The following is a 204,425-nucleotide window of genomic DNA, read 5'->3' as shown; positions in this document are numbered from 1 at the left end:
TAAAGATGGTGTAAAGCACAAAAGAACACCTGCTCAGCAATCAGGGATTGCTGAGAAGAAGTGGACTTTGAGAGAACTCTTGAAATTCAAGTGTTCAAAAACGCCAACCAATTAATACAGGACTACCAGAAAATGTACTGGGTAGAAATGGAAATGGAACAGATGGGGACATGGGAGGGCCGTCTGGAAATGATGGATGAGAACCTTGAAGCACTTGAGATATTATCCCACGATTCTGACAAACACGGCTCAATTGTAGAGAAATGGCTAAGGAAAGCAGCCATTGCAATTCCGGAAGACACTCCGAAAGGCCTCCCAAAACACATATTTGATTTTGAAGGACTGACATCGCAGGAGATCTTCAGCAAGATAGTAAAATATGAGATCCTTGCCATGAATGCTTACAAGGATATGAAAAACGCTGATTCGGATGTCATCATAACATTGTTTGAGGATGAGAATGACAGAACAGAATTCCTTGAAGATCTCGGGCAACTGATAAAGGATGAGGAAAAGCACACAAGCATCTGTAACAAACAGATCGGCGGATATATGAAAATTAAGTATTGAACCGTATTTAACGGTTCAACGTATGTTTTGATTATCTACGCCTGAAGATAAAGGCCAGACCTATAATTGCAAGCATTGGGAGTGCAATTGTTGGGAATTCAGGGATTTCCTCGGGTCCCGGACATGGCTCATTATTGTCAGAGTTATTCCCGTTATCTCCTTCTTCATTCCCTTCTTCAATATTTCCGCCTTCATCTACTTTTTCTTCTTCCTTTTCTTCTTGTTCTTCTTCCTCTGGCTGTTCAGGAGCAGACATTGAACTGCCAGCTAGTTTGGCGCTGCCGCCCATTCCCACGAGAGGCAACTCTTCTTCAGGCTCATCTTCCTTTGTAACATTCTGCTCATCCAATGGCCCGGAATCCTGTTCTTCCTGAGCAGGACCATCATCAACATTTCCGCCATCCACTGCACCGATATCCGGGGCAGGCGTATCGTCATTCATCAGGCCGCTCACTAAAAGAACGGATGCGAATAACAGAACTGGTATTATAATTAAACGTCTATCCATTTCGTACCACCTGTGATTAAATAGAAATTCAAATTCTAAACTTTCTTACTAAATTGAGTTACACACATGCATTATATATACTTTTTTCTAATATTTTAGATGATAATAATGATTATGATGATGATTCATCAGCTCATAAGAACCTGCCATATCATTATAGAACCAGATCAACGAGCACTTATAAATAACAGGATAAATACAGTAAATAGGGTGGGACATATCTTAAAACAAAGACCGAACAGATAATCTTTGAACTTTACAGTGCGATCCTTAATGACATTTTTACAGTTAACCGTAGATTTCACTGGGACGTGATAAATTGCAGGAAAAGAGAACAGAGCCGGAAGAGAGAAAGGCTAACAGGCTTATACAGGAAAAAAGCCCATATCTTCTCCAACATGCATACAACCCGGTGGATTGGTACCCCTGGGGAGAAGAAGCCTTCATGAAAGCAGAGACTGAAGATAAACCGATTTTCCTTTCAATTGGATACTCAACCTGTCATTGGTGCCATGTCATGGAAAAGGAATCCTTTGAGAATGAGGAAGTTGCACTCCTTATGAATGAGGTCTTCGTTCCCGTCAAAGTAGACCGGGAAGAGAGGCCTGATATCGACAGCACATATATGTCAGTATGTCAGGCGCTCACAGGGCGCGGAGGGTGGCCTCTTACCATCATTATGACACCCGAAAAGAAACCATTTCTTGCCACAACATATATTCCAAGGGATAGCAGGCTTGGCACTACCGGCATGCTTGAACTTGTACCCATGGTAAAGAAGATGTGGGCGCAGAAACGGGACGAACTTGTGTCCAACGCGGAGGAGATAGTTTCAGCTATATCAGAGGCATCCGGAAAATCAGGAGAAGATGCCCTGGACAGAAATGTACTTGACAAATGCTTCAGACAACTCCGTGATAATTTTGATCAGGTAAATGGTGGGTTCGGTAATGCACCTAAGTTTCCGACGCCCCACCACCTGACATTCCTGCTTCGCTACTGGAAAAGGACGGGCGATAAGGATGCGCTTGCAATGGTTGAGAAGACACTTCATGCAATGCGGCGGGGTGGAATATATGATCATATAGGATTCGGTTTTCACCGGTATTCCACTGACGCTCGCTGGATAGTACCTCATTTTGAAAAAATGCTATATGATCAGGCACTTATCGCCATCGCTTGCACAGAAGCATTTCAGGCAACCCATGATAAGAGGTATAGAGAAGTTACCCGGGAGATATTCAGCTATGTGACCCGGGATATGCTTGCGCCGGAAGGTGGATTTTACTCTGCAGAGGATGCTGACAGTGAAGGTGAGGAAGGAAAGTTCTACGTATGGACAGGGGCTGAACTTGAGAGCGTATTAGGGGATGACGAAGCTGAGTTGATAAAACAATTGTTCAGCACCAGTCCGGAGGGTAATTTCAGGGATGAAGCTACCGGGACCAGCACAGGGACAAATATACTTTACCAGAAGAAAGATCTGAGAGAGATGGCTGCAGAGAGTGACAGGGATCCTGATCAGTTGAGCACTGAATATGAAAGGATCAGAGAAAAATTGTTCAACTATCGTGAAAAGCGTATTCATCCGGCAAAAGATGATAAGATACTGACAGACTGGAATGGCCTGATGATAGTAGCTCTTTGCAAAGCATCCGCAGCATTTGGAGATAAGGAGTATGCCGAACTTGCCTGCAGGGCAGCTGATTTTATCCTTTCTGAAATGAAAAGCCCCGATGGCAGTCTCTATCACAGGTACAGAGGAGGAGAGGCTGCTGTAGAAGCGTTCCTGGAAGACTATGCTTTTTTCATATGGGGACTTACCGAACTCTACGAGACTACATTCGAAACGCAGTATCTGAAGCATGCACTGGAACTTAACAGACATCTGACAGAGCATTTCCGGGATGAGTATAATGGAGGATTCTTCCACACAGCTGACTATTCTGAATTCCTGCTGTTCCGGAACAAGGAAGTATATGACGGGGCCAGCCCTTCCGGTAACTCGGTATGTGCCCTCAACCTGTTGCAGCTGGGACGCGTGACAGCCGATGCTGATCTTGAGAACATGGCCTACGAAATATTCAATACCTTTGCAAAACAGGTCATGAGGGTACCTCTGGGATACACACAGCTTCTCTGCGCACTGGACTTTGCCGTCGGCCCTTCCAGAGAGATTGTAATAGTGGGAGAAACGGGAAACAAAGGAACAGAGGATCTAGCTTCCTGCATCAATCAGGATTTCCTTCCCAATAAGATAATAGTGTTCAAGCCCCCGGAAAGAGGTTCCGGGATCGAGGAGATTGCAGGATATGTCAGTGATATGACAATGAAAGACGCAAAAGCAACTGCCTATATCTGTGAGAACTATAACTGCAACCTGCCTGCCAATAACAGGGAAGACATATATAAACAGTTAAAAACTTATAATTGAAAGGAAATTGTGAACTTTTATCCGGGACTGGTAGAAAAATGCGAACAGAAAGCTATTATAATGCTGATATAGAAACAATGGAAAGAGGAGAACTTGACGATCTTGTGGAAGAGAGGATCAGGTACACTGTTGATTATGCAGCCAAAAACTCCCTTTTTTACAAAAAATGGTTCCGTGATAATAACATAAAACCATCTGATATAAGATCCCATGAGGACCTGCTGAGCCTGCCCATAATATCCGGGAAAACCATAAGGGAGAACCAGCCACCTGTGACAGAGGACTTCGGCCTCAGGTCGGTTGACTGGGAGGATGTGTTCACGATACATGAGACCAGCGGGACCAGCGGAACTCCCAAATCATTCTTCCTGACATGGGATGACTGGGAGCGCTATGCAGAAAAATATGCACGGAGTTTTGTTTCTCAGGGATTCGGTCCGGGAGACAGGACGGTCATATGTGCATCCTATGGCATGAACGTCGGTGCCAATACAATGACACTGGCAGCCAGGAACATTGGAATGACCATTGTACCGTTCGGGAAATGTACGTTCCCTCCCAGAATCATGAACTCCTATAAGCCCACATCCATAGTCGGAAGTGTCTTCAAACTGATACATCTTGCCAAAAGGATGAAGCAACAGGGCATGGAACCCTCCGAATCAAGCATCAAGAGGCTTGTTGTCGGAGGGGAGAGTTTCCCGGAGGAAGCCCGCAGCTATGTTTCGGAACTATGGGGTTGCGATGTGCTCAACACATACGGAAGCACTGAAGGCACCATGTGCGGAGAATGCTCCTATATAGATGGATTACACGTTCCCGAAGACCTCACACACCTGGATGTCTACGACCCTCATATGAAGGATTTCGTAAAGGATGGGGAATGCGGGCGGATCGTGCTGACAACACTTTTGCCGGTCGGTGCCAGATGCGGGACATTGTTACTCAATTATGACACAGAAGATACCACAGTAGTGATAACAAGAAAAAAATGTGCATGTGGAAGAACTCACATGAAGATCCTGAACCCCCAGAGGGAAGCTGAAACTTTCTGGGTAGCAGAGACTCCTTTCAACCGAGTTGATATTGAAAAAGGAGTATTCCAGCGAGAGAATATGGAATATCTAACCGGGGAATATGAAGCTTTTCTGTATGGAGGAGACGAGGACGATACTACATTAAGGGTCAGCATGGAGTGTGAAGATGTGGACAGATGTGACAGGGATATCATTGAAGAGAATTTCATGGGATCTTTCTTCCGGTTCAAGAAAGGGCTGGAAGATGCTTATATCCAGGGAAACCTCGATCTCCTTTTCAACTATGTGGGTCCCGGGGAACTTGAGCTTTATAAAATAAAAGGCCGTCCTAAAAGGATCGTTGACCGGAGATAGTTTCATATAAGTGTGATCTGCTGCCAGATATGAAGGTATATCAACACACCACCAGTAAATGTCAGTATCCAGACAACAAGGGTGATTCTCATCCATTTGTAAGGATTACCCAGGAATTTCAAATTTCCATTTAAAGCCATGTTGATGTAGACTGCAAGCAGGAAGACTGTCAGTCCTCCCAGGTGATGTATCCATATAAGTGCTCCCAAAACAGTTCCCCCGATATTCAACCTGAGTAAAGATGACATTGGAGCAGTCATGAAGATCATGACAGATATCAACTGCAACACAACAGCAAGGTTCACAATTTTGCAGTGCCTGTCAATTTGCCTCCCTGATACTGAACGTACTGCAAATATCATCATCAGAAGTAACAGGAATTGAATAACAATACTTACAAAACCCATGCTGTCTGCCAATGCCATCGGTCACACCTCTGGAAGATACACTCCTGCAGTACGTTAGTGAAAAATATGTCTGATTAGATCAAGGGAGCAGAAATATAAATGGTTTTGGATGGACCTGCTCAGAAATTCCCTTTATACACCTTCAGACCATGATCGGACACCGTTAATATCCATGGTTCCATACTGTGAGCAGTAGCACGCATTTTTCTTATACGCATATATCTGTTAGCCACACTGCCTTTGAAATGCAATCCGAGTTCGATTATACCATCTGCAAGGTAACCTTCAGCACCGGTTGCAGAGTCATTCATACCAGAATATTTATCCTCTTCAAGTATTATGAAAGTAGTAAGGCCCTCACGCCTGAATGTTTCCACCATCCTGTACATTCTTTTACGCAATTCCTTTGCCTCAATGTCGATCAGCGAGTAAAGGGCACCAAGGGAATCGATTACAAGGCAGGTGCATTTATTTTCCGTGTTCCTCCTGAAATCCAGAATATTCTGTTCAAGGAGTTTTAGCAGGTCTTCTGGAAAATCACTATAGGTGATCCTGTAATCACTGAAATCGGAAATATGCAGTTTTCTGGATAGTTTTATTCCCATACTTTGCATATTCCTGAGATGGTTCTCTTTGCCCTGTTCAAGCGTTACATATAACCCATACTCATCCGCTTCTTCCAGGTAGTTAGATAATACCTGAAAAGTAAAACCGGATTTTAAGGTGCCTGCAGCTCCGGTCACAAGTACGACACTGCCCTTGGGAATATCGGTCTCGAAAACCTCGTTCAATCCATGTATAGTGTCTACAAATCTCATTGTTCCTGCCTGTATATTAAAAATACCTATATTCCTGTTTTCAGTTAAGGCTTTGTTTGCCATCGCCTGACACAAACCCTTTTTTCAGCAATCTCATCCATCTTTTTAACATATGGAATTGTTTTTTATCAAGTGTTCCGGGATCGACCATAAGTATCAGCCTGGAATCAGATGCCATAATCGTATCATTGACCTGTTCGATCAGTTTGATAACGGAAATAAAATCATTGTCCAGAAGCAGGTATTCCAGGCCATCCATCAAAATCGCCCCGTCATTCACCTTGTTGATGAAATCAGATATAGTGGGATGTATCCTGAAGAGTTCTGCCGGGTCCATAGTTTGCTGGCTTCGATTCTTGTTCTTGCTCAGCCACAAGAAAGGAGTCCTGGAAAGACCATACTTCACACGGATATTTTCAGGGTTATTCCGTGTGATACAGAGGCCCGGTTTTCCCTGTTTGACCAGATATGAAAAGACAGAATAAGCGTCCCCCTTCTCAGAACAGTCCACAAGATACATGAAACCTGGTTCCAGCTCAGATCCGTTTTCCATAACATCTTCGTGAACATCCTCTGTCAAAGGTGTAATGAAAAGTCCACGCAACTCTGATCGGTCCTGCATTGTTATGACCAGGTTATTTTCATCGCCGTTACCCGCTACAACAGATGTTGATACGTTCATGGGGATCTTTTCACCTGTCCCTTTTATAAAAACAAATTCAATATCCTTTACATCCCTGAAATCAAGATGGTCTTTTCCATCCATAATGGAACTGACAGGCCTGCCAACCAGATTGTTAAGCTCCCTGCCAAGGAGATTAGTTGCGTTATTATTGACCGTCAAAATGTTTCTGTTGCTGTCCAGAGAAAGCATTGCGATAGGAGAAGCCTTCAGCAGGTTATCAAGATATTCATTCGCTCTTCTTATCTTTTCCTCGGCCTTCTTTCTTTCCGTGACATCAGTACCCGATATCAATACGCTGTTCACATGGCCGTTACTGACCATAGGAACAATGTTATTCCAGCTGATTATCCTTTCCTCTCCATTTCGGTTTAGCACAGGACTTTCGAAATAACTCTCATGATCGCTTTCTCCTGATAAGGACTTGCCGAACAGGTCCCTGAATGCCTGGCGTGCAGAAGCAGGTATATAATTGTCGAACCAGTCGGTACCTGTTATTTCCTCTTCTGTATAACCAAGGAGTTCATACCCCTTCTTACTCATGAGTCTGACATTGCCGGCCTCATCCAGTACAAGGAGCACAACAGCTGCAAGGTCCAGGTAAAGGTTTGCCTGATCACGCTGGTTTATCAGGTCATCATGTAATTGTTTTATCCTGAGGAGTGAACTGACCCTTGTGTTGAGCTCGATCCTGTCAAGAGGTTTAGTCAAAAAGTCATCGGCACCTGCCCTGATCCCAATGATCCTGTCTTCTGTCCCGGACAGGGCTGTCACCATAACAATAGGTATGAACCGGGTATCTTCTGAACTTTTGAGCATTTCGCAGACTTTATAGCCTGTTATATCAGGCATCATGATATCGAGAAGGATTATATCGGGATTATGTTCTTCAACCTTTGCAAGAGCCTCCATTCCTCCGAAAGCGGTAATGATATCATATTCGTTCAGCAGATAGGCCTCAAGCAGTTTGACGTTCACCGGTTCGTCATCGACAATGAGCACTTTTCCCTTTTTTCCGTCTTCCATGGTCTGATCACTCATTCGGCAAGAATACTTCGTCCATTGTATAATAGTCCATTATTCTCTTTCAATGTAAGATATATAATTAAAGCATATAAATATTATAGTAGATGCTATATATGGAAAACGGGAGTGAACTGCAGATCTTCGATAATGGCATATATCCGCAACATGACTATATACAAGAGGCTGAGCCGGTATGACTGACAGGAGGAGAAATCAGGAAAAGGAACTGATGGAGGCTGCAGAAGATATCCGTTACCTGCTTGGAAAAGGATATCCAAAGAACAGTACAGTCAGATTCGTGTGCAATCACCATCTGCTGGAAGAACAGCAGAGATCCATACTTTCAAGGAATGTCCTTGCACCGTCCATTGCATCTTCCCGCCGGAATAAGAGACTTGCATGTAATGATCTTAAAGGCCGGCACATTGTCATCGACGGGTATAACGTGTTGATAACCCTGGAGAGTTACCTGAAGGATGAGTGCATGTGGAAAGGGGATGATGGCTTCATCAGGGATAACAGGGGAGTGTTCAATAAGCATGTCAATGATGAGACAACATACAAAGCCGTGGATATGATGCTGACAATGCTGATGACCCATGAGGCAGGTTCGATAACTGTACTGCTGGACCGGCAGATGAGCAAGAGCGGAGAACTTGCCACTTTTATAAGACAAAGGATCGATGAGGGCCTGCTCCATGGAAATGTGTTCACATCAGGCACAGTCGACTATGAACTTAAAAAAGCAACCTTTGATTTAATTGTAGCTACAGCGGATAGTGTGATAATCGATGTGGTGGAACATGTGGTCGACATACCTGCTTGTGTGCTAGCCGCAGAGGAGAGCAATAAACTATATCTTCATTCATTGATACCTGATAATGATCACAATACTGAAGGAAAAAGAGAAGAATGGTAAAAATGGGAATCGCCGTAACAGATCCTGATGACTGGACTGCCGGGGCATTTATTAAAGCTGCAAGGAACAAAGGTATACAAGCACAGGCAGTCGACCTTAGACAGGCTGAGGCTGACATTTGTAACAATTCTGCATACAATGCAGGGAGTCTGAATCTGGGGGAACTTGATGTACTCATTGTCCGTGATATGGGTATTGGAAAAAATGACGCAGTAACTTTCCGTTATGACATGCTCCGCCAGCTTGAGATGGAAGGTGTAGCTATTGTTAACTCACCTGCAGCTATCCAGGATGCTGCAAATAAATATCACTGCTCGTACCTGTTCTCAAGGGCAGGGCTACCAATTCCCCAAACAAAGGTTGTACAGGATGCCGGAACTGCCATGGACACCCTCGGACATTTCAGGGATGCTGTGATGAAACCGGTTTTTGGTTACAAGGGTATCGGAATATCCCGGATAAAGGACGGTGAGATCGTCAGACCCGACGGGACTTCCGGGGGAAAGGATGTTGAATGGCTGGTAAGGTCGGTACTTGAAGAGAAGGGGATAGTACTCGTACAGGAATTCATTGAGAACTCAGGCCAGGACATACGGGCATTTGTGGTTGACGGGGAAGTAGTGGGTTCTATCTACCGGGAAGCCGCTGAAGGCTGGTGGTTGAACAATCTCAGTCAGGGAGGAAGCCCCGCAAGGTGTACGCTCAGTAATGAACAGGAAAGTATCTGCATTAGAGCATCCGAAGCGATAGGCACTGTTTTTGCAGGTGTCGATGTTATCGATGGTCCAGAAGGTCCAAGAGTGCTGGAGATCAACGCAACGCCATCCGGAGCCGGCATTTATACTGCATGGAAAGTCGATGTGACAGGACATATTATAGATGCTGTTCTAAAACTCCTCTAAGTGCCAAATGTAAAATACCTGAAAAACGATGGTATACCAGATGAGTGAATATAAACAGTGCATAATAATCAGGGACGACCTGAAGTTGTCAAAGGGAAAGCTTGCCGTCCAGGTTGCTCATGCTGCGGTATCTGCCGCCGAATGGGCTGACAGGTCCACCCTGGAGAAATGGAAGGAGGGCGGTCAGAAGAAAGTGGTTCTGCGTGTTGCAAACACCCAGGGACTATTTGAGCTTAAAGAGATAGCAAGAAGGCAGAACATAGCTACTGCACTTATCCAGGATGCAGGACTCACCGAAATAAAACCCGGCACCATAACCGTCCTTGGTATAGGGCCTGCAAAAGAAGAGGAACTTGACAGGATAACAGGCAATCTTAAACTGCTTTAAGGATAATGTAAAATAATGAACAGGTCCTATCAGGGATTAATATGAAATATCCGCAAAAACAGTATATTACACCCATAGTTCTTCTCCTGATAATGAGTTCGCTTTTAACAACTGGATGCGTTTCAGGACCCATTCAGGATGTCAGGGAACTGTTGTCACCTTCCACTGCCACTTTGCTGCAGGCCGAGACTGTTTATGAGCTGGATCCTTTAAGGCTGACTGTCCCTGTTACACCCGGCCAGGCACCTTACACACTTGAGAACAGACCCTCTGCCAGTGCTACCTATGCACCGGGTTTTGAAGTTGCAAGCAGTTATTTTTACTATTCAGGCTTTTACGAAGGTACCGAAGGAGTAACGAGTATCCACGTGAAGAACCTTGGCGACAATACGATCTTTGTCTATGATTTCGGACTTTTGCGGACCATCAATGATGAGTGGCACGGACAGGACACCAGTATTACCATACTGCCGGGTGAAGAAAAGATGATCGGCCACATATCTTTCAATATCCCTGAGAACACAGAAGAGATCACACTGAAAGCAGGGTTATCAATGATGGTCAGGACATCTTCCGGGAAGTGGTACGATTACCAGAGACAGTATTTTGATGAGTTCACGGTGGAAATTGAACAGCAGCCTATGGCTCAGGAAACTCCTTACATTTATAATCCCGTCAACATATTCGAGAAAGTGGAAGGGAAGATCACCCCATACGATATTGAAGTCCGAAAAATGGCAGCTGTGTCTGCAAAGAAATATCCGGGACAATACAATATCTACCAGCTATGCTCCCTGTTCGATGACACGAGGGACAACATACAGTACATCAGTGATCCAAGAGGCAGGGATATGTGGTCCACACCCCGCGATACACTGAGGGTTGGTGCCGGCGACTGCGATGACTATGCTATCCTGCTGGCATCACTTGTCGAATCCATCGGAGGGACCGCCAGGATATATATGACGGACACGCATGCCTTTGCCGCTGTATACGCAGGAGAAGTGGACAACATAGAGAATGTCATAGAAGCCATACAATACTATTATGGACCTTTACCCGTATACTACACAAGCGATGAATATGGTTGCTGGCTCATGATGGACCCGACTTCAAGCGTATATATCGGAGGGCTTCCGGGAGGTACCGCACCTGTTGAAGGCGGATGGACTTTTTTGAACACTTCGCAGGTAACAGTTATAGACATCGCACCCCAGGATGAGGAATAAGAGAATGGATATACCAGCCGTGGAAAAGCAGATCGGTATCGATCTTTACTGCACATCGGTTCCTGGCCTGGGAGGCCAGCTCCGGCAGGAAATTGACGATTTTATAGTTAAAGAGATAAGTAATCGTGAGGAAGGAGATTCAGGTAAACATCTGATAATCGAACTAACCAAGATCAACTGGGATATGCACCACCTTATAAGGGATATTTCCCGGAAACTGGGCATTAGCCAGAAGCGTATAAGTTTTGCCGGAACGAAGGATAAGAGAGCAAAGACCACACAGAAGATCAGTATCTATGACATTGGCGAAAAGGATATTGAGAATTTCTATATGAAAGATGTGGAACTCAGGGTGCTCGGAAGATCTAAAAGGTCCGTTGAGCTTGGAGATCTTTTCGGGAATGAGTTCGTGATCACTATCAGGAACATAGAGCATGGCCCGGAAGAACTAATCTCGCTTCTCACAACTATCGCAGAGGAGATCAGGGCCTATGGAGGAGTTCCCAACTTCTTCGGGATACAGCGTTTTGGTGCCATCAGGCCCGTAACCCATCTTGTGGGTGAGCAGATCCTCAAAGGTGATTTTGAAAAAGCAGCACTCATTTATATTGCAAAGTCATTTCCGGACGAGCCCGGGGATGTAAGGGAAGTGCGTGAGAAGGTGTGGGAAAGCAGGGACTTCGCAGAGGGACTAAAACTGTATCCTCTGCGCCTGAGGTATGAAAGGGCTATGATGCATTACCTTGTGGAGAATCCCGGAGACTTTAAAGGCTCCTTCGGCGTGCTTGCCAGAAACATAAGCAAGATGTTCGTACATGCGTACCAGTCATACAATTTCAACAGGATAATTTGCAATCGTATAGGGAACGGATTACCTCTTGACGCTGCAGTATCCGGGGACATCGTCTGTTTTAAGAACAAGGAAGGCCTGCCTGATGTTAAAAGAACTCAGCAGGTCACCGACGAGAATGTCGGCGGCATGAATAACCTGATCAGAAGGAAAAGAGCTTTCGTGACCGCCCCGCTGATCGGCTATGGGACAGAACTGGCATCCGGAGAACCAGGAAGAATAGAAAGTGATATTTTTGCTGAAATGAATATTCCGCCGGAAAGCTTCAAAGTACCTGATATGCCCGATATGGCTTCAAAGGGACTTCGCAGGGAGATATTGCTTCATTGTGAACCTTCCTTCCAGGTGGACCGGGACGAACTCAATCCCGGGAAAAGCAAAATTATCCTCGATTTCCCCCTTCCGAAAGGATGCTATGCAACAACGGTTCTCAGGGAATACATGAAAGTGGAACCAATGAAAATGAGTTAGGGACAATTTGTCTCATTTTGTAGTATTCCCTCAGGATATCATTGCCTGTATGAATGCCTTGAACGGTGGTGAAGGGCGACCTGGCCTTGACTTGAACTCAGGGTGGAACTGGGATGCGAAGAAGAACTTTTTACCGGGTATCTCTGCAATTTCCATCCTGTTCCGGTTCTTTCCTGAGAATACCATCCCTTTTGCCTCGATCCTGTCAACAAAATTCGGATTGACCTCATATCTGTGCCTGTGACGTTCGATTATCCTGGAACATCCGTATATTGTCTCGGCAAGTGTACATGATTTCAGGTCCGCCTCATAATCCCCCAGGCGCATGGTCGCACCCATGTCCACTATGTTTTCCTGTTCCGGGAGCAAATCTATAACCGGGTATGGCGTGTTCTCGTCGAATTCCGAACTATTTGCATTCTCCAGGCCTGCGACATTCCGCGCAAACTCGATCACACAGAGTTGCATTCCCAGACAGAGCCCCAGATAGGGGATATCATTCTCACGGGCATACCTGATGGCCATGATCTTTCCCTCAATTCCCCTTTCACCGAAACCACCCGGCACTAGTATCCCGTCGTACTTTGAAAGCGCTTCCACGGAAGATGGGTCGCTCTCAAATGATTCGGAATCGATCCAGCTGGTACAAAATTTCACACCACACTCGATGGCCGCATGTTTGATAGATGCACTGATACTGAGATAGGAATCCTCAAGGTGAGTATACTTTCCGACGATCCCGATATTGACGGTACCTTCGAGATTGTTCATCCTCTCCACCATTTCTGACCAGGAGTTGTCAATGGTATCGGAACTGAGGTCCATCAGTTTCATTACGTAACTGGTCAACCCCTCTTTCTCCATCATGAGAGGGACTTCGTAGATGTCATTTGCATCGTGAGCACTTATAACCGCTTCCTCAGGAACATCGCAGAACAGGGCTATCTTGGAGATAGTGTGTTCAATCAACGGTTCCTTGCATCTTGTAACGATCACATTGGGGGTCAGGCCAAGTTCCCTCAGGTCCTTTACAGAATGCTGAGTAGGCTTTGTCTTCTGGTCTCCCTGAGAATCAAGTGGCACAAGGGTCACATGTACAAAGACAATATCTTTCTTCGGCTCTTCCCTGTGCATCTGCCTGACAGCTTCCAGGAAAGGCATGCTTTCAATGTCACCGACTGTTCCGCCGACCTCTATAAGACAGATATCAGCACCGCTCTTTGCAGCAACCTTCCTTATGCGACCCTTGATCTCGTTTGTGATATGAGGTATTATCTGGACTGTCTTGCCAAGGTATTCACCCCTGCGTTCCTTTGCTATCACGGACTGGTATACTTTCCCGGTTGTCAGATTGTGCTCTCTTGTCAGTTCGGTATCCAGAAAACGCTCATAATTACCAAGGTCAAGGTCGACCTCACCTCCGTCCTTGAGTACGAATACCTCTCCATGCTGGAAAGGACTCATGGTGCCTGCATCAATATTAATATAAGGATCGATCTTGATGGCTGTGACCTTATATCCTTTGTTCTTCAGATTACGTCCGATGGAAGCGGTTGTTATTCCCTTACCCAGTCCGCTCATTACTCCGCCTGTTACAATAATATATTTCATATGATGCCTTACCTTGAATTATTACTTGAATATAGGAAGTTTGACCAATAGGAAAGCCATGAAAGAAGTTAAGAGTATAGAATAGAATACCGCCTGGTAAAATCCGAAAAAGAATCCAAAGTCAATGGAAATGAATATCATGGCCAGGATTGTGGCGCATACGATCATCAAAAAGACAGACATCAGATAAAGGGACTTTGAAGATGCCATCTCAAATGTCGATTCCAGCATCTGCAATGATATCTTCGGCAGATGTGTGCCCCATTCATTCCTGCGTGAGGTGCCGGAGGAAGAAATCATTTTAGGGCTTTTGTTAGGAATTGACAAGGACTCATCCACATCTACCACGAAATTGGTTTCGTCGGGACCCGGAATACCTATATTGAGATTAAAACCTGCCTTTTTTGAACCATAGCCCACTGTCACAAAGACCTGACCTCTAGTATAGAGTCTTCCGGCATAGGATATCCTGACTATCAGCGGAACATATTCTTCGTGCCTAACATAAGGGTTGTCTTCAAGTACAGTAATGTTCTCAAGCAAAGAGTCGCTGACAGATAAACTCACATGCGTAGGAGCACCATAATTTATCATCACAAGCTCAAAGCTGCGTTCCTCGCCGGGAGATAAAGGTATTTCAACAGTATCATTCTCGAACTCTATCGAGTTAACTCCAAGCCTGCTGATATGTACCTGTTGCAATTAGATTTCCTCACTGGTTCATTCCCTGAGGTCAGGAGGAAGCATATTGGGAATGCCTTCCTCAATAGGATAGTATTCATTACAAACGGAACAATAGAGAGTCCCGGAAATGACCTCTTTTTCATCTTCCTTCTCAATGTTGAGGACAAGATCACCTTTACAGACAGGGCATGCAAGAATTTCCATCAGGTCCTTTTTCATCTTGATCACCATCTATCAATAGATTAACAAAATATAAGTTTTTGCTATTATAATTGATATTACAATCAATTAAGATACTACTTAATATTGTGCAGGCAAACACGTTCTTCGGAAGTCCTGCATATAAAGTTCTGTTCACGAAGATAAGGTTAATTTAGGTGCTGACCCGTAAAGATATGCTATGTTCCCGGTCTTGGTCAACGCACTTGAGTTTGCAGTCCCCGTACTGATCGTGATATTCATCGGGCTTTTTGGTACAGGTATCCTTATCGAGCTGGGACTGATGCAGAAATTGTCCAGGTTTGCAAGTCCTGTATTCAAATATACGAACCTGCCTGACACGTGTGCATCAGCATTCATCGTGGCCATGGGGTCGACTGTGGCTGCTAATAGCATGGTGGTCAATTTCAGGGATGGAGGGTGTATCGATGACAGGGAAACTATGTTATGTGCTTTGCTCAACAGCACACCTGCATATGTGAGGGAGATACTTACCTACCAGATACCTATAGTCCTCCCGGCACTTGGTGCTGTTGTAGGTGGTTTCTATGTGATGGTCTTCATACTGACCGCCATCGTGAAGATAAGTCTTGTAGTGATCCTCAGCAAGCTTTTCCTTAAGAAGAACCATTGTGTGTTCGAGGAAACTATTACCGAAAAGAGGGTTACGCTGAAAGAGGCAGTGAAAGGTTCCCTGAACCGGAACAGGAAACTGTTCTACAGGATCGTTATGATATACCTGGCAATGACGACCCTGGTATTCTATCTGGGGGACATAGGTGCATTCGAGGCCCTGAACGTATTACCTATTGCCGAGATGTTCGGTGTTCCCGTGGAAAGTATAGTACCCCTGACAAGTTATGTGGCAAGTCCTATTCTCGGGATATCCTTGCTGGGACCTATGATAAGCAGCAACGCCATTTCATACCACCAGGCAATGATCGTGCTAATGCTCGGAAGTATGTTCATGCTCCCGCTGTTCAGTTTCAGGTCACTGTTACCGCGATATATCTCGATTTTCGGACCACGCATTGGCATGCGTATAGTTGTATTCTCTACCGGAGTAAGTATGTTTGTCAGATTCTGCGTGCTGGTGATACTTCTTTTCATCCTGAAGTAAAAATATGTTATCCGATAAGCCCTTTTTTTTTGAAGTTTAGCTTTTAGGCACTAGTATTTTCTATTACATGTTACTGTATTTATTGACACCTTACATAAAATTAATTCTACTGTGAGTTTTAGCATAAATAAAAATCTGAACGAACGAGAGGATCGGGAAAAACATCTCCATTCAGGCAGAATACGAATCTGTAAGCAGTCTGGCATTAGAACACCGCGAACAATAAATTAATATAATATATTAACATCTATATAATTACGTGGATATAGAAACCACATAACGATCATATAATGTGCATTTGTTACATATATAGATAGATTAAGGGAGATACAAATAAAATGGCAAAAGTAATGATTGTGGACGACGCTGCTTTTATGCGTATGGTCATCAAGGACATCCTGAAAAAGAACGGACATGAGGTCGTAGCAGAATGTGTTGACGGATTGGATGCTGTTCAGAAATACCCGGATGTTAAACCTGAACTGGTATTCATGGATATAGTCATGCCAAATATGGAAGGTATCGACGCTCTTCAGAAAATAATGGAAATGGATCCTGCTGCAAAGGTAGTCATGTGTTCATCCATCGGACAGCAGTCCGTTGTTACAGATGCTCTCAAATGCGGAGCCCAGGATTTCATCGTGAAACCCTTTGATGCTGCGAAGGTGCTGGAAGTGCTTGGGAAAGTAATGTAAATGGCCATCAATGTTCTTGTTGTTGATGACTCGGCGCTCATGCGCAAAGTTATCTCAGATATTCTCTCAGAGGATGAGGAATTAAAAGTAATAGCAACAGCAAGAAACGGCCTTGATGCTGTAGAGAAAGTAGAAAGACTCCGGCCTGATGTGGTCACCCTTGATGTTGAAATGCCAACTCTTGACGGATTACACGCATTAGGATACATAATGAGTGAGTGCCCTACCCCTGTGGTAATGCTTACAGCCGTCGACGCAAGGTCTGCGGAAAGAACCTTAAACGCATTCGAATACGGAGCAGTTGATTTTATTCAGAAGCCTTCCGGAAATATCAGCCTGAACATCTCAGACATAGCCGACAGTATCCGCCTTAAAGTAAAAATGGCAGCAAAGGTGGATCTTAAAAAATTAGTGTTCATGGAAAAGCAGGTTAATCGATCAAAAGAGAATATCGGGATGAAAACGGAGAAAAAGCCTTTGAATAACCTGGGAAGCATGAAAAGGAAAAATCTGTCCCGGCAGAAGATACTTGCAATAGCTTCTTCCACAGGCGGACCACGTGCACTTGAACAGGTTGTACCTAAGCTCCCGGAAGATCTGAACATGCCTGTTGTCATAGTCCAGCATATGCCAGCTGGTTTTACGGCTTCACTTGCACAGAGGCTGGATGCACAATCCCGGCTAAAGGTTTGTGAAGCTAAGGATGGAGAAGTGATCAGCAACGGGGTTGTTTACCTGGCACCCGGTAACTACCATATGGAGTTAGTCCAGAAGAATATCAACGGAAGGAACTCGGAAGTAGTTTCCCTTAATCAGAGACCCCGTGAACAGGGAGTCAGGCCCTGCGCGAACATCCTTTTCAAATCACTTGTACCAATATACGGACAGAACATCCTGGCTGTAATCCTTACCGGGATGGGATCAGACGGAGCAGATGGTGCAGAGGAGATTAAAAAGGTTGGCGGGAGAGTAATAACCGAAGATGAGGGGTCATGTGTTGTTTATGGAATGCCAAAAGTCGCAGTTCAGCGTGGGCTCTCGGATAGTGTTGTATCTCTGGAAAAAATATCGGACGAAATAGTAATGACGCTGAAATAGTTGGGTGATCGGTAAATGTTAGTTTTTAGAACAGTGATCGGATTTATAGGTGCGTGATTTGACATGGATATGTCAGAATATAAAGATATATTTAAGGCAGAGTCTGAAGAACATTTGCAACAGTTGAATGATTCCCTTCTCGGGCTTGAACAGAATCCTAAGGAAATGGAATTCATCAACACGATGTTCCGCTCTGCACATACATTGAAGGGTATGTCAGCAACGATGGGATTCAGCACGATCGCAGAGTTGACCCATGAGATGGAGAACCTCATGGACATGGTCCGCAAATGCCAGGTCACTGTTAATGATTCGCTTATTGATATCCTCTTCGAATGTCTTGACACCCTTGAAGCTCTTGTAGAAAATGTCGATAACGAGAAAAATGTCAATATCTCCCACCTGCAGGCCACACTTACACAGGCTATGGAAGGCACGCTCTGTGCCGTAGAGAATATTACTGAAACGGCAAGTGAATTCTTAGCTGACAATGATCATGGAACTTTTTTTGAAGGGAATGTACCTGTTACTGAAATAAATGTACCTCAAATAGAGTTTTCAGCAGATGAAAATGCCTCCATTGAAAACGCGAAGCAAGACGCTTGCAATATTTCCTCACTTAAGGTAACACTGGACGAATCCTGTGTGCTGAGATCAGCAAGATCAACGCTTGTTCTTATCAATATCTCGAAGATCGGAAAGATCATCAAATGTATACCCTGTGAATCAGACCTTGAAGACGAGAAGTTCGACAGGCAATTCACAGTTATCTATTCCACAAAAGAAAGTGACGAAAAAATTGCAGATACTATAGGGAAGATAGCAGAAGTAAAAGATATAGCGATTACACCCCTGTACACATGTGATACTGAGAAGAGCGAAAACGCTTCGGATGAAAAAGGAACCTGCACTCCATCCGGACAGAACGGTCCTGCCGTCAGGAGATCTGATACAGTAAAGAGCATCCAGAGCGTCAGAGTGAACATTGAACGCCTGGACAGTCTCATGAACCTTGTGGGCGAGCTTATAATCAACAAGATCCGGCTCAACCAGCTTGCCTCCGACCTTAATGCAAAAGACCTGGATGAATCACTGGCCAATCTGGACCGGCTGACCAATGAGATACAGACAGAGGTAATGGAAGCCAGGATGGTACCCATTGACCAGGTGTTCAGCAGATTCCCGCGAATGGTCAGGGACCTTGCAAAATCGGAAAAAAAGCAGATCAACCTCATAATAGAAGGTAAAGAGATAGAACTTGACAGAACAGTCCTTGACGAGATCGGAGATCCACTTGTACATCTTTTACGTAACGCCGTGGACCATGGGATCGAAACCACGGAAGAACGCATCAAATTAGGGAAACCCGGTGCCGGATTTGTCGGGCTTTCCGCTTCAAGACAGAGGAACAGTATTCTCATCGAAGTAGAGGACGACGGAAAAGGCATGGAGCCGGCACATCTCAGGGATGTTGCAGTGAATAAGGGTATAATAAGCCGGGAGGAGGCGGACAAGCTGTCCGACCCCGAGGCCCTTAACCTGATATTTTATCCCGGATTTAGCGGAGCGCAGATGATCACCGATGTCTCGGGAAGAGGAGTCGGCATGGATGCTGTCAAAACCAAGATCGAAGCCCTGGGAGGAAGCGTTAAGGTCAGCTCAGTACCTGGCCAGGGAAGTTCCATCAAACTGCAACTTCCACTTACAGTAGCAATCATCCAGTCACTGATGGTCACAGTTGCGGATGAGACATATGCAATCCCACTTGCAAATGTGGTCAGAGATGTCGGAATAAAAACAAAGGACATCAAGACTATAGAAGGAAAAGAGGTAATAATGCTGCGTGGAGAAGTGCTTCCCCTGTTAAGACTTCATGATGTCCTTGGCTCTGTGCAGGAGAATGGGGAAAAAGAGAATCTCATAGTTGTCGTCGTGGAGAAGATGGGAACAAATATCGGATTTGTGGTTGACCAGCTTCTGGGTCAACAGGAAGTCATTATCAAGACACTCGACAACAAACTTTTGAAAAACACAAGAGGATTTGCCGGTGCTACTATCCTGGGAGATGGAAGTGTGGCGTTAATCCTTGATATTGCAACTTTGATATAATTATAATGAGGGTAAAATATGGCTGAAATGGACGAAATGACAAAAGGAGCATTCCAGGAAGCAGGAAATATAGGGATGGGCCATCTGGCAACCTCTCTCTCGAAAATGGTGAACCGGGAGGTAAAGATCGACATACCCAATGTGGAAATGCTCTCACTTGACGAAATAATTTCCAGGGCATCCCAGGGAAAACAAAAAAGCGTTGTAGGAATCCATCTGCACCTTTCAGGCGATGCCACCGGAGGAACGCTTATCTTATTACCAAAATTCTCCGCACTTTCCTTTTCCGACCTTCTACTGAAGAAACCCATCGGGACGACCACGAAGATCGAGGAAATGCAGGTCCGCAAGCTACGTGAAATGGGAGTCCGTCTTTGCAGTTCCTATATGCGTGTTGTTAATGAGTTCCTTGGAATAAACCTGAAAGTTGGCGACCCGACACTGGATGTGAATATGGAGGGAGTTGCTGATTTCATAAACAAGGAGATTGGAGATCTCGCTGATGAATTCATTGTTGTCAAAGGAGAATGCTTCATTCCTTCCACAAATTCCAGGAACGAATTCAATATGCTCTTCGAGCCCGAAGCAAGCGATGTGATCATGGCAGCAGTCATGAAAAAGATGATGGGATGATATGGTGAGTACAACCCACTTTGCCCTGGACATTGGAACCAGGACTGTTGTGGGGCTCATTGTAGAAGGAGAAGAGCCTCTTGAAATAAAAGCCGCATGCATACTTGAGCATAACCAGCGTAGTATGCATGACGGGCAGATCCATGACGTAGACAGGGTCGCAGAGGTAGTCAGAAAAGTAAAGATCGAACTTGAAGAACAGATAGGTCATGAACTCACCAGAGCCTCTGTCGCTGTTGCCGGCCGGGCTCTGAGAACTTCCAAAGTGAAGCTATCCATCGACCTCCCATATAGAGAGATAACCAAAAAGGACATCTCAGAACTTGAATTTGAAGCAGTTGCCAGGGCAGGCAGCGAACTAGACTGTGAAGAAAGGTTCAACTGCGTGGGATATTCGGTTGTAGGCTACGGACTCGAGGGACAGAGCATCTCCAGTCTGGAAGGACATACGGGCAGTTCCATAGCAGTGGAACTCCTTGCGACATTTCTTCCGGAAACTGTGGTGAACAGCATGTTCGCAGTACTTGACAGATGTGGCCTGGAAGCTGAGAGTGTCACTCTGGAACCGATCGCCGCACTAAATATCGCAATACCGGAGGATACACGCAAACTCAACCTTGCGCTGGTTGATATCGGTGCAGGAACATCCGACATTGCGGTCACCAATGACGGGACGGTTATAGGCTACGGCATGGTTCCTGAAGCAGGAGATGAAATAACTGATTTTATTTGTGAGCATTATATCCTGGACTTCAAAAAAGGGGAGGAGTTAAAACAGAAGCTCCTGAAGGAAGAAAAGATTGCGATACAGGACATCTTCGGTGTGGCCACAGAGTTGCTGTCCACAGATATTATCTCTGTTATCACCGAAGAGATCGACAAACTGGCCTCACACATAGCCGAAGAGATAATTTCGATCAATGGTAATACACCCAGGGCAGTCGTGCTTGTGGGCGGCGGGTCACAGACAGTCACACTAAAGGAAAGAATCTCAGAACACTTGGGTATGCCCGTACAGCGGATAGGTTCACGACTTCCTGAAATGATAGAGAACCTGAAAGACAACACCGGCAAGATCACCGGTGCAGACATGATAACACCGCTCGGAATAGCCCTTACGGCTATCCGGAATAAAGGTATCGATTTTATAGAAGTTTCTGTGAACGATGCAAATATCCATCTGATGAATCTCAACGGTCTTTCAGTAATGGATGCACTCGTTGCCACCCGTGTAAAAAGAATGTATCCGCGCCCGGGCCTTGCTCTTACATTAACGGTCAATTCCAGCTTCATGAGTATAGAAGGGGATACCGGTAAACATGCGGAAATTATGCTCGATGGCAGGAAAGCAAATCTCGGAGATGTAATTTCCAGTGGTTCCCGGATCGAGTTCAACCCCCCGGTTGACGGAAAGGATGCCAGTATAACAGTACGTGAACTGGCCATCCGGCAAGGAATACCAATGGAAGTGGATTTCACTGTCAATGACAGGCAGGTTAAGCAAACCCCTCTCATTCTGGTCAATGGCAGAAGAGTCGCTCCGGACAGCGAAATACCTGACAGGGCTGAAGTCAGGATCACACCTGCGACACTGACAGAAGTACTGCGTACATGGGCAGACAGTGATCCCGAAGAGAAGTTACATGTCACTTTGAACAAGCGCACCAGACTACTTGATAAAGTTGACTACGTTATCGAACTGAACGGAGATCCTGTCAAGCCCGGAGATTTTTCCAGTACGGTCATCAAAGACAAAGATATTTTACTGATACATAAAAACGACATATACTGGACTTATGCAGATATCATTGACCTGCCGCGGGCTGGAAAGGATATCAATGTGATACTGAACAATGAAAAGGTTACATTTGAAGGAACTGATGGCTTTATAAAAGTCAATGGAAAGAAGGTCCTGCCTTCTGACAGGGCTATGGATGGGGACAATATAACTCTGGAGGAGGGGACCGAAACAAATCCCATACTATCGGACCTTTTCGAGTTTATGGATGTCAGGCGAGAGGAGCTGGTAGGGAAAAACATCCGCCTTTTTGTAAATGATAATAATGCCCGCTTTACTACACCTCTAAAAGACGGGGACAAAGTAACTATAGAATTCCTGGAGGTTTGAATGATGCTTAAAACTGCAGCAAAGCAAACATCTAAAGAGGATGCAGATTTTGCATTGCTCAAGAAGATGATCAAAACTAAACTCGGTTTCAATTGTGAATACTACAAGGACTCCCACTTCAGGAGAAGGATCGATGTCAGAATAAGAGCTACCGGTTCAAAGAATTTTGGAGAATATGTTCAGATCCTGAAGGAAGACTCTGCTGAATGTGCTGCCCTTCTGGAAACCCTCACAGTGAATGTCACTAATTTCTTCCGAAACTCAGAGGTCTATGATATTGTCGAGAAGGAAGTACTTCCGGCCGTTATCAGCTCCAAGGGTGCCGGCTTGAACAGGTCCATCAAGATATGGAGCGCGGGCTGCTCGATAGGTGTTGAAGCCTATTCCATTGCTATGCTATTCCACCATATCCTCGGGAACAATATCAAGAGGGTCAACATCTCCATAACAGGTACTGATATCGATAAGGCAAGCCTCCAACAGGCCCAGCAGGGAATCTATAGTGAGATTGAGATGAAAGATGTAAGACCCGCTTTTATTGAGAAGTATTTCTGGAAGGAAGGAAACCAGTATCGTGTAAACGATGAACTGAAAAAGATGATCCGGTTCAAATCACACGATATGATATCCGGGCCAAAAATGACCGGATTTGACATTATTTTTTGCAGAAATGTCACTATATATTTTGAAAAGGAGTTACAGGAGAAGCTCTACATGAACTTCTACGAAGGGCTCAATGAGAACGGATTCTTTGTCATGGGTAAGACGGAAACCTTAATAGGACCATCTAAGGACCTTTTCAAATCTTACAATGCAAAGGAGAGAATATACGCCAAATGATATGGAATATGAGTTTGTGCCACCTGAAAAAACTGCTAATGCAAAATGAGGGATTAAATGAGGATGGAAGAACTGGATGAACTACAAGCCAGTGCATTAAGAGAAATTGTCAATATTGGCGTGGGTAATGCTGTTACTTCACTTTCAAAAATGATCGGCAAGCAGATCAAGATCGAGGTCCCCGAACTTAAGATTGAAAAAATAGAGAAGGTGCCAGAGATCGCAGGAGGCGCCGATACGGTGGTTTCCGGAGTGATAATGCATGTTGACGGAGACATAAACGGCTATATCATGATGCTGCTTTCACAGGAAACAGCCGAAGCTATCTGCAGTACTATCAGTGGTGAAGAACACACCGACATATTCACGGAAATGAACCAGTCACTGATCGAAGAAGTGGGACATATCCTTGCAGGCTCTTACGTAAGCTCTCTTTCCGAGTTCCTCGGACTTAACCTGAAGATATCACCACCTATGCAGACCTTTGATATGCTGGGTGCGATCATGGACCATATACTTATCGAAATGAGCAGGGATGTGGAAAGTACGCTTCTTTTTGACACGTTCTTCACACTAGAGGGCAACAGGATGGAAGGGATTCTGCTAACCCTGTTCGATCCTGTCTCAATGGATAAAATACTAAACAAAGTTGCAGAAATGGTCTGAGCGGAGGTTTCAAAATGAACATAATACTGGATAAATTTTATTACGATGCACTGGACGAGGTTGGTAATATAGGTATGGGGAACGCTACTACAGCTCTTTCCCAGCTTGTTGGCAAATCTGTCAGTGTTAGCGGATCTGCTTTCACATTACTTGGTTTGAACAAGATCTCCTCAGATTCAGAGTACAACCGGGTCGGAGCTATTGTAAAAGTAGTAGGGGATCTCAATGGTGGTTTCCTGCTTATGCTTAATCAAAAGCACTCCGAATCCCTTTCAGAGATGTTGCTGGAACAACACGAGTCTGATGGTTATATGCGAAGGTCAGTTCTGGTAGAAGTGGCGAATATCCTTGCAGGGGCATATTATAATTCCCTTTCCAAATTCCTGGACCTTTCAGTTATCCCTTCGATACCGATAATATCAGAAGGCAGCCCTGATGATCTGTTGAAGAAATGCAGTAAACATTTCAATGGTAAGATCGAGCATGTGATCGGGCTGACCACACTTTTTGAGATAGAGTCTGAAGACCAGTATCAGAGTATGAGTGGAGATATGTACATGTTGATAGACTCGATATCCATGAAGACCATCCTTAACAGAATAGATGCGATGCGTACCTGAATAATATGATAATCGTCGGAATGGCAGACAGCGCAGTAGCAAAAAAACCTGTGAAGATCACTACCCTGGGACTGGGTTCGTGTGTAGGCGTTGCCATGTACGACAAAAGAAGCTGCATCGGAGGCATGGTGCATATAATGCTTCCCAGCGTTGAGAACGCAAGATCCAAGGATAATCTTGCTAAATTTGCCGATACCGGGATACACTATCTTCTGGATTGCATGCTGGCCGAAGGTGCCACTAAAAGCGCGATAAAGGCAAAGATCGCAGGTGGGGCAAGGATGTTCTCCTTCAGTTCGAGTGCACAGCTGAACATAGGTGAGCGCAATGTCATTGCAACAAAAGAGATTCTAAAACAACTGAGAATACCTGTCCTCGCAGAAGATACCGGTGAGAACTATGGCCGTACGATTGTACTTGATACGGAAAACGGCGAACTTACAGTGAAAAGTGCGCTTAAAGGCGAGAAAATATATTAGTATGTATATTTATATATTAATAATAATGGTTTAAAAAGGCTAAGGTGGCAGCAAGATGTTAACTTCGGACACTACACTGATCTACATATATATAATCTTCATTTCGGTTTCACTTTCAACCGGAATGGCAGCCATATACTTCTGGGTAAGAGTCCATCTTGAGACCCAGAACGGGTCCATCGCCTGGCTGCTTCTGGCACTTACTGCCGTATTTCTTATCACTACATCCATCTTCTCTTCTGTGGCTGTCAGTAATTCTGACCCACTGATAACAGAGACCATTCTTATATTCATGGGATTCTGGGGCGCTGTTTATACCACGATCTTTGCTGCTGCAGGTTTTATTATGTTCAATGCATTCAGGACCATCCCCCGCGCAAAACTGGGTGACTTCCTCCTTGAAGGAATGGTCTTCCAGAAAGGCCATATCCTGAAGACCGCCTGCGGAAAGAACTGTTCTGTGTGTGAAAAATACTCCATTGAAGAGTGCCAGGGATGCATCCCCGGGAACAAGGATGGTGAGGCAGGCTGTCCGATCTATGAATGCGTTGTTGAAAAGGGGATGACTTCCTGTATGGACTGTGACAGCAATAGTGACTGTAGCACATACAGTTGTGAGATCGTTCAGTGTCCATTAAATAACGACACGGACACCCTTCCTGAATTCGAGCAGACGGCCGGCATTTTCAAGCGGTCGACACTACTGGAATACAATCCCCATGCAAGATATGAGGATGCCGTAATTGAAGTTTGCCTGAGGCTTTACGGGGAGATGGTGAACACTGTCCTGGTCTCTACCCAGCCACGCACATCCCTTTACAGGGAGAAACTCGGAGACCTCATAGACGTAGGGGCCATGAAGTTCATTGAGATATCCAGTACTGCAAAGACTGTCAGTGAAGAGAATGGAATCATAAAACTACCTGTCACAGAACTTGAAAAGTTCTTTGACCTTACTGCGAAGTTGCCAAAAGACTGTGCAGTTATATTTGAACCGGTCACCCAGCTTATCGTGACAGAAGGTGAAACAAAGGCATATGAATTCGTATCAGGGATGGCGGAAAGATTCGACTCCAGTGAATTGATGCTAATAGGTTTAATAAATGCAACAGCCCATGAAGAGAGAACCGTTTCGAGATTTGAGGGGCTTTTCCTCAATCTTGCCGAACTGGACAGGAGCAGGATACGTATCGTAAAAGGTGGAAAAGAAGAGTATGTCCGCTTCTTTGTTGGAGAGAAATTCTACATGGAAGAAGCTGAAAACCACTAAACAAAAAAGCAAGCAAGGTACTAGAATGAAAGAACTTGATAGTTTGGAAACAGATGCCCTGAAAGAGATCGGAAGCATCGGTATGGGAAACGCTACGACAGCCCTCTCTGAACTGGTAGGGAGATCTGTCCGGCTGAACCTCTCGGATGCCAGGATGTTCAATCCGCAAAGTATTGCCAGCTCGATCCCGGATTCCATCACGATGACAGGTATCATTGTAAATATAGGAGGGGAGCTTAAAGGTGCGGCTGTGCTTTTGCTGGAGTTCAACAATTCGGTCCTCCTGAGCGATCTGATGCTTGAGAGCAATAATATTACAGGGGATCCTACAATAAACGAGTCCGCACTTTCAGAACTTGGTAACATCTTTACCGGATCTTACATGAACGCGATGTCTTCTTTCCTGGGCCTTGGAATTTACCAGTCACCACCACTTGTCACCATCGGACCCATAAAAAAGATATTTGAAACCGCTTTCTCCCGGATAGGTACAAAACCTGCAGGAGTGATGAACATTGAAACGATGTTCATGGTACATAATGCAGGGGATGGCACAGGACTCAACACTGTGTACGGGGACATGTTCCTGCTTCTGGAGCCGACTTCTACAGAAAAGCTCCGCGATTCAATAAGAAAACTATTAGCCTGAAAATAATTACTCATCTATACTTGCATGGTCGAATCAACATGAAAAATATATGGATACAGCATCTTGAGAAGCAAAGATCCCGGGACAGTACGCGGGGCTCTTCATTCGTAGAGATGTTGCACTCCCTGGCCAGACTGGATGACGGATGTGAAGTCAAATCTGTAAAACCGAAACATTCTGGTAACAAGAACAGGCAATACAGCCTGAAGAAGATTCGGGAAGAGCTTGCTTTTGATAGTCTGGCTGAAAGTGATACTGAAAATACGGAAGAGCGTATCCCCGCTGGTTGCAAAGCCGAAGAGATGATCACAGAAATTTGTAGGTGGACTGCGAAAAGCCAGATGGGATATGAAACCGGAATTGATTCCTATGAGGATGATTATGTCCGCTTATTAAGGCTGCAGAACGGACAACTTGTTTTAAGATACAATGTTGCGGGCGAGGACACCTTTGAGATTGAAGTCGGCTCTACGGAGGAGGCTGACAACCTGATATCAGAGGACAATATGACAACATCGGAATTATATCCTGCAAATCCGGAACTGCAGTGGAATAAAAAATAAGATTATTTTAATATAAACAATTGAATTCAATGGTAAAGAATAAAAACTATCAGCGCAATTAATATATAAATAAAGTATTTGAGGCGCAAAAGTACGAGATGAATAAAGGAGACCCATAACAATGATGGACATCGCGATATATTCACTTGTTGACGATATGGTCAGCAAAGCAGGAACGGAGGGTGTTGTAGAATACTGGCTCCGTGTAGGTGAAAGCTATGCGGAAAGGATGGGAAAAGAAGCTTACGTCGGCTGGCCTGCCTTTAACGTGGCAATGAAAGAAGGAAGAACGTCACTCACGGTAGAAGGTGCTGTTAACGTATTGACAGATCTTGCAATTATAGATAAGGACGGAGATGTGATCGGGTATGTGTATGCACTTAAGACCTGCCCTATGGCCCCGACCATGAGAAGATACATCTCCAGGATAGGGCCGATCCCGGATTCGGACACTGATGTTGCAGATAGTTACAATAACCGCATCAGAGACTCTGCTGTTTCCAATTACTGTATTACACACCAGAAATTCAGGGAAGTTGCAGCTAACAATATAACCGTTGCAAAGCAGGCACTCGAATGTCTCCAGCTTGCAAACAAGGGGATGACAGGGGACGTGAAGATGGTGCAGGAAAACCTTGCAAGGATAAACGTGGACGAGCGTCATATCAAAAGCATATTGCGCAGTGCATCATGTGTCTTTGCTTTGATCGTTAAGGGCAAGAGTGCCGGCGAGGAAATACTCGAATAATGGTGATAATATGGCTGAGAACATTGAATCAAATCCTTTTGTTGACGTTTCTGTATACCTGTTCTTTGAAGACATTTCTGATAAACAGGGAGTAGAAGGTTTTACTAATTATATGGTCGGGCAGGCCCAGTCCCTCGCCAAGTCCGTGCCGGAAGAGGAATATGAGACATGGGACGATTTTGCAAGTGCAGTGGTCAGTGGAGAATCCGTATTCTCATCCTTTGAGAGTATCGAGCAGATCAGTAAGTGCGGATTCGTGACTAACATATGTCCTTTCTCAAAGGCTATTCGGGAATATATAAAACGGATAGGTAATTTCAATCCGGTGCACATAGAAGCCACAGATCACTTTAACCACACGATACAGCCTTCGGCTGCCCACAGTGCATGCATGATGCATCAAACCTACAGGAGAGAGGTTGCAAAAAGAATAACTGTCGGAGGAAAACCTCTCCAGTACGCACAGATAGGTGCTAAGGCTTATACGGGTGAGATAGCACTGCCACCGGAATCCTGGAAGAAGGTCCTTCTGGAGAAGGCCGGCATTTCCGAAACACAGGGATTCATGGAAATGCGAGAGAACAGCTGTCTGTATCTCCTGTATGTTGAAAACTAAAAGACTGATCCGTATATCAGAAGCCTGCCCCGGGTAAGAGTTATAATACCCGGGCTTATTTCTCTTATACGGATCCTCTTGTAATATTTCTATAGCGCTCGTGCCAATTCTCATTTTCACTGAAGGACTTAGGTGCCCCTTTCTTCAGAATAATTCGGGATCGTGTGGAAAATTATTTATGTTGATGGCATAAAAATGCCAGTATAGAAACCTTTCTATTTTAGATAGGCTCAGTTAGTTTTATAAGAACATATGCACATTTATTCATAATGAGTCCTCTACTCATTTTCCTTATAGCACTTGTTTTCATACTGGTGCTTACTGCACGGCTGAGGGTTCATCCATTTATCAGTTTGATAGCAGGGTCAGTTCTGGTGGGGGTCCTTGCGGGTGAGATCGGAGCCACTCTTGATACAATAACCGCAGGTATGAGCAGTATATTTGCACAATATGCGATCATAGTTACTTCCGGGAGTATCATAGGTGTCATACTACACAAGACCGGTGCTACTGCGCTTATTGCTGAAGATATCACGAAACTGTTCAAAAGACCTATACTGGCTATCGCTTTGCTTGGATTTGTTTTTGCAGTTCCGATGATGTGTCTGATACTGGCGTTTATAATTTTTCTCCCGGTTGCTAAAGACCTCAGCGACAAGCATGGATTTCCAAAGGGCCTTACCGAAGTTGCCCTTGCGCTGGCAACAATGGCATCTTTCGGCCTGCTGTACCCTTCACCCGGGATCTATGCCTTTGTCAATGAAATGGGACCTGAGGAAATTAGTCTAACAAGGGTTCTATTCATAGGAGCCACCATTGCAACGGTAGTATTTTTTATAGGGTACCTGTATGCCAGCAGGTATTATAATTTCAGCCTGAAAGCTGATTGTTGCGAGAACATGGTTAAACAAGAGAGTGAGACAAAGATACTTACATACAGGACTGCAAGCTACATACCGATTCTTGTCCCGATCTTGCTAATTGTTACTCGCCTTCTTACAAATATTCCAGTAATTGAACTAATCGGCCATGAAAGTATAGCTCTTTTTTCAGGCGCCATACTTGCAATGACACTCCCGGCAAGGAATTTTGCATCTGCTGACATAAGGGCGTGGGTCGAGAAAGGAATACGCAGAAGTGGACTGGTATTACTTGATATTTGTGGCGGAGGTGCACTGGGAGCCACCCTTGCAGTGGCAGGTGTCGGTGAAGCACTTGGTAACATGCTGCTTGAGTCAAGCATACCTGTCCTGTTAGTCCCGTTCCTCGTTGCTGCGGCTGTTCAGACAGTACAGGGTTCAAGAATGGTGACATTGTTCATAGCATCCGCACTGGTCATACCAATTATGCCGGAACTGGGCCTGCCTGCGGAGATCGTACTTTTCTCAATGGCCTCGGGGACATTCCTAATATCCCATTTCAATGACCCTTATTTCTGGATACTGGCTGATTTTGCAGAGATGGAAACTCTCGAAGTGCTGAAGACATATACCATCGGCGGTGCGGTCATGGGAGTTTGTAGTCTGCTGATAACAGGGGTCATTTACATGGTATTTTACTGACCGGATGGAGATCTTGGTGGCTATTTAGAGGATGTTAACAGTAAAACCCGATCATATATCTTTCAAATGTTGTATTAATGCATTAAAAAGATCTTCCATTTCTGCCATCATAACAGCAGCTTCTTTAGTTTCTCCTGCTTTTGTCTTTTTCTCCATCTCAGAAGCGACACTGCTAAGGGCCATACCACCTATGTTAGCAGAGGAACCTTTTATCCCATGTGCATAGTGACAGATGTTATCAGCGTTATCATTGCTTATACTTTCCTTTAGAGCTTCTAGCTGCTTTGGAGTATTTTCAAGATAGATGGAGATTATATGGCGCGCAAGATCTATATCGTTCATCGTTCTTTCCATAAACGAATCTCTGTCAAATACAGGCAGATCTTCCTGGTTATCCGACTCGTAAAAGATGCTATTGTGATGGGTTTTTTCATGTGCTGCCATAGACCATTTATCCAGCAATTCCATAAGTGCCTGTAATGAAACAGGTTTTGAGATGTAATCATTCATGCCAGCTTTTATAAAACGCTCTTTATCTCCCTTCATGGCATGTGCTGTCATTGCTATTATCGGGACCTGCCTGTCGAGAACTGACGAATCCGGATTCCGGATTAGACTTGTAGCTTCAACCCCGTCCATCTCTGGCATCTGCACATCCATTAATACCAGATCGTATAGAACCATTTCAAGTGCTTGTACTGCTTCTCTGCCATTAGCTACGGTGTCTGCACGATAGCCAAGTTTTCTTAACATACCCTGAGCAACTTTCTGGTTGACTATATTGTCTTCAGCCAGTAGTATCCTGAGATTAGTTTTCTTGTGTGACCTTTCAGAATGAATGTGTCCGGGTTTAGATAATTGTGTTTTATCCGTATCATTCTCCATTGTAAATATCGTTGAGAGCTTGTTCAACAGTTCTTTCTGGGCTACAGGTTTGGTAAGGTATGCTGCAAAATGCTTCCTTTCAGAATTTTCGGCTGTAGCCCATTGCCCAAGGGATGTCAGCATTATCAGTTTGATCCCTTTAAGCTTTTGATCAGATTTAATGATCTTTGCAAGTGTAAGACCATCCATCCCGGGCATATGCATATCCAGAATGGCAACCTGGAACTGTTCTTTATTTTCGTGCGCTCTGTAAAGAGCCTGCAATGCCAGGGGACCATCTGCAACTTCTTTTACACTGGCACCCCATGAAGATATCTGTTTCATCAGTATCTCACGATTTGTGCTGTTATCGTCTACTACAAGTATACGCACATCTTTAATACTGTTCAGAACTGGTTCACTATCCATTCTGCCTGAATATTTAACAAAAGGAACCTTGAACCAGAATTCAGAACCTTTGCCCTCTTCACTTTGCACGCCTATTTCTCCCCCCATCATCCCTACAAGCTGTTTGGAGATAGCAAGTCCAAGGCCTGTGCCACCATATTGTCTTGTTGTAGAAGCATCTACCTGATAGAATGTGTTAAAGAGGTTTTCTATCTTATCCGCAGGGATACCTACGCCCGTATCCCTGACTACAAAACGCAACAATGCTTCTGTATCCGTCTCCACCTCAAGGCTGACGCTTACTACCACTTCCCCCTGATGAGTGAACTTAACGGCATTGCCTGCCAGGTTGGTAAGTATCTGTTGTAAACGGCCGGGATCACCTCTTATATGGACAGGCACATCAGGTTCTGCTGCACATATGAACTCAAGTTCTTTATCATGGGCTTTTACTGCCAGCATTGTAGCGAAGTCATCCAGCACATTGCTCAGGTCAAAATCCAGAACTTCCAGTTCAAGCTTACCTGCCTCTATCTTTGAGAAATCCAATATATCATTTATCAGGCTAAGTAACAATTCTCCGCTTGTTTGTACTGTTTCTGCATAACGTTGTTGTTCCTCATCAAGCTCCGTTTCCATAAGTAGTCCTGCCATACCTATCACACCGTTCATGGGCGTACGTATCTCATGGGACATATTGGCAAGGAACTCGCTCTTGGCCCTGGTAGCTTCTTCTGCTCTGGACAACGCCATATCAAGCTCTACATTCTTTCTTTTCACCTCACTTGCATATTCCAGCAGCTTATTCTCAGCAAGTTTACGATTGGTAATGTTAATGTGAGAGATAACAACTTTGCGGGGGAAAGAATCGATACTTTCAAAGGGACGGACTTTGCCAACAAACCATCTTTTTTCTTCTGGGGAATCACACGGATATTCAAGATCGAATTGCTCGCTAACTCCCATCATTACGTCCTCAATACCTTTTGCAAACTGCAAAGCAATATTTCTATCCTTACCTCTGGAGTTTTTTGCTGTGTGGATATAATTTGTACCTTCGCTTACTTTATCAAGGTCCGCCGAATTAGCAATGGCAAAATTAGTCCAGGATTTATTTGTTTTAATGATGTTTCCGGTCTCATCCAGTACACAAATATTCGCATCCAGGGAATTGAGTGTCGACTGGTTGAGCAGATTCAGCTCTCTGATGGTTTGTTCGGTATACCAGTCAGAAGTTATATCACGACCAATGCCCACCAGCCCGATGGTCTCTCCTGCTGAATTTTTTAAAGGTGCTTTAGTAGTATCAAGTAAGACCTTTCTGCCGTCCGGATACTCAACCCATTCTTCATTATGTCTGGCGCAGCCTTCCTTCAACATGATGGCATCGTTCTTTCTAAAGAAGTCAGCAAGCTCCTTATCAACCAGATCATAATCCGTATTGCCAATTATCTGCTTTCTGTCCTTGCCTATAAAATTAGAGAATTCCGGATTGCATCCCAGATATATTCCATCCAGATCTTTGAAGAAGATCATATCCGGAATAGAGTCAAGAAGGCCTGTTAACAGAGATTTTTCCTTCTCAAGCTTCTTCTCTGTTGTCTTGCGATCGGTTATGTCCCTGACAATTGCAATAACTTTTTCTTCGCCAAAAGAAGCTATTTTGCATTCAAAATGCCCTATTTCATTTTTAACAAACATTTGATATTCGATTGTCCGTATTAAATCTTCCTTTATAACATCGTCAATACTTGCTTTTATTTTAACAGCCTGCTCTTGTGGTAAAACTTCGAAGATATTTCGATTTAAAAACATCTCTTTGGGCATGGCCAGGCTTTCATCGTCCGCCGCTTTATAATCAAGGAACACACCGTCTTTATTCAGCACAAATAGCAAATCAGGAATGGCTGCTATCAAGGATCTGTTATATAAATTACTGATAGACAATTCTTCTTCAGCCCTTTTGCGATCAGTGATGTCACGAATTGCTGAAACACGAATCTGGCGATCAGTATGTGTTAAATTGAATGCTTCAATTTCAAGTGGTATTACCAATCCATTTTTTCTGACACCTCGGACTTCATATGGCTTTGTAACGTTCCCTTTCATTTTATCTCTGACAATATCGAGATCATCCGGATGGAAAATAAATGGCAGAAGATTCTTGCCTAACAATTCATCCCGAGTATAACCGGTTATGCGGGTCATTGCTTCATTGATCTCAATAGCTACGCCATTTTTGTGTATGACAATGCCTTCAAAAGATACATCTGAAAGTAAACGGTATTTTTCTTCACTTTCACGCAATGCTTTTTCTGCACGATTGCGCATTAAAGCTCCACCTATATGGGCTGCGATCCCTTCTAATTGTTCAATAGCAGCAAGAGAAAAAAAACCTTTTCTGCGGTCGTTGAGTTGAATCAATCCAACTATCTGACTGTTCATTCGAATGGGAACAAGCGCCACAGAAGTATATCCCTGATGGATGCATTGGTTACGTGGGTGCAGCCGCAGGTCCTGTTCAGAAGGAATTCCAAGGACGGAGAAAGAATCATTGGTCCAGCAGCTTCCTCCTTGTGTGAAGAGTGGATCGGAGGGATCGGTCTTGCCGGAAATAACTAAACCGCAAGTGCATTCCAGTTTGATATTGCCATTACAATCTCTGCAAAGGCCTCCGTCTCTTTCGTGAGCCTTCAGAGAGTTTTCCATCTGCAGGAAGTCATTGGAAAATCCTTCATGTGCAATATAGGGAAAGTCATCCCCATCTTTAAGGCGAATGCCCACAGCATCAGCTTCAGTTCGCTTTTTTAATGTTGTAAGAACACGCTGAATTGAATCCTTCAATGATCCGGGCTCATTTAGTATCTGCAGAATCTCACTACCCATGTCACGGTATATCTCTGTAATCTTCCGGTCAGTGATGTCCCTGGCTATGCCTTCCAACGCTACCAGATCATCCTTCTTATCATAAACGAAGACATTCTTTTGTTCTGCCCAGATAATTTGTCCATCCTTTCTGATCCAGCGTAGCGTGATAGTCTTTCCATCTTTATCTCCTCCTTTTGAGAGGAATTCCAGCAAGTCGCGGTCATCAGGATGCACAAGCTTAAAACCTAATTCCGGGTCTTCATAGTGTTCCTCCGGAGTATAGCCCGTAATCTTAGTGGCAGCGGGACTAACGTACGTGAATCCTCTTTCAGGTGCGAATTGGTACCGATATATCAGATCATCAGCATTCTCAGCCAGTCTCCTGAAACGTTCCTCACTTTCGCTTAGACTCTCCTCTGCATTCTTGCGTTTAGTAATATCACGGAACACAGTAGCAAAGATATCTTTATTTACCCGATACGCACTGATATCATAGTATCTCTGCAATGGTTCAGAGAATTCTTCAAAATTAACAGGAATGCCAGTATTTACGACTTCCCCATACATTTCAATAAATGATGTTTTTTCAATACCAGGAAGAACTTTGGTAATACGCCTTCCCAGAACATTTGCTCTTTTCAGTCCGGTATGTTTCTCGAATGCCTCATTTGCCTCAAGGAACACATAGTCCACAGGTTTGCCCTGTTCATCCCATATCATCTCATGGATAGATACACCGCCAACAAAATTCTCAAACAGGCCACGATACTTTTCCTCACTCTCTTTTAACGCCCCTTCTGCACCTGTCTGCCCTATTATATTCCATACAGAGTCCATTAACAAAGTCATCTGAAGCTTATCGTTTTCTGTATAATTCGATTTCTTATTGGCTACTCCTACCAGAGCAACGATCTTTTGATTCCGGAAAATGGGGACTGTCATGAAGCTTTCAAGTTCAACATGTCCTCGGGGACAACCTTTTTTCAGTGGATCAGGAGCATGGAAATCATTTATAATTATTGTCCTGCGCTGCCTGACAGCTTCCCCCCATATACCGGTGTCCTCTAATTTGTAGACCGTTTGAGGCTCGACAACTTCACATTCAGCCATTACATCTTTGGACCATGTGTTCAGAGTGAACTCTTTTTTCGCCTCATTGTAATAGTAGATATATCCGAATCTACTATCTGTCAGCTTGATGGCTTCATTAAGTGTGAAATCAAGGAGTTGCGGTATAGACTCATGTCTTGTCTGAAGTATCCCGACCATACTCCTTAACCTGGCTTCCCTCAGACGTAATTCATCTTCGGTCTTTTTTGTTTCAGTTATGTCCGTTGAATATTCTATGATACTGTCAAGTTCCCCTTTGTCATTGAAGACCGGGTAGGCATTTATTTCTACATACACGCATTTTCCATCCGAATCAACATGAGTGTGCTCAACCTTGGCAGGTGTTCCTGTTTTCCTGATATCATCCAGGGGACATGGATGATCGCAATCGTTGCAGGGTTTGCAAAGCCCGTGACTTGCCTGGTAACATTTGCTCTTTAAGCCAATGTTGAAAGTTGAAGTTGCAGAAGAGTTTGCAAGCTTAATAGTATAATCTTTAGCGTCAATGACCATAAAAGGATGAGGAAGTGCATCCAGTATAATGTTAAGCATGTTCTCCTGAATGTGCATATTAGTCGCAGATTTTCTACATTCAGTTATATCAGAAATTACGCCAATAATGCCGTCTAATGTACCGTTTTTCTTTATTGTTGCTTTGTTAAAGATAACGTTGCTGATATTTCCCGCATTATCTTTAATCTGCCATTCGTAGTGCTGTCTTCCAGAATCTTGCAAGAGTCGCTTATCCATTTCTGAGCATTTTTCGGCAGTATCCTTTGATGCTATATCATACACAGACTTACCAATTATTTCTTCATGTTTTAGTCCCAGCAGTTCCTCAAAGGCCTTGTTGTAGCCAGTGTACTTTCCCTGCATATTTTTGCAGAAAACGGGAATCGGCATAGCTTCAAGAAATGCAGTGAAAATGTTCAACTGGCAGCCAGGGGAGAATTCAATCCGTGTTTCCTTGTATTCCTTGTCATTTTTTGTTAACATAAAAGAATTTACACTATTGTATAACTGCGATTCCTTTTTCATTTGCTACCTTCTATTACTTATATATGAACAGGCTCTTCTGCAGAATCTGATAATTTATAAAATGCAGGATATATATTATATAAGAAAATTATAAATTCCATTATATATAGGTTGGCAGTACATCTTATGTTCAACTGTTACTAATCTATAATTAATAATTTGAATACTTGTTGAAAAAATCAATTAGCAACCAGTGAAGTTGAGGTAATCAGGAAGCACAGGACGTCGCACATATCTTTGAGTTCTGCCCTGAAAGCTAGCCTGAGTGAACTACCGCCCTATAAATAGTGTGGCATCCTGCTTCATTATCGAATCCAACGGCTCGATTCCACAAGCCTGAGCTGTAGTTCCTACAGCACGATTGAGAATATTGATAGCGGCATTATGGTCACGGTCAAGAACTAATCAACAATGAGGACAGTTATGTACTCTCACTGCTAATGATTTATCAACCTTTTCACCACAATTACTGCAAAGTTGTGAGGTATTGCATGGATTTACTAACTCTGCAAACTTACCAGCCTCTTCCGCTTTGTATTTTGTAATCTGATATTACTCATGCTATGAAGCTGGAGGAATGAGGAATTTCAATATTGAAAAATTCTTTCTTGATTATATTGAAAATGAATGGCCGTGTTTATTGGAGCTGCAGCCTTTTTTACTTATAGTTCCTGATAATTATAATCAAAATATATCAAGGGGTTTCCCCCTGATATTTTTGAAAGTGTTCACAGAATATACAAGTTATAGAGATCTGCCATGTGTTGACTCGTATCTGTTCTTGAAATCAAGATACTTCTGGCCAATCTCCTCGGCTTTCTGAGCACTTAGAACATCTTTTGAAGCAGGGAACATCTCCTTTTCCTCTTCTTCAACGTGGTGCTTTACATTTTCCTTCAGGACCTTGAGTTTAGGAATCCACATTTCATCTTTTTCACTCATGGTGTCCAGCTCTGATAAAAGGACTTTTGCAACGTGATGTTCCTCATAGCCTTCCATGGAGATGTCGTGGGTGCTTCCTTTCTCCTTTAGTACCGGATAGAGTAATTCTTCCTCACCATTCATATGGGGATGCAGTTCAGCCTTGATCTGCATGAAACTATCCCTTGAACCGGTGTTAATAGCTTCGTCAAAAAGATTCAGCATTTTATCATGTTCATCTTTTAATATCTGATAGATTTCCATACCCTGACCCACTCTGCCGGCAGAAATCTCTTCGCTTGTAGCTGCAGATCCCATTACAGGAGCTGCAGCTGCTTCCGGAGGCCTATCTCTTGCCGCTCCGGTCTCACTGGTGGCTCTTGTCTCCTGCCTTTCCCCGATTATCTGTGTTCCCTGGGAGGGACGCTGCTCATAGCCATAATGGCTATAGATATTTCTAATGTATTCCTGATGGTCGACACCATGGGTCCCTGGCCAGTTATCCTTGTCAAACCCCGGGGCATTTTCCAGCCTGTCCTTATCCACATTCAGAATGAAGGCATGCTCATCCGGCTTTTTGTGTAAAGTTTCGGCAGGGACTCCGAATAACTTATCCCCGATACCCAGGATACCTCCAAAAGATAATACGACATAAGCAATTGATCCGCTTTCCAGATCGATCATTACGTCTTTTATATCCCCAAGATCTTCACCCTTATTATTTACAATTTTATCTCCATTAATACTGCTAGCCGATAATATATTTGGTACAGCCAAATAAACCACTCCCTTTTGATTTTCGGTATGAGGCGGTTTGCCTCTACCGATAAATAACTATTTTGAGCTTATTTATGTATTGCGGAACTCAGGTATAGTACACTGATTCTAAAGAAAATGCAGATCGGATCAGGTTCCGGGATCGAACTGAGAAGAAAGACTGCTCTTAGAGTAATAATTGAATCAGAATTTTTATGTGAATTCCTGATATATAAGATATTGACAAAATGAAACCACTGCATTTCCCGAACTTAGTTTTCAATACCACGTAAAGTATTTTTTGAATAATTTGTTCTAAGAGTATTTATTTATATCAGGGAATATAATAGTGAATTGGGGCAACTCTTTATATAGAGGGGAGGTGAGATATTTGAAATCAAATGCAGCTAAAGTTCAGAAAGCACTTGCAGGCATAGAATATCCTAAAGAGAAACAGGAAGTAGTAAGTTATGCCAAGGACCATGGTGCTTCCCAGGACGTAGTCGACGATCTGCAGTCACTGCCTGATAAGAGGTATAAGACTGCTGCAGATCTTAGTAGTGCTTTCTCCGGAAAGTAACAGAAACTGGAAGACCATAGCCTATGTACAGACTTATTTAGTACCATGGGAATTTTAGATAGAAGCCGATCGGCTTATAAAACACTGTTATAATAGCCGGAACCGGACTTTTTTGTTGCGTGATTCTTTATGAATAAAGTTACCATTTAACTGCTATGTAAGAATTAAATATAGTTCTAACAGATTAATAATGCATGGATAAAGAAAAGTTCGATCAGGAACGTGAAGAGATACTTTACCAGATAAACCAGACTCTGGAAACTCCTCTTATATTGCTATCCATAATTTGGTTAACCCTTATTGTAATTGATCTGTTGTACGGACTTCCTTCTTTTTTACAGATACTGAGTACTGCTATCTGGATTCTTTTCATAGTTGATTTTATTATAGAACTCTATATTGCTCCCCGAAGAAAGGCCTATTTAAGCAAGAACTGGCTGTCAGCAATATCATTGCTTTTACCTCCTTTAAGGATACTTAAGATATTCAGATCAGTGAGGTTGCTTAAGATATTGCGTTTTAGCCGTCCAGTTAATCTGGCCCGGCTGATTTCCTCTTTCAATAGAAGCCTGAGAATAGTAAGGAACACAATGAAACAAAGAGGGTTGGGGTATATGATAGCCCTTACAACTCTTATATCCCTGCTTGGTGCAGCCGGCATGTACAGTTTTGAGTATCCAAACTTCCGTTCTTACGGAGATGCGCTCTGGTGGACCGGCATGATCATGACAACACTTGGCAGTGAGTACTGGCCGCAAACAAATGAAGGACGGATAATGGCTTTTTTACTGTCTGTTTATGCACTTGCCATTTTCGGATACATAACTGCAGCATTTGCGAGTATACTTCTTGGAAAAGACAGGGCTTCGCAATCAAAAGAGATAAAGGAACTTCAGAAGGAGATACAACTTCTTTCCAGTAAGATCGACGATTCATTCCACAAAGAAAAATAGCACATTCCAAGTATAATTGCTTAAGTTAATTCCATAATTACATGAATACGAAAACATTGGATTGGATGCTTATATTAGTATGTAAAATTGCATACTAAGAGCTCATAGCTCTGTATACAATTTACAAAGGAACATTTATGTTTATTTTCTTTCGGTTCTCTTCCTGGGTGACTTGAGCGTTCTACCCTCTTCGTGAATACCTCCGAGGCCTTCGACAGTTCTGCCTCCTTCTCTTATGCCTCCAAGTCCTTCGATCGTCCGTCCACTGGGTTCTTCAAGCGACCGGTCCTGGGTTCGCTCACTCTCTCCCAGTACTTCAGTTCCCTCGTAGGGACATGCATATCCATAGTAACCATAGATACATTCTGCGTAGTCTATCGGCGCCTCACCGGAAATACCCGGCCATTTATCTTTGTCAAAGCCCGGAGCATCTTTTAATCTTTCCTTATCCATATTAAGAATAAAAGTATCCTTTTTACCCGGCATTTTCCTTAAGGCTTCGATAGGCACACCAAAAAGCTTGTCAGCAACGCCCATAAAACCACCGAACGATATCACAACATAAGCAACTGAGTTGTTTGTTATATCAATCACAATATCCTTTATACTACCAAGGTCTTCACCTTTGTCGTTTACTATCTTGTCCCCCTCCAAAGAACTGGCTGAGAACATATCCGGAACAACCATAGTTATCACTCCCTTTTGATTTTCCATATGAGGCAAAAATTACCTTCCCCAATTAAATATGAGGTGTTAGTTTATTTAAGTATATCGATATCAAATATATTGTAATGTGAAAGAGAAGCAGAACGTTGATTTTGAGTATTTATTTATATACCTTTACAGATAATGACCAGTGATATCCTTTAAAGAGGGGGAGTGAAACCATGAGAAGCAAAGCAGCTACAATACAGGAAGCACTTGAATATCTGAATTATCCAAAAAAGAAAGATGAGATTCTTGAATATGCCAGAGACCACAGGTTTACAGAAGATATCATATCGGACCTTCAAAATATTTCAGACAGGACCTATGAGAACTCTTTAGATCTGCGAAATGAGTTTGAAAAGGGACTGCACTCAGAGCCAGCCCGGCATATATCCGGGGAAAGTTCCACATCGTTCAGGAGTGAACGGGGACAAGAGTGAACCTTTATCTTTAATATTTTTAACAAATCATAGTTGTATGTTATGAGCGTTTTACCGCAGCGTAACCTGCAGTATCTTAAATTAATCAATCAGGATATTTTGCTAGTAGATCTGATTTTTGATATTGTCATCATCCTGCTGATATGTATAAACAGGCCTTATAGCAAGCAAACTATTTTTTAAAGGATTTTTTATAAAAGTATCTATTTATATCATATGCTTTCATGGTAAATTGGGGTATAATCCCTTAAAGCAGGAGGGAGGTGAATTTATGAGAAGTAATGCCGCTGAAGTTGAGAAAGCATTATGGGGCATGGATTATCCGAAAAGGAAACAGGAAATTATTGAATATGCCAGACAACATGATGCTTCTGATAACATAATGTCCGAACTGCGGAGCATTTCAGAAAAAGCCTACACAGGTCCTGAGCAGATCAGTAGAGAGCTTGAAAGCAATTCTTCTAAGAGCAGTTCTTCTAAGTCCAGTCAAGATCCGATGTCAGGGAGTTCAAAGGAAAGCTCTGACAGTTCATACGGAGGCAGCAGTCAGGGTTTTGGTGGAAGAGGAGGAGCATAAGTTCTTTTTCCAGATAGATATCTTGAAAGCAAAGCCGGCCAGATCATCAGGCCGGCTTATAGTTATTTAATCAGAACTTAGAGCATCTACACTGGCAGGAAGTTATCATTTATATATTTTATTTAATATCTATATGTAATTCTAGTGTTTATTTATACTACTGCATGACATACTAGCTATGATTATTCCTTTAAACGGGGGAGTGAAACTATGAGAAGCAATGCAACTGCTGTACAGGAAGCACTGGAAGGAATAGAGTATCCGAAGAATAAAAGAGACATTCTGGACTATGCTAAAAAACATCATGCTTCCGAGAATATAATCTCTGATCTGCAGGATATTCCTGACAAAAAATATGAGAGCACGTCAGATATCAGAAGAGCCTTAGGTGTTAAAGGTTTGACAGAGGATATGCAAAAGAGAATCGAAGAGGATGTTGAAAAGATAGACAAAGATATAGACAGATGGACACAGCATAAGTCTTAAGAATAATTTTCAAAATTCCAGACTTCTCTTTTTGCTGACCTTTTTAATAGTACATGAGAAAGCAGACAATATTCCAAAGCACCAGTGTCAAAGAAGAAACCTTTGCGACCGGTAAGGATAGATATTTATAAAAAAGAACATGAACCGACAGCACTGCCGGCTCATTTTGACTTTACTTGCTCAGTCTGTTATATGTTCGTGCGGGTGTGTAGCCTTATCGCGATCCCACTCAACTTTGGCCTGTTCAATTGAATTAAGGCATCTCTTGCAGATATGAACAGTATCCCCCTCTGCACCTTTGGAGAAAGAGGGTCTGCTGATATGCACATCAAACAGGCGTTCTGCGGAGCCACATAACTGGCATGTACCGGTAGTCCCGGTGCCGGTGCTCTCCTGATTTGCCTTTATTGCGGCGCTTACGCATTGTTCGCAAAGACCCTGCCACATACCCTGTGGATATGAGTCAGCAAACCCGGGTTTGTACACCTTTACAGGAACAAGGGTTGGGAGGGCTACTCCACAAAGATCACAGTCTGCCATTTATATTCCTCCGGGAATCAATACCTTTGCTGCTTCCATTGCCCAGTGGACGAATGGCTCAGGCCAGAAACCAATTGCAAGTACGCCGATGACAGCTACTGCCAGAGCGATCGTGTATGGAAGAGGTTCTGATACCCTTTCTGCATCTGTCGGCAGGAAGTACATGTACTTTACGACCCTTGCATAATAGTACAGTGACAGTGCACTGTTAAGTATGGCAATTACTGCAAGCCAGACAAGCCCTGACTGTATGGTTGATGAGAACAGTATGAACTTGCTCATGTAACCTGCTGTAAGCGGGATGCCTGCCAGAGCGAATACGAAGATGGTCATGGAGAGTGCTGTTATCGGCATTCTCCTGCCAAGGCCCCTGAAGTTATCCAGGTGGTCAGGGTTCTCAGTATTCTTGTTCTGTGAAAGTACCATATACACTACTGCTCCTGTTGCGATGAAAGCTCCGGCTTTCATGAAACCGTGTGACAGTGCATAGAGTATACCACCGCCAAGTGCCATGGGTGTCAGTACAACGAATGCCATTGAGATATAGCCTGCCTGCGCAAGGGAAGAATATGCAAGCATTCTCTTGACACTGGTCTGGGACAGTGCGACAACGTTACCATAGGTCATTGTCACGACCGCCAGGATTGCGAACACCATCTGCCATTCCGCCTGCAAGGCTATCAGGGCGATAATGAAGACCTTGAATGCCGCAACGATACCCATCTTCTTGGAACCGGCTGCAAGCAGGGCTGAGACCACTGAAGGTGAACCCTGGTATGTGTCAGGTGCCCACATATGGAATGGTACAAGGGCTATCTTGAAACCAAAGCCAGCTAACATGAGAACTAATGCAACAATTCCTATCGGGTTTGTTACAAGTCCTCCCGCATTTGCTGCAATAGCCGGGATACTGGTGGTACCGGTCATTCCGTAGATGAAACTGATACCAAAGAGCAGGAGTGCAGCCGAAAGGGAACCGATCATGAAGTACTTCATTGAAGCTTCGATAGATCTTGGATTGTTCTTCTCGAATCCTGCCAGTGCATAGGTTGCCAGACTTGCAAGTTCAAATGCCACGAAAAGTACCATCAGGTCGTTTGCGGATGCAACGAACATCATTCCTATGGTTGCGAAGATCGCCAGGGAGAAGAACTCCTCTGTGTTATCACTACCTTCCGTGTATTTTATAGATGCGATCGAAACCAGCAGCAAGACGACCAGGAACACTATCTTGAAGAATTGGGATAGCGCATCGATCGACAATGTTTCATCGAACATTGTCGCTTCGGTTCCAAGGCTGGTAACTGTCAGTGCCAGTGCAGCAAGGATACCGAGAGTTGCAAGGAAGCCCAGTATCTTTTTTGAGCCAACTGGTATGAAAAGGCCTATAAGCAATACAGCCAGGCCAGTTACTACGAGGGTAAGTTCAGGAGCTAATAACATCAGGTCCATGAATCACACCCCCATAACAGCCATCAGGCTGATTATGTTTTCTGAATTTGTCAACATCATATCAAGCACCGGACTTGGATTAAGTCCAAAGTACAGTATGAGTATTGCAATGATTCCCATAGACAATGTCTGATATCCATTGATATCGACAATTGTACCCAGTTTTTCATTGAATACACCGAACATTGTTCTCTGAAGGGCCCACAGGTGGTATGCAGCTGTAATAACAATAGCAAGCAGTGCGATTATCACATATGCCGGCAGGTTCACGAAGGATCCTGCAAGGACAGATACCTCTGCAATAAACCCGGTGAGCCCTGGAAGGCCAAGGGATGCCATAAAGGTCAGCACCATAATTACAGCCAGCTTTGGCATCCTTTGTGCCAGTCCGCCAAGATCATTCATGATCCTTGTTCCTGCTGTCGAGTTGATAACGCCGCTGGCCATGAACATAACACTCATGATAAGCCCGTGTGAGAACTGCTGGAACATCGCACCTGAAACGGATAGTGAGACCATGCCGGCTGCACCCAGAGTAACATACCCCATGTGACTCACACTGGAGTAGGCGATCATTCTCTTAAGGTCCTTCTGTGCAAGGGCAGCGAATGCTCCGTATATTATGCTTATCGCACCAACAGCTGCCAGTATATTGATCATAAGGCCGGGTGATGCTGTGAAAGGGAGCAGTGGGAGCACGATCTTGAAGATACCGTATCCACCGATCTTTAGCATTACAAAGAGCACACTGCCTGCAGTAGGTGCCTCGGTATATGCATCAGGTTGCCATGAGTGGAATGGGAACACAGGCAACTTGACTATAAAACCGAAAAGCAGTGCAAGGACTATCATATCCTTCATCAGGCCGGACTCGATGAACTGGAACTGTGAAAGCAGATACGGAATGTCCAGGCTTGGTGTTCCTGTGGCTTCCCAGGCTGCAAAGTACAGTCCGAAGATACCGAGCAGCATTACAAGGGATGCTACATGTGTATAGATGAAGAACTTGATGGAGGCGTGGTGTTTGTTAGGACCGCCCCATATGCTCACCATGAAGAAGAGCGGTATGAGGGTAAGTTCCCAGAATATGTAGAACAGGAAAAAATCCAGTGCTGCAAAGACACCGATGGCTGCACCCTCTGTTGCCAGAATGAGCGCATAGAACCTGTTGGGTGATTTTCTTTCGTCATTCCATGTGAAGAGAATAAGGAATGGAAGCACTATCGCATTGAGAAGTATCAATGGCATTGCTATCCCATCTACACCAAGGTGATATGTAATACCGAGGGACGGAACCCACTGATACATCTCTACAAACTGATTCTCTGCTATTGTACTGTCAAAGTTGAAGTACATATACATCGTGAGTACCAGTACTGCAACTGTAGCTACAAGAGCCATTGCTCTTGCCTGTTGTTTTGTTTTTGTTAGTAAGGTAAGTGCTGCAAATATCAGAGGTATCAGCACGATTAAAGATAGTATCGGCAACATTAGATTACCTCCATAATCACTTTGATAAGCACTATCAGGAGACCGACTCCTGCCACCACGGCGGTAGCGTAGGTCTGTATCACTCCGGTCTGGAACTGACGGAGTGAATCTCCGGTCTCAATCGTGACATCACTTATCCAGTTAACGACCCAGTCAAATCCACGGTCTATAGAACGGACTGCAAATGCAAATCCTTCGTAGATGATCTTGACAGAAATGAAGTCTGTAAAGATCGCATTCTGGTAGTACCTGTTGTAAAGGAGTTTGTAAACCGGGTTGTTCCTTGAGACAAGGTTATCCATGTTGACCACTTTCAGTCCGTATATCAGGTAGGCGATCAGAAGACCTGCGACTGCAACTATCAACGGCATCCAGAGTATGAGCACCGGCTCATGTCCTACATGGGCTGCAAGATGATAACCTCCCATCTCTGCAAGTTCAGGAATGTTCATGTTGACAAAGTTATTTCCAAAAGTCTCGCTGACAAAGTCATTGAACCTCCGGGAAGTAAGACCTCCGAAGAAGAGTGCCAGCAGTGCGAGTATTGAGAGTGGTATCGTCATTGACGCATGAGACTCATGTCCTCCGTAATCCGTACGTGGCTTACCGAAGAATGTCATGAATATCAGCCTGAATATGTAGATGGACGTCAGCAGGGCCGCAACTATGGAAAGTACGTATGGGATCCACATTCCGCTGCTTTCACCGAAAAGATATGCACCCTCGATGATAGCATCCTTACTGAAGAAGCCACTTGTACCGAAGATAGTTCCCGGTATACCAAAACCTGCCAGTGAAAGAGCTGCGATGATCATCGTTGCCGCTGTTATCGGCATGACCTTTGCCACACCTCCAAGCTGCCTCATATCGTGGGTGCCCACTGCGTGAATAACGCTACCGGCACACAGGAAGAGCAGGGCTTTGAAGAATGCGTGATTGATCAGGTGGAAGATGGACATACCGACTGCCTCTGCACCAATCGCTGCTCCGATACCAAGGCCAAGCATCATATAACCGAGCTGGCTGATAGTGGAGTATGCAAGTACACGCTTAAGGTCGTTCATCACTATACCCATGGTCGCTGCGAATATCGCTGTGAAAGCACCAAGGTATGCAACCACAAGCAGGGTATCCGGAGCTGCTATGAACATCGGGAATGTTCTTGCAACCAGATAGACACCGGCTGTAACCATTGTTGCTGCGTGTATGAGGGCAGAAACAGTTGTAGGACCTTCCATTGCGTCAGGAAGCCATACATGAAGCGGGAACTGACCGGATTTACCTACTGCACCGCCGAAGAAAAGCAGTGTGATAATAGTAATGTGGCTCACTTCCATTCCAAGGATGTTTGCATTCATTGCTGCAAGTTCCGGAATGTGAGCGAATATCTCGTCGAATCTCATGATAAAGACACCATCAGGGATAGTGCCATTGAATATCTTGAAGAGGTCTGAGAAAAGTATAACGATACCTGCAAGGAACATAACGTCACCGATCCTGGTTGTCAGGAACGCTTTCTTTGCAGCTGTTGCTGCAGCAGGCTTCTGGTACCAGAAACCGATGAGCAGATATGAACATACACCCACGAGTTCCCAGCTGATGAAGAGCTGCAGGATGTTATCTGAAAGGATCAGGCTCAACATTGATGCAGTGAACAGTGCAGTCTCAGCAAAGTATCTGGACTGTGACCTGTCATGAGACATGTAGCCCACTGAATAGATGTGAATGAGCAGACTGACAAATGTCACCATTGTAAGCATTACAGCTGCAAGCGGGTCTACCAGGATACCTAAATTAAACATAGCAAACCAGCTGTAAGACTGGGTAATTACCTCTCCGGGGTTCTGAAGCAGGTTCAAAGTTATGAGCAGAGATATTACAAAAGATGTAGCGATCGCTGCTATTGGTATTATCGCACCGCCATTTGGCAGTTTCTTCCCCAGGAAGAATGTCAGCACAAAGGCAAGTGCAGGTAAGAGTGGTATTAAGAATGCTAAATCTCCAATTGCCATTTTTACCACCTCAATATGTTAAATGAATCGAGATTGATCGTATCCCTCATCCTGAAGATGGTCATAAGTATCGCGAATCCGATAGCTGCCTCACATGCTGCCAGTGCGATAGAATACAGAGCGAACACCTGTCCGGTGAGGTCTGCATTGTAGCTGGAGAAAGCAACAAGATTGAGGTTTGCGGAGTTGAGCATGAGTTCGACAGACATCAGCATACGGATACCACTGCGCTGTGTCATGAATCCATAGAGACCGATTGTGAATATGATCACTGCAAGTCCTACATAGAGTTCTATGGGTATCACTGGGCATCATCCCCTTTTGCCATATAGATGGCACCTATCATTGAGGACAACAATACAATGGAGAGGATCTCGAAAGGTACCACAAAGTCTGTGAAGATCATTACTCCGATCCCTTCGATATTACTCGGATCTTCCAGGTTCTGAGGTAGCTGGTCAACAGAAGGCCAGCTCGTGAAGAACACTGATACCATAAGAACCGCCAGGAACAGGAACGCAACCGTTATTCCAAGTGCACGCGGTCTGAAGAAGTGGTACGCTGATGTGAGTATCTTCATCGGGTTAAACGTTATTTCTTTATTCAACATCTGTGCCAAACTCCTTTTTTGTAAGCATGACTGCGAACAGGATCAATACACCGATCGCACCTATATACACAAGTACCTGAGCAACTCCCAGGAACTGGGCATTCAGCATTATGTACAGAGCAGCAATGACGAACATCGTTATTACCAGTGCAATTGCCGATCTTACAACATTACTTGCAGTCACAACGAATAATGAGAACACTATCGCTGTGAATGCCAGAATCACGAAAATGATAAGTTCAAGGATGTTACCTATTGTGGGGTCCATCTGCTCACCTCCTCACCGGCTTCTTCCTCAGCTTTGATGTCAACTTCCCTTGCCAGCATATCCGGCGTAAACAGAAGGTCCTCGTGGTTCCAGCGGACTATGCCTGTAAGGTATACCTTGGTATTTGAAAGAGCATCCTTGGGACATTGATCGATACAAAGACCACAGAACAGACAGTGGCCTATGTCTATTGAGGGAAACCATCTTTTTTTGTCACTGCCCGGACTAACACGGGCCTTCACTATCTTGATTGCGTTGTTGGGGCATGTGTTTGCACATATTCCACAACCTATGCATTTGCTTTTGTCAAGTTTCTGTAAGCCCCTGAACCTGTCTGCAAGTTTTGTGGGTACTTCCGGACACATTCTTGTAACAGGAGGGCCGAAGTAAATGTTCTTAATAGCTTTTATCACATTTTTAATGACCATTTATTCATACCCCCAGCAGACCCAGTGCAATTACCCATCCGAGGTTGAGGAGGGATAAAGGCAGAAGTCGCTTCCAGCTCAGATCTACTACCTGGTCGATCCTGAACCTTGGAACAGCCCATCTGAGCATGATTATTCCCAGTATTACCAGAACTACTTTACCCAGGAAGAAAGCAGTTGGAAGGATAATGCCAAGGATCGTGTTTGCGGTAAGTGCAGCAGGCAAATTCCATCCTCCAAGGAACAACAATGTAATGAGCATTGAACCAAGGATAAGGTGCATGTACTCTGCGAAGAAACCAAGACCGAATCTCATGCCTGTGTATTCAGTGATCCATCCTGCGATCAGTTCTTCTTCGGATTCGTTCTGGTCGAACGGGAGACGTCCCATGTCAGCCAGCATAGCGATAATGAATACCACAAACCCTAAAGGTTGCATTACGATAAACCACAGAGGGCTCTGTGCTTCAGCTATCTCGACAATGTTCAGTGAACCTGCCATGACAGCAACACTCACGATACAAATACCAAGAGGAACCTCGTATCCGATCATACGTGCAAAGTTCCTGAAGGCACCCAGAAGGGAGTATTTGTTGTTCGCACTGTATGCAACCATGAATATGCCTACGATCGAGATCGCGGACATAGCCTCAATATAGAGAATACTGATATCCATCTCAGTTGCTGCAATTGGATATGTGATACCATTTATTACTACAGCACCGAAAGGAATTGCGACGAGCATCAGGAAAATAGAGCCCAGCAGAAGGATAGGCGCTGAAACGAACAATAACCTGTCAGCATTCTTCGGGATAATATCTTCTTTTGAGAACAACTTGATAGCATCGGCAACCAGCTGTAATATACCATGGGGACCTGTCCTCATAGGACCATATCTCTGCTGGATGTCTGCCGAGAGTTTACGCTCGAACCATATGACAGCCATAGCGCCGAGGAATATGCCACCCATCAGACAAAGACCCAGAATACCTCTTACAAGAGGATTGAAAAGAATTTCCGGTAACTCCATAATAATCACCTGTCAACCTCGCTGGTACATGTGTCCATACTTCCGGCAATTGCCACGATATCTGCAACCTTGACGCCTTTCAGAAGAGGGGGCAATGCCTGCAATGTCGGATATACCGGCCCTCTTACCTTCACACGGTAAGGTTTATCTGAGCCATCGGACACCATATAGAATCCCATTTCTCCTCTTGGGTCCTCCACACGGTGATACACTTCTCCGGCGGGAATTCTCATGACCGGTGACCTCTTACCATAAGGAGTGTTCTCAGGGAACAATGGTCCTTCCGGAATCTGGTCAAGACACTGCTCAATAATGTACATACTTTCACGCATCTCATCGAGACGTACCTGTATTCTGGCATATACATCACCAGCTTTCTCGGTACATACTTTGAAATCAAGGTCCTCATAAACAAGATAAGGTTCGTCTTTCCTGATATCAAATGGGACACCTGTGGCTCTGAGTGGTGGTCCTGATACTCCCAGATCCTTTGCAATATCAGCTGTAAGCACACCTACACCTACAGTTCTTGCCTTGTAGATGGCATCCGTACGATACATATCCTCATAGGAATCGATTGCTTTTCTCACATTGGGGAAAACACGCTTTACATCATCTTTGAATCCTGCAGGCAGGTCATCCTTTACACCGCCAAAACGCAGGAAGCTGTGAGTAATACGGGCTCCGGTAATGGAGTCAAGTAAGCTCAGTACATCTTCTCTTTCCTTGATGGTATACATGAACATACTTACAAAACCAACAAATGAAGCATATTCACCCATGCCAAGCAGATGGCTCTGCAACCTGGAAAGTTCTTCAACGATAACACGAATATACTGTGATCTCTCAGGTACTTCTATGCCTGCAAGTTTCTCAACACAGCCAACATATGCCTCTTCATTGCTCAGTGCGGCAAGGTAGCATATCCTGTCAACAATGGTTATACCCTGAAGATATGTCTTGTTCTCAAGGATCTTTTCAATTCCCTTGTGAATGAAACCCATCTCGACCTCGGAATCAACAACAGTTTCACCTCTCAGCCTGGCGTTCAGTCTGAATGGCCCTGGCAACATGGGATGTTGTGGTCCGAGGTGCACTATCATTTCAGAAGGTCCAACTTTTTCTTCCAACATAATGAATCCTCACACCAAGTTCTTAGCTGTCTTGTTGGGGAAGCCTTTGTAATCTTTACGCAGTGGCCACTCACCCAGCATCTCTTCCGGAAGTACAAGAGGTTTAAGGTCAGGGTGGTCGATAAACTTCACACCGAACAATTCGTAGGTTTCTCTTTCATACCAGTTGGCATTCCAGTATACAGGCACAACTGATTCGATCTGCGGATCGTCTCTTGGAAGATCAGCCTTCAAGGTAAGCACCACAGGGTGCTCATAGGAGCCGATCACGTATAATACCTGAATCTCACCCCTGTCAGGGTAATCGATGCCAAACTCACAACTGAGATGGCCGAAGGACAGGTTTTCCTTGAGATACCGACATACATTTGTTATATTTTCCGATTTCACTTTTGCAACGACCCTGATATCCGATTCCACATCCGTATCATAGATGTCATCAGGGAACTGGCTGTAAAGTGAATCAATTATAGAATTAGCATCCATTGGGTCACCTCAATACTCCGTACCTCTATCCTTCTTTGCTTCGATCTTTTTCTGCAGTTCAAAAAATCCCTGGATAAGGGCCTCAGGCCTTGGCGGACAGCCGGGAACGTAAACATCGACCGGGAAGATCTCATCTATGTTCTGGCGAGTACTGTAAGACTCATAGAACGGACCTCCACTGATGGCGCAGTCCCCAAAGGCTATCACCCATTTTGGTGAGGGCATCTGGTCCCACACTCTTTTGAGTGCAGGCAGGTATTTCTTTGTCACATATCCACTGATGATAAGCACGTCAGCATGTCTTGGGGAGTTACGGGGGATTATTCCGAAACGATCGGTATCATAATGTGCCATACCGGTGGAAAGCAGTTCCACACCACAGCACCCCATTGCGTTTACCATGAACCAGAGTGAACTTTTCCGTCCCCAGTTGAGTACATCCTGGGCTTTAGTCTTCTTAATAAAGTCACTTATCGCATTACGGTCGGTAAGTGTGACGCCCGGGATATCATCATATCCTTGATATTCGCTTTCGTTTTGCTCAACTTCAGCCTGTTCAGCTTCAGATCGCTCTACTTCATCCATTTAAGAGCCTCCTTCTTCAACAGGTAAACATAACCGAACAATACAACAAAAATAAAGACCAGCATTTCAACGGTTGCTAACATCATAATTCCATGTCCTTTGAAAACAGTAGCCCATGGATAGAGGAACAGGACTTCTATATCGAAAAGGACAAAAGCAATGGCATAAAGATAATACTCGACATTGAACTGTATCCTTGCATCCCCGGTAGGGACCGAACCAGCTTCATATGTCTGATATTTTGCTGCAGATCTACTCCTCGGACTTAGCGTCTTTACAAGAAACATGGTCAGAGGAGGCATCAGTAATGCCACAACAAGAATGATTGCAACCGGTATGTAACTATATATTATGTTACTGATATCGATTATTTCTGACATAACAATTCTCCTGAGAGTTATTACGTAGACTTGTCATATGTATAAACACCTTCTGTGTGATCTTTCATATACGCATATCTACAATTTAATGAATCAAACCGCATCTGTTGACATATTTTTCAATAGATAGAGTTGGCTACTTAGTTGATATTAATTCATTATATTTAAATTATGGCAATCAAGGCTATAGAAGTCAGAAATGCGGAACGGAGTAAAAAAGATCAAAGGAATTTACGCATAGATTCAAATCATCCTAATATCGGTTCTTTCTCCTGAAAAAGGGAACGATCTTACATAAAAAAACGGGAATTCTGTGAGCTACTCAGATTGTGCGTCTGCGTACAAACTCTCAGTCAGGTCCGTCTGACGGTACAAATAAACTGTGCACACGTTCGCATATTACCGTGCCTGTAGAAGAAGCAAAATTCTATATGCATATGCATGTCTCGAAATCAGGAGATCTTACAGATGTCGCATGATAAAGTGAAGTGATTTTGATAAAAATATACATAAAAGAAAGAATGGCAGGGGTCTGCGGCCAAAAAAAAGGATACAGGCCGATGCAGGTCCATTGTTCTCAAGAATATTGCGGATACCGGCGCATCAGACATGTTTCGGTGAATAATACTTCTTGATCACGGTATCACATACCGAACAGGATACGACCAGCCAGTCTCCGAGCTTGTGCTGGGCATATTTCTCAAAGATCGAAGAACCACAGGTAGGACACATATAATATTCTTTGAAGTAGTAGTGATAGAACTGCGGTGTGCTCTCTAACCAGTCGAGTACCTTCTGCATATGTTCGAAATAACGCTGTTTAGAAGGATACTTATTATTGTTTTCAATAGCTTCCGATACACGGCTACCGACATCTTTGGTATGTTGGTGTGACTTCTGTGTTAGTTTTTTGTAGTCGGAGATATACTTGGTAGTACTATTAAGATATCTCAGGTAACCTTCATGTGCCTTTGGAATGTTTCTCCGGATAGTGTGCACGAAGTATTCACCCATGACATCCTCCATGATATCCACACACACGGTGCATATATTGTACCCTTCATAGTGCCTGAAGTCCTGAAGGTCGCCACAAATAGAGCAGGTTTCCATGAATTAACCCTCCGGATTAAGTTAGTTCCTTAGGGGACAGGGCTTCGCGGGTGAACATAATCGGGAAGATATTAAGCACTGCGATCAGGTCACCTTCTCTGATCCTGCCGTTTTCCTGACCAAGCACATATGCGTATTTAACGATACGTTCGTTATCTACAGGCTTTGCTCCGCCTTTAGCCCCCACCTTTATCAATGAAACGATTGCATGGTGTGTAAAAGTGCATGGAATTGCTACCATATCAGGCTCAAGCAGAATCTCCTTCACATTGACCCTTTTGAATTCTCCTGCACGGATTTCGATATCTTCATCAGAGATAACCATTTCCCACTTGGCACGGGTCGCAATGGTAAACTCATAAGGTGCTGCCTTGACCTTCTTGGAAACCAGTCCGCCATTATCCCTTGATACCACCTGGATCAGTTCTTTTCGCATTTGATCACCAAAAATGTAACTATCATGTAAGTATAAATAAGTTCCGAGTAATTATAATGAATAATCATTACATCTAAGGAATAAGAGGCTTTTTGCGTATGGAAAGGCTCTCTTCCTTATGGCACTTCGTTGTCAGGATACTCTCGGATTTTTTGATACCTTCCATACCACTTATCGGAACCAGTACTTTTTCTTTCAGGGTGTATACATCAAAGGTCTTTACTTTCAAAAGCAGATCATAAGGCTCAAGAAGCTCATATATTTCCAGAATGTCATCGATGCCGTTCAGTTGCTCGATAACACTTGCACTTTTGTTAGGTTCGAGATCTATTCCGATAAAAGTCGTAATATTGAATCCGACGACTTCAGGATCGACCTTTATGGTGAACTCTTTGATTACACCTGAGGCATGCATCTTCTCTATCCTCTTGTGCACCGTGGATGTGGCCACGCCTAATTCATTGGCTATGACAGTACTATGTTTTCTGCAGTTGCCGGAAAGTTGTTCTAAAATGGCAATATCGACCTCGTCCATGAACATATAAATAATCGAAGATAATAATATATTTTTCTATCTTTTATCATACCTGGAATATTATTTGATATGAAATGACGAATATAACTGGTTGCAAGAACAGATTATAAGAAATTACAGCCGTTAAAGATACAATCATATATCCGGAACTCCAGTCCGGACAAAAATGCTTTTATTGTTAGTCCTTTTATAATAAACAAAGTCCGGTGAAGTACTATGAAAATAAGTAATCGTTGTGTTGGATGTGGACAGTGTGCCACATTTTGCAAGTTTGATGCCATCATCGTAAGGGTCAGGGCGAGTATGGGAGACAGTTGTACGGAGTGCGGTGTTTGTGCTGCATACTGCCCCGTTAGGGCGATAGAGGTATGATATGAAGGCAATAATCATCGGCTCCGGGCTGGGTGGACTCCTGAGCGCAGCTAAATTATCAAAGGCAGGACATGATGTAGAGGTATTTGAGCAACTCCCCCTGATAGGAGGAAGGTTCACGAACATAACTTACAAAGGTTTCCAGTTATCAACTGGTGCGTTGCATATGATACCCCACGGGCCCTCGGGACCTCTTGCCAGACTACTGAACGATGTAGGTGCGGAAGTAACAATCGTACGTGAAAAACCAGCTGCTGTTATAAGGATACCAAGAAAAAGAGGCGATACAGATTACAAGTTCGGACATAAAGACCTGCTGTTCGAGGATTTTAAGTTACCCTTCTCTCTGATCAATCGTATAAAACTTGCTTTCTACATAATATATACGAGGAAGAATCCACCTACAGAAGGCTCTTTTGATGAATGGTGCACAAAGCATATAGAACAGGAATGGAGTCATCGGATATCCGATTCATTTTTCGGCTGGGCACTCAGTCTCCGATCTTCAGACGTACCTGTGGAAGAGGCTTTCGAGATTATCGAGAACCTCTACAGATACGGAGGTGCAGGGGTACCTCTTGGTGGATGTAAGGCTATTACGGATGCACTTGCCGGTATAATACGCGCTAATGGAGGAATTATCCACACTTCTGCAGAGGTCACGAAGATAGTGACCGATAACGGGGGAATCAAAGGTGTAGTATCTGAAGGACAGAAGTACATCTCCGACCTGGTAATCAGTGATATCGGACATTCAGCCACGGTCGACCTGCTGGACAGTGATGCAGAAAGCACAGAAATGCAGAATTACATTAATGAAACGAAAAAACTGAAACCTTCCGCAGGTGTCAAGATATGCCTTTCCTCGGACAAACCTCTCATAGGACATGGAGGTGTACTACTAACACCATATGCAAAGAGGATCAATGGCATTAATGAAGTAACAAATATGGATCCTGCCCTTGCACCTGCCGGGAAACACCTGACAATGTCGCATCAGTGTGTTTGCGAAGGAGATATCGACGAACTTGAGAAAGAGATAGAGCTCGGACTCCGGGACCTTGAGGATATTTTTGCCGGCAAGAATTATGAAGTGCTTCTCATCCAGTCATATTCGAATGGCTGGCCTGTGAACAGGTCATCTTCCGGAACTGACCTGACTAACAGTACGCCCGTGAGGAACCTTTTTGTGGTGGGTGACGGAGCAAAAGGCAAAGGTGGAATTGAAGTTGAAGGCGTTGCCCTTGGTGTGGAGCAAACCATGAAAGAAATACTGGAGAATTAACGCTCCAGTGCTTTGGATTTTTTTTAAGAATGATTATTTTTTACCCAAAAGTCTGACCATTTCTCTGCCGAATGCAAAGAGGTCATGAGGACTTCTGGAAGTTACCAGATTGCCATCGACCACGACTTCTTTATCAAATATCTCTGCGCCGGCAGCTTTCAGGTCATCTATAATACCGGGCCAGCTTGTCGCCTTTCGCCCCTGAATTACTCCTGCAGATATCAATACCTGGGGACCATGGCAGATTGCCGCAACTGGTTTGTTTTCCCGGAAGAAATGTCTGGTTATCTCCAGTGCATGATCATCAAGGCGCATTTTCTCAGGGCCTTTACCTCCGGATATCACCAGTATATCATATTCATCCGGATCAATTTCAGCAAAACTTACGTGAACGTCAGCAGAATATCCATGCTTACCTGTGATCTTTCCTTTCTCCATAGATGCAATTCTCGCATCTACTCCTTCCTCTTTCAGACGGTGGTACGGATAAAAGAGTTCCACGTCTTCAAAGCCGTCTGCTGCGAATACCAATGCTTTCAAAAATACCATCTCCCATAATGCATACAATATTCATGTCGTACAATATATATGCTTATGCCTATATCAAAAATAACAGGCGTATCAAGATTTTTTAGTATAATGGCTTAACAGGAACAGTAATAGTCCTTGTTTCGGAACAATCTTCCTTATAGCTACTTATAGAATATTTACTTAACAATTATTCGGACAATTGTGTCTGAAGTAAGCCCCCTTTAATAGATGCCTTGCAGTTGAGATATATGCCCGGACAGGAATGGATATATTGAAACAGTGAGGCATCTATGCCGCATGAACACTACTGTACTTCTTAACTTATGGCTTTGGGAGGTGGCCGCAACCACAGCTTCTTCCAAGGAAAGCTGATATCCTGTGCTTCAGGTCATGAACTTCTTCATGGGACATAGTTTCAAGCAGACTACGATGTACATTCTCAACATGTTCGAACATAGTCTTTTCAACCTCTTCCATATCATCTCCCATAACAATATAATCACAGTTGCTGATGCCTACGTCGTTACATTTTACCATTCTGATCTTCATTCTCTCTGCTCCGTTATGTAGATATAAATCTTATGAAAGTAGTAGAATATAAACTTAGTTTCCAGATTTTCTTTCAGAACAGTTAACAACTTCACTGACGTATTCTGTTTTTATTTATACCGGGCTGTCTTTTCCAGAGAAACATATCTGACTGAAAAGCAAACAAAGACCACTGTTTCCTAATATGATTTAAGGTGATGCAATAATCTTTTTTACAGATGAAAAGATAGATGCGAGGAGCGCTTTAAAGTGAAAAATATCTTATTGGGAAGCGGATTGGTCGTCCTGCTTCTGCTGGCAAGTATTGCAACTATGGGCTGCGAGACAAGAGAAGAGCAGATAAGAGCATTAGAAGACACAGAAATCACGGTCAGGAATATCGGGGTAAATGAATTCAGTTCAGATGTGGTCGAACTGAACCTCACCCTGGACATTTACAATCCCAACGATGTCACTGCCAGGCTTGAGAGAATGAATTATACTGTCTATGCTAATGATGTGAGTATTGGCAATGGAAGCTTTGAGGAACCTGTAGAAATTCCTCCGGATGAAGGAAGGAGAACATCAACAAACTTTACTGCACAACCAACCCTGGTGCCCTCTGCAATCTTCAGTGCACTGGGACAAGGCGAAGTAGTGTGGACAATTGAAGGAGTAATGTATTTTGATACTCCACTGGGAACGATCGAACAGACTTTTTCCGAAAACCTTTCAGAGATGGATAACATTACAGAGTCAGGGGATAGTTCTGCGAACGGGAACATTCCTGCGTCAGTAACAGAAGAAGGTGGTCAATGACCGCTCCTGACACATCAGGGAAGAAAAAAAGAGCACGTATAAACCTTCCATCCTACTACAATCCGGGGCTGTACATCATTACGGCCATGCAGCCTATAACAAAGTTTTACGGATACGTGTATCAGGTAGCTTTGACAGACCGGAGACTCATCTAACCGTGCGACCTTTGTGTATCGCCAAAGTATTAATCTCTCATTTACAATATCTCCGGCAACCATGAAAGTAAGTGACCTGAGATCTATGCTGGTGTTCAATGCCAGGGAAGAAGCTATTTTCAGCAAGTTCGACCTTCCCAGAGACGCCTTCTATCCGATGCTGCTCTCATTGAAAATAGGAGGGGCATGGAGTTATTCAGCGGAACATCTGAAAAGTATCTCTGTTATGAGGGTTTATACGCCCTACGACCAGGAAACGAAGACTGGAAACACTGTTGAAGATATATATCTGCTAATAGACCCGGAAGTAGTCGCTAAAGAGGGAAACGTGAACCGGCTGGAAAAATGTGGCAACATGGACGCGAGGGTATTACTCACAAGGCCCCATTCCATAACCCTCAGAGCCAGGAAGATCCTGATGGCAAGTGTAAGCACCGAGAAAAAAAAGATATCTATCCGGGAAACTACTGAGAACGTTGTTATGTTCACTGGTCCTTCAGCCTATTACGCCGCTCATGAAATGGAGCATTTGGAGAACACAGAGGTGAAAGGGTTACCGATGTGGTCTTTTGAATATGTGGTACCGGATAATGAAAAAGATCAGGATCAATAGGCAGATGTGCTATTTGGCGTTAAACAATACCTTTTGAGAGCTGTAACCATCTTCGTGCTTCAGCAACCTTCTCGCGTGAAAAGACTTCATGAAACTCTTTTCGTTTAATTCTTGCCGTATCCTCTTCTATGTCTTTAAGGTCCATGATTGCCCTCATCAGTCCCGCAGTTTCATCGAACAGTTGTTTTGCTTCATCTCTTGTCAGATTTCCGGTTTTTAATTCAAGCTTATCTTCTTTTGTCTTTTCTTTAATATAGGAGGTACAGTTGTCAATCAGATCGCGGTCTTTATCTGTGAGCTCTTTTTTCATGAAAAAGGCGGGCATTCAATGCTACAAGGAGCTGTATCCTCTCCATTTCGCTTATGTGATCTTCAGATACAGGTTCTTTCATCTTACTGTCTCCTGCGTTCTCTTGATTCTAGTCGGAAGTATATCAGAAATAAGTTGTGATAAGGTAATTTAAAATCAAGACAAAGAATATCTTAGAAAATGAGATTAAAGTAATTATTTATATAACATTATATAATTACTTACAACAATAAAAATTCTCTTCCGGTTCAGATCGTTATTCAGAATATGATCCATGTTTACTGATCAAGGTGTTATTATGGGAATGATGGATGAAGTCAAAACAAAAAAGAAATTAAAAGCTGCTAAAACCTGGTTCGAGATGGCCGAAAATGCCAGGACCCCGGATAAACAGATCGAATACTATACAAAATCCCTGGACGCTAACCCTTATAACGCCGAGGCATGGTTCAGAAGAGGCAGGGTAATGGAAAAAATGGGACGTTTCAATGATGCACAAAGTAGTTTCGATCATGCAGTAGAGATCGATCCTGACTACCAGGACATGATAGGAAAGAAAACAGATTCTTTGGAACCTCTCATATCTTCGGGTGAGAACCATGACATTTCAGAGGTCACGATAGCCGATGATACCTATTCAGAAGCAGAAACATACGAAGAACTGGTGACTGATAATCCAGAGAACGAGGAGACTGTTTTCACTCCCCCGACCGGCGACGAGTCAATTTTTTCCAGTCGGAGTTCCAATCAGGAAGAAGAAAACAAAGATGATACTACGTTCTTTGGAGAAGCAACAGAAAACAGCAGGTTTTCACAAGCAACTTCTCAGGAAGCAGGACATGAAGTGACCTTTGCTGCAGTTTCCGGTGTAAAAGTAGAGAGAGAAGAAGAAGAAGAAGAAGAAGTGGCTGCTTCATTTTCCGATACAGGAGAGAATACTGAAAACATTATCACTTCCGATACCCGGCCTGAAACTGCTTGCGAGCAGGCCTTACGTGAACAGACCGCACATCCAGCGAGGGAAGAGATAAGGGAGATAGAAGGGACCGGTTCTGATCGATCACATTCTAATAACATAACATCTTTTGAAGCCGGCGAATCTGACGTCAGCAAAAATGTGGATATCAGGATACCTTTGAATGAAACTATCAAGTTCTGGATTGTCGGAATCGTTGCAATACTTATAGCATTCAAACTCCTGGAGTTGATCTGAAAAGACGTGTTATTGTACCGTTGCCATGACAGGAACAGCCGGTATATGCAGGCATGAATAGTGGATAATGGCATTCCTGTCCCGGCAAAGTAAGTGAGTTTAGTTTGCATCATATTGGCTAAATAACATCTATCCTTATCTAGAATGAAAGCAAAGAGTCCATTAATGTTCGGCCGGTTCAAGTATTCCGATGAAGTCTTCTACGGAGAAGTAAGTAACGGAATTGTCAATTCTCATGACAGTGACGGGAAAACCTATGAACTGGAAGATCTTGAGCTGCTTCCGCCAAGCATTCCCACAAAGATCGTATGCGTGGGTCTGAACTACCATGACCATGCTGTTGAACTTGGTATGAGAGTTCCGGAAGAACCTGTTCTTTTTCTTAAACCTACCTCTGCCCTGATCGGACATGGAGGTAAGATCAACTATCCGAGGTCCAGTAAAAAAGTGGACTACGAAGCCGAACTTGCGGTAATCATCGGCAAGAGATGTAAGAACATAAGTTATGAACGGGCCAGCGACGTAATCGCCGGATTCACCTGTTTCAACGATGTAACAGCCCGGGACCTCCAGAACAGAGATGGGCAATGGACCCGATCAAAAAGTTTTGACACGTTTGCACCAGTCGGGCCTTTCATTGTCCCGGCAGAGGATTTTGAAACTGATGATGCACCCATAAAAACACGGGTCAACGGGGAGATTAGACAGGATTCGAATATATCCAATCTTATATTTGATGTGCCTTATTTGATAGAATTCATATCCGGTATAATGACACTGGAAGTCGGCGATATAATAGCAACAGGCACCCCTCCCGGTGTTGGCGAGCTCAATCCCGGCGATCTTGTGGAAGTGGAAATCGAAGGTATTGGTATTTTAGGGAACGAGGTTGCATAATGCTGTTCGATCAGATTAACAGAGAACTGGAACTTGCAGAACGCCATTTAATGGTCTTAAGAGCAGTAGTAGAACGCGGTCCTATCGGGATACTGAAGCTTGCAGAGGAAACAGGCATGCCTACTCATAAAGTGCGTTATTCCCTTCGCGTCCTTGAGCAGGAACAACTGATCAAGCCTTCGTCATCCGGTGCTGTTCCAGGTGATGCTGTGGAGCAGTTCATGTCTGATTTTGAAAGCGATATCTGTGATGTCATCTCCAAGGCAGCCCGCATAAGGGAAATATGCAAGCCCCTGTGAGCGCACATTTAAGTCAGGTTCTTATAATTCACCTATTGAACTGTGTACAGTAAACATATTATGGTCTATCTTAATCAAGATTCTATCTTTGCGGAGAATAGAGATGACATTAACCGAGGATGACAAAAAGACAGTAGAGAAGTATGCCCTCCAGAATGCTGTAAAATACGGGCAGCCCCCGCAGATCGGAGCTGTTATGGGCCGCGTTATGGGGGAATGCCCTCACCTGCGTTCCAAAGCAAAGGAAGTAACTCCCTTTATCCTGGAAATACTTACCGAGGTTGCAAAAGAAACTCCGGAGCAATGGCAGGCCAGGCTTGAACAGATAGCTCCCGAGCTTATTGAAGAACTCTGCACCAAAAAGGAACCCGATAAAGGTTTGAAAGAGCTGGATGTTGAAGAAGGGCAGGAAGTTGTAATGCGTTTTGCTCCAAATCCCAACGGTCCGCCAACTCTTGGAAGCACCCGGGGTATCATTGTAAACTCCGAGTATGTAAAGAAATACGGCGGTAAGTTCATTATACGTTTTGATGATACCGATCCGCAGACAAAGCGCCCAATGCTTGAGGCATATGATTGGTATATCGATGACTGCAAGTGGCTGGGAGCCGATCCGGATGAGGTGGTTATTGCTTCTGACAGGATTCCCCTGTATTACGATTATGCGAACAAGCTCATAAAATTGGGACATGCATACGTATGTTTCTGTGACGGTGCGGATTTCAAGAAATGCAAAGATGCAAAACAAGCCTGTCCACACAGGGATGCCAGTCCCGAAGAGAACCTGAAGCACTGGGAAAAAATGCTTTCGGGGGAGTATGAAGAAAAATCAGCAGTCCTGCGGATAAAGACCGACATACAGCACAAGGATCCTGCACTGCGTGATTTCGGCGCGTTCCGTATAGTGAAGACACCTCACCCCCGCCAGGAGATTGCTGATAAGTACTGCGTATGGCCATTGCTGGATTTCGAAGGTGCCATCGAGGACCATGAACTCGGCATGACCCATATTATCAGGGGCAAGGACCTGATGGACAGTGAGAAACGCCAGGGTTATATCTACAAGTATTTAGGATGGAAGTATCCAAAGACAACTCATTGGGGTCGTGTAAAGATACATGAGTTCGGTAAGTTCAGTACAAGTGGTCTGCGACATGCCATCGAGGAGGGTGAATATTCCGGCTGGGACGATCCCCGTCTGCCAACCATACGTGCTCTGAGAAGACGTGGTATTGTACCTGAAGCCATCCGTAAATTCATGCTTGACATGGGCGTAGGAGAAACGGACATCAGCATCAGTCTCGACACACTCTATGCTGAGAACCGGAAGCTTATCGATTCCGGGGCAAACAGGTATTTCTTTGTGTGGGATCCCACTGATATTGACATAACAGGCACAGAACCTTGTATTGCCACACCGTCCCTGCATCCTGCAGAAGACCGTGGGAACCGTGAGATAGAGGTCGGTCCAAAACTGTACGTATGTAAAGAGGATGCAGAAAAACTAAGCATCGGGTCCAGAATCAGGCTCAAGGATCTTTACAATATTGAGATCACTTCTCTGGAACCTCTGCAGGCACGTTATCTGGACGATTCCATTGTATCTGTAAAGAAAGAAAGAATGAAGATAATTCACTGGGCACCTGTGAACGGAATGCCTGTTACAGTACTCTCACCGGAAGGTGAATTCAGGGGTATAGGCGAAAAACAGATAGCTACTGAGCTGGACAATGTGGTCCAGTTCGAGAGATTCGGATTCTGCCGTATCGATGATGTCGGTAAAGGGATAGTGGCATATTTTACACATAAGTAAGAAGGGAATCCTGGTAAAATTCCTTTCTTTTCTTTCATGTTTTTTTGCGTACCGGGCTCCTGGCCTTTAGTACTTTGAGTATGGCCTGGCATCCGAAACAACAAAGAAAGAAAAAAGACTATATGGATCGGACTTAGATAAGATGGATGGATCAGCCGGAGCATTCCTGTACCATAATCTTTGAAGCCATCCCCTTCCCAAGTGCATAACTGCAGCCGTTGAGTTCAACAATAAGAGAGCCCATATTGTCCCTTTTGATCTTAAGGAATGAGTTCTCGATAAATCCCATGGACATCAGCCGATTCATCAGGGAGCGGCCTGCGTTAATAGAAACGATCTTACTCACTTTGCCTTCCGGCATCATAACCAATGGCATAACTGGAGCCATCTCTTCACCTCTGTTTATACCCTAAAATTTATACTTCAAGGTTCTGTCGTTTTTAGTCCACAGTATTCCCCGTAGGGCATCCTAACATTAGTTGACAAATCGATATAGTGTTTTATGATATATATATGTTATTGAGTACAAACAAAAGTTGACACCAAAATGAATTTACTTGTGTTACTAACAGAAAGGATTTAAAGAATAGTCCTTATCCATAACCCATGTCAAAAGACATGAAGAAAGGATCAGCTCCGGAACTTGTAACAGGAGTTCGAAATATGGCTTCCCTTACAGCATGCAGGGATTATACTGACGCTGTCTATTTTTCCCTCAACAGGTTGAGCCTGAGATCAAGGGCAAAGGAGATCACATCCGAGAATCTGGCAGAATTTGTTGAAAGTATACACAGGTACGGACTGAAGGGTTACATGGCAGTAAACTCTGTGATCTACCCGGGTGACCTTCCGGAACTCAGTAATGTGATGGAAGCTGCGGCATCTGCAAAAGTCGATGCGGTGATAGTCTGGGATCCGGCAGCTATAATGAAAGCAGCAGCCAATGACCTTAAGATCCATATATCCACCCAGGCGAACGTCTCCAACCAGGAAACCGTCGATTTCTACGAATCCATGGGTGCAGACAGGGTTGTGCTTGCCAGGGAGCTGAGCCTTGAGCAGATCAGGAATATCAGAGAGGATACGGAATTAGAACTGGAGGCCTTTGTACATGGTGCGATGTGCCAGGCAGTATCCGGCAGGTGTTATCTTTCAGCATACCTTTCAGGGAAATCTGGGAACTGCGGAGAATGCAGCCAGCCCTGCAGATGGGAATGGTCACTACACTCGGACAGTGGTGAAAGAGTGGTCATCGATGGAAAATACCTTATCAGCGCAAAGGATCTCTGCATGATAGAACACATCCCCTTGCTTGTTGAAGCAGGTATCGATTCCTTTAAGCTGGAAGGCAGGTTGCGCAATCCCGGATATACATCCACCATATCAAAGTGTTACCGTAAAGCCATTGATTCGCATCTGGCCGGTACCTATGCCGCTGAAACTGCAACTATGATGAAAAAAGAGATGAGTATGGAGTACAATCGCGGTTTTTCTACGGGATTCTACTTCGGATACCCCGGACCGGAAGGACTTGCCTGTGACCATGATATGAATGCTTCTCCTGTAAAGAGACAGGCCGTGGGAATTGTGACCAATTTCTTCCCAAAAAACAATGCAGCATCCGTGAAACTCCTGGAACAGGGACTCACAGTAGGAGACAATATCATTATCGAAGGCAACACCACATATATCGAACAGGAAGTATCCTGCCTCATAGTTGACGGAGAAAGTGTCAATTATGCAGAAAAAGGAAATGAAACAGGACTGGCAGTTGTTGACAGGGTTCGAAAGAACGATCGTGTGTTCAGGATAGAAAAGGCTTTCCTTTAGCGGAGATGGAAATACACTGGCAGGCCAATAAACTATATATACAACTATATAAAAATAAGCACATAGAAATTGCCTGCAATATTGAGGGATAACAGATGGACAAGTTTATGCAAAGCGCTATTGAAGAAGCAAGAAAAGGACTTGAGGAAGGAGGCATACCCATCGGTTCCGTTCTTGTAAAGAACGGAGAGATTATTGGCAGAGGCCATAATCGGAGAGTTCAGGAGAACGACCCTCTTGCACATGCTGAAATAGACTGTATCAGGAATGCCGGAAGAATAGGCAGGTACGATGACACAGTTCTCTACTCCACACTGATGCCCTGCTATCTTTGTGCAGGAGCTGCCGTACAGTTTGGTATTAAGAGGGTCATTGTTGGTGAATCCGGGAATTTCGAGGGTGCTTCTGTATTCATGAAGGAGCACGGAATTAGTGTGACAGACCTTAATATAGAAGAGTGCAGGAAAATGATGAGTAACTTCATAAAAGAGAATCCGGAGGTCTGGAATGAAGATATCGGAGAACAATAGCAGTAAAGGATTCCGGACTACAATTATTGTTTCCTGATAGTTGCCCAGAATACACTGCCTTTTCCTGTAGGATTGTCCTCAACACCTGCCCTGCCGTAATGCAGGTCAACTATCCTCTTGACTATAGCAAGTCCCAGCCCCGTGCCTTTAACACCCTTCTTTTTATTAGACAGGCGTTTGAAGCGATCAAAGACAAGTTTCTTATGACAGTCCGGTATACCTTCCCCACAATCGATGAATTTCACTTTCCATTCCCCGCCAAAGTCTTCGACCTCTACTGTGATACTGCTGCCGGATGGGCTATACTTGATAGCATTAGAAAGGTAGTTACCGAAAACACCTTCGATAACAGGACTCACCATTGCATAGTAGCTCTTACTAAGGTGCAGGTCCAGATGCATGTTCTTTGACTCCAGCTGGACCTCAAAGTTACTTGCTACTTCATACAGGATCGTCCGCAGGTCCATATGCCTGAATTCGAGATTATCAATATCCTCCAGCTTGGCAAACTGGGCGGCTGACTCGATCATGTCGATAAGTCTTGTAATGTTGTCGTCTATGATCCTGAGGTTATGCATTTTAGAATGTTCGGTCTCATTCTGCAGGAGCACACTTGTAAATCCTTTTGCAATTCCTGCCGGATTAAGAAGATCATGTCGCAAGATATCGGTAAAGAGATCTTTCATATCATTCAGGGACCTCAAATTCCCGGCATACTGCTGCAACTGTTTTTCAGCTTCTTTGCGTTTGGTCGTGTCCCTTACAACACATATAGACCCTTTGTCCAGACTTGTCAGAGACATTTCCTGGAAGAAACGAGTGCCATCTTTTTTCAGACCAATGGCCTCCCCCTTCCACTCCCCATTGGTTAGATACTCCGGCATAACCTCTTTCCGGAACCGTTCGAGCTCGGACATATCATAGAGGATCTCCCAGGACTTTCCAAGAAGACTTTCAGGACTTTCATATCCATACATTCTGGCGTGTGCGGCATTAAGATACACATACCTGCCGTGTTCATCAAGGATGGCCATACCATCGACGGAGGATTCCATGGCAGTAGTCTTTTGTTTGAGGCTTTCTTCCACTTTCTTGCGCTGGGTGATATCCTCACCGGAACTTAGGACACCAACACTAACACCTTTTTTATCTTTCAATGACTTACTGTACCAGGATATCAGTTTTTCTTCACCGCTCTTTGATATTACAGGTCCTTCGGAATAGAAAATATCACCATTGCCTGCATCCAGGAGCTTCAGACAGCTTTCCCTGTAGGAAGGACCAGAAGATTCGGGTACGAAAGTGTCGAACCAGTTCCTGCCCAATATCTCATCTTCTCTATAGCCAAGTATCTGCGTTGCTCTTTTATTGACAAGGGTTACCTTATGCTCCTTATCAAGAACAAGCATCATCACTCCAGCAACATCAAGATAGTTCTGCGCCTGATCACGTTCGAATGTGACTTTATCGTGCAGGTACTTAATCCTTAAAAGAGACATTACCCTCATCTTAAGTTCAAGCCTGTCCACAGGTTTTGTAAGAAAATCGTCTGCATGTGATTCCATACCCTTCAGTCGGTCCTCCCGTCCGGAAAGGGCGGTCACCAGGACAACAGGTATGAACTGAGTTTGTGCAGACTGCTTGATCTTCTCACATACCTGATAACCGTTCATATCCGGCATCATCACATCAAGAAGGACAAGATCTGGTTTCCCGGTCACAATCATATCAAGGGCTTGTGAGCCGTTGTGGGCAGTAATTATATCATAATCAGATATAAGATAAGCCTCAAGCAGTTCAACATTCATGGGCTCATCGTCTACAATAAGTATTTTGGGCCTGACAGATGGGGTCATATTGAATCGGATTTAAAAATGTCTACAAATTTATCCATGTATAGTTATACAAATATAAATCAACGTATTTTAAAAACTGCATCATAGTATTTATAGTAATTATACTATCCGCGAAAAATAAAAACGGCATATGGAATGTGATATCATTTACCGTCATCATTCATACTATATTTTTCCCTTACAATTTGTTCGAAATTGAATACTCTCACTAAAAAGATTCCGAGCCACTATTACAGAATTTTAATTATCTAAAACTGGCCGGCAATATGTGACTAGTGCAGGAAAAATAATGCTTGTCATCAAATTTCCACATCATAATTATAACTATTACCATATCGGCATGAAGAGGCACTTATTTATACTGCGGCACAGATTTCTTATTAAGTCAGGCCATTGATGGAGATTATGTAAACTATCTTTACCATAATATGAGATCAGTCTCAAATTGCTGCATGGCCTGGTAAAATTAAGTATGGGTGGAACAGGGGGACATGTCATTATTCGAAGAATTGACCTGCCGTTTATGGTCAAAATATTCTGCATAATGTTAATATCGTATAACGTTGCGGCAACCAGTGGTACTGAAGGACTGCCCGCTAATACAGACAGCCAAGCTAATATTGCTACAGCCCTAACGATACCTTATTACAACCAGGGAGACACCAACTGGTGCCTTTATGCCTGCCTTTCAATGATGTTGAATTACAATAACAGACAGGTAGAACCCTGGGAGATCGCCGCATACTTCAATTCAGGACATGATGAAACCTTCGAAGGGCAATACAATATATTTGATAAGTCACTGGAAGAATACACCTCCAAAAAATGGTCCATAAATACTAAAAGGACATTGTGGGGTTACAATATTGATAATTTCGATGTTGATAATTTCAATTCTATAATCAGGAATAACATAGACAAGGGACAACCAGTTTTGCTGGCTTTCCAGTATACTGATCAGGATAACATAAAAAAGGGGCACGCTGTTGTTGCAGTGGCTTATGACGAGGAAAATATATATCTGTCTGATCCCAGTGGTGCGATCACAGAAAATCTATTCGAAACCGGAGAAGGGAAGATTGCCGCACCTGTCAGCTGGAATGATTTCAACGAAAAACTTGTAGGGAATATAATGCTGACTAATATGGCATTTACCCTCGAGATAATGGAAAATGCTCCTGTGAACAGTCCGGAGGGTTCCATATACCTGATCGATAATAGCGATCACAAATATAGTGATGTATGTTTCACGGATCGTTTCAGTTCAAATGATGTCGGTCTTTTGCGCTTTGATGGCAGATATGACAATGGATATCATATCATCCGAAAAGATGATATGTCCAGCGAAAGAGGCATCTCTGTCCGGGATACTATGTCCCTCTACTTCACAGTTGCAAATCCCGCCACAGAACAGAAGAACTATACTGTGACCAGTGAAGTGATAAACAAGGATTCAGGAAATACTGTGGACAGTTTCTTTTTATCAACAGACATGAATGTAGCAGGCAGAGGGACGCTCTCTAAAGGCATTAACTATTCTAACCAGCTGGAAAAAGTCCCAGATGGTGATTACTGCTTTTTAATGACACTTTTCAATGAGAATGGACATAAAATTGACTCGGTATCATTAGAAATGCATATACCTTCATGCTGAACAGGCATTCCCGGAGTGGATAAAGTTGAATCTACGTATAAACACGTATGACTGGCTTTAGCCTGGAACCTCACTGATATAATAACCTGTCCGTACTTTGCAGTACTCGGCATATATTTGTTGCATAATATTATTTCGATTTTATGTGGCGTTAAATTAAAATCCGGTATGAAATTCACCCAAGATATAATTAAATACAATAAATTTAGTTTTCTAATTTGTAGGTTGAGGTGTCTAATGGCACTTGACCTCTGAAAGGGTTCGGTATGAAGTAAGGGAGAGTGGAATGAATACAATGACAACTGTAGTTGCATAGCAGAAGTCATTCTCATAAACAAAGTATTAACCAATACCAGAGGACTATGGGGGGATATGATTGTATTGGGCAAGATTTTGGGAAGATAAAAATAATAAGATACTAAGAGAAGTACCACTACATGCAAATAACAAGAATGAAGCAACCAATGTATTTAGACATGATTTTCCGTATATAAACAGTTTTGAGTTGATCTCGCCTCACAGAGGGATGAATAAATAGGCAAACTGACGATAAAGGCGTACAACAAAAAACTGGATACTGTTCCCTCATACCGTTCCCTATTATTTCCTTATACTACCTTTTTTGGTTTAAATCACCAACATGGCACGTGTAGTCTTTAACGGAACATTCTTCGAACTCAAACTCAAGTGTTGCATGTTTAACCCTATATTTCGCAAGTTTCTTTTTTAGAGTCCTTTTTAGTTTTTCTACTTCTGCCATGTCCTGCTCAAGGGTAAATATGTGAGCATTGAGAGCATTGACCTGAGAACTCAGACTCCAGAAATGCACATGGTGAACACCTTCAACACCTTCAGTATTTTCTATATCGGAGATCACATCTTCAAGTTTGAGGTCTTTTGGGACGAATTCCAGCAGTATCCGAAGGCTTTCCCTTATTATCGGGACTGCAGTCAGCATGATGAATAGGGCAATTACCACGCTGAGAATTGGATCCACTATTACCTGCCCGGTAAGATATATCCAGACCGATGCAAAAATAACGGCTACTGAAGACAGAGTATCCGTTAACACATGCATAAAGGCACTCTGTACGTTCAGGTCATGACTGCCATGGAGCATAAGGGTCACATAAACGTTCACTGACAGACCTACCAATGCAACAATAAGCATTATGGTACTCTCAACAGGCTCGGGCGTGAGAAATCGTTGATATGCTTCTATAATGATCCATAGACTAACCCCTATTAATAAAAATCCGTTTATCAAAGCAGCAAATATCTCCACCCTATGATATCCGAACGTTCGGGTAATTGTTGGTTCTAAGTTTCTTGAGATCTTGATCGCACCCAATGAAACAACCAGGGAGAATATATCCCTTAACATGTGCCCGGCGTCACCCAACAGGGCCAGAGAACCGGATAAGATCCCACCGATCACTTCCAGAATAAAGAATATGGATGTTAAGAAGATAGCAACTTTCAATGCACGTTGAACATCCACACTTTTCACCACTACAAGGTATCCGGGAACTTGGCTATATAATCTTTGATGTCAAAAAAAAGAAACATGCTGTTCCCAGATATTATAAGGGGATCAGCAGAAGTAAAAACAAGAGGCTTATTTAAAAAATAAAGGGTTTTTAACCGTCGTTTCCGATAGCATCTACCGGACAGCTTGCTAATGATTCCTCGGATAATTCTTTCTCCGAATCGTTCTCTGGCTGCTTGTAAACATAAGCATGTGTGCCATCTTCCGCCATCTTGAAATTATCCGGAGCAGTATCCACACACACCTCACAACCTATACATTCTTCATCAACATAATATGGGCCCGGAACATTTTCCGAAAGTTTGTTACTTTTATCAGCTATATCTCACTCCCCCTGTTGTTAACATCATGAAATAGAATAAGCTTGGTCAATAAGTCATTTTCGATAACAATGTTACCTGCCAGGCACGATAAAATGCAACTGCCAAGTGCCTGATACTCAGTATAATAATTGCAATCAAATGTAGAGAATAGTGCAAGCTATAAATAGATATTTAAAGTACAATTGATATACCTTTTAGATAAGGGGGTAAATTAATGCGGAAAGCAATTTTAATATTTGCGTTACTGATAGGTATGTTCCTGACCGTCGGATGCACAGATTATGGCGGAGATGAAGAAGATCTGGGCATAGAGGATGAGGAACTCGAAGATGAGGAACTTGGTGAAGAGGATGAGGAGCTGATAGAAGAGCCTTCAGAGGAAGAGAATTACGAGGGGCCAGTACAGGATGAACTCATTGATGACACAGATGACGTGGAAGAAAATGAAACTGCTTTGAGTGAAGAAGAAACAGGGGAAGTTATTGCAGTGCCTATGGATGCATAAGTACAAGCACTGTTTTCAAGAAATCATTGGGAGCTTAGAGTTCTAAGCCCCGCTTTTTCATTGGCTAAAGGTTTCACAGTATTCAGATATCTTTTTACAAGGCAGTTTTAATCCCTTTCTACACTCCCATATAAACAAATTCCAACGGTAGTTTTCTTCGAGAACAATGTTACTTGTTTAAGAAAAAATCAAGTCATTTTGTATCTCATTGTCATATTTTCAGGCACATGCGACTACGTTGCAAAATATGTAAGTACGCCACACTAGCACTCTTTGTAAACCATAGTAAATATAAAATTATGCAGGGATCCTCATAATCGAATAAAAAGACTTATAAAATACAATTGACATAAACCTATGATAAGGGGGTTAAACTAATGCGAAAAGCATTACTAATATTTGCATTACTGATAGGTATATTTTTGACCATCGGATGCACAGATATTGAAGATGAAGATGAGCTTGAAGATGACGAGGAGCTAGGTATAGAGGACGATGATCTGGGAATCAGTGAATCGTCAGGGGATCTAAGTGGAGATTCAGACAATTCACATACTGTAACGGGAACAGAGGAATTGTTAGTTTAAACAAATTGTATTTTATGGTGATGGGAGTCACTTTGAAAGCAGACAACAGTTCAGACATATCAGGATAGAAAGGGGTTAAAATATGAGAAAGCAATTGATAATATTATTTGTAGTGATGTTAGCTGTTTTTGCAGCCATTGGCTGTACAGACACTGAGGACCAGCCGGTTGAAGAAGATGGCATTGGTGAAGAGAACGGCATAAGTGAAGATCCGACCACAGATATTGAAGAAGATGATCAGATAACAGATGATCAGATAATGGAAGACGACCAGATTGAAGAAGACAATCAGACAACAGATGATCTGACAGTGGACAACCAGACAGAAGAAGAAGAAGAAGGGGAGACCGTAGTTATAATTGATGAGGATGGTTTTAATCCTTCTGAAATAGAGATATCTGTAGGTGAAACTGTCACTTGGATAAACCAGGATGATTCGGTCCATACAGTAACGGGTGATGCACTTGCTTTCGACTCTGGTGAACTTGCTGAGGGTGAATCTTACAGCTACACTTTTGATGAGGCAGGAACATTCGAGTATGAGTCAGAGGAAGATTTCCTCCTTAGCGGTACAATTACTGTAACTGAGGAAGATAACAACCAGACCACACAAGATCAACAAGAAAATGGGGATGTTGTGGTAGTACCTACAACTGAGTAAGCAGCTTTCTCCAACTTACATATTGGAAAACTGCTGAGTTCTGACTTATGCTCCCATAACCCAAAAACATTTTTTTCAAATCTTATTTTTTTGAAGTGCAAGGCCATTATCCGGACTGATAGCCCGTCAAAGAGGATCTAATATATTTATAAATGTTCGGATTCACTTTTAAACTAGAAGACACATATATCGTACATAGGGAAAAACGTCTGTAATCCATATTGGGGAGGAGTTATATGGGCGTAGAAGACATAATGAAAGAGATCAAGGATGAGACTGAGAGTATAATCAATACAAAAACGCTGATAGGAGATCCGTTCACCTGGGCCGGGAAAACCGTTATGCCCGTTATGAAAGTATCCGCTGGATTCGGAAGTGCCGGCGGAGAGCGTAAAAAAGAAATGGGTACTGGCTTTGCCGGAGGGGGATATGCAGGAGTTAACATGGAACCCATCGCTTTTGTAGTTATATCCGATGATGATGTACGACTTCTTAGCATAACAGGAAGGCACAGGTATAGCAGTGTTGTGGACCTGATTCCTGAGGTCGCAAGTAAGATTCCTCAGGCCATGGAAAGAGCAAAGGTTGCAGGTAGTGGAGTTGCTGAAAAGGTCAAACATGGGTCGGAGGAAGTAGGCAAAAAAATCAAAGAAAGAAGAGAGTCAAAAGGAGGTTCATCAGGTTCAGTGAGCGAAGCCGTTCAGGATAAAGCGGGAGAAGTAAAGCAAAAAATGGAAGAAAGATTTGGTTCTGAACAGGAAGAACAGACTCCAGAAACCGGGGAACACCCGGAAGAAGGCAAGCTGCCTTTCAGCAGCAGGTCAATGCCCGAAGGACCAGGCGGTACAGGAGGGAAATAAACCTTCCAATCATTTTTAGATATCTGAAAAAAAACGTTAATTGAATTGCTGTAATGCCAATATACCGGTTCCGGGAGGATACAGCCGTCTATTATTACTACTGCTTTTTTGTATCCGTTTTTCTGAATTGATTTTTCCTGCCATATATTCTACCAAACAGGTGCAAAGATATATGTTTTGATGTTGACATATGCTTAGTTCATGGGAATATTCAGCAGGATACTTGGTTCAGATTCCAGAGGCATGGACATAAAGAAAAACGAGAAGGAAGCTCAAAAGAATTATACTAAAGCCAACTTGCTTGTTGAGATGGGAAGATTTGACGAAGCTCTGGCAGAATACGACCGCTCATCAGAGATGTGGGATAAAATAGGCAATTATCTTTCAGAAAATCACAATGAGGAAAGAGCCCTGGAAGCATACAGAAGATCAGCAGAGGCCAGAAGTTCCAAAGGCGGGATCTATTACAAGTCAGGGAAATATGAAGAAGCCCTTAACTCGGTCGACCCCCTGCTAAAGATCGCTCCGGGTAGCTCCCTTCAATGGTCAAACCGGGGACTTGCACTTTTCAACCTCAAGAGATATGAAGAAGCAATAAGATCCTTTAACAAAGCACTTGAGATCGATCCGGAACTTGCCGGAACCTGGTGCTCGAGAGGGAGTTCACTCATGGAACTTGGCAGGTACGAAGAATCACTCGAATCCTTTGACAAGGCCAGGGAGAATGCAGAAGTCATAGAATTCCGTTTTCCGAGATTCACCTGGGTACCTCCCACAGAGAATAAGGAACTGAAATATGATGTCGCAGATGCCTGCTATCTAAAAGGTATTGCCCTGACAATGCTAGGCAGATATAAAGAAGCAGTAGAATCCTTTGACGAGGCACTTGAAACCAGGCCTGACTATGCAGCAGCTGTGAATGCAAGGAAGAAAGCTATTTCAAAAATATAGAAATAATTGCAGAAACAATACAATGGTTTTGATACTGCAACACTGCAGTTCATATGGGGCACAGATGAGACATGCATCATGCATAGGAAGGCAGGAGTGCTCTTTTTAGACATAGATATTATCTGAAGAATTTTATAGCTTTTACATCCAAAATAAGCATCAAAAGAAGTCAGTACCACCTATTATGACCTACAATGGACTAATAATCAATTTCAAGATGCTTTTGTACCTCCATATAGCCTAATAATTAATTTTATATATTGAAAATGCAATTACAATCCTTTCACTGGCTTTTTATTAAAAATTATTCAATAGAGAGCTTTGAAAATTATGAACAGCTGCTAAAAAGGGTCAAACTCGGAATAAACACGATAACTGATAAAAGGAGTAGATATGAGGAAAGAAAAGTATGAGTTCCCTCTGGAAGAATATATTTCCAGCAAGGAATTTAAAAAGATCAAACGTTTTTCAAGGGATAAAGAGACACCGTTCTTAATAGTTGATCTGGAAAAGATCAGGGTTATGTACGACCAGATAGTCGAACATATGTCTTTTGTAAAGATATATTATGCAGTTAAGGCAAATCCAATGGATGAGGTCATAACCACACTCAAGGATAAAGGGTCCAGCTTTGATGTGGCAACGATATATGAAGTTGACCAGTTACTCAGACTTGAGGTAGAACCTGGGCGTATAAGCTACGGAAACACCATAAAGAAAGAGAAGGATATAGCATACGCTTATGAAAGAGGTATCCGGCTTTTTGTAACGGATTGCGAGAGTGACCTCAGAAAGCTTGCCAGGAATGCACCGGGTTCAAGAGTTTTTTTCCGGGTACTTACAGAAAGTGACGGAGCAGACTGGCCCCTCTCCAGGAAATTCGGTGCCCACCCGGATATTATTTATAAGCTTATCCTCAAATCCCATGCACTGGGCCTGGAGCCCTACGGATTATCTTTCCATGTAGGTTCCCAGCAACGCGACATCGGACAGTGGGATAACGCGATCTCCAAGTGCAAATACCTTTTCACAGCTGCAGCTGAAAAAGGCATACATCTCAGGATGATAAACCTCGGTGGTGGTTTCCCTGCAAAATACCTTTCACCTGCCAATGAGCTTGAAACCTATGCCCATGAGATATACCGCTTTTTATACGAGGATTTCGGAGAAGAACTGCCGGAGATTATTATCGAGCCGGGAAGATCTCTGACAGCTGATGCAGGAATTATCGTTAGCGAAGTAGTGATGGTATCAAAAAAAGCCAAATTCAATCAGTACAGGTGGGTCTATCTTGACATCGGAAAATTCGGCGGCCTGATCGAGACTCTTGATGAATGCATCAAGTATCCCATATATTGTGAGAAAAAAGGATGTGCTGAAGAGGTTATACTTGCCGGCCCTACATGTGACAGTATGGACATCCTTTATGAGGATCATAAATACACATTTCCCCATACCCTCAAAGAGGGAAACCGTGTGTATATTTTCACTACCGGAGCCTACACACAGAGTTACTGTTCCGTGGCTTTCAACGGTTTCCCGCCCCTGAAGGCCTATGTACTTTAAGAGAATTACACGCTTTTAAAAATCAGCAGAAATGTAATAGCTATCCTTAATAACTAAAAAATAGCAGCAGGCGCTTAAGTAGTGCCTGTTCATATTTAAATCCCATATTGGGCTTTCTGAGTCTTTACAAATCAGGCCTTTGTGTTCTGGATTATAGAAGACAGGCCGTACATGTAAATATCCAGGTTACCGTTACGATAATCAGTCCATATGATCATGCCATCATGTATATCAGGCTGATTCTGCCATGATTCATTGGCTGTGACCTGCCATTCCTCCCCTGAAGTAACATTGTACATGTAGATATCGGCATCAAAGACGATGGAATCCTGTCTTGTATTATCAGGATCCTCTACTACCTGATCCTTATCACGAAGATCTGTCCATACTATCCTGTCACCATGTACAGCAGGTTCTCCCTGCCATGAATTATTGTCAGTAACATTGAATTCTTCTGCGGTAGTGATATTATACATGTAAATATCAGCATTGACCTGTGCTATGTCCTGCAATGTTAGGTTAGCATTATCTTCTGTCATGTTAAAATTGCGGTAATCTTCCCAGACTACTATGCCATCACTTATAGCGGGAGATAACTGATCCGACCCGTTCATAGTAATCTGAATCTCTTCTCCGGAAGTGACATTGTACATGTAGATGTCCCAGTTACCATTACGATTATCCTCCCACACTACCGTATCATTACAGACAGCAGGGTTAAGCTGAGCAAACTTGTTTTCAGTGATCTGTATTTCCTCTTCAGAGGACAAATTATACATGTAGATATCCCAGTTGCCGTTACGGGCATCCTCCCAGACCACCAGGTCATCGTATATTGCAGGGCTCCACTGGATAGATCCGTTTGTAGTTATCTGCATGGTCTCTTCAGTGGAGAGATTATGCATATACACATCTACATTGAACTGAAGCCAGTCCTCAACTGTCAGATCCTCATTCTCTGGAGGAAGAGTTGCATTGCCATAGTCCTCCCAGACTATCCTGTCACCATAGATATCAGGTGCATTCTGCATGGATTCATACTCAAGCGATAGATTCTTGCCTGTTGTGATATTGTATGCATAGATATCCGTATCCAGCTGGAAATAATTATTGAATGTTGTGTTCTCAATGTCCTCCAGGGTTACATTACGATAATCCGTCCATACTATCCAGTCTCCGTAGATTGCAAGCTGGTCCTGATCAGATGCATTCATTGTAATTTGTGTTTCATTCCCCTCGGCTATCTGTGAGGATGCACCGTTTACAGCCAATAAGGACATTGCTAAGCAAAGCAGCAAGTATTGTGTAGTCGTCATTTGAATTACCCCGGGTATCCAAGTGCCACCTAAGATACCAATCGACTTATTTTTAATCAGGAAGACTTATGATTTGTGAACGAATGTTAAGTAGCCGATTCTTTAAATTAAAGTTTTAAAGTAACTATGAAATCGTCACACAAAGAACGGAAAGACAAAATTACAATGGCTGGATAATAAGATATTCCGGAACCGGTAAAATGAGAAAAGAACAGGGTGGAATGAAAACCTGATGGTTCAACACTCCTGCAAGAGTTGCCTGCATGTAACGATAATTGAGTACGGAACATCAGACACTTTGCCTGCGGCCCTTCCTATGAGCCTTATGTTATCGCATCCTGCTTTTACATTATTGCTTTGACATCGACCTTTGTTCTGAACTCATCCAGAGTTATGCGGGATTCCAGGAAATCCAGAACATCTCCGGTAGGCACGCTGACTTCAAAGAGCGGGTTATTCTGCGCGTACATCTGTATAATTATCTCGTCGGTACCGGGAGCTTCCCCGGCTGCAACGCCCATAATATAGAACCATGCCAGGAGCGCATCGGAGTCCGACTTCACAGGTGGCTGGTCGTACTTTACAAATACACGTTCCGGTGTCACCTGCACATTTGCATCATCTATGCCCTGGAATGCAAGAGATTCATATACGGACATACTTGCAGCTTTATCGTCATCATAACCATTTGCTATCATCGAAGTCCATTCATCCCTGCTAACATCGTAAGTAGCACCATCATCCCCGCCTGAGAACAGGAGGAATAGAAGGATAAGTCCAATTACTGCCATTGTCTTCTTTTTCATAGGTCGTATTCCTCCCCGTTATTGTAGCTTATTTTCGGATCAGTACGTTTGACCACCTGGCAATTATCCCATTTCCAGGGTTTCCAGCTACTTCCAATATCTTTTATGGCTACGTCACCAATCGGATTTTCCCATTCGTCGGTGGGTACATAATAGGTCTCACCATTTGTAGTGACCTTTATCCAGAAATCGGGACGGATCTCATGTTCCTGACCGTTCTCATCAGTATAAGGCATGGAATAGGAAGGTCCTGATGATGTCTGTGTTACCTTACCGTACTCACTCAGGAAAGCGTTTGGCGTGGAAGTGCCGATACCACCGTTTGTAATCTTGCCCTGTCTTGCATCACTGTTCTTTATTGCGTTGTCAAGTTCAGGAATTACCATGACGATCTTTTCAGCGACCTCCAGTTCCTTTTTTATAAATTCACCAACAACAGGAATCTTGCCGGCAACTTCCTGACCGGTTCTGGAAACTGCATACAGAGCTTTTGCGCTTGTGCCTGATGCGCCTTTCATCTCACTGAGCTTTTCATAATTCTTGTAAGCTTCCACGTATTTGTCCACTTCTTCCTTTACGCTGTTGATTTTATCCATTCTTTCAAAGGTCTTTGATATTTTAGATCCGGGGTAGCTATCAGAAAAGAAAGAAGCAGCTTCATGTCCGGTTTTGACCTTTCCCAGAGTATCCTTTGTGGTTTTATTTATCACTTCAAGATCCATGATTTCACCGAGTTTGCCTGCAACTCTGTCCTTGCCATCATAATCAGCTCCTCCTTTGACTTTAACCGGACTTTCCACCTCAAAGCTAAAGTCGTTTCCAAAGACCTGTTCGATCTTTTCTTTGTTGGAGCCTGCATCCTGCCCTTCACCAAGGTCCATTTCACCTAGTTTATCAATGTCTTCGGAACTTTCGGCCCGGATTATGTTGACGATCTTTGCATGATCCTGCATGGTTCTGATAAAATTTTCAGATAGTACATAGTTCATATGAACTTTCTGGTAATCATCGATATCCTGTTTACTGATATCATCTATGTCAATCTCACCTTCATTTTCAACGAGTCCTTCCACTTCCAGTAGTTGATAGGTGAAAAGCAGATCATCAACTCCATCAGACTCATCGTCATGTTCCGTAGATCCCATCTCTCCGTCTGCGGTGTCATCCTTTGCATCAGGAATAAGTTCAGGATCCTGATACTCGGAGAATTCCTCTTCACTATACTCACCTGTTTGCATATTTCCGTTATCTGCTATTCCTTTACTGACATCACCACTTGCAACTGATTGCTCCACGAGTCTGGTGAAAATATTTTCAGATACCGGCCGGATGGTAGACAGGGGGAGGTTGTAACCGTCTATCTGCACAAGAACTCTGTATCCGCCAGGCGCAGGGGCTGAGAACATGATACTGCTGCTTACGATCTGGTTCGGGAACTCTCCGGTGATCAGCATTTCATCCAGGTCCCAGTAATCAATATTTTGCATTTCAGATGTTAGTGGACCATGTTCAGATACACTTATCAGACCGACATGTTCAGAATCCCCTTCATACCAGATCCCATTGTCAGCAAAACCTGGCTTTATCTCCTTTGCAGCATTATGTACTATAAGTTTGACCTGGTTCTGATCATATTCTGCCATTACAACAGGTACTGATGCAAAAATAGAGAATAAAAAAATTATGATTAATATATTATTTTTCATATACTTTTCGTATATTTGATAATATAAATAATTTATGATTAATACAACAAATTCATGTAATTTTAAATTTGAATTCCTTTCAGGAAGGGCAGGCATCACTTGCCTGAGCCCTTTAAAAGGGCATGCAGTTATTCAATGACAGTTATCTGATGATCACAAAATGCAAAACTGTTTAAAATTAAGTCAATAGTTTCGCCAATGATCGGTATATATGTGCAACCTGAAATACGGAGAATATTCTTTTAACGTATCGTATATAAAAAAAGTGTAAAAGTCTCATGTGCAATGTCTGCTTCGAACTCACGAAATCCTACAAGACAGGTCCTAAGCACATTGCCTTTGACCTGGCTCGGCAACCCTTACATGCAGCTGAAAAGAAAATCAAGTTCTTTTGGCTCTGTAAAACTCAGAAAAAGTGATAGTTCAACCTATCAATCTTCTGATCACCTGTAGATTAGATCAATGTTCTTAATTTAATCGGATGATGTTGATTGAGATGGATTTTCTACAGAGCTTGATGCTGCTTGTTGAACTGTAGGGCATATGCTTCGTTCATACAGAGTATTTATGTCCCTGTAATTGATGGCATTTACAGGACATACTCCTATGCACCTTTTACAGCTTGTTCCCAGGCAGAGTTCTGCATTATACTCTGCATAGATGAGATTATCTCTGTGGACGATATGTATAGCTTTTTCAGGACATTCCTTTTCACACTGATGGCACATTATGCAATTGATAGCAGACTCCTCAACGATTACCCCAATGTCATTGATTATTCTGATATTGATAGGATTTGTATCTTTTATGTCATCTGAGAGACACACTTCATATTCAGGTTTGATGAATACAGAAGGAGAAGGCAGGGCTGGAAGTTTATATATCTTCAAAAAACGATTATAAGATTGCATATCCATGCCTTCTGTCCAATAAGAAAGCTCGCATGTATAGAACTTTTTGAAAGTATCGCTTGTAGCCATCATCAGATGGTCCACTTTTATCTTCTTAGAAAGCTCTATAACTTCATCAAGCTTTGAACTGTCGGTCAGTATTTTTCTGGCAAGAGCTAGAGAGGTATTGCCAAACTGAACTATTCTTTTTGAGTACTTTGGACAGGAACCTGCATACATAGCCTTCCGGGGGTCCACATAGGTTCCAGATGCTCCGGTCATATACATATTTTCAAGTTCTTCATATGCGATACCGGCTTCTATGATCAATGTTAATTGTGAAGCCCTTATTGCACCAATGGCTTTACCGGCTTCTTTTATATCATTTTCAGAGATCACTATATTCTCACTCAGAAACAATCTGCCGTTTTTGATATTGGGTGGGCTTTCAATGAGACCTGTCTGCATCGCAAGCGCAAGACAGGCGATTAGACCGGTACCTGTTATACCCAAAGGTCTTAGGGTCGATCTTTCAACTATATCGCCACTTGAAGGATCGACCAGATGTGAGGGGTGGCTTATCATATGTTCATCAAGAACGGTGAGCCTCCAGTATTTACCTTCTATATTAACATCGGAAATAGCTCCAGGACTTGCAAGCATGCCACAACTCACTCCCTGTCCTTCAATAGCCGGACCAGCAGCAGCACTTGCTGTTATGATTCGGTCCCCTACCTTAATGGCCATTTCAGCATTTGTTCCATAATCGGTCACTATAGTAGGGGTTGATTGTTCCAGGAAATCCGTCTCCAGCATCATGGCAAGTGCATCAGCACCAATCTCATGCCTGACCGCTGGAGGAACAATTATCTCACAATTGCTCATGTCAATTCTGTTCTCAAATATCTCACTTGCCGGAAAGACCCTTGCATTACGCTCTATATTTCCAATGCCGAGTCTTTTCTGCATGTTCTCGCCGGCATAGGCAAGGTCCCTTATTTCAGAGTTCTGGAAAAATGACAATTGAATTGGATTTCCACAAACAGCCATCTTGGTTATGTGTGCGGGATCAATACTAAAACTTTGTATTAACTTACATATCGTATCAATAATAATCTCATGTGCCACACTTTCCCCGACAGTGATAGCAAAATCAAGGTGGTCCGTGATGTTACCTCCCGGAAGAGGATGCTTTTCTGTCATTGCAGTTTCAAGTACCTGACTTGATCCGAGATCTATCAGCTGAGCCCTGAAACCACTTGTACCCATGTCTATTGCAATTCCGTACATATGATACCTCCTTTAGAAACAGGATTCCATTGTTTCACGAAGAACTTGCATTTCCTCAGGAGGAGTATTCAATGGAATCTCACACCCTGTGGATAGAATAAAACCTTTATCAGGAGCCGCATTCATACAATTCCTAACTTCAGAAGCGATATTATCCATTTCCCCGGAAGTGAAAATATATGGATTAATGTTCCCCATTAGACAAATACCAGAATCATGAAATTCTTGAAAATCTCTGAAACAATATCGCTGTCTGCAACCAATACTCTCATGGTTGTGGAGCTTTTCACATTGCACTCCGTATTTTTTTCCAAGCGTTTCTACATTACCAGAGGCAAAGTTGAGTGCGTCAGGTTTCAAAGCCAGTTCCAGATCATGAAATGCATTGGATGCACAGTTATGGGATATAACATAACCGCCGTTGTCCTGTATGTGGGAATATAATTCTTTGGTGTACCGGAAACCAAATTCTCTCGCCATTTCCGGGCTGAAAAGATCAGCTGCACTGCCTCCGTTTTCCATAAATACCCCATCTGCTCCTGCATCAAGCATTTTGTCTGCAAAAATAATGCAACTCTCAGTGAGAAGTTCCAGTAATTGGTGGAAATTGTCGCTATCCTTTATCATTTCCATGCACATCCTGCTTCCACCCATTAACTGTGAAGCAAGCATGAGCGGTGTAAGTGAGGCACAGCTGATAAATACTTCATCCCCCAGTTCTTTTTTAAGCAGGATAATCGATTCTTCAATTGTTCTCAATCTTTCTGATCTCTCGATATCTTCCGGATTTATCTTTTCATATTCACTGGCAGATCGTAAAGGAAATTCTGCTATGGTAGGGTAGGACTTTTTTTTGATATTCAACTTTGCCCCAAGTGCTTCCGCTTCCACAAGAAGGCATCCCCACGGTGACATAACGTTGTCATGATGATACATTTCCCGTGCCAGTATCTGTGCCTTTGCAATTCCCTTTGCAGAATAATAAACATCTTCCATAGTAGTGTTCATACGATCAAGAACGGCATTGCCTGCACCAAACCACAGATATCCGAGGGGCACCCTGTCAACCTCCTTAATTTCAAGGGCATTCATAAATCGCTCTTTTGAAGTCATTTCCTCTGACATTTTATCTCCCCTATTTTATTCGGGATTATTTTTTCAACAGGATCTTATCGATCCTCAAAATGTTGTTTGTGGTTTCAGTTGCTGCAATGACAGACATCTTTTTTATGCTCGCAGAATCATATACAGGAGGGTTGTTCTCAACCACTTTTCGTTCATAGTCTATCCTGCAATCGATTCCTCTGTTATAATTATTGAGCATTTGTATCATTGCATCCACTTCATTGAGACCAGCATTACGTGCAAGTATTCTGGGAATCTCTTCAAGAGCATTTGCGTATTCGATTACAGCAAGTTGCTCCTTTCCTTCAAATGTTGACGCATATTTCCTGAGCATTTGTGAGAGTACAAATTCGATACCGCCTCCTCCTTTGACGACAACAGGCTTTTTCATAAGAAATGCAGCGTTGTTCAAAGCGTCATCTACTGCTTCTTCGAGTTTTTCAAGACCATATCTGAATGGTTCCCATATCAGAATGGTGGATATCGGCTGATCATCAACAGAGATGAATAGGAAGTATTCTCCATTTTTCTTTTCAACATTCACCTCATCAATAAAACCAAGGTCATCAGGAATGATATCGTCCCGGATGGAAATGATGTTGGCACCTGTTGTTTTGGATATCATTTCTATATCCATCATCTTTAATTTCTTGAAGAGTAAGATGTCATGTTTTGCAAGTGAATCCTCCACATATTCATTTACATCTCCCTCACAGAGAACGATATCAGCTCCTGAGTCAATGATCTTCTGTGCAAGGGCTTTAACAGTTCTCGTTTGTTCTTGCGCTATAAGTTCGGAATTATCAAAACCATCTATCCTGATATTACGCTGGGAGTTTATTATCTTGCTCTCAAATTTTACATTGTAATTGAGTATGAGGATTTTTGCACCTTTGAAATGAAAAGGCATATCATGTCTTGCAGGAGTCTCATCCAAAATAATACCCGAGATACATTCCATCGCAGGCCCGCCTACTTTTTTAATAACCCTGATATACTCATTAAGATCAATGGAACCATCATCATTCAGGTCTTTAAGCTTTGAAAACGTTTTTAGCACGATATCTGTTATCATCTGAGCCTGACCGGATTCGATACCTTTGCTGAGGCTGGCATTTTCTATTACATAACGCAGATCTTCTTCAGAAGTTGCCATCGTACTTTCATATTCAAGTATATCGTAAACTTTGTTCAAAGCAAGCTGATATCCTTTTATGATAGTTGTTGGATGTAATCCGTAATCTACAAGCTTTGCAGCATTCTCAACGAGAGATGAAGCAAGAATGACCGCGGTCTTTGTACCATCACCACATACTTTGTCCATGGACTTTGCGAGCTCTTTCAGAGACGTAACAACAGGATGTAACACATCTATCTCTTCGATTATCGTTTTCCCATCACTTGTCATATAAATATCATCAGTCGGGCTGATTATGATCTTATTCATTCCACGGGGTCCGAAAGAGGAAGCGAAGAGGTCCTTTATATCTATGGATGCATGCTCCATGTGATATATGAGTTCATCTTTTTCCACATCACCCGTTATACCTATACGATTACGCACACTTTGACGCAGAGCATCCATATTGTCCAATGCATGTGTGTTCTGATGTTGTGCAATTGAAGTATTCATACGCTTCTCCTGGGACTGCCTATAGCCACACCGACAAATCGCGTTTCAAGTGGAATCGTGCCCACAGCTCCAATGTCGTCTCTTTTAAGCTGAAAATTGACATTATCCATATTCAGACCATAACCTTTCATGTATTGTGCAACTGATTTTTCAACATGCTCGGTTGCATGATCTACAGCACCCTTGTATTCTTCAAATATTTGCCTGCCCTCATCCGAGAAAAGAGTATAGCTAGAGCTACCTCTTGAGGAAGGTTTTATCAGCATCTCTGTTCTGTAGATCACATCGCCTACAAGGGCTCCAACCGCATTACCAACTTCATAGAAAGCCGGTATATCCATATCAACTTCAATGACCTTGTTCAGTTCCTTTGCATAGGCTTTTACAGGAGCCCCTACCATCACTACCGGAATCTTTGGTTTGAACATCAGCATGTCAGGATATTCCAGTAACTTTCTGATATCTTCTTTTTTGACATCAGGACAGAAGTAAGAAACAAGATGTAAGGCCAGGCTTTTCTGAAAATTCTGTTTAAGTTCCAAACAGAACTCATCCCTGCTCATACCGAGATATCCTGATAGTATGTCTGCTCCTATGAAAGATGCAGTTTTATTCCACTGTTCGTATTCCCCAAGTACGTGCAGTGCATCCGTTGGTGTGAAACCAATCTGATGGACGTGTCTTTTCCTGATAAGTGATTTTAAGACGTCTACGAACATGAGAGGATGCATCTCAATCTTTTTTTCTATATCTGATAACGACGATGGTCCATCTCCAATAGCATCCAGTACATTTATTTCCTGACCATCAAGCTCTGACTTTTTCATATTAGATGAGCCAGATTCCCGATTTATAAAGAAGACAGTAGGCTGCATTATTTCGGACATCATATGAGGAGTGAATTTTTGCATGTTATTCAGTTTATCTATCAGGGAAGGATATTCCGATGCTGCCAGGCACAGAGGGATCACTCTTTTTGGGCCAATGAACATCTTTTTCTGTACCCATACATGACTATCTCCTCCTAAAGCGGAAGTGTCCATTTTTATAGCCTTTACCATAGTGCTCCAGCCTCCTACAACAGCTCCGGAATCATTTACTACAGGAACACCATCATGTATCATTGCAATATCAGTACTCGTTCCACCTATATCCAGAGCAATGCAGGTTTTGCTTCCTGTCAGGTGTGCTGCCCCTACAAGACTTGCAGCAGGGCCAGAGAATATGGATTCCACTGGTTTTTCAAGAGCTTCTTCTATTTTGACAAGGGAACCGTCACATTTCATCATCATCAATATGGATTTAATACCCTTTTTTTCCATGACTGAAGATATCGATTTTATAAATTCATCTATCACAGGTATCAGCTGGGCATTCAAAAGTGCGGTCACAGCTCTTTCATAGGCTCCAAGACTAAGGGACAGTTCATGTCCGCAGACAACTGGAAGATCTGTCAGTTCACGAACGTATTCTTTAACCCTGATCTCGTGGTCAGGGTTTCTGACGCCAAAATAAGAAGATATAGCAAATGAAGCAACCCTGTTTTTATTCTCCAACACGAAATCTTTCACATCTTCAAGGCTTCCAAGGTTTGTTATCTCATTACCATCGGAATCGTGACCGCCATCGATCGAAATGCTATAATCGGTTGGCAATTCTTTGTTTATGGAATATCCTATCATAATAAGAGCTGCAGGATAACCTTTGCCTTCAAGTGTAGTATTTGTTGCCAGTGTTGTGGATACAGAAGTAAAAGTAACTCTTTTAAGATACTCTTCTTTTAGCCCCCCAAGTGTATTCTCAATGCCTTTTATCAGGTCGGGATAAGTTGTCAGTGACTTATGAGAATCAATAATATTTCCTTTCTCAAGATCCATTATTACGGCATCAGTATATGTGCCACCTGTATCAATACCAAGTCCTAGATTCATTGTTATTCACCTTTCCATATGAAGTGATAGAGGTAGGGCGGCAATTTGCCGCCTTTTTTTGAATATAGACCTATTATCAGCGATCACCTCATTCAATTTATGATAAATAAAAGATAAAATAGGGAAGTGATTTACCTATTTTATCCGATGTTGTCCTTCTGCAACTGCGGACCTAGTTCCTTGGCAATATCGACCATAGCCTTAACAGTGTTCAGTGGACCGCCCGGTGGTATCTCACATCCGGTAGACAGTACGTACTTGGACTGCATACCATTCTCTTTGAGTACTGGAAGGACGCCCTCAAGCAATTCCTTTGTATCATCCTTGATTTTCTGTACTCCGCCAGCTGAATGATCCATGAAGTCGACCGGATTGATCTCACCCATCATGCAACAGGTGTCACCATACTTTGGGATCAGGTCTGCATAGTTCTGGGAACCCTTACTTCTCAGTTTTGGGTAGTGTGCATAACTGAACAGTTGTGTGCCGAACTTTTTAATCTGTGTATCAAAGTGGACAGCATCAGCACAGTTGTGAATAATGTACGGCTGGTCATACTTCTTGAAAATGGGAACATGCTGATCATAAACGAACTTACCATCGAACTTCCAGTAGTCTTCTTCGCTCATGATGACATTATTGGACCAGAGATTGTCTATACACAGGGCATTACAGGCATTCTCCTCAAAGAAGAGCTCAGATACCTGGCAAATATAGTCCGTACATTTCTGCACCGCTTCAAGCACGACATCCGGATGCGTTTTCATGTCCATGAGCACACGGTCCGCACCCATCAGCTGGGTGAGAGTAAGAAGTGGTCCTTCGTGGAAACCGACAAAAGGAGTCTTCAAGTCCTTGTTCAGTTTTTCTGTTGCCATCTTCGATGCCATTACAAGCTCATACGCACGGGTTCCCTCTTTGACCTCAGGTACTTCAATATCCTCGTAAATCTTGAGGTGGCCTTCTGAGGAAGGAGTGTCATCTTCAGGATACTTTATCTTACATCCAAAGTCTGCTGATGTTGCAGAAAGATCGATGAGACCAACAAACATATCAGTGTCCAAATATTTGGATCCAAGGAAAGCACTCTCTACAAATGCATTTGGGTCGGTTGCGTACTGTTTGTAATTTTGTTCGGCAAACTTTCTATAGATGCCACAGGCAAGTGGATATACAGGTAGACGATCCACTTTTTTGTCTCCCATAGAAGCTAATGTCCTGTCCATATGAGACATTTGCTCTTTTGACTTGACACCTACCTTTTCAAATTCCTCAATAATCTCTTTGGCAGTATCAAGTCCGATATCAGTCTTACCTTTTACCTTTTTCTTAGATAGGATCTCCCTGTACTTTACTTTACCAAGGTTGATCTTCTCCTCACTCCATCTGATCTGATTTGGATCAAGTTCCTTTACACTTTCATTTGCCCATTCACTTGCATGCAGGGCGTCTGCATGGGTTGAGTCGGCACCAATCGCATGTGCAAACTCTTCTGATACAGGAGCTCCACCAACCATAATTCGGAGGGAGTCTCTCACACCTTCTTCCTGAAGCATCTCAATGACCTTTTCCATATTAGTCATGGTAGTGGTCATCAGAGCGCTCATGGAAATAAGATCTGCTTTTTGTTCTTTAGCAACTTCAATAAATCTCTCTACCGGTACATCAGCACCCAGGTCTATCATATTGAAACCTGAAGCAGATAGCATTGTTTTGACAAGATTCTTGCCAATGTCATGCACATCTCCCTCGATACTACCTATTACGCCCACAGCTGCTTTTTCAGTATCATTTGTCTGGATCTGAGGGCTCAGAATCTCCATACCGGCATACATTGCACTGGATGCGATCAACAGGTTTGGGACAAATGCTTCTCCTTTTTCATATTTGTCACTGATTATCATCATCCCTTTAGCCAGGCCATCTACGATCGCCTCGTAAGGGTCCAGTCCTTTATCTAGAACTTCCTGTGAAAGTTCTTCTGCGAGATCGTCATCTCCTTCAATTACAGCTTCCGCTAACTTGTTAAGAATGGCAAGTTCCATAATCTACCTCCTAAGTTTTTCTTTTGTGTCAACAGCAGTTTATTTTTGTCTCTTGACATTGCAAGTTACGAAACAAAAGTATATAACATAACCGAGAGTTATTTGTTAGCGCTGTTAATATTATTAATGCTTGCAAATGGGTTAATTGTTATAATTATATTGATGAATACAATGTTGTTAGTGAGTTTAACAAGATTAAGATAAACAATCGGATTAACGTCGTTAATCAGATTAATGACTAAATTGGATAGTTACAAATTTTATTAAAAGTAGGAATTTATGTAGATGTTCCAAAATAATAGGGAAACGTGTTATGCATGCTCTACAAATGACGAGTTTTTGCAAAATGTTGAATTAGATTTGAAATACTCAAAAAGATCTTTACCCCAGTCAAGGGACTTTTGATTAAAGCTCATCATTGCATGATTATGGTACATGCCATTTTTAAAGAAAAGCGAGATGGATAGTGATTTATCAGTGACGATACAGGAAGCCAGGCCAATTGTATCAGGATGAACATATATATCAACGTTTTCCGCTTCAAAAAATTCTTCCAATACAGAACTATATTCATTCTTGAGACGTTCGAAAACAGGTGCAGATATGATAAGTGATATATTAACACCTTTTCTTGCCAGTTCAAGATATTTAGAGGGGTATGCAGGACTAAAATAGGCCGATACTTCCAATATGTACTCTGCTTTTTCAAGATTTGTCTCCAATTTGATAGGCAATTCATACATTCGATTAAGATCCGGCTCTATAAGTTCACATTCTCCAAGTTCTTCCACCCTGTCCTGTAAATAGGTAGGTATAGAATTGAACTTATGATTCTCCCAATATTCCAAATTGTCAGAGTAAACCTTGAGTGTATTGACAAGAGGGACCATTTTTCTGACGATGACCTCTCCGAAAAGCGAAAGCCTATAAAAGTCATTATCATAGATGATCAGACCCTGATCTATCAGAACCTTTATTTGAGTCATCATAGCACTTGTCGTGACATTAAGCGTGTTTTTGATTTCCTCAATGTTCATAGGCCCTTTTATTAACAATAGCAGCAGATCCATTCTTTTTTCGGAGAGAAAGATCGTTCCTAAAAGCGAAAGTTTTATGTGATCACCTCATATCGCGATATTATACTATTTTAACTACAATTCAAATATTTCATTTATGAGGGTTTAAATGCTATTTTGATTATCACTCCATTTTGGAATTTTTACATGAAAAGAACTGCCCTGACCAAGTTCGCTTTCTATCCAGATATTTCCATGATGTGCAAGCACGATTTCCTTGCATATATAAAGACTTGATTCAAGACCCTGATACATCCTTGTTACTGAGTCATCTATCTGATACATTTTATAGAAAAGATGAGGAATGAGATCTTTATCTATACCAGTCCCACTGTCAGTTACAGTTATATTGAGACATTTTTCTTCCTCATGAACTTCTACTTTTATAGTATTACCTTTAGGAGTAACATTTATAGCATTATGAATCAGATATGTACACATATCTTTCAATTTTTCTTTGTCACCTTTTACTAATGAGAGCCCGGGCGATATATTTTTGTCAAGTTCCAGTTCTTTTCCTTCTATCAGCAGGATTGAATTAAGAATTGCATCTTCTAAGACATTCCCGATATTTACTGGTGCAAACGAGTATTCTATCCTGCCAGCTTGCTGCATGCTGCTGAAAAGAATGGCATCTATCAGACGCTTTAATCTTTCAGAGCTATTCAGAAGTACAGATATGGCTTCTTTTTGCGAATTATCCAGCAGGCTAAGTGTTTCATCATCAAGTACATTATATCCGTGCAAAATATCATGGCCTTTTTCCAGATTGTCCTCAAGGAATTCTTCTTTCATCATGTTGACAGATCTAAGATTCGTGTTTGCCTTTGATAGCTCTTCTGAGTATTTGCTAAGCGCATTTATTAACTGTTTGCTCTGAATGATCTTCCACATTCCCTGCATTAAAAGTGTGAGCTGGCGCACATCCGATTCATTGTATTCTTCTTCCTTATTCCCAACGCCCACAACTGCAACAATGTGATCTCCGTCAAATATCGGGACATTCATATGTCTTGTCAATTCAACGTGCCCTTCTGGATATCCTTTTTTCAAGGTGCTTGAAGCTGAATAATCATTTGTGATAATTGCCTTCCTCCGCCTCACAGCTTCACCCCATAGTCCAGTGGTCTTTATTGGATAAATAAACTTTTTATCACTTATACCACATTCACTCATAGCAGAGTTGGACCACGAATGCATGATTAGATCAGTTTCGTCAGCGTTCGTGAATGCAAGATATCCAAGTTTACTTTCAGTAAGGCGAACAGCCTCTTCTTTGACAAATTCCGATATCTCATCTAAAGAAGCAGTTGTCATTTCATTGAGCTTGATCAGCGCCTCCAGACGCAGTTCATTCAAATGTTCTGCCTTTTCAGCTTTTTTACGCTCAGTTATATCACGTGCTACTGACAAGATGGTTTTCTTTCCATTATAATCGATCATTCTTGCATTTATTTCCAGAGGGATTACAGAACCATCCTTGCGGATGGCTGCAGCTTCATACATTGCCTTATGATCCCTTTCGATCATTTTGATCAGTTCACAGGCACGCTGTATGTACCAGGAAGGTACAATATCCATAGGTGATGATTTTAGAATATACTCTTTTGAATATCCAAGATCGTCAACAACAACCTGGTTAACATCAATTAGATTTCCGTTCAGTTCACTTACATATATCTGGTCGTTGATGTTATTGAAGATCGTTTTGAACTTATGCTCGGATTCCTTGAATGTTTCGTTAACTATCCTGTGTTCGATCTCGATGGCTGCCAGATCTGCATTTGCTTTAAGATACTCGAAACATGTCTTCTTTGGCCTGTTCGGGAAATTGAAATACATCAGGAAAACACCAAGTATCTCCCCTGTAGAAGCAATTATTGGTTCGGCCCAGCTGGCCTTGATATCTGCCTTCTTTGCAACTTCACGGTGTAGTGCCCAATAGGGGTGCTCCTCTATATTATCAACGATAACCCCTTCTCCCATATAGAGTGCCGTGCCAGATGAACAAACTCCGTACTCGATCTCAAGACCTTCCATCGCCTCCTTGAAGGACAGGGGAAGGTTAGGTGCAATGATGCGTGATATATGCTGCTTCTCCTTGTCAAGTAACATAACAGCGCATGTAAGGCCGGAGTGAACCTTTTCTGCATTGGTGACAAGAAGCCTCAGGCCATCCTCGAGAGAAATATCAGTAAGTGACTTTCCGTTACTCGAGCTATATTGGCGGTCGATAATCTCATGATGTTTGCGTTCAGTGATATCCAGAATAGTACCTTCAAGATGCACACTTTTGTCATCATAGATTTTTATATGCATTCTATCTTCAACGTAGCGTATCTCATCAAACCGGGTTATAACCCTGTATTCCCGAACAAATTCACTTAGTTGTTTATCTAGATATTTAAAGGACTTTAAGACACCTTTACGATCATCAGGATGGATCAGATCAGAGTATTTAACTTCGCTTGAATAAAAGTCCTCAGGTGTATATCCGAATTGCCATATGTTATTGGACACGTATTTCACTGGAAAATCTTTTTCGACCTTTCTTGAAATTACAATAACAGGGCTATTATTGATTATTGATTCCATACTGATTTCTTGATGTGATTGTTCAGGCATATTTGTCCCAGTTGAAGTTCATTGCAAGTTCTTATTTACTCAAAAACTATTTTCCTATAAAAATCGCTTTATTTTTTTAAATGATTCTTTGTTGAGAGATTCATAAGATAACCATACGAAAATTATAGAATGACTCATTTTTATATTTGTTTTAATTCCTGCTAATACATTAATTTAACCTGCGATAGTAGTTAGGAGATACAAACACATTAAACCTATCTATGCATCCCTGTAAATTCCTGATACATTATATTTATGGTGTAAAAGAGTATATTGTAGACAAAACTTACAGCAAAAACAAATTTTAGCAAGACTTTTATCTGTATTAATAAATCTGGGTTTTCGTTGAAATCTCAATTCATTCTACAGATAAAACAGGTAGTTCCTTACTCATACCATATAAAATTTAATTTGCATATGTGCACTTTTTTATATGCAGTATACAAAAAAATTTGGTGCGGGGGGGATGCGATCCGAACGCACGAACTCTACGGGACAGGGGTCCTAAGGACTGTTAGATATTGCGTGTTTTATGATGTGCTGGAAAAAGCTATGAGTGAAGTTTTGAAACAGACTCATTGACAGAGGATTGTATTGAAGTTAGAGATGCAATGATACCTTTGATGGAGTGGACATTCAAAAAAGAAACACAAAAGAAGTATGAACATTAAATTTCTTTGTCAGGGAACAATATCAACTGGGTGCATGGATATTCAAGATGTGCTATGATAAAACACGAAATTTTTACAACCAAGTCAACTCTTACATAAACAAGAGTCTTGAATAGTACAAACCTACAATTATGAAAATAAGTGCTGTCAGTATTCTCATACCTCTCTCTATCGAATGGATTTTATTGACGAATTCTCCTACTCTAGATACAGAATACACCAGAAGCATCGAGAAAAACAATACAGGTAAAGCTGTTGCGATTGCAAATACCGAAGGGATGATTATTGGATCTCCTGCAGCCAGTGCGACAGGAATAAGCATGCCAAAGAACAACACAGCACTGAAAGGACAAAACGAAAGAGCAAAAATGAAACCAAGCAGAAAGCCACCTGCATATCCTTTTTCCCCTAGTTTTTCGCCCAGTGTACTGGTTACACCCCAGCCTTTGAAAGAAGGTAATCTGTCAGCCGTGATCATGAGTACTCCAAGAAGGAGAATAAACGGACCTAACAACAGTTCCCCGTTTTTCTGCAGGAGTAAGGCGATATTCTGGCTGTTCAGTCCTATCCAGAGGATAGATGATGCTACAAGCACATATGCTGTCATCCTTCCAAGTGTATAGATCATACCAACAGCCATTACGTGCCTTCCATGATCGATCTTTTTCGAGATATATGCTATTGCCGTTATTTTGGTTGTCAGAGGGCACGGACTCACAGCGGTCATCAGACCTATGAAGAATGCGGCAACCAACGGGATATCACTGGTCCCCATGGATTGCATAAAGGTCATAATATCGGTCATTCAAGACCTTCCAGCTTTTCGTCTACGACTTCACTTAAATATGACATATATTTGCCCCTGTCATTTATCAGATACCAGACATTCACATCCTGTTCAGCAGAAAAATCCTCTCCAGTATACGTGCCTATCCACAGTGAGGAATATGCTGCTCCGTATCTTTGAACAAGTTGCTTGTTCTCGGGGAGGTCGCTGTTCACATGCATGAAGACAAGTTTCCCGGATTCAAGGTCCTCAGCAAAATGGGTATTCACTGTTTCTTCAGCAAGAGCTCCTACTGCCTGGCAACTGTAACATTGATTTGTCCCATGAAAATGGATAACCTCGATGTGGGGAGCTGTTTCCAGTTTTTCATCAATGGCTGGTGCAGTATTCGATTCACTGTTCTCGACACAGCCAGATGAAAGCAGGATCAGGATAATCAGAATGAATAACACTCTTTTCATTTAGGCACCTTCATATTACATCACATGCAATTTCAAATGTTTTTGAAGCACTTATAATGTCAATACCACAGATATATAAGTATTTGCAGCTCAATATTAATACAAATGTACTCTAAAAAATAAAAAGTTCAAAAAATGGATTCTCAAATAAAGGGAGGAAATCTTCCATATTGAAGCAGAAATTTGTCCTTTAGCAGGCAACCTTCAGCTATATGGACTTCTTTCGCCTTTCAGGCAAGAGGTTCGAATTCGAATTTTGCTTTGTTACTTTTCATGATGCTGACCAGATGCAGCATTACAGGCACTTCGACCAGCACACCCACAACAGTTGCCAGCGTGGCTCCAGAACCTGCTCCAAACAGTATAAGAGCTACAGCCACTGCCAGCTCAAAGAAATTGCTGGCACCGATGAAAGTTGAGGGTGCAGCTTCACGGTAGGGTATTTTCAGTTTTCTGGCTCCAATGTAGGCTATGAAGAATATCAGGTACGTCTGAATGATCAGGGGTATGGCTATTAACACTATGTGCAGCGGATAGTTGATTATCTTATCTCCCTGGAATATAAATATGAGGATAAGTGTTATCAGCAGTCCTGCCGGGGTTACCCATTCGATCTTTCTGATGAGACTGTTCTCAAGCCAGGAAACCCCTTTTTTTTTTATTACTGTATGTCTTGTTATGACCGCAAGGGAAAGAGGGATCGCCACATAGAACAATACTGAAAAGAATATTGTCATTATGGGAACCGGAAAACTTGTTGTCACTCCTACAAGGAGTGCTCCCAGCGGGGCGAACAGTACCAGTATTAACAGGTCGTTCACAGAGACCTGCACAAGTGCGTAGTTGATATTACTTCTTGCCAGGTAGGTCCATACCAGGACCATGGCTGTACATGGCGCAAGCCCGAGAAGGATCATACCTGCAATATATTCTTCCTGCAGAACCGGTGGTATGAGATCTGCAAAAAGAACGCTCATGAAAAACCAGGCAGTAAATGTCATTGTGAAAGGTTTGATCGCCCAGTTGACAATAAGTGTCAATGTCAGAGGTTTTGAATTCTTCTTGACATTCAGTACCTCTTCGAAGTTTATCTTGAGCATTATCGGATACATCATTATCAGCAGAACAACTGCGATCGGGATTGAGACATTTGCAACCTCAATGCTGCTAAGATATTGTGCAAAGGAAGGGAACAAATATCCTATCAAAGTACCTAGCACAATACAGATAGCTACCCATATGGACAGGTATTTACTGAAAAAATCAAGTTCTCGCTCTTCTTCCATCACTATCACCTTTCATCTGCAGGAGCCAGCAATATAGGCTTCTTTGTTCTCCGGAGCAGACTCTCAGCAGTACTTCCCAGTAGTATATCCTTAAAAGAGCCTATCCCATGAGTTGTCATTGCTATGAGTGTAATATCCATTTCTTCCGCAAGCCTGTCAATTACTTCTGAAGCCTCGCCTTCGCCTATTATGTATTTGACCTCATGTTCATCCTCAAATTCTTTTCCCATTTCAGAGAGAAGAGACATACTTTCCTTTTTCTTGTCTTCGAGTTCATCATTGTTCTTTGCACTCTCTATCACATGTACAAATACTATCTCATGAATGATATCTTTCAGATGCCGGATCTCTTCCAGGATCTTCTTTGAATTCTCAGAGAAATCAACAGGAAGCATTATTTCCGAGAACTTTGCAGAACATGCTTTTCTATAGGTCTCTTCTTCAGTTTCCCTCAGTGTATCATATTTTTCAATGAGGATTATTTTTCCTGACTTGCGGGCTATGTATTCAGTTGTCCTGCCTGTTAGCCGACCCTTGATCAACCCTGAAGTGGTTGCGCCCATGACAATACAGTCTACATTTTCTTCATCTGCGATTCGGGCGATCGTCTTTTTGACATCCCCCTCAACTACGATCGTACTGGCATTGACTTGCATTTCTTCCAGCAACTGCCTGTATTCTTCTATCCTCTTGTTTGCATTCTCCTCGAACATGGGTGCAAGTCCCTGGGACTTGAAGATGTCCACAACGTGCAACAATATAACTTTCTCCAGCCCGGAGCTTTTAAGCTCACCTATGCAGGAAAGGAGCTCTTCGCTCTCAATGGTGAAATCCGTAGGTACAAGTATGGTCCTGATCATGCTATTCCCACTTTTATTTGAACTTAGATTAACTGGGATATTTTTGAATCATATTTTTTTGCATAACTCTACTTATAACATAGTATTTGTTTCAATTTGTTTCAGTTACATAATAAATTAACAGGCTTTTGATATAACGATAAATGTTTCATATCAAGAAGATTTGATGTGCAAAGTATATATGGCACAGTTCTCATCATAACTTTATGAGATGCTGTCCTGCTGATGAGAATATGAAAAAGGAATGGGAACAAAGCCTAGAAAAAGAGATTATCATAAACGAAAACGAAATAAACAAACTGTGTAATGTTTTCAAGGTGCTTAGCAACCCTATAAGGCTAAAGATCGCGTATTATCTTCTGGAACAGGATTATTGTGTTGGAGCATTGGTCCATGTAACAGGAGAAAAACAAAACCTTGTGTCCCATCACCTCTCAGTCATGAGACAGAGTGGAGTTGTCAGATCATTCAAAAGCTCAAGATACACATACTATCAATTGAACCCGGAAGTACGGCCTATGCTTGACAGAAAGAACCAGATCCACTCTTAGCTGCTTTCTTTGCGAATACAAAGGGATTTCTAACATATTCTATCTCGCCTACTCATCCCTTCCATGATTAACATAGATCAACGTTTACAGTTATTCTCCTCTTCTATTCCTTTAATACCATCATAGGATTTCCGACACCGACGACTGTAACCTTTGTTTCAAGGGGTGGATGGGACCAGTTGTCAGGCGAATGGGTCTTTCTGGAAACAGTTATCTTCGTGTCTTGCTCAAGTATACCGCATCTTTTTTCGTAGTCAAGGACAAGTTCCTTTCCTAGTTGGGTTGCAAATGCCACAGCATCTTCATATGCCTGGAAACGCTCCCTTCCAACAGGAGAGAACACGAGGAAATCCTCATCGGGATTTTGTATTGATGCAGGCACTATTGAGATCTCAATTCTCTTGACACCTTTTCCTGCCAGGGCGCCTACTGCATTGCCGACCTCTGCAAAATCCGGGACTATCACCTCTGCATCAATGACCGAGCGCAATTCATCAGCGTATGCTTTCACGGGTCCACCGAGCAATACAACAGGAATCTCCACCTTGAATTTTGCAGGATATGTACTGTTCAGCAGGTCCGCTATCATGTCCTGCGGATGATGAGGCAGGATAAAGGACATCAGGTCCGCAGCCATATTCTTTGCTACCTTCTCCCTCACGGACATACAGAAACCGTGTTTGTTTTCCCTCACATACCTTGAAAGGCTGACAGCACCCGTTTCTGCAGTGGAAGTATCCCATTCATTATACAGGCCAAGCACATGCAGGGCATCGGTGGGAGTAAAACCTATAGCCTGCAGTAGTCTTTTGTTCATCAGGGAATCCAGGATTTCCGAAGAAGGATGCCTTTTGAGGGACAGTGCCATCTCAGCTGTGGAAATCGGATCATCCCCTACAACTGACAGAATTGCCTTCTCCTGTTCGTTAAGACCTATGGCCTCATAATTCGTGGCCACGAAAAACTTTGCAGGCTGGTTGTTCTCGTCAAGCTGAGCTCTTGAGATTATCCTGCTCTTCTTCAGTTTATTACTGAATCCCGGATAGATGCTTGCCGCAACACATAGAGGGATCACCCTCCTGGGACCTATACAGATCATTTCATCCTTTACCCAGACATGACTGTCTCCTCCGGTTGCCGAAGTTTCCATTTTCATTGCCCTGACCCTTGTTTTCCAGCCGCCGACAACGGCTCCGGAAGAACTTATCTCAGGCACACCCTGGTGAAGCATGGATACATCCGTACTGGTTCCACCAACATCAATAACTGCACATGTTTCTATCTTTGAAAGATACGAAGCACCAAGCAGGCTTGCTGCAGGTCCTGAGAAAATAGTCTCGATGGGTCTTTCCATGGCATCCTCGATGTTATACACAGAACCGTCACATTTGAGCATGAGCATCTTGGCTTCAATTCCCCGGCTTTTGACATCTTTCACTACGGAACTCACGAAATGGTATGTGATAGGTATGAGTTGTGCATTCAGGACAGCAGTAACAGCTCTTTCATATGCACCGAGTTCCTGGGAAAGTTCATGCCCGCAGACCACAGGCATTCCTGTAATCTCTGTTATGACCTTTTTTACCTTCAGTTCATGTTCCGGATTGCGTGCTCCAAAGTATGCGGATACCGCAAATGCCGATACTGACTCCTTTGTCTGTTTTGCATAGTCCCTGACCGAATCCAGGTCAAGGGGGTATTCTTCGTCACCACGGGTGTCATGCCCCCCGGATATCCACTTAACATACTTTGTGGGCAGGTCCTTTTCAACGATGTGTTCTCCCACAAGTATGAGGCCTACAGGTGCACCCGTACCCTCTAGTAAGGAGTTGGTGGAAAGTGTTGTAGAAACGGAAACAAGGTTCACATCTTTCAGAAAATCCTGGTCAAGAGAATCAAGTACCTTTCTTATCCCCCTCTGAAGATCCGGGTATGTGGTAAAGGCCTTTTTTGAATCAACAACCGCTCCGTCAGAACCCTGTATGAGCACAGCATCCGTATACGTTCCACCTGCATCAATCCCAAGTCCATAGTGCATTTTTTGTCACCTTTTGCTATTTCAAATTATTTTGTAAATACTGGGATATATACCTAAGCAATTGTTCTTACTGTCTGAAGTAGGATATTTTACTAATGGATGTTGTTTCAGAATACATAGACTTTATTTTTCTCATCCATTATGTCTTCTATCATCCGGTCATAGAAATCGATAAGTGTTATCACAATCCCTTCAATCTGCACGCCTCTTGCTTTCTGGTCCTCTTTACAGACTAAGATTTTCTTCGGTGGAAGTTTTTGAACGGATGGGCATAACAGATTGTAGACTCCATCTCCGGTCAGATAAAGGACCACATTCTCTGACTGTGTTATCAGTCTCCAGCAAAGCCTGGTCCGAACATGATCTGGAGATTTGGTAAGCAAGAATACATCCTTCAGGATCCCTCCGTTTTCATATGATCGCTTTTTCTGGTGTACTTTGCTCATTATCATACCTCACAGGAATAATACCACATCATGTATCAGGGTCTCTTCAAGGAACCTGCCCTCATCCATTAACTCTATTCTCTCTATAAGGCCCGGGTCAGCAGTCCTCGCTCCATTATTGAGGGCTCATGGGCCAGAACTCGTATCTCCGGATAGGCATAGATGATATCTGAAAGGTTAGGGATTACAGGTGTCCTGCCAGTGCAAGGTAAACACCGTCTGCATACAAACCCACTGTAATGTCCATATTGATACTCACTACAGCTGCATTGAGCAGACCGAAAGCTTTCTCATTTCCATAAGGAGCACAGTCCAGCATATAGAAAACCGATTTCATCCTGACAGTGACACCACCTTGTCGCTCTCTTTTATCATTTCTGCCAGCCTGTAAAGGCTTGTGATCTCAATTCCGCAGATATAGTCTTTACTGGTACCATTCCCTGGTGCATATCCACGCGCTGTAGCACATCGTGAACAGGCTTCCACCTGCGCTCCCAACATCACAAGCTCGCCGAAAAACTCGCCTGAGCTGGAAAAGAACGCGGGGTCCTGATTTTTTTTGGAATATGTACTGCATCAAGGTAGAGAAAGATATTCACCTTATGCTGTTGTTTCAAAGCAGATCTTGCGGTCTTGTATCCCATCTCTGCATACTCGGATATATAAGGCCCGTCCGTGAGTATGACCGTCAGTGTCTTCACTGCGCTGTCTTTCATAGGTATTCCATGAGAGCCTTAAGATGCTCCAGATTGATGGCATATTTATGCTCAAGTAGCGATGTGCACCTATTCAGTGTTGTTTCTTTACCACCAGTCGTATTGCAAAAGAGTAACAGCTCTGCTCGCTGCAGATACGGCAGTTTGTTCCGGGAAGATATTTGTATATCATTGTGGTCCACTCTTACCTTCTCACGGGGGCTGGTGTTATTCCTTTTTCGATGGCACCATTGCTAGTGTCATGTCACATCTAGAATGCCGTAATGTATATGCATGATGTTGTATATATCTTATGTATGCAGAGAAAATTTATTGTCACACTGACTAAAGAAGAAAGAAATGAGTTGGAATCAATAATTTCAAAAGGAAAGCATAAATCGCAAAAATACCAAAACGCCTTAATTCTATTGAATTGCGATGAAGGAGAGTTTCAGAAGAAAAAACATACCAATGAAGTGATTTCAAGTGTTCTTAATATTAGTATGAGAAAGATAGATCGTATTAAAAAGAGATTCGTTGAAGACGGTTTGAATGTTGCTTTAAATGGTAAAGAAAATGAAAGGATCTATCAAAAGAAAATTGATGGAGATCTGGAAGCTCATATTATTGCACTTAGCTGTTCTGAACCACCAAAAGGTCATAGTCAATGGTCACTTAGGTTGTTAGCTGATAAGGTTGTAGAATTAGAGTACATAGATAACATTTCATATGAATCTATAAGACGTGTTTTAAAAAAACGAACTTAAACCCTGGAAAAGAATAGGTTGGGTAATTCCTCCCGAACAAAATAGCTCCTTTGTGGCTCAGATGGAAATGGTGTTAGATGTCTATAAGCGTAATTATTCGGCTTCAAATCCCGTCATTTGTATGGATGAATCACCTAAACAATTGATATCTGAAACAAGAGCAAATATTCCAAGTTCACATGGAAAAGCTTCCAGACATGATTATGAATATCGACGTGAAGGTGTTTGTAACATCTTCGTAGCTTGTGAACCCCTGACAGGAAAAAGAATCGTGGAAATAACTGAACGTAAAACAAAGAAAGATTGGGCGTTTTTTATAGAAAAAATTGCGAAAATGTATGATTACTCTGAAAAAATCACATTGATCATGGATAACTACAATACTCATACTCTAGGCTCATTTTATGAGACGTTTATTCCTGAAAAAGCTAAAAGCCTTCTCGATAAATTTGAATTTATATTCACTCCCAAACATGGAAGTTGGCTAAACATGGCAGAAATTGAGTTAAATGTGCTAAATAAACAATGCTTGAATCGTAGAATTGGAGATAGAAAAATTCTTGTTGAGGAAGTTAACGCATGGGTTAATTACAGGAATAATCTCGATAGCAAAATTAATTGGCGGTTTACAACATCAGATGCAAGAATTAAATTAAAACGTCTTTATCCGACAATTGAAATGTGACATGACACTAGTCTTCTTTTCTTCTTTATATCATCAAGTATCTGCTCCGCCTCATTAGCACTTGATATCATGGTCATGGTCACATTACCGGTGGAATATGCAGTCGTCATGATATTTCCTTTTTGGATAATCAATACTCCAAGCTTCTCTGAATATCTGGCTCTCGGGAAAAGTGGTTCCAGCAGCTTGAGTGCTCCGCCAAGTGGCGGCTCCAGCCGGGCGATGACCCTGTACTTGCTTTTATCAGCAATGCATGGAAGAAGCTGCCTGATTTCCACTATATCTACGGGTTTAGTTCCCGAAAGATCATTTTTTGAATCAACAGACTTTTCTTCTTTGGATTCCAGCAGGTTCTTTCCAAAATCAGTAAGATCCAGCAATTCATTATTGTTAACTATCAATTCTGCTTGTTGCAGTATCTGTAAATGGTAGTCCAGCATTGTCTGTCCAATGACCTTGCAAATCTCTTCCCTGGTCCTGCTTTCCTCTTTCAGCAAGCTCATTATCTTTCTTCTGATGGCGTTTGACATGGCATTGCTGACCAGTTTAATCTCTTCAGGAGATCCGGGCACTTTTATCACCTATTATTGATATGTATTATTTTCCTATGCATATCTGAAAATGCGCATATATGAATATTTCGATATAATTATTCTTATCTCTTCTAGTTTCAGGCAAAAGACCATTCAATTAACTACTCCCGTTAGAGGTACATTTTGACATAATTAATTTATTAACTGTTATCCTGTAAAAAAATAGGGCTGCGCTTGTTCATTTTTGAATCTAAAGGTATTTATAAAAATGTATAATCGAGAAAAACTTTATTTACATATTATTTTGCATATCGTTTAGTTTAAATAGAACTTTTAAAAGAATAGAAACGGGGAATACGTATGTATGTGGGACCAATCGGGATTTTGTTAATAGTAATGCTGTTCATTCTCATCCTGACCGCGCGTCTGAGGATTCATCCATTTATCAGTTTGATAGCAGGGTCGGTTCTGGCAGGGTTCCTTGCGGATGAGGTCGGTGCTACTCTTGAAACGATAGTCACGGGTATGAGCAGTATATTCGCAGATTATGCGATCATAGTCACTTCCGGTAGTATTATCGGCGTGATACTTCATAAGAGCGGAGCCACTGCGCTGATCGCTGACGATGTTACGAAATTGTTCAGGAAACCCGTTTTTGCAATAGCCTTACTTGGATTTGCTTTTGCTGTCCCTATGATGTGTCTGATACTGGCGTTCATAATATTCCTTCCGGTGGCCAAGGACCTCAGCGACAAGCATGGATTCCCCAAGGGCCTTACTGAAGTTGCCCTTGCACTGGCAACAATGGCGTCCTTCGGGCTGTTGTATCCTTCTCCGGGCATCTATGCTTTTGTAAACGAAATGAATATTCAGGTGCTTGATGTTCTGTTCATTGGAGTTGCCATTGCCCTTGTAGTATTCTTTGTAGGATATATTTATGCCAGCAGATATTATGGTTTCAGTATCAAAGAAGATTGCTGCGACAATATGGTTCAGGAAAAGAAGCAGACAGAGTTATTTACATACAGGACTACAAGTTATATACCTATCATTGTTCCGATCATCCTCATCATGATACGCCTTCTTACCAATATTCCTGTGATCGAACTTGTCGGTCATGAAAGCATAGCCCTTCTTGCAGGTGCCATCCTTGCGATGACGCTCTCAACACGGCATTTCCCGTATTCTGACATCAGAGCATGGGTGGATAAGGGAATACGCAGAAGCGGACTGGTACTCCTGGATATATGCGGAGGAGGTGCACTTGGAGCAATGCTCGTATTGGCAGGTGTGGGCGATGCACTCGGAGATATCCTGCTGGAATCGAGTATCCCTGCCCTCCTGGTCCCATTCCTTATTGCTGCGGCAGTACAGACTGTACAGGGTTCAAGAATGGTTACTCTGTTCACCGCATCCGCACTTGTCATACCTATTATGCCGCAACTCGGACTGCCTGCTGTGATCGTGCTATTTTCCATGGCTTCAGGAACCTTCCTCATATCCCACTTCAACGATCCTTATTTCTGGATACTGGCAGACTTTGCAGAAATGGAAAGTACTGAAGTACTGAAAACATATACTGTGGCTGGAGCAGTCATGGGTTTAAGCAGCATGGCTATGACCAGTGTCATTTACTTTGTGTTCTATTGAAAGGAAGGCTTGATTTCCTTTCTTGATTTTTCAGCAGAGGTGTGCATTAAGTATTAATAGAATCCTTGAAATATCCGCATATACGCATGTATGAAATAACAACGAAATCCAGGGAAGCAACAGGGAAATGGGAGGAATTTTTCAAAGTACTTTCCGACGAAACAAGGCTGAGAATCCTCCTGCTCTTGAGCAAAAGGGAACTTTGCGTATGCGAGATATGCCAGATATTAGGTTTACCTCAGCCTAAAGTCTCGCGCCATCTGGCGAAGATGCGCGATCTGAATTTTGTAAAAGACCAAAAGGAAGGACAATGGACCTTTTACTATCTCAATATCGAAGATCCGCTTTTGAAAGACATCTTGCAACAACTGTCTGAAAATAGTCATGATCATGCTGTTATCCTTAATGATATGGAACAGCTTGCTCTGAAAGAGAAGTCAGGAACCATGTGCCAACGGCCGGAGAGAATCACTATACAAGTAAAATAATATCCAGTTATTTATGAAAGAGGTAGGTATGAGCGGAGTATCTGAAGACGATTTCATTACAGAACATGAAAGGAAGCAGCTTCTTGCGGCATTACAGACGCGCCTTTTCTGGGTTGGTAAGGAAATACCTTACAATTGCGACATAAAGGGTAAGATGTGTAACCTTCACAGCATCGTATGGGAACTGCTCCAGAAAGAAAAACTGGATTATGAAGATCGGAAGCTCATCAACAAATGTATTCTCTACATCGACGAAAAAGCAAAAGAGGATGAACTGGACCTTGCGACCGATCAGTTAACCCGGGAGGAGGCAGATAAGCTTTTCGATGAAACAGCCGGGTTGCTGAGAACACTCATGACCCTCAGGGATATCGAAGAAGGAACATCCAAAGAAAAAAGAAGAAAATTCCATGAGACCTATTCACGCGAAAGGGTGGCCGAAGCCCGCAGGTGGCTGAATTTCTTAAAACAAACAGGAGAGGCCATATAAGAGATGAATTGTGACTTTTATCCTTGTGAATGACAACTTTGACACTTATCCATCAGCAATTCAATAACTATTCCCATCAAGCCCACAATAACGATTGTCAGTAATAATCTTGTTATCATGAACTCTGGTCCAAGGAAATGCAGTTCCACCAGTTCCTGCGGAATCTTAATGCATGCCCAGGCTGAGAGAAAAACAACAATGTTTGATATTCTGGCACCCTTCCCGAGCATGGCAGAAGCAATTGGAAAGGCAATGTAGAGGGGGCCTGTAGGTAACGAACCAAAGAAAAGGGCGCAAAGAAACCTTTAATACCTGAACTTTGTCCCAGGTGCCTGAAAACAGCTTGATCGGAAACAAACACAGAGAACAGCCCCATGATAACCATCACTGCAGGCAGTATTAATAGCATTTCAAGCAGATAGCCGGCGGCAACTGATGTGACAGGCTCCCTTTTGTCGGGATATGCATAAGCAGGGTAAATGACAGGAACATCATCAACAGCAAAAATATAACATCAAGCCTCCTGTCTTTCTTCTGCGTTCCCGGTTCCTGCTTCAAAGTATCAACTCCATGAGCACAGCTATCATTATGGCAATACAAAAGCTGATCCCGTTGTTCCTGAGAAGCGCCATCTTTCTGCCCATCTCCCTGATCTCAAGAGGTAGTGTGACCATACCCACCATAGTAAGTGTCGTGATAAATGCTGCAGCAGTGGCAACTGTAGCACCGGCATTAAGCAATGATGCTATCAATGGAAAGGCTATCAGGGCGGGAATGTGCAAGAATGAACCCATAACTGCTACCAGCAGCACATCGCCAATACCTGACTGCTCCCCTATGAACATTGATACCTGTGCAGGAGGTATGAACCCCAACAACAATCCTATGAATACTATTAATAGCAAGGATTGCAGGTAGTATGTGGGCAAAGGAATTTGCTGCATTGATAAGTGCTTTATATCCAGGCGGTCAAAACCCTGTCGGATAAGGACAAGACAACTCTTATCCTTGTTTCCCGCCCGGAAGATACATCCCTAAAAGAAGCGGAAAGAGTCTCGACGGAACTTAAGGAGCTTGACGTTAATAATCAGATACTTCTGCTCAATGGAGTGTTGCAGGGCCATGACGACACTATATCCCGTAGTCTCTTTGAAAAACAACAGAAAACGATTGAAAGCATGTCGGCTGAGCTGCAAAAGTTAGAAATGTATGAGACCCCCTTCGGTCTTACAATATAGTAGGCACTGAGAAAGTCAGAGCATTCCTGTATGAGGATATGGCAGATATCAGGGATGAAGAACTAAGATCCAGGCAGATCCCGAAACTCAGGGATGTTATAGATGATCTCTGTTCATCCGGCAAAGAAGTAATATTCACAATGGGTAAAGGCGGAGTGGGAAAGACAACAATCGCAGCAGCAATTGCATTAGGCATGTCCCGGAGGGGCACTAGAGTTCATCTTACAACAACAGACCCTGCTGCACACATTAAGTATGTTATCAAGGAAGGTAAAAACCTAACCATAAGCAGGATTGATGAAGAGGCAGAACTGGCCCGGTACAAAAAAGAAGTGTTTTCAAAGGCCAGGGAAACAATGAGCGAAGAGGATATAGCCTATGTTGAAGAGGATCTGAGGTCTCCCTGTACGCAGGAGATTGCAGTTTTCAGAGCATTTGCACAGATTGTAGAAAGATCCGAAGAAGATGTTGTCGTTATTGACACCGCACCCACCGGACATACTCTGCTGCTACTTGACTCGACCCTAAGTTATCATAGGGGGGGATCGAGCGTTCACAAGGCGACATCCCGGAGGATGTTCAGAATGCAGACGACAAACAAGACCTTAAGGGCAAAGGCAAGCAATGAGATCGAATGGATCAACAAGGTTGATAAACACTCGGGGGGAAATTTTGCAGTCATAGAGTGGAAGGCAGATGAAATAAAAGGAGAAAAGCTGTTGGATCTGATAGAGTAGTATGCACTTATTCCATGACATGCATTAACAAAAGGATTTCTGTCAATTAAATATACTTCAGGCACATGTTCGAGCCTGTTTGCATACTACTTCTGGATGTTGCAGTCATAGATTAAGAGAATCCAGTAACGATTCTCTAAGAATTTGATCTTAAACAGCAGCCCACCCGCCATCAACACAGACATGCTGCCCTGTCATATAACTGGAATTGTCAGATGAAAGGTATATCAGCAGCCCATCCAGCTCACCTGGTTTACCAATTCGTTCCATCGGGCATCTTGACCGGATGAAATCCTGGAAATCATCATCCGAAATTAGATCCCTTGTCATTTCAGATTCGAAGAAGCCAGGCCCTATGGCATTAACAGTGATTCCGTATTGTGCCCACTCTCCTGCCAGTGCCCGCGTAAGGTTGACCACTCCTCCTTTTGATGCATGATAGGAAGAGACCGGGTATTGCGTATTTCCAATTACACCATACATTGAAGCTATGTTAATTATTCTTCCGTAATTGCGTTCTTTCATTTTTCTGGCAACATGTTTTGAGAAAAGGAAAACACCTGTAAGATTGGTACCAAGCACTTTGTCCCATTCTTCCCGGGTCATATCTTCGGCCGGTGCAAAAGAAGAAGTTCCTGCGTTATTTACGAGAATGTCTATTTTTCCAAATTCGTCAATGGTACGTTCGACTGCATTGATTATATCATCTTCTTTCAAGACATCACATTTTACTGTGAGGCATTTGATGCCAAGATACTCCAGTTCTACCTTCAGCTCTTCTAATTTTTCAATCCTTCTTGCTACAATAGTGATATTTGCTCCGGCATTGGCTAATGCTTTAGCGAACCGGGTTCCCAGCCCACTTGAGGCACCGGTAACAATCGCAACTTTGCCACTCAGGTCAAACAGATCATTTACCATATACTATTTACCCCCACTTATTATTTGGTCACATTTTACTTTACTGTTAAGAATGCCATTTATTTAATACCCTGCCAATACAATATGTTCCGAGCGAGTGTTCTTAATTCTGATCATTTGGTTAATTTGACTGAATATGAAGCTTTTTTACTAATAATACAGCTTTGCTCGCTAAGTATTCACAAAGATAAATACTTTTTATCTCTCTCGGCAATACTCGATATATATAGTGAACTCTACATAGCTACCTATCTTTAATGTACCTTGCAGGAACACCACCCACGACTGTATTAGGCGTTACATCCTTAATAACTACTGAGTTTGCCCCGATTATTGCGCCGTCGCCAATTTCTACTCCTGGCAATATAGTTACTCGTGTACCCACCCACACATTCTTCCCTATTCTTATAGGTGCTTTTGACTTTCCCTGTTTTCTGATCAGAACGTCCTTTCGGGTGGAATTGTAGGTACTTGTGATAAGTATCGACTCAAAACCAATCATCGAATCGGCATCAATATCTATTATTCCTTTCCCGTCCAGTAAGATCCTTTCTGCGACTATGACATTCTTTCCAAGGGAAATTCCCTGAGGATAGTATATTTTACACCCAGAGGAAATTGTAGCCCCTTTATCCATTTTATATAACAGGTACTTGAGTAAGATACGTCTAAGTTCATCACCCTTAGAATAAGAAGGTACTTTTGATACAAAATGTGTATATATAATCCACAATATCAAATCTGGAAAAGTATGGCCATAGTTATGTTGTTTATTACTCCCCATATTTCCCCTCTATATCAGCGGCTCTCATAAGTTTAAATAGTTTCTCATATCTAAAACACCGTCACTGTGAATGAAACAGTTAATTCCTGCACCTTTTAAAGCATATCCTGCCTTTTCAATATATATATAAATTATTTTCATTATAAAATTTCCTGTTATTTCTTCAGCTTAGACATAACGTTCTTTTGAACCATGTTTTCATACTTTTTCCAGCTATTTTCATTAATTTCCGGCATGGAATATGTAGATTCTCTGTTCCTTTCCTTACCTTTGCAGGAATCAATCGCTTTCTGGATGATTTCGGGGTTTGTGACATCTATAAGATCCACAACTTCGATTTCCCGTATAAAGCGGTTTATTGCAGTCATGGGAATCTCATCCAGGCAGGGAATCACTCCTTTTGAACCGATTATTTTTTTATAGCCACCCATTGTCGAGACCCCATTTTCCACAAGCGCCATAATGGACTGACCTGCAAGGTGTTTGCTTTCTTTGCCACAGACTATCAGGCAGTTTATTCGCAGATTTGACAGTACGTTTACAATTACTTTCTGTATTCCGAAATTTTCTGTAAAACAAGTACCGCATATTGAATAGTTCTGCAAACAAAGCTTTCCCGATTCCGGGGTGAGTACCCCGGGTGCTTGATGTGGTTCTTCTGCACAGGAATCATGGATGCAATCCATGTCCTTGTAGTCAGAAGCAAGTGTCACGACCGCAACAGGAGAATCAGGTTCTCCTATCACATAGTCACCATCAGTTACGGGCCAGTTGCTAGTATTCATTGAAGTATCTATTGAGTCTGTTGCAGCCACGACATTCACCTTTGTTATCGGATTATGTTGTTCGGTCAAGCTTTAATCAGCCAAGGCATCTTCCATTTTGGCCATTATTTCTTTCACATCATTTTCCTGCAGGTCCAGGCTTCCACTCTTTTTCATGCCGAGCTCGGTTATCACTATACTCTTATCCACTGTGAACCCTGCAAGCTCCAGTGACTTCTTAGCGCATAAGAGAGGACAACCGTCGATGGCAATGATCTCATCGGTTCCCTCCGCACTTTTTATGATGCCTTGGACGTTTCCTCCGATTCCGACGGTACACATGATTTTTCCTTTTCCCTGTTTGGTAAGCTCAACTGCCACTTTGTTTGCCATCTGTCCTACATTGGAACCACCTGCACATGCATATAATCCAATGATTGCTGCTTCACATGCACATTTGACCCCTTCTGTCATTCTTGTTTCTTCTGCCATGATTATTATATCCTCCGTTTTTGAAATTATGATATCCATTCCTTTACTTTATCCAGGGTAGGGACTTTACCTGCAACTTTCACATCGCCATCTACAACAACGGCGGGTGTGATCATTACACCATATTCAAGTGCAGCATCCATATCCTCTACCTTTACCACTTCTGCATCGATACCAAGTTCAGCAACTGCCTGCTCAACTATTTCCTTTGTCTTCTTGCATTTTGCACAACCTGAACCAAGAATTTCTATTTTCATTCTATCACCTTTTAGTATTTATGTAAACAAGACTTTATTTCATTTCCCTCTTTTCAGTATAGAGATAAGTTCCTCTGAATGAGGCATGTTCTTCCTGATTTTCTCAAAGACCATTTCCATATCATATTCAACTCTGATCAATTCTGCATGGGATGTTTCAGTATCAAAAACAGCACAGCTTGCACGAATGTCACAGTCTCTGGGCTGGCCCACAGAACCCGGATTCACCAGAGTCACTCCTCCCACTTTTCGAACAAAGGGAAGATGGGAATGACCTATGAATATAAAATCAGCATCAACATCTCTAATATACTCCTTTATTGTTTCTTCCGGAGTATCCGGTTTTATATAATCATAAAAGGACAAAGGGCTGCCATGTGTGAAATAAAGCTTCTTTCCGTTTTCTGTCCTTTCAAGGTTCAGGGGCAGCTTGCGGAGGAAATCCATCTGTAAACCGTTTAAAATATCCACGGTATATTCCCTTGTTGCCAGAGAGAGATGTTTGTACTCATAACCACAACCACATTCCATTCCTGAAGCTACCGCATTGTCATGGTTCCCCCGGATGGTCGGTATTTTATGCTCCCCGAGCAGATCAATACATGCGCCGGGCGAAGGTCCATAATCCACAAGGTCTCCAAGGCAGATAACAGCGTCATGCCCGATAGCCATGACCGCATCAAGTGCTTCCTTGTTTCCGTGTATGTCTGAAATGATCAGTAGTCTCATTCTTTCTTCCTCTCGTTACTTTACATCAGATTAGGTAATAACCAAATATCAGTCCTGATATCATCGAGACCACAACAACAAGTGCTATGTATGAGAGTCCTTTCTGTATTCCCATTACCCGGCTAATGACTATCATATTCGGAAGGCTCAGTGCCGGACCTGCAAGGAGCATTGCAAGGGCAGGACCTGTACCCATGCCAAGCAGGGTTAGAGCACTGATAATAGGGACTTCCGTGAGGGTGGAGAAGTACATCAATGCAGCAGCAATGGACGCTATGAAGTATGACATTACAGAATCGCCCCCAACGTATTGCACCACAATCTCGGAAGGAAGCAACTCTACAATGATACCTGCAAAGAAAACACCGATTAACAACAATGGAGCTATCATCTTGACCAGGAACCATGTCTCCTGCATCCAGCTTGCTATTTCTTCCCGGGTGTACCACTTGAAGGACAGGAAAACCGTGACAGCTATGAGAGGTATTTCTACAAGGGCCAGGTATGTCCATGAAGTGATGATCTCAGGCATTACAAGTATGGCTAGCAATAAGAGGAAGATGTGGACCGTATGAGAATGCTCATCGCTATTGAACGTCTTAATCCCTTTGTGTTCTATGTTTTTCCGTTCATAGATTGCAGCCATTGCAAGTCCGATTGCAACAGACAGAAAAATTGCAGCTAGTGCTCTGGCCACCCCTAGATCATAACCCAGTATCTTTGCGGTATAGACGATTGCCAGAATATTGATGGCGGGTGCAGAGAACAGGAAGGTAGTTGCGGGTCCTATTCCTGCGCCACGTTTGTAGATACCTGCAAACAGCGGAAGTACAGTACAGCTACAAACCGCAAGTACAGTACCGGAAACTGCCGCCACTGAGTAAGAAATGTATTTTGGTGTACCAGCCCCGAAGTACTTAAGCACCGATTCTTTTGAGAAGAGTGATGCTATGGCGCCAGCCAGGAAGAAGGCTGGAACCAGACATAGCAATACGTGCAATGCCAGATATTCCTGAACAGATTGCAATCCGATATTTATCAGGTGGATTAGATAATCTTGGGTCATGTATTTCAAATATATTTGAAACATCCTATTTAAAGATTTGTATTTCAAATTTGATTGAAATATATCTATATATTAGGAACAACAATCAATTAGTAATAATGGTTAGCAAAACAGGAGACACTGTACATGAGCCAGGTTATAATCAATTCGAAGATTTGTGGATTTGTGCATAAGGTAAATGGGAAAAGGAAAGGACAAAATATCATCATTGATATCGAAACTGATTGTGAGAAAATTAAGGGAATGTCCCATATGGAAATACCCATGGACCAGACACTTGACATCAGGGACAATTATGTTATACTAAAGGCTCAAGAAATGAAATGTTCATCTAACTGCCTTGTACCCTGCGGAGTATTGCATATATGCAGAATTGAGATGGGAATTCTATCTGAGTCCTTAGCAAAAAAGTCAGGTAGCATCAGTATAGACTTTAAATGAATTATTGCTTTTAGTACAGAGGAGCTCAAACGGGGTTTTGATGGGGGGTTAATAAATGAAAATACCAGCGCAGGTGGCCAAAGAAATAGAACTGATTGGCGGGATGGATAAGATTGTTGAAAAATTACCAGATGAAGATAAGATAATCAGGCAAAGCAAGAAATATGATGCATTATCATCTCCTCTCAGGTTAAAAATATTGTACCTTCTTTCAGTACAACCACTTTGTGCGTGTGTTATACAAAAAATAACTAAAACTTCTCCTTCAAAGCTTTCTTATCACTTTTCAGTACTGGCTGAAAACAATATGATTGAAGGAAGTAGAGAAGCTTCATGGATAACTTACAGTCTTACAGAATTGGGTAAAGAATACATATTCACTAAGTCATAATCTTACTGGAAGTAAATCCGGAGTTTAACTAAATACTAGCCAGCCGCTATACCGCTAAGCTACGAAGGCAAGAGGCAAGTATGAGTCAATGAATGATTTTTATACTCAGTCCCCATATAAGTATAAATGATTTTACTTTAGTAAATAATATCATTTTTGATTGAAACTCAGTAACTTAATTTTATTTTAGCTCTGTAGAAATCATCGATATTAGGAGTAAAATGGAAGTTAGCAGTAATTTAAAATGTATTATCAACTCTTGAATAGGTTTGCTACTTTTGTCCTTTTGATAATAATTTGGATGGGTTCTATACCACTCTTGTATACCACTGGAGCACCCATAAACGGATTACTTGTTATGAAACAAATGTCCCGGGAGTTCAGCAGGCTCATAAAAAAGATTGCATCAGCATAGCGGCTGACACTGGCTGAATTTGAAACAATTAGTGCGGGAGGTGCGATTCGAACGCACGAACTCCTACGAGACAGGGTCCTAAGCCCTGCGCCTTTGGCCAGGCTGGGCAACCCCCGCATTAATGTATATTCAACATTGCTAACTGGAACTGTTCACTTATTAAGATTACGCATCTGGATGACGATGTCAACCCAAATTACTATAAGATTGTCTTTGAGTAAATACATATTATAGAGTCTAACTAATCATGAATGTACAGATCACAGCACAGGAAGGATAATATTAAACTCAGCAGTAAGATTCCTGTAGTAGATCCTCAAAGGCATAATTCACTTATCGAAGATAACTGGGTGCATCTTAAAGAGCCACAAAACCTTGTTACCGCAATAGCTGCTTCGCTACCCCTGATGGCTTTGAACCTGTTACTGACCATCGGTGTTATCAGTCTGTTCCCGCCTCTGACACCAGATGACCTCGGTATTAGCCAGGGAGGATTCCAGATAACCATCAACCTGTGGCTGATTGCAGGTTTCATAGGTTTTTTAGTTATGCATGAGTTGCTGCATCTTGTATTGATACCGGATTTTACATCATCTGCGAGAACATATATTGGCATCACACATATGGGGGGCTTTGTTTATTCGGAAGAGATGATCCGGAAGTCAGCTTATCTTTTGATCACGATTGCACCTTTTGTTGCGCTTTCTATACTTCTGCCCGCAATGCTTGGGAGTATGGGACTGTTGTCTCCTGCCCTGAAGATTCTCATCCTGCTCAACTCAATGGCATCCTCGATGGATGTGCTGACTTTCATACTGGTCCTGACACAGGTGCCAGATAGCTCATACATTACTAGCAACGGTATGAGGACCTACTGGAAAAAATGACCCTTTTTGAACGAAATACTGTGAGATATTATACCGACCTGAATATTACAAGGGATCTGGCCCTTTCCAGGCCATGCTCCACCATGGGCTGGCGATATATCACATTATCAGGCAGCTCGGCTTTTTCGAGCGCGTGGATGGTCTTTGTCTCAAGCTCAGAGAGCTCGGGTATCCATTTCTTGATATATTCACATTCCCTGTCGTACTTTCTTTGCTGCAACCAGGGATTGAATATGCGGAAAAATGGTTGTGAATCCGCCCCTGTAGAAGCTGCCCACTGCCAGTTCCCGTTGTTCACACATGGGTCATAGTCTACCAGCTTGCTTGCAAAATATCGTTCTCCCCAGCGCCAGTCAAGGTGCAGATCCTTTACCAGGAACGATGCGACAATCATTCTCACACGGTTATGCATATAACCAGTAGTGTTGAGCTCCCTCATTCCTGCATCAACAATAGGAAAACCTGTATTGCCCGAACACCATGCTCCAAAACCGGGCTGGTCATAGTCCCAGGATATCTTCTCGAACTTCTCTCTGAAGGCGTGCCTGAACACACGTGGATAATGGTATGCTATGTGAGTGAAGAAATCACGCCAGTAAAGTTCTCTTATTAGGGTATGTCCTGCTCCGAGCTCATCTTTCACAGAGTAGTAGAACTCCCTTATTGAAATAGTACCCAGCTTATTATGTGCCGAAAGTCCTGTGGTTCCGTTGACGGAGGGGTAGTCCCGCTGAGAGTCATAATCCTCGAACTGCGAAATGTCTTCCAGCATCCCCAGGGCATTTGTTCTGCCACCGCTCGCGAATAACCGCTCATTGCGTGCAGGCAGCAGTTGATCGGGATAGGTGGTCAGGTCGATTCCCGGATCTTCAGTATAGAACCTACTTCCCGGGATAGTAGAGGGAACAGGAACGGGCCTTTTGGAGGCTTCACGATAAAACTGGGAAAATACAACATAAGGCTTCCCTTTCTGCGTAAGAACAGTACCTGGCTCATTCAGCAGGCAATCATGGAACTGCAGGAACATTGTATTAAAATCTTCACATATCTCTTTTATTGACCCATCCCGCTTTCTGCTGAAAGGCGTATAGTCATGGTTAACAAAAACAGCATCAATATCAAGTTTAACGACAAGCTGACCTATAATCTTCTTTGGAAGCCCTGAAAAGAGGTATAATTTTCCATCCTTTGCCTCGAACTGCTGCCGGAGATCTTCCAGGGATTCGAGCAAGAACTGAAAAGCATTGGGATTGAAGTTCTCCCTTTCAGGATTTGCAAGCCGGGGATCGAATATGAAACACGGCACCACTTCATCCGAGGATTTAATGGCTTCCCTCAGACCTGTATTATCTTCAACACGCAGGTCTCTCCTGAAAATAAAAAGCGATCTTCTGAACTTTGCCATTATTCCACTCCTACTGCAGCTTCATTTGCATCAACAAAATAATATTATGGCCAACCAGCCGTAATATTCAGTAATACAAAAATAACTCTATTTAGCCATATGGTATATTAGTCCTCAAACTTAAAAGTTTTTAGACAACATTTGATTGAAATACCAAAGACTTCAATATTATTGCCAATAAAAGTAATCATGGCAGCTGAAATAGGCATATATGTACCTGTAATACATCTATATTTGCCGGTCAAATTTTAACAAGGGGTGCCCGATTTCTAACTGCAACAAGTAAATTGAGAAAAGCTACCTGAAAAAAAAGATCAGTGAATGCGCCAACCGGGATTCGAACCCGGGTTTAGGGCTTGGAAGGCCCCAGTCATAGCCACTAGACCATCGGCGCAATTTGCAACTCATAAACGTGTTTTTCAAATATAACACTTTCGCATAGTGCGGAATAACAGGGTGTAATCGTTTTACAATCGGGTAATGTCAGGAAGCTCATTGAAAATATATATCAGATATTCTGGCAGGCAGCATATCTGCATATGGTAACTATGGTGCATAGTTCTCACGCAACTCTTTTATCCTGTCCCTGAGTTCTGCGGCCTTTTCGAATTCCAGGTTCCTGGCAGCAAGATGCATTTCCGCTTCCAGGTCAATGACCATATCCGAAAGTTCTATGGAGGACAGATCCTCTGCTATCGCCATTATCTCTGAGACTTCCGCATACTCTTTAGGTTTCACCAGCTCTTTCTGCAGTGCTTTCTGGATGGTTCTGGGAGTGATGCCGTGTTCACGGTTGAAATCCATTTGTATCTTGCGGCGCCTGTCTGTTTCTCCGATGGCGCGTTCCATTGAACCGGTGACCTTGTCGGCATATAATATCACCCTTCCCTCGGCATTCCTGGAAGCGCGTCCGATAGTCTGTATTAGTGAGCGCTCAGAACGCAGGAAGCCTTCTTTATCTGCATCGAGTATGGCAACAAATGAAACTTCCGGTATATCCAGCCCTTCCCTCAACAGGTTGATGCCCACAAGCACATCAAACTCTCCTTTTCGCAGGTCCCTGATTATCTCTGCACGTTCGAGGGTGTCTATGTCGGAGTGCATATATCGTACCTTGATACCCATTTCCTCTAGGTAGTCTGTCAGATCCTCGGCCATTCTCTTTGTCAGGGTAGTCACAAGTGTGCGGTAACCTTCGGCAGTTACTTTCCGGACCTCGCCTATCAGGTCATCCACCTGGTTCTCTATTGGCCTTATAGTGACCACGGGGTCGACGAGACCGGTCGGGCGGATGATCTGCTCAACTATGGCAGCACTTTTTCCCAACTCATGGTCTGCGGGCGTGGCAGATACATAGAGAACTTTGTCCAGCTGCCTGTCGAACTCGTCGTATCGCAGGGGGCGGTTGTCATATGCGGATGGGAGGCGGAACCCATATGATATGAGTGAGTCCTTTCGTGCCCGATCTCCGTTATGCATACCCCTTATCTGGGGAATGGTTACATGGGATTCATCGATAACAACCAGATAGTCTTCCGGGAAGAAGTTAAGCAGGGAAGAAGGGGGCTCACCCGGCTTGCGGCCATCGAAGTGGCGGGAATAGTTCTCGATACCGCTGCAGTAGCCGAGTTCGCGTATCATCTCAATGTCAAACCTTGTCCGCTGCTCAAGCCGTTGTGCCTCAAGAAGCTTATTCTGAGACCTTAAATGGGACAGGTGTATCTCAAGCTCGGCCTGAATTGACAGCAGCGCTCCTTCTATATACTCTTCCGGCATGACAAAATGTTTTGCAGGATATATCATAGTACTCTCGCCGGGTTCCAGTTCGTGTATGATCTTTCCTGATACAGGGTTGAAATAAGCTATCCTGTCGATCTCGTCCCCGAACAATTCTATCCGTATACCCTGAAGTTCCTGAGCCGGATAGACCTCTATTGTGTCTCCCCTTGAACGAAACTTCCCCTGGGTGAACTCTATGTCATTGCGCTCGTATTGTATATTGATGAGATTTTCAAAGAGCGACCTTTTGTCGATTTCGTCTCCGACAGTCAGAATAACTGACATTTTACGCCATTCCTCGGGAGAACCGAGGTTGTAGATACAGGATACGCTGGCCACAACAATGACGTCCTTGCGTTCGAGCAGGGACCTGGTGGCAGACAGGCGCAATCTGTCGATCTCCTCATTTATTGAAGAATCTTTTTCTATGTATGTGTCAGTAGTTGGTATATAAGCCTCAGGCTGGTAGTAATCATAGTAACTCACAAAATACTCTACTGCATTATCAGGAAAAAACTCCCGGAACTCGGAAAAAAGCTGTGCTGCAAGGGTTTTATTATGTGCGATCACGATTGTGGGCTTCTGTATGTTCTGAATCACGTTTGCAACTGTGAAAGTCTTACCAGAGCCTGTGACACCCAGCAGTGTCTGATGTTTCAGGTCTCTTTCAAATCCATCTGAAAGCTGATCTATGGCCTTTGGCTGATCACCTCGTGGTTCATAATCGGATACAAGTTTGAACGGACGCATCAGTGTAATATTGAACTGAACCTGTATAAACATATTCACAATGGCTGCTCATGCTCATTACACTTATGTGAGCAACTAAAAACAGCTTAACGGTATCACAGCTTAACCACAAAACTCACCTCAAGACGATCAAATATAAACCCATCAGTACTATTGCCAGTACCAGTAGAGTTTGCACACTTTTATTATCAGAACCAATAGCGATGGGCAGGGGGCCTATCATGACAATCCCTCCGCCTTTCACATCGGTCTTTGGAGTTTTGTCTGCGCCCTCAACTTTGTTCTCGAACATCAAACTAATACTGCCGAAGAATATAAGCAGGAATCCCAGCATTATCATGAGCAAGCCTGCAGAAACAAGTAATGCGGACATTATGACACCCTCTTTGTGAATAGGTAGACAAGTGCTATGACCACACCGGCCCATAGCATGGTGGATGTGATCTCAGGTGAAGATCCAAAAACTATTGGTATCGGGCCTATAAGCAGAACACCTCCGAACTCTCCATTACTCCCTCCTGTTGAGAAAAGCATACCTGAGAAAACAAGGATAAAACCCATGAATAGAACTAAGATCCCTATCTGAATAGCTCTTTGAGAATGGCTCATGGTTTAGAAGAGGATTTTTTAAGATCTAAATATGATGATGGAATTGGGGCGGAGCACTTACTCGTGAATCCTGGTAGGATGGTTCCACTTCGTCGGCAATATACCTGTATTCGCGCTGAGTCCTGTTCCCACGGCGCTCCAATAGGCGTTTTTGAAACATCCTCGAGAGGTAGGTGGATACTGTGCTCTGTTTTATCGGTCCGTATATTCTCTCGTATTGCTGCTGGACATCCTGTGAAGAGAACCAGACCCTTGGATACTCGTATTTGAGGAAGAGTTCAAGTCTTTCATTTATCGTAAGTGATGAGTCATTGATCCTTTCCCTCAAAGTAGTTGTACGCGCACGGGCCGATGGCCTGCGTGCTTCTTGCTCTCTGGCAGCCACTACTTCAGATACAGCCGGTTGAGCCTGTTGGTTGTGGGGTGGTGGCTGGGTGATAGAGGAGTTTGGCTGAGCCGGCTGACCGTAAAAATAGTAGGGTGCTGCTGTAGGGGGTATATAATAGTTATTAGGTTGGAAAACTGGTTGTTGTTGCAACTGCTGATAGTACTGTGGCGGAACTGGCTGTTGCATAGTCATTTGTTCCCGTGACTGGTGAAAAGGTTGTGAATGTGGCATCACAGTTTGCTGTGTATTGTCTGGAACAGGATTAGTAATAGTAGATGAGTTAATGGACGAAGGTTCGGCATCTATACGGTTCTCGTCCTCAAGAGAGTCTATAAATGCAAGTATACACCGTTTCCAGTGTTTACCGCCAAACTCTACACTCGTGCTTTCTGCACCATCTTCATCGATGATCTCAAGCCGAACCTTCATCCTTTTGCCTCTTTTGCGGATCCATTCATCCCCTCAGATTTTGTGGATTCACAAACCATTTATCCCCTCAGATAATGGCTGCTCGTTTAATTTTGATCCGTTGATGTGTGATCACTTCCGGAACACAATGTTTCCGTGTGACCTGCAATTACTTCAATGGAATTAATAATATATAAATATTCCCTTTGATATTAGTATGCATTTGTTTTTAAAGGGAATAAAGGCCTAAAATCCCTTTTTTCATAATTTTAAGAGATTAAGACAGCTATACAATCATTCCATCAATTTATTAACTGCAATTCATAATAGATATATCTTTCTTTTTTGTACGAATTTGGGCATTAATTTTTTAGCAGGAGGATTGAACACAGCATTAAAGCCCACGATATCCAGATAAGGCTTTAAAAACAGTCTATTATCTATACAGAGCTTCAATACAAGGAAAACAGGTGTTTTTTGTGAAAGTAAGAAAGATGCGGTCACTACTAAAAAAACAGTATGGGAGATAAACAGAATAACTCTGAAATGCTGCAGTTAATTTATATGACATGATACCCATAGTATGCCTCTATGTCAAACAGTAGTGCTGAGTCGCCGGTTGACACTGAAAACCCCAAAATGGGAAGCCACATCGATTCTGAAGATTCTGAAAAAAAGGATGTTGATTCACTACTTCAGGAAATAGAGATCCTTAAGGTGAATAATGAGAACATGCGGGCGAAGTTACTTGAAGCAAGTATGTTGGCCAACAGTTATCTGGAAGAGACCAATAAGCTCAAAAAACAGATCGAACAGCTGACAAGACCACCGCTTTTCATTGCCAGTGTAATGGAAGTGGAAAACGATATGGTAGTCATAAGACAGCATGGCAATAACCAGGAGGTTGTCACAAAGATCCCTGTAAATCTCCAGGGAGAGATACAGCCGGGAATGCGCGTCTGTATCAATGCTGCATTTTCTATCATATCCATTATCAGCAGAGCAGCGGATGTTCGTGCGCAGGTCATGGAACTTATCAACTCACCGGGAATAGATTATGACATGATAGGAGGACTCGACAATGTCCTCAAGGAAGTCATCGAATCCGTGGAGCTACCACTTACCGAGCCTGAACTTTTTGAAAACATTGGTATTGAACCACCAACAGGAGTGTTGCTTTACGGCGCCCCTGGTACCGGGAAGACACTTATCGCAAAGGCGGTCGCATCCCGCGCCCAGGCAACTTTCATACGTATGTCAGGGTCAGACCTGATACAGAAGTTCGTGGGAGAAGGTGCGCGCCTTGTGAAGGATGTGTTCCAGATGGCCAGAGACAAGGCCCCTACTATCCTGTTTATCGACGAGATCGATGCCGTGGGAGGCATGCGTACCCATGACGGTACCACAGGTTCCGCGGAAGTTAACAGGACGATGCTCCAGTTACTTGCGGAGATGGACGGCTTTGACGCAACAAGGGATGTCAAGATCATCGCTGCTACCAACAGGATAGACCTGCTTGATCCGGCATTGCTTCGTCCGGGACGCTTTGACCGTGTGATCGAGATTCCATTGCCTGATGAGAAGGGACGCATGGAGATCCTGAAGATACACACTCGTAGCATGAACATCGATTCAGATGTGAGCTTTGAGAAACTTGCCAGGATAACAGACGGCCTGAGTGGTGCCGACCTCAAGGTCATCACCAAGGAAGCCGGCATGTTCGTACTTAGACGACGCGGCGACAAAATAATGATGAAAGACCTCATGGAAGCCTATGAAAAGGTAGTCACAGAGGAAGAAATGAATATACCACATGGTATGTTTGCATAAGCAAATATACCTTTTTTTTTGAAACGAAAGATTAATATGTATTAAATGACTTTCAAGATGCTGTTAAGCCAAAACAAATTGCTCCGATAGTGTAGCACGGCCAATCATGTAGGACTCTCACTCCTGCGACTGGGGTTCGAATCCCCATCGGAGCATTCAATTTTTAGTTTACTTCTATAACATTTTCACTTTACTTAGAAATATTTTTTATTAATTATGGCGAAGTGTAGTTTATGTTCTACAATCATGACAAGAGCCTACAGCACCTTAGAGAATATCTCTAAAATATCTTCATTAGCTTAATATGCTTGCCCGGTGGATGGATGTTGATTTTGAGGATGCGACAAAAGATGACATCTACGCTCTAATTGGTGAGATCGAGAAGAGAGACTTTAGCGATTATACGAAGTATGATTACAAGGTATGCATTAAGAAGTTCTACAGATGGATTTATGACACTAATGAGGACCCGGAGTTTACTAAATGGATCAAGCCCAGTGTTAATAAGAAGAACTTTAAGCTACCTGAAGAATTGCTAACTGAAGCCGATATCAAGGAGATGATACTTGCGGCAGATCACCCAAGAGATAAGGCAATTGTCGCGCTTTTTTATGATACGGGTGCAAGGTCAAGTGAAATAGGGAACCTGAAGATTAAGAACGTTGTTTTTGACCAGTACGGGGCAGTTGTGACGGTTGACGGTTAGGCTGGAATGCGCCGCGTTGGAAAAAGTGACAGGCTGAATTACTGCGTAGATCAGCCTTTTGTTTAATGGTTGATGTGTAAATATGGTAAGTTACAGCATTCACACACTTTTTGAGATTCTTAGTTGATGGCCTGATTAAGTGACCGGACCGTATCGCACGCGAAGCGGTCCTGCAAAAGAGTTGTGCACCAGTGTGCCTGCTGGGAGGGAGTAGGGGGTATGTTATGAATCATCCGCCACTGGAAGCAGTATCCGCAAATATCCGGGCCACCGGTAGCCCGCGTACATCGGTCCAGTTCATAAAGTTCTTCCCGACATCGGAGCTATAGGGGTCTACAAGAAGTGTCTCGTTGTGGTCGTAAGCGTATATGTAGGCAACATCATTCGAAAACTGCCCGTCCCTTTTTGAAAACTAGTCAAGAGCAGTCTCCTCTTCATCCGCATCAACATATTCCGAAGCATTCTGTACAAGTGAAGCCAGCTCATACGTTGTCATTTTCTGCTGTATGTCTGGGAAGTAGATACCAGCTCCGATAACCCAGTTCTGATCCACCATCATCACATAGCTGAGTTTTTGTTTAATCGTAAAATTATCTGCAGGGTCTGTATAGAGATATCGGATGAATCCCCCGCCTGACTGCGCAGTGGTGACAATATCCCGGACATATGCTGTGCCGTTTATGTCCGTGGTGTTCCACCGGTCAGTCCCGATGACCTCGGGCTGGAAGGGAAGAGCCAGTGTAGTACCCTCAGAATCGTAGGCGAAGATATAAAGTTCACCATCAATGAACTGGCCGTTTTGGTTATTGAACTCCCGCAGAGCCGCTTCCTGTCCGTGAATTTGCGCATACTCGTGAGCTGCCTCAACGAACACTACGAGTTTCTCCGGAGATACTGAGGAGTTGAGAACTGGCGCGGAGCCACTCAAGTCTGCAGAGGGATCTTCACTTTCCAAGAGGCACCCTGAAGCCAGAATCAGCGCTCCGGTGAGCGTCACAATAAGGAATAGATATTTACAACGTATGGATAATGACATAATCATTATATACTGTTAAGATATAAATATATAATTATTAGTTATATTATTGAGCTGGTTTCATAAATATAAATACTCGTTTCATGTGGAAATTCTGAAGTGAAAATAGAAGGTTAAATTGGTAGAATATTCCATTCATGGCACACACGCCTTAATCGTGTACCTAAGGGAACGGTGGAAAAAAGCCACTGGCGCCGCGAAGCGGTGCAAATGCCGGGTAGGTGGGGGTTTTGTTGATTTTGAGCTAAATTAAGAAACGTTGTTTGATGACATAATTACTAAATGATACTTCCTTTGAAAACAGTACCAAACATAGAATGCGAAAAAACCTGCAAAGGAAATAATGGGGGTTAATGTCTTTTATCCACGATTCTCCCCGTTATTAATATCGTCGGCAGGCAACACAGATCTATAAACATCGAAACCGTCAGGAATTTCTATTATCTTAGTTTTATAACCTTTTGATTGATTTATTTTTGCATCTTCTTAAGCAAATTTCCTTACGTCAATGTATATTGTCATAATATACTCAATACCATCTAAACAACAATGTCATCAGTTTCTGTCATAATAATATACTAATTCTCCCTTTCATTGAACGTATTGTCGTCCTTCAAAAGGTAGACCCATACTTGTTATGCGGTAGGACTTGACGCTGTGCTGGTATTCTGTTCTTATGTTGCAGGCGGTGAGGTCGGGATTGTCGAGCTTGTACATATCGTACTTGCCGGACCTTAAGGTCTTGACAAGTTTTGAATCCCCGCACATGGAGGATTCCTGCTCTATTGCCTGGAGCATGGTAACCATGTCGTGCTCGTGGCGTTCATGGAAACGGATATGCCGGGCCATCTGGTAGATGGTGGACCTCTTGGGCGGTCTATCCGGTCCCGGAAGCGTGAGGCTCCCAGAAGTCCATGAGCTCAAAGATGATATCGAGGTGTTCGTCAAGGTCGATGTATGAGGACTGGATGTGGATCTGGGTTCCGACTAAACCTTTTTCAAAGTTCAATCCATGTTACTACTTTTGAACTGAAATGTTCTCGGTGACGCTGATGAAATTAGTCAAATAAAGTAGAAAGATACTGTTTGTGGTATGTTTTTTTCAGAGCCCTGATTTCGTATAGTGATCTTCTTGGATCCGGAAGTATCCCTGCACAGTTAATATAAAGAAGTAAGAACAAATTTCATTGTTATAGGGGTTTTAATCTGAGAGCTACCTGCTGAGGTCCATGTCATCAAGGTAGAGCAATACTGTATTCAGATGTGGTACGGTAGAGATATTCCCGGCAGTTTAAAAATCTCAAGAACAGATTCATATGTTACTTAACGAAATGGTTGAAGCTGGAGAAGATGCAATAGTTATCATAGAGCCAGGGATACCTGCAGAACTATTAAGAAGACCTATCACAGATGATCCTGAATTGCAAAAGAGTATCGGTGAGAGAACAAATACCATCGTGGAGTGAAGAGACATCTTGTCAAAAGATATCGAACAGACAGATCCCACTGAGAAAGAGCTGATCGAAGTTATAGAAGACCGGTCCCAAAAACCTGACAAAGAGAATCTCCGTACCGTGGTGGAACTTGAATATGCACCCCTGGCTATGAAGTTTCTCACAAAGGAAAAATTCGATGAATGGATGCATATTGGCGAAGATATCTCTAAAGAAAGCCGTGCTTTTGGAATCGCTTATTACAAGAATTTGCTTAGTGCCCTGGAAAAGAGCAGCTCGACATATCATGGCGACCTTCTCAGAACTGCCCGTATGTTGCTTGATAAAGACTGGATGCTTGCAGGAGTTTTCTTTGAGAATCTCCCTGATGCAGCAGAGAACACAGGACCTGAAGGAATCAGGAAATGGGCGGGTACCGGCATAAAGATATTTGACCAGAATAAGGATCTGTCAATTGATTATTTTTCCTATTCGGCTCCGCTCTTAAAGGATCTGGAAGTAAGTGAACTGGAAGAATGGGCCCTGAATGGCATAGATATCTTTGAAGAGAATCCATCCCTTGGAAGGCCTTACTTTTCCCTTAGGTCCAAAAACTCAAAGGAATTTATTGAAGGGCTTAAGGGGTCTGCAGCACTCAATCAGATCGTAAGCATCCTCAGGTACTATGCTCTTGGATTGACAGGTGTTAATTTTAACATTCTTTCCCGAAGGATGTTACAGATGGAGGAAGAACTCAATGGCATAAATCCTGTGATTGCAGGCAGGACCATCTACCTTGCACCCCGTATCTGTAAATACAGTGGTTTTGAAGATAACTTCAGGATATACAAGCTGAGCATAATGCATGAGGTTGGTCATATACAGTTCAGTTCTCATAAGATCGAACTTGAGAGGGCATCAGGACTGATGGCAGATATCAGAAGAAGGTACACAACCATAAAGAAAAGAACTTATCTGTCAGGGCTGCAACCCGAGGGCATTGTTGGTATCGCTGAGATCATAGCTATGTTTCCCAACCAGACACTGGCAGGAACAATACTTGGCATTCTGGAGGATGCCAGGGTCGAGTACAGAATAATGGAACACTACAGGGGAGTTCGCTTAGACCTTGAGAGAATAAGATACCAGATGCTCCAGTCCAGACCGGCCCCCGCCGGAGACATCGAGGAATTCATGGAATCACTTCTGTGGATTTCGACCGGAAATGAACCTGTTTACAATATCTGCAAAGGTACAAAGGTTTTTCTGGATCAGGTAAGGACCCTGCTGAAGGACAGGATCTTTCATGAAAGATCATCTATCCTTGATTCCCTTGATACGACCTTCAGGATATATATCATGCTTGATGATCAGATTGGCCCGTTGAGCCAAAAAGAGTATGATGTGCTGAAGAATATCGATTATCGCGGAGTGGATATAGGGGCATACGGCAAGAAGGGCCCTCTTTCCCCCAGTTCATATGAGAACACTGTCAGGAATTTTATTCCCAAAGGTGAAGTGGAACCGACAGAAGAAAAGGAAAAAACACAAGAAGAAAAAGTCAAACTTCAGTCCACCTATGCTGCGGACAAGAACTGGAAGATACTCGGCAGTTACATGTATGAAGAGTGGGATGCCCTTCTCAATGACTATAAAGCGGACTGGTGTACCGTCAATGAGATCGAGCCTAGTGGTATTTCCAGTGATTACTACAAGGATGCTTCCGAGCGCTACAGGAACGAGATCGCACTCATACAGCGTATATTCAGCAGAATGAAGCCGGAGGCGTTCCGCAGGATGAAAGAACAGATAGATGGAACTGAGATCGATATCGACGCCTTCGTAGATGTCTTGATTCAGAAGAAATGTGGCATAAATCCTGATGACAGGCTCTACCTCAGGTGGGACAAGCATGAAAGGGATGTTGCAACTCTTTTCCTTATAGATGTCAGTTATTCCACCCATAAAATGGTGGGCTATGAGGGAAAAAGCATAATGGATGTGGAAAAAGACTCGCTTATAATCATGATACAGGCCCTTGAGAGCATAGGTGACAAATACGCTATCTATGCCTTTTCCGGCCAGACAAGGGATGATGTTGAGTACTTTGCCATAAAGGAGTTCGATGATGAACTATCAGATAACGTTGAGCGCAGGATCAGCCTGTTGGAGCCGGTATCCAACACAAGGCTCGGACCCGCCATCCGTCATTCGATCAGGAAACTTGACAAGGTAAATGCAAAAACAAAGATAATAATATTATTATCAGATGGTGAACCCTTTGATACATCCCGGGGAGAAAGCGCATACAAAGGAAGAATTGCTGAAGAGGATACCAGAATCGCTATAATGGAAGGCAATGCCAGGGGAATACATTTCTTCTGCATAACCGTGGATTCGAATCCCGGCAAATATCTTGATAATATTTTCTCTGATACCGGATATACAATAATAGATGATGCAAGTTTGCTTCCAGAGAGTCTTCCGATGTTGTATAAGAGAATCACTACATGATCCTTCAATACTGGTACAGTAATGCTGGAGGTAAATCGGTTAGTCTAATTCTGATGTAATAACATGGTTCTTAATCTCATGCAAAAACTTGCTTTAGGAACCCTTTTTTTCTGTAAACGATAACTTCTTCTTTTATCCGTGTCACTGCTACATAGAAAAGCCTTCTCTCCTCATTCTTTATCAAAAAAGATGTCCAGTCCCGCATCCATATACTAGTTATCGGCAAGCTTTCCTTTTTCAAGATATCTTTTATACCATACAAACCACAGAGTGTCAAGTAGGCCAATCAGATTCTTTGCTACTATCTGTCTTATTATGAGCGGAATATGAGCGGAACAAGTGGAGCAACCCCATAGGATGCCAGCACCACGAATACCAGGCTGTCGAGTGTCAGACCTAACAGATTACTTGAAGCACTCTTGAGGAATACCTGTTTCGGATAGTTCCTTTTCACCCCGGCAAAACATAGGCATCAAGATTCTGGAACACCAGAAAAGAGATCCGGGATGCGATAACTATTCTAATGCTTTGCATGAACATACTCTGCCAGGCAATTGCTTTGTACCGTGTTTTCAAACGGAATTTTCAAATTGGATCCACAACATAGATTTGATCGTGTATATGCACCAATTATTCTTGGTCTTAAGATGGGCTATTCCTTATTACTACCACCATTTTTCGAGTTTTTACGTGGTTTACCCGGATGCAGTGGACCCGGCCTTGGCTCATCCGGCGGCGCAGCAATATATGACCCATCCTCATAATCCTGTGTGGTCGCTTGTCTCTCACTTTCAAGATTCGTTGGTGGTATTTTTTGATCAAGGCGTTTTGGTCTTGGGTCATCTGATTCGACAGTGTACAAATCAGTCTCTTTATCACCAAAGATATCTTTGTCAGGATCTCCTAATCCCTTCTGTGATTTGATCGTGCTCTGAGGCCGGATTCGCCGGATCGAACCGAATACTGACCCTATCCTTCTTCTGTCCTGTCTGGTATCTTTTCCTTTAACCTGGTATCTTTCTTATTTTTCCCCAATCTGATCACCCCGGCTGATTATTGAACTCAAAACCACTTAAACTTTACAGTGTAATTTTATTTTTACATTCGTCCCTACTTTATAAGACAGGTGCATACTGAACTACTCCTATACTGGCACCAGATTATTTAGGAAAGGAGATTAAAAGATTATGTATATCAATAGGAAATAGTTTTTTTGACAGAGCCGACCATTTCATTAATTCTTATGGTCAGGTCAATTACGAATCTTGCATTTTCCTCTGCTTTTCCTTATACGTGCAGCTATCACTTTATATTCTGGACATAGAGTATCACTGTCGCAAACATCAGAGGTCAGATTATTGATCATGATCTCCGAAAAGTGGAATGTGGTACTTAATATTCCTTTTTTAACCGCAGTTGAGATGCGGGCTTTAATATCTGTTTTACCGCGAGGTGACTCTACACAGACCATGTCACCACTCTTGATAGAATACTCTTTGGCATCATCCGGGTGTATCAAAAGTACATCTTCAGTGATCAACTGTTCATTGGGTGTACGACGGGTCATTGCTCCACTGTTGTGATGTTCCAGTCCACGGTTGGTTGTAACAATGAAGGGATAATCTTTACTGTGTTCCTGAAGCTCCGATGTTTCCTTATAGGTCTGATTATAAAATGCTCCTCTGCCTCGTTTAAATGTCTCCTCGTGCAATATCGGAGTATCAATACCGCCATCATTAACGGGCCACTGCAATCCGCTCTCACCCAGATTTTCCCGTGTAATACCTTTAAAGAAAGGAACGATCTGTGCAATTTCATTCAATACTCCATGTGCCGTGTAATCAGGCTGCGGATACCCCATGTGCTGCATGATCTCTGTGATTATCTGTCCGTCGGGTTTGGTGCCGGGTAAAGGTTCAACTACCTTGTTCACACGTTGCACACGACGTTCTCCATTAGTGAATGTACCTTCCTTTTCCAAAAAAGAAGCAGCTGGTAAGATCACGGTGGCATGCTCAGCGGTTTCGGTCATGAACAATTCCTGAACCACCAGAAGATCCAGTTTGTCCAATGCTTTAACAACCATCCGGCTATTCGAATCCGTTTGCACCACATTCTCTCCAATGATCCACATTGCTTTCAATTTGTCCTGAAGCGCAGCTTCATACATCTCCGGTATTTTATAGCCGATGTGCCTGGGTAACCTGGCTCCGTAAAACTCCTCATAAAGGGCATGTACCTTGTCATCGGTCACATCCAGATAACCGGCACCCTGATTTGGCTGACAACCCATATCGGCAGCACCCTGCACATTGTTCTGTCCGCGCAATGGATTGACGCCCACGCCCGGGCGGCCGATGTTTCCAGTCATCATTGCCAGGTTCGCGATCATCATAACCGTTGAGGTTCCTTGTGAATTTTCGGTTGCTCCCAATCCGTGGAACGACATTGCATTTTCCGCAGAAGCATAAGCAATTGCCGCATTGCATACCAGATGGCGATCCACTCCGGTTATGCTTTCCAGCTCATCAATATTCAGCGAAAGAACGTGCTGTTTAAATTCTTCAAATCCCTCTGTACGCTGTTCTATAAATGAAACATCCACTAAACTCTCTTTGATGATATAATAAAAGAAAAGGTTCATCAAAGCCACATTTGTGCCGGGTTTCAGCTGCAGGTGATAATGTGCATAACGGGCCAGTTCGGTCCTACGGGGATCGATCACGATCAGTGTCGTATCCTTCATAGCGGCCTGCTTGATCTTTGCGCCTGTAACCGGATGTGCATCGGTGGGATTGGCTCCGAACACCAGTATGCAATCGGTGTATTTGATATCTTCAATTGAATTGGTGGCGGCACCGGTGCCAAAGGTGCGTTGCATCCCTAAGGCAGTGGGGGCATGGCATACACGGGCACAGTTATCAATATTATTAGTGCCGATCACTGCACGCATGAACTTTTGCATCAGGTAATTTTCTTCGTTGGGGCAACGTGATGACGAAATACCGGCAATATGATCAGGACTATTTTCTTTAATGATACGATCAATTTCAGAAACTATAAAATCACCGGCTTCATCCCAGGTAACTTCAACAAATGCACCATTCTTTTTTATAAGCGGTGTTCTGATACGATCGGGGTGATCATAGAATGAGAATGCATATCGTCCTTTTAAACAGAGATGACCGGGATTGACCTTGCTGTCCCAGGGGGCTTGTATAGATCTTAGTTTTCCGTCTTTAACAGACACCTCTAAATTACATCCTGCACCGCAATAGGTGCAAACTGTCCGGATCTTTTTGTCCGCAACAATGGATTTTGATTCGTATATATCCGATATTGCGGAAGTAGGACATGCCTGTGCACAGGCTCCGCAACTTACGCAGGAGGATTCCATAAAGGACGTATCCATACCTTTTATTACCCTGCTTTCAAACCCTCTGCCGGCCATGCTTAAAACAAACTGTCCCTGGACTTCGTCACAGACTCTTACGCAACGTGAACAATTGATGCATTTAGACATATCCGAGGTCATGTAAGGATGGCTCAGGTCTCTGTCCCTGTTCAGATGAACTTTACCGGCCGGATATCTTATATCCCTCACGCCTACACGTGCAGCTATTTCCTGCAGCTCGCAATTGTTGTTCACTTCACAGGTCAGGCAATCCAGCGGGTGGTCGGTAAGCACTAATTCAATAATGTTTTTACGCAATTTTAAAATACGTTCCGATGAAGGGTAGATGTGCATTCCTTCCGCAACCGGTGTATGACATGAGGCAACTACTTTAGCTGGCCCGCCCTGTTCTAGTGCAACATCCACACTGCACACTCTGCATGCGCCAAAGGGTTTCAAATGGGGAGCATCGCATAATGTTGGGATGACTTTATCGCCACTTGAACGTTTCACAAATTGTAATATCGTTTCGCCTTCCACAATGGCGTATGGCCGATCATTGATATATGCTGCTTTTTTCATATGCATCGAAAAAGGTTTATTCAAAATAATCTTCCAATTCCCTGTCAAAATACTGCAGCACATTTTGAACAGGTAGAGGTAGCCCGCTTCCAAGGGCGCAAAGAGATCCTTGTTGCATAGTGTCCAGTAAGTCGCTGAATAATTGCCGATCAATTTTGTAATCGCTTTCGGTTGCTTTTTGCAGTAACTCAGATCCGCGTGTAGAGCCTAATCTGCAGGGGAAACATTTTCCACAGCTTTCATGTGCTGTGAATTGAAATAAGTGCTTTATGTATTCGATCATCGGGAAGCTTTCGGGAATACCCACAATAGATGCATGCCCCAGTAAAAAGCCATTTTCAGCAAAGGATTCAAAAGAGATATGTAAGGAATCGATATTTGATACGGGGACCAGGCCTCCCAATGGCCCCCCAATGTGCAAAGCTTTTACATCTTTCCTGAAACCACTACCTGATTGTTCAATTACGGTTTTAAGTGAGGTGCCCATTTCAATCTCATAAATGCCAGGCTTATTGAAGGAACTATCCAAAGAAACCAGTTTGGTACCTTTAGAATGTGAAGTGCCGATTCGCTTAAAAGCATCGCCACCGTGCTTAAGAATAAATGGGACATTAGCAAGGGTTTCAACGCTATTCACAATCGCAGGCATATTGAATAAACCCTGTTGTGACGGGAAAGGTGGACGAATACGTACTTCAGGGCGTTGTCCCTCGATGGATGAAAGCAATGCCGTTTCTTCACCGCATATATAGGCGCCTTGTGCTTTGATCAATTTTAGTCCAAACGAGAAGCCAGAGTTGAGGATATTGTCCCCCAGTAAGTTCTGATCTCCCAGTTCCCTGATGCTTTGCTTGATGATCATTTGTGATTCAGGATACTCGGCTCTGATATAGATCACACCTGTATCAGCGCAACTTACGTAACCTGCTATCAACATGCCCAATAAAACTCTAAGTGGTTGCTCTTCTAGTAAATACCGATCAGAGTAGGCCCCGGGATCACCTTCATCGGCATTGCAGACAATGAATTTATGTTTACCTTTTGCTTTTTTAGTAGACTCCAGTTTAAACCCCATCGGGAAGCCGGCTCCGCCACGACCTCTTAAATGTGCTTTTTTTATCTCATTCAGAACCTGGCCAGGTCTTAATGTAAATAAGTGTTGTAAATATGTGGCAAATGATTCAGCGGTCAATGCGGTTTGCATCAGGACAGATGTTCCCGATGCCTTAGTTGCATATACCTCCTGTGGAACAGTTTTTGACTTAATTACTGAAGCAATATCATCAACATCCCTGCCCGAATAGTTATGCCCATTGTAATGGAATGCAGAATTCTCATGGCATCTGCCCAGGCAGGTCATCTCACCGATCTCTTCTTCTTTTAGATATTTTTTCAATTCAGTTTTTAGCATCGACTGTGTACCGGCACATAAGCAAGAACTCCCGTTGCATACATATGCTTTTTTATTTTTGTTTTCAGGTCGTAGAAGATCATAAAATGAGTATGTACTATAGATATTGGCATCACCTATCAGATATTCTTTAGCGATCTGTTGCATTTGCTGCGTATCAGGTGTGCCGTTTGCTTGCACCAGTTGGTATGATATCTCAAACAGGTTTTCATGTAAGCCTTTACGACCGGATAAATAACTTAAATTTTCTGACATCGGATATTTGGGTTCCTGCAATATTAGATTGGATTCTGAGTTCTGATTATGGCATTTTTTTTGGATGCTTATCAAACCCTGCTATTCGGGAATCAGATCCATCCTGAATTCTGTTTTACAATTACATAATTATATTAATTGCTATTATATTTATTGTAAAAGCCTTCTTTCAAGAAAAGTCGAAAAAATATTTAGTTCCTTTATGTCCGCAGGTTCTATATCTGATCATGAAATAGTTCATTGCAGTGTTAAAAACATCATTCAAGCTATAATATCACTACTGTACGGCTCATCACCATTTCAAAACCGTTTAAGCTTTATGCACTCCGGGGTACCAGGTCCGCCGGAAACTTGTTTAAGAACAGTGTATTTGAGTTAACCACTCTTTTGATCTGTATCGGTCCATAAGTCCGGATTTAATCTGTTTTTTAAACCTGGATGATTGGGAATGATGTTTACTATAAAACCATCTAATTCCTGTGCCACTTTTTTCATTGTTATTTTTATCTCTTCCATTTCTTCTGCATAGATCTTATCAAAGTGTGTTTCAGTGATGGTCTGGAGATTGGCAGCAGTTAAAGCAAGGGAAACTGTAAGTACATCGAAGGTTACTTCTTTACGGTAATCAAAATCCCCCATTGCACTTTTTATGCCGGGGTGGGCAGAATTTGAAATAAGTATATAGAAATCATCGATCTGTTTTTTCTTTTCACCAATGTATAATACTTCCCGTATCCTTGATGGCCTGAGCCAGTGATGTTTATTCTTTAACTCTTTCTCTTCGTCTGCTGTCAGAACACCCAATTGTTGCTTATGCAAAAGGTCCGCTTCTCTGTCAGTGAGGTGAAGCATATACATGTGAGTGATTCCCTCAAAAACGGCTCTCAGGTTCAGGTAAGCAGGATTGTTCAAACCAATGCATGCTAATTTGTAGGCCGCCAACAAATAGTGGTTGTTCCGCTCAAATAAAACCGGTATAATGGATCTTGGGCCTTTTAATGTATTTCCGGTCACTGTGAGATCATCAAGAAACCTTGCATTTAAAATCGTGGTCAGGTAAAATAATAATTCGATCGCATCCTGAAATATATCCAGTTTGGCAGCGTGATCTTTGAATATAATATCTTTCCTGTAAAGAAGTATGGATTCAATATCGTTGTATTCACGCCTTTTTATTCTGGGATACATTTCTTTATGCTCCTTCATCCTTTTTTATCTGTGTTTTCTTCAAGAAAAGCAAACTTTAAATAAAGCCCGTTTAATAGTCCACTATTAGAAATGGTTAACAGCGGGGGTAGTTATTATTATTCAACATAAGCTTAGCTTGGAGCATATTCTGCTCCATAAATCTATATACATGTCCATTCTGCTGATAATAGTTTTATTTTCAGGATCTGCAACTGCACAGTATGATAAAGGAAACGAAGTTACAATCAGCAATACAAGTGACGGTCAGAATACATTGGTCAACAATGAAAGTGCTGTTATTTTCGAGGACCAGGTATCTGATGGAAATTCGGTAGTTGTTACTATGGCACTTTTGCCAGAAGGCGGTTATGTCGTTATACGCGAGCTTATGGATGGTGCTTCCGGTCCCCTGGCTGGGAATAGCGGATACCTGGAACCAGGTGAATATTCTCTCGTCGAAGTGGAACTTAGGGAACCCATCGATTCCGGCCAGGAGTTGATCGCAATGACGCACATAGATGATGGGGATGAAATGTATGAGTTCCCTGGTCCGGATGTAGCATATAGTGTAGATGGAGATATTGTTTCTGATTCTGCGATGGTGACAATAGAAACGGAAGCAAATAGTGAGAACAATGAAAGCGCTGTAAGTTTTGAAGATCAGGACACTGAAGGAAATATGGTTGTTGTAGACTCGGTATCCTTGCCGGATGGTGGGTATGTTGTTATACATGCAAGTGAGAATGGTTCTGCAGGAGATGTGATCGGACATTCGCAATATATGGAAACAGGTAATCATTCCGATGTGGAGATCAGGCTTGATGCACCAATTGAAACAGATCAGGAAGTTATTGCAATGACACATATGGATGATGGGGACGGGGTATATCAGTTTCCGGGGCCCGATGTGCCTTATACTTCAGATAATGTTCCTGTCACAGACTCTGCAATGATAACAGTGGAAAACGGGTCTTCATCTCAGACTCCCGGCTTTGGGATTGTGTTAACCATGGGTCTGTTGTTTGTGGCAGGATATTGTTCAAAGAATAGACGAATGTAAATCAGGTATTGAATATCACATGTCAGTGCCATAAGAATTGAGTCTTGCCTGCGATATCAGGCAGGATTCTGACGTGTTCTACAATGATTCAGGCCATCCCCTGCTACTGGCATGAAGGTACATATAGGTCGGCAGGTCTTCAGAATGGGGTATTTAAGAATTTCTAAGGGAGTGGTCACTTTAACGTTTTTCTGGAAACTTTTCTGGAAAGATCAATCACATGATATGTTCTGGGTTTTTTAGCTTCGACAAGTACTCTTAATATAATTGCTACTGTTACAACTGTTTAAATAAATGTGCATAACATCTAAAACGCATTTCTCATAATTATCTGATAATGATATATTAGACTATACATATATTTAAATATAATAATAAAGGGGACTATTAATTATACAAAAAAATGGAGTGAGGGCACTCAAATATATGGCCCTGTTATTAACAATTAAAAAAATTAAAATGGTGGAATCATGGGTAATCTAAAAAATATATTCTTGTTGGCTTTGATCATCTTTGTGTTCAGTATGTCCGGTATTGCATCAGCAGATAATGCAGATACGATAACAGTGAAAACACTATATGCGGGCCAGGATATCGAAGTGGGTACATTGACAGTTTCAAACGATTGTGATCATCTGAATGTCACATATAGAACAGGTGGTAACTGGTCCATTCTGGAATCTCACCTCGCAGTGGCCGGTTCATTTGAATCTATTCCAATAACAAAGAGCGGAAATCCAATTCCCGGTCATTTTGCACACAAAAATGAGAGTCTCCCGAATGGGACACAAATTCTTGAATATACACTTCCGTTGTCCTCAGAAGAAGGTACGTTATACATTGCTGCTCATGCAGCAGTTCATAACGGATCATGCCGAAACACAAGTAATGAAAGTGCCTGGGCAGAGGGAACCAGTTTCCCCGGGAAAAATTGGGCAACTTACTTCACATACGAAATTCTAACATGTTGTGATGAAGATGGGACCGGTTCTTCAGATGGAGAAGACGATTCCTGCTCCCCCGGTGATGATGATTCATCTGCTGGTGATGGTGACTCCGGTTCCTCTGAAGGAGACAATTCTTCCGGAGAAGGTGATGGTTCCGATTGTGGTGACGACTCCGATTCCTCCGGAGACAGTGATGGTTCCGATTGTGGTGACGACTCCGATTCCTCCGGAGACAGTGATGGTTCCGATTGTGGTGACGACTCTGATTCCTCCGGAGACAGTGATGGTTCCGATGGTGATGACAGCTCTGATTCATCCGGAGACAGTGATGGTTCCGATGGTGATGACAGCTCTGATTCATCCGGAGACAGTGATGGTTCCGATGGTGATGACAGCTCCGATTCCTCCGGAGGCAGTGAAGGTTCCAATGGTGATGACAGCTCCGATTCCTCCGGAGACAGTGAAGGTTCCAATGGTGATGACAGCTCTGATTCATCCGGAGCAAATTCCGGTAGACCATCTGTTTCTGTTACATCCGGGGCAGGCTCATCTCTCCCAGAAGATGAAGAGGTCTACAGGACTACTGATGTGGGAGAAGATGAAGAGCCAATTAATCTCCTAAGTGTTCCTGCGGAAGATTCGGATGTCCGGAGTCCCCTAAGCGAAGTGATTCCTGACATCAGCAGTATCCTGTGGTTCATTATCTGGACATTGCTTAGCGCTATATGCGTGATGTCAGGTTATGGGCTGACACAACCTTAATGCAAAGAAGTCGATAAAAAAAGCACCCTGTCAGATATGGCGGGGTACTAGTCTATTTTTTTTAACTTCTAAGCCGAGAAGTCTCCTTCCGTAAGGTGGGAGATAAAAGGTGTAAACTCTCAGTCATTGCTAAATTCACTTATCAACCTTGAATCTGCATTTAAACGATTTTTTAGAGAAAAATTACACATATACAAATACAGATATATTCGTATACATCAAATATATAACATGGATGTGACCTGTGTTGGAATACTATGTTAACACATTGGGTCCTGGGGACGTTTTCAGGGATTGGCTTGTGGAGATACTCGGGGACAGAATAAGTAACAAGTACTGTGAGACGGATGTTTTCAAGTATGATCGGTCTTCGCATACGGTTTGTAAATACAAGTTCAGGGGTGAGGGATGCAGTGTTATCGTGAAGTTCTTTGCAGAACCGCGTGGTAAAAACAGGAGTTACGATGCATTCAAGGCAATGATGAATGAATATAATAACCTAAAAAAAGCCGGTTCGTTTATCAATGTTCCAAAACCGATAGCTGTACATGAAGGTTTTAATTGTGCACTTGTGACTGAGTACATAAGTGGCAGATCCTTGATGTGGTGTCTCAAACATGACAATAAACTGTTTGACAGGCTGACCTCGCTTGCATATCTGCTTCGAAGCCTGCATGAAAATACCCGTTGTCACTATAACAAAGAAAAGGAATTTGCTAATTTCCATCATGTGCTGGATCAGCTTTCACTTAATCCCCACACACGACAGGCGTTCAATGAATTGCTTGGGAAATGGTGGTACAGTTCTGTACTCGATGTGGAACATGGATGCATGATCCACAGGGATGTTTCACCCCTAAACTACATTTTTCATGATAATGGTCCTTATGCTCTTGATCTTGAGAGTTGCTGGCACCATGCCAACAATGTGCGGGACCTCGGGACGTTTTGTGCTGAACTTAAAAACTATTTCCAGCTAAAAAGGCGGTCTGGTATCAAAGCCGAACCCTATATCGGCCATTTTCTCTGGGAATACAGCAAGGATAAAGAGGACTTTTCTAGGCTTACCCGGGCTTTACCTTTTTTCATGAGCGTAGGCCTGCTGAGAATCGCACGTCTGCATGGCCATTCCTTACATTATCAATATCTACTGAAGGAGGCAGGAGAATGTCTGGAAACAATCAGATAAAAGGCCTGATCTTTGATTGTTATGGTACTCTCATCGATATTAAAACCGATGAGAACAGTCCTTATACATACGATGCGGTAAGCAAATGGCTACAGTATCATGGTGTTAAGATCGGTCCGGATACATTAAAAGAGAACTATTTCAGGAAAGTGAAAGCAAAAATGGCACAATCCGATGAAAAATGTCCCGAGATAAAAATAGAAGAGATATTCGCTGATATCTGCAGTGAGAATTCCATTTGGGATATCAATACCATTGAGCTTGGTATTGAAACATCTAAGGTGTTTCGCTCGGCTTCATTGCGCAAACTCGAGATCTTTCAGGAAAGTGTTGCTGTCCTCGTTAAACACTTCTACATGCCCAAGTGCATTGTGTCCAACGGGCAGCGCGTGTTCTCAGAGCAGGAGTTGCGTTTCCTGGGACTGTACGACCATTTTGATTTCATTGTATTCTCATCGGACCTGGGTTATAAAAAACCTGACCATCGGCTCTTTAAGTACGCCATGGAACGCCTGGGTCTTGAGCCTCATCAGCTTCTAAGTCTTGGAGACACACTGGAAAATGATATTATTCCCCCGCAGGAGCTGGGGATGAGATCGATGCATATAAAAGAAGCGTGGGAATTTATGTCGTGATTCCGGTGCTTTTTCCATCCTGGTCTCATATTTGTGTGATTTTAATTTGCAGATGTTACTGTTATGTCCATTGTAGCCGAAGCGATCTTTATCCTGCTATCCTTCTGTATGTCTTCAAGAATTAAACGACTCAGTTTATCGTGAAGATTCCTTCTCTCTCCTGCATAGGTCAGGTATCTGATGTTAAGTTCTATCCAGTTATCAGTCATTGTCAGGTATATTGCGGGTCCTTTCATGCCATCGGAAAGGTAGTATTTCTTATTCAGCTCCGACCTTTGTTCCTGTGCTGCTATTGTCAGATCTCTGGTCTCTTCCCTGACAATGTTCATTATTCTTTTATTGGCGTCTTTCCAGTCACTGTCATATGTGATAGGAAGACGGATCTCATCCCAGATGAAAGGATTATCTTTTGTGTAATTATTGATATGGCTGTTGAGGATAAAACCGTTGGGGACGGTTGTTATTCGTCCAGTGGGCTGATCAGCGTTCACCCATTCCTGCAATTCGAACAGTGTTGTGTTCAAAATACCGATGTCTATTATATCTCCGAATTTGGAGTTTACCTCGATTCTGTCACCGACTCTGTAAGTCCCGGACACAAGGATTATCAGCCCTCCCATGAAATTCTTGAAAAAATCCTGCAGGGCAACGGTTATTCCGGCAGCTACCAGCCCGTATGATACAAGAAGCACCTGCGGATCAGCAATCCATATACGGATCAGCGCCAGTATGAGAACTATAACATAAAGAATAGAGACGATCTTACTTATCTCGTAGCGTGTTTTTGAATCGCTAATCGTTTTGATCACAGCACGTTCCAGAATGATCTTGAAAAAGAAATGAATTATAGTTAACCAGAGAAGTGTGGAATATATCTGTTGCGGATATGGGATCTGGTATATCGAAGCTGCGAACCAGGAGAATATAGTAAGTGCCAGGAAGATAAAAACAATTATGACTTGTTTCATCATTATTTTGAATGATGGATTACGATAAATACTTTTTTTGGTTATAATTCTATGTATAATTATCGAACACAATGCAATAATTAAAAATGCCAATACTGTAAGAATGATTTCACAGATCGTTTAATTATTTATGCATTAAAACTTAAAAACGCGGGAAAGAAATTGGTGATGATATGGTATTGTTGCCATATCATCCCGTTAAAGATCACAGGACCTGATACAAGTGATCAGTATCTTTTTGGTGGTCTGTGGTTCTGGAAACATTCCCTGCAGTAAACAGGTCTGTCGCCGGATGGGAGAAACGGTACTTCAGTTTCCTGGTTGCAGTCTGCACATATTGCTTTGTGCATCTCTCTGGGGCCTCTTGGCTTATATCCGCCACCGCCGCCTCTACCTCTGCCACCTTCTCCTCCTTCACGGTTGCCTCTCGGACCGCTTGGCCTGAAGCCACCGTTTCTGCCGTTGCCGCCTCTTCTATCGTCTCTCATATTTGATTTCCTTTGCTTGTTTATGTATCTGTTCCCGATTTAACCGGGTTCGAAAATTGCCGCATGACTCGTTCAATTTGATCTAAACCTGCTCTCCAATCCTGTACCTGGCACAACGAAACAGATCTTTGAGGCAACAACAGAGTTATTCCTCTGGAAAAACATTAACTTGTGACACATGAACGGACTTAATTGAGACTGGGACATTTATCCTGGAATCTATACGATCAATTTTCTTTGCTCACAATTAACCTGGAAGAAATAGCTAAAAGGGTAACCCCTTCTTCACTCCTCAATTAAGTTAACCGTAAAATTCCCTATGCTTTTTTGGTATAAATCCCTTGCTGTCACAAAGTCAGAAACGATATACTGCAGGGGATAATGGCTGCTTTTGATGTTATCACTTTTTCAATACCAATGACCTTGCCTTTAAGTTGAGATCGACAGAAAGAAAAGGTTAAAAACGATTGATTCGCATACAAGCTTAACAAGCTGATAATTAATGATCAGTTGAAAGGACTTTCCGATTATGACAAACAAAAAAGAGATACCTGTAATTGCTATCATGAGACCTGAGATTCACATCCGGGATTCTGTGGAACTTGCGCGCTCAATGGGCTTTGAGCCCCTTGCTGTTCCTATGGTGGTACTGAATAACATGAAGGACGGGAGATTTGACAGTTTTTTTACAAGGGTCATGAAGGGGGAGACCGACTATGTGATTTTTGACAGTGCCAGTGGAATCGATTTCACGTTACGCAAGGTTCCTCATTCTATAAGGCCTCAGTTCATCGAAGCACTGAACAGGCTATCCGTGGTAGCGAATTCACCAGGGACAAAACAAGCACTTGAAGAAACCGGTGTGAAAGTAGAAGGGGTGCCTTCCCATTACAGCTCCGAAGGGCTTATCGATTACCTGCGTGACAATGTAGAAGGAGCTGTCGTGGACATCGCCCGGGGTTATGCCTGCTCATCAATGCTCATCGAAGGTCTGCGGGACTTCGGAGCCACTGTCTTTGAGACTATTGTGTACAATCTCATAGATCCGGACGGTGATGAACAGAAAGAACTAATCGAATCCGCAATGAAAGGAAATATCGATGTTTTCGCCTTCACTAACTGCGTCATTGTTAACAATTTCTTTGATCATGCTAAAAGGCTTGGTTATGACAAAGATATTCCCAAAGTCCTGAACAACTCTATAGTTGCTTCGATGGGCGAAGGGACTGCACATGCACTCAGACTGCATCGGGTAAAATCCGGAGTTATACCGGATAACTTCACTTTTGAGGAGTTGTTGAGGGCATCTATGCAGGCTTATACAGATGCTAAGGGCCATCTCTGAATTATCTTTTACCTTTTTTCATATGCATTTGAAATAACTTGGCACATATTGTCAACAACTGCCACAGCTATCAACCAGGAACATCAAGGTTCTAAGAAACATCATCCATGTGCCTTTCATTCTTTTACTGATACTTCCTTTCTGATCCTTTGTGGTTTTTAAGGATTCTTTCTACACTTCCACAAATATTTGTCTGGTAGCAGATTTTTACTATACAGCATTTCAGTAGATCTCTATTTCCATTATTCAGGCGTATGATGGCAACATACCTACATGTTGATAAACCTCTTATAGTATTGTTCTAATCTTTTCTTAGAATCATGTTTTAAAGATATTACATTCACAGGTGCAGAAAGGATACTATATGATACAGGATTTCAAAGAAACGTTCCAAGAGGTGGTCCAGGCGGTATTACCGTTAACAATATCAGTGCTCCTGATCATGCTGGTCATTGGCCTGAACTCTGGTATGATCTTCTCTTTCTTCACAGGAGCTTTACTGGTAATAACAGGAATGGTTTTTTTCCTTATGGGAGTTAAACTGGGAATGCTGCCCATCGGTGAGTCTATCGGTTCCGAGCTTCCGAAACATAACTCTTTGGTGTTCATTGTGGGGGTAGCCTTTATACTTTCTTTCATGGCTACAATTGCCGAACCTGATGTACGGGTGCTGAGCTCGATGATCGATTCCGTATCTGAGAATAGTATTTCCCGTGACGTACTGATACTCTCAATTGCCTTTGGAGTAGGATTTTTCGTATCTGTCTCCATGCTCAGGATAGTTTACGGAGTGCCTATAAAGTACCTTCTGACCGTAGGATATCTGGTTGTCATCATACTGTCCTTTGTAACAAAACCCGAGTATCTTGCGATAGCCTATGATGCCGGGGGTGTGACCACAGGACCAATGACAGTACCTGTTATCCTTGCGCTTGGCATAGGTGTCGTGTCGGTCCTTGGAGAGAAGTCGGGACTGTCCGAAGGTTTCGGGCTCATCGGTCTGGCTTCCATAGGTCCGATAATAAGCGTGATGCTTATGGGAGTGCTTGCACCATGAGTAGTGTGGAACACAGCCAGAACCTGCTGGCGATCGTTCTTGAGGTTACGGAAGCATTGCTGCCTCTTGTGATATTTTTTGTTATATTCCAGATCCTGTATCTGAAATTTCCCTCTTCCCAGCTTGTAAAGCTCTCTCTGGGTATATCCATGACAGCAATAGGGATGATATTATTCCTGTATGGTGTTTACAATGGTTTTTTTCCAGTGGGGCTGGAAATAGGTATATTTTTCGGGAAAATAGAACACAAATGGATACTGATGCCAGTTGGCTTTGTCCTTGGTTTCCTGGCCACCTATGCAGAACCTGCTGTGAGAGTGTTGTGCTATCAGATAGAGAAATCTTCCAGCGGATACATAAGGACAAAGCTAATGCTGTACACTTTGTCCATAAGCGTTGCAACTTTTGTAGCAATAGCAATGGCAAAACTTGTTTACGGGATTCCTTTCCTTTACATAATAATACCGGGCTACCTGTTTGCCATTATACTGATGTGGTTCTCTGATAAGGATTTCATAGCGATTGCCTTTGATTCAGGAGGAGTGGCTACAGGACCTATGGCCGTGACTTTTCTCATGTCTATGGCCGTTGGTGTTGCTTCGTCCCAGGAGGGAAGGGACCCTGTTATTGATGGGTTCGGCATGATAGCTTTGATAGCACTGGCACCTATCATCTTTGTACTGATCTTAGGCGTATATATGCGATATATAGGAGGTAAGGATAATGTATAATGAATATGAGCTTGCACTGATCGTGACAATAGTTAAAAAAGGGTGGGGTGATGAAGTGGTAAAAGCATCCCAAAAAGCAGGTGCAAAGGGGGGAACAATAGTTCTCGGACGCGGTACGGGTGTACATGAGGACAAACGTCTTTTTGGCATGCTGATCGAGCCTGAAAAGGAAATAGTGCTCACGATAACCGAATCTGCAAATGCGGATGCCATGGTGGAGGCTATCAGCAAGGATGTGGGTCTGGACAAACCTGGTTGCGGGCTTGGATTTGTAGTCTCGCTCGAAAAAGTATTTGGTACTGCCCATATTCTTTGCGAACTGCACCAGCATTGTGACCTCTACGACACCGGGGAAAGTGACAGATCCTAGGTCTCGGCATCAGATGCCGGAGGCCGATCCGGTATTAACATTGTACGGAATAAAGGATTTGAGAGTATCATTCCAGAAATGTATGTTTATGCTGAAAAGGCTTTTAGATAAAAATAGACTCAATAATCATTAAGTGGTTAAAAATGGATCTTACACTGTTCACTGACATTGAGATAATCTTCGGACTATCCATACTTATACTGCTGGTGTTCCACAGGATACGTCTATCTCCTGTTCTTGGCTTCCTTGTCACGGGAATCATAGCAGGCCCTCATGTGCTTGGTATTATCAATGAGGTAGAACAGGTAGAGATGCTTGCAGAAATAGGAATAATCCTGCTTCTGTTCACAATAGGGGTTGAGATGTCCATCAAGGAACTATGGGACATCAAAAGGCTAGTGCTGGTGGGCGGAGGCCTGCAGGTAGTGATCACTACAGGACTGGTCTATTACATTTCGCTTTTTATGGGTTACACCTCCAGTACTGCTCTTTTCCTTGGATTTCTGGTATCCCTTAGCAGTACTGCCATTGTGCTCAAACTGCTTCAGGAAAAGGGGGAGATGTACACTCCCTACGGTAAGATCTCACTTGGCATACTGATCTTCCAGGACATTGTCATTGTTCCTATGATACTGCTGACCCCCATCCTGGCAGGCGTGCCATCGGAGTCGGGTGACAGTGCTGCCACCTTCCTGCTCAGAGGGATTGGGATCATGCTGTTTGTAATCGTCAGTGCAAGGTGGATAATGCCTGCATTGCTTTTCAGGATCGCTAAGACCCGGAACAGGGAACTTTTCCTTCTGACGATCTTGTTCACGGTATTTGGAACAGCATGGCTTACTGCCGAAGCAGGATTGTCACTGGCCCTTGGGGCTTTTCTGGCAGGTCTGATCATCTCGGAGTCTGAGTACAGTCATCAGGCGATCGGTAATATGATGCCTTTCAAGGACGTCTTCATCAGTTTCTTCTTTGTATCCATAGGAATGCTGATGGATGTCACTTTCTTCCTGGATAACATCACCGTCCTGCTTGCACTGGCAGCTGTTGTCATCTTCCTGAAATCGGTTACATCCGGACTTGTTACATTCATACTGGGGTACCCTCTTAGAACCACGATCATAACGGGGCTGACACTGTCTCAGGTTGGAGAGTTCTCATTCATCCTTTCCAGTTTCGGACGGGAGTACGGCTTGCTTGATGGTGGCCTGTACCAGACTTTCCTTGCTGTCTCGATTGTCACAATGGCCGCTACTCCTTTTGTGATGACCTCCTCGCATGACCTCTCACGTAAGATACTGAACAGGATAAAGAATCCTATATTTATCAATGGTCTGTACTCAAAGAGCATGGCTCCTGCGGAAGAAGATAAGGAGCTGCACGATCATCTCATTATAATAGGTTACGGCTTCAACGGAAAAACAGTCTCCAATGCTGCAAAGACTGCTGGAATACCTTATGTGATCATAGAGACAAATCCTGAGACCGTGCGCCAGGAAAGAAAGCAGGGAGAAAGGATATACTATGGGGATGCAACGCATGAAGTGGTACTTGATTCCGCTAACATAAAGTCTGCCAGGGTACTCGTGGTCGGTATCTCGGACTTCATTGCCACCAGATCAATAATAGATGTTGCAAAAAGGATGAATCCCAGGATATATATCATTGCAAGGACGCGATATATGAATGAGATAGGGAATCTCAGTCAGCTGGGTGCCGACGAGGTGATTCCTGAGGAATACGAGACATCGGTGGAGATATTCAGCCGTCTTCTTAAAAAGTACCTCGTACCCGAAGAGGATATTTACGCATTCACAAAAGAGATACGTGCAAACGGCTATTCCATGTTGAGGCAGCATTCCATTGAAAGCAAAAAGGATGTATTCAGCCTGAAAGATGACCTGCCAGGGGTGGATATCACCTCTTTTAAAATCAAAGAGGATTGTATTCTCCATGGAAGCACCCTCAAGGATGTAGATCTCAGGAACCTGCATGGTGCGACAGTACTGGCCATCCGCAGAAACGGGGAGATTATAGAGAATCCGGCAGGTGATACACAACTGTTGTCCGGGGATATGCTTATCGTGCTCGGGAAACCGGAGAGACTGTGCCAGTTAAGAAGATATATGGGAGGGGACACAGAGGCAGGTTCTTATGATGGTTGTCCCGTATGACCTGACAAAAACCTTTCCTCATGGCAAATCACTCCATTTAAGCGGAGTAGAACCGAAGTAGAACTGTAATTATTATGTCACCTGACAGACCCGGCAACTCAGTCTTTATTGACTATGTATGACTTTTTAAAATGACTACACTTTTATGTGTTAAAGGTGTTAGACATCTGAGGTGTGTGACTTCTTTTTAAACCACCCCCAAACCCCCACTCTTTAAATCACACACCTCAGTTCTTTTCCTTACGGACGCTTCTTTGAAATATTTACTTCCAAACCTTGCCGAAATATACGTCCGGACAGACATTCCGGTGATGGGTATATAGTTCCATATACAATTAGTATATTCAAAACAGGTGCAACAAAAAGCGGTGTGATTAGCCTGTGAGGTAATTACTGCACTGTCTTTGCAACATGGCCGCGTAACCGGTAACAGAGATGTAATTATCTGCAGTTGATCCTTATAACCGATAGTCTGTTCAAACACCTGTCAGGGTTCAACCTTTGAAGCAGGAGTCTCCTTCCGTAAGGTGGGAGAGGAATGCGTCTAATATTCACATAAAAGTTATTTATACTAACTGTGTGAATATGGTATTGTATGTTTCTAACTAAAACTGTTATTTTGAAAATAGCAAATCCGGATAACGATTTAGTTGAAACTATGCAGAAATATTCTGATGGAATGAATTATACATCTAAGGTTCTTTTCGATAATGGTAAGCCAATGGGAGCTATGAAATTACAAAAATTGGTTTATCCTTATCTCCGTGAGAATTTAGAACTAAAATCTCAGATGAGTTGTAACATACCCCGACAGGTTGCAGGATGTTACAAAACTTTGAAAAAGAACAAAGCTAAGTGGCAACGAGTGGAATTTAGCCCTACGTCCATGACATTTTCTTACAAACGAGATTTTACTATCGATAGAGACACTGTAAAAATAACAACAATTAACGGCAGAAAACCGTATTCTATTCTGAATTATGATTATGCAGCACAATATTTTGATGGTTCATGGGAATATCAGGCTTCTAAAGTTGTATTACACAATGACGGAGAATACTATTTCCATTTATCCATTGAAAAAGAGATTCCAGACAAAGAAATAACAGATGCTTCTACATTCATGGGAGTAGATGTTGGAATTAATTATTTGGCTGTTACATCGACCACTGATAAGAAATGTAAGTTCTTTGCAGGTGGTGAAATCAAAAATCTTCGTAATCATTACAAGTCCATGCGAGCACGTTTACAATCGAAGGGAACTTTATCGGCAAAACGTATGCTAAAATATATTTCTGGTAAAGAGAAACGTCTTATGCGAGATGTAAACCACAAAATCTCAAAAGAGATAGTAAAGTTCGCACTTGAAAATGATATCTCCGTGATAGGTTTAGAGGATTTGACAGGTATCCGAAATACTACTGTAAGTAAAGTTTCCAAAAAGAATAGACACACTCACAGTAGTTGGGCTTACCGACAACTCCAAACATTTATCGAATACAAGGCAAGGGGAGTAGGTATACTCACCCACTATGTAGACCCTGCTTTTACTTCACAGACCTGTATCAGATGCAATCACATATCTAAAAATAATCGTAATAGACTTAATTTTAGATGTAAAAAATGTGGTTATGAGAACAATGCAGACCTAAACGGAGCAATGAACATAGAACATAAAACAAGAGATTTCAGGTATATCTTGGAATCTCAGGGGTACTTGTCAGCTACCCAGACGAATGCTTAATTGACATTCAAGCCCCTTCCGTAAGGGAGGGGTAGTTGGCATAAAAGCAGTATAACGCGCCAGCTAACCTGGAAAAAATGTCAAAGGTCTCATTCATATAATCATATTTGGAAACAATTGTATTCAGAGACCTGAATCTCAATTGTTTACTTGTGTAAGCTCATCTCAGGTTCTTCGTGCTTCCAGATATGCCAGTCTTCCACAAGTTCTTCCCGGGGAAGGTCCTTCATAAATGCAGGCAGAATACCCAGGGTCTCACGTATATCTTTTATAGTCTCTTCATATTCTCCCATAAGATAACCCCGATGTAATATTCTCTTTAACTTTTATAAGTGTAATGGTAGTGAGAAGTTCAGTGGTTTTTAATCCTGAAAACCAGGGTATGTTCTGTGACATCCACCGGGAACAGGAAACCATGATCAGTACAGAATATTATGAATGTTGATCGTGTTTGCAGGGTATTGAAAAACAGATAAGGTAGCATTACCCGGCATACGGATGAAGGCAAAGTCAACGCTTACGACTGACGGGGTGTAGGGGTAGAGAAATGCCACTGCTTTATAGGTGACTTCTGTATACAGGCAGCCGGTGTCTGCCTGCCGGATTCTGTGTCCTGTGTAGTCCTTTTATTTTTTCCTTTGGCCGGTCAGCCTGATACATCCTCGCACAGGTTCCTGTAACAACGGTCTATGAGTTCGGGGCTGGCTTCCATATCTACTATCCGGAAGTCAAAGAGCTTTGCGAACTCTTCTACCATCGAGTCGAACTCCTTCTCATAGTACAGGCCGGTATCAAGTCTGACGACATTCTTGTAGCCCACATGATCAAAAACGAACTTTGAGAGCTTTATATTGTCAGGATCGGGTGTCATCCCGGCCGAGACCATCATCTCCCACCAATTGGCTGCCCACATCGGAGTCGTCAACTACCACCCTATGGATAGGGTGATTTGTCCTTCTATGTTCCATTTAACAGGACAGAGGACGATGGGGTAGTTGACAGATACCCCTGGATGATATATTATTGGAAGCGTTAATATCGGCGTTTTCAGCATGCCCGCAATTGACACAGAGAAACTCTGATTGACTTTTTCTGTTCTTTTTGTCAATGTGTCCACACATTGAGCATTCTCTTGATGTGTTTTTTGGGTCTACTTCAAATACTGGAATACCTGCGAGAGTAGCTTTGTATTTGAGGAAATTTCCCAATTCATTGAAAGCCCATTTGCCCATAGCTGTTCTTACTGTCTTGTTAACCGTGCTGTTGGTTCTAATGCCCTTAAGATTTTCAATGGCAATAGCCCTGTTTGTGTCTTTTGCAGTTTGAACGATCGATTTAGCTATGCAGTGATTGATATCTTTTTTAAAACGTCTTTCTTTACCACTTATTTTCTTGAGATGCCTTTTAGCAGAGCGGGTTCCTACGCTTTGAAGTTTTGCTTTGAGATTTGAGTAGCGTTGTCTTACTTCCGTGCATTTCTTCCCGGAGAATACTTCACCATCTGAGGTTGTAGCTATGTTAACTATTCCCATGTCTACTCCTATGATTCCTTGAGGGTCTATTGGGTCTGCATCAGGAACGTCCACAACTACCATGAGATAGAAGATATTGTTATGGTAGATGAGGTCTGCCTGTCCTCTTACTCTTTGCATGTTGAGTTGACGATATTCTCCGTATTTTATAGTAATACGTTCTCTACCTCCAAGGGTCAGGATTGAGATTTCATCGGTTGACTTGAAGGTTAATATTCTCTGGTCATAGACTACTGCACCATGTTTTTTGAATCCATGTTGACAAGTTTTGTCTATTTTGTAGGATTCTGCTACTTTACCCACTGCTCTAACTACCATTTGAGAAGAAAGGTTGAATTTATCCCTTATTTCGTAGTATGCGAGTTTGTGGATTGCTACTTTTCCGAAAGTGTGATTGGTCCATGCAATGTTAGAAATATAGTTACATGCTTCATTGAAGCGTTCCATAGTTTCCAATAAGGACCTATGCTGATATTGATCAGGATATAATTTCACTTTCATAGTTAGAAGCATACATAGAACATATGCATCTATACCATATATATTTTATGTTAGGAATTGAAGCATTCCTCCACCGTTTGAAAACGGTGGTCTTCTTACTCAAACGTGATAAACAATTATCGTGCCTTCTAAAAAAATTGTATACGGAGAACCCCGGAATGCCTAAGTTTTTAACCGGAAAGGATATCTTAGATACGGGATTGCATTTACGATTCCCGGGTGAATATTAATGAGCTATATGTTTCTTGCCCTGGCGATATTTTTTGAGATATGCGGAACTACGTGTATGAAACTTTCCGAAGGTTTTACGAAGATAGTTCCATCCGTACTTATATTTGTGTTCTATGGCATTAGTTTCATAGCATTCACAATAGCCCTGAAAAGGCTGGATGTAAGCGTTGCCTATGCCATTTGGGCCGGGCTTGGGGTAGCACTTATTTCGATCATAGGTATTGCAGTGTTCAATGAGTCGATCACTTCTTTGAAAGTACTGTCTCTCATATTCATAATGATAGGAGTTGTCGGCCTGAACCTTACCGGTAATATCCAATGATACTCTCCGGGGGAGCATAAAATGCATAACTGAAAAAAATGTAATCTTATACTATGGACGCAGATCTGCAACTTGTTCTATACATGATATTGCTTCTGGCTGTGGGATTTGTACTCGCAGGTATACTTATAGTCCTTATCTATTTCATCTGAGCCGGAAGGGAAAAGAAGGTTCTGTTCTTCAGATCTTCAGCATGCTCTTCCTGAACATCCCATACTCATCAAAACCTCTGTACATCAGTATCAGTATGGCCAGCACTACATTCATCACGGTGGTCACATAGATCGCCACCATGATAGCTATCTGGTATTCAATAGCAACCAGGGGACTGGATCCGCCGAGGATCTGGCCCGTCATCATGCCGGGCAGGAATACTATGCCTATGGTCGCCATGTTCGCAAGCGTTGGCTTGAGTGCGTTCCTGAGGCTCTTTTTCACATATGGCATAAGAGCTTCGTGTTTCTCAGCTCCGAGGGAAAGTCTGGAAAGGTACCTGTTCTCGTTCCTCTGTATCTGGTCACAGAAGTCGTTGATGCCGACAATATTTGCCCGGAGGGAGTTGCCGAGCACCATGCCGCCTATGGGTATGAAGTACCTGGCATCAAATACATCTTCAAGGTCTATTATGAGAGTGTTGAAGTATAGCAGCATCCCAACATTGGTTATTGTGAAAGAGATGATCAGCGGAGCGATCAGTGACTGCAGTTTGAGTTCGGCATTCTTCAGAACAGTGTGTGATGCCACTATCACCATTACCATTACCCAGGTGATGTTCAGGATCACATTGTTCAGGTCAAAGACAAATGTCAGGAAAAAACCCACAAGGGCCAGCTGGATTGTCATCCGGAAGGCACTTTGCAGGGTTGAACCGATCAATTGCAGTTTAAAGTAATAGCTCACAAGGATCGGGATGAGCAGGAGTATGAAACAGAACAGCATTCCCGGCAGGGATATATCACTGGCCGGCATGCTTGCCCACCTTTGTTTTCGAGACTACCTCTGCAAAATCGATGATCCTTACACCTTCACGTTCCCACTCCGGATCGTGGGATATAACAAGGACCGTCCATTCAGGGCGTGCCAGGAAAAAGTCCACGACCTTTTCCTTTAAAGCCGCATCAAGATCGGATGTGATCTCATCAAGCAGGAATATGTCCTTTTTTGTCATCAGGGAAATGATTATGGCAATACGTTGCTTCTCTCCTCCGGAGAGGTTCTCGAACTTCTTGGTAAGAACATCCTCCTGCAATGAGAACCCTAAAAGCAGAGCGCCAAGATCATCACGGCTGAACTTGCCACGGTTGGCACTATAGGAAAAAACCTCCCCGAACAACGCCATTACAGGACCTTCGCCGATATCACTGTCCTGTGAGATATGTGCAGTCCTTTTCCTGACCTCCCAGAACAGATCAGGATCAGCCCTCCTTCCCTCAAAATATATCCCCCCCGATGAAGGCCTGGTAAAACCCAGGATCAGCCTGAAGACAGTGGTCTTGCCAATCCCGGATCTCCCCCTGATGAGCACTTTTTCTCCCCTGTCCACGGATATATGGAGATCTGAGAAGATCAGCTTGTCCCCGGTTTCATCCTTTACAGTAACAGAGACTCTCTCCATCCTGATAATTTCCATCCGTTTTCCACCCTCATACAACTTTCAAGCAGCCAGTAAATTACCTGCCAGCTAATTAAGATTACCTCTGCCTGACACAAATATACCATAGTATGGGTGAACTACCACCCATTAAAATGGGAGGCTTCCTGCTTCATTCTCCTGACCACTGCCAGTAAGTCCACAAGCTCTTCCCGTAGTTCCTACGGTGCTAAATTCCTATTAAGTTCTGCTTATCTAAAGCAAACTTTTTGATATTAATAGCGGCATTAATATCTCTGTCATGATTGGTTTCACATTCAGGACATTTCCATTCCCTAACTGCTAATGTTAGTTTTCCATTGTGGAATCCACATACACTACATATTTTGGTAGATGGCTCAAATTGCCCTATGCGAAGTATTGTTTTTCCATACCATTCGGCTTTATATTCGAGTTTTGTTACGAAAGAACTCCATGATGCATCTGCTATACTTTGTGCAAGACAATGATTTTTCAACATACCGCTAACATTCAATGTTTCCAATGCTACCGCTTGATTCTCGCTTATGAGCTTAGAGGATACTTTGTGTTGAAAATCATGTCTCTGATTCCTTATTTTCTCATGAAGTTCTGATACTGCAAGTCTGGCTTTTACTTTGTTCTTTGAACCTTTTTGCTTCCTTGATAATCTTCTTTGAAGAACTGCAAGACGCTTTATTGAATTTTTAAGATGTTTAGGATTCTTTATTTTCTCACCATTGGATAGAACAGCAAAATCTTTAATCCCCACATCAATACCAACAGTCACTTTTTCGTTAAAAATTGATTTGACAGGTAATTCCTGTTCATCATCCACAAGGATACTGATATAGAATTTTCCAGTTGGCGTTTTGGATACGGTAGCGGTCTTTTCAATTCCTGTATATCTACGATGTAGTTTTGTATTTACCCACCCAATTTTAGGAAGTCTTACTTTATTAGCATCAAAATCTACCTTATAGTATTGAGGAACAGAAAACGATTGTACAGGATTCTTTTTGGATTTGAATTTTGGAAAACCTTTTTTCTCTCTAAAAAATCTTGTAAAAGCATTATCCAGATTTAGTGTAGCTCCACGCAATGATTGAGAATTAACATCTTTCAACCATTCTTTATCTTCATACAGTTCTGGAATCATTTTATTTAACGAAAACCTTGAGATTGACTTTCCATCCTGTTCATAAGTCTTAATTTTCTGTTCTAAAGCCCAATTATAGATTACCCTAACACATCCGAAATGCTGAAAGAACTTCTCTTCCTGCTCTTTTGTAGGATACATTCTATATTTGTAAGCTTTTAACATACAATTCACTATATCATTTGCCGCAATATATAGTTTACGTCAAGTTAAACAAAATAGTTGTTTTGGAGAATAGACATAATTCATCCACCTGTTCCATTTCATAGAAATGGAACTCCCATTAAATCTTAGATTTAATGCGAGTTTGAAAACGGTGGTCTTCTTACTCCAACGTGATAAAATATGGGTGTCTATATATTGCAGGATCATTCTGTGTTCAGGACTGGTTATGTACAAACAAAGTGGACAAATAAAGGCTATGTACAAGACATGATCAAGTGCAGTCTTCAACTTATTAGAATAACGCAAAGTCGCAAAATGCGTATTAATCCCGAATCAGTATCCTGACCATTTCTCAGGCACCACTTAACGCGAGACTTACGCGGATTTAGCTTATTGCTGATTTTAGTTTCCAGTTTTTGCATGAATCTGTGTTAATCCTGTAATCCATGTATTGGGTGCTAATTAGAAATACTCGGTCTTATGAGTGAAACAGGGTTTTCAGTCAAGGATCCCCGGTTTCTGGGAGATAATGAAAAGTTGCGGGGAAGCAGAGTTGACCTTCTTTGTATTTCTTTTTCTTGGCGTTGATAACAAATGAACACAGATTTTTTATGGAGTTAAATATCAGTAGGCAGTAGGAATAATTTTTTTTAGGGCCAATTCATACCAGACTTTCAAAACCATCCTAGGATGTATTTGTATTATCCCACATATAAACTCTGATGTTTGAATATTCCAGTTCCTGTTGAGTTCCAGTCTCTATAAAATCCTTTGACTGTGGGGATAGCTTGTGCCATGCAAGGTTGTCTGTGACAATCCATCCTCTTGTGTGGTTTTGAGTAACATTTTCCAGCATTCCCGTATTTTTAAGGACTATGGAATTTGCGTACTTATCTCTCGAACCATTTTTTATTGTGAAGGATTCAAAGCCGGTTCCATCAACATTGAAGGTAAGCCAATAATCATTTTTTCCGAGATAGAATTGGGCCGGAGCAGTCCAGGTAGAGACAATAACATCTTCCGGCTGCATATGACTGTTTACGTAAGAATAAGCTGTCCTGAAATCTGAACGTGGTGCATTGGGACCCAGGTCGTAATCATTCTTTGGCATGAACGTGAAGGCAGGTGAGAGATGCATAAAAACGATCAATGCAATTAATGTCACTGAGTATACTAGAGGTTTTACCGAAGCCTTCAGAGATGAAAAAGTCTTTTTCCCTTCACCGGCCCCGGCACCAGAAAAATCTGATTTCCGGCATGCTGTATGGAATATATATTCGATCATGAAATCCAGGAAAAAGGCTGCAAAAATGAACACGATAGGTATTACAAAGTACAAATAACGAATCCCGAAGAGCAGGACGTGGAAAAAAATCAGATAAAAGGGAATAACAACAGATAGTGTGAGTAGAAGACCTTTGCTCCAATCCCTGTTCATCAATACTGTCACTCCGGGAATGGCTAAGAACAAAGAAAAACCAAGGCTCTTTTTGAGGAAATAGATGTACTCGTCGTAATAATTTACCTGTGTATGGAGAATCTGCGAAATCACACCCTTCTGGTAAGCCATTCCAAGTAGAAACAGGAATATCAGAATTATGTATAATGCAACTCTCTTCTCGTGTATATCAATAGAACGTTTCTGTTTCATGGCAGAAACAGCTAAAAAAACCAAAAAAACTACGATCAAAGTATAGCCGAACACATGAGATAGAATCGTTGCTGCAAACGAAGCTATCAACAAGTACAGGTGCTTTTTCTCCCTGTGACTAATGTACTCGTAAAACAGATATAGGGACAGAAGATAAAAAAACTGTAGTTGCTGGTACATCCTTGCCTGCCTTGACCATGCAATCTCCCATACAGAAAAGGCGACCAAAAATGCTGCTATTACGCCTATTCTTTTATTTCCCCACACAGAGCCAATATGATATGCGAGTATTACTGTCAGGATCCCGAAGATCACACTCGGAAACCTGCCTGCAAACTCACTAACTCCGAAAACGCCAAATGAAAGTGCAATCAGAAAAGTGTTGAGTATTGCACGACCATAGTACAGACCTGAGGAAAAGACCGGGGATCCGTTTTCAGACAGAGCAATTGCTGCAATAGAACTTATCGTCTCATCAAACCAGAAAGATTCATTACCAAGATTATATAATCTTAAGGAAGAACCAAGTACCACTATCAATATAATTAAAATATTTTCTTTAATAAATTGCGATCTGTATTTCATAGTGGCCAAATAATAAAATTTTATATTCAGAAGTTCTAAAACGAATGCTATATCTGGCATATTCAATATTAATGTGTTGGCTTTAAGTTGGTTCAACTGAATTACATTGTAATCAGTAAATTTATGCCAAAATAATATCAATTATCCAGTACAGTATCAACCAGAAACGAGTCATCACTCATTTTATGCCTCATATTCAGGCAAATGCAAAACAGGAATTGTTTGAATGGATACACTTAAGTAATATATAATTTTATATAAATAAAATAGTGATTAGAATAGATGGTAACTGTTGAATAGTTGAAAAGTTATATAATGGATGGTACGCAAATAAATATAGATATACTTAAATAAATTGTGAGGGTCTTGTCAATAAATAAAGGTTAGTGATAAAGTGATGGTTATGAAAAAATATCTTTTCGGCCTTTAACCCAGTCTGCTCAATATTTATGAAACATCCTTACATTTAAAGAAAAATCAGGAAAAACAAAGTAAAAAGGTGGAATTAGATGACAGTTTTACTTACAGGCTGTGCGGGATTCATAGGTTCTCATGTGCTGGACAAACTTATTTCTATGAATGAAAAAGTTATAGGGGTGGACAATTTTGATCCCTATTATGATCCCTCCATTAAATACAGGAATATAGAACACAATTTAAATATGAATAATTTTGTGCTGTATGATGCCGATATCCGGAATATCAAAGAGATGAATGGCATTTTTAAGGACAACCGCATCGACACAGTTATCCATCTGGCAGCAAAAGCAGGAGTCAGACCATCCATAGATGACCCTGTACTGTATGAGGATGTAAATATCAAGGGAACCCTGAACCTGCTGGAACTTGGCAGAAAGTACGATATCGATAATCTGGTTTTCGCATCCTCATCTTCGGTCTACGGCGCCAATGAGAAGGTTCCTTTCAGTGAGGAGGATTGTGTCGACTGGTCGATTTCACCCTATGCGGCATCCAAGAAAGCATGCGAGACATTCTGCTATACATATCATCATCTGTATGACCTGCCTGTAGTATGCCTGCGCTTTTTTACAGTTTACGGGCCCAGACAGAGGCCGGAGATGGCAACACATAAATTTACCCGGCTTATAGATGAAGGCCAGGAGATCGAGATGTATGGCAATGGAACCTCCAGGAGAGATTATACGTATATAGATGATATCGTGGAGGGGATTATTCATTCCGCGGAGATCAAAGAAGGATACGAGATCATTAATCTGGGTAATTCCGAAGTTGTGGAACTGCGCTATCTTATCAAAGTGATAGAGGAGAGTCTGGGTAAAAAGGCAAGGATCAGGCAATTGCCGGACCAGCCTGGTGATGTGCCCATCACCTATGCAGACATCTCCAAGGCAAGATCCCTGATAGGGTACAACCCGCAGGTAAAGATCGAAGAAGGAATTAGAAGGTTTGTAGAGTGGTACATAAGTGAATCTGCTACTGTCCACAATAGTACATTTGTTCAGAACCAAACAACGGATGCAGTACAATCGGCCGACGATGCTGGAAGAAAAGAAGAGTCTTATGAGATGGTGCAGGGGTAAGTAAATTGATATCTATTGTAGTCCCGTTCTATAATGAAGAAGAGAATGTTCTGCCTCTGTATGAAGAGATCAGTGAATCCATTGACCGGCTAAACAAGGACTTTGAGATAATTTTTGTTGATGACGGATCCACTGACTCCACTTACGATATTATGGCAGACCTGGCCAAAAAAGAAGAAAGGCTGAAGATCATCAAGTTCAGGCGCAATTTTGGCCAGAGTGCAGCCCTGAAGGCGGGTTTTGACAATGCCGGGGGAGAATTCATAATCACCCTTGATGCCGACCTGCAGAACGATCCTCACGACATCCCCGCCATGATAGATAAGATCGACACAGAAGACTATGATGTGGTCTGCGGCTGGCGCTTCAACAGAAAAGACGCGGGATCTAAAAAACTGTTCTCAAAGTTCGCCAATTTTCTTAGAAACAAGCTCACAAGCGAACAGATACACGATTCAGGATCCACATTTCGAATTTATAAAAAAGAATGCACCAGGGACCTTGAGCTCTACGGAGAACTTCACCGCTACATCCCCGCAATGCTTTCATGGAAAGGTTACAGGATAGGCGAGATAAAAACAAACCACCGGGAAAGACTTCACGGAAAAACGAAGTATAACTGCAAGAGACTTATTAAAGGTTTTCTTGATTTGATCGTTATTACGTTCTGGCAGAAATATTCCCTTCGCCCCATACATATTTTTGGGGGCATAGGCATGACACTGGGTATGCTGGGAGGGATAGTGACGGTGTATCTTATCTTCATGAGGCTGTTTTTCGGAACAGGACTTGCCAACAGGCCATTATTTACTGCCAGCATTCTAGCCATAATTATAGGCATACAGTTTTTCACCATCGGTATTCTTGCAGATGTAATGATCAAGATCTACTATGGTCAGAACGGACGGAAAAACTATCTCATTGAGGGAACCTTCGGATGAGAATATTGATGGTTGCAGCCTGCCCTTTCCCTGCAAATAGAGGTACTCCCAGTAGAATTTTACGCATGGCAGAAGCTTTGAGTTTACGAAATCATCAGGTTCATGTTGTTTCATACCACATAAATGATTCAAGTATAGGTATGAATAACAGTCTCAATATTCACAGGATTAAACCATTTTTTAATTATGATAAAATGGAACCTGGACCAAGTTTCAAAAAACCATTTTTGGATTTTTTATTAGCTATGAAAATAGTCCAAGTTGCTAGAAAGGAAAATATCGAAATCATTCATGCACACCACATTGAAGGTTTAGTTTCATCAATTATAGCTGCAAAAATGTTGAGGATTCCTCTCATTTATGATGCTCATGTTCACGTCACAAACGAACTTGAAATATTTGGTGTATTTGCAAATGAAAGCTTCGGAAAAAAAGTTACGCTTTTCTTTGAAAAAATGTTTGTCTATAGAGCAAATGCAATTGTGGCTGTGTCTGCAGAACTTGGCGAAATATTGTCTTCATTTGGATATCCGCAGGCTAAAATATGGGTTGTTCCTACGGGTACAAACCTAGAGCATTTTAGAAATAAAACCAACTCCGAAGATAAAATGAAAATAAAAGAATCACTTGGTTTATCTGAAAAAGAACCTCTTGTAATGTATACAGGGACAATAACACCCTACCAAGGACTCGAACATCTTATCAATTCTATGGATATTTTATTAAGAAAAGTGCCTTCCGCAAAGCTCGTCATAATAGGTGGTGGTTCTATTGAAAAATATAGCAAACTGTGTGATGATAAAAAAATATCGGAGTCCGTGATTTTTACAGATGAAAAACCATTTAACGAAATACCTTCGCTTCTTTCAATTGCTGATGTAGCAGTCAGTCCTCGTACAGAAGCATCGGGCATCCCTCAGAAATTAACTAACTATATGGCTGCTGGAATACCGATTGTTTCATTCAAAGGTTCTGCGAAGATACTAGAACATCGTAAAACCGGATACATTGTCGAAAATGAAGATGTCGAAGGTTTTGCAGGTGGAATACGTGAATTAATAGAGAACATTGAGTTACATGATGAATTGGCGAAGAATGCTTTAGAAGAAGTAGAAAAATTCACATGGCCTAATCTCGTTCAAAAGTGTGAAGATATTTATCTTAAAGTTAAGATGTAAATTTATCCAATATAATACTCGCGGATTGAAAACATGAAAATAGGTTTTGATTCAAGAACATTGATGGTCAAGGGTGGATCCCGTACTTATGCATATAACTTAATACAAGAAATAATGAAGGAGCACAAAGAAATAGAGATAGCTTTATTTGGAGGAGATAAAGTCCAAAACTATACTCCAATAAACCCATTCCCGCAAAATGAATTTTTAAGAGTGATTTGGGAGAATTTGAGCATAATACCTTACATGAAAAAAGAAGGCATAGATGTTTTTCATGGATTGAAAAATGTAGCTCCATATTATAATTATTCTAATACAAAAACTGTGATAACAGTGCATGATATTACGCCTTTGATTTTCCCCTCTATGTTGCCTTTGAAGGCTCAAATGTATTGGAATATAATTAAATTTAACATTAAAAAAGCGGATAAGATTATATCTGTATCTAATACTACAAAAAATGATCTAATAAAAACATTAAATATTGACAAGGACAAAATTTCAGTTATATACCATGGGATTAGTGAGGAATTCAAGATAATTCCTACAGTTGAAAAAAATAGAAGCGTTTATCTTGCAAAGTATGGACTTAACTTGCCCGAAAGTTCAATTGTAGTATTGGCCGTTAGTACTATTCACCCACGAAAAAACTATTTGAACTTAATTACCGCCTTTAATGCTGTTAAGGAAAAATCGAGTATCCCTGTTCATTTAGTGATTGTCGGTAAGGTTGACAATGAAAGTTATAGTAAAGAAGTAAATCATCTGATAGCAACCAATAATCTTTCAAATAATGTGCATCTGCTGGGTTATGTTCCTGATGAAGAACTTCCTGCTCTGTACAACCTTGCTGATCTTTTTGTATACCCTTCTATCTATGAAGGATTCGGTCTTCCTATTCTAGAGGCACAGGCATGCGGATGTCCCGTAATCACTTCTAATCTAAGTAGCATGCCAGAAGTAGCAGGAAATGGAGCTATACTAGTTGACCCCACTAACATGGAAGAAATTACCAGCGCGATATATACATTGGTTTTGGATAGTCGTCTGAGAAAAGAACTTATTGAAAAAGGAATGGAAAACTGTAAAAAATTTTCTTGGGAAAAGTGTGCAGAGGAAACATTAAATGTATATGCAGGGGTAAACAATGGCAAATGATAAAACTCTAGATAAGTTTCCTTTAGTCAGTATTGTTATACTTAACTACAACGGATTAGTGTACCTCAAAAAAACTTTACCACCAATTTTGGAATTAGACTACCCCAATTACGAGTGTGTTATCGTTGACAATGGTTCGATAGATGGAAGTGTTGACTATATTAAAAAACACAATCGAGTCAAGCTAATTGAAAATGGTCAAAACCTCGGATATTCTAAAGGAAAAAACATTGGTGTAAAAAGCGCAGAAGGTAAATTCATTTTTTGTTTAGATGAAGATATACTGATTAGAAACAAACTCATTCTTCAAGACCTGATTAGATTTTATGATAAAGCTGAAAATCCTTGTTTTATAAATGTTCTCTTAGTTGATGAAGCAGATAGGTTTAGCATACCTATAGTTTCGAAGCAGTATGGCGGTTATTACGGGCTGTTTGGCATTAAAGAGAATAAAAAAATAGATATTGATCAAATCATGAAACATGGAAATACAATTGAAACTGTAATTGCATTTGGTGGAAACATGTTTTTTGCCAAATCAAACTGGAATTGTTTAGGGGGACTAGATGAAAGCCAAAAATTCAATTTAGATGATGATGATATAAGTACGCGTGCAAGAGTATTAGGCTTTAAGAACTATCTATACAATAAAGATTATTTAATCCACTTAGGTATAGAGAGAAGAGTAGATAACAAAAAATTTAGATTTAAATACAAGTATTATTTTTCAGGAAAGGGAAAACCCATAATAAAGAACTTTCAATTAAAAACGATTTTGTGGATGTTTCCACTATATACTTTAAAAACAACAGTAAAAACACTGAAACAAGCTATTAATAGGTTTGATCCTTTATTGTTTTATAGCTTTCTGGTTTCTATGTGCATTTTTATAAGAGACATCAAATACACTCTTGAACAAAGAAAAAACATACAGTCTAAGAGACTTGTCAATGACACAGTTTTTCTTAGAATCGAATTACCCCAATTTGATTAAGATGACAAGACTACTCAAAAAAAAGTATTTGGGTCATAGAGAAACAATCCACAATTTTACGTGGAGAGCTTTGCAAATATTTGGTAAACAGGGAATAACTTTCTTTATATTCCTTCTATGTGCAAAACTTCTTACACCTTATGAATTTGGAATTTATAATTACATTCTGGCAGTTATCTTTCTTTTAATTATTTTTGGTGATTTTGGCATCTCAACTGCAACATCAAAATATGTTGCTGAATATAATGCTACAGATTCAAATAAGTTAAAACTAATCTTATTTAATTCTCTAATAATTATTCTTGCTTTGGGTACTATTTTAACGATGCTAACTATAGTTTTTGGTAGTTACTTCCTTAATGAAAAATATGTTTATGTGCTGTATGTTTTACCCATGCTATTTTTAGCACCAATCAGTTCCTTATATGATGGAATCTTCAGGGGATTGAAAAGATTCAGGGAATTAGCAATAATCTCTTTGTTTATCGGTTTTATCTCTATTTTCTTTGTTTACCTTTTGGTTAAGAATTATGGCTTAACAGGGGCTTTGATTTCCCAAAGCTTATTTTATTTGGTATTAGTAGTGGCATTATTTTTGAAGTATGGAAAAATTAATGTTCGATTTGATAAACAAGTGTTGAAATCCATTTTTAAGTATTCATTAGTTATTGGATTTACATCAGTTGCATATTTTTTATATACTAAAGTTGATCTTATAATATTGGGTCAATATGGACATATTGAGGAGATTGGATATTATGAGATAGTGAATAAAATTTTTGAATTGATTAAATTACCAACATTGATTATTGCAAATGTGCTTGCACCAACAATAACAGAATATTATTCAAAAAAGCAATATTCTATTGTAAAAAATAAATTTAAACGACACATGTTTTATTCATTTTATTTAGGAGTTTTTTTATCAATATCTCTTTATTTTATTATGCCCTATATTATAGAATTCTTCTTCAAAGAGTATTTTATAAGAGAAACAATTTACATTTTTAACTTACTTTTACTCATTTTACCCTTGAGAATTGTAGGTACAATTGTTGGCCAAGCACATACTATCGCAACAGGAAATGCGCATTTTTCTTTGTGGACAATGATTCCGGCAGGCATAGCAAATCTCTTTTTTGATATAATATTCATAGGTTACTATGGTTTTATAGGAGTTGTTTATAGCACCATCATTTGTTTTAGTTTTGCAATTATATCTTTTATCATATTATACAATTTAAAATTAAACAAATTAATGCAGGGGATATGAAGTGAAAAATTTATTATTTTTAACAAATTATGAAAATATAATTCCTCAAAGAATTACTGATAAAGAAAGTATCGATATAAATATAATCAGAAATGAGCTTGAAAAACAAAATATTGAATCAGATGTTAAGACATATGAAGCTCTTAATAAAGAGCCTCATATTGTTAATGACTTTAATTTTGTGTTTTATGCAAGTTCACAAAAGCCAAAATACAAGGAATTTATACTTGATCACTTAATAAATATACAAAGCCAAGGTATAATGTTAATTCCTGGAATTGAACATTTTATTGCTCATGAAAATAAGTCATTCCAAACAATTTTCCTAAACAATAGGAATTTTAATTGTGTAAATAGCAGGGTAATTTCAAATTATGAAGAAGGAATAAGATATTTAAATGAAAAGAAACTTCCTTTAGTTGTCAAAACTTCAGATGGCTGGGGATCAAAAGGTGTAAAATTAATTAAAAGTAGGATTAAATTCAAATTGTTTTTGTTTCAAAACTTAAAAGAACGGTATCATGGAACTAAAGGACTTGGAAAAATTGTAGTGCAAGAATATATACAAAATTTAGAAGGTGATTGGAAAATACTAATATTTGGAAATAAAATAGCAGGGTTATATCGATTAAATAGAAAAAATGATTTTAGAGCAAGCGGTAGTGGAAAGTTTCAATTTAAAGAAGTTCCAGAAAACATTCTTAATTTTGCTTCTGAAGTTAAGGAGGAACTGAAAGTTCCTTGCTGTTCTTTGGATGTATTTGAAACTAAAGAAGGACCGGTTCTTGGGGAATTTCAAACTCTACATTTTGGCCTAACAACAGCATTAAAGTGTAATTTTCATTATGAACTGAAGAATAGAATATATAACAAAATTAATGGTCCGATAAATGTTGATAAAGAAATTGCTAATGAAATTATTAAAATTATAAAAAATGACTCCTGAAATATCAGTAATAATGGCTTCATATAATTCTGAGAAGTATTTGAGTGAATCTATTCAGAGTATTCTAGATCAGACATTTGAAGAATTTGAATTTCTTATTATTAATGATTGCTCTACTGATAATTCATTACATATTATCGATGAACATGCCAAGCAAGATGATAGAATTTTTTTAATTGATAATAAGGCAAATTTAGGATTAACCAAGTCATTGAATCTAGGACTAAAAGAAGCAAAAGGGAAATATATTGCCAGAATAGATTCAGATGATATTGCTCTGCCAGAAAGACTAAGAATTCAGTATGATTTTTTAGAACAAAACCGAGATGTGTTTTTAGTCGGTTCTGGTGCATATACTATTGATGAAAATGGATCAATAAGGACAAAAATAAAACCTTCAACTGAGGTGAAAGATATTAAAAAAAAGCTTTCGGTTCAAAATTGCTTATCTCATCCTACAATAATGTTTAGGAATGAAGGATTTATGTATAGAGAAAAGTTTGTCTATGCACAAGACTACGATTTCTATTTGATTTTATTATCCAACAACAAAAAAATAGCAAACATTTTTGAACCTCTTATTAAATATAGAATCAATCCAGATGCAATTTCCTGGTCTAAAAAATCAAAACAGAATTATTTTGCATTAACAGCAAATGAATTTTATCACAAGAGGCTGAAATATGGGAAGGACGAATATGCAAAATTTGATCCAAATAAAATACTGTCAATTGATGTAAAAAACTCAACAAATGAGTTTGTATTGAAGTCTGAAATTGAAGTAAAGTTTAAATTGAATGAATTTGGAGAAGTAAGAGAACTTTGCAAAAAATTTTTTTGGCTATATGGATTTGATAATGAATTATTAATTTATTATTTGTTATCTTTTACAGGAAAAAATTTTATTAATGCTATGAGAAATATCCTGTTTAATTAACCTGCAAATTTAAATATTTTATATGGTCCTATTTCTTTTTCCAATATGAATTTATCTTTAATTTTATATTCTTCAATTAACTTCTTTCTCCTATCGATATCTGAAAAATATTGGTAACTCGGATCCAATTTTGATAGAATAATATCTGTTCGTCGATATGATACTGATTCAAATTTTTCATTGGTAAATATATTTACATACCTCTCATATCTCGGAGTCTTTCGTGTTGTTATAACATATGAAATATTATATTTGTTCATCGTTTCAGAAAAACCGATTTCTTTAATGGATTCTCTTATTTGATCATGGATTAATCCAGATTCTTCAATTCTTGGTCTGCCGGTTAGAATGGTTAATGTCAATAAGTAACTATCATCGATATAAATTTCATTCTCATTAGTGTTTTCAGTCAAATATTGTGCAGCTTGAATTAGAGTCTCTTGGTCTATTCTTTCTTTGCTTAATCTATCAGTATTAGCGTCATATGATGCAGGTACAACCAATAAACCAATTAATAGCATTAAAATGAAGAATGAAAACTTATTATTGTAAGATTTGCCAATTTGATAGATCATAATTCCAATGCTTAAACAGAAAGTAATCATAATTATATTTGTATAATAATTATGGAAAAACATTACTTTTGAAGCCAAAACCCAATAAAAGAATGCACCAGCGAAAAAAGATAATAATACCACTCTTTGTTTTTTTGACCCAAAAAACAAAGCAAAAACAAATCCTATCAAACCTAAATAGTAAACATTTTCAGTCATATATTGTTTAAATTGTTCATCAAGCATATGGTAATACATATCTAAATTAAAAAATAGTGTTGAATCTGTTAGGAATTCATTATTCAGGGTGTAAGCTTTTGTAACATACAAAAACATTATTCCTAAAAGAATTGCTAAAATAATATATCCAATAAAAAGCACTTTATTTTTAGTAGCATTCTTTACTACTTTATCTATAATATTTTCTTTTTTGATTATGAAAGTATATGCAAGAATAAATATTAATATCCAAAGCATAAAATAAATTAGAGACGATAAAGCATCTGTAGGCAAATATCTCAACGAAGTCCTGAATGCAACAGCAGGCAACATTCCAAGAAAACCAAAAATCCCTAAACTTTTTATTAAATAACTAAGATCCGCTTTTTTATTAAAAATTAGTAAGAGTGTAACAATAGGTACTAGCCATAAAATAATCGAATATTTGGAAGCTACCCCAATTCCAAAATACAATCCTGCAAAAAACAAGTGTGCAATCTGATCTTCTTTAATATATTTACATACGTAGTGTAATGTAATAAACGTAAACAATACTAATAAGCTATCTTGAACAGTAACAAAAGTAGTGAAAGCTATTATAGGATTTATTGCTAATAAAAATGAAATTATTAATGACTGTTCTTTAGAACACCAGTTTCTAAAAAAGCCATAAGCAAAAATAAGAGTCAGAATTCCAATGAGGTGGGTGAACTGTCTGGTATTTTCTTCAAGAGAATTAAAAGGCATTAGAGTATAAGTTGCTGCAAGCCCCCACTCTAACAAAGGAAGATGGCCAAATGTATTGTATGAACCTTCCGGATTAGTTACTGGATATACATTATATTTCATTTGATTAATAAATGGATTATTGTTTTCATACATATATTTTGCAGGCTCTACATATGTATTATACTTCATGGTATGCTCTCCTGTAAAGGAAACATCAAAATATGGAGCCTTGACTGCAGTGAATATTACCAATATAACTATCAAAATCAGAATGGCAATAGGACCTTCCCTATAAATCCATTTTGCACCATTATAAAGTAATTTCCCAGCCCCGATAAAAGGAATAAATAATAACCTCATTATCAAGGTAAAATAATCTTTCCTGTTCCAACAATTATAGATGCCATAGTCCAAATTAAATTTACTTAAAAAAAGAAACTTTCTATTGAATTCTTTTTCTCTCATGAGAACAATTTGTTCTTCATATTCCTTTTCCCGTTCAATCTCTGACTCAATTCTATCTCTGTTTAAATAATAAGTCGAAAAACCAAAGAATGTTGTAGTTAGCACGAGATACAGGTTAATCGAAGATATAAAAGATACAACTAAATTCAAAAACGGATTACTTTCGACAAAATTAAAAGATAAACTTCCAACAGTAATAAGTAGAAGTCCTAAAAACAATAGCTTTTTGAAGTAAGGTTCTATTTTTGCTTTAAGTCGATTCTCATCTTTCTGTGTAAATATCAAAAACCATATGAATCCGAATGCAAATGTAAGAATAGCCAATATTTGAATATCAATCCAGACACTTACAATTACACTTGTCAAATACTGCAGAAGTAATAAGATAACACCTATAGCAAACAAATTGGCTGTTATTTCTAATAAGATACTTCTATGTTTTTCAGCAAATGACTTCATGATTGATTCCCATCACGCATATGTTGGACAGAGAGTTGTTATAAGGATAAAACTATATAAAGCATTTGTTATATTACAAGAGATAACGGATAAATTTACAGAAAATATTCAGTTGTCTATACAAAAAACTTCATTCAAGAAAGTAATAATTGAACTCTGCTGACCAAACACAATAATCATGCAAAATATTATAAACTTGGTTCATGAAGTAAATAAATAACATCAGCATGTAAGAGATTATTACTTTTCAAGTAGTAAAAGCAAAGACAAAAGTAAACATCCAAAAGCATCCTCATATATTAAAAAAACACGGCTGAGGCCTTAAAATGTCAAAATCCATCCGATATTTATTGTTATCACTACTAGTCACTGTCATTCTCTCTACTTCTCTTGCTTCAGCAAGTCACTTAGGAGAGGAACTTGTTCCAAACTACGGGTTTGAACAATGGGAAAGTGGAAAACCTGCAAAGTGGACAGCTCCAAACAGTGACTGGGATATTGTGCAGGTCGGTGGTGAAGAAGGGAACTATGCTTTAATGCTTGAGACCGACAGATATACTTCTCCGACTAAAGGTGTTATGGAAAGCGAAAGCATCAAAGTTGAAGAAGATGAAACTTTTCTTGTTACGACCTGGGTAGAGAGTAACAATGCATTAGAAACAAAAGTGCAGGTAAAGGGCTATGATAATAAAAGGAAAAGATGGATAACCCTTAAAACATTTTATCCATCGTCGGATAAACAGCATGTATTTATTACTGTTCCCGAGGACATAACTCTTCTTTGTATGAGATTGGAAGCTGGATATGTCGACGATAAAGATATGGGAAACGCAAAATCCTATTTTGATGAACTGAGAATTATCAATCCTTCTGTAGAAAACGCAGAGTATTATCAAAACGAAAAAACGATAAGCAAAAACATGACCCTGACAATCGGCTCTTATGATTTAAGACTTTCAGAAGCAGTGGACAGTAAAGCACTAATTCAGGTATCATCTTCAGGGAAGGATATAGACTCAGGAGTACTAATGCCTAATGAGCTTATAGAGTTCAAGAAACAGGATGACAAATATCTGGTTTTTTTGGTGGATGAGGTCTTTGTAAGCTCCAATCACTCGGAGGTCCGATTGAGCCAGTTATTGGCAGGAAGAGCCGCATCCTTCCTCCCTACAATCCACTCAATTGACGAAAAAGGAATTTTATTATATCTGCTCTTTGATGAGAACAATGGTCTTGAAACTTACGACTACAGTGGAGAGAACAATCACGGATCAATTCATGGTGCAAAATGGACAGGAGGTATGGAAAACTATGCTCTTGAGTTTGATGGAATAGATAATTACGTCACACTCGGAAACAGAAATTACGTAGACTATAATCAGCAATTCACCATAAGTTTATGGATAAAGGCTGATAAGCTGAATTCAGAGGAACAAGAAACCATAATTCAACAAGCTAGACCAGATTCTCCATATGATGGATTAATGTTTAGAAAAGCTAAAAATAATAATTTAGATATAATATTACAACAAAACCCGGATTCAAAATTGAGAGTCAATTTTATTGATGCATTTTCTGATTTGGATTGGAATCTCTATACGTTAACTTATGATGGTTCATTGGATGAAAATGGTTTAAAATTATATAAAAATGGAAACGAATTTACATCTCGAAGTGTATTGGGCAATGATTTAGCTGGTTCAATACAAAATGAGCTTGATTTTGAAATAGGTAGATATGGAAAAGCAAAACAAAACTTTAAAGGTACTATTGATGATATCCGCATCTATGACCGAGCCCTGACCCCGCAGGAGATAAAGGAACTCATGTCCAAGCCCCTTGGCCTGTCTGGAGTTTCCTCATACCAGAGTAACATGTCGCTTGAGAAAGGCATGAGTTCACCTGTCGGGAACGGTTTTCAGATACAGTACTCCGATACTCCTTACCTTAACCTGGCACTCGTTGATGGGGAGCAGACACAGAGATATAAGCTTGCAAATATCTCTGTTGGACAGACCCTGTTCCTGAAGAATGTCTCGGGTGTTCCTGTGTTGAGACTGAACGTCGACAACATTAGCGATGAAAGGCTGAACCTATCGGATGTATGGGTCGCGAATGAGAAAGCAAACGTTCCGGTACTCAAGGTCAAATCGCTGGATTACTCCGAGATACGGGCATACGCACCTTCAACTGTCACAGTGACAGTAATCAACAGCGGGTTAAAAACGTACCTTGCAGAGGGTGATGGGTCTCTCGACTTATATCTCGGAGAAGTTAAGGTCGACAATCGTAAGCTTTCGAAGGACCTGGCCCCTGGTGAAACATTGGATTACAGTTTTGAACTTAACTCAGAGACGGCCGGTGAGAACGAACTGAGGGCTGTGATTTCCACAGATTATGGCGTCGAGAGTTCAACCAGTACAGTTAAGATCGAGCCTCCGGTAAATCCTCCTGTCAGTGGTATTCCCTTGTATGTGAAAGAGACAGAATCTGGCATTGATCTGCACATGGCACTGAAAGGTCCCGGAATCAAGGGAGAATCATGGCAGGATAATGCGCAGATATCAATAGGAATAGTTAATTCATTGGGATCCAATACTTTTTATGAGGGATCATATACAATATCTGGCACTGCAAGAACGATCGAGGTACCTTACGAGGAATTCTATCAAGGCGACGAAAGGTACTTTGTGACTGTAGAATTCAGGGAAGCAGAAAACAGTGTCGTGGCAAAGATAGCCGGAGAGGATGGCATCTATGATCCTCCCAACAATAGTTATTTGATGGCATTACTACTGGTTCCTTTGGGTACATTTGCCATTAGAAAAAAATACTTTGGGAAAATGAATAAAGAAAAACAACAACTCGAAGAAAACACCGAGAGGGAATAAAATCTGATTCGGCGACTACTCCCGCCACGAAAGTGGCGGGCATCTAAGCTTTGTGTGCTATAGGCGGCCCGGTATGAGTATGTTAATAGCAGCGTCATGGCCCCTGTCCAGGTCAAGGTTACAGAAAGGGTAACTATGTTTTTGTGTCTATCTGCAAAACTCAGGTATATGAATAAGAATTGTTCTCTGGGATTTTGCAGGAAAATGAGTCCTTATTCTAATCTATAATTTGTTTTGATTGTAGTTATTCTTATATGCAGATAAAATAATTTATACATAAATCAAAACAAGATTGGTTATACACAAACAAGATTATATAGTGTAAATGAGTAACACAATGCGAATGTATAAATAATAATTAAATAATAATATACGGCAGTATTCTTAATCTATTCACCAAATAATAATTCAAATCCCCGAAAGGTAATGATACTTATGGATGGAAGTAAATTATTTAAAACGAAATATGCAAGCATTGCAATAACAGTTACAATTGTGCTGATGTTAATTCTATCCGGACCTGCCAATGCAGTACGGATGGAGGTCTCTGTTGACAATAACAAGCCCACGCAGGGAGAAGAAATAACATTTGTAGTAACAGCAAACATTGCAGGTACCGACAAATACGTTCCGATGGATAATTTTTCATTGTTATTGTCTAAAGAAGGCTCTCCTGTTAGAAATGTTTCATTTACACCAGACGGAACGATTCTTTCAAACAGCACAGGTATCAGTATTGATCCGATAGCAACACCTTCTCCTTCCGAATACGGATCCGGGGACGGAAGAGCAATGGATGATATGTATGGCTATGGCTATGGCTATGGCTATTCTTTTGGCTATGGATACGGTTATGCTGCTAATAATGGAGCAGGCGGTGACACACTTGTCTACGAGTATAATGTCACGATCAACACATCCAGTTTTGATACCGGAGTATATGATGCGCAGGTAATGCTGAATACTGGTAATGATGTCAAACCAAGTTTTGAATCTCTGGAAACAAGCTTTACAGTTTCAGGCAAGGAAGCTGATATCTCTAAATTCGTCGAATCTGATGGAAAAGTCAACACTACCTTTAATGTAGTCTCTGCTGAAGGTAATGTGAACCTTACAGTACCAAACGGCACCATTGCACTTGACTCAGGCGGAAATGCCCTGAACACCAGCATGTCAATAGGAACTACATCTGCTAATTCTACAATGACCCTGGCATTATCAAGCTCAGAATCGGTAGTTGGGAAAGTTGTAGAACTTGGGCCTGCAGGGGCAACATTCGATCCGTACATCCAGGTAAGATTTGATTACGATGACGCGCATATCTCAGGTCTTGATGAGAGTAAACTGGGAGTTAAATACTATAATACTTCAACCGGCCAATGGGAATCTCAGACCGTAATCGAAAGAAACACAGCTGAAAACTACCTTATTGCAAATCTGGAACACTTCAGTAATTTTGCAATAGTAGGTACCGCTCAGGCAGCAGAAGAGGAAAAGGATGATCCTGTAAGGTCCGGTGGCGGCGGTTCATCTGGTGGTGGCAGTGTTTCCGGAGAGGGATATAAAAACATTCTTGTAAAAGAAGTACAGAACGCTTATATCTATAAGGATTCCAAAATCATGTATGAGTTTGGAGAAACTGAAAACCCCATTAAGTCTGTTCAGTTCTTCGCACTGACAAACTCCGGAAGAGTGGCTGCAAGTATCGAAGTCCTTCAGGACAGGTCTTCATATGCAGATTCCGACGCTCCGGGAAAGATCTACCGGCAAATGAATATCTGGGTGGGAAAACCAGGGCAGATCGGGTCTGATGTCGCAAAAGATTTCCTGATCAGTTTCAAAGTTGAAAGATCATGGCTCGAAGATAATAATATTGATGCCAAAGAAATAAAGCTATACAGGTATACAGACAGCAACTGGAACGAACTGTCAACCTCGCAGACCGATGCTGATGAGGAGTACGTGTACTTTGAAAGTCAGACTCCGGGATTCTCACCTTTTGCAATTGTGGCTGTGAATGAAGATTCCACAATCGTGTTAAGTGAGGGTGATGAAGATGATGATAGTGCAGTAGAGTTAGGTAACGAAACCAGGGAATCAGGCAGTAAAGGGCTACCAGGTTTCGAAGCCTTGACTCTGGTCTTCAGTATGGCAGCGGTTGTATTCATGTCCAGCCGGTACAAGAGAAAAGGAGAGAGGTAAATCTCTCTCCACTTTTAGTTTTTTTTGAATTAATCTTTATATTTTTTGACTACTTTCCTAGTGATTTTTGCAATGCGGATTAAATCCAAAGTAAGTTCTAATGTACTACCGGATATTGAAGAGATTTGTCAGGTTAGATTATTCAGACTTATTTTAACAGGTTCTACAGAGCCGGGATGCTTGCAACAGTAAATGTGAGATGTGAGTTTCCTGCCGTAGTTAGCGCTGTATCAACAGGCTTTAAGTATTTGTTAATCTTGCTCTGTAAAAGTCATCGTTATTCAGGCGGCGATAAAATTCAATAGAATTAAAATGTACTGCAGACTATTGAACGAAGCCACTAGTTTTGCCTTGATGATAACATTTTCACAGGTTTCCTACAGGGCCGTTGATCCGCCATCAAATTGAAGATTTAATGACATTCCCGGATATTCGATCCTGAACAAAACGCGAGTCATCCTTTTTGCTTTTTCCGTAGCAAGTAACACATTAGGTTTTTAACCCGTTTTAAAGGTTTATAAAAAAATGAAGCTGAAAACAGGTTTCCTACAGGTCCCTGTTCCTTACCTTTGGCTGTGGAAATAAGATATTGAGAAAAAAATAACTGATACGGGATCAGAACGGCAGTAAATGTGCTATTCTCGTATAGATTATAACGTATCCCAATACAAGCATGAATAGGGAAATGAGCCATGCCCACCTGAGTATCCTTGCAAGGTTTACAGGCTGGGTGAGTTTAATAAAAAAGCGATCGACCAGGTTGGGTCGATCTTCCGGACCATTATGCATGAACAGGTATTATCCTTTGATCCTTTTAAGTCTGAAGGTGTTTTCCCTTTCCATCTCTTCGAGACGGAGCCTAATGAAGGTCATTGATTCCTGAAGTTCCGGTATGACCTTGAACTCGAGAGCGTTGACACGTCTTTTTGTCTTCTCGATATCATCAAGAAGCTTTTTCATCGTAGTCTCGATCTCTGCCGCAAGGATTATCTTCTCGACAAGAAGCTCGTAAGCATCCGCTGCTTCATCAGTATATGCACTGGTACCAAGAATACCATAACCTCTCTCATTTATATTTTTCTTGACACTGGATGACTCGATCTTAGGAACGACCACACCCATGATGTTACGGCTTTCCAGCTCGATCTGTGGCTTGTTCTGAAGTGCAAAAGCTGTGGATTTGACGGTAATAGTACCGTCAACAGCATTTGCAATACCAATCTTCCGGGAAGCATCTTCATAGGCGGCATCCAGCTCGGTCCTGACATCCTTGGCCTTGCCGAGGATCTCGAAGAACTCAAGGATAAGACCATCTCTCTTCATTTTGAGCAGTTTATGCCCACTCTGGGAGAGCTTGATCTTCTTCTTAAGTTCGATCAGTTCGGAACGGGTTGGTTTGACATCTTTTACGCCCATGTTGGATCACCTTCTAAGCTCAGTTGCTCTTGTGAGCAGGATGGTACTTGTTGATATACTTGTTATCGATCCTTGTGAGCAGGGATTCCGGTATCTCGGAGAGGATCTCCCAGGCAACTGAAAGAGTTTCCTCGATTGACCTGTCCTCATCTCTTCCCTGACGGACGAACCTGTCCTCGAAGAGGTCCGCAAACTCAAGGATCCTCTGGTCCCTCTCGGACAGAGCCTCTTTACCTACAATAGCCACAAGACCTCTCAGGTCACGACCTTCCGCATATCCGGCATACATCTGGTCAGATACTGCCTTGTGGTCGTCCCTGGTCTTCCCATCACCGATACCTGAGTTCATCAGGCGGGAAAGGGATGGAAGCACATTGATAGGCGGATAGATACCCTTCCTGTGAAGTTCCCTGGAAACCACGATCTGGCCTTCTGTGATATATCCTGACAGGTCAGGGATCGGGTGGGTGATATCGTCACCGGGCATGGTAAGGATTGAGAACTGGGTAACTGAACCCTTCCTTCCCTTGATTACACCTGCACGCTCATAGAGCGATGCAAGGTCAGTGTACATGTAACCCGGATAACCACGCCTTCCCGGAACCTCTTCACGGGCAGCACCCATCTGACGGAGCGCTTCACAGTAGTTCGTGATGTCAGTAAGGATAACGAGTACATGCATGTCATGTTCATATGCAAGGTACTCTGCAGCGGTCAGTGCCATCCTCGGGGTGATGATACGCTCTACAGCAGGGTCGTCTGCAAGGTTTAGGAAAACCACTGCTCTTTCAAGAGCACCGGTCTTCTCGAAGTCCTCCATGAAATACTGGGCTTCTTCGTTTGTGATACCCATTGCAGCGAATACTACTGCGAAATCCTCAGTGGAGCCGGGAACTTTTGCCTGACGTGCGATCTGCAATGCGATCTCGTTATGCGGGAGACCTGATCCTGAGAAGATAGGAAGCTTCTGTCCACGCACAAGGGTGTTTGTTCCGTCGATCGTGGATATTCCTGTCTGGATGAAATCCTCTGGCGGCTTCCTTGAATATGGGTTCATTGACGCACCATTGACATCTACCCTGTCTTCAGGAACAATGCGGGGTCCTCCGTCGAGTGGTTCTCCTGAACCGGAAAGGATACGGCCGAGCATATCCCTTGCTACGGGAAGTTTGATGGTCTCTCCGGCGAACACTACACCGGCTTCCTCATTCAGTCCGCCTGTACCTTCGAACACCTGGACTGCTACGATATCAGCTGAGGTATCGAGGACCTGGCCTCTCTTTGAGGTGCCGTCCGGGAGATTGATGTGAACAAGTTCACCATATCCTACAGGTTCGGTCTTCTCGAGAAATACCAGTGGTCCTGAGATTTCTATGATCGTCTTGTATTCCTTGGTCATTTTAATTGCCTCCAAGTGCTGCAAATTCCTTGTCCATCTTATCCAGGACAACATTCAGTGCGCTATCGAACTCCTCTTCGAACTTGACCTTGGCAAGCTCGTCCTTTGATTCGAGGGCCAGGATATCCTTCATCGGGATGCCGGATTCAAGTGCTGCCTGTGCCATATCGCTGTACTTGGAGATTGCTTTCAATAACTTGTACTGCTTGTCGAAAGGACAGTATGTGTCAACAGGGTGGAACGCATTCTGCTGCAGGAAATATTCCCTGATCATACGGCATATCTCGAGGATAAGCTGCTGGTCTTCCGGAAGTGCATCGGAACCGACGAGCTGTACGATCTCCTGAAGTTCGGATTCCTGCTGGAGAAGATCCATTGCATTGTCCCTGAGAGGTACCCAGTCAGGTGCGACATTCTCTGCGAACCAGTCAGAAAGGCCTTGGGTGTACAGACTGTAACTTGTAAGCCAGTTGATGGATGGGAAGTGCCTTCTCTGTGCAAGTTTCGCATCAAGTGCCCAGAACACTTTTACAATACGCAGTGTGTTCTGTGTGACAGGCTCTGAGAAGTCACCGCCAGGTGGTGATACCGCGCCTATGACCGTGATAGAACCTTCCTCGCCGGAAAGTGATTTCACAGCCCCTGCACGCTCGTAGAACTCAGAGAGTCTTGCGGACAGGTAAGCAGGATAACCTTCTTCACCAGGCATTTCTTCAAGCCTTGAGGAGATTTCCCTCATTGCTTCTGCCCATCTGGATGACGAGTCTGCCATAAGTGATACGTCGTATCCCATGTCACGATAGTATTCTGCTATTGTGATACCTGTGTAAACAGATGCCTCACGGGCAGCTACAGGCATGTTGGATGTGTTTGCGATAAGGACTGTACGTTCCATGAGTGGACGGCCGGTCTTTGGGTCCTGGAGCTCAGGGAACTCGTTGAGCACATCTGCCATCTCGTTCCCACGTTCTCCACATCCAATATAAACTACAATGTCAGTGTCACTCCATTTTGCAAGCTGCTGCTGGGTAACTGTCTTTCCTGAACCGAATGGTCCCGGGATAGCTGCAGTACCGCCCTTTGCAACAGGGAAGAGGCCATCAAGGATTCTCTGACCTGTGATAAGAGGTCTTCTTGGAATGAACTTGCTGCTTACAGGACGTGGCTTTCTTACAGGCCATTTCTGCATCAGGGAAATTTCTGTGCCGTCTGTAAGGATACACACGGTTTCATCTACTTTGAACTTACCTGACCTGATCTCGTCCACTGTACCGGAAACGTTCGGAGGCACCATGATCTTGTGCTCGATGTTCTCTGTTTCCTGTACTATACCGATAGTTTCGCCGCCCTTTACGGAGTCGCCACCGGATACTGTTGGCTTGAACTCCCATACTTTCTCACGGTCAAGGCCGTTTGCGGTTACACCTCTTTCTATAAAGTCTCCCATTTTTTCCTGGAGCACTTTCAGAGGTCTCTGGATACCATCATAAATACTTTCTAATAAACCAGGGCCAAGTTCAACTGAAAGGGACATTCCAGTGTTCATTACAGGTTCACCGGGTTTTATTCCGGATGTATCCTCGTATACCTGAACAGTGGCTTTTGCACCTTCGATCCTGATAACTTCGCCCATTAATCCTTCGTGACCTACATGTACCACATCATACATTTTTGGTTTGATACCTGTAATTGTGACTACAGGTCCGGCCACTCGATAAACTTCACCTTTCATTTCCACAGATCAACACCTACTGATTGTTTTATTTTTTCCCTTAAGTTCGAACTTTGACCACTACCTCCGAGAGTCACAACAGTTGGTTCTACAGATTCATTGATAGTGTTTCTCAAAATTTCCGGTAGTTTATTAAGATCATCACCATGCATAATCAGAATACCGACTTCCCGATCCTCAAGTATTTTTAGTACAGTAGGTTCAAGTTCGTCATCGACAACATCATATATCTTTTTTATACCAGCAAGCCTGAATCCTGTTACAAACTCACCTTGTCCGACTACTGCCAATTCCATCAAATCACCAACTGTTCCCTGATAAGTTCATCACTGAGGTTGGCGGCCTTTCCACGTATTATTATCCGCAGGTTGCTTACCTCATTCTGCTTGCTTAGCATGTAGTCCATAATTGGTACTATTGAGAGTGGATAAACATTTGAAAAGCTTGCTGCAGATTTAAGTCTGTGTTTTTTCAGCCTTGATTCGACATCTATCAAAGATACCATATCAGGACTTACTACATCGGAGATCTCTTCCCAGTATGTATACTTACTGAGCTCTGCGATGAAATCCTCAAAAGAGAGTGGTAACATCCTTTCTATATCGCTGATTTTCAGCTTGAGGCCACCTTCAACCATCAGGTCCATCATATCCGGATCAGTGATCCCGGCCTTCTTCAGACGGAAGAGAGTTGTAAGGTTCTTTATATCAATGCCTATCCTTATGAACCTGGCAAATAACTTGCGGTCCTTTGACTTTGAACTGCCGGTTGTGGCAAAAAGTCCTGCATAGTACATTTTATCAAGCTGGTTCTCGATCTCTGAAAGATTCGTGCCGTTGTAATTCCTGAGTATTGCATAATATTCCGTGTTCTCAAGTTCTGAGACCACTTCTTCATAGTTGCTTTTTGTTGCGAGTTCCGAAAGGAACGTGTAGCTCAGGCTACCAGCTGCAACAATGGCTTCCAGGATATCTTCCGTAGAAGCTTTGCAATATTTACCCCGGAGGATCGTCTTTATGTTCCAGACATCGTACTGCTTGAGATTTTCTGAGATAAGGTAGTTCAACTCACCTTCGGATATCTTGATCAACTTAGTGAAGGTCACAGCAAGATTCCTGTTCAGCGCATGCTCAATAAGATCTGCACCTTCATACTGCCTCGCAAGCTCATCGACATCTTCCTTATACTCGGATTCGCCTATGAATCTCGCGATCTCATAGATACCCATGTTCATGAGTCGGGGATAAGTCTCATTTGGCAGGATCTTACTCTTCATTGCACGGACACGTGCAGTTGTGTACGCGTAGTTAGAGTGACCTGTGAATCGTGACCTGGAATTTCCACGCTTAAATTTCTGCAACAGCTGCATTTAGAAATCACCCGAATAAAGTATCAGATGTCTGTCTCAACAACTGCTCGTTCACGCTTTTAAGGATTACATCGTATGTATAGTCCAGTTTTACAGTCCCATCTTCGTTCTCAATGACAACTCCACCGAGACACTCAATGTTACCGGCATACTCCAATGAACTCAGTTCCCTGACAATCTTCTCAGATTCAGCATTAGAGTAGATTCTCTTTCCAGATGCCTCATACTTCTCTATTAAGGATTTGAGAAGCTCTTTGTTCTTCTCAGGGGAAAATGCACCTATGGATGTTTCTGCCTGGGTGTATACTTCTTCGAGTACTTCCTTGCGTGCATTGAGCAGTGTGCGCTTCACTTCAAGATTTGCACTGGATATTTCTTGCTGCCTGATCTTTTTGATATCATCCTCTGCCTTTGCAAGGCGCTCACCCATGATCTTCTTAGCGTTCTGCTTGGCTTCGTCTAGAATAAGAGTTGCCTCTGCTTCGGCTTCACGATTCAACTGAGCAATTTCTGCCTGTGCGGCATCCATGATATCTTTAACAACAGTTTCAAGTCCCATGCTCACACACCTTTAATAAATTTAAGAGCAAAAAGTGCTCTTAAATAAATTTAGCTGATCAAAAGTGCAACTACCAGACCGAAGATAACGATTGTTTCTGGAATTACAGTCAGGATCAAACCTTTACCGAACAGACTTTCGTTCTCTGCCATTGCACCTATTGCTGCACTACCGATGTCCTTTTCGGCGATTCCGGATGCAAGACCTGTAAGTCCTACTGCGAGTCCTGCTCCGATTGCCTGTAATCCTGCTGGGTCCATCATGGTTATTGTTGATGTTACTGGTTCTGCCATATTATTTTTCCTCCGTGTATTTTCTTATGTATCCGAATGGATCGTATTTGCGTCCCCCGCCTTCGTAGAATTTACCGAAGAATTCTACATACTGTAACCTGAGTGCGTGTAAACCGGGGGCAATGATACTCAGGACAGTGTTTAGAGCGTGTCCGAATAAGAACACTACAATTGCAAAGATGGTCATTCCGCCAATTGCAGTACCTGGTTCCCAGATCATCTCAAAGGCGATCAGGTTGACAGTTGATGCAATGTAGATGGATGACAGTCCGACAGCTATTATACGAGTGTATGAAAGGGAGTTACTGAGAAGTGCCGGTAACTCGATGGGGCCTTTGATACCCTCTCCCTTGACAAGCATTATAAATCCTATAAGGAATACGATGACTCCCACTGCGACTGGGAGCATTCCCACATAGCCTAATACTGCAAGAAGGATGCCGAGTTCTACAACTATCCAGCTACCCTTTTCGAGTAGAGCTGCCGTAAAACCATGTTTTCTGTTTTCATTAATGAAACCCAATACATAACCTATGTTGATGTGGATAACACCAATAAGAGCGGTCAATACTATCAGGGTCATTACAAGATGTGTCCTATGTATAGGATAAGTGAACATTTCTCCGCCAATAGGCGATGCGAACAGATCTATCGTCTCGAATCCCGCTATAAGCCCGGGTTCCCCGTGGTAGCCTGCAAGCGGGAATCCAAGTATCTCGCCGTATAATATTCCAAATATCAGTGTGGATATCTGACAGTATATGAGAATGTTCATAAGAGGTTTGATCGCATCCGAGCTCACAAACTTCTTGATACCAAAGGCAAGTGTCAGAAGGATCAGTGCATAGCCAATATCACCCAGTATCATTCCGTAAAACAGTGGAAAAGATATGAATATCAAAGTAGTCGGATCGATCTCCTTGTACTTCGGACGGGCATACAGATCCATTATCTCCTGGAATGGGGCTGATGCTTTTGGGTTATCGTACTCTATAGGGACCCTGTCCTCGTCATCTTTTGTCATTTCCTGACCTGATACGAAAGCACGGCCGTTAGTCGCCGAACTGACTACCTGTTCAAGTTCACTATAGCGCACAGTAGGCATCCAGCCGTCAATTACGAATGTACTCTCTGTGGTCGCAATTCGCAAAGGCGCTTCTGACTTTTCAGTCTCGATGGAAAGAAGCTCGTTGCTTGCAAGAATGAAATCAGCGTACTTCAGATTGAGTGATTCGATATCAGCATCTGTAGATCTGATCCGGGCGACAATGTCAGCTTCCTTTTTCTCTATGTCTGCAAGGATGCCGGATGGTACGCCACTGACATCAGGAACTCTGAGTTCTTTGAACTGTACGTTTGCCAGGGCACTGGAAACCTCTTCTGACTTTTCCTTTGCAACAAAAAGCACTACTACGCTGGCCTTTGGGTCATAAAAGAGTTCATAAGAGGACGTAATCTTTGAAATAGCAGGTTCTACGTTCTCCTGCACATGGCCTGCAAATACAGCAAGGCTTTCGTAACCACGATACAGATCAAGATCAAGGTCTATGTTGATGAAAGGAAGTAATTCTTTCCTGAGGGACTCGGTCTCTTTAAGTTCTGCTTCAAGTGTGTCCTTTTTCTCAGCAAGGACACTCACTTCTGAGTCCAGTTCGTTAAGCTTGGTGTCAAGTTCTGAAAGGATTGTACTTGCATCCTGTCTCCGGGCTGCGACTTCTTTTACACCGAGCAGGCTGCCGATCGATCTGATCTTAATGAGTTTCTTTGAGATCTCGCTAATATTTTCAAAGGGTCTTCCTATCTTGAGGCCAGAGTCATCTTCAATGTAATCTTCGATCTGGAACAGACTTGCCTTGTGCAGAGCATCGACCGTTTCTTCAAGGATATCCTTGTGGCCAACAATTACGGCACGAGTCATCTGTTTTGGTTCAAGCATGGATTGCCCTCTCAAATTCTGCCAGGAGATTTTCGACCGCTTTGTCCTTTTTCAATGACGCTTTCTCAGCAGCGACCTTCGCTTCTTTTTCGCCATCCTCTATGATCTTTTTCTTTTCTGAAGCGATATACTCTTCAGCAGATCTCATTGCACTTTGTGCTGATTTTTGTGCATCGGCTTCGGCTTGCTTTATTATTTCCCTTGCCTCTGCACGTGCACTGGTTATGCGGTCGTGTTTGCTTTTAACACCGGCCTCAACCATTTTTCGTGCATTGCCTTCTGCATCTTTAATTTCAGATAAGATTTTGTCTTTGGCCATGCTAATCCTCATGTCGTGATTGATTATTATAAATCCCGAGTAATGCAGTCCTTCTACTGCGAAATGACATATAAAGGTTTCGTAGTTCCCATGCATCTGGTGGAGCATGGTTTTCACGAAATAGGCTGTGTATCCTGACCACAATCGTAATATGCAGCTTAATAAGAACGGTCTTTCCTGGCCTTTTTCGGGGGACCGGGATATTTTAGATCATAATTCCTGATCGATCCAATTCTGTATGTAATCTTCAAATTATTTTATAGCGTGGTAAGATTTTCAACTCTGAAAGGGAGCTGTTCTCCTTGCGGGATAGTATGTATATACTTCTTCCTGAAATCCGGATTGCGCATCATGCAGTAATCTGCCGAACACTTGTAGGCTTCGTGCCTGCCCATGCGTTCCCATATTGTGGAAAGTTTCTCTTCGCGAACATTCCCGAAGGAAAGTGGCGTATATGCACATGGGAGTACGTCACCGCCGGCAGTAGTATGCATCCAGCGTTTTCCTGCAAAGCAGCCGAACTGGTCAGGACCCATGAAATAAGGCAAGGCTGTAACCCTTGGACCTTCCGCTTTCCGGTTTATGGTCTTCTGGAAATCTTCCAGGCGTTTAACATCTTTATTACTGATGACCTCATCCTCATGCTCCAGCCAGCGGCCCACAGCAACTATCTCGTATACGGTCATCTCGTGCATGCCCATATCACATGCGAACTGGTAGAATCCGTCCAAATCATCTATATTGTATGGTGATATCACTACGAAGAGGTCTGCAAGTATGCCTGCATCAAGAGCGTGTCTTGCTCCGCTTACCATTTTCCCGAAAGCACCCTCACGTCCTCTCACCTTGTCATGCTCCTTCTCATCAGGGCTGTCAAGGCTCATGTGCACTGCGAAAAGACCGGCATCCTTCAGTTTCCCGGCACGTTCCTCATCCAGGGCAAAACCTGATGTGAAGCAGGTTGCGATTGCCCTGTTCTTATCAACCCTTTCGACCATTTCAGGAAGGTCCTTACGTAACATTGTCTCTCCGCCATCGAATGAGACATAATAACTACCCAGATCAAGGGCCTGTTCAATTGTGCTGTTGATCTCATCGAAGCTCAACTCGGGATCAGTGACTATACCTGCAGCTCCGCAGTGGATACAATCGTAGGGGCACTTTCCGGTGATGCCTATGGATAACTGATCAGGTACTCTTTTTTTGAGTATGGAGGCAACCTGTGAACTGATCATGCGGTTGAACGCCTCGCTTGGCATGGGGGGTACCCATGTTGAGAAAATGATATTCTCTTCATCGGAAGATATAGGTCTTTCTTCCTGGAATATCCTGTTTATTCGTTTTATTATAGGCTTTGCCACAGGGGACAGTGGTCCTTCTGTATCGAGTACAACTTTTCCATCTACCGTGCCTGCATTCACTTTTAACACAGATTTATCGTAAACTTTCATAGATACACCTAAGAATTGGATTGATTTTCCTCAAGGATGTTTGCGGGTAGCATGTCGAGAGTGATCAGATTGCTTATCATCAACAATTTATCTTTGGCATCTGACGTGCTGAACTCGTCCAGTATCTCTTTTGCCCTGTTCACATAGGAGTTGACCTCTTCAACGGTCACTCTCACTGCTTCCTCGTGTCCCATGCTGCGGCGAAGGATCTGCGGCAAGGTGACTGACTCATATGTTGACTGCTTATCCTCCAGCCTGTCAAGATATTCAAGAAGGTCATCTACTATCTGATATGCGTTGCCAACGCATTCGCCAAAATCTCTCAGCTTGAGGGCCAGGTCCCTGTCCGCGCCAGCAACATAGGCACCGATCGCCGCACTTGCAGCAAACAAAGCTGCTGTCTTCTTTGAAATACAATCGAAATAGTTATTTTTCCTGAACTCACGACCGGCACTGGAAATATCAATGGTCTCGCCTTCGGCCATGTACATCCCTGCCCTTCCGAACTCAAGCACAGAATCAGTCCCGTATGATGATATAAGTGAAATGGCTTTTGATATCAGAAAATCACCACAAAGTATGGCTGCAGGAACACCGTATTTCTTGTGGGCCGATTCAATTCCTCTGCGTATTACGCCGTCATCAAGCACATCATCATGTATGAGGGACGCGGAATGTATAAGTTCGATAGCAAGGGCCGCATCGACACTTTTTTGGGAGTGCCCTCCGCAAAGCTCTGTACACAGAACAAGTATGATCGGACGGATGCTTTTGCCACCGGAGCTGCATATGTGCAGCATCATCTTTTTCATGTTCGAACTGTCATCCATTGAAGCAACAAGCCCGTCCATTGAAGCTTTAATCAGCTGATATTCTTCAAGATCCTCTATTTCCGTCATACTTTTTCTAGCCTGATCATTCCGTGTATTTTGAAGGGCAGCCCATCACGATTCTGTTAGCTTCTATCCTGTCGTGCGAGACCATCATGCCGGTTATACTAATACCTTTTCCTTCTGTGAGATCTGCGGGAAGTGCTCCCTTATACTCAACTTCGATCTCGAATGTCTCGTCCTCTACATCCTGCAGTATAAATGATATCCCGCTGGTTGAAATGTCAAGGGTGCCATTCTTGATCACTCCCATGGTATCAACTTCATTATCGACATATCGGTCGGGGTTTTCCCTTAATTCCGATATCATTGGATAGCCCTGGGAAAGGTCCACATTCCAGAGTCCGACGACTCCTACAAAGAATATAAAAAATATCGCAAGAACAGTCTTCTGTTTCCTGTCCATTAAAGCACCTTCAGTTGGTATAGATTACTCTTTTAATTTCCTGCACTTTTTTCCCAGGGACCTACGGACATGTAGCAGGTGAATGATATATATTGCAAGTATTATCCATGTATATACAAATGCAATCTCTAAAGAACTTATTGTATTCACCTCTCATTGAAGGTCCGATCCCTGGTCGTTCAACAGACTTTGTTAAGACCTCATTATCTGTTTGTGATCAGTTCTCCGGCTCGTAAGCCGTGCACTAATATTGAATGAACTGTGTACTAATGACTAATTATTAATACGGGTGTGCACTAGTATAGTGCCATCCTATAAAAAGTAAATGAAACTCAAACTTCTGATATACAATTGATGAATATGGTAAAAGCTCCAAGACTCATAGCATGGGAAACAACCGCAGGATGTAACCTTTCCTGCAGGCACTGCCGCGGGGCATCGACCTCTGAAAAACCAAAAGGTGAGCTCACAACAGAAGAGGCAACGCGGTTCATCGATGAGATTGCACAGATGGGAAACCCCATACTGATACTCAGTGGTGGCGAGCCTCTTGTTAGGGATGATATCTACGAACTGGCACAATACGCAACCTTAAAAGGCCTCCATGTGGCCTTTGCAACCAACGGGACGCTTGTAACGCCGGAAGTGGCCGAAAAGCTCAGGGATGTGGGTGTCAGGAGGATAAGCATAAGTCTGGATGGCTCAAGCCCGCAGACGCATGATGACTTCAGGTGCATGCCAGGGGCCTTCGAAGGTGCCATGAGGGGTATAGAAGCGATCAAAAAGGCAGATATTGGTTTCCAGATAAATACGACCATCACGAAACGTAATATCCGGGAGATACCTGCGATTCTTGAGATGGCAACTGAAATAGGTGCCGAAGCATTGCATATCTTCCTGCTGGTGCCAACGGGCAGGGGTAAGGAGCTGGAGGAAGAGGAAATACCTCCGGTGGAATATGAAAGGGTTCTCAACTGGTTCTATGACAGGCAGAAAACCGCAAAGATACAGTTGAAGGCAACCTGTGCTCCCCATTACTTCAGGATAATGCGTCAGAGGGCAAGAAAAGAAGGTACCGAGGTTACAGTCAAAACCCATGGATATGAAGCCATGACAAAGGGATGCCTGGGTGGGACCGGATTTTGTTTCGTATCCAGCACAGGGGAAGTCTACCCATGCGGATATCTGCCTGCACTGGCCGGAAACATCAGGGAGCAGTCCTTTAAGGATGTATGGGAAAATTCAAAGGTATTCAATGACCTGAGGGATGTCTCAAAACTTAAGGGAAAGTGTGGCGACTGTGAATATAATGAAGTATGTGGAGGCTGTCGGGCGCGCGCCTATGCTGCGTCCGGGGATTACCTTGCAGAGGAGCCCTACTGTATATACGTACCTGAAAAACAGTGATCTTAATGATATATCTCGATGATGTGGATAAAACTATACTGAACACTATACAGTATGATTTTCCCCTCGATTCCCGTCCCTATAAAAAGCTCGGAGAGAGGCTTGGTATAAGTGAGGACGAGGTTATCAGGCGTCTTGGGAGGCTGCATGACGAAGGAGCTGTCAGGAAGATCGGGCCTGTGATCAACCGTAACAGTATCGGAGGCACAAGTACACTGGTGGCTGTGAATGTGCCTGACGAAAGGATCGATGAAGTTGCAAGCTACATAAACGAATACACTGAGGTTTCACACAACTACCTTAGGCCTGATAGATATAATATATGGTTCACACTTTCTGCTTCAGAAAAGGGGAGGATATATGAGATACTGGATGAGCTTAAGGCAAAGACCGGACTTGAATTCATCAACCTGCCTACAAAACGTTTGTTCAAGATAGGTGTAAGGTTCAATATAAGGTGAGATTATGGACGAAACAGAAGAAAAGATCATAAAACTCACTCAGAACGGAATACCGCTTACACCCTCTCCATTCAGGGACATAGCCAGCAGTCTCGGGCTCACCGAGGAAGATGTCGTCACAAGGATTGAGGCGATGCAGGATAAAGGTATCATACGACGTTTTGGTGCATCGATAGGCCACAGGGATATAGGTATCATTGCAAACGCCATGTGCATCTGGAATGTTCCTGACGGGCAGGTGGAAGATGTCGGCAGCACCATGGCTTCCTTCGAGGAAGTTACTCATTGCTATGAAAGGCCCAGGTGCCCTGGCTGGGAATACAATCTTTTCACCATGGTCCATTCCTATACAAGGGAGGACTGTGAAGAGGTGGCTGCAAGGATCTCGCAGGCAACCGGGATCATGGACTACAGACTCCTGTTCAGTGAGCGTGAGTTCAAGAAGACAGGTATTCGTTTGTAATCTGGTCGCAATGTTTAACTAATTTACAGCGAAAGGCAGATGGACCTGAAGAGGAATATTTCGCATGGAACCAGAGAACCCCTTCCTACCACTGCTCATAGACATGACTGGCAGAAAGATTGTCATTTTCGGTGGCGGTTCTGTCAGTGAAAGGAAAACCCTTTTATTTTCCCGGTATGCGGATGTAACGGTCATAAGCATGAGCTTCACGCCACAGATCAGGGAGGTCTCTGCAAAGGATAACGTCCATCTGGTGACAGCAGATGCAGGAAAACTATCAGGTGTTGAGATCAGCAATCTTGTGAACGGTGCATTCCTGGTGATTCCCGCCACAAACAAGAGGGAGATCAACGAAAGGATAGCTGATGCAGCAAAGAAGAAGAACATCCTTACAAATCAGGTCGATGCCATTGGCGATATTACCGTTCCCTCTGTCATCAAAAGGGGATACCTTACCATAAGCATGTCCACATCAGGTTCCAGTCCGGCCTTTTCAAGATTTGTCCGGCAAAAGCTTGAAGGTGTGATCACACCTGAATTCGCGGATATGATCAAAGTCCAGGAAAACCTGCGCATATACCTTAAAGAGAATGTACCTGATCAGAGGGACAGAAAGGACCTGTTATGGGAAGTACTCGAAAGTGACGAAGTCTGGTCCGCACTTGCACAATCCTATGAAAAAGGGTTTAACATAGCACAGGATATAGTATCTGAGAAAATAAACGAGAAAGTCCGATAGAATGTCTGCTTATAATATATTTTCCGCATCTTTTGAAAAAAAATCACCAGAGGTGTTTCGTTGACTGAGATCTCAAGTATGGTCATCACACATTCCAAGGCAAGCGTGGAAGAGATGGAAGAGGTATGGAACGATGACCTGGAGTATATCCTCCGGGAACTCTGCGCAAACGAGCTTGTATGCGAATGTGCTGTACTTAAGACCTGCAACCGTATCGAGATGTATGTTGTTTCTCCCAAGGGGAGCAGCGTATTGTTCCAGTTCGCAAAGAAGATGGGCCTTTCATCTAATATATTTGATTTTTATGATCATGAAGAATCTATAATGCATCTGCTCAGATTATCGTCTGGCCTTGAATCCATGATAATCGGGGAGGATCAGATACTGGGTCAGATAAAGGACCTTTACCAGATAGCCAAGAATCTTGGCACCACCGGAAAAATGCTGGACACAGCATTCAGTAAGGCCATACAGGTCGGTAAAAGGGTAAGGACCGAGACAGAGATAAACAGGGGTGCCTTATCGATTGCATCGGCTTCAGTAGACCTTGCAGAAGATACTGTCGGTGACCTGAAGAACAAGATGGTTCTTGTGATCGGTACCGGCGAGATGGGGACACTTGTGACCAGGGCTCTGTCCCACAGGGATATAGAATTGATGTACATTGCAAACCGGACGTATGCGACCGCAAAGCAGCTTGCCGATGAAATGGGGGGACATGCGGTCCATTTCGACCATGTCGATGAGAACCTCAAGAAGGCCGATGTGGTCATAAGTGCAACGGGAGCACCGCATTTTGTCCTGAGGCATGAGCAGGTACTAAAAGCGATGCGGTCCCGGGAAAAAGAATTACTTCTGATAGATATCGCAAATCCCAGGGATATCGATCCTTCCATTGTGGACATTCCTCATGTGACACTATATAATATAGATAATCTGCGTGTTATCAATGAAAAGAACCTGGAACTCAGGCTTGAAGAGGTTGAAAAGGTACAGGCTATCATAGATGAGGAATTCGACCTGCTTAACAAGCAATATAAACGCCAGAGGGCAGATTATATTGTCTCGGAGCTATATGCACAGTTCTACAGGGTGCGCAGCCAGGAAAAAGAGCGTGCTTTGAACAAGCTTAGTGCTTATCATACAATAGGTGAAGTCGAAAGTCGCATAATCGATGACCTGACACATTCCATCGTGAACAAGATACTTGCCGAACCAACAAAGGTCATGAGGAATGCGGCTGAGGTCGGTGACGATGAAATGCTGGATATGGTCTTTTGTTTATTCAATATCCAAAAGGCAACAGAGAAGATCAAGATCAAAGGTGGGCCGATACCATGTTCCCAGAACTTAGAATGAGAAGGTTAAGAAGCGGAAAAATAAGAGATCTCGTAAGAGAGACATCAATCTCAGTCAATGACCTTATTTATCCGATGTTTGTGGATGAGACCATTGATAGCGTGCAGAGAACAGCATCCATGCCCGGTGTTGAGCGTCTTCCGTTGAACAAGGTGGCCGATGATGCAAAGGAAGCTGCTGATCTTGGCATACCTGCACTCATCCTTTTCGGGATACCTGCTCAAAAGGACGAACAAGGCAGCTCTGCCTGGGGGGATGAGGATGTGGTCCAGAAGGCAGTTCGCGAGATCAAGAGTGAACTTGGCAGGGACATGCTGGTTATTACGGATGTCTGCCTTTGTGAGTACACGGACCACGGTCACTGCGGCATGATCGATCGCGAGAAGGGTGAGATATTGAATGATCCGACCCTGCCCCTGCTTGGGAAGACCGCGGTAAGCCATTCTAAGGCCGGTGCTGACATGGTGGCACCATCAGGAATGATGGACGGGATGATCGGTGCAATAAGATCGGCTCTTGATGAGAACAATTTCAAGGACATCCCGATAATGTCCTATGCTGCGAAATATTCATCTTCATTCTACGGTCCTTTCAGGGATGTTGCAGATTCCGGATGCTGTTTCGGTGACAGGTCTGCCTACCAGATGGACCCCGCAAACTCCAATGAGGCCCTCCGGGAAGTAGAACTGGATATCATGGAAGGTGCCGACATCGTAATGGTGAAACCTGCACTGCCTTACCTTGATATCATCTACCGTATCAAGACGGAGTTCGGGATGCCGACAGCCGCTTATAATGTCAGCGGGGAATTCGCAATGATAAAAGCAGCCGCACAGAATGGCTGGCTCGATGAGAAGCAGGCGATGTACGAGTCACTGCTTTCCATAAAGCGTGCCGGTGCGGATATGATACTAAGCTATTTTGCAAAAGACATGGCAAGAATGCTAAAATGATCTGACGGTGATCTTATGTCCTTAGATAAGTCAAGAGAATTATACCAAAAAGCAAGAACTCTCCTCCCCGGAGGAGTAAGCAGTCCGGTACGGGCGATCAAACCATATCCTTTCTATACGCAGTCAGCCAGCGGATCAAAGATAACCGACATAGACGGGAACGAGTATATTGATTGTTGTCTTGCATATGGTCCCAATATCCTGGGCCATGCAAATCCGAATATCAAAGAGGCAGTGATCTCCCAGCTTGATAAAGGCTGGCTCTATGGCACTCCAACAGAACCCGAGGTCAGTCTGGCAGACAGGATTGCTGGCCTTTACCCGAGTATTGATATGCTCCGTTTTGTTTCAACCGGCACAGAGGCTACTATGAGCGCTCTCAGGGCCGCCAGGGGTTTCACTGGTAAGAACAAGTTCATCAAGATAGAAGGTGGTTTCCATGGAGCACATGATGCGGTTCTGGTTAAAGCAGGTTCAGGAGCGACTACTCTGGGCAAACCCGATTCTTTGGGAATACCCGGGGACTTTACCAAACACACTCTTCAGGTACCTTTCAACGATATCGAGACACTGACATCTTTCATAGAGAAATATAATGACGATCTGGCTGCCTTTATTCTGGAACCCGTAATGGGCAATATAGGACCTGTCCTGCCTGAAGGGGATTACCTCCGGGAAGTACGTAAGGTCACTGAAGAGAACGATGTTGTGCTCATTTTTGATGAAGTCATCACCGGCTTCAGGCTCGCCATGGGAGGCGCACAGGAATACTACGGCGTCACCCCTGACATGACCACCCTCGGAAAGATAGTGGGCGGAGGCCTTCCGATAGGAATATTCGGCGGTAAGAAGGAGATAATGGAGATGGTCTCACCTTCCGGTAGTGTGTACCAGGCAGGTACCTTCAGCGGAAGCCCTACGTCGGTTGCAGCTGGTCTTGCAGTGCTGGACGTACTTGAGAAAGAGGATGTTCACAAAAAGCTCAGTGCAGCCGGAGATGATCTCCGGTCCGGCTTATCTGATATAGTTGCAGACCTCGGTCTGGACTACACAGTTTCCGGGCTCTCTTCAATGTTCAAGATATTCTTCGGTGACAGGCCCCTGGACTATCAGGATGTGCTGAAATGTGATAAGGAAGGGTATATTAAGTTCTTCTTCAGGATGCTGGACAGCGGCATTTTCCTGCCACCTTCACAGTTCGAGACAAATTTCCTCTCCGCCGCACATACCGGAGATGATCTCGAAAAGATACTCTCTGCCTACGAAGCGAATCTGAAATGACCGGAGCATATGCATGATTATAGGAACCCGTGGAAGTGATCTTGCCCTCGCACAGGCTAAGACTATCGAACGTATGTTGTCGGAGAGGGGAGTAAGTACTACCAGGAAAATAATCAAGACCACAGGTGATACTTTCACGGATCGTCCCCTTCATGAAGTGGAGGGTGTCGGTGCCTTCGTGCGCGAACTTGATGACAGGATGCTTGAAGGTGAAGTTGACATAGCGGTCCACTCCATGAAGGACCTCCCTACTGTCAGGCCTGAAACATTCAGGACTTCGGCTGTCCTGAAAAGGGATTCTCCTCTGGATGTGCTCCTGACTTCAGATGGTTCAAGGCTTGATGAACTGCCGGAAATGGCTGTGATCGGAACAAGCTCAATGCGCAGGCGTGCGCAGATACTTCGGTACCGTCCTGATCTTGAGGTTCAGGACCTGCGAGGTAACATCAATACCCGTATCAGAAAACTGAACGATGGTCTTTATGACGGCATACTGCTTGCAGAAGCCGGTCTGCAGCGTATGGGATGGGAGATGGATGTGGAACGGCTCCCTCCTGATAATTTCTGTCCCTCGGCAAACCAGGGGACCATAGCTGTAGTAACTCTTTCCGGGACTGAGGCCGAAGAGGCCACTTCGATGCTGGATCACCGGAGAACCCGCATAGAAACGACTATCGAACGTATCGTGGTTGCAGATGTGGAAGGAGGATGCACCGCACCGATCGGTTCTTTCACGGAGTTTGTGAACGATGAGGAACTGCGGGTCCTTGCAGAGGTGTTAGCTCTGGACGGCTCCGAGGAAGTGCGTATCGATGAGATCATTCCTCTGGACGACTACGAAGAGCATGCCCGCGCACTTGCAAGCGAACTTGTAGGTATGGGCGGAAAGGAGCTTGTCCAGCTTGCGGTTTGCCAGCTTTCGAATAAAATGTTTTGAATAAAAGGGTATTATGATAGAGATTACAGGTCTTAGGCTCAGAAACCCTGCGATGCTGGCGGCAGGAATCATGGGTACAACCGGCGCTTCCCTCATACGTGTTGCAAAAGAGGGAGCAGGTGCGGTTGTGACAAAGTCCATCGGTCCCCATCCCAAAGAAGGTCACAAGAACCCGGGTATGATAAACCTCGGATATGGTTTTCTGAATGCAATGGGTCTTCCTAATCCTTCCTATCCTGACTTCTCATATGAGCTTGCAGTAGCTAAAAAGGATGCAGGTGTTCCTGTGATCGCCAGTATATTCGGAGGTAATGCAGAAGAGTTTACTACGGTTGCCGAAGGACTGGCGGATGCGGAACCCGATGCTTTTGAGCTCAATGTTAGCTGTCCTCATGCACAGGGCTATGGTGCATCCATAGGGTGTGATGCCTGTGCAGTGGAAGGGATAACTGCTGCTGTCAGTGATATGACGGATCTGCCTGTATGGGTAAAGCTAACCCCGAATGTAACAGATATTGTCAGTATAGGAGAAGCTGCCCAAAGAGGGGGGGCTGATGCCATCGTTGCGATCAACACCGTACGTGGCATGGTTATTGATATCCACAGCGGTTACCCGGTGCTTGGTAACGTGTTCGGTGGTCTTTCAGGAGAGGCTGTAAAGCCGGTTGCCATAAAATGTGTTTATGATCTTCACTCGGCGCTTGAAATTCCCATCATCGGCGTGGGGGGCATTTCTGGCTGGGAGGATGCCGTGGAGATGATGATGGCAGGTGCATCTGCAGTGCAGATAGGTTCCGCTGTTTATGACGGGATGGATGTCTTCAGGAATGTTGCCGATGGCATCGAGAGCTTTATGCTGCAAAAGGGATGGAGCCCCGGGGATATCGTAGGGCTTGCCCACAGGAGGGAATGATGTACCCCATTGATGTTACGATCACAAAGATAGTCAGGGAATCACCTTCTACAAAGACCTTTTTCTTTGACAGGAGCTTTGAAGAAGCACTGCCGGGACAGTTCGTTATGGTATGGGTCCGGGGCACGGATGAGATCCCGATGACCCTCTCCTACAAAAACGCGGTCACTGTGCAGAAAGTAGGGGACGCTACTGCAAAGATGTTTGAACTCCGGGAAGGGGACCACCTTGGTATTCGCGGACCCTTCGGCAAGGGATTCACACTTCCGGGGCCGGATGAGCGTATCCTAATTGTTGCGGGAGGTGTCGGAGCTGCAGCAATTGTTATGCTTGCCGAATATGCCCTGTCAAAGGATGCATCTGTGACCACGATACTCGGGGCACGGAACGTCGGGGAAATGCTGTTCGTATACAGGCTCACACCATGCAAAGGACTTCATCTGACAACAGATGATGGTTCCGCTCACCGATGCGGTTTTGTAACGGACGTGCTTGTGGAGATCGATTCTTCAGCATTTGACCGGATATACATCTGCGGTCCTGAGATGATGATGAAGTGTGTCTTCGGGATCCTGGAGAAACAAGGTTCTCTGGAGAAGGCCGAGTTCAGTCTTCACAGGTATTTCAAATGCGGCATAGGTGTATGTGGTGCATGTTGCATGGACAGTGAAGGCCTCAGGGTATGCAAGGACGGACCCGTGTTCAATGGGATGCAGCTTATCGGATCGGAATTCGGTAAGTACATGAGAGGACCCGGCGGCAACAAAAAGCTATTCTAGGTTCTATGAAATGGTATCAATAATAAGGTCAGGCATGACCATTAACAAATTCTGACGGAGGCTGCCAGATGCCCCGATTTACCCGGCCTATAATTGTAGTCAGTAAATGCCTGGGTTTTGCTCCCTGTCGCTATGACGGACAGATGGTATCCTGTAGCTTTGTCGGATACATGGAAAAGTTTGTGGATTTTATTGATGTCTGTCCTGAATGTGAGGTAGGGCTGGGGATTCCGAGAAGACCGATAAGGATTGTCCTTGACGGCAAAAAACGACTTATTCAACCTGCAACAGGGATCGATATCACACTTGAAATGGAAAGATTTACAGAGTCCTATCTTGAAGATCTTGATGACTTTGATGGATTCATCCTTAAATCCGGATCTCCCTCCTGTGGTATAGGCACGACCAAAGCTTATACTGATGCAGGGAGTAATGAGTGGTCACATAAGCAGGAAAACGGTTTCTTTGCAGACGCCATCGTAAGGGAATACCCTCACCTTCCGCGAGTGGACGATGAACAGCTCAATGATGTTGTTATAAGGGATCATTTTCTGACGAAGGTATTTTCTTTGTCATCCTTCCGGGAAGCGGCTTCCTCTGTGAGTATACGTTCGCTGATCGAATATCATGCCCGTAACAAGTTTCTGTTCATGGTCTGCGATAAACATCTTATGGTATTGATGGGTAATGTTGTTGCAAACAGGGAAGGACTTCCTGCAGAGGAGGTTTTTGCAGCCTATCTTAATATGTTGCTGAAGATATTGTCAAAGCCAGCGGAAACCGGTTCCACTATAAATGCAATGATGCACACCTTCGGCTACCTCTCCAGGTATCTTGATGCCAGGGATAAATTTATTTTTCTGCAGGAGTTGCAGGGATACCGTGAGGATAGTTCCGTTCTCTCCGGGTTAAAGGAAAAGCTAATGTCCTGGGCATTGCATTTCAATGTTGAATACATCTCAGAACAAACATTTCTCTGCCCGTACCCCCGGGAACTTATATATGGTAACCAGAATCTGAATTTCAGATAGTTTCATATGTTTGATGGTATCATACTATATTGTTGTATTTTGTTGTATTTGACCGACAGGCAACAGGAGGAAGGTAAGATGGAAGACCCTGATCTGGAAAACATGGATGAGATCGAAAAGATGATCACAGGGGAGAACAATGATCCGGAAAGGACCCGGCAGGTCTGTCCTGTTTGCGGAAGTACTGATCTCTATTATGAGGCAGGGGGAGTTGAAGGTCTGTATCACTGTAAATACTGCGGATACATAGGTTCGTTCGTCGTTGATGCGAACGAAGCGATGGCAAGGCTGATCAGGAAAGAGTATGACAGCAAAGCCAGAAACATTGAGGCCTGATATATTTCCTTTTTTTAAAGATTATGGATATTGAATGTATATCCATTTACAATGCGACTGTCCGGTTCATATAATGCAGTGTTCCGCTTGGCTGAGCATCTTTTTTATACAGCTTCTCAGCACTGCTGGCCTGGGTGCGTTAGTGGTATCCTTTCAGATAAAAGGTCCTTCCTTAGTTCTACCTGGTAGTGATCAAAGATCGGACTTGAGGGTGGGCTATGTCAGGTAGTAAGAAAAACCGAAAAATATGATATCAGGTACCACATAAGTGATACCTCAAAGTCTTAAATCTAAAAAAATTAAGCTGCTGCAGGAAGAGCCTTAACTTCTGTCTTCCTGATCTCCACCCTTCTGAGCGGGTAAATATTCTTCGCATTTCTGTATATGTTTGCGGAGAGTTTTCCCATGATCGCTTCTTCGATAAACTGCTCGAAGGTGAGTTCTCCGGCGCGTTCCTTTACGATCCTGTCCATAACATCCCTTATGCCCTTTATCTGGCTTGTCCTTGCCCTTTTGACAGTGAAGCAGATGGGTTTGACCCTGATGAGGTATCCGTCCCTTGTGGTTACATCGAGGTTGGTATCGATCCTTGAGGTCTGGCGCTTGACAATGGAACGCAGGTAATCGGTTGTAATCTCGTGACCAATGAACCTTGTGTTGGCAACATCACCGTTAACATCGTTGATCTCGAGTTTGAGCTTTGTGTTGTGTTTGGTAAAGTCGTTAGCGATCTCACCAACGGTCGTTTCTACGACACGACCGATAAGCTGTTCCGGATTTTCTGCAGGAGTAACTCCGATGTTTGTCCTGCTGATGAATTCAGGTGTTTCTACATTATACCAGCTTTTTGACTTCCATTTGTCTAACTTTCTCTGTACTTTCTTTGCCAAGAAATTCCTCCAGGTGAATGTGATTCTAAATAATATGTGAGTATTAGGTGATCATTATAAGTGTTCAACGAGCTATCCCAGTATGAATAATGAAATGATATATGCACTAGATTGGCTCTCTATACAAGTCATGTCCATATATAAATAAATCGGTTACTTCTTTGCTCCGGTAAAATGCCCGGGCAAGTCCGATATATGACTCATTTTTGTTTTCTTTAAACTAATCAGTTTTGGTGTAATTTCCATATAGCAGAAATATATCATCACTAGGAAAAAAATATCTTATCTCCCTGATCTGACAAAAAGCTATTTTATGAATAAATTACATATCCTGTCCATTCACAATTGTGAATATATATGTAATTTTAAAAGATGTTAAAATGGATCACTGATACAATAGCATGGACAAGTAACAGTTCCGTTAATATCATAAATGAGCATATATGCAATAAATCTGCTATTCCATCTATATTCCTTATACATAACAGAGAGGACCACAATGAAAGACCCCCTTAAAACGATTAGGGAATCAAAACCACTGATACACCATATAACTAACTGGGTAACGATCTATGATTGTGCGAATATGACACGTACATTCGGTGCACTACCCGTGATGGCCCATGCCAGGGAGGAGTGCGCAGACATGACTAACATCGCGTCTGCACTTGTGCTTAATATCGGGACCCTGACTACTGAAATAATAGATGCTATGATCATCTCTGCGAAAGCGGCAAACGAGAAAAGGATACCTGTGTTACTTGATGCCGTAGGTGTCGGCGCTACAAAGTTCCGGGATGATATGGCAGCAAAGATACTTGATTCAGTTCACATTGACATAATTAAAGGTAATTATTCCGAGGTAGCAAAACTGGCAGGTGAGGATGCCCGGACCAGGGGTGTTGAATCAACGGCTATCGATGCTGAGCCCAGACAACTTGCAAAAAAGTTTGCAGGTTCAAGATCATGTGTAGTCGTGATGACCGGCAAGGATGACATCATAAGTGACGGTGAGAGGACCTTTGTTGTAAAGAACGGGCATGAGTCAATGGGTTACATCGTGGGGACCGGGTGCATGGCTGCATCTGTCATAGCTTCCTTCGCCGCGATCAACAGTGATCATTGCGATGCAGCAAAGGATGCTTTGTGCTATTTCGGAATAGCCGGAGAACTGGCAGCTGAAAAGTCGGTGACTCCCGGAACTTTCAAGATGCACTTATACGATGAGGTATTCGGACTTTCGGATGAAAGAGCAAAGGTAATGCTGAATATTGAGGAGTGCTGATCTGGCTACAAGGAATACTCGCCTCCTGGATCAGTTAATGATATAAAGGTTTGACCATGAGCAATAAAAGATCATTGCTGGAGCTTATTGATTTTTACCTTGTGACAGATTCAAGCCTTTCCAGAAAAGGGACGCTTTCAGATGTCGGTAATGCAGTTGAGGCAGGGTGCAGGATCGTACAGTACAGGGAAAAATCCGGTAGTACAAGGGATATGGTACTTGAAGCCTTACAGATTAAGAAACAATGTGGCAGTGAGACTATTTTCCTTGTGAACGACAGGGTTGATATCGCTCTGGCAGTTGATGCCGACGGTGTTCATATAGGTCAGGACGATATGCCTATAACCATAGCAAGATCCCTTTTAGGTGAGGACCGGATAATAGGTCTTACTGTCCATAATATCACCGAGGCGATAGAAGCCGAAAGGAACGGGGCGGATTATGTTGGTCTGAGTCCCATATTCAACACCTCTACCAAAAAAGACGCCGGGGAGAGTATCGGTCCTCAACGGATACAGGAGGTAAAAGATGCCATCAGTATCCCGGTGGTTGCCATCGGCGGAATCGATAAGCAGAACTGTGTGGAGGTAATCCGCGGCGGTGCCGACAGTCTTGTGGCGATCTCAGCAATAGTATGCAGTGACGATGTAAAAAGAGAAACAAAAGACTTTATTGATATTATCCGGAAAACGCGGCTGAAATGCTGTAATGATGACGGTCGGAAATAAAACTGCGGATGCTTTCGGATGGCATACCCGATATCCGCTTATTAAATATTCTATATGTAACCTACTTTCGAATGATTTCTTTGCAAAACATATAAAGGTTTGATAACTTAGTTTTTTCTGAGTTGGCATATTAGTGGGATGTCAACAGGAAGTGTATCCAAGTAAATAGATTTTTGTTCAATAGTGGAGGGAGTGACTGTGAAAGCCGTCCAGATCAAAGAATACGGGAAAGATATAGAGATAAATCAGGAAGTGAAAGTGCCTGAGATTTCTTCCGGTAAGGTTCTTGTTAAAGTGCATGCAGCAGGTGTAAATCCTGTTGACTGGAAGATTACCGAAGGTTACATGAGTCAGGGGAAGAAACTTAACTCTCCTATGACCCTGGGTGGGGATTTCACCGGTACGGTTACAGATGTCGGTGAAGGTGTAACGGAATATGACAAAGGCGATAATGTCTACGGCAGTGGTGCTGTCAGGATGGGTGGTTCCGGGGCCTATGCAGAGTATTTGTCTGCCGATGCGGGGCAGATATCAAAAAAACCGGCAAAAGCGAATAATATAGAAGCAGCAGCTTTGCCTCTTGTGGGTGTGAGTGCATGGGATGTGATCTCTAATAAGATAGATCTAAGAGAAGGTCAGAAAATTCTCATACATGGTGGTTCGGGTGGTATTGGCTCAATTGCCATCCAGGTCGCAAAATATCTTGGCGCATATGTTGCAACGACTGCCAGAAAGGATAAAGCAGATTATCTTAAGGAAATCGGGGCCGATGAGATTATTGATTATAAGAACGAGAGATTTGAAGACCGGTTGCATGATTACGATGCAGTTTTTGATACTGTAGGCGGAGATACTTATAAAAGATCATTCCGGATACTTAAGAAAGGCGGAATCATCGTTTCAATGCTCGAGGAGCCTGACAAAGAATTGATGGATAAATATCATGTAAATGCCATGGGACAATTCACCCGGATCAACAGTGCAATCCTGGAAAAGCTGGCAGAGCTCTTTGATAAAGGTATCATTAAAGTAAATGTTGACAAAGTTTTCCCCCTGGATAAAGCCGGACAGGCTCTGGAGTATCAGCGAAACAACAGTGTCAAGGGTAAAGTTGTGATAGAAATAGACTAAGGGCCCCTTTTCTTTATCTTTTGTACAGGATTTTCTGGATTACCCTGTAAAATAAAGTGGTCAGAGGAACCTGATCCCCTGTGGGATTTCCCCTGCTCTTTTCCTGAATTCTTCCGGCCAGTTCCCAGGCTCAAGTCCTTTTTGTGCAAAGAATGCAGAAGCCCATCTCTCAAGACCTACACCCGAACATCCGGACCAGAGTTCCTCTCCCGACTGAGACTTGACATTGAATCCCGAGGGGTACTTGTTACCGTTCACACTGACATTCTGGAACTCCAGCCATTCGCCGTCCTCGCCGCGATATGGCAGGACGGCTTCATAGTCAGTTGTGCCAGCTTCAGTCTGCTCGGAAACACCAGTTAGTCCTTCCTGTGCCATAAACCATGGTGTGACCCATGCCTTTCTCCACTCAAGATCGAGTATCTCATTGAAGATATGCATGTATCTGTCATGCAGCTGTGTAGCGGTTTCGAGAACCTGGTGCTTGTTGCCTACCCAGAGTATCTCTATCCGGTGGAACTCATCCACGCGCTCCATCCCATGTATGCCGCCGCTCTCATACCTGTGCGAGGTTCCTGACCTGTCGAACACCTTTATAGGGAATTCGTCGGTGGGTATTGTCTCTCCCTGCAGGTATGTCCAGAACGGAGGGCACTGTGCATAACACATTCCGCCGATGGGGTCGCCTATCTTCTCTTTTATGAGTGATGTCGGGACCTCGTGTGTAACCTTGTAATGATCGATGACCTCTTCCCAGAACTCCGGATCACGGGTCTTCGGCGGACATACGTAGTATATTTCCGGATAGACTCCCTTTGCATGTCCAGATTTCTGCCAGACCTCCCAGGGAACAAGTTTCGGGAAGATCATCTCCCTGTATCCCAGAGGCTCAAGCAGTTCTTCAAGTACTATTCTCTCAAAAGTCCTGAACATCCTGGTAGACTGCGGACCGTGAATCCACTGCCCCCTGCTGGCACCTCTTTTGAGCCATCCTGCTTCCATCATTGCCCTGGTTGGGTCCTCGGTGAAATTATGCTCCTTCTTCTCGCTCTGCCAGAGAATGTGCCAGTGTTCGGTCTTTCCACCATAGGATTGCTGCTCGAGCTTGTCCTCCATCAGGGAGAGTATCCTGTCAGGCACACGGTTTGACATGGCAGCCTCATCCACATCCAGCTCAAGCCTGATGATGCCATCCTCATAAGTTATTCCGGTGACATAGGGGATCTTCATCTGCGGAAGTTCTTTTTCGGATGGCACTTCAATAGTATATGAGCCAACCTCTATCCCGCGAATTCCAATCTTAAAATCTTTTCCAAGCTTTCCTGCAAGGGGTTTTCTCATGCGGAGCAATGCATCGTGTACACGCACGTGCCTGCCGGACTCTATGGTGAGTTTTATCCTGTCTCTTTCAATATCCCATGCAGTGACCTTTGCACCCTGTCCCTCAGGTGCACCCTTCGTGAGTATGGTCCTGTTAGCCTCATCGATATATCCGCCGATAACATCTGCCGCTTTTGTTGCATCTGCACTTGTCCTCAGTGAACACTCAAGCCTGAACTTAAAGTCCGTTGTATCTCCATTTCTGGGCGGTTCATCTGACGGACAACACTCAGCTCTTTTTTTTGGCTCCATTGTAATTCCATTCCTTATTTATGATATGAGTAGATGAGCAGTAATCGATTTTATAAATAATTTTTATCTGGTTACTTTATTCATGATGTACCTTTTGCTAATTAAGGGCTTCTCTTTTTGGAATGGCCCCGTTTCCCTTTGTTCGGTTAGCCTTTTATCGGGAAAACAAGTATTATTCCCCGGGTAAGGCCTGAGAGGAAAATGGCTCGAATGAATAATTCAGAAAGGATGTGCGCAATTGGCTATAAATAATGATCAGAATAAAGAAGAAGTTCCTGATCCTTCATCTCAGATACAGGAGCTGATCGACGGCGGGTTTGAACATCTGGAAAAAGAGATTCGAAAGTGCGCAAATTGCTCTCTACACGAAGGTGCTACAAATCCTGTTATTATGAAGGGTTCCCGTGACCCCAATATCCTTTTTATCGGAGAGGCACCAGGTAAGACCGAGGACATGACCGGCATACCCTTCAGTGGGAGGGCCGGAAAGAAACTCGATGAAATGATCGGGTATATGGGATTGTCGCCGGACGATTATGCTGTGATCAATGTTCTGAAGTGCCGCCCTCCGAACAACCGAAAACCCCGCAAAAGTGAGATCGAGCAATGTAAGCCGTTTTTGATGGCGCAGATAAGATTCCTTGATCCCAGGGTGATTATCCTTCTGGGGAATACTGCAGAGGAAGCATTTTTCAGTAGAAAGGAAATGCAATGGGGTGTCCCCCTGGTAACGGATGAAGGTATCAGCGTTCTGAAGATATTCCACCCCGCAGCCATGATTTACCAGCGCTCAAGGATCGATGAGCAAAAGGAACTGTTAGATAAGAACAGGCATCTCTGGGAATAGTCTCATAGTTACTCATCCGGTTCCTCAAGAACCTCTTCTGCGATCTTTGCATTCATAAGCAGGTCGTCAAGGGTCGCTATCAGAGATGTGATCTTTTCTGTGGATATATATATTTTTGCACTTCCTTCTGATGTCTCAGTATGCATACTGGTCAGGTTATCAGGCGCAAGTGCCCTTGCAACCTTTTCTGCGATTAGAGGACCATTCCCGTCCCGAAACTCTATGGTCGTTCTGATCTTCATGAACCTTGCTCCTCCCTGCCGTTTCCAATCTGGCTTCCCACGATCTCATCGACTTTACTGATGAATTCTTCTGCTGTTCCCTGTGGTATGGAAGCTCCGGATGCTATGTTATGCCCTCCTCCTTCTCCACCCACCGCCCCGGAGGCTTCACGCAGTGCAAAAGCAAGGTCCAGTCCGTTTGCTACCAGTGCCCGCGTACCTCTTGCTGAGACCTTGACAAGTTCCTCTACATGGTTGACAGCTATGAATGGCATGTCAGGATTGATGTAGCGGACCATGGTACTTGCAACCATTCCTGTGGATTCCATATCATGTGTGATCAGGTAACCTATATTATCTCCTATCTGCAGTTCATCAAGCGCCTTATTTATATTCCCGACTATGGAATGCTGGTATTCGATAGCCATACTCTGTGCTTCTTCCAGGTGCTTCTGGTTATGCATACAAATTGAAAGCGCCATTCCGGCTTTTTCCATACGACCGCAGGTGTTGAGGATGGCAACCATGTCATAGACATTACTCACAAGTTCTTTGTTAAGGTAATACACATCACCGATTGAGGCATCAATTGCCTCCGGACTTGCATTCTTAGCAAGTTTGAGGGCAATGGCCGATGTAAGTTTCTTCGTCTGATCGGTTGAAAGTTCGCTGATCTTACCTTTTATCTCAAGTATGTCGAGGAACTCTTCGATCTTTTCCCTGTTACCCGTGATATCAAGGTAAGGTTCGGGTGTATATTCAAGAACATCTGCAATATCGCCGTCTCCTATCTTCAGGCCTTTGCGGACAGACACCACACCTGCATCCTCTGCTTCCTTCAGTATCGTGCCATTGACGGTATCCATGAGTTGCTTATCGCCCACCGCCCCTGCGATTGCCAGGCCGGCAAGGTTAACGTTGTTTGCATCAAGTGCCTTTGCAACCATGTAGGTGGTCCCGGAGGCGGAAATGTGCATTGCCCCATCTATTCCTACAAGATGGGGATTAACAATGACCTTTGCAGGAGATTCCCCGACCGGAACATGGTGGTCAAGAACTATTATCTCCTGGCTGATGCGTGATATTATTTCTGACTGCCCGCTTCCCATATCACAGAAGAGGACAAGATCCTTCTCTGCGGCGCTTTCTATCACCATATCCACGACTGCATTATCCAGCATTGGTACTATCGTAGTGTGAAAACGGATACCCTTTTTCATGAGTGCACGGCATATTATGGCTGCGGATGTCAGTCCGTCAGCATCGTTATGGGATATGACACGCACATACTTGTGTTCGTTTATGACATCAGCTGCCTGCCGGGCCAGATCTTCCAGTTTTTGGATCTCGACATTAAAATTCAATTATATCACTCAATAATGGAAAAAGGATAAAGTGCTTTAATAAGTTTTTCTTTTAGGTATGATAACTTCTCCGGGATAGCTGCAACTTCCAGCTTCCATCACCGTGCCGACATTTATACTTGTATTGATGCCGGTATGTACGTCGTCACCCATGATCACACCCAGTTTTCTCCTGCCAGAATCAACGATCTTGCCTTTTACGGGACATCTGACATTCTTGCCGTCGTGACGGAGGTTAGCCACCTTCGTGCCTGCGCCGAAATTACAGTTGAAACCGATTATGCTATCTCCAAGGTAACTGAGATGTCCTACATTGGTACCATCCATGAGTATACTGTTCTTCACCTCAACGGCGTTACCGATATGGACATTATTGCCTATGGACGTAGCCGGCCGGATAAAGCAATTGGGACCGATGTCACAATAATCTCCTATGACCACCGGCCCGATTATGTAAGCCCCGTTGCGGATTATCGTGCCTTTGCCGATACGGATCTCTCCATGGAGGGTTGCATATGGTTCTACGGTGCCTGCACATTCTCCTTTCGTGCCTTCAAGCAGCATCTTGTTGGCGTCAAGCAGGTCCCAGGGTCTGCCAATGTCAATCCATTCACTTTCAAGCACTTCATAGCCGACATTGCTTCCGGCATCGATCATCATCTGCAGTGAGTCTGTTATCTCCAGTTCGCCCCTTGTGGATAGTTCTGTCATTTCAACAAAATCAAAAATGGATTCTTTAAAAAGATAAATACCTGCATTTGCAAGGTTGCCAGGCGGGTTAAGTGGTTTCTCGATGATCCTTGTAACCCTGTCCCCATTTGTTTCTATCACTCCGAAATTGGACGGTTCATCCACTTCTTTGACAGTTATCACAGCGTCCTTCTCAGAGGATATCAGCTGCCGTATATGTTCGGAACTTACCAGCATGTCACCGTTGAGCACAATAAAACGACCGTCTACATGCCCTTTTGCATAACCGATCGCATCAGCAGTACCAAGTTGTTTTTCCTGATGCACGTACTCGATGCTGATGCCATGTTCCTGCCCTTTCCCGAAATAGTTCTTCAGGGCATCCTCATGATACCCGGTTATAAGGACAAACTCCTTTATCCCGGCAGATACTGCTGCATCGATGGTGTGCTCTATCATCGGCTTGTTAGCAATAGGAAGCATTACCTTTGGTCTTGATACGGTAAGCGGGCGCATCCTTGTACCTTCACCCGCAGCAAGGATTACAGCCTTCATCGGAGACACTCCTTCACAAGGCACTCTGTCGTCTCATAGAGTTCTTCCAAGTTCTCCTTTGCCTGTGCTGTGATGCGTATCTTGGGTTCCGTTCCCGATGCACGGACAAGCACCCATCCGCCATCCATTTCCACTCTGATACCGTCAATGTTCGAAACATTTCCCATGGGCTCCAGTTTTTGTTTTATTGCTTCCATCAGCTTTTGCTTGGACGAGTCATCACATTCTAGCGTACCACGGAGTGTTGGATATTGGGGTAAACTCCCCGTTAATTTCGAGAGAGGTGTCTTCTTGACGATATCTACAAGCCGTGCAGCGGCGTATATTCCATCCGGGCAATAGGACAGCTTTGGGAAGATCCAGCTCCCGGATGGCTCGCCACCGAAATTTGCTCCCTGTCGTTTTATCTCTTCCGCGACATAGACATCTCCTACTCTCGTCCTGG

At 42.7% G+C, this 204,425-nt stretch carries 204 protein-coding genes, 3 tRNA genes and 2 pseudogenes (1 of these 209 only partly in view); 101 read left to right on the top strand and 108 right to left on the bottom strand.

The genetic code is table 11. The features are described 5' to 3' along the window. Both CUN85_RS13700 and CUN85_RS04540 read left to right on the top strand, forming a co-directional pair. Positions 1 to 115, top strand: a pseudogene (locus CUN85_RS13700) (IS1 family transposase); the annotation flags it as partial. Further along, positions 91 to 570, top strand: a complete 480-nt coding sequence (locus CUN85_RS04540; protein ID WP_235856196.1) for a hypothetical protein — start codon at positions 91 to 93, stop codon at positions 568 to 570. The pseudogene CUN85_RS13700 and the gene CUN85_RS04540, both read left to right, overlap by 25 nt. A gap of 31 nt (positions 571 to 601) precedes the next feature. Here CUN85_RS04540 and CUN85_RS04535 read toward each other — a convergent pair whose 3' ends face one another. Next, complete coding sequence (locus CUN85_RS04535; protein ID WP_135389120.1) at positions 602 to 1,078, bottom strand: PEF-CTERM sorting domain-containing protein; 477 nt, start codon at positions 1,076 to 1,078, stop codon at positions 602 to 604. A 319-nt stretch (positions 1,079 to 1,397) separates the two neighbouring features. Here CUN85_RS04535 and CUN85_RS04530 point away from each other — a divergent pair, with 319 nt between their 5' ends. Continuing rightward, the gene (locus CUN85_RS04530) at positions 1,398 to 3,512 is read left to right on the top strand and encodes a thioredoxin domain-containing protein (protein ID WP_135389119.1); all 2,115 of its coding nucleotides are present in this window, start codon (positions 1,398 to 1,400) and stop codon (positions 3,510 to 3,512) included. A 38-nt stretch (positions 3,513 to 3,550) separates the two neighbouring features. Next, positions 3,551 to 4,903, top strand: coding sequence for a coenzyme F390 synthetase (gene ftsA, locus CUN85_RS04525; protein WP_135389118.1), 1,353 nt, complete (start codon positions 3,551 to 3,553; stop codon positions 4,901 to 4,903). Between the two features lie 2 nt (positions 4,904 to 4,905). Here ftsA and CUN85_RS04520 read toward each other — a convergent pair whose 3' ends face one another. From CUN85_RS04520 to CUN85_RS04510, 3 genes are all read right to left on the bottom strand, one after another. Next, the gene (locus CUN85_RS04520; RefSeq protein ID WP_135389117.1) at positions 4,906 to 5,328 is read right to left on the bottom strand and encodes a hypothetical protein; all 423 of its coding nucleotides are present in this window, start codon (positions 5,326 to 5,328) and stop codon (positions 4,906 to 4,908) included. 101 nt (positions 5,329 to 5,429) lie between these two features. Then, positions 5,430 to 6,128, bottom strand: coding sequence for an RAD55 family ATPase (locus CUN85_RS04515; protein ID WP_135389116.1), 699 nt, complete (start codon positions 6,126 to 6,128; stop codon positions 5,430 to 5,432). Positions 6,129 to 6,168: 40 nt separating this feature from the next. Then, positions 6,169 to 7,851 (bottom strand): DUF835 domain-containing protein, encoded by a 1,683-nt coding sequence (locus tag CUN85_RS04510; protein WP_135389115.1) that lies wholly within the window; start codon positions 7,849 to 7,851, stop codon positions 6,169 to 6,171. Between the two features lie 178 nt (positions 7,852 to 8,029). Between CUN85_RS04510 and CUN85_RS04505 the strand changes: the two genes are divergently transcribed. The 5 genes from CUN85_RS04505 to truD all read left to right on the top strand — a co-directional run bounded on the left by CUN85_RS04505 (position 8,030) and on the right by truD (position 12,595). After that, the gene (locus CUN85_RS04505; RefSeq protein WP_135389114.1) at positions 8,030 to 8,755 is read left to right on the top strand and encodes a DUF434 domain-containing protein; all 726 of its coding nucleotides are present in this window, start codon (positions 8,030 to 8,032) and stop codon (positions 8,753 to 8,755) included. After that, positions 8,749 to 9,657, top strand: coding sequence for a tetrahydromethanopterin:alpha-L-glutamate ligase (mptN, locus tag CUN85_RS04500; RefSeq protein WP_135389113.1), 909 nt, complete (start codon positions 8,749 to 8,751; stop codon positions 9,655 to 9,657). Before CUN85_RS04505 ends, mptN begins: the two co-directional genes overlap by 7 nt. A 40-nt stretch (positions 9,658 to 9,697) precedes the next feature. Beyond that, positions 9,698 to 10,045: a peptidyl-tRNA hydrolase Pth2 gene (gene pth2 / locus CUN85_RS04495; protein WP_135389112.1), complete on the top strand. Its 348-nt coding sequence runs from the start codon at positions 9,698 to 9,700 to the stop codon at positions 10,043 to 10,045. Positions 10,046 to 10,137: 92 nt separating this feature from the next. Further along, on the top strand, positions 10,138 to 11,274 hold the full coding sequence (locus tag CUN85_RS04490; protein ID WP_167848787.1) for a transglutaminase-like domain-containing protein: 1,137 nt from the start codon (positions 10,138 to 10,140) through the stop codon (positions 11,272 to 11,274). Positions 11,275 to 11,278: 4 nt separating this feature from the next. Then, positions 11,279 to 12,595 (top strand): tRNA pseudouridine(13) synthase TruD, encoded by a 1,317-nt coding sequence (gene truD / locus CUN85_RS04485; RefSeq protein ID WP_135389110.1) that lies wholly within the window; start codon positions 11,279 to 11,281, stop codon positions 12,593 to 12,595. Positions 12,596 to 12,625: 30 nt separating this feature from the next. On the opposite strand, the gene pyrG is transcribed toward truD, so the two are convergent. The 3 genes from pyrG to CUN85_RS04470 are packed head-to-tail and all read right to left on the bottom strand — an operon-like array spanning position 12,626 to position 15,121. Beyond that, positions 12,626 to 14,206, bottom strand: a complete 1,581-nt coding sequence (gene pyrG, locus CUN85_RS04480) for a glutamine hydrolyzing CTP synthase (RefSeq protein WP_135389109.1) — start codon at positions 14,204 to 14,206, stop codon at positions 12,626 to 12,628. Between the two features lie 21 nt (positions 14,207 to 14,227). Next, positions 14,228 to 14,908 (bottom strand): DUF7524 family protein, encoded by a 681-nt coding sequence (locus CUN85_RS04475; protein ID WP_135389108.1) that lies wholly within the window; start codon positions 14,906 to 14,908, stop codon positions 14,228 to 14,230. An 18-nt stretch (positions 14,909 to 14,926) separates the two neighbouring features. Further along, complete coding sequence (locus CUN85_RS04470; RefSeq protein ID WP_235856195.1) at positions 14,927 to 15,121, bottom strand: methytransferase partner Trm112; 195 nt, start codon at positions 15,119 to 15,121, stop codon at positions 14,927 to 14,929. A gap of 169 nt (positions 15,122 to 15,290) precedes the next feature. On the opposite strand from CUN85_RS04470, the gene CUN85_RS04465 reads away from it, so the two are divergent. From CUN85_RS04465 to CUN85_RS04390, 16 genes are all read left to right on the top strand, one after another. Then, entirely contained in the window at positions 15,291 to 16,229 is a 939-nt protein-coding gene (locus CUN85_RS04465) for a nucleoside recognition domain-containing protein (protein WP_135389107.1), read from the top strand. Positions 16,230 to 16,567: 338 nt separating this feature from the next. After that, the gene (locus CUN85_RS04460; protein ID WP_135389106.1) at positions 16,568 to 16,924 is read left to right on the top strand and encodes a response regulator; all 357 of its coding nucleotides are present in this window, start codon (positions 16,568 to 16,570) and stop codon (positions 16,922 to 16,924) included. After that, positions 16,925 to 18,022 carry a protein-glutamate methylesterase/protein-glutamine glutaminase gene (locus CUN85_RS04455; RefSeq protein WP_135389105.1) on the top strand — a complete coding sequence of 366 codons (1,098 nt, stop codon included), beginning with the start codon at positions 16,925 to 16,927 and terminating at the stop codon, positions 18,020 to 18,022. Between the two features lie 63 nt (positions 18,023 to 18,085). Beyond that, entirely contained in the window at positions 18,086 to 20,131 is a 2,046-nt protein-coding gene (locus tag CUN85_RS04450; RefSeq protein WP_135389104.1) for a chemotaxis protein CheA, read from the top strand. Positions 20,132 to 20,149: 18 nt separating this feature from the next. Then, positions 20,150 to 20,764 carry a chemotaxis protein CheC gene (locus CUN85_RS04445; protein WP_135389103.1) on the top strand — a complete coding sequence of 205 codons (615 nt, stop codon included), beginning with the start codon at positions 20,150 to 20,152 and terminating at the stop codon, positions 20,762 to 20,764. Position 20,765: 1 nt separating this feature from the next. After that, positions 20,766 to 22,892 (top strand): cell division FtsA domain-containing protein, encoded by a 2,127-nt coding sequence (locus tag CUN85_RS04440; RefSeq protein ID WP_135389102.1) that lies wholly within the window; start codon positions 20,766 to 20,768, stop codon positions 22,890 to 22,892. After that, complete coding sequence (locus CUN85_RS04435) at positions 22,893 to 23,732, top strand: CheR family methyltransferase (protein WP_235856194.1); 840 nt, start codon at positions 22,893 to 22,895, stop codon at positions 23,730 to 23,732. Between the two features lie 57 nt (positions 23,733 to 23,789). Continuing rightward, entirely contained in the window at positions 23,790 to 24,398 is a 609-nt protein-coding gene (locus CUN85_RS04430; protein ID WP_135389101.1) for a chemotaxis protein CheC, read from the top strand. A 14-nt stretch (positions 24,399 to 24,412) separates the two neighbouring features. Then, positions 24,413 to 25,018: a chemotaxis protein CheC gene (locus CUN85_RS04425; protein ID WP_135389100.1), complete on the top strand. Its 606-nt coding sequence runs from the start codon at positions 24,413 to 24,415 to the stop codon at positions 25,016 to 25,018. Between the two features lie 20 nt (positions 25,019 to 25,038). Continuing rightward, a complete protein-coding gene (locus tag CUN85_RS04420) occupies positions 25,039 to 25,497 on the top strand; it encodes a chemotaxis protein CheD (protein WP_235856193.1) in 459 nt (152 codons plus the stop codon). A gap of 55 nt (positions 25,498 to 25,552) precedes the next feature. After that, positions 25,553 to 26,767 (top strand): DUF3795 domain-containing protein, encoded by a 1,215-nt coding sequence (locus CUN85_RS04415; RefSeq protein ID WP_135389098.1) that lies wholly within the window; start codon positions 25,553 to 25,555, stop codon positions 26,765 to 26,767. 25 nt (positions 26,768 to 26,792) lie between these two features. Then, positions 26,793 to 27,416 (top strand): chemotaxis protein CheC, encoded by a 624-nt coding sequence (locus tag CUN85_RS04410; protein WP_167848790.1) that lies wholly within the window; start codon positions 26,793 to 26,795, stop codon positions 27,414 to 27,416. A gap of 38 nt (positions 27,417 to 27,454) precedes the next feature. Further along, positions 27,455 to 27,979: a hypothetical protein gene (locus CUN85_RS04405; protein ID WP_135389096.1), complete on the top strand. Its 525-nt coding sequence runs from the start codon at positions 27,455 to 27,457 to the stop codon at positions 27,977 to 27,979. Positions 27,980 to 28,100: 121 nt separating this feature from the next. Next, positions 28,101 to 28,727, top strand: a complete 627-nt coding sequence (locus tag CUN85_RS04400) for a hypothetical protein (protein WP_135389095.1) — start codon at positions 28,101 to 28,103, stop codon at positions 28,725 to 28,727. Positions 28,728 to 28,737: 10 nt separating this feature from the next. Then, positions 28,738 to 29,343 carry a hypothetical protein gene (locus tag CUN85_RS04395; RefSeq protein WP_135389094.1) on the top strand — a complete coding sequence of 202 codons (606 nt, stop codon included), beginning with the start codon at positions 28,738 to 28,740 and terminating at the stop codon, positions 29,341 to 29,343. 269 nt (positions 29,344 to 29,612) lie between these two features. After that, on the top strand, positions 29,613 to 30,905 hold the full coding sequence (locus CUN85_RS04390) for a GntP family permease (protein WP_135389093.1): 1,293 nt from the start codon (positions 29,613 to 29,615) through the stop codon (positions 30,903 to 30,905). A gap of 51 nt (positions 30,906 to 30,956) precedes the next feature. On the opposite strand, the gene CUN85_RS04385 is transcribed toward CUN85_RS04390, so the two are convergent. The 3 genes from CUN85_RS04385 to CUN85_RS04370 form a co-directional block, all read right to left on the bottom strand. Further along, the gene (locus CUN85_RS04385; protein WP_235856192.1) at positions 30,957 to 37,151 is read right to left on the bottom strand and encodes a PAS domain S-box protein; all 6,195 of its coding nucleotides are present in this window, start codon (positions 37,149 to 37,151) and stop codon (positions 30,957 to 30,959) included. Positions 37,152 to 37,598: 447 nt separating this feature from the next. After that, positions 37,599 to 37,739: a transposase gene (locus CUN85_RS13295; protein ID WP_235856198.1), complete on the bottom strand. Its 141-nt coding sequence runs from the start codon at positions 37,737 to 37,739 to the stop codon at positions 37,599 to 37,601. Between the two features lie 198 nt (positions 37,740 to 37,937). Next, on the bottom strand, positions 37,938 to 38,891 hold the full coding sequence (locus tag CUN85_RS04370; protein ID WP_135389092.1) for a hemerythrin domain-containing protein: 954 nt from the start codon (positions 38,889 to 38,891) through the stop codon (positions 37,938 to 37,940). A gap of 370 nt (positions 38,892 to 39,261) precedes the next feature. On the opposite strand from CUN85_RS04370, the gene CUN85_RS04365 reads away from it, so the two are divergent. Then, on the top strand, positions 39,262 to 39,450 hold the full coding sequence (locus tag CUN85_RS04365) for a DUF2795 domain-containing protein (protein WP_135389091.1): 189 nt from the start codon (positions 39,262 to 39,264) through the stop codon (positions 39,448 to 39,450). Between the two features lie 194 nt (positions 39,451 to 39,644). Then, on the top strand, positions 39,645 to 40,403 hold the full coding sequence (locus CUN85_RS04360; protein WP_135389090.1) for an ion transporter: 759 nt from the start codon (positions 39,645 to 39,647) through the stop codon (positions 40,401 to 40,403). A 141-nt stretch (positions 40,404 to 40,544) separates the two neighbouring features. On the opposite strand, the gene CUN85_RS04355 is transcribed toward CUN85_RS04360, so the two are convergent. Next, the gene (locus CUN85_RS04355) at positions 40,545 to 41,090 is read right to left on the bottom strand and encodes a PRC-barrel domain-containing protein (RefSeq protein WP_135389089.1); all 546 of its coding nucleotides are present in this window, start codon (positions 41,088 to 41,090) and stop codon (positions 40,545 to 40,547) included. 200 nt (positions 41,091 to 41,290) lie between these two features. Here CUN85_RS04355 and CUN85_RS04350 point away from each other — a divergent pair, with 200 nt between their 5' ends. The 3 genes from CUN85_RS04350 (at position 41,291) to CUN85_RS04340 (ending at position 42,614) form a co-directional block, all read left to right on the top strand. Continuing rightward, positions 41,291 to 41,551 (top strand): DUF2795 domain-containing protein, encoded by a 261-nt coding sequence (locus CUN85_RS04350; protein WP_135389088.1) that lies wholly within the window; start codon positions 41,291 to 41,293, stop codon positions 41,549 to 41,551. Positions 41,552 to 41,822: 271 nt separating this feature from the next. Continuing rightward, complete coding sequence (locus tag CUN85_RS04345; protein WP_135389087.1) at positions 41,823 to 42,128, top strand: DUF2795 domain-containing protein; 306 nt, start codon at positions 41,823 to 41,825, stop codon at positions 42,126 to 42,128. A 210-nt stretch (positions 42,129 to 42,338) separates the two neighbouring features. Next, positions 42,339 to 42,614 (top strand): DUF2795 domain-containing protein, encoded by a 276-nt coding sequence (locus CUN85_RS04340; protein WP_135389086.1) that lies wholly within the window; start codon positions 42,339 to 42,341, stop codon positions 42,612 to 42,614. A 180-nt stretch (positions 42,615 to 42,794) separates the two neighbouring features. On the opposite strand, the gene fpoO is transcribed toward CUN85_RS04340, so the two are convergent. The 16 genes from fpoO to CUN85_RS04260 form a co-directional block, all read right to left on the bottom strand. Further along, entirely contained in the window at positions 42,795 to 43,154 is a 360-nt protein-coding gene (gene fpoO, locus CUN85_RS04335; protein ID WP_135389085.1) for a F420H2 dehydrogenase subunit FpoO, read from the bottom strand. Beyond that, complete coding sequence (fpoN, locus tag CUN85_RS04330) at positions 43,155 to 44,606, bottom strand: F(420)H(2) dehydrogenase subunit N (protein WP_135389084.1); 1,452 nt, start codon at positions 44,604 to 44,606, stop codon at positions 43,155 to 43,157. Between the two features lie 3 nt (positions 44,607 to 44,609). Beyond that, positions 44,610 to 46,097, bottom strand: coding sequence for a F(420)H(2) dehydrogenase subunit M (fpoM, locus tag CUN85_RS04325; RefSeq protein WP_135389083.1), 1,488 nt, complete (start codon positions 46,095 to 46,097; stop codon positions 44,610 to 44,612). Further along, entirely contained in the window at positions 46,097 to 48,109 is a 2,013-nt protein-coding gene (fpoL, locus tag CUN85_RS04320) for a F420H2 dehydrogenase subunit FpoL (RefSeq protein WP_205804358.1), read from the bottom strand. Before fpoL ends, fpoM begins: the two co-directional genes overlap by 1 nt. Before the next feature lie 2 nt (positions 48,110 to 48,111). Continuing rightward, positions 48,112 to 48,414 (bottom strand): F420H2 dehydrogenase subunit FpoK, encoded by a 303-nt coding sequence (gene fpoK, locus CUN85_RS04315; RefSeq protein ID WP_135389081.1) that lies wholly within the window; start codon positions 48,412 to 48,414, stop codon positions 48,112 to 48,114. Beyond that, positions 48,411 to 48,719 carry a F420H2 dehydrogenase subunit FpoJ gene (gene fpoJ / locus CUN85_RS13500; RefSeq protein ID WP_135389080.1) on the bottom strand — a complete coding sequence of 103 codons (309 nt, stop codon included), beginning with the start codon at positions 48,717 to 48,719 and terminating at the stop codon, positions 48,411 to 48,413. Before fpoJ ends, fpoK begins: the two co-directional genes overlap by 4 nt. After that, a complete protein-coding gene (locus tag CUN85_RS13495) occupies positions 48,709 to 48,987 on the bottom strand; it encodes an NADH-quinone oxidoreductase subunit J (RefSeq protein ID WP_135389079.1) in 279 nt (92 codons plus the stop codon). The genes fpoJ and CUN85_RS13495 overlap by 11 nt, the downstream gene beginning before the upstream one ends. Then, entirely contained in the window at positions 48,972 to 49,415 is a 444-nt protein-coding gene (gene fpoI / locus CUN85_RS04300) for a F420H2 dehydrogenase subunit FpoI (protein WP_135389078.1), read from the bottom strand. The genes CUN85_RS13495 and fpoI overlap by 16 nt, the downstream gene beginning before the upstream one ends. 4 nt (positions 49,416 to 49,419) lie before the next feature. Then, positions 49,420 to 50,445 carry a F420H2 dehydrogenase subunit FpoH gene (fpoH, locus tag CUN85_RS04295; RefSeq protein ID WP_135389077.1) on the bottom strand — a complete coding sequence of 342 codons (1,026 nt, stop codon included), beginning with the start codon at positions 50,443 to 50,445 and terminating at the stop codon, positions 49,420 to 49,422. Between the two features lie 5 nt (positions 50,446 to 50,450). Beyond that, positions 50,451 to 51,575 (bottom strand): F420H2 dehydrogenase subunit FpoD, encoded by a 1,125-nt coding sequence (gene fpoD / locus CUN85_RS04290; RefSeq protein ID WP_135389145.1) that lies wholly within the window; start codon positions 51,573 to 51,575, stop codon positions 50,451 to 50,453. 12 nt (positions 51,576 to 51,587) lie between these two features. Further along, positions 51,588 to 52,064, bottom strand: coding sequence for a F420H2 dehydrogenase subunit FpoC (gene fpoC / locus CUN85_RS04285; protein WP_135389076.1), 477 nt, complete (start codon positions 52,062 to 52,064; stop codon positions 51,588 to 51,590). A 9-nt stretch (positions 52,065 to 52,073) separates the two neighbouring features. Continuing rightward, positions 52,074 to 52,649 (bottom strand): F(420)H(2) dehydrogenase subunit B, encoded by a 576-nt coding sequence (gene fpoB / locus CUN85_RS04280; RefSeq protein ID WP_205804356.1) that lies wholly within the window; start codon positions 52,647 to 52,649, stop codon positions 52,074 to 52,076. Beyond that, positions 52,637 to 53,029, bottom strand: a complete 393-nt coding sequence (gene fpoA / locus CUN85_RS04275) for a F420H2 dehydrogenase subunit FpoA (protein WP_205804354.1) — start codon at positions 53,027 to 53,029, stop codon at positions 52,637 to 52,639. The genes fpoB and fpoA overlap by 13 nt, the downstream gene beginning before the upstream one ends. A 603-nt stretch (positions 53,030 to 53,632) precedes the next feature. Continuing rightward, positions 53,633 to 54,139 (bottom strand): hypothetical protein, encoded by a 507-nt coding sequence (locus CUN85_RS04270; protein WP_135389075.1) that lies wholly within the window; start codon positions 54,137 to 54,139, stop codon positions 53,633 to 53,635. Between the two features lie 16 nt (positions 54,140 to 54,155). Beyond that, entirely contained in the window at positions 54,156 to 54,575 is a 420-nt protein-coding gene (locus tag CUN85_RS04265) for a DUF22 domain-containing protein (protein WP_135389074.1), read from the bottom strand. A gap of 73 nt (positions 54,576 to 54,648) precedes the next feature. Next, complete coding sequence (locus CUN85_RS04260; protein ID WP_135389142.1) at positions 54,649 to 55,110, bottom strand: Lrp/AsnC family transcriptional regulator; 462 nt, start codon at positions 55,108 to 55,110, stop codon at positions 54,649 to 54,651. Positions 55,111 to 55,326: 216 nt separating this feature from the next. On the opposite strand from CUN85_RS04260, the gene CUN85_RS04255 reads away from it, so the two are divergent. Further along, positions 55,327 to 55,482, top strand: a complete 156-nt coding sequence (locus CUN85_RS04255; protein ID WP_135389073.1) for a 4Fe-4S binding protein — start codon at positions 55,327 to 55,329, stop codon at positions 55,480 to 55,482. A 1-nt stretch (position 55,483) separates the two neighbouring features. Further along, entirely contained in the window at positions 55,484 to 56,767 is a 1,284-nt protein-coding gene (locus CUN85_RS04250; protein WP_135389072.1) for a phytoene desaturase family protein, read from the top strand. Positions 56,768 to 56,800: 33 nt separating this feature from the next. On the opposite strand, the gene CUN85_RS04245 is transcribed toward CUN85_RS04250, so the two are convergent. Both CUN85_RS04245 and CUN85_RS04240 read right to left on the bottom strand, forming a co-directional pair. After that, positions 56,801 to 57,307 carry a type 1 glutamine amidotransferase domain-containing protein gene (locus CUN85_RS04245; protein WP_135389071.1) on the bottom strand — a complete coding sequence of 169 codons (507 nt, stop codon included), beginning with the start codon at positions 57,305 to 57,307 and terminating at the stop codon, positions 56,801 to 56,803. Positions 57,308 to 57,619: 312 nt separating this feature from the next. After that, positions 57,620 to 57,847 (bottom strand): DUF1059 domain-containing protein, encoded by a 228-nt coding sequence (locus CUN85_RS04240; RefSeq protein ID WP_205804352.1) that lies wholly within the window; start codon positions 57,845 to 57,847, stop codon positions 57,620 to 57,622. Between the two features lie 249 nt (positions 57,848 to 58,096). On the opposite strand from CUN85_RS04240, the gene CUN85_RS04235 reads away from it, so the two are divergent. The 3 genes from CUN85_RS04235 to CUN85_RS04230 all read left to right on the top strand — a co-directional run bounded on the left by CUN85_RS04235 (position 58,097) and on the right by CUN85_RS04230 (position 59,413). Further along, positions 58,097 to 58,645 (top strand): LEA type 2 family protein, encoded by a 549-nt coding sequence (locus CUN85_RS04235; protein WP_135389070.1) that lies wholly within the window; start codon positions 58,097 to 58,099, stop codon positions 58,643 to 58,645. Continuing rightward, positions 58,642 to 58,800: a hypothetical protein gene (locus CUN85_RS12940; RefSeq protein WP_167848786.1), complete on the top strand. Its 159-nt coding sequence runs from the start codon at positions 58,642 to 58,644 to the stop codon at positions 58,798 to 58,800. The genes CUN85_RS04235 and CUN85_RS12940 overlap by 4 nt, the downstream gene beginning before the upstream one ends. A gap of 61 nt (positions 58,801 to 58,861) precedes the next feature. After that, complete coding sequence (locus tag CUN85_RS04230) at positions 58,862 to 59,413, top strand: RimK/LysX family protein (protein ID WP_135389069.1); 552 nt, start codon at positions 58,862 to 58,864, stop codon at positions 59,411 to 59,413. A gap of 19 nt (positions 59,414 to 59,432) precedes the next feature. Here the strand turns inward: CUN85_RS04230 and CUN85_RS04225 are convergent, their stop codons facing one another. Beyond that, positions 59,433 to 59,723: a DUF5788 family protein gene (locus tag CUN85_RS04225; RefSeq protein WP_235856191.1), complete on the bottom strand. Its 291-nt coding sequence runs from the start codon at positions 59,721 to 59,723 to the stop codon at positions 59,433 to 59,435. A 298-nt stretch (positions 59,724 to 60,021) separates the two neighbouring features. Between CUN85_RS04225 and CUN85_RS04220 the strand changes: the two genes are divergently transcribed. The 4 genes from CUN85_RS04220 to CUN85_RS04205 all read left to right on the top strand — a co-directional run bounded on the left by CUN85_RS04220 (position 60,022) and on the right by CUN85_RS04205 (position 63,945). Beyond that, a complete protein-coding gene (locus CUN85_RS04220; protein WP_167848785.1) occupies positions 60,022 to 60,936 on the top strand; it encodes a tetratricopeptide repeat protein in 915 nt (304 codons plus the stop codon). A 165-nt stretch (positions 60,937 to 61,101) separates the two neighbouring features. Next, positions 61,102 to 61,833: a fumarylacetoacetate hydrolase family protein gene (locus CUN85_RS04215; protein WP_135389067.1), complete on the top strand. Its 732-nt coding sequence runs from the start codon at positions 61,102 to 61,104 to the stop codon at positions 61,831 to 61,833. Beyond that, positions 61,833 to 62,132, top strand: a complete 300-nt coding sequence (locus CUN85_RS04210) for a hypothetical protein (protein WP_135389066.1) — start codon at positions 61,833 to 61,835, stop codon at positions 62,130 to 62,132. The genes CUN85_RS04215 and CUN85_RS04210 overlap by 1 nt, the downstream gene beginning before the upstream one ends. A gap of 103 nt (positions 62,133 to 62,235) precedes the next feature. Then, positions 62,236 to 63,945 carry a glutamate--tRNA ligase gene (locus tag CUN85_RS04205; protein WP_135389065.1) on the top strand — a complete coding sequence of 570 codons (1,710 nt, stop codon included), beginning with the start codon at positions 62,236 to 62,238 and terminating at the stop codon, positions 63,943 to 63,945. A gap of 151 nt (positions 63,946 to 64,096) precedes the next feature. Here CUN85_RS04205 and CUN85_RS04200 read toward each other — a convergent pair whose 3' ends face one another. Further along, complete coding sequence (locus tag CUN85_RS04200; RefSeq protein WP_135389064.1) at positions 64,097 to 64,333, bottom strand: FeoA family protein; 237 nt, start codon at positions 64,331 to 64,333, stop codon at positions 64,097 to 64,099. A 218-nt stretch (positions 64,334 to 64,551) separates the two neighbouring features. Here CUN85_RS04200 and CUN85_RS04195 point away from each other — a divergent pair, with 218 nt between their 5' ends. Next, positions 64,552 to 65,775, top strand: a complete 1,224-nt coding sequence (locus CUN85_RS04195; RefSeq protein ID WP_235856190.1) for a peptidase U32 family protein — start codon at positions 64,552 to 64,554, stop codon at positions 65,773 to 65,775. A gap of 95 nt (positions 65,776 to 65,870) precedes the next feature. Next, positions 65,871 to 66,305 (top strand): nucleoside deaminase, encoded by a 435-nt coding sequence (locus CUN85_RS04190; protein ID WP_135389063.1) that lies wholly within the window; start codon positions 65,871 to 65,873, stop codon positions 66,303 to 66,305. Between the two features lie 23 nt (positions 66,306 to 66,328). Here the strand turns inward: CUN85_RS04190 and CUN85_RS04185 are convergent, their stop codons facing one another. Continuing rightward, a complete protein-coding gene (locus CUN85_RS04185; protein WP_135389062.1) occupies positions 66,329 to 68,161 on the bottom strand; it encodes a PAS domain S-box protein in 1,833 nt (610 codons plus the stop codon). Between the two features lie 523 nt (positions 68,162 to 68,684). Between CUN85_RS04185 and CUN85_RS04180 the strand changes: the two genes are divergently transcribed. Next, positions 68,685 to 69,815, top strand: a complete 1,131-nt coding sequence (locus tag CUN85_RS04180; RefSeq protein ID WP_167848784.1) for a C39 family peptidase — start codon at positions 68,685 to 68,687, stop codon at positions 69,813 to 69,815. 613 nt (positions 69,816 to 70,428) lie between these two features. Here CUN85_RS04180 and CUN85_RS04175 read toward each other — a convergent pair. Together CUN85_RS04175 and CUN85_RS04170 are read right to left on the bottom strand one after the other, a co-directional pair. Beyond that, on the bottom strand, positions 70,429 to 71,328 hold the full coding sequence (locus CUN85_RS04175) for a cation diffusion facilitator family transporter (protein ID WP_135389060.1): 900 nt from the start codon (positions 71,326 to 71,328) through the stop codon (positions 70,429 to 70,431). 127 nt (positions 71,329 to 71,455) lie between these two features. Next, on the bottom strand, positions 71,456 to 71,686 hold the full coding sequence (locus tag CUN85_RS04170; protein ID WP_135389059.1) for a ferredoxin: 231 nt from the start codon (positions 71,684 to 71,686) through the stop codon (positions 71,456 to 71,458). Between the two features lie 215 nt (positions 71,687 to 71,901). Between CUN85_RS04170 and CUN85_RS12935 the strand changes: the two genes are divergently transcribed. The 6 genes from CUN85_RS12935 (at position 71,902) to CUN85_RS04140 (ending at position 76,817) form a co-directional block, all read left to right on the top strand. Beyond that, positions 71,902 to 72,192 (top strand): hypothetical protein, encoded by a 291-nt coding sequence (locus tag CUN85_RS12935; protein WP_167848783.1) that lies wholly within the window; start codon positions 71,902 to 71,904, stop codon positions 72,190 to 72,192. A gap of 377 nt (positions 72,193 to 72,569) precedes the next feature. Next, complete coding sequence (locus CUN85_RS04160) at positions 72,570 to 72,779, top strand: hypothetical protein (protein ID WP_135389058.1); 210 nt, start codon at positions 72,570 to 72,572, stop codon at positions 72,777 to 72,779. Positions 72,780 to 72,861: 82 nt separating this feature from the next. Next, positions 72,862 to 73,440, top strand: coding sequence for a cupredoxin domain-containing protein (locus CUN85_RS04155; protein ID WP_235856189.1), 579 nt, complete (start codon positions 72,862 to 72,864; stop codon positions 73,438 to 73,440). A gap of 236 nt (positions 73,441 to 73,676) precedes the next feature. After that, positions 73,677 to 74,300 (top strand): GerW family sporulation protein, encoded by a 624-nt coding sequence (locus CUN85_RS04150; protein ID WP_135389057.1) that lies wholly within the window; start codon positions 73,677 to 73,679, stop codon positions 74,298 to 74,300. Positions 74,301 to 74,501: 201 nt separating this feature from the next. Next, positions 74,502 to 75,251 carry a tetratricopeptide repeat protein gene (locus tag CUN85_RS04145; protein WP_135389056.1) on the top strand — a complete coding sequence of 250 codons (750 nt, stop codon included), beginning with the start codon at positions 74,502 to 74,504 and terminating at the stop codon, positions 75,249 to 75,251. Positions 75,252 to 75,644: 393 nt separating this feature from the next. Beyond that, the gene (locus tag CUN85_RS04140; protein WP_135389055.1) at positions 75,645 to 76,817 is read left to right on the top strand and encodes a type III PLP-dependent enzyme; all 1,173 of its coding nucleotides are present in this window, start codon (positions 75,645 to 75,647) and stop codon (positions 76,815 to 76,817) included. Between the two features lie 131 nt (positions 76,818 to 76,948). On the opposite strand, the gene CUN85_RS04135 is transcribed toward CUN85_RS04140, so the two are convergent. From CUN85_RS04135 to CUN85_RS04070, 14 genes are all read right to left on the bottom strand, one after another. Next, positions 76,949 to 78,133, bottom strand: a complete 1,185-nt coding sequence (locus tag CUN85_RS04135; RefSeq protein ID WP_135389054.1) for a hypothetical protein — start codon at positions 78,131 to 78,133, stop codon at positions 76,949 to 76,951. Positions 78,134 to 78,477: 344 nt separating this feature from the next. Next, entirely contained in the window at positions 78,478 to 78,939 is a 462-nt protein-coding gene (locus CUN85_RS04130) for a hypothetical protein (protein WP_135389053.1), read from the bottom strand. Beyond that, a complete protein-coding gene (locus CUN85_RS04125; RefSeq protein WP_135389052.1) occupies positions 78,936 to 80,582 on the bottom strand; it encodes a hypothetical protein in 1,647 nt (548 codons plus the stop codon). The genes CUN85_RS04130 and CUN85_RS04125 overlap by 4 nt, the downstream gene beginning before the upstream one ends. 536 nt (positions 80,583 to 81,118) lie before the next feature. After that, positions 81,119 to 82,825 (bottom strand): methylamine methyltransferase corrinoid protein reductive activase, encoded by a 1,707-nt coding sequence (locus CUN85_RS04120; RefSeq protein WP_135389051.1) that lies wholly within the window; start codon positions 82,823 to 82,825, stop codon positions 81,119 to 81,121. A gap of 12 nt (positions 82,826 to 82,837) precedes the next feature. Continuing rightward, positions 82,838 to 83,950, bottom strand: coding sequence for a uroporphyrinogen decarboxylase family protein (locus CUN85_RS04115; RefSeq protein ID WP_135389050.1), 1,113 nt, complete (start codon positions 83,948 to 83,950; stop codon positions 82,838 to 82,840). Between the two features lie 25 nt (positions 83,951 to 83,975). After that, the gene (locus CUN85_RS04110) at positions 83,976 to 85,583 is read right to left on the bottom strand and encodes a TCP-1/cpn60 chaperonin family protein (protein WP_135389049.1); all 1,608 of its coding nucleotides are present in this window, start codon (positions 85,581 to 85,583) and stop codon (positions 83,976 to 83,978) included. Beyond that, positions 85,580 to 87,514 (bottom strand): hydantoinase/oxoprolinase family protein, encoded by a 1,935-nt coding sequence (locus tag CUN85_RS04105; RefSeq protein ID WP_135389048.1) that lies wholly within the window; start codon positions 87,512 to 87,514, stop codon positions 85,580 to 85,582. Before CUN85_RS04105 ends, CUN85_RS04110 begins: the two co-directional genes overlap by 4 nt. 140 nt (positions 87,515 to 87,654) lie before the next feature. After that, a complete protein-coding gene (locus CUN85_RS04100) occupies positions 87,655 to 89,559 on the bottom strand; it encodes a methyltransferase cognate corrinoid protein (RefSeq protein WP_135389047.1) in 1,905 nt (634 codons plus the stop codon). Positions 89,560 to 89,870: 311 nt separating this feature from the next. Next, positions 89,871 to 90,629 carry a helix-turn-helix transcriptional regulator gene (locus CUN85_RS04095; protein WP_268921584.1) on the bottom strand — a complete coding sequence of 253 codons (759 nt, stop codon included), beginning with the start codon at positions 90,627 to 90,629 and terminating at the stop codon, positions 89,871 to 89,873. Positions 90,630 to 90,740: 111 nt separating this feature from the next. Then, positions 90,741 to 93,230, bottom strand: coding sequence for a GAF domain-containing protein (locus CUN85_RS04090; RefSeq protein WP_235856187.1), 2,490 nt, complete (start codon positions 93,228 to 93,230; stop codon positions 90,741 to 90,743). Between the two features lie 792 nt (positions 93,231 to 94,022). After that, a complete protein-coding gene (locus tag CUN85_RS04085; protein ID WP_135389044.1) occupies positions 94,023 to 94,736 on the bottom strand; it encodes an aromatic aminobenezylarsenical efflux permease ArsG family transporter in 714 nt (237 codons plus the stop codon). Beyond that, a complete protein-coding gene (locus tag CUN85_RS04080) occupies positions 94,733 to 95,179 on the bottom strand; it encodes a nitrophenyl compound nitroreductase subunit ArsF family protein (protein ID WP_135389043.1) in 447 nt (148 codons plus the stop codon). Before CUN85_RS04080 ends, CUN85_RS04085 begins: the two co-directional genes overlap by 4 nt. A 230-nt stretch (positions 95,180 to 95,409) precedes the next feature. After that, positions 95,410 to 96,465, bottom strand: coding sequence for an ACR3 family arsenite efflux transporter (gene arsB / locus CUN85_RS04075; RefSeq protein ID WP_135389042.1), 1,056 nt, complete (start codon positions 96,463 to 96,465; stop codon positions 95,410 to 95,412). Between the two features lie 5 nt (positions 96,466 to 96,470). Further along, positions 96,471 to 97,325 carry a universal stress protein gene (locus CUN85_RS04070; RefSeq protein WP_135389041.1) on the bottom strand — a complete coding sequence of 285 codons (855 nt, stop codon included), beginning with the start codon at positions 97,323 to 97,325 and terminating at the stop codon, positions 96,471 to 96,473. A 206-nt stretch (positions 97,326 to 97,531) separates the two neighbouring features. Between CUN85_RS04070 and CUN85_RS04065 the strand changes: the two genes are divergently transcribed. Next, positions 97,532 to 97,876 carry an ArsR/SmtB family transcription factor gene (locus CUN85_RS04065; protein ID WP_235856186.1) on the top strand — a complete coding sequence of 115 codons (345 nt, stop codon included), beginning with the start codon at positions 97,532 to 97,534 and terminating at the stop codon, positions 97,874 to 97,876. Positions 97,877 to 97,979: 103 nt separating this feature from the next. On the opposite strand, the gene CUN85_RS04060 is transcribed toward CUN85_RS04065, so the two are convergent. From CUN85_RS04060 to CUN85_RS13280, 6 genes are all read right to left on the bottom strand, one after another. Then, positions 97,980 to 99,914 (bottom strand): hydantoinase/oxoprolinase N-terminal domain-containing protein, encoded by a 1,935-nt coding sequence (locus tag CUN85_RS04060; protein WP_135389040.1) that lies wholly within the window; start codon positions 99,912 to 99,914, stop codon positions 97,980 to 97,982. Between the two features lie 107 nt (positions 99,915 to 100,021). Continuing rightward, complete coding sequence (locus CUN85_RS04055) at positions 100,022 to 100,360, bottom strand: DsrH/TusB family sulfur metabolism protein (RefSeq protein ID WP_167848782.1); 339 nt, start codon at positions 100,358 to 100,360, stop codon at positions 100,022 to 100,024. A gap of 184 nt (positions 100,361 to 100,544) precedes the next feature. Continuing rightward, positions 100,545 to 100,697 carry a hypothetical protein gene (locus tag CUN85_RS13285; protein ID WP_235856185.1) on the bottom strand — a complete coding sequence of 51 codons (153 nt, stop codon included), beginning with the start codon at positions 100,695 to 100,697 and terminating at the stop codon, positions 100,545 to 100,547. Then, a complete protein-coding gene (locus CUN85_RS13490) occupies positions 100,694 to 100,861 on the bottom strand; it encodes a DsrE family protein (protein WP_268921582.1) in 168 nt (55 codons plus the stop codon). Before CUN85_RS13490 ends, CUN85_RS13285 begins: the two co-directional genes overlap by 4 nt. Continuing rightward, a complete protein-coding gene (locus CUN85_RS13485) occupies positions 100,861 to 101,076 on the bottom strand; it encodes a DsrE family protein (protein ID WP_268921581.1) in 216 nt (71 codons plus the stop codon). Before CUN85_RS13485 ends, CUN85_RS13490 begins: the two co-directional genes overlap by 1 nt. Positions 101,077 to 101,149: 73 nt before the next feature. Further along, positions 101,150 to 101,248 (bottom strand): (Fe-S)-binding protein, encoded by a 99-nt coding sequence (locus tag CUN85_RS13280; protein WP_235856184.1) that lies wholly within the window; start codon positions 101,246 to 101,248, stop codon positions 101,150 to 101,152. A gap of 124 nt (positions 101,249 to 101,372) precedes the next feature. On the opposite strand from CUN85_RS13280, the gene CUN85_RS04035 reads away from it, so the two are divergent. Further along, a protein-coding gene (locus CUN85_RS04035; protein WP_135389038.1) for an IS630 family transposase occupies positions 101,373 to 102,507 on the top strand; the annotation gives its coding sequence in 2 pieces (ribosomal slippage) (positions 101,373 to 101,818 and positions 101,817 to 102,507; 1,137 coding nt in all). On the opposite strand, the gene CUN85_RS04030 is transcribed toward CUN85_RS04035, so the two are convergent. After that, entirely contained in the window at positions 102,486 to 103,079 is a 594-nt protein-coding gene (locus CUN85_RS04030) for a helix-turn-helix domain-containing protein (protein WP_135389037.1), read from the bottom strand. The two genes, CUN85_RS04035 and CUN85_RS04030, sit on opposite strands and share 22 nt — an antisense overlap. 321 nt (positions 103,080 to 103,400) lie before the next feature. Here CUN85_RS04030 and CUN85_RS04025 point away from each other — a divergent pair, with 321 nt between their 5' ends. The 4 genes from CUN85_RS04025 (at position 103,401) to CUN85_RS13275 (ending at position 105,926) form a co-directional block, all read left to right on the top strand. After that, positions 103,401 to 104,690 (top strand): GntP family permease, encoded by a 1,290-nt coding sequence (locus CUN85_RS04025; RefSeq protein ID WP_135389036.1) that lies wholly within the window; start codon positions 103,401 to 103,403, stop codon positions 104,688 to 104,690. An 86-nt stretch (positions 104,691 to 104,776) separates the two neighbouring features. After that, positions 104,777 to 105,178, top strand: coding sequence for an ArsR/SmtB family transcription factor (locus CUN85_RS04020; protein ID WP_135389035.1), 402 nt, complete (start codon positions 104,777 to 104,779; stop codon positions 105,176 to 105,178). A gap of 13 nt (positions 105,179 to 105,191) precedes the next feature. Continuing rightward, positions 105,192 to 105,668 (top strand): DUF5788 family protein, encoded by a 477-nt coding sequence (locus tag CUN85_RS04015; protein ID WP_235856183.1) that lies wholly within the window; start codon positions 105,192 to 105,194, stop codon positions 105,666 to 105,668. A gap of 117 nt (positions 105,669 to 105,785) precedes the next feature. Then, entirely contained in the window at positions 105,786 to 105,926 is a 141-nt protein-coding gene (locus CUN85_RS13275) for a hypothetical protein (RefSeq protein WP_235856182.1), read from the top strand. Between the two features lie 141 nt (positions 105,927 to 106,067). On the opposite strand, the gene CUN85_RS13270 is transcribed toward CUN85_RS13275, so the two are convergent. Beyond that, entirely contained in the window at positions 106,068 to 106,226 is a 159-nt protein-coding gene (locus CUN85_RS13270; protein WP_235856181.1) for a hypothetical protein, read from the bottom strand. After that, positions 106,223 to 106,612 (bottom strand): permease, encoded by a 390-nt coding sequence (locus CUN85_RS04005; protein WP_135389033.1) that lies wholly within the window; start codon positions 106,610 to 106,612, stop codon positions 106,223 to 106,225. Before CUN85_RS04005 ends, CUN85_RS13270 begins: the two co-directional genes overlap by 4 nt. 6 nt (positions 106,613 to 106,618) lie before the next feature. On the opposite strand from CUN85_RS04005, the gene CUN85_RS13145 reads away from it, so the two are divergent. Then, a complete protein-coding gene (locus CUN85_RS13145) occupies positions 106,619 to 106,906 on the top strand; it encodes an ArsA-related P-loop ATPase (protein WP_205804350.1) in 288 nt (95 codons plus the stop codon). 38 nt (positions 106,907 to 106,944) lie between these two features. Beyond that, positions 106,945 to 107,643, top strand: coding sequence for an ArsA-related P-loop ATPase (locus CUN85_RS04000; RefSeq protein WP_205804347.1), 699 nt, complete (start codon positions 106,945 to 106,947; stop codon positions 107,641 to 107,643). Positions 107,644 to 107,793: 150 nt separating this feature from the next. Here the strand turns inward: CUN85_RS04000 and CUN85_RS03995 are convergent, their stop codons facing one another. From CUN85_RS03995 to CUN85_RS03965, 7 genes and pseudogenes are all read right to left on the bottom strand, one after another. Next, entirely contained in the window at positions 107,794 to 108,564 is a 771-nt protein-coding gene (locus tag CUN85_RS03995; protein ID WP_135389032.1) for an SDR family NAD(P)-dependent oxidoreductase, read from the bottom strand. Positions 108,565 to 108,811: 247 nt separating this feature from the next. Next, a pseudogene (locus tag CUN85_RS13640) lies at positions 108,812 to 108,967 on the bottom strand (DapH/DapD/GlmU-related protein); the annotation flags it as partial. A 536-nt stretch (positions 108,968 to 109,503) separates the two neighbouring features. Beyond that, on the bottom strand, positions 109,504 to 110,133 hold the full coding sequence (locus CUN85_RS03985) for a tetrahydromethanopterin S-methyltransferase subunit A (RefSeq protein ID WP_135389137.1): 630 nt from the start codon (positions 110,131 to 110,133) through the stop codon (positions 109,504 to 109,506). 72 nt (positions 110,134 to 110,205) lie between these two features. Continuing rightward, positions 110,206 to 110,604 carry a putative zinc-binding protein gene (locus CUN85_RS03980; protein WP_235856180.1) on the bottom strand — a complete coding sequence of 133 codons (399 nt, stop codon included), beginning with the start codon at positions 110,602 to 110,604 and terminating at the stop codon, positions 110,206 to 110,208. 26 nt (positions 110,605 to 110,630) lie between these two features. Next, complete coding sequence (locus CUN85_RS03975; protein ID WP_135389030.1) at positions 110,631 to 110,861, bottom strand: thioredoxin family protein; 231 nt, start codon at positions 110,859 to 110,861, stop codon at positions 110,631 to 110,633. Positions 110,862 to 110,900: 39 nt separating this feature from the next. After that, positions 110,901 to 111,590, bottom strand: a complete 690-nt coding sequence (locus CUN85_RS03970; RefSeq protein ID WP_135389029.1) for a metallophosphoesterase family protein — start codon at positions 111,588 to 111,590, stop codon at positions 110,901 to 110,903. A 25-nt stretch (positions 111,591 to 111,615) separates the two neighbouring features. Then, the gene (locus tag CUN85_RS03965; protein WP_135389028.1) at positions 111,616 to 112,656 is read right to left on the bottom strand and encodes a permease; all 1,041 of its coding nucleotides are present in this window, start codon (positions 112,654 to 112,656) and stop codon (positions 111,616 to 111,618) included. A gap of 126 nt (positions 112,657 to 112,782) precedes the next feature. Between CUN85_RS03965 and CUN85_RS03960 the strand changes: the two genes are divergently transcribed. Continuing rightward, positions 112,783 to 113,097, top strand: a complete 315-nt coding sequence (locus tag CUN85_RS03960) for a DUF6951 family protein (protein WP_135389027.1) — start codon at positions 112,783 to 112,785, stop codon at positions 113,095 to 113,097. 55 nt (positions 113,098 to 113,152) lie between these two features. Continuing rightward, positions 113,153 to 113,488: an ArsR/SmtB family transcription factor gene (locus tag CUN85_RS03955; RefSeq protein ID WP_135389026.1), complete on the top strand. Its 336-nt coding sequence runs from the start codon at positions 113,153 to 113,155 to the stop codon at positions 113,486 to 113,488. Between the two features lie 252 nt (positions 113,489 to 113,740). Here the strand turns inward: CUN85_RS03955 and CUN85_RS13260 are convergent, their stop codons facing one another. Both CUN85_RS13260 and CUN85_RS03945 read right to left on the bottom strand, forming a co-directional pair. After that, positions 113,741 to 113,932 carry a geranylgeranylglyceryl/heptaprenylglyceryl phosphate synthase gene (locus tag CUN85_RS13260; protein WP_328591233.1) on the bottom strand — a complete coding sequence of 64 codons (192 nt, stop codon included), beginning with the start codon at positions 113,930 to 113,932 and terminating at the stop codon, positions 113,741 to 113,743. A gap of 3 nt (positions 113,933 to 113,935) precedes the next feature. Beyond that, positions 113,936 to 114,020: transfer RNA gene (locus CUN85_RS03945), tRNA-Leu, on the bottom strand. A 134-nt stretch (positions 114,021 to 114,154) separates the two neighbouring features. Here CUN85_RS03945 and CUN85_RS03940 point away from each other — a divergent pair. After that, positions 114,155 to 114,790, top strand: a complete 636-nt coding sequence (locus CUN85_RS03940; RefSeq protein WP_235856179.1) for a DUF3267 domain-containing protein — start codon at positions 114,155 to 114,157, stop codon at positions 114,788 to 114,790. A 28-nt stretch (positions 114,791 to 114,818) separates the two neighbouring features. Here the strand turns inward: CUN85_RS03940 and CUN85_RS03935 are convergent, their stop codons facing one another. The 6 genes from CUN85_RS03935 to CUN85_RS03910 all read right to left on the bottom strand — a co-directional run bounded on the left by CUN85_RS03935 (position 114,819) and on the right by CUN85_RS03910 (position 120,150). Continuing rightward, positions 114,819 to 116,195 (bottom strand): cryptochrome/photolyase family protein, encoded by a 1,377-nt coding sequence (locus tag CUN85_RS03935; protein WP_167848781.1) that lies wholly within the window; start codon positions 116,193 to 116,195, stop codon positions 114,819 to 114,821. Positions 116,196 to 116,517: 322 nt separating this feature from the next. Then, positions 116,518 to 116,589, bottom strand: a tRNA-Gly gene (locus CUN85_RS03930). A gap of 152 nt (positions 116,590 to 116,741) precedes the next feature. Next, complete coding sequence (gene uvrB / locus CUN85_RS03925; protein WP_328591228.1) at positions 116,742 to 118,724, bottom strand: excinuclease ABC subunit UvrB; 1,983 nt, start codon at positions 118,722 to 118,724, stop codon at positions 116,742 to 116,744. 115 nt (positions 118,725 to 118,839) lie between these two features. Then, positions 118,840 to 119,097, bottom strand: a complete 258-nt coding sequence (locus CUN85_RS03920; RefSeq protein WP_167848780.1) for a TIGR00304 family membrane protein — start codon at positions 119,095 to 119,097, stop codon at positions 118,840 to 118,842. Continuing rightward, a complete protein-coding gene (locus tag CUN85_RS03915; RefSeq protein ID WP_135389023.1) occupies positions 119,097 to 119,333 on the bottom strand; it encodes a TIGR00304 family membrane protein in 237 nt (78 codons plus the stop codon). Before CUN85_RS03915 ends, CUN85_RS03920 begins: the two co-directional genes overlap by 1 nt. Before the next feature lie 25 nt (positions 119,334 to 119,358). Continuing rightward, entirely contained in the window at positions 119,359 to 120,150 is a 792-nt protein-coding gene (locus CUN85_RS03910; RefSeq protein WP_135389022.1) for a hypothetical protein, read from the bottom strand. A gap of 570 nt (positions 120,151 to 120,720) precedes the next feature. Between CUN85_RS03910 and CUN85_RS03905 the strand changes: the two genes are divergently transcribed. The 3 genes from CUN85_RS03905 (at position 120,721) to CUN85_RS03895 (ending at position 122,665) form a co-directional block, all read left to right on the top strand. After that, positions 120,721 to 121,959, top strand: coding sequence for a proteasome-activating nucleotidase (locus CUN85_RS03905; protein ID WP_135389021.1), 1,239 nt, complete (start codon positions 120,721 to 120,723; stop codon positions 121,957 to 121,959). 80 nt (positions 121,960 to 122,039) lie between these two features. Next, positions 122,040 to 122,114 (top strand) — tRNA-Glu (locus CUN85_RS03900). A 149-nt stretch (positions 122,115 to 122,263) separates the two neighbouring features. Further along, positions 122,264 to 122,665 carry a tyrosine-type recombinase/integrase gene (locus tag CUN85_RS03895; RefSeq protein ID WP_135389020.1) on the top strand — a complete coding sequence of 134 codons (402 nt, stop codon included), beginning with the start codon at positions 122,264 to 122,266 and terminating at the stop codon, positions 122,663 to 122,665. 229 nt (positions 122,666 to 122,894) lie between these two features. On the opposite strand, the gene CUN85_RS13635 is transcribed toward CUN85_RS03895, so the two are convergent. The 3 genes from CUN85_RS13635 to CUN85_RS03880 form a co-directional block, all read right to left on the bottom strand. Next, entirely contained in the window at positions 122,895 to 123,035 is a 141-nt protein-coding gene (locus CUN85_RS13635) for a hypothetical protein (RefSeq protein ID WP_135389132.1), read from the bottom strand. Between the two features lie 42 nt (positions 123,036 to 123,077). Beyond that, the gene (locus tag CUN85_RS03885; RefSeq protein ID WP_167848779.1) at positions 123,078 to 123,539 is read right to left on the bottom strand and encodes a cache domain-containing protein; all 462 of its coding nucleotides are present in this window, start codon (positions 123,537 to 123,539) and stop codon (positions 123,078 to 123,080) included. Between the two features lie 753 nt (positions 123,540 to 124,292). Then, positions 124,293 to 124,550: a hypothetical protein gene (locus tag CUN85_RS03880; protein ID WP_135389018.1), complete on the bottom strand. Its 258-nt coding sequence runs from the start codon at positions 124,548 to 124,550 to the stop codon at positions 124,293 to 124,295. A 482-nt stretch (positions 124,551 to 125,032) separates the two neighbouring features. On the opposite strand from CUN85_RS03880, the gene CUN85_RS13480 reads away from it, so the two are divergent. Continuing rightward, positions 125,033 to 125,167, top strand: a complete 135-nt coding sequence (locus tag CUN85_RS13480) for a hypothetical protein (RefSeq protein ID WP_268921578.1) — start codon at positions 125,033 to 125,035, stop codon at positions 125,165 to 125,167. Positions 125,168 to 125,176: 9 nt separating this feature from the next. Then, entirely contained in the window at positions 125,177 to 127,648 is a 2,472-nt protein-coding gene (locus tag CUN85_RS03875) for a nitric oxide reductase activation protein NorD (RefSeq protein WP_235856178.1), read from the top strand. Between the two features lie 652 nt (positions 127,649 to 128,300). Here CUN85_RS03875 and CUN85_RS03870 read toward each other — a convergent pair. The 4 genes from CUN85_RS03870 to CUN85_RS03855 form a co-directional block, all read right to left on the bottom strand. Then, entirely contained in the window at positions 128,301 to 128,510 is a 210-nt protein-coding gene (locus tag CUN85_RS03870; protein ID WP_135389017.1) for a hypothetical protein, read from the bottom strand. Between the two features lie 390 nt (positions 128,511 to 128,900). Continuing rightward, positions 128,901 to 131,624: a formate dehydrogenase subunit alpha gene (gene fdhF / locus CUN85_RS03865; protein WP_205804345.1), complete on the bottom strand. Its 2,724-nt coding sequence runs from the start codon at positions 131,622 to 131,624 to the stop codon at positions 128,901 to 128,903. 16 nt (positions 131,625 to 131,640) lie between these two features. After that, positions 131,641 to 133,290, bottom strand: coding sequence for an NADH-ubiquinone oxidoreductase-F iron-sulfur binding region domain-containing protein (locus tag CUN85_RS03860; protein WP_135389016.1), 1,650 nt, complete (start codon positions 133,288 to 133,290; stop codon positions 131,641 to 131,643). A gap of 375 nt (positions 133,291 to 133,665) precedes the next feature. Beyond that, the gene (locus tag CUN85_RS03855; protein WP_135389015.1) at positions 133,666 to 134,478 is read right to left on the bottom strand and encodes a hypothetical protein; all 813 of its coding nucleotides are present in this window, start codon (positions 134,476 to 134,478) and stop codon (positions 133,666 to 133,668) included. A gap of 169 nt (positions 134,479 to 134,647) precedes the next feature. On the opposite strand from CUN85_RS03855, the gene CUN85_RS03850 reads away from it, so the two are divergent. From CUN85_RS03850 to CUN85_RS03835, 4 genes are all read left to right on the top strand, one after another. Further along, positions 134,648 to 135,538, top strand: a complete 891-nt coding sequence (locus tag CUN85_RS03850; RefSeq protein WP_135389014.1) for a DUF7282 domain-containing protein — start codon at positions 134,648 to 134,650, stop codon at positions 135,536 to 135,538. Positions 135,539 to 136,008: 470 nt separating this feature from the next. Beyond that, positions 136,009 to 137,247: a hypothetical protein gene (locus CUN85_RS03845; protein ID WP_135389013.1), complete on the top strand. Its 1,239-nt coding sequence runs from the start codon at positions 136,009 to 136,011 to the stop codon at positions 137,245 to 137,247. A gap of 244 nt (positions 137,248 to 137,491) precedes the next feature. Continuing rightward, positions 137,492 to 138,436: a phosphotransferase gene (locus CUN85_RS03840; RefSeq protein ID WP_135389012.1), complete on the top strand. Its 945-nt coding sequence runs from the start codon at positions 137,492 to 137,494 to the stop codon at positions 138,434 to 138,436. Beyond that, a complete protein-coding gene (locus CUN85_RS03835; RefSeq protein WP_135389011.1) occupies positions 138,415 to 139,071 on the top strand; it encodes an HAD family hydrolase in 657 nt (218 codons plus the stop codon). Before CUN85_RS03840 ends, CUN85_RS03835 begins: the two co-directional genes overlap by 22 nt. A gap of 41 nt (positions 139,072 to 139,112) precedes the next feature. On the opposite strand, the gene CUN85_RS03830 is transcribed toward CUN85_RS03835, so the two are convergent. Then, positions 139,113 to 140,042, bottom strand: coding sequence for a mechanosensitive ion channel family protein (locus tag CUN85_RS03830; protein WP_235856177.1), 930 nt, complete (start codon positions 140,040 to 140,042; stop codon positions 139,113 to 139,115). 224 nt (positions 140,043 to 140,266) lie between these two features. Then, positions 140,267 to 140,527 (bottom strand): CxxC-x17-CxxC domain-containing protein, encoded by a 261-nt coding sequence (locus CUN85_RS03825; protein WP_135389010.1) that lies wholly within the window; start codon positions 140,525 to 140,527, stop codon positions 140,267 to 140,269. A gap of 529 nt (positions 140,528 to 141,056) precedes the next feature. Between CUN85_RS03825 and CUN85_RS03820 the strand changes: the two genes are divergently transcribed. The 6 genes from CUN85_RS03820 to CUN85_RS03795 all read left to right on the top strand — a co-directional run bounded on the left by CUN85_RS03820 (position 141,057) and on the right by CUN85_RS03795 (position 147,945). Next, positions 141,057 to 141,872, top strand: a complete 816-nt coding sequence (locus CUN85_RS03820; RefSeq protein ID WP_135389009.1) for a uroporphyrinogen-III synthase — start codon at positions 141,057 to 141,059, stop codon at positions 141,870 to 141,872. 364 nt (positions 141,873 to 142,236) lie between these two features. After that, positions 142,237 to 142,929, top strand: a complete 693-nt coding sequence (locus tag CUN85_RS03815) for a DUF1538 domain-containing protein (RefSeq protein ID WP_135389008.1) — start codon at positions 142,237 to 142,239, stop codon at positions 142,927 to 142,929. Further along, the gene (locus CUN85_RS03810; RefSeq protein WP_135389007.1) at positions 142,926 to 143,660 is read left to right on the top strand and encodes a DUF1538 domain-containing protein; all 735 of its coding nucleotides are present in this window, start codon (positions 142,926 to 142,928) and stop codon (positions 143,658 to 143,660) included. Before CUN85_RS03815 ends, CUN85_RS03810 begins: the two co-directional genes overlap by 4 nt. After that, entirely contained in the window at positions 143,653 to 144,030 is a 378-nt protein-coding gene (locus CUN85_RS03805; protein ID WP_135389006.1) for a P-II family nitrogen regulator, read from the top strand. Before CUN85_RS03810 ends, CUN85_RS03805 begins: the two co-directional genes overlap by 8 nt. Before the next feature lie 143 nt (positions 144,031 to 144,173). After that, positions 144,174 to 146,201 carry a cation:proton antiporter domain-containing protein gene (locus tag CUN85_RS03800; protein WP_135389005.1) on the top strand — a complete coding sequence of 676 codons (2,028 nt, stop codon included), beginning with the start codon at positions 144,174 to 144,176 and terminating at the stop codon, positions 146,199 to 146,201. 595 nt (positions 146,202 to 146,796) lie between these two features. After that, entirely contained in the window at positions 146,797 to 147,945 is a 1,149-nt protein-coding gene (locus CUN85_RS03795) for an RNA-guided endonuclease InsQ/TnpB family protein (RefSeq protein ID WP_135389004.1), read from the top strand. 146 nt (positions 147,946 to 148,091) lie between these two features. Here CUN85_RS03795 and CUN85_RS12930 read toward each other — a convergent pair whose 3' ends face one another. The 3 genes from CUN85_RS12930 to CUN85_RS03785 all read right to left on the bottom strand — a co-directional run bounded on the left by CUN85_RS12930 (position 148,092) and on the right by CUN85_RS03785 (position 149,990). Beyond that, complete coding sequence (locus tag CUN85_RS12930; protein ID WP_167848778.1) at positions 148,092 to 148,238, bottom strand: hypothetical protein; 147 nt, start codon at positions 148,236 to 148,238, stop codon at positions 148,092 to 148,094. Between the two features lie 353 nt (positions 148,239 to 148,591). After that, positions 148,592 to 148,858 (bottom strand): DUF1638 domain-containing protein, encoded by a 267-nt coding sequence (locus CUN85_RS03790; protein ID WP_135389128.1) that lies wholly within the window; start codon positions 148,856 to 148,858, stop codon positions 148,592 to 148,594. Between the two features lie 55 nt (positions 148,859 to 148,913). Continuing rightward, entirely contained in the window at positions 148,914 to 149,990 is a 1,077-nt protein-coding gene (locus CUN85_RS03785) for an RNA-guided endonuclease InsQ/TnpB family protein (protein ID WP_135389003.1), read from the bottom strand. 217 nt (positions 149,991 to 150,207) lie between these two features. On the opposite strand from CUN85_RS03785, the gene CUN85_RS03780 reads away from it, so the two are divergent. Continuing rightward, entirely contained in the window at positions 150,208 to 150,531 is a 324-nt protein-coding gene (locus CUN85_RS03780) for a DMT family transporter (RefSeq protein ID WP_135389002.1), read from the top strand. Between the two features lie 180 nt (positions 150,532 to 150,711). Here CUN85_RS03780 and CUN85_RS03775 read toward each other — a convergent pair whose 3' ends face one another. The 4 genes from CUN85_RS03775 to CUN85_RS03760 all read right to left on the bottom strand — a co-directional run bounded on the left by CUN85_RS03775 (position 150,712) and on the right by CUN85_RS03760 (position 155,796). Beyond that, the gene (locus CUN85_RS03775; RefSeq protein WP_135389001.1) at positions 150,712 to 151,500 is read right to left on the bottom strand and encodes an ABC transporter permease; all 789 of its coding nucleotides are present in this window, start codon (positions 151,498 to 151,500) and stop codon (positions 150,712 to 150,714) included. Continuing rightward, a complete protein-coding gene (locus CUN85_RS03770) occupies positions 151,487 to 152,161 on the bottom strand; it encodes an ABC transporter ATP-binding protein (protein ID WP_135389000.1) in 675 nt (224 codons plus the stop codon). Before CUN85_RS03770 ends, CUN85_RS03775 begins: the two co-directional genes overlap by 14 nt. A 190-nt stretch (positions 152,162 to 152,351) precedes the next feature. Beyond that, entirely contained in the window at positions 152,352 to 153,464 is a 1,113-nt protein-coding gene (gene tnpB / locus CUN85_RS03765) for an IS200/IS605 family element RNA-guided endonuclease TnpB (RefSeq protein ID WP_135388999.1), read from the bottom strand. A gap of 685 nt (positions 153,465 to 154,149) precedes the next feature. After that, the gene (locus CUN85_RS03760; protein ID WP_135388998.1) at positions 154,150 to 155,796 is read right to left on the bottom strand and encodes a glycosyltransferase family 39 protein; all 1,647 of its coding nucleotides are present in this window, start codon (positions 155,794 to 155,796) and stop codon (positions 154,150 to 154,152) included. A 413-nt stretch (positions 155,797 to 156,209) separates the two neighbouring features. Here CUN85_RS03760 and CUN85_RS03755 point away from each other — a divergent pair, with 413 nt between their 5' ends. From CUN85_RS03755 to CUN85_RS03720, 8 genes are read left to right on the top strand one after another with little or no spacing between them, the layout of a single operon-like run. Beyond that, on the top strand, positions 156,210 to 157,262 hold the full coding sequence (locus CUN85_RS03755) for a GDP-mannose 4,6-dehydratase (RefSeq protein WP_135388997.1): 1,053 nt from the start codon (positions 156,210 to 156,212) through the stop codon (positions 157,260 to 157,262). Positions 157,263 to 157,267: 5 nt separating this feature from the next. Further along, the gene (locus tag CUN85_RS03750) at positions 157,268 to 158,203 is read left to right on the top strand and encodes a glycosyltransferase family 2 protein (RefSeq protein WP_135388996.1); all 936 of its coding nucleotides are present in this window, start codon (positions 157,268 to 157,270) and stop codon (positions 158,201 to 158,203) included. An 8-nt stretch (positions 158,204 to 158,211) separates the two neighbouring features. Next, positions 158,212 to 159,381: a glycosyltransferase family 4 protein gene (locus tag CUN85_RS03745; RefSeq protein WP_167848777.1), complete on the top strand. Its 1,170-nt coding sequence runs from the start codon at positions 158,212 to 158,214 to the stop codon at positions 159,379 to 159,381. Between the two features lie 33 nt (positions 159,382 to 159,414). Then, positions 159,415 to 160,539 (top strand): glycosyltransferase family 4 protein, encoded by a 1,125-nt coding sequence (locus CUN85_RS03740; protein ID WP_135388994.1) that lies wholly within the window; start codon positions 159,415 to 159,417, stop codon positions 160,537 to 160,539. Further along, positions 160,529 to 161,533, top strand: a complete 1,005-nt coding sequence (locus CUN85_RS03735) for a glycosyltransferase family 2 protein (RefSeq protein WP_135388993.1) — start codon at positions 160,529 to 160,531, stop codon at positions 161,531 to 161,533. The genes CUN85_RS03740 and CUN85_RS03735 overlap by 11 nt, the downstream gene beginning before the upstream one ends. 1 nt (position 161,534) lies before the next feature. After that, positions 161,535 to 162,806, top strand: coding sequence for an oligosaccharide flippase family protein (locus tag CUN85_RS03730; RefSeq protein WP_167848776.1), 1,272 nt, complete (start codon positions 161,535 to 161,537; stop codon positions 162,804 to 162,806). Between the two features lies 1 nt (position 162,807). Further along, positions 162,808 to 163,752, top strand: a complete 945-nt coding sequence (locus CUN85_RS03725) for an ATP-grasp domain-containing protein (protein WP_135388991.1) — start codon at positions 162,808 to 162,810, stop codon at positions 163,750 to 163,752. Next, positions 163,742 to 164,689 (top strand): glycosyltransferase family 2 protein, encoded by a 948-nt coding sequence (locus CUN85_RS03720; protein ID WP_135388990.1) that lies wholly within the window; start codon positions 163,742 to 163,744, stop codon positions 164,687 to 164,689. Before CUN85_RS03725 ends, CUN85_RS03720 begins: the two co-directional genes overlap by 11 nt. Here CUN85_RS03720 and CUN85_RS03715 read toward each other — a convergent pair. Beyond that, positions 164,686 to 167,115, bottom strand: a complete 2,430-nt coding sequence (locus CUN85_RS03715) for a glycosyltransferase family 39 protein (RefSeq protein ID WP_135388989.1) — start codon at positions 167,113 to 167,115, stop codon at positions 164,686 to 164,688. The genes CUN85_RS03720 and CUN85_RS03715 overlap by 4 nt on opposite strands. Positions 167,116 to 167,441: 326 nt before the next feature. Here CUN85_RS03715 and CUN85_RS03710 point away from each other — a divergent pair, with 326 nt between their 5' ends. Further along, positions 167,442 to 170,006 (top strand): LamG-like jellyroll fold domain-containing protein, encoded by a 2,565-nt coding sequence (locus tag CUN85_RS03710; RefSeq protein WP_135388988.1) that lies wholly within the window; start codon positions 167,442 to 167,444, stop codon positions 170,004 to 170,006. Positions 170,007 to 170,507: 501 nt separating this feature from the next. Next, positions 170,508 to 172,208 (top strand): PGF-pre-PGF domain-containing protein, encoded by a 1,701-nt coding sequence (locus tag CUN85_RS03705; protein ID WP_167848775.1) that lies wholly within the window; start codon positions 170,508 to 170,510, stop codon positions 172,206 to 172,208. Between the two features lie 615 nt (positions 172,209 to 172,823). Here CUN85_RS03705 and CUN85_RS12925 read toward each other — a convergent pair. The 13 genes from CUN85_RS12925 to CUN85_RS03645 all read right to left on the bottom strand — a co-directional run bounded on the left by CUN85_RS12925 (position 172,824) and on the right by CUN85_RS03645 (position 183,978). Continuing rightward, positions 172,824 to 172,997, bottom strand: coding sequence for a hypothetical protein (locus CUN85_RS12925; protein WP_167848774.1), 174 nt, complete (start codon positions 172,995 to 172,997; stop codon positions 172,824 to 172,826). Positions 172,998 to 173,006: 9 nt separating this feature from the next. Beyond that, on the bottom strand, positions 173,007 to 173,624 hold the full coding sequence (locus CUN85_RS03700; protein ID WP_135388986.1) for a V-type ATP synthase subunit D: 618 nt from the start codon (positions 173,622 to 173,624) through the stop codon (positions 173,007 to 173,009). Between the two features lie 19 nt (positions 173,625 to 173,643). Further along, positions 173,644 to 175,023: an ATP synthase subunit B gene (locus tag CUN85_RS03695; RefSeq protein WP_135388985.1), complete on the bottom strand. Its 1,380-nt coding sequence runs from the start codon at positions 175,021 to 175,023 to the stop codon at positions 173,644 to 173,646. A 1-nt stretch (position 175,024) separates the two neighbouring features. Next, the gene (locus CUN85_RS03690) at positions 175,025 to 176,761 is read right to left on the bottom strand and encodes an ATP synthase subunit A (protein ID WP_135388984.1); all 1,737 of its coding nucleotides are present in this window, start codon (positions 176,759 to 176,761) and stop codon (positions 175,025 to 175,027) included. Further along, positions 176,752 to 177,051 carry a V-type ATP synthase subunit F gene (locus tag CUN85_RS03685; protein ID WP_135388983.1) on the bottom strand — a complete coding sequence of 100 codons (300 nt, stop codon included), beginning with the start codon at positions 177,049 to 177,051 and terminating at the stop codon, positions 176,752 to 176,754. Before CUN85_RS03685 ends, CUN85_RS03690 begins: the two co-directional genes overlap by 10 nt. Beyond that, positions 177,051 to 178,124, bottom strand: coding sequence for a V-type ATP synthase subunit C (locus tag CUN85_RS03680; protein ID WP_135388982.1), 1,074 nt, complete (start codon positions 178,122 to 178,124; stop codon positions 177,051 to 177,053). The genes CUN85_RS03685 and CUN85_RS03680 overlap by 1 nt, the downstream gene beginning before the upstream one ends. Before the next feature lie 7 nt (positions 178,125 to 178,131). Continuing rightward, positions 178,132 to 178,683, bottom strand: coding sequence for a V-type ATP synthase subunit E (locus CUN85_RS03675; protein ID WP_135388981.1), 552 nt, complete (start codon positions 178,681 to 178,683; stop codon positions 178,132 to 178,134). A gap of 50 nt (positions 178,684 to 178,733) precedes the next feature. Then, positions 178,734 to 178,976 (bottom strand): V-type ATP synthase subunit K, encoded by a 243-nt coding sequence (locus CUN85_RS03670; protein WP_205804343.1) that lies wholly within the window; start codon positions 178,974 to 178,976, stop codon positions 178,734 to 178,736. A gap of 1 nt (position 178,977) precedes the next feature. Beyond that, complete coding sequence (locus tag CUN85_RS03665) at positions 178,978 to 180,912, bottom strand: V-type ATP synthase subunit I (RefSeq protein WP_205804341.1); 1,935 nt, start codon at positions 180,910 to 180,912, stop codon at positions 178,978 to 178,980. Then, on the bottom strand, positions 180,905 to 181,231 hold the full coding sequence (ahaH, locus tag CUN85_RS03660) for an ATP synthase archaeal subunit H (protein ID WP_135388979.1): 327 nt from the start codon (positions 181,229 to 181,231) through the stop codon (positions 180,905 to 180,907). The genes CUN85_RS03665 and ahaH overlap by 8 nt, the downstream gene beginning before the upstream one ends. Positions 181,232 to 181,488: 257 nt before the next feature. After that, the gene (locus CUN85_RS03655) at positions 181,489 to 182,682 is read right to left on the bottom strand and encodes a radical SAM/SPASM domain-containing protein (protein WP_135388978.1); all 1,194 of its coding nucleotides are present in this window, start codon (positions 182,680 to 182,682) and stop codon (positions 181,489 to 181,491) included. 8 nt (positions 182,683 to 182,690) lie between these two features. Beyond that, positions 182,691 to 183,581 carry a polyprenyl synthetase family protein gene (locus CUN85_RS03650; protein ID WP_135388977.1) on the bottom strand — a complete coding sequence of 297 codons (891 nt, stop codon included), beginning with the start codon at positions 183,579 to 183,581 and terminating at the stop codon, positions 182,691 to 182,693. A gap of 16 nt (positions 183,582 to 183,597) precedes the next feature. Beyond that, positions 183,598 to 183,978, bottom strand: coding sequence for a cytochrome c maturation protein CcmE domain-containing protein (locus CUN85_RS03645; RefSeq protein ID WP_135388976.1), 381 nt, complete (start codon positions 183,976 to 183,978; stop codon positions 183,598 to 183,600). Positions 183,979 to 184,338: 360 nt separating this feature from the next. On the opposite strand from CUN85_RS03645, the gene ahbD reads away from it, so the two are divergent. From ahbD to CUN85_RS03585, 12 genes are all read left to right on the top strand, one after another. After that, positions 184,339 to 185,385, top strand: a complete 1,047-nt coding sequence (gene ahbD, locus CUN85_RS03640) for a heme b synthase (RefSeq protein WP_135389126.1) — start codon at positions 184,339 to 184,341, stop codon at positions 185,383 to 185,385. Positions 185,386 to 185,390: 5 nt separating this feature from the next. Next, complete coding sequence (ahbA, locus tag CUN85_RS03635; RefSeq protein WP_135388975.1) at positions 185,391 to 185,846, top strand: siroheme decarboxylase subunit alpha; 456 nt, start codon at positions 185,391 to 185,393, stop codon at positions 185,844 to 185,846. Between the two features lie 4 nt (positions 185,847 to 185,850). Then, positions 185,851 to 186,309 (top strand): siroheme decarboxylase subunit beta, encoded by a 459-nt coding sequence (gene ahbB, locus CUN85_RS03630; protein ID WP_135388974.1) that lies wholly within the window; start codon positions 185,851 to 185,853, stop codon positions 186,307 to 186,309. Positions 186,310 to 186,373: 64 nt separating this feature from the next. Continuing rightward, positions 186,374 to 187,048, top strand: coding sequence for a precorrin-2 dehydrogenase/sirohydrochlorin ferrochelatase family protein (locus tag CUN85_RS03625; RefSeq protein ID WP_135388973.1), 675 nt, complete (start codon positions 186,374 to 186,376; stop codon positions 187,046 to 187,048). 60 nt (positions 187,049 to 187,108) lie between these two features. Continuing rightward, positions 187,109 to 188,407: a glutamyl-tRNA reductase gene (hemA, locus tag CUN85_RS03620; protein ID WP_135388972.1), complete on the top strand. Its 1,299-nt coding sequence runs from the start codon at positions 187,109 to 187,111 to the stop codon at positions 188,405 to 188,407. Beyond that, positions 188,386 to 189,360, top strand: a complete 975-nt coding sequence (hemB, locus tag CUN85_RS03615) for a porphobilinogen synthase (RefSeq protein WP_135388971.1) — start codon at positions 188,386 to 188,388, stop codon at positions 189,358 to 189,360. The genes hemA and hemB overlap by 22 nt, the downstream gene beginning before the upstream one ends. Before the next feature lie 15 nt (positions 189,361 to 189,375). Further along, positions 189,376 to 190,641 carry a glutamate-1-semialdehyde 2,1-aminomutase gene (gene hemL / locus CUN85_RS03610; protein ID WP_135388970.1) on the top strand — a complete coding sequence of 422 codons (1,266 nt, stop codon included), beginning with the start codon at positions 189,376 to 189,378 and terminating at the stop codon, positions 190,639 to 190,641. Between the two features lie 13 nt (positions 190,642 to 190,654). Further along, positions 190,655 to 191,578: a hydroxymethylbilane synthase gene (gene hemC, locus CUN85_RS03605; protein WP_135388969.1), complete on the top strand. Its 924-nt coding sequence runs from the start codon at positions 190,655 to 190,657 to the stop codon at positions 191,576 to 191,578. Between the two features lie 13 nt (positions 191,579 to 191,591). Continuing rightward, complete coding sequence (locus CUN85_RS03600; RefSeq protein ID WP_135388968.1) at positions 191,592 to 192,491, top strand: dihydroorotate dehydrogenase; 900 nt, start codon at positions 191,592 to 191,594, stop codon at positions 192,489 to 192,491. Then, on the top strand, positions 192,491 to 193,270 hold the full coding sequence (locus tag CUN85_RS03595; protein ID WP_135389125.1) for a dihydroorotate dehydrogenase electron transfer subunit: 780 nt from the start codon (positions 192,491 to 192,493) through the stop codon (positions 193,268 to 193,270). The genes CUN85_RS03600 and CUN85_RS03595 overlap by 1 nt, the downstream gene beginning before the upstream one ends. 68 nt (positions 193,271 to 193,338) lie before the next feature. Then, positions 193,339 to 194,301, top strand: a complete 963-nt coding sequence (locus CUN85_RS03590; protein ID WP_135388967.1) for a YbgA family protein — start codon at positions 193,339 to 193,341, stop codon at positions 194,299 to 194,301. Positions 194,302 to 194,379: 78 nt separating this feature from the next. Further along, positions 194,380 to 194,637 (top strand): TFIIB-type zinc finger domain-containing protein, encoded by a 258-nt coding sequence (locus tag CUN85_RS03585; RefSeq protein WP_235856176.1) that lies wholly within the window; start codon positions 194,380 to 194,382, stop codon positions 194,635 to 194,637. A 299-nt stretch (positions 194,638 to 194,936) separates the two neighbouring features. Here CUN85_RS03585 and CUN85_RS03580 read toward each other — a convergent pair whose 3' ends face one another. Then, positions 194,937 to 195,527 (bottom strand): 30S ribosomal protein S3ae, encoded by a 591-nt coding sequence (locus CUN85_RS03580; protein ID WP_135388966.1) that lies wholly within the window; start codon positions 195,525 to 195,527, stop codon positions 194,937 to 194,939. Positions 195,528 to 196,026: 499 nt separating this feature from the next. Between CUN85_RS03580 and thiM the strand changes: the two genes are divergently transcribed. The 3 genes from thiM to CUN85_RS03565 all read left to right on the top strand — a co-directional run bounded on the left by thiM (position 196,027) and on the right by CUN85_RS03565 (position 198,671). Further along, positions 196,027 to 196,812, top strand: coding sequence for a hydroxyethylthiazole kinase (thiM, locus tag CUN85_RS03575; RefSeq protein WP_135388965.1), 786 nt, complete (start codon positions 196,027 to 196,029; stop codon positions 196,810 to 196,812). Positions 196,813 to 196,868: 56 nt separating this feature from the next. Then, on the top strand, positions 196,869 to 197,540 hold the full coding sequence (gene thiE / locus CUN85_RS03570) for a thiamine phosphate synthase (protein ID WP_135388964.1): 672 nt from the start codon (positions 196,869 to 196,871) through the stop codon (positions 197,538 to 197,540). A gap of 192 nt (positions 197,541 to 197,732) precedes the next feature. Next, entirely contained in the window at positions 197,733 to 198,671 is a 939-nt protein-coding gene (locus CUN85_RS03565) for an NADP-dependent oxidoreductase (RefSeq protein ID WP_167848773.1), read from the top strand. Positions 198,672 to 198,731: 60 nt separating this feature from the next. On the opposite strand, the gene CUN85_RS03560 is transcribed toward CUN85_RS03565, so the two are convergent. Then, entirely contained in the window at positions 198,732 to 200,303 is a 1,572-nt protein-coding gene (locus CUN85_RS03560; protein WP_135388962.1) for a serine--tRNA ligase, read from the bottom strand. Between the two features lie 238 nt (positions 200,304 to 200,541). On the opposite strand from CUN85_RS03560, the gene CUN85_RS03555 reads away from it, so the two are divergent. Next, a complete protein-coding gene (locus CUN85_RS03555; RefSeq protein WP_328591224.1) occupies positions 200,542 to 201,150 on the top strand; it encodes a uracil-DNA glycosylase in 609 nt (202 codons plus the stop codon). Positions 201,151 to 201,158: 8 nt separating this feature from the next. On the opposite strand, the gene CUN85_RS03550 is transcribed toward CUN85_RS03555, so the two are convergent. The 4 genes in view from CUN85_RS03550 to glmM are tightly spaced (at most 36 nt apart) and all read right to left on the bottom strand, a layout consistent with a single transcriptional unit that may run on beyond the window. Further along, positions 201,159 to 201,392 carry a KEOPS complex subunit Pcc1 gene (locus CUN85_RS03550; RefSeq protein WP_135388961.1) on the bottom strand — a complete coding sequence of 78 codons (234 nt, stop codon included), beginning with the start codon at positions 201,390 to 201,392 and terminating at the stop codon, positions 201,159 to 201,161. Continuing rightward, positions 201,389 to 202,735, bottom strand: coding sequence for a single-stranded-DNA-specific exonuclease RecJ (locus tag CUN85_RS03545; RefSeq protein WP_235856175.1), 1,347 nt, complete (start codon positions 202,733 to 202,735; stop codon positions 201,389 to 201,391). Before CUN85_RS03545 ends, CUN85_RS03550 begins: the two co-directional genes overlap by 4 nt. Before the next feature lie 36 nt (positions 202,736 to 202,771). Then, positions 202,772 to 203,980 carry a bifunctional sugar-1-phosphate nucleotidylyltransferase/acetyltransferase gene (glmU, locus tag CUN85_RS03540; protein ID WP_135388960.1) on the bottom strand — a complete coding sequence of 403 codons (1,209 nt, stop codon included), beginning with the start codon at positions 203,978 to 203,980 and terminating at the stop codon, positions 202,772 to 202,774. Beyond that, a protein-coding gene (glmM, locus tag CUN85_RS03535; RefSeq protein ID WP_135388959.1) for a phosphoglucosamine mutase crosses the window boundary here: on the bottom strand, positions 203,977 to 204,425 show its 3' portion. 853 nt of this gene lie beyond the right edge of the window; the window shows 449 of its 1,302 coding nt (coding positions 854-1,302); its start codon lies off the right edge, out of view — the gene reads right to left on this strand; it ends in the stop codon at positions 203,977 to 203,979. Before glmM ends, glmU begins: the two co-directional genes overlap by 4 nt.

Source organism: Methanolobus halotolerans, from assembly GCF_004745425.1.
Taxonomy (GTDB): Archaea; Halobacteriota; Methanosarcinia; order Methanosarcinales; family Methanosarcinaceae; genus Methanolobus; species Methanolobus halotolerans.
Note: the sequence above shows the minus strand (reverse complement) of the source record. Positions and strands in the feature narration are given on the sequence as shown.

Excerpts from the sequence above, each read along its gene's own strand:
- CUN85_RS04535 (WP_135389120.1), bottom strand. The coding sequence starts at position 1,078 with ATGGATAGACGTTTAATTATAATACCAGTTCTGTTATTCGCATCCGTT.
- ftsA (WP_135389118.1), top strand. The coding sequence starts at position 3,551 with ATGCGAACAGAAAGCTATTATAATGCTGATATAGAAACAATGGAAAGA.
- CUN85_RS04520 (WP_135389117.1), bottom strand. The coding sequence starts at position 5,328 with ATGGCATTGGCAGACAGCATGGGTTTTGTAAGTATTGTTATTCAATTC.
- CUN85_RS04515 (WP_135389116.1), bottom strand. The coding sequence starts at position 6,128 with ATGAGATTTGTAGACACTATACATGGATTGAACGAGGTTTTCGAGACC.
- CUN85_RS04510 (WP_135389115.1), bottom strand. The coding sequence starts at position 7,851 with ATGAGTGATCAGACCATGGAAGACGGAAAAAAGGGAAAAGTGCTCATT.
- CUN85_RS04505 (WP_135389114.1), top strand. The coding sequence starts at position 8,030 with ATGACTGACAGGAGGAGAAATCAGGAAAAGGAACTGATGGAGGCTGCA.
- mptN (WP_135389113.1), top strand. The coding sequence starts at position 8,749 with ATGGTAAAAATGGGAATCGCCGTAACAGATCCTGATGACTGGACTGCC.
- pth2 (WP_135389112.1), top strand. The coding sequence starts at position 9,698 with ATGAGTGAATATAAACAGTGCATAATAATCAGGGACGACCTGAAGTTG.
- CUN85_RS04490 (WP_167848787.1), top strand. The coding sequence starts at position 10,138 with ATGAGTTCGCTTTTAACAACTGGATGCGTTTCAGGACCCATTCAGGAT.
- truD (WP_135389110.1), top strand. The coding sequence starts at position 11,279 with ATGGATATACCAGCCGTGGAAAAGCAGATCGGTATCGATCTTTACTGC.
- pyrG (WP_135389109.1), bottom strand. The coding sequence starts at position 14,206 with ATGAAATATATTATTGTAACAGGCGGAGTAATGAGCGGACTGGGTAAG.
- CUN85_RS04470 (WP_235856195.1), bottom strand. The coding sequence starts at position 15,121 with ATGGTGATCAAGATGAAAAAGGACCTGATGGAAATTCTTGCATGCCCT.
- CUN85_RS04465 (WP_135389107.1), top strand. The coding sequence starts at position 15,291 with ATGTTCCCGGTCTTGGTCAACGCACTTGAGTTTGCAGTCCCCGTACTG.
- CUN85_RS04460 (WP_135389106.1), top strand. The coding sequence starts at position 16,568 with ATGGCAAAAGTAATGATTGTGGACGACGCTGCTTTTATGCGTATGGTC.
- CUN85_RS04455 (WP_135389105.1), top strand. The coding sequence starts at position 16,925 with ATGGCCATCAATGTTCTTGTTGTTGATGACTCGGCGCTCATGCGCAAA.
- CUN85_RS04450 (WP_135389104.1), top strand. The coding sequence starts at position 18,086 with ATGGATATGTCAGAATATAAAGATATATTTAAGGCAGAGTCTGAAGAA.
- CUN85_RS04445 (WP_135389103.1), top strand. The coding sequence starts at position 20,150 with ATGGCTGAAATGGACGAAATGACAAAAGGAGCATTCCAGGAAGCAGGA.
- CUN85_RS04440 (WP_135389102.1), top strand. The coding sequence starts at position 20,766 with ATGGTGAGTACAACCCACTTTGCCCTGGACATTGGAACCAGGACTGTT.
- CUN85_RS04435 (WP_235856194.1), top strand. The coding sequence starts at position 22,893 with ATGATGCTTAAAACTGCAGCAAAGCAAACATCTAAAGAGGATGCAGAT.
- CUN85_RS04430 (WP_135389101.1), top strand. The coding sequence starts at position 23,790 with ATGAGGATGGAAGAACTGGATGAACTACAAGCCAGTGCATTAAGAGAA.
- CUN85_RS04425 (WP_135389100.1), top strand. The coding sequence starts at position 24,413 with ATGAACATAATACTGGATAAATTTTATTACGATGCACTGGACGAGGTT.
- CUN85_RS04420 (WP_235856193.1), top strand. The coding sequence starts at position 25,039 with ATGGCAGACAGCGCAGTAGCAAAAAAACCTGTGAAGATCACTACCCTG.
- CUN85_RS04415 (WP_135389098.1), top strand. The coding sequence starts at position 25,553 with ATGTTAACTTCGGACACTACACTGATCTACATATATATAATCTTCATT.
- CUN85_RS04410 (WP_167848790.1), top strand. The coding sequence starts at position 26,793 with ATGAAAGAACTTGATAGTTTGGAAACAGATGCCCTGAAAGAGATCGGA.
- CUN85_RS04405 (WP_135389096.1), top strand. The coding sequence starts at position 27,455 with ATGAAAAATATATGGATACAGCATCTTGAGAAGCAAAGATCCCGGGAC.
- CUN85_RS04400 (WP_135389095.1), top strand. The coding sequence starts at position 28,101 with ATGATGGACATCGCGATATATTCACTTGTTGACGATATGGTCAGCAAA.
- CUN85_RS04395 (WP_135389094.1), top strand. The coding sequence starts at position 28,738 with ATGGCTGAGAACATTGAATCAAATCCTTTTGTTGACGTTTCTGTATAC.
- CUN85_RS04390 (WP_135389093.1), top strand. The coding sequence starts at position 29,613 with ATGAGTCCTCTACTCATTTTCCTTATAGCACTTGTTTTCATACTGGTG.
- CUN85_RS04385 (WP_235856192.1), bottom strand. The coding sequence starts at position 37,151 with ATGTTAACAAAAAATGACAAGGAATACAAGGAAACACGGATTGAATTC.
- CUN85_RS04360 (WP_135389090.1), top strand. The coding sequence starts at position 39,645 with ATGGATAAAGAAAAGTTCGATCAGGAACGTGAAGAGATACTTTACCAG.
- CUN85_RS04355 (WP_135389089.1), bottom strand. The coding sequence starts at position 41,090 with ATGGTTGTTCCGGATATGTTCTCAGCCAGTTCTTTGGAGGGGGACAAG.
- CUN85_RS04350 (WP_135389088.1), top strand. The coding sequence starts at position 41,291 with ATGAGAAGCAAAGCAGCTACAATACAGGAAGCACTTGAATATCTGAAT.
- CUN85_RS04345 (WP_135389087.1), top strand. The coding sequence starts at position 41,823 with ATGAGAAGTAATGCCGCTGAAGTTGAGAAAGCATTATGGGGCATGGAT.
- CUN85_RS04340 (WP_135389086.1), top strand. The coding sequence starts at position 42,339 with ATGAGAAGCAATGCAACTGCTGTACAGGAAGCACTGGAAGGAATAGAG.
- fpoO (WP_135389085.1), bottom strand. The coding sequence starts at position 43,154 with ATGGCAGACTGTGATCTTTGTGGAGTAGCCCTCCCAACCCTTGTTCCT.
- fpoN (WP_135389084.1), bottom strand. The coding sequence starts at position 44,606 with ATGGACCTGATGTTATTAGCTCCTGAACTTACCCTCGTAGTAACTGGC.
- fpoM (WP_135389083.1), bottom strand. The coding sequence starts at position 46,097 with ATGTTGCCGATACTATCTTTAATCGTGCTGATACCTCTGATATTTGCA.
- fpoL (WP_205804358.1), bottom strand. The coding sequence starts at position 48,109 with ATGGCAATTGGAGATTTAGCATTCTTAATACCACTCTTACCTGCACTT.
- fpoJ (WP_135389080.1), bottom strand. The coding sequence starts at position 48,719 with ATGTTGAATAAAGAAATAACGTTTAACCCGATGAAGATACTCACATCA.
- CUN85_RS13495 (WP_135389079.1), bottom strand. The coding sequence starts at position 48,987 with ATGGACCCCACAATAGGTAACATCCTTGAACTTATCATTTTCGTGATT.
- fpoI (WP_135389078.1), bottom strand. The coding sequence starts at position 49,415 with ATGGTCATTAAAAATGTGATAAAAGCTATTAAGAACATTTACTTCGGC.
- fpoH (WP_135389077.1), bottom strand. The coding sequence starts at position 50,445 with ATGGAGTTACCGGAAATTCTTTTCAATCCTCTTGTAAGAGGTATTCTG.
- fpoC (WP_135389076.1), bottom strand. The coding sequence starts at position 52,064 with ATGGATGCTAATTCTATAATTGATTCACTTTACAGCCAGTTCCCTGAT.
- fpoB (WP_205804356.1), bottom strand. The coding sequence starts at position 52,649 with ATGGATGAAGTAGAGCGATCTGAAGCTGAACAGGCTGAAGTTGAGCAA.
- fpoA (WP_205804354.1), bottom strand. The coding sequence starts at position 53,029 with ATGTCAGAAATAATCGATATCAGTAACATAATATATAGTTACATACCG.
- CUN85_RS04270 (WP_135389075.1), bottom strand. The coding sequence starts at position 54,139 with ATGGAAACCTGCTCTATTTGTGGCGACCTTCAGGACTTCAGGCACTAT.
- CUN85_RS04265 (WP_135389074.1), bottom strand. The coding sequence starts at position 54,575 with ATGCGAAAAGAACTGATCCAGGTGGTATCAAGGGATAATGGCGGACTG.
- CUN85_RS04260 (WP_135389142.1), bottom strand. The coding sequence starts at position 55,110 with ATGGACGAGGTCGATATTGCCATTTTAGAACAACTTTCCGGCAACTGC.
- CUN85_RS04255 (WP_135389073.1), top strand. The coding sequence starts at position 55,327 with ATGAAAATAAGTAATCGTTGTGTTGGATGTGGACAGTGTGCCACATTT.
- CUN85_RS04250 (WP_135389072.1), top strand. The coding sequence starts at position 55,484 with ATGAAGGCAATAATCATCGGCTCCGGGCTGGGTGGACTCCTGAGCGCA.
- CUN85_RS04240 (WP_205804352.1), bottom strand. The coding sequence starts at position 57,847 with ATGAAGATCAGAATGGTAAAATGTAACGACGTAGGCATCAGCAACTGT.
- CUN85_RS12940 (WP_167848786.1), top strand. The coding sequence starts at position 58,642 with ATGACCGCTCCTGACACATCAGGGAAGAAAAAAAGAGCACGTATAAAC.
- CUN85_RS04230 (WP_135389069.1), top strand. The coding sequence starts at position 58,862 with ATGAAAGTAAGTGACCTGAGATCTATGCTGGTGTTCAATGCCAGGGAA.
- CUN85_RS04225 (WP_235856191.1), bottom strand. The coding sequence starts at position 59,723 with ATGAAAAAAGAGCTCACAGATAAAGACCGCGATCTGATTGACAACTGT.
- CUN85_RS04220 (WP_167848785.1), top strand. The coding sequence starts at position 60,022 with ATGGGAATGATGGATGAAGTCAAAACAAAAAAGAAATTAAAAGCTGCT.
- CUN85_RS04215 (WP_135389067.1), top strand. The coding sequence starts at position 61,102 with ATGTTCGGCCGGTTCAAGTATTCCGATGAAGTCTTCTACGGAGAAGTA.
- CUN85_RS04210 (WP_135389066.1), top strand. The coding sequence starts at position 61,833 with ATGCTGTTCGATCAGATTAACAGAGAACTGGAACTTGCAGAACGCCAT.
- CUN85_RS04205 (WP_135389065.1), top strand. The coding sequence starts at position 62,236 with ATGACATTAACCGAGGATGACAAAAAGACAGTAGAGAAGTATGCCCTC.
- CUN85_RS04200 (WP_135389064.1), bottom strand. The coding sequence starts at position 64,333 with ATGGCTCCAGTTATGCCATTGGTTATGATGCCGGAAGGCAAAGTGAGT.
- CUN85_RS04195 (WP_235856190.1), top strand. The coding sequence starts at position 64,552 with ATGTCAAAAGACATGAAGAAAGGATCAGCTCCGGAACTTGTAACAGGA.
- CUN85_RS04190 (WP_135389063.1), top strand. The coding sequence starts at position 65,871 with ATGGACAAGTTTATGCAAAGCGCTATTGAAGAAGCAAGAAAAGGACTT.
- CUN85_RS04185 (WP_135389062.1), bottom strand. The coding sequence starts at position 68,161 with ATGACCCCATCTGTCAGGCCCAAAATACTTATTGTAGACGATGAGCCC.
- CUN85_RS04180 (WP_167848784.1), top strand. The coding sequence starts at position 68,685 with ATGGTCAAAATATTCTGCATAATGTTAATATCGTATAACGTTGCGGCA.
- CUN85_RS12935 (WP_167848783.1), top strand. The coding sequence starts at position 71,902 with ATGCGGAAAGCAATTTTAATATTTGCGTTACTGATAGGTATGTTCCTG.
- CUN85_RS04160 (WP_135389058.1), top strand. The coding sequence starts at position 72,570 with ATGCGAAAAGCATTACTAATATTTGCATTACTGATAGGTATATTTTTG.
- CUN85_RS04155 (WP_235856189.1), top strand. The coding sequence starts at position 72,862 with ATGAGAAAGCAATTGATAATATTATTTGTAGTGATGTTAGCTGTTTTT.
- CUN85_RS04150 (WP_135389057.1), top strand. The coding sequence starts at position 73,677 with ATGGGCGTAGAAGACATAATGAAAGAGATCAAGGATGAGACTGAGAGT.
- CUN85_RS04145 (WP_135389056.1), top strand. The coding sequence starts at position 74,502 with ATGGGAATATTCAGCAGGATACTTGGTTCAGATTCCAGAGGCATGGAC.
- CUN85_RS04140 (WP_135389055.1), top strand. The coding sequence starts at position 75,645 with ATGAGGAAAGAAAAGTATGAGTTCCCTCTGGAAGAATATATTTCCAGC.
- CUN85_RS04135 (WP_135389054.1), bottom strand. The coding sequence starts at position 78,133 with ATGACGACTACACAATACTTGCTGCTTTGCTTAGCAATGTCCTTATTG.
- CUN85_RS04130 (WP_135389053.1), bottom strand. The coding sequence starts at position 78,939 with ATGAAAAAGAAGACAATGGCAGTAATTGGACTTATCCTTCTATTCCTC.
- CUN85_RS04125 (WP_135389052.1), bottom strand. The coding sequence starts at position 80,582 with ATGGCAGAATATGATCAGAACCAGGTCAAACTTATAGTACATAATGCT.
- CUN85_RS04120 (WP_135389051.1), bottom strand. The coding sequence starts at position 82,825 with ATGTACGGAATTGCAATAGACATGGGTACAAGTGGTTTCAGGGCTCAG.
- CUN85_RS04115 (WP_135389050.1), bottom strand. The coding sequence starts at position 83,950 with ATGTCAGAGGAAATGACTTCAAAAGAGCGATTTATGAATGCCCTTGAA.
- CUN85_RS04110 (WP_135389049.1), bottom strand. The coding sequence starts at position 85,583 with ATGAATACTTCAATTGCACAACATCAGAACACACATGCATTGGACAAT.
- CUN85_RS04105 (WP_135389048.1), bottom strand. The coding sequence starts at position 87,514 with ATGAATCTAGGACTTGGTATTGATACAGGTGGCACATATACTGATGCC.
- CUN85_RS04100 (WP_135389047.1), bottom strand. The coding sequence starts at position 89,559 with ATGGAACTTGCCATTCTTAACAAGTTAGCGGAAGCTGTAATTGAAGGA.
- CUN85_RS04095 (WP_268921584.1), bottom strand. The coding sequence starts at position 90,629 with ATGGATCTGCTGCTATTGTTAATAAAAGGGCCTATGAACATTGAGGAA.
- CUN85_RS04090 (WP_235856187.1), bottom strand. The coding sequence starts at position 93,230 with ATGGAATCAATAATCAATAATAGCCCTGTTATTGTAATTTCAAGAAAG.
- CUN85_RS04085 (WP_135389044.1), bottom strand. The coding sequence starts at position 94,736 with ATGACCGATATTATGACCTTTATGCAATCCATGGGGACCAGTGATATC.
- CUN85_RS04080 (WP_135389043.1), bottom strand. The coding sequence starts at position 95,179 with ATGAAAAGAGTGTTATTCATTCTGATTATCCTGATCCTGCTTTCATCT.
- arsB (WP_135389042.1), bottom strand. The coding sequence starts at position 96,465 with ATGGAAGAAGAGCGAGAACTTGATTTTTTCAGTAAATACCTGTCCATA.
- CUN85_RS04070 (WP_135389041.1), bottom strand. The coding sequence starts at position 97,325 with ATGATCAGGACCATACTTGTACCTACGGATTTCACCATTGAGAGCGAA.
- CUN85_RS04065 (WP_235856186.1), top strand. The coding sequence starts at position 97,532 with ATGAGATGCTGTCCTGCTGATGAGAATATGAAAAAGGAATGGGAACAA.
- CUN85_RS04060 (WP_135389040.1), bottom strand. The coding sequence starts at position 99,914 with ATGCACTATGGACTTGGGATTGATGCAGGTGGAACGTATACGGATGCT.
- CUN85_RS04055 (WP_167848782.1), bottom strand. The coding sequence starts at position 100,360 with ATGAGCAAAGTACACCAGAAAAAGCGATCATATGAAAACGGAGGGATC.
- CUN85_RS13285 (WP_235856185.1), bottom strand. The coding sequence starts at position 100,697 with ATGAAATCGGTTTTCTATATGCTGGACTGTGCTCCTTATGGAAATGAG.
- CUN85_RS13490 (WP_268921582.1), bottom strand. The coding sequence starts at position 100,861 with ATGTTGGGAGCGCAGGTGGAAGCCTGTTCACGATGTGCTACAGCGCGT.
- CUN85_RS13485 (WP_268921581.1), bottom strand. The coding sequence starts at position 101,076 with ATGAAAGACAGCGCAGTGAAGACACTGACGGTCATACTCACGGACGGG.
- CUN85_RS13280 (WP_235856184.1), bottom strand. The coding sequence starts at position 101,248 with ATGATATACAAATATCTTCCCGGAACAAACTGCCGTATCTGCAGCGAG.
- CUN85_RS04025 (WP_135389036.1), top strand. The coding sequence starts at position 103,401 with ATGTATGTGGGACCAATCGGGATTTTGTTAATAGTAATGCTGTTCATT.
- CUN85_RS04020 (WP_135389035.1), top strand. The coding sequence starts at position 104,777 with ATGTATGAAATAACAACGAAATCCAGGGAAGCAACAGGGAAATGGGAG.
- CUN85_RS04015 (WP_235856183.1), top strand. The coding sequence starts at position 105,192 with ATGAAAGAGGTAGGTATGAGCGGAGTATCTGAAGACGATTTCATTACA.
- CUN85_RS13275 (WP_235856182.1), top strand. The coding sequence starts at position 105,786 with ATGAACTCTGGTCCAAGGAAATGCAGTTCCACCAGTTCCTGCGGAATC.
- CUN85_RS04005 (WP_135389033.1), bottom strand. The coding sequence starts at position 106,612 with ATGCAGCAAATTCCTTTGCCCACATACTACCTGCAATCCTTGCTATTA.
- CUN85_RS04000 (WP_205804347.1), top strand. The coding sequence starts at position 106,945 with ATGGCAGATATCAGGGATGAAGAACTAAGATCCAGGCAGATCCCGAAA.
- CUN85_RS03995 (WP_135389032.1), bottom strand. The coding sequence starts at position 108,564 with ATGGTAAATGATCTGTTTGACCTGAGTGGCAAAGTTGCGATTGTTACC.
- CUN85_RS03985 (WP_135389137.1), bottom strand. The coding sequence starts at position 110,133 with ATGAATACTAGCAACTGGCCCGTAACTGATGGTGACTATGTGATAGGA.
- CUN85_RS03980 (WP_235856180.1), bottom strand. The coding sequence starts at position 110,604 with ATGGCAGAAGAAACAAGAATGACAGAAGGGGTCAAATGTGCATGTGAA.
- CUN85_RS03975 (WP_135389030.1), bottom strand. The coding sequence starts at position 110,861 with ATGAAAATAGAAATTCTTGGTTCAGGTTGTGCAAAATGCAAGAAGACA.
- CUN85_RS03970 (WP_135389029.1), bottom strand. The coding sequence starts at position 111,590 with ATGAGACTACTGATCATTTCAGACATACACGGAAACAAGGAAGCACTT.
- CUN85_RS03965 (WP_135389028.1), bottom strand. The coding sequence starts at position 112,656 with ATGACCCAAGATTATCTAATCCACCTGATAAATATCGGATTGCAATCT.
- CUN85_RS03960 (WP_135389027.1), top strand. The coding sequence starts at position 112,783 with ATGAGCCAGGTTATAATCAATTCGAAGATTTGTGGATTTGTGCATAAG.
- CUN85_RS03955 (WP_135389026.1), top strand. The coding sequence starts at position 113,153 with ATGAAAATACCAGCGCAGGTGGCCAAAGAAATAGAACTGATTGGCGGG.
- CUN85_RS03940 (WP_235856179.1), top strand. The coding sequence starts at position 114,155 with ATGTACAGATCACAGCACAGGAAGGATAATATTAAACTCAGCAGTAAG.
- CUN85_RS03935 (WP_167848781.1), bottom strand. The coding sequence starts at position 116,195 with ATGGCAAAGTTCAGAAGATCGCTTTTTATTTTCAGGAGAGACCTGCGT.
- uvrB (WP_328591228.1), bottom strand. The coding sequence starts at position 118,724 with ATGCGTCCGTTCAAACTTGTATCCGATTATGAACCACGAGGTGATCAG.
- CUN85_RS03920 (WP_167848780.1), bottom strand. The coding sequence starts at position 119,097 with ATGTCCGCATTACTTGTTTCTGCAGGCTTGCTCATGATAATGCTGGGA.
- CUN85_RS03915 (WP_135389023.1), bottom strand. The coding sequence starts at position 119,333 with ATGAGCCATTCTCAAAGAGCTATTCAGATAGGGATCTTAGTTCTATTC.
- CUN85_RS03910 (WP_135389022.1), bottom strand. The coding sequence starts at position 120,150 with ATGAAGGTTCGGCTTGAGATCATCGATGAAGATGGTGCAGAAAGCACG.
- CUN85_RS03905 (WP_135389021.1), top strand. The coding sequence starts at position 120,721 with ATGTCAAACAGTAGTGCTGAGTCGCCGGTTGACACTGAAAACCCCAAA.
- CUN85_RS03895 (WP_135389020.1), top strand. The coding sequence starts at position 122,264 with ATGCTTGCCCGGTGGATGGATGTTGATTTTGAGGATGCGACAAAAGAT.
- CUN85_RS03880 (WP_135389018.1), bottom strand. The coding sequence starts at position 124,550 with ATGGCCCGGCATATCCGTTTCCATGAACGCCACGAGCACGACATGGTT.
- CUN85_RS13480 (WP_268921578.1), top strand. The coding sequence starts at position 125,033 with ATGGTTGAAGCTGGAGAAGATGCAATAGTTATCATAGAGCCAGGGATA.
- fdhF (WP_205804345.1), bottom strand. The coding sequence starts at position 131,624 with ATGAAAAAAGCAGCATATATCAATGATCGGCCATACGCCATTGTGGAA.
- CUN85_RS03860 (WP_135389016.1), bottom strand. The coding sequence starts at position 133,290 with ATGTCAGAAAATTTAAGTTATTTATCCGGTCGTAAAGGCTTACATGAA.
- CUN85_RS03855 (WP_135389015.1), bottom strand. The coding sequence starts at position 134,478 with ATGTATCCCAGAATAAAAAGGCGTGAATACAACGATATTGAATCCATA.
- CUN85_RS03850 (WP_135389014.1), top strand. The coding sequence starts at position 134,648 with ATGTCCATTCTGCTGATAATAGTTTTATTTTCAGGATCTGCAACTGCA.
- CUN85_RS03845 (WP_135389013.1), top strand. The coding sequence starts at position 136,009 with ATGGGTAATCTAAAAAATATATTCTTGTTGGCTTTGATCATCTTTGTG.
- CUN85_RS03835 (WP_135389011.1), top strand. The coding sequence starts at position 138,415 with ATGTCTGGAAACAATCAGATAAAAGGCCTGATCTTTGATTGTTATGGT.
- CUN85_RS03830 (WP_235856177.1), bottom strand. The coding sequence starts at position 140,042 with ATGATGAAACAAGTCATAATTGTTTTTATCTTCCTGGCACTTACTATA.
- CUN85_RS03825 (WP_135389010.1), bottom strand. The coding sequence starts at position 140,527 with ATGAGAGACGATAGAAGAGGCGGCAACGGCAGAAACGGTGGCTTCAGG.
- CUN85_RS03820 (WP_135389009.1), top strand. The coding sequence starts at position 141,057 with ATGACAAACAAAAAAGAGATACCTGTAATTGCTATCATGAGACCTGAG.
- CUN85_RS03815 (WP_135389008.1), top strand. The coding sequence starts at position 142,237 with ATGATACAGGATTTCAAAGAAACGTTCCAAGAGGTGGTCCAGGCGGTA.
- CUN85_RS03810 (WP_135389007.1), top strand. The coding sequence starts at position 142,926 with ATGAGTAGTGTGGAACACAGCCAGAACCTGCTGGCGATCGTTCTTGAG.
- CUN85_RS03805 (WP_135389006.1), top strand. The coding sequence starts at position 143,653 with ATGTATAATGAATATGAGCTTGCACTGATCGTGACAATAGTTAAAAAA.
- CUN85_RS03800 (WP_135389005.1), top strand. The coding sequence starts at position 144,174 with ATGGATCTTACACTGTTCACTGACATTGAGATAATCTTCGGACTATCC.
- CUN85_RS03795 (WP_135389004.1), top strand. The coding sequence starts at position 146,797 with ATGTTTCTAACTAAAACTGTTATTTTGAAAATAGCAAATCCGGATAAC.
- CUN85_RS12930 (WP_167848778.1), bottom strand. The coding sequence starts at position 148,238 with ATGGGAGAATATGAAGAGACTATAAAAGATATACGTGAGACCCTGGGT.
- CUN85_RS03790 (WP_135389128.1), bottom strand. The coding sequence starts at position 148,858 with ATGTGGGCAGCCAATTGGTGGGAGATGATGGTCTCGGCCGGGATGACA.
- CUN85_RS03785 (WP_135389003.1), bottom strand. The coding sequence starts at position 149,990 with ATGCTTCTAACTATGAAAGTGAAATTATATCCTGATCAATATCAGCAT.
- CUN85_RS03780 (WP_135389002.1), top strand. The coding sequence starts at position 150,208 with ATGAGCTATATGTTTCTTGCCCTGGCGATATTTTTTGAGATATGCGGA.
- CUN85_RS03775 (WP_135389001.1), bottom strand. The coding sequence starts at position 151,500 with ATGCCGGCCAGTGATATATCCCTGCCGGGAATGCTGTTCTGTTTCATA.
- CUN85_RS03770 (WP_135389000.1), bottom strand. The coding sequence starts at position 152,161 with ATGGAAATTATCAGGATGGAGAGAGTCTCTGTTACTGTAAAGGATGAA.
- tnpB (WP_135388999.1), bottom strand. The coding sequence starts at position 153,464 with ATGTTAAAAGCTTACAAATATAGAATGTATCCTACAAAAGAGCAGGAA.
- CUN85_RS03755 (WP_135388997.1), top strand. The coding sequence starts at position 156,210 with ATGACAGTTTTACTTACAGGCTGTGCGGGATTCATAGGTTCTCATGTG.
- CUN85_RS03745 (WP_167848777.1), top strand. The coding sequence starts at position 158,212 with ATGGTTGCAGCCTGCCCTTTCCCTGCAAATAGAGGTACTCCCAGTAGA.
- CUN85_RS03740 (WP_135388994.1), top strand. The coding sequence starts at position 159,415 with ATGAAAATAGGTTTTGATTCAAGAACATTGATGGTCAAGGGTGGATCC.
- CUN85_RS03735 (WP_135388993.1), top strand. The coding sequence starts at position 160,529 with ATGGCAAATGATAAAACTCTAGATAAGTTTCCTTTAGTCAGTATTGTT.
- CUN85_RS03730 (WP_167848776.1), top strand. The coding sequence starts at position 161,535 with ATGACAAGACTACTCAAAAAAAAGTATTTGGGTCATAGAGAAACAATC.
- CUN85_RS03720 (WP_135388990.1), top strand. The coding sequence starts at position 163,742 with ATGACTCCTGAAATATCAGTAATAATGGCTTCATATAATTCTGAGAAG.
- CUN85_RS03715 (WP_135388989.1), bottom strand. The coding sequence starts at position 167,115 with ATGAAGTCATTTGCTGAAAAACATAGAAGTATCTTATTAGAAATAACA.
- CUN85_RS03710 (WP_135388988.1), top strand. The coding sequence starts at position 167,442 with ATGTCAAAATCCATCCGATATTTATTGTTATCACTACTAGTCACTGTC.
- CUN85_RS03705 (WP_167848775.1), top strand. The coding sequence starts at position 170,508 with ATGTTAATTCTATCCGGACCTGCCAATGCAGTACGGATGGAGGTCTCT.
- CUN85_RS12925 (WP_167848774.1), bottom strand. The coding sequence starts at position 172,997 with ATGCATAATGGTCCGGAAGATCGACCCAACCTGGTCGATCGCTTTTTT.
- CUN85_RS03700 (WP_135388986.1), bottom strand. The coding sequence starts at position 173,624 with ATGGGCGTAAAAGATGTCAAACCAACCCGTTCCGAACTGATCGAACTT.
- CUN85_RS03695 (WP_135388985.1), bottom strand. The coding sequence starts at position 175,023 with ATGACCAAGGAATACAAGACGATCATAGAAATCTCAGGACCACTGGTA.
- CUN85_RS03685 (WP_135388983.1), bottom strand. The coding sequence starts at position 177,051 with ATGGAATTGGCAGTAGTCGGACAAGGTGAGTTTGTAACAGGATTCAGG.
- CUN85_RS03680 (WP_135388982.1), bottom strand. The coding sequence starts at position 178,124 with ATGCAGCTGTTGCAGAAATTTAAGCGTGGAAATTCCAGGTCACGATTC.
- CUN85_RS03675 (WP_135388981.1), bottom strand. The coding sequence starts at position 178,683 with ATGGGACTTGAAACTGTTGTTAAAGATATCATGGATGCCGCACAGGCA.
- CUN85_RS03670 (WP_205804343.1), bottom strand. The coding sequence starts at position 178,976 with ATGGCAGAACCAGTAACATCAACAATAACCATGATGGACCCAGCAGGA.
- CUN85_RS03665 (WP_205804341.1), bottom strand. The coding sequence starts at position 180,912 with ATGCTTGAACCAAAACAGATGACTCGTGCCGTAATTGTTGGCCACAAG.
- ahaH (WP_135388979.1), bottom strand. The coding sequence starts at position 181,231 with ATGGCCAAAGACAAAATCTTATCTGAAATTAAAGATGCAGAAGGCAAT.
- CUN85_RS03655 (WP_135388978.1), bottom strand. The coding sequence starts at position 182,682 with ATGAAAGTTTACGATAAATCTGTGTTAAAAGTGAATGCAGGCACGGTA.
- CUN85_RS03650 (WP_135388977.1), bottom strand. The coding sequence starts at position 183,581 with ATGACGGAAATAGAGGATCTTGAAGAATATCAGCTGATTAAAGCTTCA.
- CUN85_RS03645 (WP_135388976.1), bottom strand. The coding sequence starts at position 183,978 with ATGGACAGGAAACAGAAGACTGTTCTTGCGATATTTTTTATATTCTTT.
- ahbD (WP_135389126.1), top strand. The coding sequence starts at position 184,339 with ATGGTAAAAGCTCCAAGACTCATAGCATGGGAAACAACCGCAGGATGT.
- ahbA (WP_135388975.1), top strand. The coding sequence starts at position 185,391 with ATGATATATCTCGATGATGTGGATAAAACTATACTGAACACTATACAG.
- ahbB (WP_135388974.1), top strand. The coding sequence starts at position 185,851 with ATGGACGAAACAGAAGAAAAGATCATAAAACTCACTCAGAACGGAATA.
- CUN85_RS03625 (WP_135388973.1), top strand. The coding sequence starts at position 186,374 with ATGGAACCAGAGAACCCCTTCCTACCACTGCTCATAGACATGACTGGC.
- hemB (WP_135388971.1), top strand. The coding sequence starts at position 188,386 with ATGTTCCCAGAACTTAGAATGAGAAGGTTAAGAAGCGGAAAAATAAGA.
- hemL (WP_135388970.1), top strand. The coding sequence starts at position 189,376 with ATGTCCTTAGATAAGTCAAGAGAATTATACCAAAAAGCAAGAACTCTC.
- hemC (WP_135388969.1), top strand. The coding sequence starts at position 190,655 with ATGATTATAGGAACCCGTGGAAGTGATCTTGCCCTCGCACAGGCTAAG.
- CUN85_RS03600 (WP_135388968.1), top strand. The coding sequence starts at position 191,592 with ATGATAGAGATTACAGGTCTTAGGCTCAGAAACCCTGCGATGCTGGCG.
- CUN85_RS03595 (WP_135389125.1), top strand. The coding sequence starts at position 192,491 with ATGTACCCCATTGATGTTACGATCACAAAGATAGTCAGGGAATCACCT.
- CUN85_RS03590 (WP_135388967.1), top strand. The coding sequence starts at position 193,339 with ATGCCCCGATTTACCCGGCCTATAATTGTAGTCAGTAAATGCCTGGGT.
- CUN85_RS03585 (WP_235856176.1), top strand. The coding sequence starts at position 194,380 with ATGGAAGACCCTGATCTGGAAAACATGGATGAGATCGAAAAGATGATC.
- thiM (WP_135388965.1), top strand. The coding sequence starts at position 196,027 with ATGAAAGACCCCCTTAAAACGATTAGGGAATCAAAACCACTGATACAC.
- thiE (WP_135388964.1), top strand. The coding sequence starts at position 196,869 with ATGAGCAATAAAAGATCATTGCTGGAGCTTATTGATTTTTACCTTGTG.
- CUN85_RS03560 (WP_135388962.1), bottom strand. The coding sequence starts at position 200,303 with ATGGAGCCAAAAAAAAGAGCTGAGTGTTGTCCGTCAGATGAACCGCCC.
- CUN85_RS03550 (WP_135388961.1), bottom strand. The coding sequence starts at position 201,392 with ATGAAGATCAGAACGACCATAGAGTTTCGGGACGGGAATGGTCCTCTA.
- glmU (WP_135388960.1), bottom strand. The coding sequence starts at position 203,980 with ATGAAGGCTGTAATCCTTGCTGCGGGTGAAGGTACAAGGATGCGCCCG.